This window comes from Pseudomonas sp. 2,4-D (assembly GCF_030418155.1).
In the GTDB taxonomy this organism is placed as follows: Bacteria; Pseudomonadota; Gammaproteobacteria; order Pseudomonadales; family Pseudomonadaceae; genus Aquipseudomonas; species Aquipseudomonas alloputida.
The window spans coordinates 113,166-338,998 of record NZ_JAUHUI010000001.1; the positions used below are offsets into that span (position 1 = coordinate 113,166).

The 225,833-nt window shown below is 61.2% G+C and carries 206 protein-coding genes and 1 pseudogene (1 of these 207 only partly in view); 111 read left to right on the forward strand and 96 right to left on the reverse strand.

The window, feature by feature from the left end; all coding sequences use genetic code 11:
- From QYE47_RS00575 to dnaA, 5 genes are all read right to left on the reverse strand, one after another.
- Positions 1-471: the 5' portion of a TnsA endonuclease N-terminal domain-containing protein gene (locus QYE47_RS00575; protein WP_011953077.1), read on the reverse strand. It extends 168 nt beyond the left edge of the window; 471 of the gene's 639 nt are visible here — the first part of the coding sequence; it begins with the start codon at positions 469-471; its stop codon lies off the left edge, out of view.
- Between the two features lie 836 nt (positions 472-1,307).
- Positions 1,308-3,728: a DNA topoisomerase (ATP-hydrolyzing) subunit B gene (gene gyrB / locus QYE47_RS00580; protein ID WP_003253152.1), complete on the reverse strand. Its 2,421-nt coding sequence runs from the start codon at positions 3,726-3,728 to the stop codon at positions 1,308-1,310.
- A 4-nt stretch (positions 3,729-3,732) separates the two neighbouring features.
- Positions 3,733-4,836, reverse strand: coding sequence for a DNA replication/repair protein RecF (recF, locus tag QYE47_RS00585; protein ID WP_014589201.1), 1,104 nt, complete (start codon positions 4,834-4,836; stop codon positions 3,733-3,735).
- A gap of 15 nt (positions 4,837-4,851) precedes the next feature.
- Entirely contained in the window at positions 4,852-5,955 is a 1,104-nt protein-coding gene (gene dnaN / locus QYE47_RS00590; protein ID WP_003253156.1) for a DNA polymerase III subunit beta, read from the reverse strand.
- Between the two features lie 40 nt (positions 5,956-5,995).
- The gene (dnaA, locus tag QYE47_RS00595; protein ID WP_010951427.1) at positions 5,996-7,516 is read right to left on the reverse strand and encodes a chromosomal replication initiator protein DnaA; all 1,521 of its coding nucleotides are present in this window, start codon (positions 7,514-7,516) and stop codon (positions 5,996-5,998) included.
- 595 nt (positions 7,517-8,111) lie between these two features.
- On the opposite strand from dnaA, the gene rpmH reads away from it, so the two are divergent.
- The 21 genes from rpmH to glmS all read left to right on the forward strand — a co-directional run bounded on the left by rpmH (position 8,112) and on the right by glmS (position 28,471).
- Positions 8,112-8,246, forward strand: a complete 135-nt coding sequence (gene rpmH / locus QYE47_RS00600) for a 50S ribosomal protein L34 (protein ID WP_003253163.1) — start codon at positions 8,112-8,114, stop codon at positions 8,244-8,246.
- Positions 8,247-8,259: 13 nt separating this feature from the next.
- Positions 8,260-8,664: a ribonuclease P protein component gene (gene rnpA / locus QYE47_RS00605; RefSeq protein WP_003253166.1), complete on the forward strand. Its 405-nt coding sequence runs from the start codon at positions 8,260-8,262 to the stop codon at positions 8,662-8,664.
- The gene (gene yidD, locus QYE47_RS00610) at positions 8,657-8,902 is read left to right on the forward strand and encodes a membrane protein insertion efficiency factor YidD (RefSeq protein WP_003253169.1); all 246 of its coding nucleotides are present in this window, start codon (positions 8,657-8,659) and stop codon (positions 8,900-8,902) included. The genes rnpA and yidD overlap by 8 nt, the downstream gene beginning before the upstream one ends.
- 2 nt (positions 8,903-8,904) lie before the next feature.
- Entirely contained in the window at positions 8,905-10,587 is a 1,683-nt protein-coding gene (yidC, locus tag QYE47_RS00615) for a membrane protein insertase YidC (RefSeq protein ID WP_010951425.1), read from the forward strand.
- Positions 10,588-10,675: 88 nt separating this feature from the next.
- Entirely contained in the window at positions 10,676-12,046 is a 1,371-nt protein-coding gene (gene mnmE, locus QYE47_RS00620) for a tRNA uridine-5-carboxymethylaminomethyl(34) synthesis GTPase MnmE (RefSeq protein ID WP_010951424.1), read from the forward strand.
- Positions 12,047-12,678: 632 nt separating this feature from the next.
- On the forward strand, positions 12,679-14,571 hold the full coding sequence (mnmG, locus tag QYE47_RS00625; protein WP_014589199.1) for a tRNA uridine-5-carboxymethylaminomethyl(34) synthesis enzyme MnmG: 1,893 nt from the start codon (positions 12,679-12,681) through the stop codon (positions 14,569-14,571).
- Positions 14,568-15,218, forward strand: coding sequence for a 16S rRNA (guanine(527)-N(7))-methyltransferase RsmG (rsmG, locus tag QYE47_RS00630; protein ID WP_014589198.1), 651 nt, complete (start codon positions 14,568-14,570; stop codon positions 15,216-15,218). The genes mnmG and rsmG overlap by 4 nt, the downstream gene beginning before the upstream one ends.
- 18 nt (positions 15,219-15,236) lie before the next feature.
- Positions 15,237-16,028: a ParA family protein gene (locus QYE47_RS00635; RefSeq protein ID WP_003253182.1), complete on the forward strand. Its 792-nt coding sequence runs from the start codon at positions 15,237-15,239 to the stop codon at positions 16,026-16,028.
- A 9-nt stretch (positions 16,029-16,037) separates the two neighbouring features.
- The gene (locus tag QYE47_RS00640; RefSeq protein ID WP_003253185.1) at positions 16,038-16,910 is read left to right on the forward strand and encodes a ParB/RepB/Spo0J family partition protein; all 873 of its coding nucleotides are present in this window, start codon (positions 16,038-16,040) and stop codon (positions 16,908-16,910) included.
- Positions 16,911-17,059: 149 nt separating this feature from the next.
- Positions 17,060-17,467 carry a F0F1 ATP synthase subunit I gene (locus QYE47_RS00645; RefSeq protein WP_010955890.1) on the forward strand — a complete coding sequence of 136 codons (408 nt, stop codon included), beginning with the start codon at positions 17,060-17,062 and terminating at the stop codon, positions 17,465-17,467.
- A gap of 16 nt (positions 17,468-17,483) precedes the next feature.
- The gene (gene atpB, locus QYE47_RS00650; RefSeq protein ID WP_010955889.1) at positions 17,484-18,353 is read left to right on the forward strand and encodes a F0F1 ATP synthase subunit A; all 870 of its coding nucleotides are present in this window, start codon (positions 17,484-17,486) and stop codon (positions 18,351-18,353) included.
- Positions 18,354-18,497: 144 nt separating this feature from the next.
- Positions 18,498-18,755 carry a F0F1 ATP synthase subunit C gene (atpE, locus tag QYE47_RS00655; RefSeq protein ID WP_003097235.1) on the forward strand — a complete coding sequence of 86 codons (258 nt, stop codon included), beginning with the start codon at positions 18,498-18,500 and terminating at the stop codon, positions 18,753-18,755.
- A gap of 56 nt (positions 18,756-18,811) precedes the next feature.
- Positions 18,812-19,282 (forward strand): F0F1 ATP synthase subunit B, encoded by a 471-nt coding sequence (locus QYE47_RS00660; RefSeq protein ID WP_010955888.1) that lies wholly within the window; start codon positions 18,812-18,814, stop codon positions 19,280-19,282.
- Positions 19,283-19,294: 12 nt separating this feature from the next.
- On the forward strand, positions 19,295-19,831 hold the full coding sequence (locus tag QYE47_RS00665) for a F0F1 ATP synthase subunit delta (RefSeq protein ID WP_003253191.1): 537 nt from the start codon (positions 19,295-19,297) through the stop codon (positions 19,829-19,831).
- A gap of 21 nt (positions 19,832-19,852) precedes the next feature.
- A complete protein-coding gene (gene atpA, locus QYE47_RS00670) occupies positions 19,853-21,397 on the forward strand; it encodes a F0F1 ATP synthase subunit alpha (protein WP_003253193.1) in 1,545 nt (514 codons plus the stop codon).
- A gap of 48 nt (positions 21,398-21,445) precedes the next feature.
- Complete coding sequence (atpG, locus tag QYE47_RS00675; protein ID WP_003253195.1) at positions 21,446-22,306, forward strand: F0F1 ATP synthase subunit gamma; 861 nt, start codon at positions 21,446-21,448, stop codon at positions 22,304-22,306.
- A 27-nt stretch (positions 22,307-22,333) separates the two neighbouring features.
- Complete coding sequence (gene atpD / locus QYE47_RS00680) at positions 22,334-23,710, forward strand: F0F1 ATP synthase subunit beta (protein ID WP_003253197.1); 1,377 nt, start codon at positions 22,334-22,336, stop codon at positions 23,708-23,710.
- 43 nt (positions 23,711-23,753) lie between these two features.
- Positions 23,754-24,173: a F0F1 ATP synthase subunit epsilon gene (locus QYE47_RS00685; RefSeq protein WP_016489909.1), complete on the forward strand. Its 420-nt coding sequence runs from the start codon at positions 23,754-23,756 to the stop codon at positions 24,171-24,173.
- A 118-nt stretch (positions 24,174-24,291) separates the two neighbouring features.
- Positions 24,292-25,659, forward strand: a complete 1,368-nt coding sequence (glmU, locus tag QYE47_RS00690) for a bifunctional UDP-N-acetylglucosamine diphosphorylase/glucosamine-1-phosphate N-acetyltransferase GlmU (RefSeq protein WP_014589195.1) — start codon at positions 24,292-24,294, stop codon at positions 25,657-25,659.
- A gap of 196 nt (positions 25,660-25,855) precedes the next feature.
- Positions 25,856-26,632 (forward strand): DeoR/GlpR family DNA-binding transcription regulator, encoded by a 777-nt coding sequence (locus QYE47_RS00695; RefSeq protein WP_014589194.1) that lies wholly within the window; start codon positions 25,856-25,858, stop codon positions 26,630-26,632.
- Between the two features lie 3 nt (positions 26,633-26,635).
- The gene (gene glmS, locus QYE47_RS00700; RefSeq protein ID WP_014589193.1) at positions 26,636-28,471 is read left to right on the forward strand and encodes a glutamine--fructose-6-phosphate transaminase (isomerizing); all 1,836 of its coding nucleotides are present in this window, start codon (positions 26,636-26,638) and stop codon (positions 28,469-28,471) included.
- Between the two features lie 345 nt (positions 28,472-28,816).
- Here glmS and QYE47_RS00705 read toward each other — a convergent pair whose 3' ends face one another.
- The 5 genes from QYE47_RS00705 to QYE47_RS00725 form a co-directional block, all read right to left on the reverse strand.
- Positions 28,817-29,458 (reverse strand): 3-oxoacid CoA-transferase subunit B, encoded by a 642-nt coding sequence (locus tag QYE47_RS00705; RefSeq protein WP_012054149.1) that lies wholly within the window; start codon positions 29,456-29,458, stop codon positions 28,817-28,819.
- 8 nt (positions 29,459-29,466) lie between these two features.
- Positions 29,467-30,162 (reverse strand): 3-oxoacid CoA-transferase subunit A, encoded by a 696-nt coding sequence (locus QYE47_RS00710; protein ID WP_012054148.1) that lies wholly within the window; start codon positions 30,160-30,162, stop codon positions 29,467-29,469.
- A 446-nt stretch (positions 30,163-30,608) separates the two neighbouring features.
- Positions 30,609-31,445 carry an IclR family transcriptional regulator gene (locus tag QYE47_RS00715; RefSeq protein WP_012054147.1) on the reverse strand — a complete coding sequence of 279 codons (837 nt, stop codon included), beginning with the start codon at positions 31,443-31,445 and terminating at the stop codon, positions 30,609-30,611.
- Between the two features lie 108 nt (positions 31,446-31,553).
- On the reverse strand, positions 31,554-32,954 hold the full coding sequence (locus QYE47_RS00720; protein WP_014589191.1) for a cell wall metabolism sensor histidine kinase WalK: 1,401 nt from the start codon (positions 32,952-32,954) through the stop codon (positions 31,554-31,556).
- Complete coding sequence (locus QYE47_RS00725) at positions 32,951-33,673, reverse strand: response regulator (RefSeq protein ID WP_041166810.1); 723 nt, start codon at positions 33,671-33,673, stop codon at positions 32,951-32,953. Before QYE47_RS00725 ends, QYE47_RS00720 begins: the two co-directional genes overlap by 4 nt.
- A gap of 218 nt (positions 33,674-33,891) precedes the next feature.
- Here QYE47_RS00725 and QYE47_RS00730 point away from each other — a divergent pair, with 218 nt between their 5' ends.
- The 6 genes from QYE47_RS00730 (at position 33,892) to QYE47_RS00755 (ending at position 39,071) form a co-directional block, all read left to right on the forward strand.
- The gene (locus QYE47_RS00730) at positions 33,892-34,059 is read left to right on the forward strand and encodes a hypothetical protein (RefSeq protein ID WP_155295209.1); all 168 of its coding nucleotides are present in this window, start codon (positions 33,892-33,894) and stop codon (positions 34,057-34,059) included.
- Between the two features lie 490 nt (positions 34,060-34,549).
- Positions 34,550-34,891, forward strand: coding sequence for a hypothetical protein (locus tag QYE47_RS00735; protein WP_135198625.1), 342 nt, complete (start codon positions 34,550-34,552; stop codon positions 34,889-34,891).
- A 119-nt stretch (positions 34,892-35,010) separates the two neighbouring features.
- Complete coding sequence (locus tag QYE47_RS00740; RefSeq protein WP_014589189.1) at positions 35,011-36,402, forward strand: MFS transporter; 1,392 nt, start codon at positions 35,011-35,013, stop codon at positions 36,400-36,402.
- Positions 36,403-36,525: 123 nt separating this feature from the next.
- Entirely contained in the window at positions 36,526-37,455 is a 930-nt protein-coding gene (locus QYE47_RS00745) for a dihydrodipicolinate synthase family protein (RefSeq protein WP_012054141.1), read from the forward strand.
- Positions 37,456-37,669: 214 nt separating this feature from the next.
- The gene (locus QYE47_RS00750) at positions 37,670-38,911 is read left to right on the forward strand and encodes an OprD family porin (protein ID WP_014589188.1); all 1,242 of its coding nucleotides are present in this window, start codon (positions 37,670-37,672) and stop codon (positions 38,909-38,911) included.
- A gap of 16 nt (positions 38,912-38,927) precedes the next feature.
- Positions 38,928-39,071 carry a hypothetical protein gene (locus QYE47_RS00755; RefSeq protein WP_165366962.1) on the forward strand — a complete coding sequence of 48 codons (144 nt, stop codon included), beginning with the start codon at positions 38,928-38,930 and terminating at the stop codon, positions 39,069-39,071.
- Between the two features lie 433 nt (positions 39,072-39,504).
- Here QYE47_RS00755 and QYE47_RS00760 read toward each other — a convergent pair whose 3' ends face one another.
- From QYE47_RS00760 to QYE47_RS00775, 4 genes are all read right to left on the reverse strand, one after another.
- Positions 39,505-40,824: an outer membrane protein transport protein gene (locus QYE47_RS00760; protein WP_014589187.1), complete on the reverse strand. Its 1,320-nt coding sequence runs from the start codon at positions 40,822-40,824 to the stop codon at positions 39,505-39,507.
- A 265-nt stretch (positions 40,825-41,089) separates the two neighbouring features.
- A complete protein-coding gene (locus tag QYE47_RS00765; protein WP_014589186.1) occupies positions 41,090-41,956 on the reverse strand; it encodes an SDR family NAD(P)-dependent oxidoreductase in 867 nt (288 codons plus the stop codon).
- Positions 41,957-41,984: 28 nt separating this feature from the next.
- A complete protein-coding gene (locus QYE47_RS00770) occupies positions 41,985-42,848 on the reverse strand; it encodes an SDR family NAD(P)-dependent oxidoreductase (RefSeq protein ID WP_014589185.1) in 864 nt (287 codons plus the stop codon).
- Positions 42,849-42,852: 4 nt separating this feature from the next.
- Positions 42,853-43,773: an alpha/beta hydrolase gene (locus tag QYE47_RS00775; RefSeq protein ID WP_041167116.1), complete on the reverse strand. Its 921-nt coding sequence runs from the start codon at positions 43,771-43,773 to the stop codon at positions 42,853-42,855.
- 133 nt (positions 43,774-43,906) lie between these two features.
- Here QYE47_RS00775 and QYE47_RS00780 point away from each other — a divergent pair, with 133 nt between their 5' ends.
- Positions 43,907-44,944: an AraC family transcriptional regulator gene (locus tag QYE47_RS00780; RefSeq protein WP_014589183.1), complete on the forward strand. Its 1,038-nt coding sequence runs from the start codon at positions 43,907-43,909 to the stop codon at positions 44,942-44,944.
- Between the two features lie 158 nt (positions 44,945-45,102).
- Here the strand turns inward: QYE47_RS00780 and QYE47_RS00785 are convergent, their stop codons facing one another.
- A complete protein-coding gene (locus tag QYE47_RS00785) occupies positions 45,103-46,020 on the reverse strand; it encodes a LysR substrate-binding domain-containing protein (protein ID WP_029380745.1) in 918 nt (305 codons plus the stop codon).
- Between the two features lie 194 nt (positions 46,021-46,214).
- Between QYE47_RS00785 and QYE47_RS00790 the strand changes: the two genes are divergently transcribed.
- From QYE47_RS00790 to QYE47_RS00805, 4 genes are all read left to right on the forward strand, one after another.
- Positions 46,215-46,964: an SDR family NAD(P)-dependent oxidoreductase gene (locus tag QYE47_RS00790; protein ID WP_014589181.1), complete on the forward strand. Its 750-nt coding sequence runs from the start codon at positions 46,215-46,217 to the stop codon at positions 46,962-46,964.
- 67 nt (positions 46,965-47,031) lie between these two features.
- A complete protein-coding gene (locus QYE47_RS00795; RefSeq protein ID WP_014589180.1) occupies positions 47,032-48,333 on the forward strand; it encodes an MFS transporter in 1,302 nt (433 codons plus the stop codon).
- An 18-nt stretch (positions 48,334-48,351) separates the two neighbouring features.
- Positions 48,352-49,200 carry a transketolase gene (locus QYE47_RS00800; RefSeq protein WP_014589179.1) on the forward strand — a complete coding sequence of 283 codons (849 nt, stop codon included), beginning with the start codon at positions 48,352-48,354 and terminating at the stop codon, positions 49,198-49,200.
- Positions 49,197-50,204, forward strand: a complete 1,008-nt coding sequence (locus tag QYE47_RS00805; protein ID WP_014589178.1) for a transketolase family protein — start codon at positions 49,197-49,199, stop codon at positions 50,202-50,204. Before QYE47_RS00800 ends, QYE47_RS00805 begins: the two co-directional genes overlap by 4 nt.
- A 70-nt stretch (positions 50,205-50,274) precedes the next feature.
- Here the strand turns inward: QYE47_RS00805 and lpdA are convergent, their stop codons facing one another.
- Positions 50,275-51,675: a dihydrolipoyl dehydrogenase gene (lpdA, locus tag QYE47_RS00810; RefSeq protein ID WP_014589177.1), complete on the reverse strand. Its 1,401-nt coding sequence runs from the start codon at positions 51,673-51,675 to the stop codon at positions 50,275-50,277.
- A gap of 207 nt (positions 51,676-51,882) precedes the next feature.
- Here lpdA and cfaB point away from each other — a divergent pair, with 207 nt between their 5' ends.
- Positions 51,883-53,067: a C17 cyclopropane fatty acid synthase CfaB gene (cfaB, locus tag QYE47_RS00815; RefSeq protein WP_014589176.1), complete on the forward strand. Its 1,185-nt coding sequence runs from the start codon at positions 51,883-51,885 to the stop codon at positions 53,065-53,067.
- Between the two features lie 82 nt (positions 53,068-53,149).
- Here cfaB and cls read toward each other — a convergent pair whose 3' ends face one another.
- On the reverse strand, positions 53,150-54,589 hold the full coding sequence (gene cls, locus QYE47_RS00820) for a cardiolipin synthase (protein ID WP_014589175.1): 1,440 nt from the start codon (positions 54,587-54,589) through the stop codon (positions 53,150-53,152).
- A gap of 132 nt (positions 54,590-54,721) precedes the next feature.
- On the opposite strand from cls, the gene QYE47_RS00825 reads away from it, so the two are divergent.
- A complete protein-coding gene (locus tag QYE47_RS00825; RefSeq protein WP_003253248.1) occupies positions 54,722-55,249 on the forward strand; it encodes a DUF3617 domain-containing protein in 528 nt (175 codons plus the stop codon).
- A gap of 268 nt (positions 55,250-55,517) precedes the next feature.
- Here the strand turns inward: QYE47_RS00825 and QYE47_RS00830 are convergent, their stop codons facing one another.
- Complete coding sequence (locus QYE47_RS00830; RefSeq protein WP_019437631.1) at positions 55,518-55,898, reverse strand: hypothetical protein; 381 nt, start codon at positions 55,896-55,898, stop codon at positions 55,518-55,520.
- Positions 55,899-56,011: 113 nt separating this feature from the next.
- Between QYE47_RS00830 and zigA the strand changes: the two genes are divergently transcribed.
- Genes zigA through QYE47_RS00845 form a run of 3 tightly spaced genes read left to right on the forward strand, consistent with a single transcriptional unit; the run spans position 56,012 to position 58,855 of the window.
- Positions 56,012-57,220: a zinc metallochaperone GTPase ZigA gene (gene zigA, locus QYE47_RS00835; protein WP_041166809.1), complete on the forward strand. Its 1,209-nt coding sequence runs from the start codon at positions 56,012-56,014 to the stop codon at positions 57,218-57,220.
- Positions 57,217-57,843 (forward strand): DUF1826 domain-containing protein, encoded by a 627-nt coding sequence (locus QYE47_RS00840; protein ID WP_014589171.1) that lies wholly within the window; start codon positions 57,217-57,219, stop codon positions 57,841-57,843. Before zigA ends, QYE47_RS00840 begins: the two co-directional genes overlap by 4 nt.
- A 40-nt stretch (positions 57,844-57,883) precedes the next feature.
- Positions 57,884-58,855, forward strand: coding sequence for a GTP-binding protein (locus tag QYE47_RS00845; RefSeq protein ID WP_070384457.1), 972 nt, complete (start codon positions 57,884-57,886; stop codon positions 58,853-58,855).
- Here QYE47_RS00845 and QYE47_RS00850 read toward each other — a convergent pair whose 3' ends face one another.
- Positions 58,856-59,248 carry a DUF3301 domain-containing protein gene (locus QYE47_RS00850; protein ID WP_003253259.1) on the reverse strand — a complete coding sequence of 131 codons (393 nt, stop codon included), beginning with the start codon at positions 59,246-59,248 and terminating at the stop codon, positions 58,856-58,858.
- A gap of 120 nt (positions 59,249-59,368) precedes the next feature.
- On the opposite strand from QYE47_RS00850, the gene pdxY reads away from it, so the two are divergent.
- A complete protein-coding gene (gene pdxY / locus QYE47_RS00855) occupies positions 59,369-60,241 on the forward strand; it encodes a pyridoxal kinase PdxY (protein WP_014589169.1) in 873 nt (290 codons plus the stop codon).
- Here pdxY and QYE47_RS00860 read toward each other — a convergent pair.
- A complete protein-coding gene (locus tag QYE47_RS00860; RefSeq protein ID WP_003253263.1) occupies positions 60,238-60,723 on the reverse strand; it encodes an acyl-CoA thioesterase in 486 nt (161 codons plus the stop codon). The genes pdxY and QYE47_RS00860 overlap by 4 nt on opposite strands.
- A 339-nt stretch (positions 60,724-61,062) precedes the next feature.
- Between QYE47_RS00860 and QYE47_RS00865 the strand changes: the two genes are divergently transcribed.
- Entirely contained in the window at positions 61,063-62,823 is a 1,761-nt protein-coding gene (locus QYE47_RS00865) for a cation:proton antiporter (RefSeq protein WP_014589168.1), read from the forward strand.
- 158 nt (positions 62,824-62,981) lie between these two features.
- Here QYE47_RS00865 and QYE47_RS00870 read toward each other — a convergent pair whose 3' ends face one another.
- The 4 genes from QYE47_RS00870 to zwf all read right to left on the reverse strand — a co-directional run bounded on the left by QYE47_RS00870 (position 62,982) and on the right by zwf (position 68,332).
- The gene (locus QYE47_RS00870; RefSeq protein WP_003253266.1) at positions 62,982-63,389 is read right to left on the reverse strand and encodes an SMI1/KNR4 family protein; all 408 of its coding nucleotides are present in this window, start codon (positions 63,387-63,389) and stop codon (positions 62,982-62,984) included.
- Between the two features lie 113 nt (positions 63,390-63,502).
- Positions 63,503-64,357, reverse strand: coding sequence for a TIM44-like domain-containing protein (locus QYE47_RS00875; RefSeq protein WP_014589167.1), 855 nt, complete (start codon positions 64,355-64,357; stop codon positions 63,503-63,505).
- Between the two features lie 131 nt (positions 64,358-64,488).
- Positions 64,489-66,675 (reverse strand): DNA helicase II, encoded by a 2,187-nt coding sequence (uvrD, locus tag QYE47_RS00880; RefSeq protein WP_004575197.1) that lies wholly within the window; start codon positions 66,673-66,675, stop codon positions 64,489-64,491.
- 214 nt (positions 66,676-66,889) lie between these two features.
- Complete coding sequence (gene zwf / locus QYE47_RS00885) at positions 66,890-68,332, reverse strand: glucose-6-phosphate dehydrogenase (RefSeq protein WP_003253271.1); 1,443 nt, start codon at positions 68,330-68,332, stop codon at positions 66,890-66,892.
- 103 nt (positions 68,333-68,435) lie between these two features.
- Here zwf and hexR point away from each other — a divergent pair, with 103 nt between their 5' ends.
- Both hexR and QYE47_RS00895 read left to right on the forward strand, forming a co-directional pair.
- Complete coding sequence (gene hexR, locus QYE47_RS00890) at positions 68,436-69,302, forward strand: transcriptional regulator HexR (protein ID WP_003253273.1); 867 nt, start codon at positions 68,436-68,438, stop codon at positions 69,300-69,302.
- Between the two features lie 209 nt (positions 69,303-69,511).
- Positions 69,512-69,730 (forward strand): PA3496 family putative envelope integrity protein, encoded by a 219-nt coding sequence (locus QYE47_RS00895; protein WP_080557752.1) that lies wholly within the window; start codon positions 69,512-69,514, stop codon positions 69,728-69,730.
- Here QYE47_RS00895 and QYE47_RS00900 read toward each other — a convergent pair.
- Positions 69,672-70,634 (reverse strand): LysR substrate-binding domain-containing protein, encoded by a 963-nt coding sequence (locus tag QYE47_RS00900; RefSeq protein ID WP_010955834.1) that lies wholly within the window; start codon positions 70,632-70,634, stop codon positions 69,672-69,674. The genes QYE47_RS00895 and QYE47_RS00900 overlap by 59 nt on opposite strands.
- 189 nt (positions 70,635-70,823) lie before the next feature.
- On the opposite strand from QYE47_RS00900, the gene QYE47_RS00905 reads away from it, so the two are divergent.
- Complete coding sequence (locus QYE47_RS00905; RefSeq protein WP_003253279.1) at positions 70,824-72,239, forward strand: acetyl-CoA carboxylase biotin carboxylase subunit; 1,416 nt, start codon at positions 70,824-70,826, stop codon at positions 72,237-72,239.
- Positions 72,240-72,250: 11 nt separating this feature from the next.
- Entirely contained in the window at positions 72,251-74,059 is a 1,809-nt protein-coding gene (gene oadA, locus QYE47_RS00910) for a sodium-extruding oxaloacetate decarboxylase subunit alpha (protein WP_003253282.1), read from the forward strand.
- Positions 74,060-74,179: 120 nt separating this feature from the next.
- Here the strand turns inward: oadA and QYE47_RS00915 are convergent, their stop codons facing one another.
- From QYE47_RS00915 to QYE47_RS00925, 3 genes are read right to left on the reverse strand one after another with little or no spacing between them, the layout of a single operon-like run.
- Positions 74,180-74,851 carry a GNAT family protein gene (locus QYE47_RS00915; RefSeq protein WP_014589165.1) on the reverse strand — a complete coding sequence of 224 codons (672 nt, stop codon included), beginning with the start codon at positions 74,849-74,851 and terminating at the stop codon, positions 74,180-74,182.
- 7 nt (positions 74,852-74,858) lie between these two features.
- Positions 74,859-75,305 (reverse strand): GNAT family N-acetyltransferase, encoded by a 447-nt coding sequence (locus tag QYE47_RS00920; RefSeq protein ID WP_003253286.1) that lies wholly within the window; start codon positions 75,303-75,305, stop codon positions 74,859-74,861.
- A gap of 11 nt (positions 75,306-75,316) precedes the next feature.
- On the reverse strand, positions 75,317-75,946 hold the full coding sequence (locus QYE47_RS00925; RefSeq protein ID WP_014589164.1) for an FMN-binding negative transcriptional regulator: 630 nt from the start codon (positions 75,944-75,946) through the stop codon (positions 75,317-75,319).
- 89 nt (positions 75,947-76,035) lie between these two features.
- On the opposite strand from QYE47_RS00925, the gene QYE47_RS00930 reads away from it, so the two are divergent.
- On the forward strand, positions 76,036-77,565 hold the full coding sequence (locus tag QYE47_RS00930; protein ID WP_014589163.1) for a PLP-dependent aminotransferase family protein: 1,530 nt from the start codon (positions 76,036-76,038) through the stop codon (positions 77,563-77,565).
- A gap of 31 nt (positions 77,566-77,596) precedes the next feature.
- Here QYE47_RS00930 and QYE47_RS00935 read toward each other — a convergent pair whose 3' ends face one another.
- The 4 genes from QYE47_RS00935 to aspA all read right to left on the reverse strand — a co-directional run bounded on the left by QYE47_RS00935 (position 77,597) and on the right by aspA (position 82,687).
- Entirely contained in the window at positions 77,597-78,700 is a 1,104-nt protein-coding gene (locus QYE47_RS00935; RefSeq protein WP_003253292.1) for a polyamine ABC transporter substrate-binding protein, read from the reverse strand.
- Entirely contained in the window at positions 78,700-79,743 is a 1,044-nt protein-coding gene (locus QYE47_RS00940; protein ID WP_014589162.1) for a histone deacetylase family protein, read from the reverse strand. The genes QYE47_RS00935 and QYE47_RS00940 overlap by 1 nt, the downstream gene beginning before the upstream one ends.
- 296 nt (positions 79,744-80,039) lie before the next feature.
- On the reverse strand, positions 80,040-81,032 hold the full coding sequence (locus QYE47_RS00945; RefSeq protein WP_014589161.1) for an AraC family transcriptional regulator: 993 nt from the start codon (positions 81,030-81,032) through the stop codon (positions 80,040-80,042).
- 230 nt (positions 81,033-81,262) lie between these two features.
- Positions 81,263-82,687 (reverse strand): aspartate ammonia-lyase, encoded by a 1,425-nt coding sequence (gene aspA / locus QYE47_RS00950; RefSeq protein WP_029380744.1) that lies wholly within the window; start codon positions 82,685-82,687, stop codon positions 81,263-81,265.
- 182 nt (positions 82,688-82,869) lie between these two features.
- Here aspA and QYE47_RS00955 point away from each other — a divergent pair, with 182 nt between their 5' ends.
- Complete coding sequence (locus QYE47_RS00955; RefSeq protein ID WP_003253299.1) at positions 82,870-83,787, forward strand: LysR substrate-binding domain-containing protein; 918 nt, start codon at positions 82,870-82,872, stop codon at positions 83,785-83,787.
- Here QYE47_RS00955 and QYE47_RS00960 read toward each other — a convergent pair.
- Entirely contained in the window at positions 83,779-84,405 is a 627-nt protein-coding gene (locus QYE47_RS00960; RefSeq protein WP_014589159.1) for a zinc-dependent metalloprotease family protein, read from the reverse strand. The two genes, QYE47_RS00955 and QYE47_RS00960, sit on opposite strands and share 9 nt — an antisense overlap.
- Before the next feature lie 269 nt (positions 84,406-84,674).
- On the opposite strand from QYE47_RS00960, the gene purE reads away from it, so the two are divergent.
- The 4 genes from purE (at position 84,675) to QYE47_RS00980 (ending at position 87,195) form a co-directional block, all read left to right on the forward strand.
- A complete protein-coding gene (purE, locus tag QYE47_RS00965) occupies positions 84,675-85,166 on the forward strand; it encodes a 5-(carboxyamino)imidazole ribonucleotide mutase (protein ID WP_003253304.1) in 492 nt (163 codons plus the stop codon).
- A 10-nt stretch (positions 85,167-85,176) separates the two neighbouring features.
- Positions 85,177-86,259: a 5-(carboxyamino)imidazole ribonucleotide synthase gene (locus QYE47_RS00970; RefSeq protein WP_014589158.1), complete on the forward strand. Its 1,083-nt coding sequence runs from the start codon at positions 85,177-85,179 to the stop codon at positions 86,257-86,259.
- A gap of 108 nt (positions 86,260-86,367) precedes the next feature.
- On the forward strand, positions 86,368-86,613 hold the full coding sequence (locus QYE47_RS00975) for a GlsB/YeaQ/YmgE family stress response membrane protein (protein ID WP_012054121.1): 246 nt from the start codon (positions 86,368-86,370) through the stop codon (positions 86,611-86,613).
- Positions 86,614-86,661: 48 nt separating this feature from the next.
- Positions 86,662-87,195 carry a DUF3299 domain-containing protein gene (locus tag QYE47_RS00980; protein ID WP_162470261.1) on the forward strand — a complete coding sequence of 178 codons (534 nt, stop codon included), beginning with the start codon at positions 86,662-86,664 and terminating at the stop codon, positions 87,193-87,195.
- Between the two features lie 123 nt (positions 87,196-87,318).
- Here the strand turns inward: QYE47_RS00980 and QYE47_RS00985 are convergent, their stop codons facing one another.
- Together QYE47_RS00985 and QYE47_RS00990 are read right to left on the reverse strand one after the other, a co-directional pair.
- The gene (locus QYE47_RS00985; protein WP_014592875.1) at positions 87,319-88,215 is read right to left on the reverse strand and encodes a D-hexose-6-phosphate mutarotase; all 897 of its coding nucleotides are present in this window, start codon (positions 88,213-88,215) and stop codon (positions 87,319-87,321) included.
- 71 nt (positions 88,216-88,286) lie between these two features.
- Entirely contained in the window at positions 88,287-88,685 is a 399-nt protein-coding gene (locus QYE47_RS00990) for an acyl-CoA thioesterase (protein ID WP_003253317.1), read from the reverse strand.
- A 361-nt stretch (positions 88,686-89,046) separates the two neighbouring features.
- On the opposite strand from QYE47_RS00990, the gene QYE47_RS00995 reads away from it, so the two are divergent.
- The 8 genes from QYE47_RS00995 to QYE47_RS01030 all read left to right on the forward strand — a co-directional run bounded on the left by QYE47_RS00995 (position 89,047) and on the right by QYE47_RS01030 (position 99,561).
- The gene (locus QYE47_RS00995) at positions 89,047-90,336 is read left to right on the forward strand and encodes an MFS transporter (protein ID WP_014592874.1); all 1,290 of its coding nucleotides are present in this window, start codon (positions 89,047-89,049) and stop codon (positions 90,334-90,336) included.
- Between the two features lie 237 nt (positions 90,337-90,573).
- Positions 90,574-91,575: a phosphate ABC transporter substrate-binding protein PstS gene (locus QYE47_RS01000; protein ID WP_014592873.1), complete on the forward strand. Its 1,002-nt coding sequence runs from the start codon at positions 90,574-90,576 to the stop codon at positions 91,573-91,575.
- 134 nt (positions 91,576-91,709) lie between these two features.
- Entirely contained in the window at positions 91,710-93,998 is a 2,289-nt protein-coding gene (locus QYE47_RS01005; RefSeq protein ID WP_014592872.1) for an ABC transporter permease subunit, read from the forward strand.
- 71 nt (positions 93,999-94,069) lie between these two features.
- A complete protein-coding gene (pstA, locus tag QYE47_RS01010; protein ID WP_172830966.1) occupies positions 94,070-95,686 on the forward strand; it encodes a phosphate ABC transporter permease PstA in 1,617 nt (538 codons plus the stop codon).
- 72 nt (positions 95,687-95,758) lie between these two features.
- On the forward strand, positions 95,759-96,592 hold the full coding sequence (gene pstB / locus QYE47_RS01015; protein ID WP_014592871.1) for a phosphate ABC transporter ATP-binding protein PstB: 834 nt from the start codon (positions 95,759-95,761) through the stop codon (positions 96,590-96,592).
- Positions 96,593-96,693: 101 nt separating this feature from the next.
- The gene (gene phoU / locus QYE47_RS01020; RefSeq protein WP_003253329.1) at positions 96,694-97,464 is read left to right on the forward strand and encodes a phosphate signaling complex protein PhoU; all 771 of its coding nucleotides are present in this window, start codon (positions 96,694-96,696) and stop codon (positions 97,462-97,464) included.
- A gap of 163 nt (positions 97,465-97,627) precedes the next feature.
- Positions 97,628-98,518 carry a response regulator gene (locus QYE47_RS01025; protein ID WP_014592870.1) on the forward strand — a complete coding sequence of 297 codons (891 nt, stop codon included), beginning with the start codon at positions 97,628-97,630 and terminating at the stop codon, positions 98,516-98,518.
- Between the two features lie 146 nt (positions 98,519-98,664).
- Positions 98,665-99,561 (forward strand): peptidoglycan DD-metalloendopeptidase family protein, encoded by an 897-nt coding sequence (locus QYE47_RS01030; RefSeq protein WP_014592869.1) that lies wholly within the window; start codon positions 98,665-98,667, stop codon positions 99,559-99,561.
- A gap of 12 nt (positions 99,562-99,573) precedes the next feature.
- Here QYE47_RS01030 and QYE47_RS01035 read toward each other — a convergent pair whose 3' ends face one another.
- The 3 genes from QYE47_RS01035 to phoB form a co-directional block, all read right to left on the reverse strand.
- On the reverse strand, positions 99,574-100,914 hold the full coding sequence (locus tag QYE47_RS01035; RefSeq protein WP_014592868.1) for a hemolysin family protein: 1,341 nt from the start codon (positions 100,912-100,914) through the stop codon (positions 99,574-99,576).
- Positions 100,915-101,087: 173 nt separating this feature from the next.
- Positions 101,088-102,395: a phosphate regulon sensor histidine kinase PhoR gene (gene phoR / locus QYE47_RS01040; RefSeq protein WP_014592867.1), complete on the reverse strand. Its 1,308-nt coding sequence runs from the start codon at positions 102,393-102,395 to the stop codon at positions 101,088-101,090.
- 48 nt (positions 102,396-102,443) lie between these two features.
- Complete coding sequence (gene phoB / locus QYE47_RS01045) at positions 102,444-103,133, reverse strand: phosphate regulon transcriptional regulator PhoB (protein WP_003253341.1); 690 nt, start codon at positions 103,131-103,133, stop codon at positions 102,444-102,446.
- Between the two features lie 173 nt (positions 103,134-103,306).
- Between phoB and QYE47_RS01050 the strand changes: the two genes are divergently transcribed.
- Positions 103,307-103,678, forward strand: a complete 372-nt coding sequence (locus tag QYE47_RS01050; RefSeq protein WP_019439066.1) for a hypothetical protein — start codon at positions 103,307-103,309, stop codon at positions 103,676-103,678.
- A gap of 33 nt (positions 103,679-103,711) precedes the next feature.
- On the opposite strand, the gene ubiA is transcribed toward QYE47_RS01050, so the two are convergent.
- Positions 103,712-104,602 (reverse strand): 4-hydroxybenzoate octaprenyltransferase, encoded by an 891-nt coding sequence (ubiA, locus tag QYE47_RS01055; protein ID WP_014592865.1) that lies wholly within the window; start codon positions 104,600-104,602, stop codon positions 103,712-103,714.
- Positions 104,602-105,159, reverse strand: coding sequence for a chorismate lyase (locus tag QYE47_RS01060; RefSeq protein WP_012054112.1), 558 nt, complete (start codon positions 105,157-105,159; stop codon positions 104,602-104,604). The genes ubiA and QYE47_RS01060 overlap by 1 nt, the downstream gene beginning before the upstream one ends.
- A 224-nt stretch (positions 105,160-105,383) precedes the next feature.
- Between QYE47_RS01060 and QYE47_RS01065 the strand changes: the two genes are divergently transcribed.
- The 4 genes from QYE47_RS01065 (at position 105,384) to QYE47_RS01080 (ending at position 107,726) form a co-directional block, all read left to right on the forward strand.
- Positions 105,384-105,551, forward strand: a complete 168-nt coding sequence (locus QYE47_RS01065; protein WP_003253349.1) for a rubredoxin — start codon at positions 105,384-105,386, stop codon at positions 105,549-105,551.
- Positions 105,552-105,567: 16 nt separating this feature from the next.
- On the forward strand, positions 105,568-106,716 hold the full coding sequence (locus QYE47_RS01070) for an NAD(P)/FAD-dependent oxidoreductase (protein WP_014592864.1): 1,149 nt from the start codon (positions 105,568-105,570) through the stop codon (positions 106,714-106,716).
- 187 nt (positions 106,717-106,903) lie between these two features.
- On the forward strand, positions 106,904-107,203 hold the full coding sequence (locus QYE47_RS01075) for an HU family DNA-binding protein (RefSeq protein WP_003253355.1): 300 nt from the start codon (positions 106,904-106,906) through the stop codon (positions 107,201-107,203).
- 148 nt (positions 107,204-107,351) lie between these two features.
- Entirely contained in the window at positions 107,352-107,726 is a 375-nt protein-coding gene (locus QYE47_RS01080) for a helicase (protein ID WP_010955807.1), read from the forward strand.
- A 129-nt stretch (positions 107,727-107,855) separates the two neighbouring features.
- Here the strand turns inward: QYE47_RS01080 and QYE47_RS01085 are convergent, their stop codons facing one another.
- From QYE47_RS01085 to exbB, 6 genes are all read right to left on the reverse strand, one after another.
- Positions 107,856-109,259 carry an aminoacyl-tRNA deacylase and HDOD domain-containing protein gene (locus QYE47_RS01085; protein WP_014592863.1) on the reverse strand — a complete coding sequence of 468 codons (1,404 nt, stop codon included), beginning with the start codon at positions 109,257-109,259 and terminating at the stop codon, positions 107,856-107,858.
- Positions 109,260-109,336: 77 nt separating this feature from the next.
- Positions 109,337-111,415 carry an ATP-dependent DNA helicase RecG gene (gene recG, locus QYE47_RS01090; RefSeq protein ID WP_014592862.1) on the reverse strand — a complete coding sequence of 693 codons (2,079 nt, stop codon included), beginning with the start codon at positions 111,413-111,415 and terminating at the stop codon, positions 109,337-109,339.
- Between the two features lie 3 nt (positions 111,416-111,418).
- On the reverse strand, positions 111,419-112,345 hold the full coding sequence (locus QYE47_RS01095) for a hydrogen peroxide-inducible genes activator (RefSeq protein ID WP_003253362.1): 927 nt from the start codon (positions 112,343-112,345) through the stop codon (positions 111,419-111,421).
- 94 nt (positions 112,346-112,439) lie between these two features.
- The gene (locus tag QYE47_RS01100) at positions 112,440-113,171 is read right to left on the reverse strand and encodes an energy transducer TonB (RefSeq protein WP_010955804.1); all 732 of its coding nucleotides are present in this window, start codon (positions 113,169-113,171) and stop codon (positions 112,440-112,442) included.
- The gene (gene exbD / locus QYE47_RS01105; RefSeq protein WP_003253367.1) at positions 113,168-113,596 is read right to left on the reverse strand and encodes a TonB system transport protein ExbD; all 429 of its coding nucleotides are present in this window, start codon (positions 113,594-113,596) and stop codon (positions 113,168-113,170) included. The genes QYE47_RS01100 and exbD overlap by 4 nt, the downstream gene beginning before the upstream one ends.
- A 3-nt stretch (positions 113,597-113,599) precedes the next feature.
- Positions 113,600-114,574, reverse strand: coding sequence for a tonB-system energizer ExbB (exbB, locus tag QYE47_RS01110; RefSeq protein WP_014592860.1), 975 nt, complete (start codon positions 114,572-114,574; stop codon positions 113,600-113,602).
- 190 nt (positions 114,575-114,764) lie between these two features.
- On the opposite strand from exbB, the gene QYE47_RS01115 reads away from it, so the two are divergent.
- Positions 114,765-115,622: an SDR family oxidoreductase gene (locus tag QYE47_RS01115; RefSeq protein WP_014592859.1), complete on the forward strand. Its 858-nt coding sequence runs from the start codon at positions 114,765-114,767 to the stop codon at positions 115,620-115,622.
- Positions 115,623-115,791: 169 nt separating this feature from the next.
- Here QYE47_RS01115 and QYE47_RS01120 read toward each other — a convergent pair whose 3' ends face one another.
- The 5 genes from QYE47_RS01120 to QYE47_RS01140 form a co-directional block, all read right to left on the reverse strand.
- Entirely contained in the window at positions 115,792-116,523 is a 732-nt protein-coding gene (locus QYE47_RS01120; protein ID WP_014592858.1) for a hypothetical protein, read from the reverse strand.
- A 56-nt stretch (positions 116,524-116,579) separates the two neighbouring features.
- The gene (locus QYE47_RS01125; RefSeq protein WP_009684531.1) at positions 116,580-116,960 is read right to left on the reverse strand and encodes a RidA family protein; all 381 of its coding nucleotides are present in this window, start codon (positions 116,958-116,960) and stop codon (positions 116,580-116,582) included.
- Positions 116,961-116,983: 23 nt separating this feature from the next.
- A complete protein-coding gene (spoT, locus tag QYE47_RS01130; RefSeq protein WP_014592857.1) occupies positions 116,984-119,092 on the reverse strand; it encodes a bifunctional GTP diphosphokinase/guanosine-3',5'-bis pyrophosphate 3'-pyrophosphohydrolase in 2,109 nt (702 codons plus the stop codon).
- A gap of 59 nt (positions 119,093-119,151) precedes the next feature.
- Positions 119,152-119,415: a DNA-directed RNA polymerase subunit omega gene (rpoZ, locus tag QYE47_RS01135; RefSeq protein WP_003253383.1), complete on the reverse strand. Its 264-nt coding sequence runs from the start codon at positions 119,413-119,415 to the stop codon at positions 119,152-119,154.
- 240 nt (positions 119,416-119,655) lie between these two features.
- Positions 119,656-120,528 (reverse strand): LysR family transcriptional regulator, encoded by an 873-nt coding sequence (locus QYE47_RS01140; RefSeq protein WP_003253385.1) that lies wholly within the window; start codon positions 120,526-120,528, stop codon positions 119,656-119,658.
- Positions 120,529-120,733: 205 nt separating this feature from the next.
- Here QYE47_RS01140 and QYE47_RS01145 point away from each other — a divergent pair, with 205 nt between their 5' ends.
- The 3 genes from QYE47_RS01145 to QYE47_RS01155 all read left to right on the forward strand — a co-directional run bounded on the left by QYE47_RS01145 (position 120,734) and on the right by QYE47_RS01155 (position 124,549).
- A complete protein-coding gene (locus QYE47_RS01145) occupies positions 120,734-122,116 on the forward strand; it encodes a glutamine synthetase family protein (RefSeq protein ID WP_014592856.1) in 1,383 nt (460 codons plus the stop codon).
- A gap of 4 nt (positions 122,117-122,120) precedes the next feature.
- Positions 122,121-122,888, forward strand: coding sequence for a gamma-glutamyl-gamma-aminobutyrate hydrolase family protein (locus tag QYE47_RS01150; RefSeq protein ID WP_012054103.1), 768 nt, complete (start codon positions 122,121-122,123; stop codon positions 122,886-122,888).
- Positions 122,889-123,007: 119 nt separating this feature from the next.
- Positions 123,008-124,549, forward strand: a complete 1,542-nt coding sequence (locus QYE47_RS01155) for an APC family permease (RefSeq protein ID WP_014592854.1) — start codon at positions 123,008-123,010, stop codon at positions 124,547-124,549.
- Positions 124,550-124,679: 130 nt separating this feature from the next.
- On the opposite strand, the gene gmk is transcribed toward QYE47_RS01155, so the two are convergent.
- Positions 124,680-125,300 carry a guanylate kinase gene (gmk, locus tag QYE47_RS01160; RefSeq protein ID WP_010955795.1) on the reverse strand — a complete coding sequence of 207 codons (621 nt, stop codon included), beginning with the start codon at positions 125,298-125,300 and terminating at the stop codon, positions 124,680-124,682.
- Positions 125,301-125,313: 13 nt separating this feature from the next.
- A complete protein-coding gene (locus tag QYE47_RS01165) occupies positions 125,314-126,177 on the reverse strand; it encodes a YicC/YloC family endoribonuclease (protein ID WP_010955794.1) in 864 nt (287 codons plus the stop codon).
- A gap of 226 nt (positions 126,178-126,403) precedes the next feature.
- Here QYE47_RS01165 and rph point away from each other — a divergent pair, with 226 nt between their 5' ends.
- Positions 126,404-127,126 carry a ribonuclease PH gene (rph, locus tag QYE47_RS01170; protein ID WP_014592853.1) on the forward strand — a complete coding sequence of 241 codons (723 nt, stop codon included), beginning with the start codon at positions 126,404-126,406 and terminating at the stop codon, positions 127,124-127,126.
- Between the two features lie 23 nt (positions 127,127-127,149).
- Positions 127,150-127,518 (forward strand): DUF4870 domain-containing protein, encoded by a 369-nt coding sequence (locus QYE47_RS01175; protein ID WP_003253399.1) that lies wholly within the window; start codon positions 127,150-127,152, stop codon positions 127,516-127,518.
- Between the two features lie 33 nt (positions 127,519-127,551).
- Here QYE47_RS01175 and QYE47_RS01180 read toward each other — a convergent pair whose 3' ends face one another.
- Positions 127,552-128,331: an exodeoxyribonuclease III gene (locus QYE47_RS01180; protein ID WP_003253401.1), complete on the reverse strand. Its 780-nt coding sequence runs from the start codon at positions 128,329-128,331 to the stop codon at positions 127,552-127,554.
- 80 nt (positions 128,332-128,411) lie between these two features.
- Here QYE47_RS01180 and pyrE point away from each other — a divergent pair, with 80 nt between their 5' ends.
- On the forward strand, positions 128,412-129,053 hold the full coding sequence (gene pyrE / locus QYE47_RS01185; RefSeq protein ID WP_003253405.1) for an orotate phosphoribosyltransferase: 642 nt from the start codon (positions 128,412-128,414) through the stop codon (positions 129,051-129,053).
- Positions 129,054-129,235: 182 nt separating this feature from the next.
- Here the strand turns inward: pyrE and argB are convergent, their stop codons facing one another.
- The 4 genes from argB to coaBC form a co-directional block, all read right to left on the reverse strand.
- On the reverse strand, positions 129,236-130,141 hold the full coding sequence (gene argB, locus QYE47_RS01190; protein WP_004575216.1) for an acetylglutamate kinase: 906 nt from the start codon (positions 130,139-130,141) through the stop codon (positions 129,236-129,238).
- Between the two features lie 30 nt (positions 130,142-130,171).
- Entirely contained in the window at positions 130,172-131,572 is a 1,401-nt protein-coding gene (locus QYE47_RS01195) for a phosphomannomutase/phosphoglucomutase (protein ID WP_014592851.1), read from the reverse strand.
- 111 nt (positions 131,573-131,683) lie between these two features.
- A complete protein-coding gene (dut, locus tag QYE47_RS01200) occupies positions 131,684-132,139 on the reverse strand; it encodes a dUTP diphosphatase (RefSeq protein ID WP_014592850.1) in 456 nt (151 codons plus the stop codon).
- 5 nt (positions 132,140-132,144) lie between these two features.
- Positions 132,145-133,356 (reverse strand): bifunctional phosphopantothenoylcysteine decarboxylase/phosphopantothenate--cysteine ligase CoaBC, encoded by a 1,212-nt coding sequence (gene coaBC, locus QYE47_RS01205; protein ID WP_014592849.1) that lies wholly within the window; start codon positions 133,354-133,356, stop codon positions 132,145-132,147.
- A 126-nt stretch (positions 133,357-133,482) separates the two neighbouring features.
- On the opposite strand from coaBC, the gene radC reads away from it, so the two are divergent.
- Entirely contained in the window at positions 133,483-134,163 is a 681-nt protein-coding gene (gene radC, locus QYE47_RS01210) for a DNA repair protein RadC (RefSeq protein ID WP_041167115.1), read from the forward strand.
- A gap of 133 nt (positions 134,164-134,296) precedes the next feature.
- Here radC and QYE47_RS01215 read toward each other — a convergent pair whose 3' ends face one another.
- Positions 134,297-135,886 carry an ABC transporter substrate-binding protein gene (locus tag QYE47_RS01215; RefSeq protein WP_014592847.1) on the reverse strand — a complete coding sequence of 530 codons (1,590 nt, stop codon included), beginning with the start codon at positions 135,884-135,886 and terminating at the stop codon, positions 134,297-134,299.
- A 361-nt stretch (positions 135,887-136,247) separates the two neighbouring features.
- Here QYE47_RS01215 and rpmB point away from each other — a divergent pair, with 361 nt between their 5' ends.
- Both rpmB and rpmG read left to right on the forward strand, forming a co-directional pair.
- Positions 136,248-136,484, forward strand: a complete 237-nt coding sequence (gene rpmB / locus QYE47_RS01220; protein ID WP_003253504.1) for a 50S ribosomal protein L28 — start codon at positions 136,248-136,250, stop codon at positions 136,482-136,484.
- Positions 136,485-136,495: 11 nt separating this feature from the next.
- Positions 136,496-136,651 carry a 50S ribosomal protein L33 gene (gene rpmG, locus QYE47_RS01225; RefSeq protein WP_003253507.1) on the forward strand — a complete coding sequence of 52 codons (156 nt, stop codon included), beginning with the start codon at positions 136,496-136,498 and terminating at the stop codon, positions 136,649-136,651.
- Positions 136,652-136,718: 67 nt separating this feature from the next.
- On the opposite strand, the gene QYE47_RS01230 is transcribed toward rpmG, so the two are convergent.
- Positions 136,719-136,922 (reverse strand): hypothetical protein, encoded by a 204-nt coding sequence (locus QYE47_RS01230; protein ID WP_041167114.1) that lies wholly within the window; start codon positions 136,920-136,922, stop codon positions 136,719-136,721.
- A gap of 83 nt (positions 136,923-137,005) precedes the next feature.
- A complete protein-coding gene (locus tag QYE47_RS01235; protein WP_003258971.1) occupies positions 137,006-137,365 on the reverse strand; it encodes a cupin domain-containing protein in 360 nt (119 codons plus the stop codon).
- Between the two features lie 196 nt (positions 137,366-137,561).
- Here QYE47_RS01235 and QYE47_RS01240 point away from each other — a divergent pair, with 196 nt between their 5' ends.
- Together QYE47_RS01240 and QYE47_RS01245 are read left to right on the forward strand one after the other, a co-directional pair.
- Entirely contained in the window at positions 137,562-139,055 is a 1,494-nt protein-coding gene (locus tag QYE47_RS01240) for an aldehyde dehydrogenase (protein ID WP_010955785.1), read from the forward strand.
- Positions 139,056-139,165: 110 nt separating this feature from the next.
- Positions 139,166-140,305, forward strand: a complete 1,140-nt coding sequence (locus QYE47_RS01245) for an MFS transporter (RefSeq protein WP_003253511.1) — start codon at positions 139,166-139,168, stop codon at positions 140,303-140,305.
- Positions 140,306-140,339: 34 nt separating this feature from the next.
- Here QYE47_RS01245 and QYE47_RS01250 read toward each other — a convergent pair whose 3' ends face one another.
- Both QYE47_RS01250 and QYE47_RS01255 read right to left on the reverse strand, forming a co-directional pair.
- Positions 140,340-141,893 carry a phospholipase D family protein gene (locus QYE47_RS01250; protein ID WP_014592845.1) on the reverse strand — a complete coding sequence of 518 codons (1,554 nt, stop codon included), beginning with the start codon at positions 141,891-141,893 and terminating at the stop codon, positions 140,340-140,342.
- 60 nt (positions 141,894-141,953) lie between these two features.
- Positions 141,954-143,384 carry a PLP-dependent aminotransferase family protein gene (locus QYE47_RS01255; RefSeq protein ID WP_162470263.1) on the reverse strand — a complete coding sequence of 477 codons (1,431 nt, stop codon included), beginning with the start codon at positions 143,382-143,384 and terminating at the stop codon, positions 141,954-141,956.
- Positions 143,385-143,562: 178 nt separating this feature from the next.
- Here QYE47_RS01255 and QYE47_RS01260 point away from each other — a divergent pair, with 178 nt between their 5' ends.
- Complete coding sequence (locus tag QYE47_RS01260; RefSeq protein ID WP_003253515.1) at positions 143,563-143,793, forward strand: DUF1127 domain-containing protein; 231 nt, start codon at positions 143,563-143,565, stop codon at positions 143,791-143,793.
- Between the two features lie 200 nt (positions 143,794-143,993).
- On the opposite strand, the gene QYE47_RS01265 is transcribed toward QYE47_RS01260, so the two are convergent.
- Positions 143,994-145,286, reverse strand: a complete 1,293-nt coding sequence (locus QYE47_RS01265; protein ID WP_014592843.1) for an FAD-binding oxidoreductase — start codon at positions 145,284-145,286, stop codon at positions 143,994-143,996.
- A 143-nt stretch (positions 145,287-145,429) separates the two neighbouring features.
- Between QYE47_RS01265 and QYE47_RS01270 the strand changes: the two genes are divergently transcribed.
- The gene (locus QYE47_RS01270; RefSeq protein WP_012054091.1) at positions 145,430-145,783 is read left to right on the forward strand and encodes a YkgJ family cysteine cluster protein; all 354 of its coding nucleotides are present in this window, start codon (positions 145,430-145,432) and stop codon (positions 145,781-145,783) included.
- Positions 145,784-145,785: 2 nt separating this feature from the next.
- Here QYE47_RS01270 and QYE47_RS01275 read toward each other — a convergent pair whose 3' ends face one another.
- Positions 145,786-146,274, reverse strand: coding sequence for an Lrp/AsnC ligand binding domain-containing protein (locus tag QYE47_RS01275; protein WP_003253520.1), 489 nt, complete (start codon positions 146,272-146,274; stop codon positions 145,786-145,788).
- 156 nt (positions 146,275-146,430) lie between these two features.
- On the opposite strand from QYE47_RS01275, the gene dadA reads away from it, so the two are divergent.
- The 5 genes from dadA (at position 146,431) to QYE47_RS01300 (ending at position 152,237) form a co-directional block, all read left to right on the forward strand.
- Positions 146,431-147,735 (forward strand): D-amino acid dehydrogenase, encoded by a 1,305-nt coding sequence (gene dadA / locus QYE47_RS01280; protein WP_014592842.1) that lies wholly within the window; start codon positions 146,431-146,433, stop codon positions 147,733-147,735.
- A 127-nt stretch (positions 147,736-147,862) separates the two neighbouring features.
- Positions 147,863-148,936, forward strand: a complete 1,074-nt coding sequence (alr, locus tag QYE47_RS01285; protein ID WP_014592841.1) for an alanine racemase — start codon at positions 147,863-147,865, stop codon at positions 148,934-148,936.
- A gap of 107 nt (positions 148,937-149,043) precedes the next feature.
- Positions 149,044-149,592 (forward strand): cupin domain-containing protein, encoded by a 549-nt coding sequence (locus QYE47_RS01290; protein WP_003253526.1) that lies wholly within the window; start codon positions 149,044-149,046, stop codon positions 149,590-149,592.
- 154 nt (positions 149,593-149,746) lie between these two features.
- Positions 149,747-150,151 (forward strand): cytochrome c5 family protein, encoded by a 405-nt coding sequence (locus tag QYE47_RS01295; RefSeq protein ID WP_033724653.1) that lies wholly within the window; start codon positions 149,747-149,749, stop codon positions 150,149-150,151.
- Positions 150,152-150,377: 226 nt separating this feature from the next.
- Positions 150,378-152,237 carry an acetyl-CoA hydrolase/transferase C-terminal domain-containing protein gene (locus QYE47_RS01300; protein WP_301158826.1) on the forward strand — a complete coding sequence of 620 codons (1,860 nt, stop codon included), beginning with the start codon at positions 150,378-150,380 and terminating at the stop codon, positions 152,235-152,237.
- A gap of 109 nt (positions 152,238-152,346) precedes the next feature.
- On the opposite strand, the gene QYE47_RS01305 is transcribed toward QYE47_RS01300, so the two are convergent.
- Together QYE47_RS01305 and rep are read right to left on the reverse strand one after the other, a co-directional pair.
- On the reverse strand, positions 152,347-152,919 hold the full coding sequence (locus QYE47_RS01305; RefSeq protein WP_003253535.1) for a xanthine phosphoribosyltransferase: 573 nt from the start codon (positions 152,917-152,919) through the stop codon (positions 152,347-152,349).
- 111 nt (positions 152,920-153,030) lie between these two features.
- Positions 153,031-155,040, reverse strand: coding sequence for a DNA helicase Rep (gene rep / locus QYE47_RS01310; RefSeq protein ID WP_003253537.1), 2,010 nt, complete (start codon positions 155,038-155,040; stop codon positions 153,031-153,033).
- A gap of 295 nt (positions 155,041-155,335) precedes the next feature.
- Here rep and QYE47_RS01315 point away from each other — a divergent pair, with 295 nt between their 5' ends.
- Entirely contained in the window at positions 155,336-157,003 is a 1,668-nt protein-coding gene (locus QYE47_RS01315) for a bifunctional diguanylate cyclase/phosphodiesterase (RefSeq protein ID WP_014592838.1), read from the forward strand.
- A gap of 182 nt (positions 157,004-157,185) precedes the next feature.
- Here QYE47_RS01315 and QYE47_RS01320 read toward each other — a convergent pair whose 3' ends face one another.
- Entirely contained in the window at positions 157,186-158,574 is a 1,389-nt protein-coding gene (locus tag QYE47_RS01320; RefSeq protein WP_014592837.1) for a NorM family multidrug efflux MATE transporter, read from the reverse strand.
- A gap of 157 nt (positions 158,575-158,731) precedes the next feature.
- Here QYE47_RS01320 and QYE47_RS01325 point away from each other — a divergent pair, with 157 nt between their 5' ends.
- Positions 158,732-159,658, forward strand: coding sequence for a LysR substrate-binding domain-containing protein (locus QYE47_RS01325; protein ID WP_014592836.1), 927 nt, complete (start codon positions 158,732-158,734; stop codon positions 159,656-159,658).
- 98 nt (positions 159,659-159,756) lie between these two features.
- On the opposite strand, the gene QYE47_RS01330 is transcribed toward QYE47_RS01325, so the two are convergent.
- Both QYE47_RS01330 and QYE47_RS01335 read right to left on the reverse strand, forming a co-directional pair.
- Positions 159,757-161,151 carry a VOC family protein gene (locus QYE47_RS01330; protein WP_004575228.1) on the reverse strand — a complete coding sequence of 465 codons (1,395 nt, stop codon included), beginning with the start codon at positions 161,149-161,151 and terminating at the stop codon, positions 159,757-159,759.
- Positions 161,152-161,354: 203 nt separating this feature from the next.
- Positions 161,355-162,245: a LysR family transcriptional regulator gene (locus tag QYE47_RS01335; protein ID WP_019436537.1), complete on the reverse strand. Its 891-nt coding sequence runs from the start codon at positions 162,243-162,245 to the stop codon at positions 161,355-161,357.
- A 135-nt stretch (positions 162,246-162,380) separates the two neighbouring features.
- Between QYE47_RS01335 and QYE47_RS01340 the strand changes: the two genes are divergently transcribed.
- Together QYE47_RS01340 and QYE47_RS01345 are read left to right on the forward strand one after the other, a co-directional pair.
- Positions 162,381-163,871 carry an aldehyde dehydrogenase family protein gene (locus tag QYE47_RS01340; RefSeq protein ID WP_003253547.1) on the forward strand — a complete coding sequence of 497 codons (1,491 nt, stop codon included), beginning with the start codon at positions 162,381-162,383 and terminating at the stop codon, positions 163,869-163,871.
- Positions 163,872-164,028: 157 nt separating this feature from the next.
- A complete protein-coding gene (locus tag QYE47_RS01345) occupies positions 164,029-165,315 on the forward strand; it encodes an FAD-binding oxidoreductase (RefSeq protein WP_019437042.1) in 1,287 nt (428 codons plus the stop codon).
- Positions 165,316-165,423: 108 nt separating this feature from the next.
- Here QYE47_RS01345 and QYE47_RS01350 read toward each other — a convergent pair whose 3' ends face one another.
- Entirely contained in the window at positions 165,424-166,851 is a 1,428-nt protein-coding gene (locus QYE47_RS01350) for a mechanosensitive ion channel family protein (protein ID WP_014592833.1), read from the reverse strand.
- Between the two features lie 321 nt (positions 166,852-167,172).
- Between QYE47_RS01350 and ycaC (QYE47_RS01355) the strand changes: the two genes are divergently transcribed.
- From ycaC (QYE47_RS01355) to QYE47_RS01370, 4 genes are all read left to right on the forward strand, one after another.
- Positions 167,173-167,802, forward strand: coding sequence for an isochorismate family cysteine hydrolase YcaC (gene ycaC / locus QYE47_RS01355; protein WP_014592832.1), 630 nt, complete (start codon positions 167,173-167,175; stop codon positions 167,800-167,802).
- A gap of 117 nt (positions 167,803-167,919) precedes the next feature.
- Entirely contained in the window at positions 167,920-168,228 is a 309-nt protein-coding gene (locus QYE47_RS01360) for a hypothetical protein (protein WP_014592831.1), read from the forward strand.
- A 40-nt stretch (positions 168,229-168,268) separates the two neighbouring features.
- Entirely contained in the window at positions 168,269-169,087 is an 819-nt protein-coding gene (locus QYE47_RS01365; RefSeq protein WP_010955768.1) for an alpha/beta hydrolase, read from the forward strand.
- 340 nt (positions 169,088-169,427) lie between these two features.
- A complete protein-coding gene (locus QYE47_RS01370; protein WP_070384455.1) occupies positions 169,428-171,269 on the forward strand; it encodes an amidohydrolase in 1,842 nt (613 codons plus the stop codon).
- A 127-nt stretch (positions 171,270-171,396) separates the two neighbouring features.
- On the opposite strand, the gene QYE47_RS01375 is transcribed toward QYE47_RS01370, so the two are convergent.
- The 3 genes from QYE47_RS01375 to QYE47_RS01385 all read right to left on the reverse strand — a co-directional run bounded on the left by QYE47_RS01375 (position 171,397) and on the right by QYE47_RS01385 (position 175,378).
- On the reverse strand, positions 171,397-172,995 hold the full coding sequence (locus QYE47_RS01375) for an MFS transporter (protein ID WP_014592829.1): 1,599 nt from the start codon (positions 172,993-172,995) through the stop codon (positions 171,397-171,399).
- A gap of 1 nt (position 172,996) precedes the next feature.
- Positions 172,997-174,259: an OprD family porin gene (locus tag QYE47_RS01380; protein ID WP_053867757.1), complete on the reverse strand. Its 1,263-nt coding sequence runs from the start codon at positions 174,257-174,259 to the stop codon at positions 172,997-172,999.
- Between the two features lie 207 nt (positions 174,260-174,466).
- Positions 174,467-175,378, reverse strand: coding sequence for a LysR substrate-binding domain-containing protein (locus QYE47_RS01385; RefSeq protein ID WP_010955764.1), 912 nt, complete (start codon positions 175,376-175,378; stop codon positions 174,467-174,469).
- Between the two features lie 230 nt (positions 175,379-175,608).
- On the opposite strand from QYE47_RS01385, the gene ycaC (QYE47_RS01390) reads away from it, so the two are divergent.
- Positions 175,609-176,238, forward strand: a complete 630-nt coding sequence (gene ycaC / locus QYE47_RS01390) for an isochorismate family cysteine hydrolase YcaC (RefSeq protein WP_014592827.1) — start codon at positions 175,609-175,611, stop codon at positions 176,236-176,238.
- A gap of 348 nt (positions 176,239-176,586) precedes the next feature.
- On the opposite strand, the gene QYE47_RS01395 is transcribed toward ycaC (QYE47_RS01390), so the two are convergent.
- The 3 genes from QYE47_RS01395 to QYE47_RS01405 all read right to left on the reverse strand — a co-directional run bounded on the left by QYE47_RS01395 (position 176,587) and on the right by QYE47_RS01405 (position 180,545).
- On the reverse strand, positions 176,587-176,880 hold the full coding sequence (locus tag QYE47_RS01395) for a hypothetical protein (RefSeq protein WP_019437354.1): 294 nt from the start codon (positions 176,878-176,880) through the stop codon (positions 176,587-176,589).
- A 692-nt stretch (positions 176,881-177,572) separates the two neighbouring features.
- Positions 177,573-179,360 carry a monovalent cation:proton antiporter-2 (CPA2) family protein gene (locus tag QYE47_RS01400; protein WP_014592825.1) on the reverse strand — a complete coding sequence of 596 codons (1,788 nt, stop codon included), beginning with the start codon at positions 179,358-179,360 and terminating at the stop codon, positions 177,573-177,575.
- A 198-nt stretch (positions 179,361-179,558) separates the two neighbouring features.
- Complete coding sequence (locus QYE47_RS01405) at positions 179,559-180,545, reverse strand: GlxA family transcriptional regulator (protein ID WP_014592824.1); 987 nt, start codon at positions 180,543-180,545, stop codon at positions 179,559-179,561.
- Between the two features lie 180 nt (positions 180,546-180,725).
- Between QYE47_RS01405 and QYE47_RS01410 the strand changes: the two genes are divergently transcribed.
- Positions 180,726-181,088: an AraC family transcriptional regulator gene (locus QYE47_RS01410; protein ID WP_012054076.1), complete on the forward strand. Its 363-nt coding sequence runs from the start codon at positions 180,726-180,728 to the stop codon at positions 181,086-181,088.
- 72 nt (positions 181,089-181,160) lie between these two features.
- Positions 181,161-181,787 carry an isochorismate family cysteine hydrolase YcaC gene (ycaC, locus tag QYE47_RS01415; protein ID WP_003253573.1) on the forward strand — a complete coding sequence of 209 codons (627 nt, stop codon included), beginning with the start codon at positions 181,161-181,163 and terminating at the stop codon, positions 181,785-181,787.
- Between the two features lie 54 nt (positions 181,788-181,841).
- Here ycaC (QYE47_RS01415) and QYE47_RS01420 read toward each other — a convergent pair whose 3' ends face one another.
- The gene (locus tag QYE47_RS01420) at positions 181,842-186,890 is read right to left on the reverse strand and encodes an ATP-binding sensor histidine kinase (RefSeq protein WP_014592823.1); all 5,049 of its coding nucleotides are present in this window, start codon (positions 186,888-186,890) and stop codon (positions 181,842-181,844) included.
- A gap of 238 nt (positions 186,891-187,128) precedes the next feature.
- Between QYE47_RS01420 and QYE47_RS01425 the strand changes: the two genes are divergently transcribed.
- Both QYE47_RS01425 and QYE47_RS01430 read left to right on the forward strand, forming a co-directional pair.
- On the forward strand, positions 187,129-188,121 hold the full coding sequence (locus QYE47_RS01425) for a response regulator (protein WP_014592822.1): 993 nt from the start codon (positions 187,129-187,131) through the stop codon (positions 188,119-188,121).
- Positions 188,118-188,486 carry a response regulator transcription factor gene (locus QYE47_RS01430; protein ID WP_076402376.1) on the forward strand — a complete coding sequence of 123 codons (369 nt, stop codon included), beginning with the start codon at positions 188,118-188,120 and terminating at the stop codon, positions 188,484-188,486. Before QYE47_RS01425 ends, QYE47_RS01430 begins: the two co-directional genes overlap by 4 nt.
- A 63-nt stretch (positions 188,487-188,549) precedes the next feature.
- Here the strand turns inward: QYE47_RS01430 and QYE47_RS01435 are convergent, their stop codons facing one another.
- A complete protein-coding gene (locus QYE47_RS01435; protein ID WP_041167208.1) occupies positions 188,550-190,040 on the reverse strand; it encodes a YifB family Mg chelatase-like AAA ATPase in 1,491 nt (496 codons plus the stop codon).
- 262 nt (positions 190,041-190,302) lie between these two features.
- Here QYE47_RS01435 and QYE47_RS01440 point away from each other — a divergent pair, with 262 nt between their 5' ends.
- Positions 190,303-192,372 (forward strand): DUF4034 domain-containing protein, encoded by a 2,070-nt coding sequence (locus QYE47_RS01440; RefSeq protein ID WP_080557838.1) that lies wholly within the window; start codon positions 190,303-190,305, stop codon positions 192,370-192,372.
- Here QYE47_RS01440 and QYE47_RS01445 read toward each other — a convergent pair.
- Together QYE47_RS01445 and QYE47_RS01450 are read right to left on the reverse strand one after the other, a co-directional pair.
- Positions 192,326-192,679, reverse strand: a complete 354-nt coding sequence (locus tag QYE47_RS01445; protein ID WP_041167112.1) for a gamma-glutamylcyclotransferase family protein — start codon at positions 192,677-192,679, stop codon at positions 192,326-192,328. The genes QYE47_RS01440 and QYE47_RS01445 overlap by 47 nt on opposite strands.
- On the reverse strand, positions 192,680-192,946 hold the full coding sequence (locus QYE47_RS01450) for an accessory factor UbiK family protein (RefSeq protein ID WP_014592818.1): 267 nt from the start codon (positions 192,944-192,946) through the stop codon (positions 192,680-192,682).
- A gap of 536 nt (positions 192,947-193,482) precedes the next feature.
- On the opposite strand from QYE47_RS01450, the gene glnK reads away from it, so the two are divergent.
- The 3 genes from glnK (at position 193,483) to sutA (ending at position 195,959) form a co-directional block, all read left to right on the forward strand.
- Positions 193,483-193,821: a P-II family nitrogen regulator gene (gene glnK, locus QYE47_RS01455; RefSeq protein ID WP_002555808.1), complete on the forward strand. Its 339-nt coding sequence runs from the start codon at positions 193,483-193,485 to the stop codon at positions 193,819-193,821.
- Between the two features lie 47 nt (positions 193,822-193,868).
- Entirely contained in the window at positions 193,869-195,200 is a 1,332-nt protein-coding gene (locus QYE47_RS01460) for an ammonium transporter (protein WP_010955751.1), read from the forward strand.
- Positions 195,201-195,629: 429 nt separating this feature from the next.
- Positions 195,630-195,959 carry a transcriptional regulator SutA gene (gene sutA, locus QYE47_RS01465; protein ID WP_003253643.1) on the forward strand — a complete coding sequence of 110 codons (330 nt, stop codon included), beginning with the start codon at positions 195,630-195,632 and terminating at the stop codon, positions 195,957-195,959.
- Positions 195,960-196,140: 181 nt separating this feature from the next.
- On the opposite strand, the gene QYE47_RS01470 is transcribed toward sutA, so the two are convergent.
- Genes QYE47_RS01470 through QYE47_RS01495 form a run of 6 tightly spaced genes read right to left on the reverse strand, consistent with a single transcriptional unit; the run spans position 196,141 to position 200,766 of the window.
- On the reverse strand, positions 196,141-196,836 hold the full coding sequence (locus QYE47_RS01470) for an HAD family hydrolase (protein ID WP_003253644.1): 696 nt from the start codon (positions 196,834-196,836) through the stop codon (positions 196,141-196,143).
- The gene (gene xerC / locus QYE47_RS01475) at positions 196,833-197,732 is read right to left on the reverse strand and encodes a tyrosine recombinase XerC (RefSeq protein WP_014592816.1); all 900 of its coding nucleotides are present in this window, start codon (positions 197,730-197,732) and stop codon (positions 196,833-196,835) included. Before xerC ends, QYE47_RS01470 begins: the two co-directional genes overlap by 4 nt.
- Entirely contained in the window at positions 197,732-198,442 is a 711-nt protein-coding gene (locus QYE47_RS01480; protein WP_014592815.1) for a DUF484 family protein, read from the reverse strand. Before QYE47_RS01480 ends, xerC begins: the two co-directional genes overlap by 1 nt.
- Before the next feature lie 13 nt (positions 198,443-198,455).
- A complete protein-coding gene (gene dapF / locus QYE47_RS01485; protein ID WP_014592814.1) occupies positions 198,456-199,286 on the reverse strand; it encodes a diaminopimelate epimerase in 831 nt (276 codons plus the stop codon).
- Between the two features lie 4 nt (positions 199,287-199,290).
- Positions 199,291-200,538, reverse strand: a complete 1,248-nt coding sequence (gene lysA / locus QYE47_RS01490; RefSeq protein WP_070384454.1) for a diaminopimelate decarboxylase — start codon at positions 200,536-200,538, stop codon at positions 199,291-199,293.
- A gap of 9 nt (positions 200,539-200,547) precedes the next feature.
- On the reverse strand, positions 200,548-200,766 hold the full coding sequence (locus tag QYE47_RS01495) for a lipoprotein (protein WP_070384453.1): 219 nt from the start codon (positions 200,764-200,766) through the stop codon (positions 200,548-200,550).
- Positions 200,767-201,005: 239 nt separating this feature from the next.
- Here QYE47_RS01495 and cyaY point away from each other — a divergent pair, with 239 nt between their 5' ends.
- From cyaY to rnk, 3 genes are all read left to right on the forward strand, one after another.
- Positions 201,006-201,338: an iron donor protein CyaY gene (gene cyaY / locus QYE47_RS01500; protein ID WP_014592812.1), complete on the forward strand. Its 333-nt coding sequence runs from the start codon at positions 201,006-201,008 to the stop codon at positions 201,336-201,338.
- 1 nt (position 201,339) lies between these two features.
- The gene (locus tag QYE47_RS01505; protein WP_003253651.1) at positions 201,340-201,564 is read left to right on the forward strand and encodes a DUF1289 domain-containing protein; all 225 of its coding nucleotides are present in this window, start codon (positions 201,340-201,342) and stop codon (positions 201,562-201,564) included.
- Between the two features lie 146 nt (positions 201,565-201,710).
- Positions 201,711-202,121: a nucleoside diphosphate kinase regulator gene (gene rnk / locus QYE47_RS01510; RefSeq protein WP_003253652.1), complete on the forward strand. Its 411-nt coding sequence runs from the start codon at positions 201,711-201,713 to the stop codon at positions 202,119-202,121.
- Positions 202,122-202,189: 68 nt separating this feature from the next.
- Here rnk and QYE47_RS01515 read toward each other — a convergent pair whose 3' ends face one another.
- Positions 202,190-205,045, reverse strand: coding sequence for a class I adenylate cyclase (locus QYE47_RS01515; protein ID WP_014592811.1), 2,856 nt, complete (start codon positions 205,043-205,045; stop codon positions 202,190-202,192).
- A gap of 166 nt (positions 205,046-205,211) precedes the next feature.
- Between QYE47_RS01515 and QYE47_RS01520 the strand changes: the two genes are divergently transcribed.
- Complete coding sequence (locus QYE47_RS01520; protein ID WP_014592810.1) at positions 205,212-205,664, forward strand: YaiI/YqxD family protein; 453 nt, start codon at positions 205,212-205,214, stop codon at positions 205,662-205,664.
- Between the two features lie 204 nt (positions 205,665-205,868).
- On the opposite strand, the gene elbB is transcribed toward QYE47_RS01520, so the two are convergent.
- A complete protein-coding gene (gene elbB / locus QYE47_RS01525; protein ID WP_041167111.1) occupies positions 205,869-206,528 on the reverse strand; it encodes an isoprenoid biosynthesis glyoxalase ElbB in 660 nt (219 codons plus the stop codon).
- A gap of 112 nt (positions 206,529-206,640) precedes the next feature.
- On the opposite strand from elbB, the pseudogene QYE47_RS01530 reads away from it, so the two are divergent.
- Positions 206,641-207,267, forward strand: a pseudogene (locus QYE47_RS01530) (sterol desaturase family protein); the annotation flags it as partial.
- Positions 207,268-207,768: 501 nt separating this feature from the next.
- Here the strand turns inward: QYE47_RS01530 and QYE47_RS01535 are convergent.
- Positions 207,769-208,413: a DedA family protein gene (locus QYE47_RS01535; RefSeq protein WP_080771103.1), complete on the reverse strand. Its 645-nt coding sequence runs from the start codon at positions 208,411-208,413 to the stop codon at positions 207,769-207,771.
- Positions 208,414-208,626: 213 nt separating this feature from the next.
- Between QYE47_RS01535 and ppk1 the strand changes: the two genes are divergently transcribed.
- The gene (gene ppk1, locus QYE47_RS01540) at positions 208,627-210,870 is read left to right on the forward strand and encodes a polyphosphate kinase 1 (RefSeq protein ID WP_014592807.1); all 2,244 of its coding nucleotides are present in this window, start codon (positions 208,627-208,629) and stop codon (positions 210,868-210,870) included.
- On the opposite strand, the gene ppx is transcribed toward ppk1, so the two are convergent.
- A complete protein-coding gene (gene ppx, locus QYE47_RS01545) occupies positions 210,857-212,359 on the reverse strand; it encodes an exopolyphosphatase (protein ID WP_019437344.1) in 1,503 nt (500 codons plus the stop codon). The two genes, ppk1 and ppx, sit on opposite strands and share 14 nt — an antisense overlap.
- Positions 212,360-212,612: 253 nt before the next feature.
- Between ppx and trxA the strand changes: the two genes are divergently transcribed.
- From trxA to QYE47_RS01570, 5 genes are all read left to right on the forward strand, one after another.
- Complete coding sequence (gene trxA, locus QYE47_RS01550; protein WP_003253660.1) at positions 212,613-212,942, forward strand: thioredoxin TrxA; 330 nt, start codon at positions 212,613-212,615, stop codon at positions 212,940-212,942.
- 227 nt (positions 212,943-213,169) lie between these two features.
- Positions 213,170-214,429 carry a transcription termination factor Rho gene (gene rho, locus QYE47_RS01555; protein WP_003253661.1) on the forward strand — a complete coding sequence of 420 codons (1,260 nt, stop codon included), beginning with the start codon at positions 213,170-213,172 and terminating at the stop codon, positions 214,427-214,429.
- A gap of 207 nt (positions 214,430-214,636) precedes the next feature.
- Positions 214,637-216,103: a 4-hydroxy-3-polyprenylbenzoate decarboxylase gene (ubiD, locus tag QYE47_RS01560; protein WP_003253663.1), complete on the forward strand. Its 1,467-nt coding sequence runs from the start codon at positions 214,637-214,639 to the stop codon at positions 216,101-216,103.
- Complete coding sequence (locus QYE47_RS01565) at positions 216,103-217,071, forward strand: CDP-6-deoxy-delta-3,4-glucoseen reductase (RefSeq protein WP_014592804.1); 969 nt, start codon at positions 216,103-216,105, stop codon at positions 217,069-217,071. Before ubiD ends, QYE47_RS01565 begins: the two co-directional genes overlap by 1 nt.
- A 246-nt stretch (positions 217,072-217,317) precedes the next feature.
- Entirely contained in the window at positions 217,318-217,968 is a 651-nt protein-coding gene (locus tag QYE47_RS01570; RefSeq protein ID WP_012054059.1) for a gamma-glutamylcyclotransferase, read from the forward strand.
- 165 nt (positions 217,969-218,133) lie between these two features.
- Here QYE47_RS01570 and QYE47_RS01575 read toward each other — a convergent pair whose 3' ends face one another.
- Positions 218,134-219,111 carry an NADPH:quinone oxidoreductase family protein gene (locus tag QYE47_RS01575; RefSeq protein ID WP_014592803.1) on the reverse strand — a complete coding sequence of 326 codons (978 nt, stop codon included), beginning with the start codon at positions 219,109-219,111 and terminating at the stop codon, positions 218,134-218,136.
- 157 nt (positions 219,112-219,268) lie between these two features.
- On the opposite strand from QYE47_RS01575, the gene QYE47_RS01580 reads away from it, so the two are divergent.
- On the forward strand, positions 219,269-219,673 hold the full coding sequence (locus QYE47_RS01580; RefSeq protein ID WP_014592802.1) for a flagellar basal body-associated protein FliL: 405 nt from the start codon (positions 219,269-219,271) through the stop codon (positions 219,671-219,673).
- Between the two features lie 483 nt (positions 219,674-220,156).
- On the opposite strand, the gene QYE47_RS01585 is transcribed toward QYE47_RS01580, so the two are convergent.
- The 4 genes from QYE47_RS01585 to QYE47_RS01600 all read right to left on the reverse strand — a co-directional run bounded on the left by QYE47_RS01585 (position 220,157) and on the right by QYE47_RS01600 (position 225,492).
- Complete coding sequence (locus QYE47_RS01585; protein WP_014592801.1) at positions 220,157-221,269, reverse strand: ABC transporter permease; 1,113 nt, start codon at positions 221,267-221,269, stop codon at positions 220,157-220,159.
- Between the two features lies 1 nt (position 221,270).
- Positions 221,271-223,991 carry a ribosome-associated ATPase/putative transporter RbbA gene (gene rbbA, locus QYE47_RS01590; RefSeq protein WP_014592800.1) on the reverse strand — a complete coding sequence of 907 codons (2,721 nt, stop codon included), beginning with the start codon at positions 223,989-223,991 and terminating at the stop codon, positions 221,271-221,273.
- A complete protein-coding gene (locus tag QYE47_RS01595) occupies positions 223,988-224,947 on the reverse strand; it encodes an HlyD family efflux transporter periplasmic adaptor subunit (protein WP_014592799.1) in 960 nt (319 codons plus the stop codon). The genes rbbA and QYE47_RS01595 overlap by 4 nt, the downstream gene beginning before the upstream one ends.
- Before the next feature lie 95 nt (positions 224,948-225,042).
- On the reverse strand, positions 225,043-225,492 hold the full coding sequence (locus QYE47_RS01600) for an EVE domain-containing protein (RefSeq protein ID WP_014592798.1): 450 nt from the start codon (positions 225,490-225,492) through the stop codon (positions 225,043-225,045).
- Positions 225,493-225,670: 178 nt separating this feature from the next.
- Between QYE47_RS01600 and QYE47_RS01605 the strand changes: the two genes are divergently transcribed.
- Positions 225,671-225,823: a hypothetical protein gene (locus QYE47_RS01605; protein WP_003253683.1), complete on the forward strand. Its 153-nt coding sequence runs from the start codon at positions 225,671-225,673 to the stop codon at positions 225,821-225,823.
- The last annotated feature ends 10 nt before the right edge of the window (positions 225,824-225,833 follow it).

Below are 225,833 nucleotides of genomic sequence, written 5' to 3' on the forward strand. Positions count from 1 at the left end.
GTTGAAGGTCGCCATTACCTCCTCCAACGCCTGATGCGAAAGCTCTGGACCGCGCCGGTGATACATCAGCCTTCTAAGATTGGTAGCCAGGGGTTCAGCTTCAATTAACTTTTCAGTGATCACCGAAAAGTTACGGGCAGTGGCGTTGAAGTAGCGCTCAGCGGCATCCAGTCGCTGCCTGACGCTGGCAATCTTCAGTCGGTCGTGAGGCTTCACTTCAAACCACCACTCGCGCCCATCCGCGAGGAAAACCTGTACGTCTGGGTAATATTTGAAGTAGCCCTGGAGCGATGGAACACGTTCCTCACTGGGCTGCGGGACGTAGCCGATGACCGCAGGAGACAGCTCAAGAAGCCGAAAAAGAGCGCCTTCGAGCTGGGACTCCCAGGGCACAGGCTTTTTATTTTTGAGCGATGGGAAGTAGCCGCGGTAATGGTTGGACCGCCGCGTGACCACCTTTCGTACTGTCATGAAACACCTCCGAAAATCTCGAAACGAGCGCCGACGCTGCGCCAAAAAATCAAGGCGCAGGGCGGGCGAAGTGAGGCCTTTCGACAGGCAACACTGTGCCGTCGAGTAACCTCGCTAAGGTCGAAAAAATGGGAGAGGATTGACAGTCGCTTCGAAAAAGCAGACATTGCGGGTTCTGAGGACGCAAGTCTGCTTCGCTAAGCGCGGTCAGTCCTCTCGGGATTGATCGCGTTTTTCTACATTTTCAGGTCTCCTTTTCTCTCATTGGTCATGACTCTCATGACTGATCAGAATCTAAAGCAATCGGCTTGCTCTCTTTATTTCTAAACGGCCACTTCGTGATCGCTGGAGCAATTTGGATCAGGTCTGAAGCTCTCGCTTCAAACAGCTGATTTGGCTGAAAATCTTCAGTGCAAAGCGGAAAAGTTGGTCATAGATCTTATTCCAACATCCCTTCGAAATCTACAAAAAATCCAAAATGGCAACTTCCACCAAATTCCATTTCCATACTAAATTGTTCAAATTAATACTTAACACGTACGCTTAATTAACTATTAAGGTGTTCAAATATTAGTTTTAAAGTCCTCTCAATCTCTCTGCTGCTCAGATCCGCCCGCCGACCCTCTCAGCACTTCCAGCGCCCCATCAAATCACTTCCTCAAATCCCCCCATCTGCATCATTTTCCAATGAGCGGAGTAGGGCGCCCCGGCAGGAATTCCAGGCAAAAAAAAGCCCGCGAAGGCGGGCTTGATGGTGACCGACAGGGGCCATGGTTGAAGCCCGGCCGGTCATCTATTTGTGAAAGCGTGCAGCTTTTCTGTGAACCTACACCTGATCAGAAGTCCAGGTTCGACACCGACAGCGCGTTACTTTCGATGAAGTCACGACGCGGCTCGACCGCATCACCCATCAGGGTGTTGAAGATCTGGTCAGCGGCGATGGCATCTTCGATCGTGACCTTGAGCATACGGCGAACGGTCGGGTCCATGGTGGTTTCCCACAGTTGATCCGGGTTCATCTCACCCAGCCCTTTGTATCGCTGAATCGTATGGCGCTTGGTGGTCTCGTTCATCAGCCAATCCAGGCCCTCTTTGAACTCGACGATTGCCTTGCGGCGTTCACCGCGCTGCACGTACGCACCTTCACCCAACAGGCTCGAAAGCTTGGCACCAATGTTGACTACGGTACGGTAGTCATTGCTGCCGAAGAAATCGCGGTTGAACGTGATGTAGCTGGCCAGACCGTGGGAGGTAATTTCCACTTCAGGCAGCCACACGTTGCGCTCTTTGTCTTCACGCAGGCTGGCGTTGTAAGCCAGGCCAGACTTCTGGCTGGAGTTCAGACGCGCCTGGAACTGGGCCAGCCAGGCCTGCATCACTGCGTGGTCACCCAACTGCTCCAGGGTCACCTCAGGCAGGTAGACGAAGTGCTCAGTCAGCTCTTCCGGGTACAAGCGCGACAGGCGCTTGAGAGTCTTCATGACACTGCGGAACTCATTCACCAACGCTTCCAGCTGCACACCGGAAACTGCAGGTGCCGATTCGTCCAGGTGCAGGCTGGCATCTTCCAGCGCCGATTGGGTCATGTACTCTTCCATGGCCTCATCGTCCTTGATGTACTGCTCCTGCTTGCCTCGTTTCACCTTGTACAGCGGCGGCTGGGCAATATAGATGTAGCCACGCTCGACCAGCTCCGGCAGCTGACGGAAGAAGAAGGTCAGCAGCAGCGTACGGATGTGCGAACCGTCAACGTCAGCATCGGTCATGATGATGATGTTGTGATAACGCAGTTTGTCGATGTTGTACTCTTCACGGCCGATACCACAGCCCAGCGCAGTGATCAGCGTGCCCACTTCCTGGGACGAAATCATCTTGTCGAAGCGCGCTTTCTCGACGTTGAGGATTTTACCCTTCAGCGGCAAGATCGCCTGGGTACGACGGTTGCGACCTTGCTTGGCCGAGCCACCCGCAGAGTCACCCTCCACCAGGTACAGTTCGGAGAGAGCAGGATCTTTCTCTTGGCAGTCTGCCAGTTTGCCCGGCAGACCCGCGATATCCAGCGCACCTTTACGGCGGGTCATCTCACGAGCTTTACGTGCAGCTTCACGAGCGCGAGCCGCGTCGATCATCTTGCCAACGACGGCCTTCGCCTCGTTCGGGTTTTCCAGGAGGAAATCGGCGAAGTACTTGTTCATCTCTTGCTCCACGGCGGTTTTCACCTCCGAGGAGACCAGCTTGTCCTTGGTCTGCGAGCTGAACTTCGGGTCCGGTACCTTAACCGAGATGATTGCGGTCAGGCCTTCACGGGCGTCGTCGCCAGTGGTTGCCACCTTGTTCTTCTTGGCCAGGCCTTCCTGCTCGATGTAGCTGTTAAGGCTACGGGTCAGCGAGGAACGGAAACCCACCAGGTGGGTACCGCCATCACGCTGCGGAATATTGTTGGTAAAGCACAGCAGGTTTTCGTTGAAGCTGTCGTTCCATTGCAGGGCGACTTCAACACCCACACCATCGTCACGCTGAACGTTGAAGTGGAACACCTGGGAGTTGACCGGCGTCTTGTTGGTGTTCAAGTACTCGACGAACGCACGCAGACCGCCTTCGTACTTGAAGAACTCTTCCTTACCGCTGCGCTCATCCTTCAGCAGAATGCCAACGCCCGAGTTGAGGAACGACAGCTCGCGGATGCGCTTGGCCAGGATGTCCCAGCTGAAGTGAATGTTCTTGAAGGTTTCAGCCGATGGCTTGAAGTGGATGTGGGTACCCGTGGTTTCACTGTCACCGACAACCGCCATGGGCGCTTGTGGAACACCGTGAACGTAAGTCTGTTCCCAGATCTTGCCGCTACGGCGAACGGTCAGAACCAGCTTCTCGGACAGGGCGTTCACAACCGACACACCGACACCGTGCAGACCGCCAGATACTTTGTAGGAGTTGTCGTCGAACTTACCGCCGGCGTGCAGCACAGTCATGATGACCTCGGCTGCGGAAACGCCTTCTTCCTTATGCACATCGACCGGAATGCCGCGACCGTTGTCGCGCACACTGATAGATTCGTCCGGGTGGATGATGACAGTGATGTCATCGCAGTGACCGGCGAGGGCTTCGTCGATCGAGTTGTCGACCACTTCGAAGACCATGTGGTGCAGGCCACTACCATCATCGGTGTCGCCAATGTACATGCCGGGACGCTTGCGTACGGCATCCAAACCTTTCAGCACTTTGATGCTGGAGGAGTCGTACGTTTGATTTTCGCTCATGCCTTCACTCCCGATGGTCGTGGGTCTGGGTGATACGGCCTTGTTCCACGTGGAACAAAGCAACTGGCGTTTCCGTCTGCCAGCCTTCCCTCAGTAATTCGTGATCTACACAGGTGATGAACACCTGGCAGTGTAATTCTTCAAGCAAGCGGCATAGTGCGCGGCGATGCTGGTCATCCAGTTCGGACGGCAAGTCATCCACGAGATAAATACAGTGACCGCGGCGAGCCTGACTAACGAGGTGGCCTTGGGCAATGCGCAATGCGCATACCACCAACTTTTGCTGACCACGCGACAAGATGTCGGCTGCGTTGTTGCCAGCCAACCGCAAACGCAGATCAGCACGCTGCGGACCGGCTTGGGTATGGCCCATCTGCTGATCGCGAAGGAGGGAGGAGGCGAGTACTTCTTGCAGTTCCCGGTCCTTGTCCCAACCTCGGTAGTAGCTCAGGGTCAACCCGTCCAGCTCGACCAGTTCGCTCAGGGTTCGCTCGAAGACGGGCTTCAAGGCCTTGATGTAGTTGCGACGGTATTCATCTATTTCCGCGCTAGCCAGGCACAATTCCCGGTCCCAGGCGGCTTGCGAAGCTGGGTCAAGTGTACCATGACGCAACCATGAGTTCCGCTGCCGCAGCGCCTTCTGAAGGCGTTGCCAGGCTGGCAGAAAACGAGGTTCCACGTGGAACACTCCCCAGTCCAGAAACTGGCGGCGTATTTTTGGGGCACCTTCCAGCAGCCGGAAACTGTCTGGGTTGATGAGCTGAAGCGGCAGTAACTCAGCCAATTGCGCGGCGCTGCGCGCATTCTGCCCATCAATGCGAATAGTAAACTCCCCTTGCCGCTCGCGGGACACCCCCAGGTTGCTCGTACCACCCTCCGTCAGCTGAACCTCACCGAACACAGTACAGGCAGCCTGTTCGTACTGAATAACCGGATTCAGGCGAGTGCTGCGAAATGAACGGGCCAGCCCGAGCAAGTGCACGGCTTCTAGCACGCTGGTCTTGCCGCTGCCGTTGGCGCCGTAAAGGATGTTGATGCGGGGGGAGGGTAGGAGTGTCACCGGGTGCAAGTTGCGCACCGCGGTGACCATGATACGTCGAAGGGACATTTCGCCTGCTACAGCTTACAGTCGCATCGGCATGACAACGTAGGAAGAATCGTCATTGCCAGCTTCCTGCAGCAGCGCACTGCTGTTTGAATCGGACAAGATCAGACGAACTTGCTCAGTAGTCATCACGCCCAGCACGTCTAGCAAGTAGCTGACGTTGAAACCAATCTCCAGCGAGCTACCTTCGTAGTCCACGCTGATTTCTTCTTCAGCTTCTTCCTGCTCGGGGTTGTTAGCCTGGATCTTCAGTTGACCGGCTGCCAGCTGCAGGCGAATACCGCGGTACTTCTCGTTGGAAAGAATCGCAGTACGGCTGAAAGCTTCACGCAGCGCCTGGCGGTCTCCAACGACCAGCTTGTCACCGCCTTTGGGCAGTACGCGCTCGTAGTCAGGGAATTTGCCGTCCACCAGCTTGGAGGTAAAGGTGAACTCGCCAGTAGTGGCGCGGATGTGATGCTGGCCCAGCACGATGCTGACCATACCTTCAGGATCGGTCAGCAGGCGCGCCAACTCCAGGATACCTTTACGCGGCACGATAACCTGGTGTCGATCCTCCTGCTCGATCGGCGCACTCATCGAGCAAAGCGCCAGGCGGTGACCATCGGTGGATACGGCGCGCAACGTGTTGCGGGAAACCTCAAGCAGCATGCCGTTGAGGTAATAGCGCACATCCTGTTGGGCCATGGCGAAGCTGGTACGCTCGATCAGGCGGCGCAGCTTGCTCTGCTCCAGGTTGCAGGTCAGCGAACCCGGGCCTTCTTCCACAGTCGGGAAGTCATTGGCAGGCAGGGTCGACAGGGTGAAGCGGCTGCGGCCGGCCTTTACCAACAATTTCTGCTCATCGACCTTGATATCGATCAGGGCGTCGTTAGGCAGGCTTTTGCAGATGTCCATCAGCTTGCGCGCCGGAACAGTGATCTCGCCAGGCTCGGCCGGCTCTTCCAGTTGCACGCGGCCTACCAGCTCGACTTCCAGGTCGGTACCGGTCAACGACAGTTGCTGGCCTTGTACGACCAGCAATACGTTGGACAGGACCGGCAAGGTCTGACGGCGCTCGACGACACCGGCGACCAGTTGCAGGGGTTTCAACAGGGCTTCGCGTTGAATGGTGAAATGCATGGTCTAGTCCCTTGCCTTCAATTAGCTGCGCAGACGGCCATCAGGTCGTCAGCGTCCGCAGCAGGTTCTTGTAGTCCTCGCGGATGTCCGCGTCGGATTCCTTCAGTTCATTGATTTTGCGGCAGGCGTGCAGCACGGTCGTATGGTCGCGACCACCGAACATGTCGCCGATTTCCGGCAGACTGTGGTTGGTCAACTCCTTGGACAGGGCCATGGCTACCTGACGCGGGCGCGCGACAGAACGCGAACGACGCTTGGACAACAGATCGGAGATCTTGATCTTGTAGTACTCAGCGACGGTACGCTGAATGTTATCCACACTGACCAGTTTGTCTTGCAGCGCCAACAGATCCTTGAGCGATTCACGAATCAGCTCGATGGTGATGTCACGCCCCATGAAGTGCGAGTGAGCGATAACCCGCTTCAGTGCACCTTCCAGCTCACGGACGTTGGACCGGATGCGCTGAGCGATGAAAAAGGCTGCGTCATGCGGGAGCTCGACTTTGGCCTGGTCGGCCTTCTTCATCAGGATCGCTACGCGGGTCTCCAGCTCTGGTGGCTCGACAGCCACCGTCAGGCCCCAACCAAAGCGCGACTTCAGACGCTCTTCCAGGCCTTCGATTTCCTTGGGATAGCGGTCAGAGGTAAGGATTACCTGCTGGCCGCCCTCAAGCAAGGCGTTGAAGGTGTGGAAAAACTCTTCCTGTGAGCGCTCTTTGCGAGCGAAGAACTGGATATCGTCGATCAACAACGCGTCCACCGAGCGGTAGAAGCGCTTGAATTCGTTGATGGCATTGAGTTGCAGCGCTTTGACCATGTCCGCGACGAAACGCTCCGAATGCAGGTACACCACCTTGGCGTTCGGATTCTTCTTCAGCAGATGGTTACCCACAGCATGCATAAGGTGAGTTTTACCCAAACCCACACCGCCATAAAGGAACAGTGGGTTGTAGCCATGCTTAGGGTTGTCTGCAACCTGCCAGGCAGCCGCGCGGGCGAGCTGGTTCGACTTACCTTCGACGAAGGTGTCAAAGGTAAAGGTCCGGTTCAGGTAACTGGTGTGCTTGAGCGCACCTTCAACCTGCACGGTGCGCTGTTCAGCCCGGCCACCACCACTGGGCGGCGCCGCAGCGGGCTCGGCCATGGCATCAAAGCTGTCACGCGAAGACGTCTCGACCAGTACAGGCTCGGCTGCAGCCACGGCAACGGGTTCAACCGCTGCTGCCGGGGCCGTCTTGTGTGCCTGAGTCTGCGCCAGCGAAGCCGCAACGGCAGCGCTGACTGGCGCGTTGGGCGCAGCCCTTGGGGCCGAGCTGCGACGGCTACCTATTAATAAGGAAAGGGCTGGTGCAATGCCGCTACCGTTCTCACCCAACAGCTCGAGCAAGCGACCCAGGTACTTTTCATTGACCCAATCGAGAACGAAACGGTTAGGCGCATAGACGCGCAACTCGTCGCCTTCGGCTTCGACCTGTAGCGGACGGATCCAGGTGTTGAATTGCTGGGCAGGCAGTTCATCGCGCAGAAGCTCCACGCACTGCTGCCAAAGTTCCACTGACACGGATATCCCCTGAGTTTGAAAGCCGGATGAGGCAAAAACAAACCGCCATTGTACCGGTCGAGCGTTCAGTTATCCACATGTGGACACGTTAGGAACCACGACAAAACAGCCATTTATCGACCAAAACGGCTTTTCGCCTCTGTGAATAAGCCCTGTGGATAAACGACCATGAGGGCTATGCACAACCCCACCCCTTAGCCTGTTGATAAGTCTACTGTGGATAACTGGTGTTTTCATCCACAGCTTTCGCTCACGATGGGAACAAGCGCAGCACGGGATCAGAACAAAGTTGTAAAACTCTGTACACCCCGTAATTCATGGGCCGGCGCAGGTTATCCACAGAAGGTTATCCACTTAAGAGTTATAAGTTCTTCAAAAAAGCTTTTTATATGTCTCTTCTTTTTTTTCATGTTGTCCCCGATCCGTGTGTCCGATCAAGCACCCCTTGGGCACTGATCAACAGGCACCGTCCATCACATGCTCTATATGGAAAGACTGGTTGGAAATTGACCTATGGGCTTGCTTTCTCTAGAATCGCCGGTCTCTTAAAAAGGGGGCCATCCCGGCCCGTCGTCGACAAACCAGGTAACACGCCATGAAACGTACTTTCCAACCAAGCACCATCAAGCGCGCCCGCACCCACGGTTTCCGTGCCCGTATGGCTACCAAGAACGGCCGTGCTGTTCTGTCGCGTCGTCGTGCCAAAGGCCGTAAGCGTCTGGCCATTTGATTTTTCGGCACAGGTGGTGAGTCAGGACTTCAGTCGGGAAAAGCGACTGCTTACACCCCGGCATTTCAAAGCGGTCTTCGACTCCCCAACCGGCAAGGTTCCAGGGAAAAACCTGCTGATCCTTGCTCGCGAGAACGGCCTCGATCACCCACGCCTTGGCTTGGTAATCGGCAAGAAGAGTGTCAAGCTCGCCGTTCAACGCAACCGCCTCAAGCGCTTGATGCGCGATTCCTTTCGTCTGAACCAGCAATTGCTTGCCGGCCTGGACATCGTGATCGTCGCGCGCAAGGGATTGGGTGAGATAGAAAACCCGGAATTGCACCAACACTTTGGCAAGCTCTGGAAACGCCTGGCGCGCAGCCGGCCAACACCAGCAGTCACCGCCAATTCCGCAGGGGTAGACAGCCAAGATGCGTAAACTGGCACTCGTTCCGATCCAGTTTTACCGTTACGCCATTAGTCCTCTGATGGCCAACCACTGTCGGTTTTTCCCCAGTTGCTCCTGTTACGCGTATGAAGCCATCGAAAACCATGGCATCTGGCGTGGTGGGTGGCTGGCCGTTCGTCGCCTGGGGCGTTGTCATCCGTGGAATGACGGCGGTTTCGACCCCGTTCCACCCGCTCCTTCCTCCCGAACTTCTTCGATAGCCGAGTAATCATGGATATTAAACGCACGATCCTGATCGCCGCGCTGGCAGTCGTGTCCTACGTCATGGTCCTGAAGTGGAACGATGACTACGGCCAGGCTGCCCTGCCGACTCAGAATACTGCTGCCAGCACTGTTGCTCCGGGCTTGCCCGATGGCGTGCCGGCCGGTAACAACGGTGCCAGCGCCGATGTACCGAGCGCCAACGCCGAATCGAGCCCTGCCGAACTGGCACCGGTCGCACTCAGCAAGGACCTGATCCGAGTCAAGACCGACGTTCTGGAACTGGCTATCGATCCGGTCGGTGGTGACATCGTCCAGCTGAACCTGCCGAAGTACCCACGCCGTCAAGACCACCCGAACATTCCATTCCAGTTGTTCGACAACGGTGGTGAGCGTGTTTACTTGGCACAAAGCGGTCTGACCGGCACCGACGGCCCGGATGCCCGCGCCAGCGGCCGGCCCCTGTATGCCGCCGAGCAGAAGAGCTACCAGCTGGCCGATGGCCAGGAACAACTGGTGGTAGACCTGAAGTTCAGTGACAACGGTGTCAACTACATCAAGCGTTTCAGCTTCAAGCGCGGTGAGTACGACCTGAATGTCAGCTACCTGATCGACAACCAGAGCGGCCAGGCCTGGAACGGCAACATGTTTGCCCAGCTCAAGCGTGATGCCAGCGGCGATCCGTCCTCCAGTACTGCCACCGGCACCGCTACCTACCTGGGTGCTGCCCTGTGGACAGCTTCTGAGCCTTACAAAAAGGTCTCGATGAAGGACATCGACAAAGGTAGTTTGAAAGAAAATGTGTCCGGCGGCTGGGTTGCCTGGCTGCAGCACTACTTCGTGACCGCCTGGATTCCGGCCAAGTCGGACAACAACGTTGTCCAGACCCGCAAGGATAGCCAGGGCAACTACATCATCGGCTACACCGGCCCGGTTATCAGCGTACCGGCTGGCGGCAAGGTCGAAACCAGTGCCCTGCTGTACGCCGGCCCGAAGATCCAGTCCAAGCTGAAAGAGTTGTCCCCAGGCCTGGAATTGACCGTCGACTACGGCTTCCTGTGGTTCATCGCCCAGCCGATCTTCTGGCTGCTGCAACATATCCACAGCCTGCTGGGTAACTGGGGCTGGTCGATCATCGTGCTGACCATGTTGATCAAAGGCCTGTTCTTCCCACTGTCGGCTGCCAGCTACCGCTCCATGGCGCGTATGCGTGCCGTTGCACCTAAGCTCGCTGCACTCAAGGAACGCTTCGGTGACGATCGCCAGAAGATGTCCCAGGCGATGATGGAGCTTTACAAGAAAGAGAAGATCAACCCACTGGGCGGCTGCCTGCCGATCCTGGTGCAGATGCCGGTATTCCTGGCCCTGTACTGGGTATTGCTGGAAAGCGTGGAAATGCGCCAGGCCCCATGGATCCTGTGGATTACCGACCTGTCGATCAAGGATCCGTTCTTCATCCTGCCGATCATCATGGGCGCCACCATGTTCATCCAGCAGCGCCTGAACCCGACTCCGCCGGATCCGATGCAAGCCAAGGTAATGAAAATGATGCCAATCATCTTCACCTTCTTCTTCCTGTGGTTCCCTGCCGGTCTGGTGCTGTACTGGGTTGTGAACAACTGCCTGTCGATTTCGCAGCAGTGGTACATCACTCGCCGTATCGAAGCAGCTACCAAAAAAGCTGCTGCTTGACGGGCTAATACGCTAGCCTGTGAATAAAAAACGCCCCCTAGTGGGGCGTTTTTGCTATCTGTCGTTTTTGTCGTAGAGGCTTTCGAGCATGAACACTGTGCGTGAAACCATCGCCGCCATCGCCACGGCCCAGGGCCGGGGCGGTGTGGGAATTGTCAGGTTGTCCGGCCCCTTGGCTGCCAAGGCCGGCCTGTTGATCACTGGCCGCACCCTGACCCCGCGGCATGCCCATTACGGTCCGTTTCGCGACGATGAAGGGCTGGTGCTGGACGAAGGGATTGCTCTGTTCTTTCCTGGGCCTAATTCGTTCACTGGCGAGGACGTGCTTGAACTGCAGGGACACGGTGGCCCCGTGGTCTTGGACATGCTGCTGCAGCGCTGTGTACAAGTCGGCTGTCGTCTGGCCCGCCCGGGCGAGTTCAGCGAGCGCGCCTTCCTCAACGACAAGCTCGACCTGGCGCAGGCTGAAGCCATCGCCGACCTGATCGAGGCCAGTTCCAGCCAGGCAGCGCGCAACGCCCTGCGCTCGCTGCAAGGGGAATTCTCCAGGCGTGTGCACAGCCTCACCGAGGCGTTGATTGCCCTGCGTATTTACGTCGAGGCGGCGATCGATTTTCCTGAGGAAGAGATCGACTTCCTCGCCGATGGCCACGTGCTGTCGATGCTTGATGCCGTGCGTAGCGAGTTATCCACTGTGCAGCGCGAGGCCGGGCAGGGCGCCTTGCTGCGTGACGGCATGACGGTAGTCATTGCCGGCCGGCCGAATGCCGGTAAATCGAGCTTGCTGAACCAGCTGGCCGGTCGGGAAGCTGCCATCGTCACTGACATCGCCGGCACTACGCGGGATATCCTGCGCGAACATATCCACATCGACGGCATGCCGCTGCACGTTGTCGATACTGCCGGCTTGCGCGATACCGATGACCATGTGGAAAAGATCGGTGTGGAACGCGCCCTGAAGGCCATTGGCGAGGCAGACCGCGTGCTGCTGGTAGTCGACTCCACTGCGCCCGAGGCCAGCGACCCGTTCGCTTTGTGGCCGGAGTTTCTCGCTCAGCGGCCGGACCCGGCCAAGGTCACGCTGATTCGCAACAAGGCCGACCTGAGTGGTGAGCGGGTAGCGCTGGAACAGTGCGATGACGGCCATGTGACCATTACCCTGAGCGCCAAGGGCGACGATACAGGGCTGCAGCTGCTCCGCGACCATCTGAAGGGCTGTATGGGTTACGAGCAGACTGCGGAGAGTGGCTTCAGCGCCCGCCGGCGCCATCTGGATGCCTTGCGCCAGGCCAGCGAGCACCTGGAGCACGGCCGTGCTCAATTGACCTTGGCGGGCGCGGGAGAGCTTCTGGCTGAGGACTTACGCCAGGCACAGCATGCGCTGGGGGAGATCACAGGAGCATTCAGCTCGGATGACCTGCTTGGGCGGATTTTCTCCAGCTTCTGCATCGGCAAGTAATCCACAGCCAGGCAAGGCCAAGCGCCGCTCCTTAGGGGGCGGCTTTTTTTTGCCTGAAATTCGTTGCAGAAGATGAATACAGGCCGATGACCCAAGCACCTGTGGGAGCGGGCGGGCCCGCGAGAAGCCCTTACAAGCACCAGATCTCTGTGGATGTACCGACCCTTTCGCGGGCTCGACCGCTCCAACCTGACCATGTCTGGCCGCCAGCGCGATGAATTTTCCATGCTCGTCTTAAAAACTGTGCTCAGGAGCCCTGTGGAAAAGTCGCCTTCAGCTCAGTTGATAAGCGGGCTTTTTTTCTGAGGAAAAACCCACCTGTGGGTAAAGAAGCATTTAATCCACAGGCTAAATGACGTTATCCAGAGCCCTCATGGCACTCCAGACACAGGGTTTAATTTCTCTCTACATAGCGCCATTATTGGGATACAGGACTTTATCCACAGAAGTCGCTGTGCATAAGAATAAACATAAAAACAAAGCTTTTTAAATTTCTTCTCTCTGATTTCTGTTGTTTGCCACTCATCCACAGACTGGTCAAAATTTGCTCAGACGGTTTCTTTACTGGGGGTGAAGTCCCTATACTTGTCCGCTTACCTTCTCTATTCGCAAAAACAGGCACGAGGTGCGTGGTGGATTTCCCTTCCCGTTTTGACGTGATCGTCATCGGCGGCGGCCATGCCGGTACCGAGGCTGCGCTTGCGTCTGCACGCATGGGTGTGAAGACCCTGCTGCTGACCCATAACGTGGAAACCCTCGGTCACATGAGCTGCAACCCCGCCATCGGCGGTATTGGCAAAAGCCATCTGGTCAAAGAGATCGATGCGCTCGGCGGCGCCATGGCGCTGGCCACCGACAAGAGCGGCATCCAGTTCCGCGTTCTGAACAACCGCAAGGGCCCGGCCGTACGTGCCACCCGTGCACAAGCCGACCGCGCCATCTACAAGGCAGTGGTACGTGAAATCCTGGAAAACCAGCCAAACCTGTGGATATTCCAGCAGTCCTGCGACGACCTGATCGTCGAGCAGGACCAGGTCAAAGGCGTGGTGACCCAGATGGGCCTGCGTTTCTTTGCCGAATCGGTGGTGCTGACTACCGGTACCTTCCTCGGCGGCCTTATCCACATTGGTCTGCAAAACCATTCCGGTGGTCGCGCCGGTGATCCACCTTCGATTGCCCTGGCCCACCGCATGCGTGAACTGCCGCTGCGCGTCGGCCGCCTGAAAACCGGTACCCCGCCACGCATTGACGGCCGCTCGGTGGACTTCTCGGTAATGACCGAACAGCCAGGCGATACGCCGATCCCGGTGATGTCGTTCATGGGCAATGCCGAAATGCACCCGCGTCAGGTGAGCTGCTGGATTACCCACACCAATGCGCGCACCCACGAGATCATTGCGTCGAACCTCGACCGTTCACCGATGTACTCGGGTGTGATCGAAGGTGTCGGTCCGCGCTACTGTCCGTCGATCGAAGACAAGATCCACCGCTTCGCCGACAAGGAAAGCCACCAGGTGTTCATCGAGCCGGAAGGCTTGAACACCCATGAGTTGTACCCCAACGGTATTTCCACTTCGCTGCCGTTCGACGTGCAGTTGGAGCTCGTGCGTTCCATCCGTGGCATGGAAAACGCCCACATCGTGCGCCCCGGCTACGCCATCGAGTACGACTACTTCGATCCCCGCGACCTCAAGTACAGCCTCGAGACGAAAGTCATCGGCGGCCTGTTTTTCGCCGGGCAGATCAACGGCACCACCGGGTACGAAGAAGCCGGCGCCCAGGGCCTGCTGGCCGGGACTAACGCCGCACTGCGGGCGCAGGGCCGTGACAGCTGGTGCCCGCGCCGCGACGAGGCATACATCGGCGTACTTGTGGACGACCTGATTACCTTGGGTACCCAGGAGCCGTACCGCATGTTTACCTCGCGTGCCGAGTACCGGCTGATACTGCGCGAAGACAACGCCGACCTGCGACTGACCGAAAAGGGCCGTGAACTGGGCCTGATCGATGACCAGCGCTGGGCCGCGTTCTGCGCCAAGCGCGACGGTATCGAGCGTGAGGAACAGCGCCTGAAATCGACCTGGGTTCGGCCGAATACCGAGCAAGGCCAGGCCATTGTGGATAAATTCGGCACTCCGCTGAGCCACGAGTACAGCCTGCTCAACCTGCTGGCGCGCCCCGAAATCGACTACGCCGGCCTGATCGAAGCGACTGGCGGTGAAGCGATCGATCCACAGGTTGCCGAGCAGGTCGAGATCCGCACCAAGTACGCCGGCTACATCGACCGCCAGCAGGATGAAATTGCCCGACTGCGCGCCAGCGAAGACACACGCCTGCCTGTGGATATCGACTACACGACGATTTCCGGCCTGTCCAAGGAGATACAGGGCAAGCTGAGCCAGACCCGTCCAGAGACGCTGGGCCAGGCTTCACGTATCCCGGGTGTGACCCCGGCGGCGATTTCCCTGTTGCTGATTCACTTGAAAAAACGCGGCGCTGGCCGCGAATTGGAGCAAAGCGCTTGAGTTCCCTGGTCACCCCTCAACACGCTGAAGAGTTGTCCACAGGTGCGCGCCAGCTTGGTGTCGAGCTGACTGCCGAGCAGCACGAGAAGCTGCTTGGCTACCTGGCTCTGTTGATCAAATGGAACAAAGCCTACAACCTGACTGCTGTGCGCGACCCGGACGAGATGGTTTCTCGTCACCTGCTCGACAGCCTTAGCGTCATGTCTTTTATCCACAACGGCCGTGATAACTGGCTGGATGTTGGCAGCGGCGGTGGCATGCCCGGCATCCCGCTGGCTATTCTGCATCCACACAAGCGCGTCACCGTGCTGGACGCCAATGGCAAGAAAACCCGTTTCCTGACACAGGTGAAAATGGAACTCAGGCTGGACAACCTCATGGTTATCCACAGCCGGGTCGAGGCCTTCCAGCCGGCACAACCGTTCGACGGAATTATCTCCCGCGCCTTCAGCAGCATGGAGAACTTCACCAACTGGACCCGCCACTTGGGCGACACCGGGACGCAATGGCTTGCAATGAAGGGGCTGCATCCTGCCGATGAACTGGTAGCATTGCCCGCAGACTTCACAGTGGAAAGCGAACAGGCCCTGACCGTTCCGGGTTGCCAGGGCCAGCGCCATCTGCTGATACTGCGCCGCAAGGCATGACTGGGAACACTCGCAACAATGGCTAAGGTATTCGCAATCGCGAACCAGAAAGGTGGTGTGGGCAAGACAACCACCTGTATCAATCTCGCCGCCTCGCTGGCTGCGACCAAGCGTCGTGTCCTGCTGATCGACCTCGATCCGCAGGGCAACGCCACCATGGGCAGCGGTGTGGACAAACACGAGCTCGAGCATTCGGTCTACGACCTGCTGATCGGGGAGTGCGACTTGGCCCAGGCTATGCACTATTCCGAGCACGGAGGCTTCCAGTTGCTGCCTGCCAACCGTGACCTGACCGCCGCTGAGGTGGTGCTGCTGGAAATGCAGGTCAAGGAGAGCCGTCTGCGCAACGCCCTGGCGCCTATTCGCGATAACTACGACTACATCCTCATCGACTGCCCGCCGTCGCTGTCGATGCTCACGCTGAATGCTCTGGTCGCTTCCGATGGCGTGATTATCCCCATGCAGTGTGAGTACTACGCACTGGAAGGTCTCAGCGACCTTGTGGATAACATCAAGCGTATCGCCGCGCGGTTGAACCCTGAGTTGAAGATCGAGGGCCTGCTGCGGACCATGTACGATCCGCGCCTGAGCCTGAACAACGATGTTTCGGCGCAGTTGAAGGAGCACTTTGGCCCTCAGCTGTACGACACGGTCATTCCGCGCAACATTCGCTTGGCCGAGGCCCCCAGCTTCGGCATGCCAGCCCTTGCTTACGACAAGCAATCGCGGGGCGCACTGGCGTACCTGGCCCTGGCTGGGGAACTGGTACGCCGTCAACGCCGTCCATCACGCACTGCACAAACAACTTAAGGAATCCGTATGGCCGTCAAGAAACGGGGTCTCGGACGTGGGTTGGATGCACTGCTCAGTGGTCCTTCCGTCAGCGCGCTCGAAGAGCAGGCTGTAAAGATCGACCAGAAAGAACTGCAACACCTGCCGGTCGAGCTGGTCCAGCGCGGCAAGTATCAGCCTCGCCGAGACATGGACCCGGAGGCGCTGGAAGAGCTTGCGCACTCGATTCGCAACCATGGTGTGATGCAACCGATCGTAGTACGCCCGATTGGCGACAACCGATACGAGATCATCGCCGGTGAGCGCCGTTGGCGCGCTACCCAGCAGGCCGGCCTGGACACGATCCCGGCCATGGTCCGCGAAGTGCCCGACGAAGCCGCCATCGCCATGGCATTGATCGAGAACATCCAGCGCGAAGACCTCAACCCACTGGAAGAGGCCATGGCCCTGCAGCGCCTGCAACAGGAATTCGAGCTCACCCAGCAGCAGGTGGCTGACGCTGTGGGCAAGTCGCGGGTGACTGTGGCCAACCTGCTGCGCCTCATTACCTTGCCCGATGCGATCAAGACCATGCTCGCCCACGGTGATCTGGAGATGGGGCACGCCCGTGCATTGCTCGGCCTGGATGAAAATCGTCAGGAGGAGGGGGCGCGTCATGTTGTCGCACGTGGCCTCACCGTGCGCCAAACCGAGGCACTGGTCCGTCAGTGGCTCAGCGACAAGCCTGATCCGGTCGAACCGAGCAAACCTGATCCGGATATCGCACGCCTTGAACAGCGGCTCGCAGAGCGCCTGGGCTCGGCTGTGCAGATCCGTCATGGCAACAAGGGCAAAGGCCAGTTGGTTATTCGCTACAACTCGCTTGACGAGTTGCAAGGCGTGCTCGCTCACATCCGCTGAAACAATTCCTGTTGTAGCGCGAAGTCGGAAATCACTACCGAAGAGTTGAATAGGGGTTAATCCACCCCTATACTCTGCGCGCATTTTGTCGGCACAAATTATGCCAAGTCATAGCTGACTTGTTGGTCGACTTCCGAGGAGCAGTTGTGATGGAAATACGCACGCCAAACCGCCTGCCTTTCCATCGCTGGGCGGTTTTTCCGGTACTGCTGGCTCAATTTGTCGTACTGCTGCTGGCAACCTTGGTGTTGTGGCAGTGGAAAGGGTCGGTCAGTGGATATTCAGGCCTTTGCGGAGGTTTGATTGCCTGGCTGCCCAATGTGTATTTCGCCTGGAAGGCTTTTCGCTTCAGCGGGGCTCGGGCGGCACAAGCTATCGTCAAGTCGTTTTACGCTGGCGAGGCAGGCAAGATGATTTTGACGGCAGTGCTTTTTGCACTGACCTTTGCAGGAGTGAAGCCACTGGCGCCGCTAGCAGTATTCGGCGTCTTCGTGTTGACCCTTTTGGTCAGCTGGTTCGCGCCCCTGCTGATGAATAAAAGACTTTCGAGACCTTAGGGCGTTTGAGGCAACCATGGCAGCAGAAACCGCTTCGGGCTATATCCAGCACCACTTGCAGAACCTGACCTACGGTCAACTACCAGACGGCAGCTGGGGCTTCGCCCATTCGGCTGCAGAAGCCAAGGCAATGGGCTTCTGGGCGTTCCACCTGGACACCCTGGGTTGGTCCGTCGCGCTGGGTCTGATCTTCCTGTTGATCTTCCGCATGGCGGCCAAGAAGGCGACTTCCGGCCAACCTGGCGGTCTGCAGAACTTCGTTGAGGTGATGGTCGACTTCGTCAACGGCAGCGTGAAGGACTCCTTCCACGGCCGTAGCCCGGTAATCGCTCCACTGGCGCTGACCATTTTCGTCTGGGTATTCCTGATGAACGCCGTCGACCTGATACCGGTCGACTGGATTCCTCAGCTGGCCATCCTGATTTCCGGTGACCCGCACATTCCGTTCCGCGCCGTGTCGACCACCGACCCGAACGCGACCCTGGCCATGGCCTTCTGCGTCTTCGCCCTGATCATCTTCTACAGCATCAAGGTCAAGGGACTGGGCGGCTTCATCGGTGAGCTGACCCTGCACCCGTTTGGCAGCAAGAATATCTTCGTGCAAATCCTGCTGATTCCAGTCAACTTCCTGCTGGAATTCGTCACCCTGATCGCCAAGCCGATCTCGCTGGCACTGCGTCTGTTCGGCAACATGTATGCTGGCGAGCTGGTGTTCATCCTGATCGCTGTAATGTTCGGCTCCGGCCTGCTGTGGCTCAGCGGTCTGGGTGTGGTGCTGCAATGGGCGTGGGCTGTGTTCCACATCCTGATCATCACCCTGCAAGCTTTCATCTTCATGATGCTGACCATCGTCTACCTGTCGATGGCTCACGAAGATAACCATTAAGACCGCCTGGCGTGTCTGATAGCCTTCCCTGCCTGTATGGGGGGAGGGCTTAAAAAGTCCGCAAGGGCATGCTGTACCAAACGATTTGTTTTACCGCTTCAAACTAAAAACCTAACCAATACGACGTAAAAGTCGGGAGGAAAGATGGAAACTGTAGTTGGTCTGACCGCTATCGCTGTTGCTCTGCTGATCGGCCTGGGTGCTCTGGGTACCGCCATTGGTTTCGGCCTGCTGGGTGGCAAATTCCTGGAAGGCGCTGCTCGTCAGCCAGAAATGGTTCCGATGCTGCAGGTCAAAATGTTCATCGTTGCCGGTCTGCTCGACGCCGTAACCATGATCGGTGTTGGTATCGCTCTGTTCTTCACCTTCGCGAATCCGTTCGTTGGTCAGATCGCCGGCTAATCACTCGTCACCACGAGTTGATGGCTGTATGAATTAAGACCGAGCGAGGTGTTGGCGTGAACATTAATGCAACCCTGATTGGCCAATCCGTTGCTTTCCTGATTTTTGTACTCTTCTGCATGAAGTATGTATGGCCTCCGGTCATCACTGCCCTGCAAGAGCGCCAAAAGAAGATTGCCGACGGCTTGGACGCTGCCAACCGCGCAGCTCGCGACCTGGAGCTGGCCCAAGAGAAAGCGGGTCAGCAACTGCGTGAAGCTAAAGCACAGGCAGCCGAAATCATCGAGCAAAGCAAGAAACGCGCTGCTCAGCTTGTCGACGAAGCCCGTGAACAGGCTCGCGTCGAAGCTGACCGTGTGAAGGCTCAGGCTCTGGCCGAGATCGAACAGGAACTGAACAGCGCTAAAGACGCCCTGCGTGCCCAAGTGGGTGCTCTGGCCGTTGGTGGTGCTGAAAAGATCCTTGGCGCCACAATCGATCAAAACGCGCATGCGGAGCTGGTTAACAAACTGGCCGCTGAAATTTAAGCGAGGGCGATCATGGCAGAACTGACCACGTTGGCCCGACCTTACGCTAAGGCTGCCTTTGAGCATGCCCAGGCCCATCAGCAACTGGCCAATTGGTCAGCCATGCTCGGCCTGGCTGCTGCGGTGTCGCAAGACGACACCATGCAGCGCCTGCTCAAGGCCCCGCGACTGACGAGCGCAGAAAAGGCCGCCACGTTCATTGACGTGTGCGGTGACAAGTTCAATGCACAGGCACAGAATTTCATTCATGTTGCCGCGGAAAACGACCGTCTCCTGCTTCTGCCGGAGATTGCCGCCCTGTTCGACCTGTACAAGGCCGAGCAAGAGAAATCCGTGGACGTGGAAGTCACCAGTGCCTTCGCGTTGAACCAAGAACAGCAAGACAAACTCGCCAAGGTTCTCAGTGCACGGTTAGGCCAGGAAGTGCGCCTGCACGCGTCGGAGGATGCCAGCCTGATTGGCGGCGTCGTCATCCGCGCCGGTGACCTGGTAATCGATGGCTCTGTTCGCGGCAAAATCGCGAAACTGGCCGAAGCATTGAAATCTTGAGTTTGAAGGGGCAGCAGAGCAATGCAGCAACTCAATCCTTCCGAAATTAGTGAAATCATCAAGGGCCGCATCGATAACCTCGATGTGAGCTCCCAAGCCCGTAACGAAGGTACCGTCGTTTCGGTATCCGACGGTATCGTGCGGATCCACGGTCTGGCCGACGTCATGTACGGCGAAATGATCGAGTTTCCAGGCGGCGTCTACGGCATGGCCCTGAACCTGGAGCAAGACTCCGTAGGTGCAGTGATCCTGGGTGCATACGACACCCTCGCCGAAGGCATGAGCGCCAAGTGCACCGGCCGCATCCTGGAGGTTCCGGTTGGTAAGGAACTGCTGGGTCGCGTCGTCGATGCACTGGGCAACCCGATCGATGGCAAAGGTCCTCTGGGTAACACCCAGACCGACGCAGTCGAGAAAGTTGCTCCAGGCGTGATCTGGCGTAAGTCGGTAGACCAGCCTGTACAGACTGGTTACAAATCCGTCGACGCCATGATCCCTGTCGGCCGTGGCCAGCGTGAGCTGATCATTGGCGACCGTCAGATCGGCAAGACCGCCATGGCCATCGACGCCATCATCAACCAGAAAGACTCCGGTATTTTCTGTGTTTATGTTGCTGTCGGCCAGAAGCGTTCCACCGTTGCCAACATCGTTCGCAAGCTGGAAGAAAACGGCGCCCTGGCCAACACCATCGTGGTTGTTGCCAGTGCTTCGGAATCCGCCGCACTGCAATTCCTGGCGCCATACGCCGGTTGCACCATGGGCGAGTTCTTCCGCGACCGCGGTGAAGACGCACTGATCGTTTACGATGACCTGTCCAAGCAGGCCGTTGCCTACCGCCAGATCTCCCTGCTGCTGCGCCGTCCACCAGGACGCGAAGCATACCCAGGCGACGTGTTCTATCTCCACTCCCGTCTGCTGGAGCGTGCATCGCGCGTTTCGGAAGAGTACGTCGAGAAGTTCACCAACGGTGCTGTTACTGGCAAAACTGGTTCCCTGACCGCTCTGCCGATCATCGAAACCCAGGCTGGCGACGTTTCTGCGTTCGTTCCGACCAACGTGATTTCCATCACCGACGGTCAGATCTTCCTGGAATCGGCCATGTTCAACTCGGGCATCCGCCCTGCAGTGAACGCCGGTGTTTCGGTATCCCGCGTAGGTGGTGCCGCTCAGACCAAGATCATCAAGAAGCTGTCCGGTGGTATTCGTACCGCTCTGGCTCAGTACCGTGAACTGGCTGCATTCGCCCAGTTCGCGTCCGATCTGGACGAAGCGACCCGCAAGCAGCTGGAGCATGGTCAGCGCGTTACCGAGCTGATGAAGCAGAAGCAGTACGCGCCGATGTCCATCGCGGACATGGCTCTGTCGCTGTACGCCGCTGAGCGTGGCTTCCTGATCGACGTAGAAGTCTCCAAGATCGGCAGCTTCGAGCAAGCTCTGATCGCCTTCTTCAACCGTGATCACGCTGAACTGATGGCGAAGATCAACGTGAAGGGTGACTTCAACGACGAAATCGACGCAGGCCTGAAAGCCGGTATCGAGAAGTTCAAGGCCACCCAGACCTGGTAAGCCGCAGCGGGGGCTCAGGCCCCCGCTTGCTAACCTGATAGGTGATACATGGCAGGCGCAAAAGAGATTCGCAGTAAGATTGCGAGCATCAAAAGCACGCAAAAAATTACCAGCGCCATGGAGAAAGTGGCGGTCAGCAAGATGCGCAAGGCACAAATGCGCATGGCTGCTAGCCGTCCTTACGCGGAACGTATCCGCCAGGTGATCGGTCATCTGGCCAACGCCAACCCGGAATACCGCCACCCGTTCATGATCGAGCGCCCTGTAAAGCGCGCCGGTTATATCGTGGTGAGCAGTGACCGTGGTCTGTGCGGTGGCTTGAACACCAACCTGTTCAAGGCCCTGGTCAAGGACATGAGCGCAAACCGCGAACAGGGCGTGGAAATCGACCTGTGCGTGATCGGCAGCAAGGGTGCGACTTTCTTCCGCATCTTTGGCGGCAACGTCGTAGCAGCGATCAGCCACTTGGGCGAAGAGCCATCGATCAACGATCTGATCGGCTCCGTCAAAGTGATGCTGGACGCCTACCTGGACGGCCGTATCGATCGCCTCTCGGTGGTTTCGAACAAGTTCATCAATACCATGACCCAGAAGCCGACGGTCGAGCAATTGGTACCGTTGGTGGCAACCCCGGATCAGGATCTCAAGCATCACTGGGACTACCTGTACGAACCCGACGCAAAAGAGCTGCTGGACGGCTTGATGGTGCGTTACGTGGAGTCGCAGGTATACCAGGCGGTGGTCGAGAACAACGCTGCTGAACAAGCGGCCCGGATGATCGCCATGAAGAACGCCACAGACAACGCCGGTGATTTGATCAAAGAGCTTCAGTTGATCTACAACAAGGCGCGTCAGGCTGCGATCACCCAGGAGATCTCGGAAATCGTCGGCGGCGCTGCCGCGGTTTAACGGTTCACATATTCAGAGGATCCAGCTATGAGTAGCGGACGTATCGTTCAAATCATCGGCGCCGTCATCGACGTGGAATTCCCACGTGACGTCGTGCCGAGTGTATACAACGCGCTTAAAGTACAAGGCGCGGAAACCACCCTGGAAGTTCAGCAGCAGCTGGGCGACGGCGTGGTTCGTACCATTGCGATGGGCTCGACCGAAGGCCTGAAGCGCGGTCTGGATGTCGTCGACACCGGCGCTGCCATTTCCGTTCCAGTTGGTAAGGCCACCCTGGGCCGTATCATGGACGTACTGGGCAACCCGATCGACGAAGCCGGCCCGATCGGCGAAGAAGAGCGTCGCGGTATCCACCAGCCAGCGCCTTCGTTCGCTGACCAGGCAGGCGGCAACGACCTGCTGGAAACCGGCATCAAGGTTATCGACCTGGTTTGCCCGTTCGCCAAGGGTGGTAAAGTTGGTCTGTTCGGTGGTGCCGGTGTCGGCAAGACCGTAAACATGATGGAACTGATCCGTAACATCGCCATGGAACACAGCGGTTACTCCGTGTTCGCTGGTGTGGGTGAGCGTACTCGTGAGGGTAACGACTTCTACCACGAGATGAAGGACTCCAACGTTCTCGACAAGGTAGCGCTGGTCTACGGTCAGATGAACGAGCCACCAGGAAACCGTCTGCGTGTAGCGCTGACCGGCCTGACCATGGCCGAGAAGTTCCGTGACGAAGGTAACGACGTTCTGCTGTTCGTCGACAACATCTATCGTTACACCCTGGCCGGTACCGAAGTATCCGCACTGCTGGGCCGTATGCCTTCGGCGGTAGGTTACCAGCCGACCCTGGCTGAAGAGATGGGCGTTCTGCAAGAGCGCATCACCTCCACCAAGGAAGGTTCGATCACCTCCGTACAGGCCGTATACGTACCTGCGGACGACTTGACCGACCCGTCGCCAGCGACCACCTTCGCCCACTTGGACGCCACCGTCGTTCTGTCCCGTGACATCGCCTCCCTGGGTATCTACCCAGCGGTCGACCCACTGGACTCGACTTCGCGCCAGCTGGACCCGAACGTGATCGGCAACGAGCACTACGAGACCGCTCGTGGCGTTCAGTATGTTCTGCAGCGCTATAAAGAGCTGAAGGACATCATTGCGATCCTGGGTATGGACGAACTGTCCGAAGCCGACAAGCAACTGGTAGCCCGCGCTCGTAAGATCCAGCGCTTCCTGTCGCAGCCGTTCTTCGTGGCAGAAGTCTTCACCGGTTCGCCAGGTAAGTACGTTTCCCTGAAAGACACCATCGCTGGCTTCAGCGGCATCCTCAAAGGTGACTACGACCACCTGCCAGAACAAGCGTTCTACATGGTCGGCAGCATCGACGAAGCGATCGAGAAAGCCAAGAAACTGTAATTCCTGCGCCCCGCAAGGGGCGCTATCAGGTTGAGGCAAGCAGATGGCTATGACAGTCCATTGCGATATCGTCAGCGCGGAAGGAGAGATCTTCTCCGGCCTGGTCGAGATGGTAGTTGCGCACGGTAACCTGGGTGATCTTGGTATCGCTCCAGGCCATGCGCCGCTGATCACCAATCTCAAGCCTGGTCCGATCACGCTGACCAAGCAGGGTGGCGCACAAGAGGTGTTCTACATCTCTGGTGGTTTCCTCGAGGTTCAGCCGAACATGGTCAAGGTGCTTGCCGATACCGTGCAACGTGCTGCAGACCTGGATGAAGCTCAGGCTCAGGAGGCCCTCAAGGCTGCCGAGAACGCCCTGAATCTGAAAGGCGCGGACTTCGACTACGGTGCCGCCGCCGCACGTCTGGCCGAGGCCGCAGCCCAGCTGCGTACCGTCCAGCAAATGCGCAAAGGCAAGTAATCGGCTACGGCTGATAACTTCTGTTGCGATTGAGTAAAAGGGTAGCCTCGGCTACCCTTTTTCTTTTTCTGTTTTCTCCCCCGGTCTTTCACTGACCGCCCAGGATTGGTAGCCAGTAATGTCACTCGATATCGTTATTCTCGCCGCCGGCCAAGGCACCCGCATGCGCTCGGCGCTGCCCAAAGTGTTGCACCCGGTGGCTGGCAATTCCATGCTCGGCCATGTTATCCACAGCGCGCGCCAACTTCAGCCGCAAGGTATTCATGTGGTCATTGGCCATGGCGCCGAGCTGGTCCGCGAGCGGCTGGCTGCTGACGACCTGAATTTCGTCATGCAGGATAAACAGCTGGGTACCGGTCATGCTGTTGCCCAGGCACTGCCAGCGCTGACCGCTGACACCGTGCTGGTGTTGTACGGCGACGTGCCGTTGATCGAAGTGGAGACCTTGCAGCGTCTGTTGGCGAAGGCCAACGATCAGCAGCTGGGACTGCTGACAGTCACCCTCGACGATCCGACCGGCTATGGCCGGATCGTGCGTGACGAGCAGGGCAAGGTAACTGCCATCGTTGAGCACAAGGACGCCAGCGACGCGCAAAAAGCGATCAAGGAAGGCAACACCGGAATTCTGGCGCTGCCAGCCGCGCGCCTCGCCGACTGGATGGGCCGCCTGTCGAACAACAACGCCCAGGGCGAGTACTACCTGACTGACGTAATCGCCATGGCAGTGGCCGATGGCTTGGTGGTGGCAACTGAACAGCCACACGACGCTATGGAAGTGCAGGGCGCCAACGACCGCCGCCAGCTCTCCGAGCTGGAGCGTCACTACCAGTTGCGTGAAGGCCGCCGTCTGATGGCTCAGGGGGTTACCCTGCGTGATCCGGCACGCTTCGATGTTCGTGGTGAAGTAAGCGTTGGTCGTGACGTGCTGATCGACATCAACGTGATTCTCGAAGGCAAGGTGGTCATCGAAGACGATGTGCAGATCGGCCCTAACTGCGTGATCAAGAACACTACCCTGCGCAAAGGCGCGGTGGTGAAGGCCAACAGCCACCTCGAAGGTGCCGTGATGGGCGAGGGCAGCGATGCAGGCCCGTTCGCCCGACTGCGCCCGGGCAGCGTACTGGACGCCAAGGCCCATGTGGGTAACTTCGTCGAACTGAAAAACACCCACCTGGGTGAAGGGGCCAAGGCTGGTCACCTGACCTACCTGGGGGATGCCGAAATCGGTGCGCGCACCAATATCGGCGCCGGCACCATCACCTGTAATTACGATGGCGCCAACAAGTTCAAGACCGTGATGGGTGAAGACGTGTTCATTGGATCGAACAACTCGCTGGTGGCGCCTGTGGAAATCAAGGCCGGCGCTACCACCGCAGCTGGCTCGACCATCACCCAGGCTGTAGACGCGGGTGACCTGGCTGTAGCCCGTGCGCGCCAGCGCAACATTTCGGGTTGGAAGCGCCCTGAGAAGATCAAGAAGAGCTGAGTTATTCACAGCCGTTTCGATCGAAAGCCGACTTATGTGAATAAGTCGGCTTTTTTATTGGCGATTGGCGCTCCCGCGCCTAAAGGACCGCGTCAAAACAGAGGCAAACAATCCACAGGTCAGCGACAGCTTGACGAATCGCTCGTCTTAGGTTTTGATTGCAACCATTAACTTTCGAATCGAAACTTAAGCGCACATGTCGAAACGAAACACACCACAACGGCGACACAATATTCTGGCTTTGCTCAGCGAGCAGGGTGAGGTAAGTGTGGACGCGTTGGCCAAGCGTTTCGCCACCTCGGAAGTGACCATTCGCAAAGACCTCGCCGCCTTGGAAACCAACGGCTTGTTGTTACGCCGCTATGGCGGGGCGGTGCCGGTGCCGCAAGAGTTGCTCGGTGAACCGGCACAACCCGTCTCTTCCTATAAAAAGGCCATTGCGCGTGCTGCTGTGGGGCGTATCCGCGAACATGCACGCATTATCATCGACAGCGGCAGCACCACGGCGGCAATGATCCCCGAACTGGGGCGCCAGCCAGGCCTGGTGGTGATGACCAATTCGCTCAATGTGGCCCGTGCGATTTGCGACCTCGAACATGAGCCGGTGCTGCTGATGACCGGTGGCACCTGGGACCCGCATTCCGAATCGTTCCAGGGTCAGGTCGCGGAGCAGGTACTGCGCTCCTACGATTTCGACCAATTATTCATCGGTGCCGACGGCATCGACCTCGGCCGGGGTACCACTACCTTCAACGAGTTGCTTGGGCTGAGCCGGGTCATGGCGGAAGTTGCCCGTGAAGTGATCGTGATGGTCGAGTCGGACAAGGTGGGGCGCAAGATCCCTAACCTCGAGCTGCCCTGGGGCAGTGTGCACACCCTTATTACAGATGAACGCCTGCCAGCAGCAGCGCGCGAACAAATTCAAGCCCGCGGCGTCAACCTGATCTGCGCCGCGATCAGCCAGGAGCAATAAAACATGTGTGGAATCGTTGGTGCTATCGCCGAGCGTAATATCACAGCCATCCTGATCGAAGGCCTCAAGCGTCTTGAATACCGCGGTTACGACAGCGCCGGTTTGGCTGTGCTCACCCAGAACGGTGAACTGCAGCGCCGCCGGCGCATTGGCAAGGTCAGCGAGCTGGAGGTTGCTGTTGCTGATGACCCATTGGCAGGCCAGCTGGGTATTGCCCACACCCGCTGGGCTACCCACGGCGCGCCGACTGAAGGCAACGCCCACCCGCACTTCTCGGGCAATGACGTGGCCGTGGTGCACAACGGCATCATCGAGAACCACGAGGAGCTGCGCGAAGAGCTGAAGGGGCTGGGCTATGTCTTCACTTCGCAGACCGATACCGAAGTCATCGTCCACCTGATCCACCACACCCTGAAGAGCCTTCCAAACCTGACCGACGCCCTTAAGGCAGCGGTGAAGCGCCTGCACGGCGCTTACGGCCTGGCGCTGATCAGTGCCAAGCAGCCGGACCGCCTGGTGGCCGCACGCAGTGGTAGCCCGCTGGTTATCGGCCTGGGCCTTGGCGAGAACTTCCTGGCGTCCGACCAGCTGGCGCTGCGTCAGGTTACTGACCGCTTCATGTACCTGGAAGAAGGCGACATCGCTGAAATCCGCCGTGATCAGGTCTCTATCTGGGACCAGCAGGGCAATAAGGTCCAGCGCGAAACCGTGCAGTATCACGAAGGTGCCGAGGCTGCCGACAAGGGGGCTTACCGTCACTTCATGCTCAAGGAAATTCACGAACAGCCAAGCGTTGTTCAGCGCACGCTTGAAGGCCGCCTGGGCAAGGACAACGTGCTGGTCCAGGCCTTTGGCCCGCAAGCTGCCGACCTGTTTGCCAAGGTGCGCAACGTGCAGATCGTTGCCTGTGGCACCAGCTACCACGCCGGTATGGTTGCGCGTTACTGGCTGGAAAGCCTGGCCGGCATCCCTTGCCAGGTGGAAGTGGCCAGCGAATTCCGTTACCGCAAGGTGGTGGTGCAGCCGGACACTCTGTTCGTCTCCATCTCGCAGTCCGGCGAAACCGCCGATACCTTGGCCGCGCTACGCAATGCCAAGGAGTTGGGTTTCCTTGGCAGCCTGGCGATCTGCAACGTAGGTATCAGCTCGCTGGTACGCGAGTCGGACTTGACCCTGCTGACCTTGGCCGGTCCTGAAATCGGTGTGGCTTCGACCAAAGCGTTCACCACCCAGCTGGTTTCGCTGATGCTGCTGACCCTGGCCCTTGGCCAGGTGCGCGGTACGCTGGAAGCCGGTGCCGAAGCTGAGCTGGTTGAAGAGCTGCGTCGACTGCCAACCCGCCTGGGCGAAGCCCTGGCCATGGATGCCACCGTCGAGAAAATTGCCGAGCTGTTCGCCGACAAGCACCATACCCTGTTCCTCGGCCGCGGCGCGCAGTACCCGGTGGCGATGGAAGGTGCTCTCAAGCTTAAGGAAATCTCCTACATCCACGCAGAAGCGTACCCTGCAGGCGAGTTGAAGCACGGCCCGCTGGCTCTGGTGGACAACGACATGCCGGTGGTTACCGTTGCACCGAACAACGAACTGCTGGAGAAACTGAAGTCCAACCTGCAGGAAGTGCGTGCCCGTGGTGGCGAGTTGGTAGTGTTCGCCGACGAGCACGCTGGCATGACCAATGGTGAAGGCACCCACGTGATCAAGGTGCCGCACATTGCCGATGCCCTGGCGCCAATCCTGTACACCATCCCGCTGCAGTTGCTGTCTTATTACGTGGCCGTGCTAAAGGGGACCGACGTTGACCAGCCGCGTAATTTGGCCAAGTCGGTGACTGTCGAGTGAAGTCAGGAGGCTTGCTGCAGTCATGGTTTCGTTGAATTAAAACAGTCGTCGGGCAATTAAAACTATCGCCGGTAGAGGAGAAGCGCTCGCTTCTCCTCATCGAGCGCTTTTACGAGCCTCCCCCGCTTCCCCCAACCTCTTACTGAAACGCTTCCTTCATACATGAGAAGCAATCTGTGGCTCTACTGGGCCGAGCCCAAGGCAGAGATCTTCGAAGTACGATAGCCAGAAAGTTGATGGACGATGCCAATGAGAATAGCCCATGCCTGATAGCTGACATGGGCGCCGGCAAGGCGGGATGGTAACGCCTAGTAAGCTGAATAGCAGTGAAGCACGCTGCGCCGATTACTGGATCAGCGGCACGCCACTCAGCGCTTGCAACTGCTCGAAGTCAATTTCCGCACAGATCTCGACCACGCGCAGCCCATCTGAGGTCACCTCCAGCACGGCCATGTCGGTGTAGATGCGGCTGACGCAACCGAAGCCGGTCGGCGGGTAAGTGCACTCGGGCACCAGCTTGCTTTCACCTGACTTGGTCAGGTGGTTCATCATCACGAACACCTGGCGGGCACCAGTGGCTAGGTCCATCGCGCCGCCCACGGCCGGAATGGAACCCTCGGCGCCGGTGTGCCAGTTGGCCAGGTCGCCCTTGACCGACACCTGGAAGGCGCCTAATACAGCGATGTCCAGATGGCCGCCGCGCATCATCGAGAACGAGTCGGCGTGGTGGAAGAAAGCGCCACCGGGGAGCATGGTCACGTGCTCCTTACTGGCGTTGATCAGGTCATCGTCTTCCTCCTCGGGCGCCGGGCTCGGGCCCATGCCCAGCAGGCCGTTTTCGCTGTGCAGGAACACTTCTTTGTCACCCAGGAAATTGGCCACCAAGGTCGGTGCGCCGATGCCCAGGTTGACGTAGGCGCCTTCCTGAATGTCTGCGGCCACGCGCTGGGCCATTTCGGTGCGGGAGAGCTTTTTGGTGATGGACATGGCAGACCTCAGGCAGCGTTGATGATCGAAGAAGCGGCAGCACCGGAAACGGCGACCACGCGCTGGACGAAAATACCCGGAGTGATGATGTGTTCCTGGTCCAGTTCACCGAGCTCGACGATCTGGTCGACCTGGGCGATAGCGGTCTTGGCGGCCATGGCCATGATCGGGCCGAAGTTGCGCGCGGCCTTGCGGTACACCAGGTTGCCCCAACGGTCACCCTTGTGCGCCTTGATCAGTGCGAAGTCGGCGTGCAGGGGCATTTCCAGTACATACATCCGGCCGTCGATCTCCCGGGTTTCCTTGCCTTCGGCCAGCAGGGTGCCGTAGCCCGTCGGCGAGAAGAACGCACCGATGCCCGAGCCCGCGGCGCGGATACGCTCGGCCAGGTTGCCCTGCGGGACCACTTCAAGCTCGATCTTGCCGGCGCGGTACAGTTCGTCGAACACGTAGGAGTCGGACTGGCGCGGGAACGAGCAGACCACCTTGCGCACGCAGCCCGCCTTGAGCAGGGCGGCCAGACCAATCTCGCCGTTGCCGGCGTTGTTGCTGATGATGGTCAGGTCGCGGGCACCAGTGGCGATCAGCCCGTCGATGAGCTCGGACGGCATGCCTGCCGTACCAAAGCCACCGACCATGATGGTCGAACCGTCGATGATGCCTTCTACCGCGCTGGCGATGGACTCAAACGTTTTATTGATCACAGCGAGCTCCTGGTTATTCCTGGAGTTGGATTGGTCTGATCAGCCGCTGAGCAGTGCGGGGAACGGTGGGCCACTCAGCGATTGGCGTTGTTTTGCTGATGTGGCTCTAGCGTGCCGCAAGACTGGGCAACAGTAGAGGGGGGAAAGTGGAATTTGTGCGTTTATCGAACAGTTGCGCGATGTTCGGTCATTCTCGCTGCTGCGCTTTTAGGTTGTCGCTCCAACGGGGTACCTCCTGAAAGTAGCTCGGAGGAGGTCAATGAAGAACGACAGCTTGGGAAACAGATTCAAGCTGTCCTGGGATATACGTCGTAAGTATCCGCTGGCGGTGTCTGATACTCCTCCAGCACCTCCGCCCACCGCCCACCGCCCACCGCGCAGGTGCTAGGCAAGATCGCCCTCTAAGGGAGAACCGGGCCGACGTACAACTTAAATCGCTTTAAAGGTTACAGGCTGGAATTGATGCTTCCGCTTGCTTGTAGTGCTCGCCCGATATTCTTCGCCGCCGCAATGGTCACGGACAGCGCTCGACGTTCAAGTTCCTCCGTGGTGCACCGCACTGCCGGCGCCGCGATGCTGATGGCGCCAACTGGGTAGCCGTCGATATCCAGGACCGGAACGGCGAGGATGCGCAGGCCCTCGGCGAACAGCGATTCCGTGATGATGTACCCATCCTTACGGATCTGCTCCAACACCTCGGACAACGGCCGTGAGAGAGATTTGCTCATGAAGGACGTGGACGAGGAAAGCTCTTTGATGCGCTCAACTTCGTGATCAGGAAGGAACGCGAGGATTGATTGGCCAATCGCTGTCTGGCAAGCCGGCACCGTTGTGCCAATGCGAATATCCACTCCAAGCCGAGTGATACCAGCCCTGACACGTTCCAGGTAGAGGACGTCTGCGCCTTGCAACACGGCGAAGCTTGCGGCTTCACTGGTTTCACTGACCAGCCCCCTTAGCACTGGGCGAACCAGACTGCGCAAGTCCGTGTGAGCAATGGCGTGGAAGCCCAAGTTGAGGATTTTGAGCGTGAGGGAGAATCGCTTGCTCTCAGGAATTCGAGAAACATAGCCGAGGTCCACCAGCGTATTCAGCATGCGATAGGTCGTGCCTGGGTCGAGCTCGGCCTTGGCAGCAATCTGGCTCAGGGTCAGCTCATCGCTTTCCGCTGTGAAGGCCTCCAAGACTCGAAATCCTTTGGCAAGAGACTGCACAGTGCTGCGCTGGTTTTTATCTTCTTCAGCAGCGGTCGTTTCGCTTTTTGTTGAGGTTCTAGGAGCCATGCGCGATATCTACCTGGTGTAATTCTTGTTTTCGGAATGCGAAAAAATTCGTTCAAAAAGAATAGCATCAGGCGTTGCCTCATCCCACCTTAGATTTCTGCCGCTTACCTAGTTTTCAGGGAGCGAAATGATGGCTTCCAGCCCTCCATTGTGGTTGATGAGGGTGATCTCGCCGCCATGCTGGCGGGCTATGGAGCGTACGATGGAGAGGCCCAGACCGACGCCGCCAGTATTACGGTTTCTGGAGTGTTCCAAGCGATAGAATGGGGTAAAAACGGCTTCAAGCTCTGAATCAGGGATGCCATTTCCCCTGTCCGTCACCGAAATGTGAACGTGCTTATCCGCACTGTAGACGCGGACGTCCGCACACTCGCCGTACCTCACAGCATTCTCGATGAGATTACGGATAGCTCGCCGCAGAGCGTCAGGCCGGCATTCCAAAATGACTTTTGAGTTGCAGGAGAACGACACGGCCATTCCCAAGGTGACCAAGTCTTCACACAAGCTTTCGACCAGTGTCCCGATGTCCATGGTCCTGGTTGGCTCGGTCACAGCATTGTCACGTCCGTACCCGATTGCGGCTTCAGTGATAGCCGTAATCTCATCCAGGGTCGCAAGCATCTTGCGCTGTACTTCAGGATCCTGAATGAACTCAACGCGCAGCCTGAGCGAGGTCAACGGAGTTCGAAGGTCGTGGCCCACCGCGGCGAGCATGCGCGTACGATCATCGACAAAGCGCTGAATTCTGCGTTGCATCTGGTTGAAGGCCTTGGCGGTGCGACGGATATCTTCAGGCCCGTGCTCGCGCAACTCCGTGCCTGAATGGCCTCGGCCCAATCGCTGGGCAGCGAGCGCTAAATCTCGCAGTGGTTGGCTGATGCCCCGAGCGATCAACACGGCAATCAAGGTTAGGGCTAGAGCGGTGATACCTAGGGATACCAATGCTCGGCGACTAAACGGAGAGTCCGTGACCGGCTTAGCATAAGCGGCATGTAACCAGGTGCCATTATTCAGCGGTGTGGCCACCCCCATTACATTGAGCTGAGGCAAGTAGATGAACCTAGCCGTCCGGGGGGAGGGCCACAGCGCTTCACCCGGCACAGACCAAGCCGCTGTCGCATCAATCGTTGCCGGTGGAACCTCATCTTCGCTTCGAAACTGTATGGAGAGCGTTCCCTGAGGCTTCCCATGACTCAACGGTTCAAGAAGATGCCGACGAGCGAACTTCCACCACTCTGAAGGCTGGCTTGGTGAGGCTGGAAACAGCCAGAATCGCTCGTAAGCGGTGCTGCTGACTTGAAGCGTCATCTGCCGCTCGTCCACGGGCATTCGGTCCAGGAGTGAGGCAAGGGATGAGGTCCGACTCAGAAAATCAGACTTCGCCACTTCCCTAAGCGCACCCGCGCGCTCGTCCCAAAAAATGCTGAGCGTCAGCGCTTGAGAGACAATCAGCGCCAATAGCATAAGCCCAATGAATCTTGCGGCTAAATTGGGGTTTCTTAGTTTCATGATGAATTGGAAACCAGGTGCACAAACGCGTAGCCGCCGCCCCAATGGGTTCTGATATAAATCGGGTTTTTCGGGTCTGGCTCAATCTTTCTACGAAGCCGGCTGATTTGGTTATCGATACTCCGGTCAAAGGGTTCGCTTGCACGACCGGAGACCTTGTTTAGAAGTTCATCGCGCGTCACTATTTCACCTGGTTTTTCTAGTAATGCAGCCAGCAATCTGAATTCGGTACCACTCAATGATACCGATACACCATCTGCACCTAATAATTCCCGTAGTTTGCAGTTCAACACCCATTCGCCGAAGCGGATCGACCCCTCCAGCATGCTGGAAGCACCTTCGCTTGCTGGCGTGGCCCGACGGAGCAGGGCTTTGACCCGAGCCAACAATTCACGGGGGTTGAAGGGCTTCTTGAGATAGTCGTCGCCTCCCATCTCAAGTCCGAGAATTACGTCCAGGTCTTCTGTGCGGGCACTAAGAAAAAGAACGGGAGTATTAGAGCGAGAGCGGATGTGCCTGCACAGGCTTAATCCGTCTTCGCCGGGCATCATGACATCAAGGATAATTAAGTCAGGCACATCCCGATCAAGCAGAGCCCTGAGTTCGTTGCCATCAGCTACAGCGGTTAGGCGATAACCTTCTTGGGTCAGATATTGTGCAACCAGTTCTCGGATATCCGGATAGTCATCAACGATTGCAATGTGCTGACTGGAACTCATTTGTAAACCATCTGATGGAGTCGAATCCTTTCAGCCTAAGGTACAGATGGCATTTTGAAAAGGGCTGTACAACTGACCTGATACAAAGCTGATACATTTCTGACAGGTTTGTGAGATATCAGGTGCATAAAACACAAAAACCGTCCCACAAGGGACAAACTTTTCACGCACCTCGGGATTTAGCATTCAGGTTCGATCACAAAAACGAGAGCCTTGAGATGAGCCAGTTCAAACACGCTGTCCTCTTCTGTCTGGTTTACCTCGCAAGCGGCCTGTCGGCCGCCGCCAACGCGGGTCCTTCCCGCCACCTCGCCGATGATCTTGAACTACACAGCGTCCACGGTTTCGGTTTTGCCGATGGCTTTCTCGAGCAGCGCGCTGTCTGAAGCCAAGATTCGAGATCTGGCGCTCAGCAGTATTCGTCCTCAGCTCTCAAGCATCGAAGGCATGGTCAACCACCTGAAGCAGCAAAAATAGGACGAAAGCGACGCGCTCGGCGCAGCGCAACTTGCTACGACCCTGGCCACGCAGCGTAAAAATGAAGGCGCCATCAGCAATCTGCAGGGACTCATTGCGCAGCCCTTGGCCTCGCAGCTCGGCGCAAGCTGCAAAAGGTCAAGACCAACCAGATGATTCAAAGCGCCCGGTTGATCGGTGCGGTAGGCGATAGATGGGGCTCGTAGAGAGTCGCGGAGCTGGTCAAGAACAACTCATAAAATCTAATGGAATTTCAAAGCGGGGGGACATGGCATAAAGGAATAAAAAATCAGTTGAAAGGCCCAAAAAAGGATGGGCCCTGACTATTGATGGTGATATTCTATTTGAAAATAACAAAAAAATTTCGCAATCCGAAAAAACAAAAAGGTGCGAAGAAAGATGAAGCAAATTTTCAAACAACATGCCTGCTCCAAGCGTGCCGTCTACTCAGATCCAGGCATCTGCAGCAGCAATTTCAGTCTCTCCATGATTGGGTCATGTCCTTCGCGTGCTATGTCCAGTTCACATCTGAGGCAAGCTATCATCCGCACCCAAATCAAGAGCGTCTCCTTTATTCATGAAGCGCAGTGCTTCGGTACTTCGGGCATTGCCCGGCTTCGCCCCTCATCGCCGTTCTCAAACGACTCTTTCAATACACCATTCAAAAAGCTTCCTGGCGTTTTTCGCAGCAGTCGTGGACCGGGCTATGAAGTGGTCGTTCTCAAAAAACTGATTACATAGCGTGGTGACGCTGAACTGACACAATATCAGCTTCTAGATTAACTACGCCATTGCACTGTGTTTACCACGGCAAGCTTTTGCTCGCCCCGAAAAACGCAAAAATAATAAAAGGTAGTGCTATGTTGATGCAGCAAGTAGAGACTGACCCCTTGCCGGACAAGGTGAAAAGCCAAGCCAATATAAGTGCCAGGTTAGAGCGACTCCCAATCACTAAGCAGGTTTTTTGGGCTCGGAACATTATCGGTGCCGCAACATTCTTTGATGGCTATACCGTCATTGCTATCGCTTACGCAATGCCGGTGCTGGCCAAGGAGTGGAGCTTGAGCGGTGCGCAGATCGGCATGATCCTGTCGGCGGGCTATCTGGGCCAGTTGTTCGGGGCGCTGATCTTTGGCTGGCTCGCTGAAAAGCTCGGGCGTATGAAGGTACTGACCTTCACCATCCTCCTGTTCGTATCGATGGACGTTGCCTGTCTTTTTGCCTCTAGCGCAGCGATGATGATCGCGTTCCGGTTCATCCAAGGCATCGGTACGGGAGGAGAGGTACCTGTAGCCAGTGCTTATATCAACGAGCTAATCGGCTCGAAGAAACGAGGAAAATTCTTCCTCCTTTACGAGGTCATGTTCCTGTTGGGCTTGGTCGGAGCCGGCATCATTGGTTACTTCCTGGTACCTATCTACGGTTGGCAAGCCATGTTCGCAGTGGGGATCGTCCCGGCCATGCTGCTGATACCGCTGCGCTTCTTCTTGTTCGAATCGCCGCGTTGGTTGGCTTCCAAAGGCCGCTTGGACGAAGCTGATCGCATCGTCACTCGGTTGGAAAACAGCGCGCTAAAAGCGGGCAAAACGCTGCAGCCTCCAGTGGAAGTGCCACAGATCCAAACGGACAAAAACGGTTTGGGGTGGAAAGAGCTTTTCAAAGGCATGTACTTCAAGCGCTCGCTGGTGATCTGGGCGATGTGGTTTGGCGCCTACATGGTCGCCAATGGACTAATCACCTGGCTGCCAACCCTTTATCGCCAACACTTCAACTTGCCGCTTGAAACAAGCTTGGCTTATGGGTTTATGACTTCAGCCGGTGGTGTAGTTGCCGCAGTAATTTGTGCACTGCTTATTGACAAAGTCGGCCGTCGCCGCTGGTATATGGGGGCGCTCTTCCTGGCTGCCATCCCATTGGCGATCCTGGCAACTACTGGTGCAAGTGCGCCACTGAAAATTTTGGCCCTGGCAGGTTTGGGATACGCACTGGTACAAACTGTTACGTTTTCTCTCTATCTGTATTCGGCAGAGCTTTATCCAACTCGACTGCGCGCTCTGGGAACCGGCGTGGGTAGTGCTTGGTTGAGAATGGGTTCTGCACTTGGCCCGATCATTGTTGGCTTTACAGTTTCCGGTGCGGGTGTTCAGTATGTATTCGGAACTTTCGCAGTCGTACTGCTGATCACTGCAACCATCACAGCTTTGTTTGCAATTGAAACCAAAGGGCGAATTTTGGAAGAGCTTTCGCCTTAATCTTCAATTAAAAGTTTCAAACGGCGGTATCTGACCTAGCAGCAACTTCAGAACACATCAATGTGTGTTTTGCGCCCGCGCATGCGTTAGTTGCGAAAATTAACTAAACCAGAGGTAATAGAAATGAGCACTAAAAACACCATCGACCTGAAAGGCCTCGTTCCCGCTCCAGTGACTCCGTTCACCCGTGACGGTGAAGTTGACTACGCCGCTATCCAGAAACTGGGCGCGTGGCTGGGCAGCTACGAAGGCGTCAAGGGTCTGGTTGTTTTGGGTCATGCTGGTGAAGGCACCTTCCTGACCCAGGCCGAACAGGGCCGCGTCATCCAGGCTTTCAAAGAGTCGGTTGGTGGCCGTCTGCCAATCATCGCCGGCATCACCGGTGAAGGTACTCAAGTCGCCGCTGAAGAAGCCAAACGCGCTGTAGACAACGGTGCTGCTGCTGGTCTGGTGTACCCATCCCACGGCTGGCTGCGCTTCGGCTACCAGAAAGGCGCCGCCCAGGACCGCTACAAGGCCATCTATGAGGAAAGCGGTCTGCCGCTGATCCTCTTCCAGTACCCAGACGTGACCAAGGCCACCTACGACTTGGAGACCCAGCTGGAAATCGCCAAGCAGCCTGGCGTCTTCGCCATGAAGAACGGTGTCCGTAACATGCGTCGTTGGGACACCGAGATCCCAGTAATCCGTCGTGAAGTGCCGGACCTGCAGATCCTGACCTGCCATGACGAATACCTGCTGCACACCATGTTCGACGTGGACGGTGCCCTGGTTGGCTACGGTGGCCTGACCCCTGAGCCGCTGATCGAGCTGATCGCTGCTGGTAAGCGTCGCGACTACCCAGCTGCTCGCGCCATCCACGACAAGCTGCTGCCGGTAACCCGCAACGTCTACCACCGCGGTTCCCACATGGAAGGCACCGTGGCCCTGAAACACGGCCTGGTTGCTCGTGGCATCCTGGATCACGCCACCGTGCGTTCGCCGCTGCTGCCTCTGGCCGAAGGCGCCGACAAGGAAATCGCTGACGCGCTGCGTAGCGCTGGCCTGGTCTGATCCCAAGCCAAGGCCAGCACTGAGCCAATTCGGTGCTGGCTTTCAGCTGAAATCCCGGCCAGGGCCCTGCGCATCAGGGTCTTGGCATCTTTCGATTCGGATTCTGCTTCACACACGAACAACGATCCGTTTTCCCGGAAGGACGGCATTCGCCCGCTCAACCGGTGATGACAGACCAACAAAGCCCTTCAATAAAAACAACAGGGGACAGGTCTTGAACATTCATGCAAATCGCAAAAGCCTCGTACTCGTCATTCCTACTCTGCTTCTGCCTATCAATGTTTGGGCTGAAGGGTTCGTGGAAGACACTAGCGCCACTCTGACCCTCAGAAACTTCTTTTTTGAACGCAATTTCACTGCGCCTGGTGTCACTCAGAGCCATGCCCGTGAGTGGACGCAGGGTTTTATCTTTGATCTCAAGTCAGGATTTACACAGGGCACCGTGGGCTTTGGCGTGGATGTCTTGGGTAAGTATGCAGTGAAGCTCGACGGAGGCGCAGGGGAGTATGGTGCGCTGCTGTTGCCCAAGGATGGCGATGGTGATCCAGCCGGAAGCTTCGGCAGGCTTGGGGTTGCATTAAAGGCAAAGCTGTCGAACACCGAGGTCAAGGTCGGCGAGTGGATGCCTAATTTCCCGATCGTCACCGCAGACGACTTCAGGGCTCTGCCGCAGACTTTCCGCGGCGCTCAGATCGCTTCGCAAGAGCTCAAGAACTGGTCGTTTTACGCAGGCGAGTTCACCAAGACCAGCCTTCGGAATGACTCCTCCATGGAGGACCTCTCATTCGGATCTGCGCAGTCAGATTCCTTCACATTCTTGGGTGCTGACTACCGCTCTAGCTCCAAAAATACGACTGTCCGTCTCTGGTCGGGGGAGTTGGAAGACATCTACAAGCAGCACTACCTTGGGCTCATTCAGAAATGGCAGCTCAGCCAAACGGTATCGCTTACCTCAAACCTTGGCTATTTCTGGGGCAAGGATACGGGGGTTGCAAAGGCAGGCTCGTTGGATAACCAGACAGCTTCCGCTCTGTTCAGCCTCAACATCGCTCAGCACTCGATCAGTATCGGGCTGCAAAATGTTTCGGGTGACTCCGGGTGGATGCGAATCGGCGGGACCGGCGGCATTTACCTTGCGAACAACACCTTCAACCATGCCTTCGACAATCCTCGCGAAAGATCCTGGCAAGTTCGCTATGACCTCAATTTCGTTGGCTACGGGATACCTGGTCTGACTCTCATGACGCGGTATGTGCATGGCGATAACGTGGAATTGAGAAACGTCAAAGACGGTTCGGAATGGGTACGAGAATCAGAGCTGGGTTACGTGTTTCAGAGCGGCAAGCTGAGGGATCTAGCCGTGCGGTGGCGAAACTCCAGCGTCAGACGAAATTTCAACGCCAGTGATTACGATGAGAACCGCCTTATCGTCAGTTACCCGCTCAACATTTTCTAGAGGACCGAATCTCATCATGCAATTGCACGAAGCTACTGAAGTCATTGAGGTGCTTGGCCAGGCGTCCGCCAACGAGTTGCTCAAGGATGGGTGGACCCTGCTCGCAATAGTCCCGAGCGCACAATCCACCCCTTGGTACATCCTCGGCAAGCGTTCCTAGCTGGTAGCAGCTTGACTGGCATGCTGTGCTTGCGCTTCTGCGCCGATGACTCGAACTCGCGAAATTGGGTTGAAGCGGTCACTTCATTGTGCCGCTCTCGGCCCTCCGTTGCTCGGATGTCCCTTGCCGCTCAGGAGTGCAGTGCTCTTTCAGCGTTTCTCGCACGCACAACTGACAATTCTGCTTTCTACGCTGCTCGCACAGCGGCTGACGGAGTGTCCAAGATCAATGAGATGGCGTGACTTCGGGGCAACCCTTGGTATCGTTTGTTTCGTATTGACCATCGGGTGGAAACGGCGAGGGAGAACGCATTCGAAATCACCTTGGTCGATGATGTTGAGTTATCAATAGCCTATTAGATTCAGGGCACGCAGTAATACGATCTGTTGCAAAATTGCTTAACTGACCTTCATCGGGCTTATGAAGGTGAGGATTAGTACCGATAGCTTGCCTGCACTAAAAATATATTCGCACTGTTCTCGTAATTTGCACTGTATTCGGGTTGAAGGCCAGAGTTGTTCGCTTGGTTTACCGAGGCTTTGGATTCCCAGAGATAGCCATAAGCAAAGTCTATCGTCAGATCGGGGCTCGGCAAATAAGCGCCACCCAGGGTCACGACTTGGCGGTTACCAACCGGAACGCGCACGCTACGATCGGCATTGCTGATTGGCGACGGATCGTAGGCGTAGCCTGCACGCAGCAACCATTGTTGGTTCAACTGAAAGGATGTACCAACGGCGGTGGACCATGTGTCGTGCCAGTTCAATGGTTCGTCCACACGCTCCAGGCCCGCACTCTGGCCAAGGGCGGAAACATCGCTGTTGATGGCCTCAATCTTTTTCAGTCGACTCCAACGCTTCCAGGTGGTTCCCAGGTAGCCCGTCCAGCGACTATTGAAATGATGGGTGATAGAGGTGTCCACGGATTCGGGCATCGTGATGTCTATCTTGTTGTCATACTTTCCGTCCAGCGGGATAACGCTCGGAGAGCCGGAAACCTCGGTATGCCCTTTTAGGTGATAGCTCACCTTAGAGTGATAGTTAATCCCCCAACTTGTTGCATCACTCAAGTCAACCAAGAGGCCGACGTTGTAGCCAATTGCCGTGTCATCGCCTTTGAGGGTGATCTCTGTGTCCTGGCCGTTGTTCAGGGCCCCGCTGGCCAGGTAATTCTGAAGTTCTGCATCGAAATGGTTTATGGTCGGCCCGCCACCAATGGACACGTAATCATTGATCCGATAGGCAATGGTGGGCTGCAGGGTGACCTCCTTGGTCGAGCTATAGGAACCTTGGTAGCGCCCCTGAAAAGTGCTCTCGTATTCGTTGATCAGACCACTCGGAGCATAGAGGCCCAGACCAATCGAAAAACGATCATCAAGCGGCGTCGACATATAGGCGAAGGGCAGGATCGTCAAAGGTACCGAGTCCCCCCTATTTGTTCCTGCGACACTGCTCTGCGCATCACTAATGTCGTCGCTCCCCGAGATGATCGCCGCCCCGCCGGAAATCTCGGCACGTTTCAACTTGGTCAAGCCAGCAGGATTTCCGTAGATGGTGCTGGCGTCCAGTGCGGAAGACGACCTTCCCGCATAAGCAGTTCCCGCGCTGCTGGCACTTTGTTCGTTAAGAGCAATGCCATTGGCACCTGCAATTGTAGAGGCACTGAGCAGTGCCATTACACTGGTGTACTTAACCCACGCAGCACACTTTCGCTGAGCGGAGAGACACGGGATTTCACAGCCATTGATTTTCATTTTCCACCTCTCGTTTATTGTTTTTGTTGATTGCACGCAGGCAAGGCTTTGCCTTCCTGTGCACTTTTGAGTGCCGGTTGGAGTTGATCGAAGTGGTGTAAAAGAACCTGAAGAAACACCGCCAGGGCAAGACTGCTGGACTTACAAATGCGAGCCAGGGACTCAATTAAGCCATTCGACTTGGAGCTATAGCGCAAGAGCGGCGCCACGATTTCCTGGTTAGTTCCGGCCCGGATGCGGGCGAAATGCCCGCGACCAGAAGTGGTCATTCGTTCAGGCTGCGACCCTGACCTAAGGAAGCCTTGACTTCATCGCTTAGTCTTACCGCTTCGGCGACTTTTCCAGCGTCGAAACCGATCCACTCGATAAGCCGGCGCAGCAAGCCTGGCGCTTTCGCCACCAGCATCTGGCTGCGTGGCACCGTCACCAAGTCATGCCGCTGCTCAATGCAATCCACCAGGGCGGCCACCACCTGCTCCAACGCGACGAACTGCCAGATCCCCTGATGGTTATTCCAGACCAGGGTGGAGGACGGCCCATCAACGATCGCCTCCATCATCGGCGTTTGGAAGAAGGTCGGGTGGAGCGAGCCGACGCTCACACCGTGCTGACGAAGCTCCAGGCGCAAGCTGTCACACAGGGCCCAGACTCCTGCCTTGCTGGCGGTGTAGGCCGTGTTCAGCGGCGAATGAACGAAAGCCGCCATAGACGATATGGCCAGTAGATAACCCTGGCGTGCCTTCACGTGCGGCAATGAAGCGCGGAAGGTGCGCGCCACGCCGTTGAGGTTGATATCGATTACCCGGTCAAACGTGGCGGGATCAATATGCTCTAGGGCTACCACCGAGCTGACGCCAGCGCCGGCGACCACAACATCAATTCCGCCGAAATGCTGCGCGGCCTCTTTTAACGCCGTTTCCAGACTCTCAATTGAGCGCACATTGGCCACCCAACCGACAGCGACATTAGGCCCGCCCAGGGTGACAGCCATGGCATTCAGGCTATCCAGATCGAGATCCAGCAGAACCAGCTTCGCGCCTTTGTCGCGAAGGGCCTGCGCGGCGGCTCTGCCGAGACCTCCCGTGGCACCAGTGATAGCGATGACGCGGTCGTTTAATGAGTAGCTCTTCATGGGTGAACCTTAAGCAAGTAGTGGGGCATCAACTTGGGCTCTGGGTGCGAACGGTTTCTTCTTCCAATTGGTGGAGCAACCGTTGCAGGTGGGCATCGCGTGTCAGATGCCAGTCTGTGAAGACGTTGAACAGGCCGCGCAACAGTGAGATGGGCGCCCAGCGAGCCGGTACAACGATGCGCGGCTGGCGCTTTTGTAGACCGCGCACCACGCCACGTGCCACCTGTTCCGGTGCAATCGCCCGATGCAGGAAGGCCGGCAATAGGGTCTCGTTCATCTGGGTGGCGATGGCGTTGCCACCGAAAGCGACCTTGGCGATGGCGGTCGCCGTCCAGCCGGGATAGAGCACGCTGGCGCTGGCGCCGGTCGCACTTAACTCGGCGCGCAGCGAGCGGGCCAGCGACTCCACCGCTGCCTTGCTCGCGGCATAGGGCGCGTTGGCCATGCCGTTCAAGTAGGCATAGGTCGACGACGTGACCAGCACTTGACCCCGATTGCGCACGACCTCCGGCAGTGCGGCGCGCATCGCGTGCCACACCCCGAACAGATCCACCTCAATGATGCGACGGAACTCCGCTTCGTCGCAGGTGCGTAGGGTCGCCGGTACGCCTCGCCAGGAGATGCCGGCATTGGCGAAGGCCACATCGAGACGGCCGAAACGCTCGACTGCTTGGCGTATCACTGCCTTTGCCGCCTCGGCGTCGGTGACGTCGAACGCCAGCGGCAACACGCGTTGGCTGTTGAACTCCTGAGCCAACTTGTCCACCGCCTCCTGCGAGGTATCGGTCAGCACTAGGCTGGCACCCTGCACATACAGTTCGCGTGCACTGGCGGCGCCGATGCCGCCAGCCGCGCCGGTGATCAGAACCACTTTGCCTTGAAGGTCGTACATATTCTTATCTCTTCGTTGGCGTGCTTGGCACGTTGCGCTTGAGGAAGTCGAGTTGATCACCCACCACCTGCTCGAAGGCTTTGCCTACATAAATATCGAAATGCCCATGGGCATAGCGATGGATCTCATGACGTGGCGCGCGCCTGGCGTGACGCAGCGTCTGCTTCGCCGGTGCCACGCTGTCGGGATCGCACACGCAAAACAGCACGGGGGCCTGGATACGAGGTGTACTGCGCCCGGGGTAGTAGCGAATGATGTCCAGGGCAAAGCGCGCGGCGGCCTCTTTGCGGATGTGCGCACCTGACGGGATCAGCCCGTTATAGCCACTCCAGGCATCCGGCGAAGTCATGAATGCCGTATCGCCAGGTTGACCGGCGAGCGGAACCAGAATGGGTTTGGCGCCGAACCACGAGCCGATACGGTCGGCCAGGGCCAGCAAGGTGAGGCGAAGTGACACCAGAAGTTCGGTGGCAAGACTGGAGCTCAGGCCGTCGGTGAAGGGACATTGGGAAATGACAGCGGCCACCCTGGCATCGTCGGCGGCGGTGGCCAGCACATGCCCGCCACCGAACGAGGTGCCCCAGATAACGACACGCTGCGAGTCCACATCCGCGTGGCGGCGGGCGTGATCTATCGCGGCTTTCCAGTCTTCGAGTTGGCGGTTGATATCCAACAGTTGGCGAGGTTCGCCATCGCTGTCGCCGAAGTGGCGATAGTCGAATACCAGGCAAGCGTAACCGGCGGCGGCGAAGCGGGTGGCAAAGGCTGGCAAGCGCATCTTGCGCGTCCCGCCAAGCCCATGCGCCATCACCACCACCGGGAAAGGTCCGGCGCCCAGTGGGCGGTAAAAGTCGGCAACGCAACGCGAGCCGTTGGAGAAGAACTGGATTGTCGCTGGTGCCAGAAGATCGGTGATCGTGTTCATGAACGGCATCTGCTGGAATGGCTGGAGTGTCATCATTCTCGGCCGCTGCCGTTAGGAAGGCTTGACGGTATCCGACGACTTGCTTGACACTTTGCGCCAAACAACAAAAGGCCAACTGACCCAAAGAGGCCCGATGAGCCAGCCTTTGTATAGGCGCGTGGTGCCCGAGACCTACGTGCAACTGCTCTATGAATACCTGGAGGCGCTCGGTCATGAGCCTGAGTCGGTGCTTGGCCAGCCCTGGCCCACACCTGCCCAGGAGGGTGTCGGCGGCGTTGATGTGGAATGCTGGGATCGCCTGCTGCTGACGGCGGCGCAGGCACTGGACGACCCGCTGCTGGGCCTGCACGTCGGTCAAACCATCAGCGCCCGGCATATCGGTGTGCTCGGTTCGGTGCTGCTGGCCTGTGGTAATTTCGGTACGGCTATGCAACGCCTGGAGCGCTACATTCGCCTGGTGTACGACGTCATTCCCATGACTCGCCGCGACGGCGACGGCTGGTTCGAACTGGTCTGGGATGTCAGCCAGTACCAGCCCGGACCCTTGGTGAACGAAACCGGTATGGTTGCCATAGTGCAGTTCTGCCGTGCCCTAGTGCGCGGCACGGCCAACCCGTTACGAATCGATTTCAATCATCCCAGCCCCCTCGATACCAGTCCGTATGAAGCCTTCTTCGGCTGTCCGGTACGCTTCGGCCAGGCCGAGGCGGTACTGCGTTTCTCCGCGCAACTGCTCGAACTGCCCTTCAAGAGCCCCGACCCGGCGCTGGTCTCCCTGTTGGAACAACATGCGGATCGTCTGCTGGCCCAGTTGCCACAGCAGGATGAATTCGTGGAACAGCTGCGTAAGACCATCACCCATGCTCTGCGCGAAGGTGAGCCGAGCATAGAGCGAATAAGCCCCCAGCTGGGCACCTCGTCACGCACGCTACAGCGCCGTCTACAAGAAGCCGGCACCAGCTTTCGCTATGAGCTGAACTTGGTCCGCCACGAACTAGCGTTGTCGTACCTGCGCGATCCACGCCTGCAAATCGTGGATATCGCCATGCTGTTGGGCTATTCGGAGCACAGCGCTTTCACTCGCGCCTTCAAGGAATGGAGTGGAAGATCGCCCCATGAGGCGAGGCAACTCAACTCGGAGAGTTACTGGGCGGGGAGTCCATGGAATTAGAGAACGCTTCGGGGGCAGGCTCAGTCCAATCGCCAAGCAGCGATAACCAACCTATCAGCCAGGCCTTGCTGGAAGCTCTACGCTCGTAGGCTCTGGACCGTTGCGATCCGCCATTCCGAACTCTGGTCACAGCAACATGCACGCGATCATCAGCATTCCTAAAACACGAAGCCATGCCCGAGCTCCCTCTCCATCCACGCCAAGAAACGCCTGACCCGTTCGAACCCGGAATGCGCTTTCGGAAACACCAGATGATGGGCCGCCACAGGCGCGCTGAAGATGTGTGGTACGACTTCCACCAGTGTTCCGGACGCAAGGTACTTCTGCGCTAATAACGTGCTTTCGAGTGCAAAACCCAGCCCGTGACTGGCGGCCTCCAGGGACATGTAGGAACGATCGAAACTCAACGCGTAGGGCTTTTCCGGGCGGGCGAGACCGTGTCGAGCGAACCAGGCCGGCCATTTCAACAATGTGGCCTCGGAGAGAATCAAGTCCCGACGCAGTAGATCCGACGCGTCGTCGATCCTATGCCGGGCCAGCAGTTTCGGTGAGGCCAGCACGGCAAATGCCTCATTGCCTAAAGTGCGCACCTCGTAGCTAGGCCAATTGGGTTCGCCATGGCGAATGTCTACGTCAATCTTGTCTCGACTGAAATGCAGAGATTCATAAGAGCACGACAAGTTGATCTGGATATCCGGGTGCGCCATCCGAAATGCCTCCAGCCTTGGCATTAGCCACAGCAGGCCGAAACTCGGTGACGAATGCAAACGCAGGCAATCGAGGCTGACGTCGCTGCTGGCCCGTTCTGTGGCGACGGAAAGACTGTGCAGAATGCCGGAAACGTCTTTCAGATACTGCTCGCCAACGGGGGTGAGGCTGACGCCACGCGCCGCGCGAAAGAACAGTTGTCGACCAATCATTGCTTCGAGCTTGGCCAATTGATGACTGACAGCCGAAGGGGTGAGGTCTAGCACTTCCGCAGCGCGCGCAACATTACCGAAGCGAGCAGTTTGCTCAAAGGCCTGAATCGCTCTCAGGGGTGGAAGGGCCGGCGCGGTATCGTCAACAGATCGCATATCAGTCACTTCGCTCGCAGCGCATATTTTTATTGGGGACCTTCATTCAATCATTTAGCAATCAGGGTGACGAGTGCTGAATTTTTTTCAGCACCCAATGATTTTTGCGTTATTGCTCAGGGCCTGGGCCGAGACCAAAGTAGGCCCATCGATTCCGCTGAATCGACCTATAAAAACAATCAGAGGTCACACCCATGCTTCTTCAAGGCAAAGTCGCAATCATCACTGGCGCCGCATCGGCACGCGGGATCGGCCGGGCAACTGCGGCCACATTCGCTGCTCAAGGTGCCCGCGTGGTGATCCTCGACCTGGATGAAGCCGCTGCCCGCGATGCCGCAGCGTCTCTTGGCGAAGGACATCTCGGCCTAGCGGCCAACGTCGCCGATCAGGCACAGGTAAACCAGGCCGTTGCACAGATCATCGAGCACTATGGCCGCATCGACGTGCTGGTCAACAACGCTGGCATCACCCAACCCCTCAAGACCCTGGACATCAAGCACAGCGACTACGACAAGGTGCTCGACGTCAGCCTGCGCGGCACTCTGCTGATGTCTCAGGCCGTCATTCCCCTGATGCGCGAGCAACGTTCGGGCAGCATTGTCTGCATGTCCTCGGTATCGGCACAGCGTGGCGGCGGCATCTTCGGTGGCCCGCACTACAGCGCAGCGAAAGCGGGGGTACTGGGCCTGGCCAAGGCCATGGCACGAGAGCTGGGGCCGGATAACGTGCGCGTGAACGCCATCGCCCCGGGTCTGATTCACACGGACATCACTGGCGGTTTGATGCAGGACGATCGTCGCCACGCAATCATCGACGGTATTCCACTGGGTCGTCTGGGCGAAGCGCAAGACGTCGCTAACGCGGCATTGTTTCTGGCCAGCGATCTGTCGACCTACCTGACCGGAATCACCCTGGATGTAAACGGCGGCATGCTCATTCACTGATGCACATTGCGTCAGCCCGTGCGGCTGACGCTGTTCTGAATCGATAAAAACAAGAGATCAGACCATCATGATTACCACCCTGTCATTGGACGCGGTTTCGGCCGTGCGCTCCAACGCATACCGCAAGACTGCCTGGCGACTGATGCCGTTCCTGATGCTGTGCTACCTGTGTGCCTATCTGGACCGGGTAAACGTGGGCTTCGCCAAGTTGCAGATGATGAGCGACCTGGCCCTAAGCGAGGCCGTTTACGGCCTGGGCGCCGGCATGTTCTTCATTGGCTACTTTCTCTGCGAAGTGCCCAGCAATCTGATCCTGCACAGGGTCGGCGCACGCCGCTGGATCGCCCGGATCATGATTTCCTGGGGGATCATTTCCGCCCTCTTTGCCTTCGTTGAAACCGCCTGGCAGTTTTATGCCCTGCGTTTTCTGCTTGGCATCGCTGAAGCGGGTCTGGCTCCTGGCCTGTTGTTGTACCTGACCTACTGGTTCCCGTCCTACCGTCGCGCAAAGATGACCGTGCTTTGGTTCGTCGCGATTCCATTGTCGGGGATGATTGGCGGCCCACTGTCAGGTTGGATCATGAATCAGTTCGCAGGTTTTCATGGCTGGGCGGGCTGGCAATGGATGTTCGTCATCGAGGCAATTCCAACCGTCATCGTCGGGTTGTTGGTACTGACCTATCTCAAAGATGGCGTGCATCAGGCCACCTGGCTGACCGATGAAGAAAAGGAACTGGTTACCAAGGAGCTCGCCGAGGACAACGCCCACAAGGTCACTCATGCCTCACCTCGGGAATTCATCCGCGATCGCCGCCTATGGCTGCTGGCCTGCATCTACTTCTGTGTAGTCATGGGCCAGTACGCGATTACCTTTTGGCTGCCGACCCTGATCCGCAATGCCGGGGTATCGGACCCACTGCATATCGGCATGCTGACCAGCCTGCCTTACATGTGCGCCATCGTCGCCATGCTGCTGATGGGCCGTAGTGGCGACAAGCATCGCGAACGTCGCTGGCATCTGGTTGTCCCGATGATCGCAGGCGCCATCGGCCTGACGCTGGCGGCACTGCTGGGCGGCAACCTGCTGCTGTCGGTACTCAGCCTGTGCCTTGCAGCAGCTGGCGTGCTCTCGGCTTCCTCACTGTTCTGGATGCTGCCCACTACGCTGCTCGGCGGCGTGTCAGCCGCAGCAGGTATCGCTGGTATCAACAGTTTCGCCAACCTTGCCGGGTTCTGCTCGCCTTACCTGATCGGCTGGATCACCACTTCCACCGGTTCCAGTGCCATCGGCATGTACCTGATCACCGCAGTGCTGCTCGCGGGGGCCACGCTGGTCCTGCGCATTCCCGCCGCATCGGTCAATCGTTAACTCGCTGGAGTAGTCACCATGACTGTCAACGCACCCGACACTTCGCTCTCGGCGCTCGCCGAACGCGCGTACAACATTCGCCGCCATGCCCTGCGCATGGGGCAGGTCCAGGGCCAGGGTTATGTCGGCCAGGCCCTCGGCGCCGCTGACTTGCTGGCCGTGTCGTACTTCCATGCGCTGCGCTATCAGCCCCACAACCCCGAATGGGAGCAACGCGACCGCTTTTACCTGTCCATCGGTCACTACGCCATCGCCCTGTATGCAGCGCTGATCGAAGCCGGCGTGATCCCCCTGGAGGAACTGGAAACCTATGGTTCGGACGACAGCCGCCTGCCGATGTCGGGCATGGCCGCCTACACGCCGGGCATGGAAATAACCGGGGGGTCGCTCGGCCACGGCTTGGGCATAGCGGTCGGTGCCTGCCTGGGCCTGAAACGCAAGAAATCGGATTCGTTTGTCTACAACCTGCTCTCGGACGGCGAATTGAACGAAGGATCAACCTGGGAAGCCGCGATGTCGGCCTCACATTGGAAACTGAACAACCTCATCGCAATCATCGACGTCAACAACCAGCAAGCCGACGGCTACTCCAGCGAAGTGCTGGCATTCGAGCCCATCGTTGATCGTTGGCAGGCGTTTGGCTGGTTTACCCAGCGCGTGGACGGCAACGACATCGGGGCCCTGGTCGCCGCGTTCGACGCCGCACGCAACCATCAAGGTGCACAGCCGCGGGTCATCATCTGCGATACCAAGATGGGCAAGGGTGTGGACTTTCTCGAGTCACGTGAAAAAACCCACTTCATCCGCGTCGATGAAAACGAGTGGGATCTGGCATTGCAAAACCTTCAGGTCGGGAGAATCGTATGAGCCGCGTAAACACCACCGAAACCGGCAAGAAGCGCCTGACAACCTCGGCCATGATCGCTTCGATCGCTGCCGAGGGCCAGGCCACCCGCTCAGCGCCGTTCGGTCATGCGTTGGCGGCACTGGCCGAACAGCGTTCGGACATCGTCGGCCTGTCGGCGGACCTGTCCAAGTACACCGACCTGCACATTTTCGCGAAGGCGCACCCGGAACGTTTCTATCAGATGGGCATGGCCGAGCAATTGCTGATGAGTGCAGCCGCTGGCATGGCACGCGAAGGCTGCGTGCCGTTCGCCACCACGTACGCGGTATTCGCTTCGCGTAGGGCCTATGATTTTATCTGCATGGCCATCGCCGAGGAGAACCTCAACGTCAAGATCGTCTGCGGGTTGCCGGGCTTGACCACCGGTTACGGCCCCAGCCACCAGGCAACGGATGATCTGGCAATCTTCCGCGCCATGCCGAACCTGATGATCGTCGACCCATGCGACGCTCTGGAGATCGAGCAGGCGGTGCCCGCCATCGCCGCCCATCAGGGACCGGTGTACATGCGCCTGCTGCGCGGCAACGTGCCGCTGGTATTGGACGAATATGGCTACAAGTTCGAGATCGGCAAGGCCAAGACCCTGCGCACCGGAAAGGACGTGCTGATCATCTCCACCGGTCTGATGACCATGCGCTCGCTAGAGGCCGCAGCGCATTTGCAGAAGGATGGCGTCGATGTGGCAGTACTACACGTACCCACCATCAAGCCACTGGACGAACAGACGATTCTGGCTGAGGCACGAAAGTCTGGACGGCTGGTGGTCACCGCCGAAAACCATTCGATCATCGGCGGCCTCGGCGAGGCGGTGGCGGGCCTGCTGCTGCGCAACGGAGTAACGCCGACATTCCGCCAGGTCGCCTTGCCCGATGCCTTCCTCGATGCCGGCGCTCTGCCGACGCTGCATGACCGCTACGGTATCTCCACCGACGCAGTGAGCGCGCAGATCAAGGCTTGGCTGTGACTTGATACCTGGAGATAGAGCCAGCCGGAATTAAAGGCGGCTCTATCCCCGACGCAGCGAATGGGGCTCGTCAGATTTGCATGGCCATGCCATCCACATTCATCGCCGCCTGGCGCAGGGCCTCGGAGCGCGTCGGGTGCGGGTGGCAGGTGAGGGCGATATCTTCTGCCGAGGCCGAGAACTCCATAGCCACGCAGAACTCACCAATCATCTCGCTGACGCTTGGGCCCACCAGGTGCACACCTAGTACTTCATCGGTTTCGGCATCGGCGATGACCTTGGCGAAGCCTTCGGTCTCGTGATTGATCTTGGCACGGCTGTTGGCGGTGAAGGGAAACTTGCCAACCTTGTAGGCACGCCCTTCGGCCTTGAGCTGCTCTTCAGTCTTGCCCACGGTGGCCATCTCCGGGCGGGTATAGATCACGCCAGGGATGAGGTTGTAGTTGACCTCGTGGGGCTTGCCGGCGATGCGTTCGATACAGGCCACCGCTTCGTCTTCCGCCTTGTGCGCCAGCATTGGGCCCGAAGTGACGTCGCCAATCACCCAGACACCCGGCACTGAGGTACGGTGGTGCTCGTTGCCGAGCATGCCGCGCTTGTCGGCTTCCAGGCCCACGCTTTCCAGGTTAAGCCCTTTGGTATAAGGGCGACGGCCGATAGCCACCAGCACGTAATCGGCTTGCAGCGATTCTGCGGTACCCCCTGCGGCAGGCTCCAGCGTCAGGCTGACGCCATCGGCACCTGCGGTAGCCTGAGTCACTTTGCTGCCCAGCTTGAACACCATGCCTTGCTTGGCGAGCGCCTTCTGCAGGGTCTTGGCCGTTTCCGTGTCAGTGCCTGGGCAGATGCGATCCAGGTATTCGATGACAGTGACCTGGCTACCCAGGCGGCGCCAGACCGAACCCAGCTCAAGACCGATCACGCCAGCACCGATGACGACCAGGTGCTTGGGCACTTGCGGCAGCGACAGCGCGCCGGTCGAGTCAATGATGCGCTGGTTGTCGACGGTCACACCTGGCAGAGGGGTGGGCTCAGAGCCGGTGGCAATGACGATGTCCTTGGCCTGCAACGCGGTTTCGCTACCGTCTTCGGCCTTGACCACGACCTTGCCGATGCCGTCCAGGCGGCCCCAGCCTTTGATCCACTCGACCTTGTTCTTGCGAAACAGGTATTCGATGCCCTTGGTCAGGCCTGTCACGCTCTCATCCTTCTGTTTCATCATCTGGGCGAGGTTGAGGGTGGGCTTTACTTCGATACCGAGGTGGGCGAACTCGTCACCGCTGGCAGCTTCGTAAAGCTCCGAAGCATGCAGCAGCGCCTTGGATGGCATGCAGCCGACGTTCAGGCAGGTACCGCCCAAGGTCGAGCGGCCTTCCACGCAGGCAACGCTCAGGCCCAACTGGCCAGCACGGATGGCTGCGTTGTAGCCGCCAGGGCCACCGCCGATGATCACCACGTCATAGGATTTCATGGGTTCAACTCCAGGATGTAGAAGCGCGAGAGGGCACAAGGTTAAGCTGAGACGGAAAGATTGTATACAATCTGCTGCATGGATAAGATCAGTTGGTTCTAGACCAAGGTCTTGCTTAGAGGAAACATCCTACAGATGAACTACTCTGATCCGGTGACGTTCGAAATATTAGGCGTCGTGGCCAATTACGGACAGGAGGGGTGATTCATGCTTGCTCAACTTCCACCTGCATTGCAGAGCTTGCATCTGCCGCTGAGGCTGAAGCTGTGGGACGGTAACCAGTTTGATCTTGGACCTAGTCCTCAGGTCACCATTCTGGTGAAGGAACCGCAGCTGATCAGCCAGTTGACCCACCCAAGCATGGACCAACTGGGCACCGCATTCGTCGAAGGCAAGCTGGAGCTGGAAGGCGATATCGGTGAGGCCATCCGCGTGTGCGACGAGCTGAGCGAAGCGCTGCTGGCGGATGAGGATGAAACGCCGCCGCCACGTGTGTCTCATGACAAGAGCACTGACGCCAAGGCAATCTCCTACCACTATGACGTGTCTAACGCGTTCTACCAGCTTTGGCTGGACCAGGACATGGCCTATTCTTGCGCCTACTTCCGTGAGCCGGACAATACGCTCGACCAGGCGCAGCAGGACAAGTTTGACCACCTGTGCCGCAAGCTGCGTCTGGATGCCGGTGACTACCTGCTCGATGTTGGCTGTGGCTGGGGCGGGCTGGCGCGGTTCGCTGCCCGTGAATATGGCGCCAAGGTGTTCGGCATTACCCTGAGCAAGGAGCAATTGAAGCTCGGCCGCAAGCGTGTGCAAGCGGAAGGGCTTGCCGACAAGGTTGACCTGCAGATTCTCGATTACCGCGATCTGCCTCAGGATGGTCGCTTCGACAAGGTTGTCAGCGTGGGTATGTTCGAGCATGTCGGGCATGCCAACCTGGCGCTGTACTGCCAGAAGCTGTTCGGGGCGGTGAGGGAAGGGGGAGTGGTGATGAACCACGGCATCACTGCCAAGCACGTCGATGGCCGACCAGTCGGGCGCGGGGCCGGTGAGTTCATCGATCGCTATGTATTCCCCCACGGCGAACTGCCGCACCTGTCGATGATCAGCGCCAGTATCTGTGAAGCCGGGCTTGAGGTGGTGGACGTGGAGAGCCTGCGCCTGCACTACGCCAAAACCTTGCACCACTGGAGCGAGAACCTGGAGAACCAGTTGCACAAGGCTGCAGCGCTGGTGCCTGAGAAGACCCTGCGGATCTGGCGTTTGTACTTGGCCGGGTGTGCCTACGCCTTTCAGAAGGGCTGGATCAACCTGCACCAGATATTGGCAGTGAAGCCATACGCCGACGGGCATCATGACCTGCCCTGGACGCGGGAAGACCTGTATCGCTGAAATCGCGAGTGTCACAGCCCCGATGTGGCTCTGGAGGAGTGGCCTTTATCGCGAAAGGCCGCTTTCAACGGGTGTGCTCACCCTAAAGAATCGGCGATATCAGCCGCGCAATTCGCATCCCCAATTGCTGCAGTCGATGGGTATCTTGGGTGTCTTCTGCAGTAATTTCCCGCGCGTGTTCGAAGTCTTCCTGGAGCATGTGCTCGACTTGGTCGGCGAACCCGCGATCGACTGTCAGCAGGGTAATCTCGAAGTTCAGGCGGAACGAGCGGTTGTCCAGGTTGGCACTCCCAATCGCGCTGACGTCATCATCCACCAGCACCACCTTCTGATGCAGAAACCCGGGTTGGTAACGGAACATCCGTACCCCCGCGCGCACCGCTTCGAAGGCAAACAGGCTGGAGGCGGCGTAGACGATGCGGTGGTCCGGCCGTGACGGGATCAGCACCCGCACATCGACTCCTCGTAGTACCGCCAGCCGCAAGGCGGCGAATACGGCCTCGTCAGGGATGAAGTAGGGGCTCGTGATCCACACCCTGCGGGTGGCCGAATGAATCGCCTCAAGGAAGAACAGCGAACAGGTTTCTTGTGGGTCTGCCGGGCCGCTGGCCAAGGCCTGACACAGCACGCCGTTATCCGGGTACGTATCGGGCAGGATCAGCGGCGGTAGCTGGCGCGTGGCCCAATACCAGTCCTCGGCGAACGACTCTTGCAGGCAGGCCAGTACCGGCCCGCTGATCTGTACGTGGGTGTCACGCCAGGGGGAAAGCTGTGGATGTTCACCCAGGTACTCGTCGCCCACATTGTGACCGCCGATGAAGCCGAGCAAGCCATCCACCACCACAATCTTGCGATGGTTGCGAAAGTTCACCTGGAAGCGGTTGAACCAGCCGCGACGGGTGGCGAATGCATGGATCTGCACGCCGCCGTCACGCAGCATCTGGCTGTAGCTGGCCGGCAAGGCGTGGCTGCCGACACGGTCGTACAGCACGAACACCTGCACGCCTTCGGCGGCTTTGCGTAGCAAGAGTTGCTGCAGTGCCTTGCCTAGGGTGTCGTCATGAATAATGAAGAATTGCACCAGTACCACATCGCGTGCTTTTTCGATGGCTGCGAAGATGGCATCGAAGGTGGCCTTGCCATTGATCAGCAGTTTCACCTGGTTATTTGCCAGGCATGGCATGCGACCCAGCTTGGGCATGGCGCGCAAGGCTGTGTAGCTTTCGGACTCGCGGGCGGTAAGGGCTTCTTCAACCCAGGGCCGCCAGTTGAGGTTGGCCATGGCCACGTGCATTTCCTGGTTGGCCTGGCGCCGAGCCTTGATGTAGGCATAGAACGAGCGGGCGCCGAAGATCAGGTAGGGGATCAAGGTGAGGTAGGGGATGAAGAGCAAGGGCATCGCCCACGCAATGGCGCCCTGAGCTGTTCGCACGGTGAACAGCGCATGCAGTGCGGCGACAATACCCAGCAGATGGATCAGGCCGAGTAGGTAACCAAAGAAGTAGGGGCTGTGGTAATCCATATGCATCCTGCTTGCCGAGTACACTTGAGGTAACAGAACACGTTCCCGGTCCGCCTGCAACCCGCAGACGGATTTGGCGTCTAAGGCTCAGTCCGGCCCGTTTGACCGGCTTTTTTCCAGGAGCGTTCGTCCATGAAGATTCGTCTGCCACTGTTGGCGTTGGCCCTAGGCATGAGCAGTCCGCTGGTGCAAGCCCAGATGCTGCAACCGGGGTTGTGGGAGCTGACCACCAGCAACATGCAGGTCGATGGCAAGCCTCTACCCGACATGGAATTCATGCTTGGCCAGTTGAAGAACCTGCCGCCAGAGCAGCGCGCAATGATGGAAGGGGTATTGGCCAAACAAGGGGTAAGTGTAGGTGGCAAGGGTGTGCGTTCGTGCCTGACACCAGAACAGGTGGCAACGAATGACATTCCGCTGCAGGACCCGAAATCGGGCTGCACTCAGAAGATTACCGACCGTACCGGTAACGTGTGGAAATTCCAGTTCAGCTGCCCGAAGGCACAGGGTAGTGGCCAGGCTACATTTCTCAGTGATCGGGAATTCACCACCCAGGTCAGTGGCACGTTCAACGCTTCGGGTGTGCAGCAGCAAGGCAGCATGAACACGCGTGCGGTGTGGCTAGGCAATGACTGCGGGACGGTCAAACCGCGCAGCTGAAGTCCCATTGCCACTGCCTGGTGGCAACCGCGTCGTGGGCATGCAGTCTCTGTTGCCGTTAGAGCAGCCGAGCATGGCCAGTTCCAGAAGTCGGTAGGGAAACGAATAGTTCCACGTGGAACATTTCATTTTCAACCATTGCCTCGACGCGGTTACGGCATAGCTTTTCGTCCTGAGAACGGCTGATCAAGGCAGGCGTTTTCAGCAAGCGCTCGAAGCTGATGTGCAAATAGGCAGCAGAGGAAAAACCTTCAAAACAAAGGAGGCATCAACGGCAGCCCTCGATCAAACTGCAATGCAGCTTGAAGCGCTCCCCGCTGGAACTCGATACGCGGTTCAAGGTGGTCCAGCCTACTCGGCGGCTGTATCCCACCCAGGCCTCACCATTGCTGGCCAGGCCGGAAAAAAAAGTCAACGTGCCATAGCGGCTGTTGGTTTGTGCCCATAGTCGGCGGCTGCTGAAGTCATAGCCGCGAAGGTAGAACGTGCTGCCTTCGGTGCGCACGCTGTAGTAGTTGCCTTTGCCGTCTTGGCAAGCGAGTAGCGTCGCGCTTCGCGTACAAAGGGCCAATGCACTGTTTTGCGGCATGGCTAATAGCGAGGCAGGCATGGTGAGCACCAGCAATGCCATGACGCGTGGCAGATTCATTTTCATCCCCTGTGAGCACTCGTCCGTCGAGAACCACTTGGCGAAATTGTATTGTTACTTTATAACATTGTGCAATGCATCGTTTCGAATGCGTCTGCCTGAAGGGGTTCGCCATGTCCAATCGTCTTCCCGTCACCGTGCTGTCCGGCTTTTTGGGCGCCGGCAAGAGCACGCTGCTCAACCATGTGCTGCGCAACCGCGACAAACTGCGGGTGGCGGTAATCGTCAACGATATGAGTGAAATCAACATCGATGCCAGTGAGGTGCAGCGCAATGTCAGCCTCAACCGCGCTGAAGAGAAACTGGTCGAGATGAGCAACGGCTGCATTTGCTGCACGTTGCGCGAAGACCTGCTTGAGGAGGTTGCACGGCTGGCCGAAGAGGGACGTTTCGATTATTTATTGATCGAATCCACCGGTATCTCTGAGCCACTGCCAGTGGCTGAGACCTTCACTTTCCGTGACGAGCTGGGTCGCAGTCTGTCCGATATGGCGCGACTGGACACCATGGTCACCGTGGTCGATGGCTTGAACTTCCTGCGCGACTATCAAGCAGCAGACAGCCTGGCCAGCCGTGGTGAAACGTTGGGCGAAGAAGACGAGCGGTCGATCAGTGATTTGCTGATCGAGCAGGTCGAGTTCGCAGATGTGCTGCTGCTGAGCAAGATCGACCTGATCAGCCAACATGAGCGCGAAGAACTCATCGCTATTTTGCGCAGCCTCAATGCCCGAGCGCAGATCGTACCCATGGTCATGGGCCAAGTGCCGTTGGCACGTATTCTCGACACCGGACTGTTCGACTTCGATCAGGCCGCCCAGGCACCAGGCTGGCTGCAGGAGCTGCGCGGTGAACATGTACCAGAAACAGAAGAGTACGGTATCGCGGCCATGACCTGGCAGGCCCGACGCCCGCTTCATCCACAGCGCTTTTACGACTTTATCCACAAGAACTGGGAAAACGGAAGGCTGCTGCGTTCCAAAGGGTTTTTCTGGTTGGCCAGCAAATATCAGGAAGCTGGCAGCTGGTCGCAAGCGGGCGGCATGATGCGCCATGGTCTGGCTGGCCGCTGGTGGCGCTTCGTGCCACGCGAGCAGTGGCCACAAGATGTGGATAACACGAACGCGATCTTGAAACACTGGACCGCTGAGACCGGTGACTGCCGCCAGGAATTGGTGTTTATTGGGCAGAATATCGACGTCGAAAAATTATCCACAGCCCTTGATGCATGCCTGTTGACGGATAAAGAAATGGGCTTGGGACACATGGGCTGGTTGCGTTTACCTGACCCATTTGGCCCATGGCATGAGGAAGCGGCAGCATGAACCTGGCGCACCGACCTGTGGATATCTTTCAAGTGTTTGGCGAGACGCCTCAGGTGCTGGCCGAAGTGCTGCAGGATGGCGTGAACCTGGCCGTATGGCGGCGGCGCTTGCCGGCACAACTGGAGGACTTTGCCGCATTGGTGCTCAGCCTTGGCCAGCCCTTGGCTGATCAGCGGGTAATTGATGTGGACGAGGAACAGAAGCCGGTATTGCCAGATCTGCTGCGTGAAGCGGCGGATCTGCATGGATATGAAGCGTTCGTTGCTGATGTGACCTGGTTAGTGGCGGCTTATACCTGTCTGGTTGGCGCACGACGTGTAGGTTTGCGCTTGCGCGTTCTGGACAGTCCGATGTGCCCGCGCTTCCATGTGGATAACGTACCGTTGCGCCTGCTCACCACCTATGTCGGCCCAGGTAGCGAATGGTTGCAAGAGCGGGTTAGCGGTCGTGGTGAGTTACACACAGCTCAGCCGTCTGTGGATAACATCCAACAGCTGCAAGCCGGTGAGGTGGCGATACTCAAAGGTGAAAAATGGCAGGGTAATGAAGGTGCAGGCCTGGTTCATCGGTCGCCTTCGGCACAGCAGGGGCGTTTGCTGCTCAGCCTTGACTGGCTGGCCTGACAGCGCATAGTGGGGCATCACCGCCGCCTGAAGCCACGCCATGTTGCAGAACATTCCCACCCATGTAATTGCTGGCCCGCTGGGTGCTGGCAAGACCACTTTGATCCGTCACTTGCTGGCCCAGCGCCCCGCCAACGAGCGCTGGGCGGTATTGATCAACGAGTTCGGCCTTGTCGGCCTGGATGCAGCCATACTCAGCCGTGACGAAGACGGCATCGCCATCGGCGAGGTCGCAGGCGGCTGCCTGTGCTGCGTCAATGGCATGCCGTTCCAGGTGGGCCTGGGAAGACTGCTACGCAAATCGCGGCCTGACCGGCTGTTTATCGAACCTTCCGGCCTGGGCCATCCGTTGCAGCTGCTGGCTCAGTTGCAACAAGCGCCTTGGGTTGGAGTGCTGACAATTCAGCCACTCCTGATGGTTGTGGATGCCCAGGCCATGGCTCGAAACGAGCCACTTCCAGAGGCTCAACAGCAGGCTTTCAACGCCTCTGAAAGCGTGGTTTTCAATAAGTCAGAGGCTGTGGATGAAATACATAAGTTGTTGATAAGTAATCAATTTAAAGAAAAGAGAATCATGTGGACCGTGCAGGGGCAGTTGCCTTTGTCCGGCCTCCCGACTGTATCGCCACAGATTGTTGACAGCCCATTCTTGAAAAACAGGATTGTCGACAATCCTGGAATCGCACCAGCAGCACTGTGGGCTGACCCCAGTCTACCCATTTGCCTTGTCCAGCAGGGGGAGGGCGGATGGAGTATTGGCTGGCGGTGGCATCCTGGCCAACAGTTTTATCCACAGCGGCTAAAGGCTTTCTTGTGTGCTTGGCCATGGCGACGGGCCAAAGGAGTTATCCACAGCATGGAGGGCTGGTGGTCATTCAATGGGCTGAATGGGGATATGCCCGCTTGGCAGCCCAGCGACTGGCGCAAGGACACGCGTATCGAGCTGATTTTCGATCAGCCGCAACCGCAACCCGCATTGCAAGCCGGGTTGGATGAATGTCGCGTCAGTTGATCAGTTGCGCCAGCGGTTGTGCTCCTGGCGCCATTGCTGCATCTCTATGACGTTGTCAGCGCGCGGTGGGGTCTTGATTTCGAACGGGTAGGGCGCCAGTTCAATCTGCACGCTGTGGGCGCCGAACTGGGTTGCGGTGCCGGGGTGACGTTGCTCACCCGTGACGGTGAATTCGAAGGCATAGACGCGTGCCAGGCGCTTGCGGCCATTGGCATCCCGGACAAAGGCGATGCGCTTGAGCGCTACGGCATCGTCAAGCAACTCCAGGTCGAGTTTGGCGCAATGCTGTTTGACCCGTTCCAGGGCCTTTTCACGCAACCCATGGTTGTGCCACAACCAGGCGCCTGCCGTGGCTACCAGCATCAGGACGAAGAGGTTCTCCAGGGTCAACATTTGCATATGCTCCAAACAGGTAGATCCAGCTTAACTGCGTTCCTGGCCTGTCGTACAGGTAGCAATCGAGTTCATACTGCGCTGCGCACAATCCTAGAAACAGCTTTGGAAACCTCCCGCATGAAACGTACCCCGCACCTGCTCGCCATTCAGTCCCACGTGGTGTTCGGCCACGCCGGCAACAGCGCCGCGGTATTCCCCATGCAGCGTATCGGGGTCAATGCCTGGCCCCTCAATACCGTGCAGTTCTCCAATCACACACAGTATGGCCAGTGGGCGGGTGAAGTGCTTGCCCCAGCGCAAATTCCTGCGTTGGTGGAAGGCATTTCCAACATCGGCGAGCTGGGCCACTGCGATGCAGTGCTTTCCGGCTATCTGGGCAGTGCCGAACAAGGGCGAGCGATCCTGGCCGGTGTCGAGCGGATCAAGGCGGTAAACCCAAAAGCGTTATACCTGTGCGACCCGGTCATGGGGCACCCGGAAAAGGGCTGCATCGTGCCGCCCGAAGTCAGTGAGTTCCTGCTTGACGAGGCTGCAGCCACAGCGGACATCCTGTGCCCCAACCAGTTGGAGCTGGACAGCTTCAGTGGGCGGCGCGCCCAGTCGCTGGAGGATTGCGTGAACATGGCGCGCAGCCTGCTGGAGCGTGGTCCGCAGGTTGTACTGGTCAAGCATCTGGCGTACCCCGGGCGGGCCGAAGAACAGTTCGAAATGTTGCTGGTGACCGCCGAGCAAAGCTGGCACTTGCGCCGCCCACTGTTGGCGTTTCCGCGTCAGCCGGTGGGGGTGGGTGACCTGACCTCAGGCCTGTTCCTGGCGCGTGTGCTGCTTGGCGACAGCTGGGTGCAGGCATTCGAATTCACGGCTGCGGCAGTGCATGAAGTGCTGCTGGAAACCCAGGCCTGCGCCAGCTACGAATTGCAGCTGGTACGGGCCCAGGACCGTATTGCGCACCCACGGGTGCGCTTCGAAGCGCAGTTGCTCGCGCTTTAAATGGCGTCGGTTTTCAGGTCCTGGTAGCGCTTTTCCAGCTCCTGGCGGATCTGCCGGCGCTGCTGGCCCTGCAGGAAGCGGCGCTTTTCTTCGCTGCTGTGCGGCTGGCGTGGTGGCACCGGTACCGGGCGGCGGTTGTCGTCGACCGCGACCATGGTGAAGAAGCAGCTGTTGGAATGGCGCACCGAGCGCTCGCGAATGTTCTCGGTCACGACTTTGATGCCAACTTCCATCGAAGTGTTGCCGGTGTAGTTGACCGACGCAAGGAAGGTCACCAGTTCACCCACGTGCACGGGTTCACGGAAGATCACCTGGTCGACCGACAGGGTCACCACATAACTGCCGGCGTAACGGCTGGCGCATGCATAAGCCACTTCGTCGAGGTACTTGAGCAGGGTGCCGCCATGTACGTTGCCAGAAAAGTTGGCCATGTCCGGGGTCATCAGGACGGTCATGCTCAGCTGGGCGTTTCCAGGTTCCATAGTGTGCTCACGGTGAGGTTGCGCTGAATCGGGCGAATGGAGGGCGCTATCTGCTGACACTTCTGTTCCCCTCTTTGAATTTGCCTTGCTGATACGGGACGTTGGCCGGCGCGCTGTCGTCACGCTGATCATGCCATCACGAGCGCTTTTCCAGCCGATCTGTTTCTGCATATTGCACCGACTTTTAGCGGCGGGGTGCGATGTTAACCTGAGTACGCCCATGCAACATGGGCGTTGCTGCATTCAATGCAGTATGTACTTGCTGCTCGCTCAGGTTTGCCTCGGCAGGAGCGGTCTGACCAGGCATCCCAAAAAAGACGAGATAAGGAGTATCACGCCATGCATGCCATCAGCTTCATCCAGGACCTGGCAGTCATCATGCTGATCGCTGGCGTCGTCACCATTCTTTTTCACCGCCTAAAGCAGCCGGTGGTGCTGGGCTACATTGTCGCCGGCTTCATCATTGGCCCACATACTCCCCCGTTCGGCCTTATTCATGACGAAGAAACCATCAAGATCCTCGCTGAACTGGGCGTGATATTCCTCATGTTCTGTCTGGGGCTCGAGTTCAGCCTGCGCAAGCTGTTCAAGGTCGGTGCCACGGCGTTCATCGCAGCGTTCCTGGAAATCGTCCTGATGATCTGGATCGGCTTCGAGATTGGCCGCTGGTTTGGCTGGAGCACCATGGATTCACTGTTCCTGGGCGCCATCCTGGCCATTTCCTCCACCACCATCATCGTCAAGGCGCTCAACGACTTGAAGATGAAGAACGAGCGCTTTGCCCAGCTGATCTTCGGCGTGCTGATCGTCGAGGACATTCTGGGTATCGGAATCATTGCCCTGCTGTCGGGCATTGCGGTCAGCGGCACGGTCAGCTCGGGCGAAGTGTTCTCCACTGTCGGCAAGCTGTCGCTGTTCATGATCGTCGCCTTGGTCATCGGTATTTTGCTGGTGCCGCGGTTACTGGCCTATGTCGCCAAGTTCGAAAGCAACGAAATGTTGCTGATCACTGTTCTGGGCCTGTGTTTCGGCTTCTGCCTGCTGGTTGTGAAGCTGGAGTACAGCATGGTGCTAGGCGCTTTCCTGATTGGCGCGATCATGGCCGAATCACGCCAGTTGCTGAAGATCGAACGCCTGATCGAGCCTGTACGCGACCTGTTCAGTGCCATCTTCTTCGTCGCCATCGGCCTGATGATCGACCCTCAGGTACTGATCGACTATGCCTGGCCTATCGTTGTCATCACCCTGGCGGTGGTGCTGGGCAAAATGCTGTCTTGCGGCATGGGGGCGTTCATTGCCGGCAATGACGGGCGGACGTCTTTGCGCGTAGGCATGGGGCTTTCGCAGATTGGCGAGTTCTCCTTCATCATTGCCGCGCTGGGCATGACCCTGCAGGTGACCAGCGACTTCCTTTACCCGGTGGCGGTGGCGGTATCGGCAATCACTACGTTGCTGACACCCTATCTGATCCGCGCGGCTGACCCGTTGTCGCAGAAACTGGGCAATGTGGTGCCCGCCCGCCTCGCACGCGTGTTGTCGTTGTATGGCGAGTGGTTACGCAACATCCAGCCGCAGGGCGAGAGTGCCATGCTGGCGGCGATGATCCGGCGCATCCTGTTGCAGGTGGGGGTGAACCTGGCGCTGGTGATCGCCATCTTCTTCAGTGGCGGTTATTTTGCAGGGCGTATCGGCAATTGGCTCAGCGAGTGGGTCAGCGATGTCAGCCAGCAGAAGGCCGTCATTTGGGGGGCAGCTTTGTTGCTGTCACTGCCATTCCTGATCGCCGCGTACCGCAAGCTAAAAGCACTCTCGATGCTGCTGGCAGAGATGGGCGTGAAGCCGGAAATGGCCGGGCGACATACCCAGCGCGTGCGCCGTGTGATCGCCGAAGTGATCCCGCTGTTGTCGCTGCTGGTGATTTTCCTGCTGCTGTCGGCATTGTCCGCCAGCATTCTGCCCACCAGCGAATTGCTGCTGGTGATTGCCGTGGTAGCTGCGGTGGTGGTGGCGTTGTTGTGGCGCTGGTTTATCCGCGTGCACACGCGCATGCAGATCGCGTTGCTGGAGACGCTGGAGAACAGTCGCGAGAACTCGCACTGAGGGGGTTACGCCCTGGGCAAGGTATCCCGTCCGCCCGAAGATATGGGGCTATAGCGATGTCGCCAGGCGCAGAAGGCCTGGCGATTTTAACGACCTTGAGGCGCTCAGATGTCATTGTTACTGACTCAGATCGCGAGCTTCTCTATAGGTGCTAGCGATCAGCTCTCCAGCCAAACATCTCGCGCCCAGTGCCACACCGATTCCCAACTGTCTTCGCCGACAATTTCCTCTTCGGCATCCCACAGCACCACGGTGCCGTCCTCTTCGACGCAATAGTAATTGTCGCCGTCCTGGCACAGCGGAATCAGGTCACGCGGTACGCCGGCATCCCAGGCGTTGGAGGCCACATCTGGCAGGTAGGTGTGCGACTGCGGATCAGTGACAGTAACAGGCTCAAGAGAGCCATAAACCACATCACTTACGGTCAGCAGAAACTCTTTGAACACGAATGGAATATTGATGAACAGCTGTTCTTCGATCTCTACCAGCTGGTCTTCGTCGGGAAGCTCCAGGGGCACCGGTACCGGCTCATTCGCTTCACGGAGTTGTTCGATCACTTCTTCCACGGTTCACTTCCTCTAACCTAGATGACAACGCTGCGCCTTATACCCTAGTAGCCCACTTTGGCAAAAGCAAAAACCCCGGGCAAGCCCGGGGTTCTCTGTTTAGCACGCAGCGGTTAGCCGTTTTGACGGATACCGGCTACCAGCCAAGGCTGGTTCTCGCCTTGGGCGCGAACCATGTGCCAGCTTTCGCTGAACACTTCGCCCTGGTCGAAGCGCGAATTCTTCGACACGCCACGGAAGGTCAGGGTAGCGTCGGTGCGGTCGGCGCGGTCATCGACACCGTCCAGTTGCACTTCCAGGTTATCGATGTAGGTAGACTGGAAGCCATCACCCAGCTCAGCACGCTCACGCTTGAGGAACTCAAGCATTTGCGGGGTAACGAACTCGCTGATCTTGTCCATTTCATTGGCATCCCAGTGCTGCTGCAGCGACTGGAAGTGGTTACGGGCTGCCGCCAGGAAGCTCTGCTCGTTGAACCAGGCCGGCGCGTTGATCACCGGTGCGGCTGTGGCAGCAGGTGCGGCCGAACCACCGAAAATCGACGGCTGCGCAGGCTGCGCGTGAGCCTCACGCTGCATCGGCGCATGGCCTGGCATGGCCATTTGTGGCTGCTGCTGGCGACGTCGCGCGGCAATGAAGCGGAACACGAGGAAGGCGATGAGCGCCACGATCAGGAAGTCCATGATCTGGAAGCCTTCGAAACCGTCGCCCATGAACATGGAAGCCAGCAGGCCACCGGCGGCGAGGCCGGCCAGTGGGCCCAACCAGCGCGAAGCACCGCTGGCAGCAGCCGGTGCACGGCCAGGTGCGGTCGGCGCGGCAGCAGGCGTGGTTGGCGTAGCCTGGCGGGTCTGGTGGATAGGCGCGGAGCCCGAGCTCTTGCCGCCGCCGAAACGCTTGGCGCTGGCGTCCAGGCTCAGCGTCAGGCCGACGCAGAGCGCCAGTGCGATGCTAAGAAAACGTTGCATAAGTGGGATATCCCCTGTTGTGGATTGCACGCGCGTCATGGTGCACAGGTTCCCGGGCACATGACCAGCGACATAGTGTTTCGAGCTTTTGCCTGATGTTACAAAGTTGGCAGGCCAGACCCTTGTGCGCTTTAGACAGCCTCGAGCTTGGCATACCCCAGCATCAGCCATTTGCTACCTTCGGCAAAATTCACCTGCACCCGCGCCTGAGCGCCAGAACCCTCGAAGTTGAGGATCACACCTTCGCCGAATACCGCATGCTGCACACGCTGGCCAAGGTTGAACGCGGTCTGCGGAATGCTGGCATTGGCGAACAGGTTGCTGTTGGTGGCCGTCTTGGCCCCGCCGAACGGGCGGCTGACGCTGTTGGACAGGCGTACTTCCTGAACCAGGCCTGCCGGAATTTCACGCACGAAACGCGAAACCTTGTTGTAAGTCTCGCTGCCATAAAGGCGGCGTGTTTCGGCGTAGGTCATGACCAGCTGGCGCATGGCGCGGGTGATGCCTACATAGGCCAGGCGTCGCTCCTCTTCCAGGCGGCCGGGTTCTTCCAGGCTCATCTTGTGCGGGAACAAGCCTTCTTCCATGCCCACCAGGAACACATATGGGAACTCAAGGCCTTTGGCGCTGTGCAGGGTCATCAGCTGGATGCTGTCTTCATGCTCATCAGCCTGTGTATCGCCAGCTTCGAGTGAGGCATGGCCAAGGAAGGCCGAGAGCGGGGAAAGGTCGGCGTCTTCGTCGGTGGACTCGAAGTTGCGTGCCGCACTGACCAGTTCCTCAAGGTTTTCTACCCGTGCCTGGCCCTTTTCACCCTTTTCTTCCTGGTGATAGGTGATCAGGCCGGACTGTTCGATGGTGGTCTGGGTCATGGTATGCAGCGGCATGTCCACAACTTTGGCGGCCAGCCCCTCGATCAGCTCGATAAAGGCCCCCAGGGCACTGGCGGCGCGGCCTTTGAGGGCCTTGGCGGCGAGCAGCTGGCACATGGCCTCCCACATGGACAGCTGGCTGTGACGGGCGTGCTCGCGGATGGCTTCGACGGTTTTTTCGCCAATACCGCGCGGCGGCACGTTGATCACCCGCTCCAGAGCGGCATCGTTGCCACGCCCTTCGATCAGGCGCAGGTAAGCCATGGCATTCTTGATTTCGGCGCGCTCGAAGAAGCGCTGGCCGCCATAGATGCGGTAGGGGATGCGCTCGCGTAGCAGGGCCTCTTCCAGCACGCGCGACTGGGCGTTGGAACGGTACAGGATGGCGATCTCGTTGCGCGCATTGCCCTGCTTGACCAGGCTCTCGATGGTTTCCACGACATAGCGCGCTTCGTCGTGCTCGTTGTAGGCCGCGTACAGGGTCAGTGGTTCGCCTTCGCCCATGTCGGTCCACAGTTCCTTGCCCAGGCGCCCGCTGTTGTTGGCGATCAGCGCGTTGGCCGCCTTGAGGATGCCGCCGGTGGAGCGGTAGTTCTGCTCCAGCCGGATCATTTCGGCGTCGGGGAAGTCGGCGGTGTACTGGTGAATGTTTTCGATCTTGGCGCCGCGCCAGCCGTAGATCGACTGGTCGTCATCGCCTACCGCCATCAGGCTGTCGCCACCGCGTGCCAGCAGGCGCAACCAGGCGTACTGCACGGCGTTGGTATCCTGGAACTCGTCCACCAGCACGTGGCGGAAGCGTCGCTGATAGTGCTCCAGCAGGCCCGGGTGGTCACGCCACAGGTCCAGGGCGCGAAGCAGCAGCTCGGAGAAATCGATGACACCGGCGCGCTCGCAAGCCTGCTCGTAGGCCGTATAGACCTCGCGCATGGTCGCCAGGAACAGGTCGCCCCCCGCCTGGATATGCTGCGGGCGCAGGCCTTCGTCTTTCTGCCCGTTGATGAACCACTGGGCCTGGCGTGCCGGCCACTTCTGCTCGTCCAGGCCCAACTCGCGCATGACCCGCTTGATCAGGCGCTGCTGGTCGTCGCTGTCGAGGATCTGGAAGTTCTGCACCAGCCGCGCTTCCTGCCAGTGGGCCCGCAACAGGCGATGGGCCAGGCCGTGGAAGGTGCCGACCCACATGCCTGCCGGGTTGATGCCCAGCAGTTGCTCGATCCGCTGGCGCATTTCTGCTGCGGCCTTGTTGGTGAACGTCACCGACAGGATCGAGTGCGGCGACGCCTGCTCGACCTGGATCAGCCAGGCGATGCGGTGTACCAGCACGCGGGTTTTACCGGAACCGGCGCCGGCAAGCACCAGTTGACGCCCGAGCGTGGCCGCTACGGCCTGGCGTTGGGCATCGTTGAGGGAATTCAGCAGGAGAGAGAGGTCGTCTGTGCGCATCGGGCCATTCTAGGGCGATGCCGGGTAAGGGGCAAATATCTACTGTATGAATATTCACCTGGCGGCATCCCGCTCATCGGTCCGGGGCCAGGTCACGGCCTGCGCAAGCTGGCTGAGGCATGGTCAGGCGATGGCCTTCACGTTATGGATTTCGCACCTTCGAACTTCATCTGCTGCTGTTTCAGATTAAGGGTCGCGCCATCGCGCAGGTCATTCAGCCATGCCAATGCCTGCCATGCCTGGCGAGCAGGCTGTTGGCTTGTTCGGGCCCGAAACTGCCAGCCGGGTAGGGGCGGGGCGCCTGGAAGTGCTCTTCACAGCCTTTGATGATTGGATCTACCCAAGCCCAGGCTGCTTCCACTTCATCGCGGCGCATGAACAGTGTCGAATCACCTTCGAGCACATCCAGCAGCAGGCGCTCGTAGGCTTCCCAGCGGCGAGTCTGGCTGAACACCTGGGCCAGATTAAGGTCCAGGTCCACGGGTTCCAGGCGCATGCCCTTGCCTGGGCTCTTGGTCATCATGCGCAGGCTGATGCGTTCGTCCGGTTGCAGCTGTATCAGCAACTGGTTGACCTGGCCGCCGCTGAACAGTTCGTGAGGCACTGGCTTGAACTGGATGACGATCTGCGAAGCGCGCCGCGCCATGCGTTTGCCGGTGCGCAGATAGAAAGGCACGCCCGCCCAGCGCCAGTTGTCGATATGCGCCTCGATGGCAACGAAAGTTTCGGTATCGCTGTCGTTGTCGACGTCCTTTTCAAAGTAGTAGGCCGGCACTTCCTGGCCGCCGATACGCCCGGCACCATATTGGCCACGTACCGTCTTGTCCTGCACATCCTGGCCGGTGATCGGCTTGAGGGCGCGCAGGATTTTCACCTTTTCGTCGCGTACCGCCTCTGCCTCGAATTGCGCGGGTGGCTCCATGGCCACCAGGCACAGCAGTTGCAGCAGGTGGTTCTGCAGCATGTCGCGAATAGCCCCGGCGCGATCATAGTAGGCACCGCGGTTTTCTACGCCCAGTGTCTCGCAAACGCTGATCTGGACATGGTCGACCTGGTTGTTGCGCCACACCGGCTCCAGCAGGGCATTGGCAAAACGCAGGGCCATCAGGTTCTGCACGGTTTCCTTGCCCAGGTAGTGGTCGATGCGGAACACCTGTCTTTCTTCGAACACCGTGCCAATCGCTTCATTGATGGCTGTGGCCGATTCCAGCGAATGACCGATCGGTTTTTCCAGCACGATGCGCGCTTCGGTGTCGGCCAGCCCGGCAATGCGCAGGTGGTTGGCAATTGGCACGAACAGGTTGGGGGCGGTGGCCAGGTAGAAGATGCGCGTCAGCCCGCCGGGTTCACCCAGGTAGCGTGCCAGGCGGCCAAAATCGGCGCTCTGTGAAGCATCCATCGGGAAGTAGTCGACCCGTGCGGAAAACCGCTGCCATACCTCTTCGTCGAAGTCGCTGCGGGCAATCTGCGCCCGACAATGGCGTTCGGCGAGCTTGAGATAGTCGATGCGTGGCAGGTTGCGTCTGGCCAGTGCGATGACCCGCACGGCAGGGTTCAGACGGGCCTCGCGAAACAGGTGGTAGAGCGCCGGAAGCAATTTGTGCAGGGCAAGATCACCGGTGCCGCCGAAGACCAGAATGTCGCAAGGAATAGTCAAACCACCACTCTCCACGTTCGTTTAACTGGGCGGGTTGGCGTCCATGTAGTATAACTACAAGAAAGCTACAACCCGGCAAGCCGATCATAACCGAGTCCCGCCTGTGAATCTGTTGCAACATATCGCCCAATCGCGCCACCTGCTGCGCAAATCGGAACTGAAAGTGGCCGACCACGTGCTGCTCGACCCGGCTGCCGTCATGCACAGCTCCATGGCCGATTTGGCGCACAGCGTGGGTATCAGTGAGCCGACCATCGTGCGTTTCTGCCGGGCCATTGGCTGCTCGGGCTTCCAGGACCTGAAGCTGAAACTGGCGCAAAGCCTGGCTGCCGGGGCCAGCTTCGGGCAGTTCGCCATCCACGAAGACGATTCGGTCGCTGACTACAGCCTGAAGATCTTCGACACCACCCTGCACACCCTGATGGAAGTGCGCGAGCACCTTGATCCGCAGGCGCTGCAACAAGCCGTGAGCGCCATGGCCCAGGCGCAGCGGGTAGAGTTCTACGGCTTTGGCGCGTCCGGTGCGGTTGCCGCCGATGCCCAGCACAAGTTCTTCCGCCTGCTGCTCAGCGCGGCAGCGTATTCCGACCCGCACATGCAAGCGATGTCGGCCGTTACCCTGAAGCCGGGCGATGTGGCTGTGTGTATTTCCCAGTCGGGCCGTTCCAAGGACCTGCTGATCACTGCCAACCTGGTGCGTGAGAGCGGCGCAAACCTGATTACCCTGTGCCCCAGCCAGACGCCGCTGGCCGAGCTATCGACAGTCAACCTGGCGATCGACGTGCATGAAGACACCGAGATCTACACCCCACTGACCTCGCGTATTGCCCACCTGGTGGTGATCGACGTGCTGGCGATGGGCGTTGCCATGGCGCGCGGGCCTAGCCTGGTCAACCACCTGAAGAGCGTGAAACGCAGCCTGCGCAGCTTGCGTCTGTCGCCCAAATCGATCAAGGCTACAGACGACTGAATTCAACTGTACTGGCCTGTTCGCGGGCTTGCCCGCTCCCAGAGGTACTGTGCACCTCTGTAGATCGGTGCAATTCCTGGGGAGCGGGCAAGCCCCCGAACAGACCGGCACAGGCAGTGAAAATTCACGATTCTGTCACCATTCCACCGCCAAACGGTAAACCATCAAGGTCAGTCTGAAACTCCCGCATACTATCTGGGAGACAGGCAATGGCTCGTGACTTCGACGGTACGTACCAACCCAACGCCAAGGCTCGCAAGCAGCAGGAAAAAGATCAGCGTCGTATGGAATACCGCCGCGCGATCGAGAGCTATTGCGACCAACGTCAACTGCTCCGCGACCTGGCGGACTACCCCGAGCTGCAAGCACTCACGGTATGGCAGTCGTCGGCGGCAACTTCCCAGAAAAACGTTCAACAAGCGCGCTGATAAGAGCACGTTCGCCGCGTATGAATGCAAGAAACGCCAAGGCCACCGGCGACTGCCGCTTGGCCTTGGCCTGCACCACGCACCAGCTACGGTACAGCGGTAGCTCCTCGACCGGTAATTCCTTCAGCATCCCGGTAGCCAGCTCCAGGTTGACTGCGTGACGGGTCAACAGGGCGATCCCCAGCCCGGCGATCACGCATTCGCGCTGGGCGTCGGCCGAGGCTACTTCAAGCGTTTGGGCGAAATGCACACGCTTATCCTTGAAGTACTCTTCGCACGCCTTGCGTGTTCCCGAACCTTGCTCGCGGACCAGCAGGGTATGAGGCTCCAAGTCCTGCATGCGCAACTGCTCCAGCTTGCACAGCGGGTGCTGTGGCGGCGCAACCGCAACGATCGGGTTGTTGAGGAACGGCAGAAACTCCAGGCCCATGTCTTGCGGCACCATCGACATGATGATCAGGTCGTCGCGGTTATCGGAAAGGCGGCGGATGGCTTGGGCACGGTTGACTACCGTCAGGGTCAGGTTGACTTCCGGGTGACGCTGCTTGAAGGCGGCGAACAGGTGTGGCACGAAGTACTTGGCACTGGACTCGATCGCCAGTTTCAACTGACCCTGCAGTGAGCCCTGCATGTCCGACAGCTGCATGTCCAGGCTTTCCAGGCGCCCGAAGATATCGTGGCTGGCGCGCTGCAAGGCCTCGGCCGCCTCGGTCAGGTAGAGCTTCTTGCCGACGTACTCGAACAATGGCTGGCCGATCAGCTCTTCAAGCTGGCGGATCTGTAGACTAACGGCGGGTTGCGTCAACGCCATCTCCTCCGCAGCACGGCTGTACGACCGCAAATCGCACACCTCGTTAAAGATCTGGAGTTGACGCAATGTCATACGCATCAAGGACTTACGCATTTTAATCAGCTCTTCGGCAACACCTTGTTACCCAACTATAAGCTTTTGCTAATACAGCCTCTAACAAATATTGATTTTTGTTTATCGACCTACAGCGCTAGGGTGAATACGCGACTGGCCAGCAACGTCTGGTCACGCGCCGACCGGTAGAACCGGCTCGACTGTTCCTACGGCTTTGGGAAGACTCCAGTGATAAAAAAAATCCTGATCGCCAACCGAGGTGAAATCGCAGTTCGGATCGTGCGTGCTTGCGCCGAGATGGGCATTCGCTCGGTAGCGATCTTTTCCGACGCCGACCGGCATGCCTTGCACGTCAAGCGCGCTGACGAAGCACACAGCATCGGTGCCGAGCCGCTGGCCGGTTATCTGAACCCGCGCAAGCTGGTGAACCTGGCTGTGGAAACCGGCTGTGATGCCCTGCACCCGGGCTATGGTTTCCTTTCGGAAAACGCTGAACTGGCAGAAATTTGCGCCGAGCGCGGGATCAAGTTCATTGGCCCGGCCGCCGACGTGATTCGCCGTATGGGCGACAAGACCGAAGCGCGCCGCACCATGATCGCCGCCGGTGTGCCGGTAACCCCGGGCACCGAAGGCAACGTTGCCGATATTCATGAAGCCCTGAGCGAAGGTGACCGCATCGGTTATCCGGTGATGCTCAAGGCCACCTCCGGTGGTGGCGGCCGCGGTATTCGCCGTTGCAATAGCCGCGAAGAACTGGAACAGAACTTCCCGCGGGTCATTTCCGAGGCGACCAAGGCATTCGGTTCGGCCGAAGTGTTCCTGGAGAAATGCATCGTCAACCCGAAGCACATCGAGGCGCAAATTCTCGGTGACAGCTTCGGTAACGTAGTGCACCTGTTCGAGCGCGACTGCTCTATCCAGCGTCGTAACCAGAAGCTAATCGAAATTGCCCCGAGCCCACAGCTCACTCCTGAGCAGCGCGCCTACATCGGCGACCTGGCGGTGCGTGCGGCCAAAGCGGTGAATTACGAGAACGCCGGTACCGTGGAGTTCCTGCTCGCCGATGGCGAAGTGTACTTCATGGAAATGAACACCCGGGTGCAGGTGGAACACACCATTACCGAGGAAATCACCGGTATCGACATCGTTCGTGAGCAGATCCGCATCGCCTCGGGGCTGCCACTGTCGGTCAAGCAGGAAGACATTCAGCACCGCGGCTACGCCTTGCAGTTCCGTATCAATGCTGAAGATCCGAAAAACAACTTCCTGCCCAGCTTCGGCAAGATCACCCGTTACTACGCCCCCGGCGGCCCGGGCGTGCGCACCGACACGGCGATCTACACCGGCTATACCATTCCACCGTTCTACGACTCCATGTGCCTGAAACTGGTGGTGTGGGCGTTGACCTGGGAAGAAGCCATGGACCGCGGCCTGCGGGCCCTGGACGACATGCGCGTGCAAGGGGTGAAGACCACCGCCGCGTACTACCAGGAAATCCTGCGCAATCCGGAATTCCGTAGCGGCCAGTTCAATACCAGCTTTGTCGAAAGCCACCCTGAATTGACCAACTACTCGATCAAGCGCAAACCCGAAGAGCTGGCCCTGGCCATCGCCGCCGCCATTGCCGCCCACGCAGGCCTGTGAGGAACCCTATAATGTCCAAGAAAATTCACGTAACCGACACGATCCTGCGCGACGCTCACCAGTCCCTGCTGGCTACCCGCATGCGTACCGAAGACATGCTGCCGATCTGCGACAAGCTCGACAAGGTTGGCTACTGGTCGCTGGAAGTCTGGGGTGGTGCCACCTTCGACGCCTGCGTGCGCTTCCTCAAGGAAGACCCGTGGGAGCGCCTGCGCAAGCTGCGCGCGGCGCTGCCAAATACCCGCCTGCAAATGCTGCTGCGCGGCCAGAACCTGTTGGGCTACCGCCACTACAGCGACGACGTGGTCAAGGCCTTCGTCGCCAAGGCGGCGGTCAACGGCATCGATGTGTTCCGCATTTTCGACGCCATGAACGACGTGCGTAACCTGCGCGTGGCCATCGAAGCGGTCAAGGCCGCCGGCAAGCACGCCCAGGGCACCATCGCTTACACCACCAGCCCGGTACACACCATCGAAGCCTTCGTGAACCAGGCCAAGCAGATGGAAGCCATGGGTTGCGACTCGGTGGCGATCAAGGACATGGCCGGCCTGCTGACCCCGTTCGCCACTGGCGAGCTGGTCAAGGCGCTGAAGGCAGAACAGTCGCTGCCGGTGTTCATTCACTCCCACGATACCGCCGGCCTGGCAGCCATGTGCCAGCTCAAGGCTGTGGAAAATGGCGCGGACCACATCGACACCGCCATCTCCAGCTTCGCCTGGGGCACCAGCCATCCGGGTACCGAGTCGATGGTTGCTGCACTCAAGGGCAGCGAGTTCGACACCGGCCTGGACCTGGAGCTTCTGCAGGAGATCGGCTTGTACTTCTACGCCGTGCGCAAGAAGTACCACCAGTTCGAAAGCGAGTTCACCGCGGTAGACACCCGGGTACAGGTCAACCAGGTACCGGGCGGCATGATTTCCAACCTGGCCAACCAGCTCAAGGAGCAGGGCGCCCTCAACCGCATGAACGAAGTGCTGGCCGAAATCCCGCGTGTGCGTGAAGACCTCGGCTTCCCGCCGCTGGTCACCCCGACCTCGCAGATCGTCGGCACCCAGGCCTTCTTCAACGTGCTGGCGGGTGAGCGCTACAAGACCATCACCAATGAGGTGAAGCTGTACCTGCAAGGTGGCTATGGCAAGGCCCCGGGTGTGGTCAACGAGCAACTGCGTCGCCAGGCTATCGGCAGTGAAGAAGTGATCGATGTGCGCCCGGCTGACCTGCTGAAGCCGGAAATGGCCAAGTTGCGTAGCGACATCGGTGCCCTGGCCCGTTGCGAAGAAGACGTGCTGACCTTCGCCATGTTCCCGGACATTGGCCGCAAGTTCCTCGAAGAACGCGAAGCTGGCACCTTGACGCCTGAAGTTCTGCTGCCGATTCCGGAAGCCGGTGCCGTGGCTGCCCCTGGCGGTGAAGGCGTGCCGACCGAGTTCGTCATCGACGTACACGGCGAAACCTACCGCGTCGATATCACCGGTGTGGGCGTTAAGGCCGAAGGCAAGCGACACTTCTATCTGTCGATCGACGGCATGCCGGAGGAAGTGGTATTCGAGCCACTCAACGAGTTCGTCAGCGGTGGCGGCAGCAAGCGCAAGCAAGCGACCGACCCTGGCCACGTGAGCACCACCATGCCAGGGAACATCGTTGATGTGTTGGTCAAGGAAGGTGACATGGTCAAGGCCGGCCAGGCGGTATTGATCACCGAAGCCATGAAGATGGAAACCGAAGTGCAGGCGGCCATCGCCGGTAAGGTCGTGGCCATCCATGTGGCCAAGGGCGATCGCGTGACGCCGGGTGAGATCCTGATCGAGATCGAGGGCTGATTTAAGCCCTCATCTACAAGTGGTTAACCTCTGGGGAGCGGATGCTCCCCTTTTTTGTGCCGGACTCACCCGCACCTCACAACGCGCATCCCTTGTAGGAGACCTGATTCAGCACACCGCTTAACCTTTGCGGCACATCTCAAGGCTTTCCACCTGGCCACCCGGCTGCTGGTTCTCTTCACTCAACCACCGCTCAAACCCGGCAGCCACCGCCGGCCATTCATCATCGGTAATCGAATACCACGCCGTATCGCGGTTATGGTCCTTCACCACCAGGTGCTTGCGGAACACCCCTTCGTAGACGAAGCCGAATCGCTCTGCCGCACGTTTGGAGCGGGCGTTGGCATTATTGCACTTCCACTCCAGCCGTCGATTACCCAGCGCGAAGCCCAGCTTGCCCAGCAGGTACACCGCCTCGGTACCCTTGGGCGTACGCTGCATGGCGGCGCCGAAGGCAATGTGGCCGATCTCGATCCGGCCGTGTTCAGGCACGATCGACATCAGGCTGAGGATGCCTTGGGCCTGGCCGCTGGCGCGGTCGATGACGGTGTAGAAAAGCGGGTCGCGGCCAGCAGCGTTGCCTTCCAGCCAGCGGTCAAAGGCGGCGCGTTCGGCGAACGGGCCGTAGGGCAGGTAGTCCCACAGCACCGGATCGGAGGCCGGGCCCTGCAGTGCCTCCCAGAGGTCTTCGCCATGGCGACCGGGATCGAGCTTCTCCAGGCGGATGAAGCGGCCTTCAATGGGCTCGGCCTTGGGGGGTGCGGCGGGTTTCCAGTTCAATGCGTCTGTCATGTGCGGCCTACAAGCCTTTGCGGAATTGGATGAAGCCCGAGCGCTCGGCAACCTGCTGGTACAGGCTGATGGCTGTGGCGTTGGTTTCGTGGGTCAGCCAGTGCACCTTGATGCAGTTGTCGGCCTTGGCAGTGGTGTAGACGTGCTCGATCAACTGTCGACCAATGCCCAGGCCACGTTGCGTGCTGTCCACATACAGGTCCTGCAGGTAGCAGGAATTCTCGATGCTCCAGTTGGAACGATGGTAGATGAAGTTGACCATCCCCACCGCCTTGCCGTCGACCCAGGCCAGTGCCGAATGGGTTGGCTCGCTGGGGTCGAGCAGGCGTTGCCAGGTGCTCAGGCTGACGGCATCGGCCAGCTCGGTCTCGTAGAAGTGCAAGTAGGCCTGCCACAGGGCGTGCCAGGCCGCGTGATCTTGGGCCGTGACAGGGCGCAGGGTAAGGTTGGGCATGGGCTATTCCTTCAGAGTTGGCGCATGTGCGCCGCGAGTTGGTTGTCCCGTTGATCGGGGCTGGCGCTCAGGCCTTCGCGCACGCCATCGATGTCCTGCCTGGAGCGGTTCTGGCTGAGCTTGCGTGCACCTTGCAGGCGCGCGATGGGCAGGCGGATGCCGACGATGGCGCGGAGCATGCCCTCGATGTAGTCGGCAGGGGCGTCGGTGACTTTCCATGGTTCGTTGCGACCCTGTTCGTGGCGGTCGGTCAGGCGGCTTACGATAGACAGTAGCGGCTCGGCCTCATGGATAACTTCGGCCGGGCCATAAGCGTGCACCGCCAGGTAGTTCCAGGTCGGCACCACCTTGGGGTTTTCGGCCTTGCTTGGGTAATAGCCGGGGCTGACATAGGCATCGGCGCCGGGGAATACCAACAGTGCTTCGCCGCCGTGCTGCAGGTCTTCCCATTGGCGGTTGGCCCGGGCCAGGTGGGCATACACAGTGCCGAAATCGCCCTCGGCGGTATCGACCAGCACCGGCAGGTGCGTGGCCAGAAGGCCCTGTTCGCCCTGGCTGACCAGAATGGCCAGGCGGGTGTCTAGCATGTGCTGGTGCAAGCGGGTGAGGTCGTGTTCCTGGTGCGGCTTACTGTTGTACATGGCGAGATCCTTGTCGAATGGTTCCATCCTAGGCAGGCTATTGGTTCTGGGTAAGATCCATTAATGCCTGTTTTCATAGGTCCAATATCATGCGCGAGTCACCCCTCATCCTGCCTTTCGACCCTGCCGGGATCGCCCTGGATCGCAGCCGCGGGCTTAGCCAGCAGCTATATCAGGCGTTGCGAGCGCGGGTACTGGATGGGCGCCTGAGCAGTGGTACTCGCCTGCCGGCTACGCGCGACCTGGCTGCCATGTTGGCGCTTTCACGCAACAGCGTGGTGCGCGCGTACGATCAACTGTATGCCGAGGGCTTCATCGAAAGCCGGGTCGGTGATGGCACCTACGTTAGCCGGCTGCCAAAACTGTCCACACAAGTATCCACAGGGTTATCCCTGGGCTTATCAACAGGTTTATCCACATTTCGTGAAGAAAATACTGAGGATTTATCCAGCGGGAGGCTTTTCAGCGCGCCTCTGCAGCGCCTGAAAAATAACCATTTGCCACCGCCCAGAATCGGTGCGCCGCGTGCTTTTCGCGTTGGTATTCCAGCATTCGACCTGTTCCCGTTTGACGTCTGGGCCAAGCTACAGGCGGGTTTCTGGCGCAACCCGTCGCCTGCGCAACTGGGCTATGGTGACCCCGCTGGCGAGCCGGCTTTGCGCGATCTTATAGCGGCCTATCTACGCCGCTCGCGGGGGCTGAGCTGTACGGCTGAACAAATTGTGATCACAAGCGGTGCGCAGCAGGCCATCAGCCTTTGTGCACAGTTGCTGTTGCAACCGGGCGACGGTGTGGCTGTGGAAAACCCAGGCTATCGGGCGGCCGCTCATGCCTTCACGCTCGCGGGCGGTCGGGTGTTTGGCGTGCCTGTGAATGAAGACGGGCTGGATTGCAGCCGGCTGGAACAATTGACGGATTGCCGACTGACTTATGTTACGCCTGCGCACCAATACCCGACCGGGGTGACCATGAGCCTTGCTCGTCGCCTGGCATTGCTGGCCTGGGCTGAACGCAGTGACGGCTGGATCATCGAGGACGACTACGACGGCGAGTATCGCTACAGCGGTGCGCCGCTGGCCCCGCTGGCAGCGCTCGACCGGCACGGGCGGGTGCTGTATGTCGGTACCTTCGGCAAGATCGCCTTCCCGGCGTTACGCCTGGGCTACCTGGTGCTTCCGTCGAAGCTGGTGCAGGCTTTCAGCCAAGGCAAAGCGTTGGCGGTGCGGCATTCGGAGGTCAGCAGCCAGTGCGTGATGGCCGAGTTCATGGCCCGTGGCCATTTTCAGCGGCATATCCGCCGTATGCGCAAGGCGGCATTGAAGCGGCGCGATGTGCTCAAGGCCGGTTGGCCTGTGGATATTCCGGGGTTGGGCGCAATGCCGGAAGTGGCGGCTGGGCTGCATGTGAAGGTCGATGTGGATAACTTTGCTCGGGAGCAGGAGTTGGTGGCCAAGGCTGAGGCGGTGGGGGTGGAAGTGACACCACTGAGCAATTTCTGGTTGGCGGACTGCGAGGTGCCTGTGGATAAGCGGGCAGGGCTGGTGCTGGGCTTTGCGGCAGTGCCGGAGGGCGAGATAGCCGAGGCCTTGATGAAACTACGCAAAGTCTGGAGAAAATGAAGGAGGCTGCAAAGCAGCCCCCGGTTCAACATCAGGTACCGGACTTTATCCGCGTCCAGGCGCGGGTCCTGGCCCGTTCGGCATCTCGCGTCAAAGGCTTGAGGGTATACAGCTTGGCCATCGCCTCTGCCGTCGGATACAGGTTGGGGTTGTTGCGAATCGTCGGATTCACCTTGTCGGTCGCATCCTTGTTCGGGTTCGGATACCCCACGAAATCGCTGATCGGCGCAATCACCTCTGGCCGCAGCAGGTAATTGATGAACGTATGCGCATCCTCCGGGTTTGCTGCGCCCTTTGGAATCGCCAGCATGTCGAACCAGATCGGCGCGCCTTCCTTGGGCAGGCGCATGTCCACCACCACGCCGTTGTTCGCCTCACGGGCGCGGTTGGCTGCCTGCGAGAAGCTGCCGCTGTAGCCCACTGCCACACAGATGTCGCCATTGGCGATGTCTGCCATGTACTTCGAGGAGTGGAAGTAGGTGATATGCGGGCGAATCTTCAGCATCAGCTCCTCGGCCTTCTTGTAGTCAGCCGGTTTGTCGCTGTTCGGCGGCAAGCCCAGGTACTGCAGGGCCAGCGGTAGAATCTCCGACGGCGAGTCGAGCAGGGCCACGCCGCACTGCTTGAGCTTGGCGATGTTCTCTTCCTTGAAGATCAGGTCCCAGCTGTCCACCGGCGCGTTGTCGCCGAGTGCAGCCTTGACCTTGGCCGGGTTGAAGCCGATCAGCACGGTGCCGTACATATACGGCACGGCAAACTTGTTGCCCGGGTCGTTAGCTTCGATCAGCTTCATCAGTGCCGGGTCCAGGTGTTGCCAGTTCGGCAGCTTGCTGCGATCCAGCGGCTGGAACACCCCTGCTTCGATTTGCTTGGCGAGGAACACGTTGGACGGTACCACCACGTCATAGCCGGAGTTGCCGGTCAGCAGCTTGGCTTCCAGCGCCTCGTTGGTGTCGAAGATGTCGTACACCAGCTTCACGCCGCTGTCCTTCTGGAAGGCAGTCAAGGTCTGCGGGGTGATGTAATCGAACCAGTTATATACACGCAGGGTGCGCTGCTCGGCTTGCGCATGCAGGGCGCCTGCGAACAGGGTGGCAGCGATGAACGGGGCGAGCAGACGTTTGAGTCGGACCATTATCGGGCTCCTGGCTGGGCGCGCTGGAAGCCTTCCAGCACATTGACCGCGTTGATGCCGATTTCCTCCACAGCGTAGCCGCCTTCCATCACGAACAGGGTCGGCTTGCCGAGTTGGCCGATGCGCTTGCCCATTTCCAGGTAGTCCGGGCTGTCCAGCTTGAACTGCGAGATGGGGTCGTCCTTGAAGGTGTCCACACCCAGGGAAATGACCAGCACGTCGGCGTCATAGCTGGCGATACGCTTGCAGGCATCCTCCAGGGCTGCGCTCCAGGCGGTCCAGTCGCTACCGGCGGGCAAGGGGTAATTGATGTTGTAGCCCTGGCCTGCGCCTTCGCCTGTTTCATCGGCATAGCCGAGGAAGAACGGGAATTCGTCCTGCGGGTCGCCGTGGATCGAGGCGAAGAACACGTCATCGCGGCTGTAGAAGATGTCCTGGGTACCGTTGCCGTGGTGGTAGTCGACGTCAAGGATGGCGACCTTGCGTCGGCCTTGGTCGAGGAAGGCCTGGGCAGCGATGGCGGCGTTATTCAGATAGCAGTAGCCGCCCATCACTTCGCCGGCAGCGTGGTGCCCTGGCGGACGGCACAGGGCGAACGCGGCATGGGCGCCTTGCTGAATCGCTGCCTGGGCGGTAAGGGCAACTTGCGCAGCACTGTAGGCAGCCTGCCAGGTACCCGCGGTGATGGGCGCGCCGGCATCGAAACTGTAGTAACCCAGTTCGCCATGCAGGCCGGTCGGCTTGACCTGGCGCAGTGTGCGGGCCGGCCAGGTGAAGGGCAGCAGGTCACCCTCGTGGCCCAGTGCAGCCCAGCGGGCCCAGGCGCCTTCGAAGAAATCCAGGTAATCGGCGCTGTGGACGCGCAACAGCGGCGCACGGCCGAAGTCGGTCGGGCCCTGGATGTCGCCGAGGTTGCGTTTTTTCACCTGGTCGAGCACATGGTCGGCGCGCGAAGGCATTTCGAAACAGGGCATCAGCTTGCCATCGATCAGCTCGCAGCGGCCGTGGTGCAGGCGGTGGTCATCGGAATAGATCGTCAGCATTGTTGTTCTCCGGTGGGACTGGCGTGGGTCCATTGTCATGGGCTGATCAGCAGGGGAGAACGACGCAAACGGCCAAAAGGGGATCGATATGGCCAAGGTCTATGGCCAGATGGGTGGTGACCTATCCCAGCCTCGTCGCGGGTAAGGCAGCGGCGGCAACGGTGAACGGCCTTTGGACATTGGCCGGCAGGCCCGGCCCTTTCGCGGGTGAACCCGCTCCTACAATGGCCACCAGGGCGTCAGGGGTTGTGACGCCCCTGTAGGAGCGGGTTTACCCGCGAAGAGGCCAGAACAGGTCAACCACGAAAATGGCTGGGCGCCACGCCACTCCAGCGCTGGAAGGCATGCCGAAAACTGGCCGTCTCACTGAACCCCAAAGTCTCCGCAATCCGGTAGATCGGCATCTGTTCATCGGCCAGCAACTGCTTGGCCCGCTCGAACCTCAGCTCGTCCAGCAGCTGTTGATAACTGCTGCCCAGCGCCTGCAAATGCCGGCGCAGGGTGCGCGAAGAGCAGTTCATCTGCCGCGCAAGCCCTTCCAGCCCGGGCGCTGCGTCCAGTTGCTGCGCCAGCAGCTGGCGAATCCGTCCCAGCCATGCCTGGCGACCGGTGAATTCAAGGTTCAGGCGCCGGCAGCGCTCGCTCATGGCTTTGTGAGTAATCGGGTCGGCCAGCGGCAGCGGCATATCCAGCCATCGCCGTTCGAAGGCAAAGGCATTGTCTTCGGCGGCGAAACCGATCGGGCATTGAAACGCTTCGGCATAGAGGGCGTGGTAACCAGGGCGAGGGTGTTCGAAGCGTGCGCCAAGCAGCGGCAACGGCCGGCCAAGCAGGTCGTCACAGATGACTTTCAGCGACACCAGGCAGAACTCGGCGTTGAAAGCGCTCAGCGCCGGGCTGTCATGGTAATCGCTGGCGCTGAACCAGACACGTTGGCCGTCGTCGAGCAAGCGCAGCTTGAAGACTGTTCCCAGCAGTGCCGGATACTGCAGCGCCAGGCGTAAGGCGTCACCCAAAGTGGCACTGGAGAGCAGCGCGTAACCGAGCATGCCGTAGCACGACACGCGCATGCGCTGGCCCAGTTCCAGGCCAATGTCCTCGCGCCGGGCCACAGCATTGGCGCAAACCTGCAGTTCCTGCTGGGTGGTGATGCGCGCATCGGCATGCCCCAGGTCTGCCGGGCCAATGCCGCTGCCGGCCAGCAACGCCGACGCCTCGCAACCGTCTGCCTGGAAGACGTTGAGGATCAGCGAAACTGCGTTGAGGGTGGTCAGGTGGCTGTGCAGCATGCTGGGTAATCCCGTTTGGCTGGGACGCATTATGGAGCAAGTTATGTGCCGATATCCGGGGCTGCAGGCAAACCACATACCCTGCCGGCGCGGCCGGGTGTTGCGAAGGCCTGCATAGCGGCCTCCAAAACCTTCAGGCAAAAAAAAGGCCCGAAGCAAGCGCTCGGGCCTTGGAAAGGTTGAGAGGTGTCTAGTCCCTCGACCTGGTGAGACTGTTTACAGCGGCCTGATTACGCCTTCAGCGGAACCAGACGTGGAGCGATCATGTTTTCCGGACGCAGGATGTCGTCGAGCATCGCGTCGTCCAGCAGCTTCTCTTCGCGCACCAGTTCCAGTACGCCGCGGCCGCTTTCCAGGGCAACGCGGGCGATACGGGTGGCGTTTTCGTAGCCGATGTACGGGTTCAGTGCGGTAACCAGGCCGATCGAGTGCTCGACCAGTTCACGGCAGCGCTGTTCGTTGGCGGTGATGCCGACGATGCAGTGCTCGCGCAGCATGTCCATGGCGCGTTGCAGCAGGCGGATCGAGTCGAAGATCTTGTAGGCGATCAGCGGCTCCATCACGTTCAGCTGCAGCTGACCACCTTCGGCGGCGACGGTCAGGGCCAGGTCGTTGCCCATGATGGCGAAGGCCACCTGGTTCACAGCTTCTGGAATAACCGGGTTGACCTTGCCTGGCATGATCGAGCTGCCTGGCTGACGCGCTGGCAGGTTGATCTCGTTGATGCCGGTGCGTGGGCCGCTGGACAGCAGGCGCAGGTCGTTGCAGATCTTCGACAGCTTGACCGCGGTGCGCTTGAGCATGCCGGAGAACAGCACGAAGGCGCCCATGTCGGAGGTGGCTTCGATCAGGTCGGCAGCCGGTACCAGCGGGTGGCCGCTGATGGTGGCCAGGCGCTGTACGGCCAAGGCCTGGTAGCCAGGGTCGGCGTTGATGCCAGTACCGATGGCGGTACCGCCCAGGTTGATTTCGGTCAGCAGTTCCGGAGCCAGCGAGCGCAGGCGCTGCAGGTCTTCAGTCATGGTGGTGGCGAAGGCGCGGAATTCCTGGCCCAGGGTCATCGGTACGGCGTCCTGCAGCTGGGTACGGCCCATCTTCAGTACGTGGTCGAATTCTTTACCCTTGGCAGCGAAGGCCTGGATCAGGCTATCAAGGCTGGCCAGCAGCGCGTCGTGACCCAGCAACAGGCCCAGGCGGATTGCGGTCGGGTAGGCGTCGTTGGTCGACTGCGCCATGTTCACGTCGTTGTTAGGGTGCAGGTACTGGTACTCACCCTTCTGGTGGCCCATGGCCTCCAGCGCAACGTTGGCAATGACTTCGTTGGCGTTCATGTTGGTAGAAGTACCAGCGCCGCCCTGGATCATGTCAACCACGAACTGGTCGTGGAAATCGCCTTTGATCAGGCGGGCGCAGGCTGCGGAAATGGCAGCGTGCTTGGCATCGCTCAGGTGACCCAGCTCACGGTTGGCGTCGGCAGCGGCCTGCTTGACCATGGCCAGGGCCACGACCAGCTTGGGGTAGTGCGACAGCGGAACACCGGAGAGGTGGAAGTTGTTGGCAGCGCGCAGGGTCTGGATGCCGTAGTAGGCATCTGCAGGAACTTCAAGGGTACCCAACAAGTCTTTTTCGACGCGGAACGATGCAGCAGAGGACATGATGTATATCATCTCGATTTTGACCCGGCACATGCCGGAATGGCGCCAATCCTAGGCCTGAAGGTGTTTTTGCGGCCAATGCTATTGCACGCTAACCTATGCACAAACGGCATAGTGTTTCATGTGACGCCAATTGATATTCGAGCGTGTTCCATTTTGGTGCGCGCCGGGAGATGTGCTTCGTGAACCTTGAAAGCAAATGGCTGGAAGACTTCAGTGCTCTGGCCGCTACCCGCAGTTTTTCCCAGGCCGCAGAGCGGCGTTTCGTTACCCAACCAGCCTTCAGCCGGCGCATTCGCAGCCTTGAGGCGGCGTTGGGCCTGCAACTGGTGAACCGCTCTCGCACACCCATCGAGCTGACCGAGGCGGGTCAGCTATTTCTCGTCACAGCACGTACTGTTGTCGACCAGTTGAGCGAAATTCTCCGCCATTTGCATCACTTGGAAGGCGGGCAGGGCGAAGTGGTGCAGGTAGCTGCGGCACACTCCTTGGCGTCGGGTTTCTTCCCCCGTTGGGTGGCCCAGCTGCGCAACGACGGTTTGAACATCGCCACCCGCCTGGTTGCGACTAACGTCGGAGATGCCGTACATGCACTGCGCGAAGGCGGCTGCGACCTGATGCTGGCGTTCTACGACCCGGACGCGGCCTTGCAGATGGATGCCGAGATCTTCCCGTCGCTGCACATGGGCACCACTGAAATGCTGCCGGTGTGCGCCGTGGATGCCGATGGCAAGCCGTTGTTCGACCTCGAAGGTGAGGGCAGCGTGCCATTGTTGGCCTATACCGCCGGCGCATTCCTCGGCCGCTCGGTTAACTTGCTGTTGCGCCAGCGCAACCTGCGTTATACCACCGTCTACGAAACCGCCATGGCCGACAGCCTCAAGAGCATGGCCCTGGAGGGGATGGGCATCGCTTGGGTGCCGCGCCTGTCCATGCGTGGCGAGCTCGAACGCGGTGAACTGGCGATCTGCGGCGGTAGCCAATGGCATGTGCCGCTGGAAATCCGCCTGTACCGCTGTGCTTTGGTGCGTAAGGCTAACGTCCGCTTGCTATGGCGCAAGCTGGAGTCGTCTGGCGCACAAGGTGAAGCGTCAATTTGAATTGTCCTTCAGGTATTCAGTGATATTTGCACGATTCCTGTCGCTGTAGCGGTAGCAGTTGGATCGTGCCGGTACACGGGGGTGCGTGTACGTTTCACACACCCAGCCATTGAACTTCAGTTCGGCGTCTTCATGCGTGGCGCCTAGCAGATGGCCAACTTCATGAGCTGCAGCACCGTATGCGGCCACAGAGGCAATGGCCGTTTTCTGCTTGAAATAGGCCAAGCCGGCGTTGTAGTTCAGGCCGCTATGATCGTAGCTGTTGCCGGTGAGCAGGAGATGTTTATCCATGAGAGAGTAGAGTCGGTGTCGCTTTTGTGCATACACCTGCTGGCTGAAAGCGTCCAGGAGCTTTTCGGACGGCATTCCTGCATAAGCAATATCGGTTATGTGTTTTACTTTGCGTTGAAATATCACTTCGATGGGATGTTGGCTGAAACGGCGCATTTCGTTCAGCCAATGCTGGAAGAAGTCTTCGTTCAATTGCCCGTCGTGCATATCGGCCAGGTCGTCGTGCACATAGACGGTGACGGTGAGCGAGTGGGCCGCCGAAGCACTTGGCAATTGCAAGCTGAGTACCAAGCCAAACGAAAGTGCGAAGAAGCATGGAGTTTTCATGTAGACGTACCAAAGTGCGCGAGTAAGGGCTGCGAGCGTGCTGCACTCGGCGACCCCGAGGCAGCAGGAAAAAGTTGTCCCACGAGACAGCTTGCCCTTTGATCCGGCATGTGTTTGTAGGGGTGGGCGGCCAGCCTTTAAATACGTTACAATCCCGCGCCTTCGGCCGACCTGGTCGATTCAGAATCCGTATGACAAGCCACGCCGGCCCACCTGCGTGGCTTGTTGCTTTTAGCGCGCCAGAAGGCGCTTGCAGGAGAGGCTCGACGATGAGTGCACTGGTTGGCGTGATCATGGGCTCCAAGTCCGATTGGTCCACCCTTAGCCACACCGCCGATATGCTGGAAAAACTCGGCATTCCCTACGAAGTGAAGGTGGTTTCCGCCCACCGCACCCCGGATCTGCTGTTCCAGTATGCCGAGGAGGCTGAGGGCCGTGGCATCGAGGTGATCATCGCCGGTGCCGGTGGCGCAGCCCACCTGCCAGGCATGTGCGCCGCCAAGACCCACCTGCCGGTGCTGGGCGTTCCGGTGCAGTCGTCGATGCTGTCGGGCGTCGATTCGTTGCTGTCGATCGTGCAGATGCCAGCCGGTGTGCCGGTTGCCACCCTGGCCATCGGCCGTGCCGGTGCGGTCAACGCTGCCCTGTTGTCGGCCAGCATTCTGGGCGCCAAGTACCCGCAGTACCACGCGGCGTTGAAGCAGTTCCGCACGGAACAGACCGACACCGTGCTGGACAACCCAGACCCGCGCCAGGCTTGAGGCTCAACCCATGAAGATCGGTGTAATCGGTGGCGGCCAGCTGGGCCGCATGCTGGCCCTGGCGGGTACCCCGCTGGGCATGAACTTCGCCTTCCTCGACCCGGCACCGGACGCCTGCGCTGCGCCCCTGGGCGAGCACCTGCGTGCCGACTACGGCGATCAGGACCACCTGCGTCAGCTGGCCGACGAAGTCGACCTGGTCACCTTCGAGTTCGAAAGCGTCCCGGCCGAGACCGTGGCCTTCCTCTCGCAGTTCGTGCCGGTATACCCCAGCGCCGAATCGCTGCGCATCGCCCGTGACCGCCTGTTCGAAAAGAGCATGTTCCGCGACCTGGGCATCCCCACCCCGGCCTTCGCCGACATCCTCTCGCAGGCCGATCTGGACGCCGCAGTGGCCAGCATCGGCCTGCCGGCCGTGCTGAAAACCCGCACCCTGGGTTACGACGGCAAGGGCCAGAAGGTGCTGCGCACGCCAGAAGACGTGGTGGGTACCTTCGCCGAGCTGGGCAGCGTGCCATGCCTGCTGGAAGGCTTCGTGCCGTTCACTGGCGAAGTGTCGCTGGTGGCTGTGCGTGGCCGCGATGGCGAAACCCGCTTCTACCCGCTGGTGCACAATACCCACGAGAGCGGCATCCTGCGCTTGTCGGTGGCCAGTCAGGCACACCCGCTGCAGGCTCTGGCCGAAGATTACGTCGGCCGCGTGTTGCAGAAGCTGGATTACGTTGGCGTGATGGCCTTCGAGTTCTTCGAAGTTGATGGTGGCTTGAAGGCCAACGAAATCGCCCCGCGCGTGCACAACTCCGGGCACTGGACCATCGAAGGCGCCGAGTGCAGCCAGTTCGAGAACCATCTGCGTGCCGTGGCCGGCCTGCCACTTGGCTCGACCGCCAAGGTGGGCGAGAGCGCGATGCTCAACTTCATCGGTGAAGTGCCGGCCGTGGACAAGGTTGTCGCCATCGGGGATTGCCACCTGCACCACTACGGCAAGGCCTTCAAGGTTGGCCGCAAGGTAGGACACGCCACCCTGCGCTGCCATGACATGGCCACCCTCGAGCGCAAGATTGCCGAAGTAGAGGCGCTGATCAGCAACTGATCGGGGTTCAAATCGAACTTCTGCAAGCGGCATGCCCTCTGAACATGGCAACAGGCCGAAGCCCGTCTAGGCTTTGGCTTGTTCCATTTTCACTGCAGAGGGATTGCCATGGGTATCATTGGAACCATCTTCATCGGCCTCATCGTTGGCCTGCTGGCCCGTTTCATCAAGCCGGGCGATGACAGCATGGGCTGGATCATGACCATTCTGCTGGGTATTGCCGGCTCCTTGTTGGCTACCTATGGCGGCCAGGCGCTGGGTATATACCAGGCTGGGCAAGCGGCAGGCTTCCTTGGCGCGCTGATCGGTGCCGTGGTGCTGCTGGTGATCTACGGATTCATCAAGAAACGCTGATTACTGGTTAGAATGCTCGGCAATTCATTCGAGTTGCCGAGCATTTTCATGCGTGCCTTTTTCCTTTTCCCCTTGCTGTTGGCCAGTACCCTGGCCCATGCCGAACTGCCCGAAACCGACTGGCTGGAGCTGATGCCCAAGTCGGACCAGAAGGCGCTCGAACAAATGCCTGAAATTGACCACAACTCGCCGGAAGCCATGGGCACCTTTACCGCCAAGGGTGGCCTCAAGCAGAGCAAGGGCCTGCCTGCGGTGATGTACTCGACCAAGACCGTTGCGGCCATGAATGGCAAGGACATCCGCCTGGGTGGCTACCCTGTGCCGCTGGAGAGTGACGCCAAGGGCAACAGCACGTTGTTCTTCCTGGTGCCGTACCCGGGAGCGTGCATCCATGTGCCGCCACCGCCGCCGAACCAGTTGGTACTGGTGCGCTACCCGAAAGGCCTGAAGATCGATGACATCTACACCCCGCTGTGGGTCAGCGGCAAGCTGAAGGTGGAGAAGGTCAGCAATGACCTGGCCGATGCGGCATATGCGCTGGATGCGGGGAAGGTGAGGGTGGTGGAGGATGCAGACCTTTGATAATTGCCCCGGCCTCTTCGCGGGCTTGCCCGCTCCCACAGGTAACCCACAATTTTCGAGGCTTGTGGAGAACCTGTGGGAGCGGGCAAGCCCGCGAAGAGGCCGGTAAAAAAAGAGCAGGGCTCAGATATTTTCACAACCGATCTGGACGCCCAGCGAATGACTCGCCCCAGGCTTCAACTCCACCAGGTCATCCCAAACATTCGCCGTCTCGATGCACAGCATTCTTTGCCAGCCATCATCAGCCATGTCCGCCAGCTCCTTGGCCCGCTCGGTCCACGGGTTCCAGATCACCGCCGAGCGCGAGCCGCTGCTGGTCAAGGTAATCCGCCGATTCCAATGCGGGTCGACGATGCTGAGGGTCTGTGGGGTGTCCAGGTAGATCCGGTCCGTCTCCCCGGCAAACGTCAGTGCCCCCTGCTGCTGGCGCTGTTCCCAGCCCGCCAGGGTTTCGATATAACCCAGCCCGTCGACGCCCTCGACCCGCGCCTGGCGCACATCGCTGACCGCGAAGTAGCTATGCAGGGCCTGGCTGATGGTCACGGGGGTATTGCCCATGTTGCGGCTGGTCAGGCTCAGTTTCAGCTCTGCGCCCATCTCCACCACCAGTTTCAGCTCGACATCATGGGGCCAACCGGGCAGGTCGCCCTGCGCTTCAGGCAGTTCGAACTCGATCCGCAGGGTTTCGCCCACTTCCTCGATACCCAGCAATTGCCAGTCACGCGTGCGCGCAAGCCCGTGGGCAGGCGCCGGTGTTTCCTGGTACATGGCCTGGACGGCCTGAGGGTTGCGCTGCAGGTTGCCAAACCATGGCCAGCACACCGGTACCCCGGCGCGTACCGACTTGCCCTGGCGGAAGATGGCCTGGTCGCTCAGCCACAGCAGCGGCGGTTCGCCTACCTGCTGGTAGCTGAGGACCTGTGCGCCCTGCTGGGCGATCAGGAGTTCGGCACGGTCACTGCTGATACGCCAGCAGTTGAGTTCGCCATGTTGCTCGGTTACGACCTGAAAGGTAGCCATTGCGTTCTTCTCATTGATTGCCAGTGGGCCTTGGACCCGGGCAGATGCAATGAGTTTACCGCCAGCGTGGCTCAGCGACGAGGCACCGAGCGGGTACGACCACTGCCGTCGATGGCGACGAAGACGAATACCGCTTCGGTGACCTTGCGCCATTCGCTGGACAGCGGGTCGTCGCTCCACACCTCGACCATCATCTGGATCGAGCTGCGGCCGATTTCCAGGGTCTGGGTATAGAAAGACAGCTGTGCGCCGACCGCGACGGGTACCAGGAAGGCCATGCGGTCGATGGCGACGGTGGCTACGCGGCCGCCGGCGACACGGCTGGCCATGGCCGTGCCTGCCAGGTCCATCTGCGCAACCAGCCAACCGCCGAAAATATCGCCAAACCCGTTGGTTTCTCGCGGCAATGCGGTGATTTGCAAGGCCAGGTCGCCTTGCGGGATTGGATCTTCTTGTTCGAGCTCAATCATGCGATGGGGCCTCTGACCCGTGACGCTTTTCGTTGGTGTGGCGCAAAGGCCGGGTAAACGATTCAGCTTGAAACATACTACGCCGATTTCGTTTCACTGGGCGGCCGTAGGGAAACTCTGCGAAACCGCCTGACAATAGTGACCGGCGTTTTCGCACAACATCCCACGTTAGGAGCAACATAATCCTACGAATTGCCAGTATATAGGGCATAACGGCCAGCGACGACCGCGCATTCACGAATATCTGTGTGGATTTTGTATCGCTTTCGGCGTAGCTCGGCAATTTGCTATCTTCGCCTGTCTCCAATCCAGAAGCCGCGCGCCAAGCGGCCTGCATGCCCTACAAAGAGAACAACGAGCGATGACTTCCGTGCCCAGCAGTATCGAGCAGCCCTCGCGGCCGCTGACCCGCAGCGACTACAAGACCCTCTCACTGTCCGCCCTGGGCGGTGCGCTGGAATTCTACGATTTCATCATCTTCGTATTCTTCGCCACGGTGGTGGGCAAGTTGTTCTTCCCGGCCGACATGCCTGAGTGGCTGCGGTTGATGCAAACGTTCGGCATCTTCGCCGCCGGCTACCTGGCGCGGCCGCTGGGCGGCATCATCATGGCCCACTTTGGCGACTTGCTCGGGCGCAAGAAGATGTTCACCCTGAGCATCTTCATGATGGCCCTGCCGACCCTGATCATGGGCCTGCTGCCGACGTATGCGCAGATCGGCATGTGGGCACCGATCCTGCTGTTGCTGATGCGCGTGATCCAGGGCGCGGCAATCGGCGGCGAAGTACCGGGCGCATGGGTGTTCGTCTCTGAACACGTGCCGGCTCGCAACACAGGCTATGCCTGCGGCACCCTGACCGCCGGCCTGACCGCCGGCATTCTGCTGGGCTCGCTGGTAGCGACCTTGATCAACAGCGTGTACAGCGCGGAAGAGGTGGCTGACTACGCCTGGCGTATCCCGTTCCTGCTTGGCGGTGTGTTCGGCCTGTTCTCGGTGTACCTGCGCCGCTGGCTGCACGAAACCCCGGTGTTCGCCGAAATGCAGCAACGCAAGGCACTGGCCGAGGAGTTGCCTCTGCGCGCTGTGCTGCGTGACCATCGTGGTCCGATCATCCTATCGATGCTGCTGACCTGGATGCTTTCGGCCGGCATCGTGGTGGTCATCCTGATGACCCCGGCACTGCTGCAGAGCATTTACCACATCAGCCCGACCGACTCGCTCAAGGCCAACAGCCTGGCCATCGTGTTGCTCAGCTTCGGCTGTATTGGTGCCGGCAGCCTGGCAGACCGCTACGGTGCGGGGCGGGTATTCGTCATCGGCAGCCTGCTTTTGCTGGCCAGCTCCTGGGTCTTTTACCACAGCCTGCCGACCCGTCCCGAGTTGCTGTTCCCGCTGTATGCCGTGACCGGCCTGTGCGTGGGCGTGATTGGCGCAGTGCCTTATGTCATGGTCAAGGCGTTCCCGGCGGTGGTGCGTTTCAGCGGGTTGTCGTTCTCGTACAACGTGGCCTACGCCATCTTTGGCGGGCTGACGCCGATGGTGGTGACCGCACTGCTGAAGGTGAGCCCGATGGCGCCTGCCTACTACGTGGCAGGCCTGTGCGCCGTTGGTCTGGCCGTGGGCCTGTACCTGCTCGCCAACAAGCGCTGATCTGCGCTACGGCTACTGGCCTCTTCGCGGCTAAAGCCGCTCCTACAGGGGGTTTGCACAGGCCTCAAGGCCGACACCAAACCCGTAGGAGCGGCTTTAGCCGTGAAGAGGCCAGACCTGCTTCCAGTGATGGCCTTTCATCCAATTGTCACAATGAAGTCATATCGTATTCATGCGGCCTGCCGATACTTGGGCCCGTTCCATCCAACACCCCAATATTCCTGCTAGGAGCAAGGCATGAAACTGAAGCGTTTGATGGCGGCCCTTACCTTTGCCGCCGCTGGCGTTGCAACCGCCAACGCGGTAGCCGCTGTCGATCCTGCGATCCCGACCTACACCAAGACCACTGGTGTTTCGGGCAACCTCTCCAGCGTTGGTTCCGACACCCTCGCGAACCTCATGACTCTGTGGGCCGAGGCCTACAAGAAGGAATATCCGAACGTAAACATCCAGATCCAGGCTGCCGGCTCCTCTACCGCGCCACCCGCGCTGACCGAAGGCACCGCCAACCTCGGCCCGATGAGCCGCAAGATGAAGGACGTCGAACTGCAAGCCTTCGAGCAGAAGTACGGCTACAAGCCGACCGCCATCCCGGTCGCCGTCGACGCCCTGGCTGTGTTCGTGCACAAGGACAACCCGATCAAGGGCCTGACCATGGCTCAGGTTGACGCCATCTTCTCCTCCACTCGCCTGTGCGGTGGCAAGGCTGAGATCAAGACCTGGGGTGACATCGGTGTGACCGGCGACCTGGCCAACAAGCCAATCCAGCTGTTCGGCCGCAACTCGGTATCGGGCACCTACGGCTACTTCAAGGAAGAAGCCCTGTGCAAAGGCGACTTCAAGCCTAACGTCAACGAACAGCCTGGCTCGGCTTCGGTCGTGCAGTCGATCAGCTCCTCGCTGAACGGCATCGGCTACTCGGGAATTGGTTACAAGACCGCCAGCGTCAAGACCGTACCCCTGGCCAAGAAAGACGGCGGCGAGTTTGTTGAAGACAACGAAGCCAACGCCCTGAATGGCACCTACCCGCTGTCGCGCTTCCTGTACGTCTACGTCAACAAGGCGCCGAACAAGCCTCTGGCCCCGCTGGAAGCCGAGTTCGTCAAGCTGGTGCTGTCGCAAGCGGGCCAGCAGGTGGTGGTGAAGGATGGCTACATCCCGCTGCCGGCCAAAGTCGTCGACAAGACCCTGGCTGACCTGGGCCTGTCGCACGCCGGTAACGTTGCAAAAAGTAAGTAATTAAGAAGGGGCCGGCGCCACTGCCCGGCCTCTTCCACGAAATTCCAGTCCGAAGCCAGGTTCCCTGTGCGGCGGGCTTTCGCGCGTCACCACTTTGTAATGTTTTTGTCACACGGGACCGCTAGGGTGTGCGCATGAATGATCTGGCCAATTCCAACATGACCCAAAACTCCCAGCCCGTGCGCATTGATTTCAATACGCCCGAGTTGCAACGCAAGCGCCGCATGCGCGCGCTCAAGGACCGCCTGACCCGCTGGTATGTGCTGGTAGGCGGGCTTGCCGTATTGGCGGCAATCACGTTGATCTTCTTCTACCTGGCTTATGTGGTGTTGCCACTGTTCCAGGGCGCCGAGCTGACCAGCAAGAAAGCCCTGGAGCCGACCTGGCTGCAGCAGGATGCCGGCAAGCCACTGATGATCGCGCTTGAAGAGCAGAATCAGGTGGGGATGCGTGTTTCGGACAAGGGCCAGGCATTGTTCTTCGATACCAAGACCGGTAACGAGCTCAAGCGTGTCGAGCTACCCGTGCCGGCAGACACCCAGGTCACGTCCATCAGTACTGACCAGCCGGGCAGCGCGCTGGTGGTGCTGGGCCTGTCCAATGGTCAGGCGCTGGTTTTCCAGCACACCTACAAGATCACCTACCCGGACAACAAGAAAACCATCAGCCCTGGCATCGACTACCCGTATGGCGAGCAATCGTTCGTGCTCGACGAGCGGGGGCGTGCGCTGGACCACGTCAGCGTCAACGTCAATGGCGACACCCTGCTGCTGGCCGGCTCTACCGGTGCTCACCTGCAGGTGGTCGAGCTGACCCGCACGGAAAACATGATGACCGAAGAGGTCACCACCGAGCAGAACCGCATCGAACTGCCGCAAATGACCGAGACGGTGAAGAATATCTTCATCGACCCGCGCCAGCATTGGCTGTACGTGATCAACGGCCGCGCCACGGCCGACGTGTTCAGCCTGCGCGACAAGAGCCTCAACGGCCGTTACAAGTTGTCTGATAGCGCCGACACCGAAATTACTGCCACGGCCCAGCTGGTTGGCGGCATTTCGCTGATCATCGGTGATTCCAAGGGTGGGCTGGCCCAGTGGTTCATGGCCCGTGACCCGGATGGCGAATCGCGCTTCAAGCAAATTCGTACCTTCCAGATGGGCAATGCGCCGATCGTGCAGATCGACGCCGAAGAGCGCCGCAAGGGCTTCATCGCCCTGGACGCCGAAGGCAAACTGGGCGTATTCCACAGCACTGCACACCGAACCCTGCTGGTAGAGCCGGCTGCCGAAGGCCCTGGCACGCTGGCCCTGTCTCCACGCGCCAACCGCATCATCATCGAAGAAGGCGGCAAGTTGTTGCCGTTGAGCCTGCGCAACCCGCACCCGGAAATTTCGTTCAGCGCGCTGTGGGGCAAGGTGTGGTACGAGAACTACGACGAGCCGAAATACGTCTGGCAATCGACCGCGTCGAACACTGACTTCGAGCCCAAACTGAGCCTGTCGCCGCTGACCTTCGGAACCCTGAAGGCCGCGTTCTACGCCATGATCCTGGCCGCCCCGCTGGCCATTGCCGCAGCCATCTACACCGCCTACTTCATGGCCCCGCGCATGCGCCGCAAGGTCAAGCCGGTGATCGAGCTGATGGAAGCGATGCCGACGGTGATCCTCGGCTTCTTCGCCGGCCTGTTCCTGGCCCCGTACCTGGAAGGCCACCTGCCCGGTGTGTTCAGCCTGTTCCTGCTGATGCCGATCGGTATCCTGCTGGCCGGCTTCTTCTGGAGCCGGCTGCCGGAGTCGATCCGCCTGCGTGTACCGGATGGTTGGGAAGCGGCGATCCTGATTCCGGTCATCCTGTTCACCGGCTGGTTCGCCCTGACCATGAGCCCGCACCTGGAAAGCTGGTTCTTCGACGGCGACATGCGCCTGTGGATCACCAACGATTTAGGTATCACCTACGACCAGCGCAACGCCCTGGTAGTCGGTATCGCCATGGGCTTCGCGGTCATCCCGAACATCTACTCGATTGCCGAAGATGCCGTGTTCAGTGTGCCGCGCAGTCTGACCCTGGGCTCGCTGGCACTGGGGGCGACACCTTGGCAGACCCTGACCCGCGTGGTCATCCTCACCGCCAGCCCGGGCATCTTCTCGGCGTTGATGATCGGCATGGGCCGTGCGGTAGGCGAGACCATGATCGTGCTGATGGCTACCGGCAACACGCCGGTGATGGAGATGAACCTGTTCGAAGGCATGCGCACCCTGGCAGCCAACGTGGCTGTGGAAATGCCGGAATCGGAAGTCGGTGGCAGCCACTATCGCGTGCTGTTTCTGGCCGCCCTGGTGCTGCTGATGTTCACCTTCATCATGAATACCTTGGCCGAGCTGATTCGCCAGCGTCTGCGCAAGAAATACTCGTCGCTTTGATAGAAAGGTAGCGATCCGTGAAAAAGGATTCCCTCAAAGGCTGGTTCAAGAGCGGCGCCCCAGGCGTCTGGATGAGCGGCGGTGCGGTGGCCATGGCCGTGATCATGACCGTCGGCCTGCTGGCGGTGATCGCCGTGCGCGGCCTGGGCCACTTCTGGCCAGCCGATCTTGTCCAGGCCACCTACAAGGTGCCAGGCCAGGCCGATCACGTCGTCATTGGCGAAGTGGTGCAGAAGGAGGAAGTACCCCGTGCTCGTCTGAAGGGGGCTGGCCTGCCAGTGCCTGACCAGGGGCCGGAGTTCATGACCCGCGAGCTGATCAAGGTGGGTAACCGCGACCTCAATGGCAGCGACTTTACCTGGGTGGTCGGCGACTGGCTGGTCGACGAACAGCGCCCCGCTGACCTGATGGCCCTTGAGCGCCGCGAGTGGGGCAACTTCTATGGCTACCTGGTCAGCGTCAAGGAACAAGGCCGCGTGGTTGCCGAAGGCCCCGCTGCCTGGAACGAACTGCAGGCCCGCCTCAAGCGTGCCAACCAGCTCAACAGCGAGCTGCAGCAGCTGGAGAAAAAGGACATCGGTGCCATCAACCATGGCCTTGAGCGCCTGCGCCTGCAAGCGCGCAAGCTGGAGCTGGACGGCAAGCTGGACGCCGCCGCCCAAGCCGACATGGACGCCGACCGTGCCGAACTGAACAGCCGCTACAAGGCTATCGAAGACCGCCTGACAGGCCTGCACCAGGCTTTCTCCCGCGACAGCCTGGTGGCCCGGGATGGCAACGGCCGTGAAGTGGAAATCAACCTGAGCAAGGTGGTGCATGCCGTTCAGCCGAACGGCATGTCGGCGTTCACCAAGTTGGGCACCTACTTCGGCAAGGTCTGGGAGTTCCTCAGCGACGACCCGCGTGAAGCCAACACCGAGGGCGGTATCTTCCCGGCCATCTTCGGTACCGTGATGATGACCCTGATCATGGCCGTGATCGTTACCCCGTTTGGCGTGCTGGCTGCCGTGTACTTGCGTGAATACGCCAGGCAGGGCCCGGTCACCCGGCTTATCCGTATTGCGGTGAACAACCTGGCCGGTGTTCCTGCGATCGTCTACGGTGTGTTCGGTCTGGGCTTCTTCGTCTATGTGCTGGGCGGCTCGATCGACCGCCTGTTCTTCCCCGAAGCGCTGCCGGCGCCGACCCTGGGTACCCCGGGCCTGCTGTGGGCATCGCTGACCCTGGCATTGCTGGCGGTACCGGTGGTGATCGTGGCCACCGAAGAAGGCCTGGCGCGAATCCCGCGCACCGTGCGTGAAGGCTCGCTGGCGTTGGGTGCAACCAAGGCCGAGACCCTGTGGAAAATCGTCCTGCCCATGGCCAGCCCGGCCATGATGACCGGCATGATCCTCGCCGTGGCCCGTGCCGCCGGCGAAGTGGCGCCGCTGATGCTGGTAGGTGTGGTGAAGCTGGCGCCGTCGCTGCCGGTGGATGGAAACTACCCGTACCTGCACCTGGACCAGAAGATCATGCACCTGGGCTTCCACATCTATGACGTCGGCTTCCAGAGCCCGAACGTCGAAGCTGCGCGGCCGCTGGTTTATGCCACTGCGCTGCTGCTGGTGCTGGTGATCGCGACCCTCAACCTCTCTGCCGTGTGGATTCGCAACCACCTGCGCGAGAAGTACAAGGCGCTGGACGGCTGACCCTGATTGCAAGCGTGCCGCCCGTAAGCCGGGCGGCCCTTTGAAACGACTTGATAGCGTATGGAGTTGACCATGCAGCAAGATTCCCACACCCATGGCATCGACATGTCTGCCCTGGGCCGCAACAAGCAGAGCCTGCGGATGGCTGAAGAAACCGTGGCCATCGAAGTGCCGGGCCTGAGCCTGTTCTATGGCGACAAGCAAGCGCTGTTCGACGTGCAGATGAACATCCCGAAGCAGCGTGTGACCGCCTTCATCGGCCCATCCGGCTGCGGCAAGTCGACCCTGCTGCGCACCTTCAACCGGATGAACGACCTGGTTGACGGTTGCCGTGTGGAAGGTGCCATCAACCTGTACGGCAACAACATCTATCGCAAGGGCGAAGACGTTGCCGAACTGCGCCGGCGTGTGGGCATGGTGTTCCAGAAGCCGAACCCGTTCCCCAAGACCATCTACGAGAACGTGGTCTACGGCCTGCGCATCCAGGGCATCAACAAGAAGCGCGTGCTTGATGAAGCTGTCGAGTGGGCGTTGAAGGGCGCGGCCTTGTGGGAAGAGGTAAAGGACCGCCTGCACGAGTCGGCGCTGGGCCTGTCCGGTGGCCAGCAGCAGCGTCTGGTCATCGCCCGCACCATTGCCGTGGAGCCGGAGGTGCTGCTGCTTGACGAACCGTGCTCGGCGCTGGACCCGATCTCGACCTTGAAGGTCGAAGAACTGATCTATGAATTGAAATCCAAGTACACCATCGTCATCGTGACCCACAACATGCAGCAAGCGGCGCGTGTTTCGGATTACACCGCGTTCATGTACATGGGCAAACTGGTCGAATTCGGTGATACCGATACCCTGTTCACCAACCCGGCGAAGAAGCAGACGGAAGACTACATCACCGGTCGCTACGGCTAAGCGCCGCTCGCGAAACAGGCACCTCGGTGTCTGGCACCGGCGTTGCCGGTGTTCGCGGGTGAACCCGCTCCTACAGGGCCGCGCTACCAAAGGACAAAACGATGATCAACAAAGAAAGCCTTACCCATCACATTTCCCAGCAGTTCAACGCCGAGCTCGAAGAGGTGCGCAGCCACCTGCTGGCCATGGGCGGGTTGGTGGAAAAGCAGGTCAACGACGCGGTTACCGCGCTGATCGAAGCCGACTCTGGTCTGGCCCAGCAGGTGCGCGAGGTTGACGAGCAGATCAACCAGATGGAGCGCAATATCGACGAGGAGTGCTTGCGCATCCTCGCCCGCCGCCAGCCAGCGGCCTCGGACCTGCGCCTGATCATCAGCATTTCCAAGTCGGTGATCGACCTGGAACGCATCGGTGACGAGTCGACCAAGATCGCCCGCCGCGCCATCCAGCTGTGCGAAGAGGGCGAGTCGCCGCGTGGTTATGTCGAGGTGCGCCACATTGGCGACCAGGTGCGCAACATGGTCCGGGATGCGCTGGACGCCTTTGCCCGCTTCGACGCCGACCTGGCGCTGTCGGTGGCCCAGTACGACAAGACCATCGACCGCGAATACAAGACCGCGCTGCGTGAGCTGGTGACCTACATGATGGAAGACCCGCGCTCTATCTCTCGGGTGCTGAGCGTGATCTGGGTGCTGCGCTCGCTGGAGCGTATTGGCGACCATGCGCGCAACATCTCCGAACTGGTGATCTACCTGGTGCGCGGCACCGACGTGCGCCACATGGGCCTCAAGCGCATGACGGCAGAAGTGCAGGGTACTGCTGTCGCCAACGGCGAAAAGGCTAATGTTCCGGGTGAATCTGACGATAAGTAAGGTTGCTCCCGAGCATCGACGCCCGGCCTTGGCCGGGCGTTTTCGTTTGCGGTCGAGAGCCGGCAGGCACCCGCGAACGATGTGAAGAAGTCCCGGCGTGACCAGGTTGTAGCAAGTGGCCATCATTTGGCAGTAGGCTAGTCGGGATTCATAAGGAGTATCGATGAGTAAAGTGAATGTGCTGGTCGTGGATGACGCCCCGTTTATCCGTGATCTGGTCCGCAAGTGTCTGCGTAATGCCTTCCCGGGTATGGCCATCGACGACGCGATCAACGGTCGCAAGGCCATGGCCATGCTCGGCAAAGAAGCGTTCGACCTGGTCCTGTGCGACTGGGAAATGCCGGAAATGTCTGGCTTGGAATTGCTGACCTGGTGCCGTCAGCAGCCTGCACTGAAGAACCTGCAGTTCATCATGGTGACCAGCCGTGGCGACAAGGAAAATGTCATTCAGGCGATCCAGGCGGGTGTTTCCGATTTTGTAGGCAAGCCGTTCACCAACGAGCAACTGCTGACCAAGGTAAAAAAAGCCCTGACCAAGATCGGTAAGCTCGACAGCCTGATGGCCATCGGCCCGGCGCGAGCCAACCCGGCGTTTGCCAACGATTCGTTGAACGCGCTGACTGCGGGCAAGCCTGAAGCGGTCAAGGTGGCGGCGCCGACACCGGCACCGGTCAAGCCTTTGGTCGCGGCGCCCGCACCTGCCGCCCCCGCGCCGAGCGGCCGTGGCCAAGGCCAGCTGCGCCTGGCCAGTGGCATGCAGCCATGCGTGATCAAGGCGTTGAGCCTGAAAGAGGCACTGCTGGTGGTACGCCGCAACGAAGCGCTACCACAGGTGCTGGAAGGTGCGGTGCTGGACCTGGAGCAGGGCGAAAGTGCCGAAGTCGCTCGCCTGAACGGCTACCTGCATGCTGTCGCGGCGCTGGAGCCAAAACCTGACAGTGACTGGTTGCAGTTGACGTTCAAGTTTGTCGACCAGGATGCCCAGAAGCTCGACTACTTGTCTCGGTTGATTGCCCGCGGCACAGCGCAGAAGCACTTCACCCCCGGTGCCTGACCCCGGCCCCGCGCCATGCTTTGGGCAGGAGCAGCACAAGGCTGCTTCTGCCCAAGCCCGAGTTGCCCCATCCGACCAACTGCAATACCTACCGTAAAACCCGCTGCTAGGCTTCGACAGATCATCACTGTCAAAAAGCCACTATCATGCCCGCGCGCCTGCTGCTGTTCTGTGCATTGCTCATGGCCTCAGCGTCGAGCCAGGGCGTGACACTCTACAAGATCACCGACGATTCCGGTGTCATCTCCTATTCCGATCGCCCTGGCCCCGGCGCCAAGCCCTTGGGGTTGCTCGAGCCCATGGTCGAAACGCTCGAAGGCCAGGTACTGCTGAACGCGAAAACCTTCGACGGTGGCGTGAGCTTTTCGGCACGAAACGAGCTGCATGTGCCGGTAGAGGTAGAGTTGCGGCTGGACAACCTGGTCAACGCACAAGGCGGCGATGCCCCGCGTATCGTGCGCCGGCTGCTGCCGCCGCGCACCACGCAGATGCTCAGTGTGCTCAGGGGGCGGCCCGGGCTGCTGCTGAACTACCGTTCGACCCTGCTGCAGGCCATGGGTGACCCGGGCAAACGGCCCCAGGGCTTCCGCTATGCGTTCCCGTGGATTGGCGGGCCGTTCCGCGTCACTCAGGGCCCCAATGGCCGCGTCAGCCATTTTGGACCCAAAGGGCGCTATGCCATGGATATCGCCATGCCCGAGGGCACGCCCATCATCGCCGCGCGGGAAGGGGTGGTGGTGAAGACGCAGAACAGCCAGAGCGGGCGCGGCCCCGACCCCTCGGGTAACTTTGTCAGGCTTTTGCACCCGGATGGCACCATGGGCGTATACCTTCACCTGATGCGTGGTTCGGTGGTGGTGGCGGAGGGGCAACGGGTACGGCAGGGCCAGATGCTGGCCAAGTCGGGCAATACCGGCAACAGCACTGGGCCGCACCTGCATTTTGTGGTGCAGCGCAATGTGGGGTTGGCGCTGGAATCGATACCTTACCGCTTCGACAGGCCGATCAGCGGGATGCCGGACTTCACTGCCGGCAACCCCTGACCGATTGGGCCATCAATCCAGCTTCAGCACCTTGGCCAGTACGATCTTGGGCCCTTTCATCTTCTTGATGATGATTCGCAACCCTTCGACCTCCAGCACTTCCTCCTCTTCCGGCACGCGCTTGAGCGTCTCGTAGATCAACCCCGCCAGGGTTTCGGCCTCGATGTGGTCAAGGTCTATACCCAGCAGGCGTTCGACCTTGAACAGTGGGGTGTCGCCGCGCACCAGCAACTTGCCCGGCTGGTAGGCGAGAATGCCACGCTCGGTCTTGCGGTGCTCGTCCTGGATGTCGCCCACCAGCACTTCCAGCACGTCTTCCATGGTCAGGTAGCCGATCACCTTGCCATCGGCTTCCTCTACCAGCACGAAGTGCGCGCCGCCCTTACGGAACTGCTCCAGCAACTGGGCCAGCGGCATGTGCCGCGACACGCGTTCGAGTGGCCGGGCAAGGTCCTCCAGGTCAATGGTCTCTGGCAAGTGCTCCAGCTCAGCCAGCTCCAGCAGCAGGTCCTTGATGTGCAGCAGGCCGGTGAATTCTTCGCGCTCGGCGTCGTACACCGGGTAGCGGCTGAACTTGTGGCGGCGCACCAGGGCCAGGATCTGCTTCAGAGGCGCATGGGCGTCGATGCTGATCATGTCCTCACGCGAGTTGGCCCAGTCGACCACTTCCAGCTCGCCCATTTCCACGGCCGATGCCAGCACGCGCATGCCTTGGTCGCTTGGGTCCTGACCACGGCTGGAGTGCAGGATCAGCTTGAGTTCTTCGCGGCTGTAGTGGTGCTCATGGTGCGGGCCAGGCTCGCCCTGGCCGGCAATGCGCAGGATGGTATTGGCGCTGGCATTGAGCAGGTAGATGGCCGGGTACATCGCCCAGTAGAACAGGTAAAGCGGCACGGCGGTCCATAGCGACAGCAGCTCTGGCTTGCGGATAGCCCAGGACTTGGGGGCCAGCTCGCCGACCACGATGTGCAGGTACGAGATGACGAAGAAGGCGACGAAGAACGAGATCGCCTTGACCAGCTCGGCGCTGTCCACACCGAAATAGGCCAGCAATGGTTCCAGCAGGTGGGCGAAGGCGGGCTCACCCACCCAGCCCAGGCCCAGCGAGGCGAGGGTGATGCCCAACTGGCAGGCCGACAGGTAGGCGTCGAGCTGGTTGTGAACCTTGCGCAGGATGTTGCCACGCCAGCCGTGCTTTTCGGCGATGGCCTCTACGCGGGTGGCGCGCAGTTTGACCATGGCGAACTCTGCGGCAACGAAGAAGCCGTTGAGCAGCACCAGCAGTAAGGCAAAGATGATCATGCCGAAGTCGGCGAATAGCGAGGTGAGGCTAATACCAGAGGAAGGGTCCATGATGGAGTTTTTACGGGGTCCGTCTTTGAGATAGGGAGAAAAAAAGTGCCAGCTTTTGCTGGCACAGGGGATCCAATGTAGCGGCTGGGGCTGTAAAAGCAAAGGGCAGGCGACTCATTGCGGGCCCAGTGGCAGCCGGCATGCCCGCGAAGGGCTGCGCCGCAGCCCCAATCTCAAGCCTTTTCGTTGGCCAATTGTGCTGGCGGAAAGTGACAGGTAAAGGTGCTGCCATGCCCCGGTACACTGCTGATTTCCAGCTTGCCGCGGTGGCGCATCAGCACATGCTTGACGATTGCCAGCCCCAGCCCGGTACCGCCGGTATTCGATGCACGGCTGGAGTCTACCCGGTAGAACCGCTCGGTCAGGCGTGGCAAGTGCTTGGCATCGATGCCCACCCCCGAGTCCTGCACCGACAGGTGTGCGCCCTGGGCATCGGCCCACCAGCGGATGCGGATGTTGCCTTCGTCCTGGGTGTACTTGACCGCATTGAACACCAGATTGGAAAAGGCACTGCGCAGTTCTGACTCGCTGCCCTTCAGCTTGACGCCAGGCGCAGCTTCCAGGCTGATGCGCTGGTTGCGCGGCCCGGAAAGGGCCTGGGCGTCGTTCTTGATGGCGGCGAGCAGGGCATCGACTGCCACCGGCTGGTTGTCCGATGGGTAATCGGTGGCTTCCAGTTTGGCCAGCAGCAACAAATCGTTGAGCAGGGTTTGCATGCGCGAGCCTTGCTGGCTCATCTGCTGCAGGGCGCGGCTCCACCGGGGGTTCACGTCCTCGACGTTGTCCAGTAGGGTTTCCAGGTAGCCGGTGATTACCGTCAGCGGCGTGCGCAGCTCGTGGGACACGTTGGCGACGAAGTCCTTGCGCATCTGTTCCAGCTGGTGAATGCGAGTGACATCGCGCACTAGCATCAGGTGTTCATTATTGCCGTAGCGGGTGATGTGCAACTGCACACGCATGCGGTCATTGATCGGCGAAGGGATTTCCAGCGGCTCGAGGTAGTTTTCTGCCTCGAAGTACTCTTTGAAGAGCGGGTGGCGCACCAGATTCGTCACTTGCTGGCCGCCGTCCTGTGGGGTCTTGAAGCCCAGCAGGGTCTCGGCGGCGCGGTTCCACCATTCCAGGTTGCCGTCGCTGTCGAGCATGATCACCGCGTCACGCAGAGCAGCGGTGGACTCCTGCACCCGGTCGATCACTGCCTGCAGGCGGCCCCGTACGCGCTGGTCGCGGCGTTGCAGGTGGTAGATGCTATCGAATACCTCGCCCCACAGGCCGTAGCCATCGGGCGGTGCTTCGTCGGGTTGGTGATTGCGCAGCCAGTCGTGCAAGCGCAGCAGTTGCTTGAGGGTCCAGCCCAGATAGAGCGCCAGGCCAATGGCCAGGCTCCAGCCGTAGTAGCCGCTGACCAGCCCGCCGATCAGGCAGACGGTAAGCAGCAACAGCAGATGGCGAATCAGGGTTGCGTGCCAGTTCTGGTTCAATTGACGGTCCTTGTACAACGACGTGCAGCTTGGCGCTCGGGAACTCGATCAGCTCTTGGTCGAGAAACGGTAGCCAGTGCCCCGGACGGTTTGTACCAGATTCTCGTAAGCTTCACCCAGCGCCTTGCGCAGGCGACGGATGTGCACGTCGACGGTACGTTCCTCGACATAGACGTTGCCGCCCCACACCTGATCCAGCAGTTGGCCGCGGGTATAGGCGCGCTCCTGGTGGGTCATGAAAAACTGCAGCAGGCGGTATTCGGTAGGGCCCATCTCGGCCGGCTTGCCGTCGATGGTCACACGGTGGCTGATCGGGTCGAGCAGCAGGCCGCCGACCTCGATTGGCGCCTCGCTGTCGCTCGGGCCAGTGCGGCGCAGCACGGCTTTCAGTCGCGCTACCAGTTCACGCGGCGAGAACGGTTTGGTGATGTAGTCGTCGGCGCCCACTTCCAGGCCCTGGATCTTGTTGTCTTCTTCACCCTTGGCGGTGAGCATGATGATCGGAATATCACCGGTCAGCTCGTCGCGCTTCAGGCGGCGGGCCAGCTCGATGCCGGAGGTGCCCGGCAGCATCCAGTCGAGCAGGATCAGGTCCGGTTTGCGGTCGACGATGATCGCGTGGGCCTGTTGGGAGTTTTCCGCTTCCAGGCAGTCATAGCCGGCCATTTCCAGGGCAACGGCGATCATCTCGCGAATGGGCGCTTCGTCGTCGACGATCAGAATGTTCCTGCCTACCATGCTCAAAACCTCTCCTGGATTCGGTGTCTTGGCCCGCATTAGATAACGGAATTATTGCAGCTGTGTGACAGGGTGTTGGCCGTTCTGGCGACATTCCGTGACTGAACTAGGCTACAGAGGGCCGCTTTGATGGCAACCCGAACTCATTTCCCCCCGCAACAATGGTGAATCCAATGACACGACATACGCTGAGCTGGATGGCCCTTTTCACTGCGTTGGCGCTCCCGGGGGTGGCGTTGGCCCACCATGCCATGGAGAAGGATGGCATGTGGGTCGATCATGCCGGCATGACCCTGTACACCTTTGACAAGGATGCGGTTGGCAAGTCGATGTGCAATGGCGAGTGCGCCAAGAACTGGCCACCGTTGATGGTCAAGAAGGAAGACGAAGCACCGAAGGATAAATGGACCCATGTAACGCGTGACGACGGTTCGATGCAGTGGGCTTACGACGGCAAGCCGCTGTATACCTTCATCAAGGACAAGAAGGCCGGTGACATGACCGGTGACGGCATGAAAGACGTCTGGCACGTTGCCAAGCCTTGAGGTAGCCGGGGCCGCTGTGCGGCCCCAAACTACTCAGCGCAACGCGTAATCCAGCACAACTCCGATAAATACCAGCATCCCCGCCCAGTGGTTGTGCAGAAATGCCTTGAAGCACGATTCCCGGTCCAGCTTGCGCGTTGACCAGTACTCCCAGGCAAAGCAAGCCGCCGCACCCAGCAACCCAAGGTGGAACCAGCCACCCAGGTCGAAGCGGCTACCGGCCAGCAACAGGCAGCCCAGCGACAGCAACTGCAGGGTCAGGATGATGCTGCGATCAGCGTCGCCGAACAGGATCGCTGTGGACTTCACGCCAATCTTCAGGTCGTCATCGCGGTCGACCATGGCGTAGTAGGTGTCGTAGCCTACCGTCCACAGCAGGTTGGCGATGTACAGCAGCCAGGCGCCGGCCGGCAATTCACCGCCAGCGGCTGTGAAAGCCATGGGAATGCCCCACGAATACGCCGCCCCCAGCACCACCTGCGGGTAGTAGGTGTAGCGCTTCATGAACGGGTAGCAGAACGCCAAGGCCACCGCCCCGAACGACAGCCAGACGGTGCGGCTGTTGGTGCACAGCACCAGCAGGAAACTCACGCCGACCAGAATCGCGAACAGTGTCAGCGCCTCGCGTGGCTTCACCCGGCCGCTGGCCAAGGGGCGGTCTGCGGTCCGCTTGACGTGGCCGTCAACCTTGCGGTCGGCAAAGTCGTTGATGCAGCAGCCGGCCGCGCGCATCAGCACCACACCAAGGCCGAAGATGAGCACGTTGGCCAGGGTGGGTGACCCATTGCCAGCAATCCACACTGCCGACAGGGTCGGCCACAACAGCAGGTAGATGCCTATCGGCCGGTCCATGCGGCTGAGCTGGACGAAGTCCCAGGCCCGTGGATGCAGGCGGTTGAGCGACTTGAGCAGTTGCAGGTACATCAGCGGTTTTCCTCCTTGGCCGCTTGCCACAATGCCGGCAGAAACACTTCTGCCACCAGCAGGTCCAGGCCGTTGCGCTCGAAGCGCGAGCGGCGGCCCCAAAGCGCCGCATGTGCAGCTTCGGACGGCAGCCAAGCCTGTGGGTAAGTACACACTTCGAGCGGATGACGGATGAACGCCTGGTCGCAGAACAGCAGCTCGCCCAGCGAGCGGCTGCCCAAGGATTCCAGGTCCAGACCGCCACGTTCCAGGGCGCTGCGGCTGGCCACGCTGCGGGCGAACACCCAAGGTTGGCCATGGCCGCGCAGGTACACTTCGCGCACCCAGCCTTCGGCGCCAGCAGCGATGCCCAGCGCTTGGCATTCGTCATCGCGCAACGGCTGCCAGCCCTCGAACAACGGGGTGACGGAAAAGTGATCGATGGACAGACGGGTCAGGCGGCGGGTCAGCGAGCCCTCGTCGAACAGCCAGTCAAGGGTGGGCTGGTCGATGTCGGTCGCCAGCTGTGAATACGGCAGCCACGCGACAGCGGCTGCTTGCGGGGATTCGTACGACACGTCGGTATGCTTTGTTACAGCCAGAGAGGCGGCGAGCTTAGCATGATTGCCCCAACTGCTTGCATACTGCCGGCAGGGCCGCTACAAAGCCTCCACGCATTGCAAGCTGGCCCTGTTCGCGGGCAAGCCCGCCAGGCCTGCGCGGTCACTGTAGCAGCGGGCTTGCCCGCGAAGAGGCCATCAGCAGCAACACAAGCCCCAGCTGAACCGAGGAAATAGACCTGATGAAAAAGTGGCAATGTATTGTCTGTGGCCTGATCTACGACGAAGCCGAAGGCTGGCCCGACGACGGCATCGCCCCCGGCACCCGTTGGGAGGATGTGCCTGAAGACTGGCTGTGCCCCGACTGCGGTGTCGGCAAAAGCGATTTTGAAATGATCTCCATCGGTTAATCGAGGAAGGCACGACATGACGTCTCCTGTGGTAATCATCGGTACCGGCCTTGCGGGCTACAACCTGGCCCGTGAATTTCGCAAGCTCGATGCGCAGGCGCCGCTGTTGCTGATCACCGCCGACGATGGTCGTTCGTACTCCAAGCCGATGCTTTCCATGGGCTTTGCCAAGCAGAAGGACGCCGACGACCTGTGCATGGCAGAGCCGGGCGCCATGGCAGAGCAGTTGAACGCCGAGATCCGTACCCATACCCGCATCAGCGGCATCGACCCGGGCCACAAGCGGCTGTGGATCGGCGAAGAAGCCGTGGAATACCGCGACCTGGTGCTGGCCTGGGGGGCGCAGACCGTGCAAGTGCCGATCAAGGGTGATGGCAGCCATCTGGTATTCCCGATCAACGATCTGGAGGACTACGCGCGCTTCCGTGCTGCCGCCGCGGGCAAGCAGCGTGTCCTGATCCTCGGCGCCGGCCTGATCGGCTGCGAATTCGCAAATGACATGAGCCTGGGCGGTTTCAAGGTCGACGTTGTGGCGCCGTGCGAACAGGTCATGCCGACCCTGCTGCACCCGGCCGCTGCGGCGGCTGTACAGGGTGGGCTGGAGGGGCTGGGAGTACGCTTTCACTTGGGGCCGGTGCTGACCCGCCTGCAGCAGGTGACCCAAGGCCTGGAGGCGCACCTGTCGGACGGCAGCGTGATCGCCTGCGACCTGGTGGTTTCGGCCATCGGCCTGCGCCCACGTTCCGACCTGGCTGCCGCGGCCGGCCTGCAGACCAACCGCGGCGTAAGCGTAGACCGCGAGCTACGTACTTCACACGCCAACATCTTCGCCCTTGGCGACTGTGCCGAAGTCGATGGCATCAACCTGCTGTACGTGATGCCGCTGATGAGCTGTGCCCGGGCGCTGGCGCAAACCCTGGCCGGTAAGCCGACGGCAGTTTCCTACGGACCGATGCCTATCACCGTGAAAACCCCGGCCTGTCCGGTGGTGGTTTCGCCAGCGCCACAGGGTTGCGAAGGCATCTGGCAGGTAGAGGGGCAGGGCAGTGACCTCAAGGTGCTCTGCCTTGATGCCGACGGCAAGCTGCTGGGCTACGCCCTGACCGGAGCGGCGGTGATGGAGAAGCTGGCGCTGAATCGTCAGTTGCCACCGGTTATGGCGTAAATAGCGCGCGTTCTGTCGGATTTATCCTGTTGTTGCCTGCACAATGGCCGCCCAGATACTGGCGCGGCCCCTGAGCTCGTGCCATTCTCACTCCCGTCTGCCGCAGATTAGAGCCTGCGGTGCCTTGAGCGCTGCTCCCAGAGGCAGCACGGCATAACAACAAGAATTCCGTCAAAGAGGCTTCACTATGCGCAAACCAGAACTCGCCGCCGTCATCGCCGATAAGGCTGATCTGACCAAGGAAAAGGCCAATCAGGTTTTGAACGCGATTCTCGACAGCATCACCGGTGCCCTGGACAAGGACACCGTGACCCTGGTCGGTTTCGGCACCTTCGAAAAACGTCATCGCGGCGCGCGTACCGGCAAGAACCCGCAAACTGGGGAACCGGTCAAGATCAAGGCCAGCAATACCGTAGCCTTCAAGCCTGGCAAGAACCTGCGTGACAGCGTTAACGCCCCCGCCAAGCCAGCCAAGAAAGGCAAGTGATCGCTCCCTGACAACCCCAGTGTCGGCCAAGCGGGCGCCCCAAGGCGCCCGTTGTGCTTTCTGCAGGTAAAATGTTTCGAACTTGCATAAATAGTTCTGGAAAAGGATAAACTGCGCGCCTTAGTCACTTTTCATTCGAGGCGCGTTGATGAAGTTCCGCTTTCTTCTCTGGGCCATGGGGCTGTTGATGGCCAGGGCCAGCCGTAATAACCCCGCATTCCAGCAGCAGCTCAAGGGCAAGGACCTGGTGTTCCAGATGCAGACCCTGGACGGCAAGGTTGCCCGGCACTTCATCGTCAACAACGAACGCATCAGCAGCAAGGGCGGCGCGCACCCACAGCCGGCATTCGCCATTGCCTTCAAGGACGCCGCCTATGGCTTCGCCACCATGCAGGCGGGTAACAAGCAGCTGGCGTTCATGCAAGGGATTCAGGACAAGCACATCCAGATCAAGGGCAACCCGGCGCTGGTGATGTGGTTCCAGGGGTTGATGAAATACCTGAAACCGAAGAAGAAAGGCTGAAGCCCAACGGGGATGCCGATGCTTTACCTGTGGGATCGGGCGTGCCCGCGAGACAAGCGACGCGGTGCATGGCACCGGCTTAGCCGGTGTTCGCGGGCATGCCCGCTCCCACAGGCTATGTGTTAATGCTTAATGCGGTGCGTGGAACTGCGAAGCCAGCTCACGCAACAGGTTCTCGGCTTCGAGCACCTTGTTCACCACATCCTCAGCCTTGTCCCGGGTAATGCTCAGGCGTTCCAACAGCTCGTCAGGAATCTCTTCCTGTGGCCCTGAGCCTATACCTCGCGAGCGCAGCAGGCGGGTGGCCAGGCACACCAAGTTGGGGAACGCGAAATATTCGCCGTCGTAGGCCGGATCGTGCTGAAAGCGCAAGGCAGTCGACAGCTCTTCTGGCATGTCCCACAGCTTCATCAGCCAGGCACCGATCTGTTCGCGGCTGATGCCCAGCAAGTGTTGCTCCACATAGGTGTGGTTCAAATGCGGGTTGACCTCAAGGTGGCGGCAAATCAGCGAGAAATGCGGCGGGAACACGTGCGCGAGCAGCAGGTAGCCGAAGTTGTGCAGTAGCCCGGCCAGGTAGGTCAGCCCGGCCTCGGGGCGTTCTGCACGAGGCATGGCGCGGGTCAGGCCTTCGATGATCGCGGCGGTGTAGATCGATTGTTGCCAGTAGGGCGTGGCCTGCTGCGGTTGGTCTTTGGGTAGGCTCAAGGTCTTGCCCAGTGCCAGGCCCAGGGCCAGGTTGATCACCAGGTCGAAACCCAGCACACGCACGATGGCGTCTTCCACCGAGCGGATCTTGCCCGGCGAACCATAGTAGGGCGATGCAGCCCAGCTCACCACCTGTGCCGCCAGCGCCGGGTCGGTTTCGACCACGCCGGTGATGTCGTCGATGCTGGCGTTGGGATCTACCCGCAGCTTGATGATCTTCTGCGCGGTGTCGGCGAGCGGTGGAATTTCGATGGTTTCTTCCAGGCGTTTCTGAATGCGTCGGGCAGTGAAGGCCTGGACCGCATCGGTGATTTCCCGGGTGTCGTCATCGGGGCGGTCGAGATTGGGGCTGATCGCTTCGACTTGCTGGCCGAAGCTGCTGGCGCTGGCCTTGGCCAGCATGCGCTTGAAGTGCGCGCGTTCGATTTCCAGCAACAGGCCGGCTTCGCCTGACTGGATAAAGACAGTTTCAGCGTCGAGCAGGCTCTTTTCGTACTGACATGGCGAGCTGGTCAGCGCCGGGATGCCCGGCAGGGCCTTGAGGTGGTGCTTGTCGAGCATCTGCTTCAGGCGCGGCACCGACACGGCGGTCAGCTTGCGCCCGGTCAGCTCGGCCAGGCGGTTGAGGTCCAGCAGGTGGTTCTGCGGGAACAGCACCATGAGGGCGCCGACCTCGTCGTCGAGAAGGACAGCCTGCACCCGCGAAGCCGCAGGCAGGTGCGAGTGTTCGACCACCTGGCGGTAGGGCACGCCGAGCTTGTCGAGCAGCAGCCTGATGACGGAGGGGGCGTGTGGGGTTGCGGTGTCCAGGGCAACTTCAGTCATGGTCCGTATCCACTGTTTCTTTAAACGCGAAGTATAACCAGCCTGCGAGCAAATCTGGATCCATTCTGGGACTGGCGTCACACTTGGCCATATTGTTGGCCGTGCCGCAGCCAGCGGTCCAGCAGCGGGCTGACGTGTTCCGGCCAGCGTGATACCAGGGCCTGGGCCGCGTCGCGCACGGCCGGCAGCAGGTCGGCGTCGCGCATCAGGTCGGCGACCTTGAATTGCAGTAGGCCGGTCTGGCGGGTGCCGAGCATCTCGCCCGGGCCACGCAGTTCAAGGTCTTTCTCGGCGATGATGAAGCCGTCGTTGGTCTCGCGCATGATCCCCAAGCGCTCGCGGCCGATCTGCGACAGCGGCGGGTGGTACAGCAGCACGCAATGGCTCACGGCGCTGCCCCGGCCAACCCTGCCGCGCAGCTGGTGCAACTGTGCAAGGCCCAGGCGCTCGGGGTTCTCGATGATCATCAGGCTGGCGTTGGGCACGTCCACGCCCACCTCGATGACCGTGGTGGCGACCAGAAGCTGCAGGTTGCCAGCCTTGAACTCGGCCATGATCTCGGCTTTTTCTGCCGGTTTCATGCGCCCATGGATCAACCCCACCTTCAGTTCACCCAGCGCACTGCCAAGCTCCTCATAGGTGCTTTCGGCGGCCTGGCAGGTGAGTTCTTCGGACTCTTCGATCAGCGTGCATACCCAATAGGCCTGGCGCCCCTCGGCGCAGGCGGCGCGTACCCGCTCGACCACTTCGAAGCGGCGGCTGTCGGCCACCAGCACGGTGTTCACCGGCGTACGCCCTGGCGGCAATTCGTCGAGCACCGAGGTGTCCAGGTCGGCGTAGGCGCTCATGGCCAGGGTGCGTGGAATAGGCGTGGCGGTCATGATCAGCTGGTGCGGGCACAGCTCGCCGGCCACGCCCTTCTTGCGCAGGGCCAGGCGCTGCTGCACGCCGAACCTGTGCTGTTCATCGATGATCGCAAGGGCCAGGTGCTTGAACCTTACCTCTTCCTGGAACAGCGCGTGGGTGCCGACCACCATAGGTGCGCCGTTGGCGATCTGCTCCAGGGAGGCGGCCCGGGCCTTGCCCTTGAGTTTGCCGGCTAGCCAGGCGACTTCAATGCCCAGCGGTTCCAGCCAGCGCTTGAAGGTAATGTAGTGCTGCTCGGCGAGGATCTCGGTGGGTGCCATCAATGCCACTTGGTAGCCCGCCTCCAGCGCCTGCAAAGCCGCCAGTGCAGCGACCACGGTCTTGCCGGCACCCACGTCGCCCTGCACCAGGCGCATCATCGGTTCGTGCTGGCTAAGGTCGTAGGCAATTTCGTTGGCTACCCGCTGCTGCGCGCCGGTCGGCTGGAAGCCCAGGTTAGCCAGGTATTGCGCCTGCAGGCGCGTGGCCCTGGGCAGTACCGGCGCACGCAGGCTGCGCAGGCTTTCGCGCAGGCGTTGCTGCGACAGCTGATGGGTCAGCAACTCTTCGAAGGCCAGGCGGTGTTGAGCCCAGTGCTGGCCTTCGGCGAGCTCGTCGAGGTCAGCGTCGGCCGGCGGGTTGTGCAGGTAGCGGATGGCTTCGTCCAAGGGTGCCAGCTGGTAGTCCCGGGCAAGTTCGTCAGGCAGCCAGTCGGGCAGGCTACGCGGGCCAAGCAGCGCAAGGCTCTGCTGGCACAACAGGCGCAGGCGTTGCTGGGTAAGGCCCTCGGTGGACGGATAAATTGGCGTCAGGGTCTGCTCCACCGGCGGTGGTGGCTCGTTGCCGTTCAGCGCACGGTACTCCGGGTGGTAGATTTCCAGGCCCGAAGCGCCGGGGCGGGCTTCTCCGTAGCAGCGCAGGTGGGTGCCCCGCTTCAGGCCCTCCTTCTGCGCGTTGCTGAAGTGGTAGAAGCGCAATGTCAGCACACCGCTGCCGTCGCCCAGGCGCACCACCAGGCTGCGGCGCTTGCCCATGGTCACATCGGCACCACTGACCACGCCCTCGATAACCGCATCCTGGCCGGGACGCAGCTGGCCGATTGGCACCACGCGCGTACGGTCCTGGTAGCGCAGGGGCAGGTGGAACAACATGTCCTGCAGGTTTTCCAGCCCGACCTTGGCGAGTTTCTCCGCCATCGCCTCGCCCACACCTTTCAGTACTGTGACCGGGACCTTCGACAGCTCACTCATGACTCAGGCCGGTTGTTCCGCAGGGTTCTTGGCGACCGAGCACAGGCGGATCGAATCGGCGAGGATCTCGATGGCCTTTGGCCGCGGGAAGCTGGCGCGCCAGGCGATGGCTACCGTGCGGAACGGTGCCGGTGCCGTCAACGGGCGCACTTCGATGACGCCGGGGGCATAGTGATGGCTGTGCACTGCCGACAGCGGCAGGATCGATACGCCAAGGCCGGAAGCCACCATGTGACGGATGGTTTCGAGCGAGCTGGACTCGACCGTGGTGTGCCTTGAGCCTTCACCCCCCTTGTTCAGGGTAGGGCAGGCTTCCAGTACCTGGTCACGGAAGCAGTGGCCCTCACCAAGCAGCAACAGGCTCTTGTCATTGAGCATGGCGGTGTCGATGGTCTTTTTCGCCGTCCATGGGTGGTCGGCAGGCATCAGGGCGCAGAACGGTTCGTCGTATAGCGGTAGCGTCAGCACGTCGGCTTCGTTGAACGGCAGGGCGATGATCACCGCGTCCAGTTCGCCGTTGCGCAGCTTTTCGCGCAGTACGTGGGTGAAGTTTTCTTCGATGTACAGCGGCATTTGCGGCGCCACGCGGTGCAGCTGCGGGATCAGGTGCGGGAACAGGTAAGGGCCGACGGTGTAGATAGCGCCGACCTTGAGCGGAGCGGTCAGCTGATTCTTGCCGGCCTGGGCCAGCTCGCGAATGCCCTGGGCCTGCTCCAGTACCTTCTGCGCTTGGGCGACAATGTTTTCGCCGACCGGGGTCAGGCGTACTGCGCTTTTGCTGCGCTCGAAGATCAGAACGCCAAGCTCGTCCTCGAGCTTCTTCACACCGACCGACAGGGTGGGTTGGCTCACGTGACAGCGCTCGGCGGCATGGCCGAAGTGCTGTTCCTGGGCGAGTGTGACGATGTAGCGTAATTCTGTAAGGGTCATAACGTGCGTCCATGAAGTTGCGGGCCCAGCATAGCGGCTGCAATCGATAGACGCACGTTATCAGACTTGCCGAATTGTGACAGAAACAAAAGTCTTAACGGCGGTCCAGTGAGTAGACGAACGGTGCCACGACTTCAATCGTGCCATTGTTCAGCAACTCGGGTGGCGGCTTGGGTACCGTGCCGGCCCGACGGATCATTTCCAGGGTCGCCCGGTCCAGTGCGGCACTGCCTGAGCCGCCGGCCATGGAGTACGACACGACCTTGCCTTCGGCGTCGACCACGAAGCGCAAGCGGTTCATGCCTTGCAGGCCGCGACGGCGCGCGTCTTCCGGGTAACGCTTGTACTTGGCAAGGTGGCGCAGCAGGTCGCTCTGCCAGGTTGGCAAGGCGTTGCTGTTGGACGCAATGCTCGGTGCCGGTGCCGCAGACTTCTGCGGTGGCGAGTTGCTGGGCGGTGCGTCCACCGTTTGCTCGGTGGGCGGTGCTTCCTTCGGCGGCTCAGGCTTTTTCTCGGGCTTGGGCGGCTGGGGCTTGGCCTTCGGCTTGGGCGGCTTGGGGATGGCGATCTTGGGCTTGGGCGCTTCTGCCAGCTTCGGCAACGGTGGTTCCTCGACCGGGGCCGGTGGCTGCGGAGCTGCCTTTGGGGGTGGTGGTGGCGCAGGCTCCGGCAACGGTGCCAGTTCGACCATCATCGCTGCCGGGGGCAGTTCGATGGCCTGTGGCACCGACCAGTTGAGCGTCAGCAGCACGGCGACCACGTGCACGCCCAGCACGATCGCCAGGCTGCCACCGTAGCGCGCCATGTTAGAGCGCGTTTTCATCATTTCTTGGCTGCCGTCTCGAGACCTACCAGACCGACTTTCAGGTAGCCGGCCGCGCGCATGTTGTTCATCACTTCCATCAGGTCGCCGTAATCCACGCCTTTGTCAGCCTGGAAGAAGATGGTGGTTTCCTTGTCACCCTTGGTCTTGGCGTCGAGCATCGGGCCAAGCTGGTCGGGTGCAGCAACCTGATCGTCGCCGACATACAGCTTCTGGTCGGCCTTGACGCTGACGAACACCGGTTTCTCTGGCCTTGGCGCCGGTTTGGCGGTTGAGGCCGGCAGGTCGACCTTGATGTCGACCGTGGCCAAGGGGGCGGCGACCATGAAGATGATCAGCAGCACCAGCATCACGTCGATGAACGGCGTAACGTTGATTTCGTGGTTTTCGGCGAGGTCGTCGCCACCTTCGTTGAGATGCAGGCCCATGGCTTACCCCACTTTCACCATGTGCGGGGCGGCGCGCTCGCTACCCTGGTGGTCCAGATCACGGCTGACCAGCAGCAGTACCTGGGCGGAGGCGTCGGACACCTGCGCCTTGTAACCGGCAATGGAGCGGGCGAAGACGTTATAGATGACCACGGCCGGGATTGCCGCGACCAGGCCCAGGGCAGTGGCCAGCAGCGCTTCGGCGATACCTGGGGCAACGACGGCCAGGTTGGTGGTCTGGGTCTTGGCGATGCCGATGAAGCTGTTCATGATGCCCCATACGGTACCGAACAGGCCAACGAACGGCGCAGTGGAGCCGATGGTTGCGAGCACGCCGGTGCCGCTGCTCATGGTACGGCCGCTGGCATGCACCAGGCGCTCCAGACGGAAGCTGACGCGCTCCTTGATGCCTTCTTTTTCGCGAGCGTTAGCCGAAAGACGCATTTCTTCGAGGGCATCGTGGACCAGGGTATGGGCCAGGGTGCCTTCCTTGTTGGAAACCTCGCTGGCTTCTTTCAGGGTGGTGGACTTCTTCAGCTGGGCGATTTCACCCCGCAGGCGACGCTTGGCGCCCATCAGCTCGAAGCCTTTGGCAATCCAGATGGTCCAAGTGATGATGGAGGCGATGGCCAGGCCGATCATGACGATCTTCACCACGATGTCGGCGTTCTTGTACATGCCCCATGGTGACAGGTCATGGGCCATGCCCAGCGAGGTGTCTTCGACCAGGGCTTGAACGCTTGGGTCTGCTGCGGCCGGTGTATCTGCCGAGTTGGTGGCAGTGGCACCAGGCGCCGGCGCATCGACCGGGGCAGCAGCGGGTGCGGCCGGGGCAGTAGCAGCGGCAGGTGTGGCGGCGTTGGTGGTTGGCTCATCGGCCATGGCCACCGGGGCCAGCACCAGGCTGAGTGTCAGCGCGGCGATGGCGCGCCAGGCGCGCGACGGGGTTGGCGAAGCGGAAGGTTGAGTACGTGTCATGCTGGCCGGACCTGATGAAGAAAAAAGTGAGCGTTCTCCAAGGCCTCGATGTAGGCCGAGAACAATTTGGCGGTCATTATTGCAAGTAATTCTTGTTAACAAAAGTAATATTGTAGCTTTTTTCGCCTATGGTCTAGCCGCCCATCGTGTAGCGTGGCCAGGCTGATCAATTGGTCTAGGGAGTTTAGAGATGTCAGACCTTTCCGTGATGGTGGTGGGTTGTGGTGATGTGGGTGGGCGCCTGGCCAAGCAGATGTTGGCTAAAGGCTGGCAGGTGAGCGGCCTGCGCCGTTCTGTCGATCAGCTGCCCGCTGGGGTTCAGCCGGTTGCCGCAGACTTGGCCGAACCGTCGATGCCGCAGGCCTGGCCACAGGGCGCGCTGGATTACCTGGTGTACTGCGTGGCAGCCAGCCAACACGATGAGGCGGGTTATGAGGCAGCCTATGTCGATGGTTTGCGCCATGTGTTGGCCTGGTTGGCCGAGCGTGGCCAACGCCCGCGCCGGCTGTTGTTCGTCTCCAGCAGCAGCGTGTATGCGCAGAAGGACGGCGAGTGGATAGCTGAGGGCGCTGCCACCGAGCCCGAAGGCTATTCCGGACGGGTGATGCTGGAGGCTGAACGGTTGGCACTGGCCAGCGGCATCCCGGCGAGCGTGGTCCGCCTAACCGGTATCTATGGCCCAGGGCGCGAGTGGTTACTGAGCCAGGTGCGTCAGGGTTACCGCGTTGCCGAGGAGCCACCGCTGTATGGCAACCGCATTCATGCCGAAGATGCCGCCAGCCTGCTGGCGTTTCTGCTGCAGGCCGATGCTGATGGCAAGGCTCTGGACGACTGCTACATTGGCGTCGATGACGACCCGGCGCCGCTGGCCGATGTAGTGGCCTGGCTACGGGCGTACATGGGGGTTACCGAATGGTCCGATGAGCAGCGGGTGCGGCGTACTGGCAGCAAGCGTTGCAGCAATGCCCGGGCGCGGGCGCTGGGCTGGGCGCCTGAGTATCCGAGCTACAAGGAAGGCTACGCCGCGATCCTGGCAGGAAAAGACTAGCTGGCAACTGGCGCGATGCCTTGTGGGAGCAACTGTCTTGCTCAATTTCTAAAAGCTGGCGCGATCCCTGTGGGAGCGGGCTTGCCCGCGAACACGGGCGAAACCCGTGCCATCCACCGCGGTGTCTTCTTCGCGGGTAAACCCGCTCCTACAGGGACCGCGCATCATCTCAGCTGCGCTCCAGCGCCCACTGACGTTTGCCCGCTGCCAGCTCCGGCATTTCATCCGGTTGTGCACGGTTCACTGCCTGGAAAATCTCCAGCTTGTCACCATCGCGCTTGATGATGAACGGTGCACCACGCTGGTTGCGCTCCAGCCACAGGCTGTCATTGTTGCCACCCATGGTCGCGCAATCACCTGCCAGGCAAAGGGCGAAGCGGTCCGGCCCCGGTAGGCCGGTGACGTTGCCGGTATCGCTGAAGCGTACACTGGCACCTTTGCCTTGGCCGTCGACGATCTTCCAGTTACCACCCAGGTAGGCCTGGTAAAGCGCCTTCTCGAAGCTGCTGCCCAGTGGTGCATTGGCTGCCGCCGGTGTCTTGGCGCGCACGAAGGTTTGCTTGGTGCCGTTCTGGTCGACGGCCAGCAGCTCGTCGCCATCGAGCGAAAGCTGCTCGGTCTGGCCGCCTTGGAAACGGGCCTGCCATTGCTTTTCATTGGCGCTCAGCTGGCCGTCGGCGGCCTCAAAACCATTGCTGTAGCTAGCTTGCTGATTGGCCACGTCGAGTTTCCACTCGAACACTGGGCCGTGCTCATTAAGCGCCTGGCGCAGGCTGCCGGCTTTGACCGCCGCAGTGATGGCTTCCTGGTTGATCCAGATACCGTTGAAATCTTCGGGTTTGTGGCTGGTGCAGCCGCCCAGTAGCAGGGCTGCCAGCGCGAAGGGCAGTGCTTGACGCATGACGGGGTAACCTTGCAGAGGAAGGAGGGTGACGGGCAGGGCCCGTCACCAGGGCATCATTCGATGACCAGGATGGCGTCCATTTCGACCTGGGCGCCTTTCGGCAGTGCGGCAACGCCGATGGCGGCGCGGGCCGGGTAGGGCTGTTCGAAGTAGCGGCCCATCACCTCGTTTACCTTGGCGAAGTGGCTCAGGTCGGTGAGGAAGATGTTCAGTTTCACGATGTCCTTGAACGAACCGCCAGCAGCTTCAGCCACGGCCTTGAGGTTCTCGAACACCTGCACGGTCTGGGCTTCGAAGCCTTCGACCAGTTCCATGGTCTTCGGGTCCAGAGGGATCTGGCCCGACATGTACACGGTGTTGCCGGCCTTGATCGCCTGCGAGTAGGTGCCGATGGCGGCAGGGGCCTTGTCGCTGTTGATGACGGTTTTGCTCATGATGACTCCTTGCGGTTGGCGGACTACGTACGCATGCGGGTGATGCGGACCACACCGGTCAGGGTACGCAGCTTCTTGATCACACGCGCCAGGTGCACGCGGTCGTGCACGCTGACCACCAGTTGGACCACGCTGATACGGCCGTCGCGTTCGTCCATGCTGATCTTCTCAATGTTGCCGTCGGCGGCGTTGACGCTGCTGGCCAGCAGGGCGATCAGCCCGCGCTGGTGTTCCAGTTCGACACGCAGTTCGACATTGAACTCGCCAGTGATGTCCTTGGCCCAGGAGAGTTGCACGCACTTTTCGGGGTTGTGGCGGATTTCACTGATGTTGCGGCAGTTCTCCAGGTGCACGACCATGCCCTTGCCGGCCGACAGGTGGCCGACAATCGGGTCGCCCGGGATCGGCGTGCAGCACTTGGCGTAGCTGATCACCAGGCCTTCGGTGCCGCGGATCGCCAGCGGGCCTTCTGGCGCCGGCAGCTGTTCGCCTTCGGCCGACAGCAGGCGGCGCGCGACCACGTAGGCCATGCGGTTGCCCAGGCCGATGTCTTCGAGCAGGTCTTCTATCAGCTCCAGGCGGTACTCGGCGAGAATAGACTGGATGCGGTCCTGGGGGATTTTCTCCAGGCTGCTGTCGAAGCCAGTGAGTACCTTGTTCAGCAGGCGCTCGCCCAGGCTGATGGACTCCGAGCGGCGCTGTTGCTTGAGCGCATGGCGGATATTCGTGCGTGCCTTGCCCGAGACCACAAAGTTGAGCCAGGCCGGGTTTGGCCGAGCGCCCGGGGCGCTGACGATTTCCACTGTCGAGCCGCTTTGTAGCGGTTCGGACAGCGGCGCCAGGCGGCGGTTGATGCGGCACGCGATGCAACTGTTGCCGACGTCGGTGTGCACCGCGTAGGCGAAGTCGACGGCCGTGGAGCCTTTGGGCAACTCCATGATCCGGCCTTTGGGCGTGAACACGTAGACCTCGTCCGGGAACAGGTCGATCTTCACGCTCTCGATGAATTCCAGGGAGTTGCCGGCACGTTGCTGCAGTTCGAGGATACCCTTGACCCACTGGCGGGCACGCGCGTGGCTGCCCTTGGGCTGCTCGTCGTCGTTTGACTTGTATAGCCAGTGCGCGGCGATGCCGTTGTTGGCCATCTCTTCCATTTCGCGGGTGCGGATCTGGATTTCGATGGGCACGCCGTGCATGCCGAACAGGGTAGTGTGCAGCGACTGGTAGCCGTTGGCCTTGGGGATCGCGATGTAATCCTTGAAGCGTCCGGGCAGCGGCTTGTACAGGTTGTGTACGGCGCCGAGCACGCGGTAACAGGTGTCAACCTTGTCGACGATGATGCGGAAGGCATACACGTCCATGATCTCGTTGAAGGCACGGCGCTTGCCGCGCATCTTCTTGTAGATGCCATAGAGGTGTTTCTGCCGACCGCTGACCTCGCCCTCGATGCCGTCGGCGGCCAGGCAGTTGGCCAGCGAGTGCTCGATCTTGGCGACGATCTCTTTGCGGTTGCCGCGCGCGCTCTTCACTGCACGATGAATCAGCGACGAGCGCATCGGGTGCATGGCCTTGAAACCAAGGTCTTCGAACTCCACGCGCACGGTGTGCATCCCCAGGCGGTTGGCGATGGGGGCGTAGATTTCGAGGGTTTCCTTGGCGATGCGCCGGCGTTTTTCGCCAGACAGCACTTCCAGGGTGCGCATGTTGTGCAGGCGGTCGGCCAGCTTGACCAGGATCACGCGGATATCGCGGGCCATGGCCATGGCCATCTTCTGGAAGTTTTCCGCCTGCGCCTCGGCCTTGGTCTCGAAATTCATCTGGGTCAGCTTGCTGACCCCATCGACCAGTTCGGCCACGGTCTCGCCAAACTGCTGGCTGAGGGCTTCCTTGGCGATGCCGGTGTCTTCGATCACATCGTGCAGCATGGCCGCCATCAGGCTTTGATGGTCCATGTGCATGTCGGCGAGGATGCTGGCCACGGCCAGCGGGTGGGTCACGTAGGGCTCGCCGCTGCGGCGGCGTTGCCCATCGTGGGCCTGTTCGGCGTAGAAATAGGCGCGCCGGACCAGGTTGACCTGTTCGGGGCCAAGATAGGTCGAAAGCCGTTCGGCCAAGGCTTCTATACCCGGCATGGGTTCACCTCCTGCCGAGGAAGAGGGCCTTGCGCCGTACGACGTCGACCTGGCATCAATCAGACAGCCTCGTTGTTCTCGTCCTCGAACGCGGCGAACACCGGATCCTCGGTGACGATCTCTTCAGCGGCGATGAACTCGTTGGTGACGATGCCTTCGGCAATTTCACGCAGGGCAACAACGGTTGGCTTGTCGTTTTCCCACGCAACGCGTGGCTCTTTGCCGCCGGTCGCCAGCTGGCGAGCGCGCTTGGTCGAGAGCATGACCAGCTCAAAGCGGTTATCCACGTGTTCCAGGCAGTCTTCAACAGTTACGCGGGCCATGGTCTTCCTCAGTAGCAATTGCGGTGGGCGTGCAGCCCATTAATGGGCAGGCGGACTCGATAGTATAAAAATTCACCAGCCAATAGGGAAGCGCTGTTTTGCCGGGCGGTAGCTGCAAACCCTGCGATGCCTTCTTCGCGGGTGAACCCGCTCCTACAGGGGTCGCGTAGCTTGTAGCGGCGGGTTTACCCGCGAAAGGGCCGGAACAGACACCCTCAGTGCATGAGCCTGACGATAACCTCAGAGCATCGCGTCACGCAACCGCGGGGTCAGCTCTTCGAACAAGGTCTGCACCGAGCGCAACGCCCGGCAATCCGGCCGGGTCAGCAACCACAGCTGAGTGTCGCAGCCGGGCAGGGGGCCGCTGAGTGCATCCACCCCGGGCAGCGCATGCACCATATAGTCCGGGAGCGCTGCCACGCCCAGGCCGGCCATTACCAACTGGGCGATGGTCGACATGCTGCTGCACTGGTAGCGCGGGCTCAGGCCCGGGTGTTGCTGGTTGCGCCAGACCACCGTAGGGTGGTCCTGCATCGAGTCGTCTGGTGCGATCCACGGCACGCTGGCGGGGGACTCGCTCAGGCGCTCTCGCCACTGTGGCTGGCCGCAGACCACATAGGAGGTCGAACCCAGGTTGCGGCCCACCAGGTGCTCCGGAGGTGTGTTGGTCAGGCGCAGGGCGATGTCGGCGTCGCGCCGGCTGAGGTTGGCGAAGGTATTGGAGGTGCCCATCTCCAGCGACAAAGCCGGGTAGTTGGACATGAACTCGGCCAGCGCCGGCAGCAACAGGCTGTGCATCACCGCCTCTGTGCAGGTCAGGCGCACCGTGCCGCTGACCACTTGCTCGCCGCTGGTCATGGCAATGCGCGCCGCTTCCAGCGCCTGCTCGGCGCGTTCGGCCTGCTCGGCCAAGGCCTGGGCGGTGTCAGTCGGCAGATAGCCCTTTCGGCTCTTGACGAACAAGGCGGTGCCCAGCGCCGACTCCAATCGGCGGATCGAGCGGAACACGGTCGAAACGTCGACTTTGAGCAGTTCGGCGGCTTTGGCCAGCGAGCGGCCACGTTCCAGTGCCAGGACCAGAGAGAGGTCTGCGTGGGTTATCTGATATTGCATTGATGCACGCTCTGCTTGCCAAATTGCCAATGTCTGTTGCGTCTGGGCCATTTTATAGTGAAACGGCCCCCCGGAATCAATGCGCCCGGTCGGGTAACCAGTCCCCACGATGGGAAAGTGAAAACAACAACAGCTGCAACCATCGTCGCCCGTGAGGCGCCAGCCGTATCCCCACATCGCCGCAGCACATCAAAGGATGTACACCATGACGTCGGTAACCCCGTGCGCCAGTTCTTCCAGCGAGATGAATGACTTCCTCCAGGCCCATCCGGACACGCAGTACGTAGACCTGCTGATCTCCGACATGAATGGCGTGGTACGTGGCAAGCGCATCGAGCGGGCCAGCCTGCACAAGGTGTACGAGAAGGGCATCAACCTGCCCGCATCGCTGTTCGCCCTTGATATCAACGGTTCCACTGTCGAAAGCACCGGCCTTGGCCTGGACATCGGCGACGCCGACCGCATCTGTTTCCCGATCCCCGGCACGCTGTCGGACGAGCCGTGGCAAAAGCGCCCCACCGCCCAGCTGCTGATGACCATGCACGAGCTGGATGGCCAGCCGTTCTTCGCCGACCCGCGTGAAGTGCTGCGCCAGGTGGTGAGCAAGTTCGACGACCTGGGCCTGGATATTTGCGCCGCGTTCGAACTGGAGTTCTACCTGATCGATCAGGACAACCTCAACGGCCGCCCGCAGCCGCCGCGCTCGCCGATCTCCGGCAAGCGCCCGCAGTCGACCCAGGTGTACCTGATCGACGACCTCGACGAGTACGCCGACTGCTTGCAGGACATGCTCGAAGCAGCCAAGGAACAGGGCCTGCCTGCCGACGCCATCGTCAAGGAAAGCGCCCCGGCGCAGTTCGAGGTCAACTTGCACCACGTGGCGGATCCGCTGAAGGCCTGCGACTATGCGATCCTGCTCAAGCGCCTGATCAAGAACGTCGCCTACGACCATGAAATGGACACCACCTTCATGGCCAAGCCCTACCCGGGCCAGGCAGGCAACGGCCTGCATGTGCACATTTCATTGCTGGACAAGAAAACCGGCAAGAACATCTTCGCCAGTGACGATCCGCTGCAGAGCGACACGCTGCGCCACGCCATCGGTGGCGTGCTGGAAACCATGCCGGCGTCGATGGCCTTCCTGTGCCCCAACATCAACTCCTACCGCCGCTTCGGTGCGCAGTTCTACGTGCCCAATGCGCCGAGCTGGGGCCTGGACAACCGCACCGTGGCCGTACGCGTGCCCACCGACAGCAGCGACAATGTGCGCCTTGAGCACCGTGTAGCCGGCGCCGATGCCAACCCGTACCTGATGCTCGCGGCGATCCTTGCCGGCGTTCACCATGGCCTGACCAACAAGGTCGAGCCCGCGGCGCCGATCGAAGGCAACTCCTACGAGCAGCTGGAGCAAAGCCTGCCGAACAACCTGCGCGATGCCCTGCGCGCGCTGGATGACAGCGAAGTCCTCAACCAATACATCAGCCCGGACTACATCGATATCTTCGTGGCCTGCAAGGAAAGCGAACTGGCCGAGTTCGAAGTGTCGATTTCCGACCTCGAGTACAACTGGTACCTGCACACGGTGTAAGCCCATGAGCGCAAATGCGGTCCCTTTGATCGGTGTCAGCGCCTGCCGTCAGCAGGTAGGGAAGAACTCCTCGCACACGGTCGGCGACAAGTATGTCGAGGCAGCCGGCTTTGCCGGCTTGCCACTGATCTTGCCGGCCCGTGATGGCGGCAGCGACACGCAAGCGCTGCTGGCACGCCTGCACGGCATTGTTTTTACCGGCTCGCCTTCAAATATCGAGCCGCATCATTACAATGGCGCCCCCAGTGTGGCGGGTACCCGGCATGATCTGGCGCGTGATCGCCTGACCCTGCCGCTGCTGCAGGCAGCCATTGCCGTCGGTGTGCCCGTATTCTGCATCTGCCGAGGCTACCAGGAGCTGAACGTGGCCCTTGGCGGCAGCCTGCACCAGCGTGTGCAGGAGCTGCCTGGCTACCTTGACCACCGCGAACCCGAGGATGCCCCCCTGGAGGTGCAATACAGCCCTCGCCACTCGGTCAGTATCGAGCCTGGCGGGTTGTTCGAGCGCCTGGGCCTGGCGGCGCAGTTCGAGGTCAATTCGTTGCACAGCCAGGGCATCGACCGTCTGGCCCCGGGCCTGCGCGTCGAGGCACGGGCCCCGGATGGCCTGATCGAGGCGGTGTCCATGCCTGCGGCGCCGGGCTTTGTGCTTGGGGTGCAGTGGCACCCGGAGTGGCGCTTCAACGAAAACCCGGTCTCGCTGCGTCTGTTTCAGGCGTTTCGCGAGGCCTGCAATGCCTACGCAGCACGGGAGGGCTCACGGCAGGAATGATTCTGACGTCAGCCGAAGGTCTCGGATGACTCGTCCCCGATAGCAAGCTTTCAATGAGTGAAAGCGAGCCTTGTACCCAAGGCTTGTTAAAACAATTCCAAAATTTACGGCAAATACTCATGAGCAATTACACAGAAGCCGGCCGCCCACCCGATGTGGCGGCCGACGCGGGCAACACTCAGCGCAGCAAAGGCCTGGCCAAGGGCCGATTGGGGCTGCTGGCCAGCGTGGTGCTGGGCATTTCCACCATCGCCCCGGTCTATACCCTGACCGGGGCCCTTGGCCCTACCGTGCGTGAGGTGGGCGCCCACCTGCCGGCCGTGTTCATCGTGGGCTTCTTGCCGATGCTGCTGGTGGCCCTGGGCTATCGCGAGCTGAACTCGGCGGAGCCGGACAGCGGTACTTCGTTTACCTGGTCGGCGCGTGCATTCGGCCCGATGATCGGCTGGATCGGCGGCTGGGGACTGGTGGTTGCCACCACGATCGTGCTGTCGAACCTGGCAGGTGTGGCGGTGGACTTCTTCTACCTGTTCCTTGGCCAGATCACCGGCAAGCATGAGCTGGCAGCGTTGGCCGACAACCTGTTGATCAACATCGTTACCTGTTGCGTGTTCATTGGCTTGGCAGTGTGGATCTGCTGTAGGGGTATCGCCACCACAATGACTGTGCAGTACGGCTTGGTGGCCCTGCAGTTGCTGGTGTTGATCGGCTTTGCTTTCGCCGCTTTCGGCGGCACCACCGCGCCGCCGCCGCTGGCGTTCGATTTCGCCTGGTTCAACCCGTTCGGTGTCGAGTCGTTCTCGGCCTTTGCCGCTGGCCTGTCATTGTCGATCTTCATCTTTTGGGGCTGGGACACATGCCTGACCGTCAGTGAAGAGTCGGTGGGCAGCGAAGAGGTGCCGGGCAAGGCCGCTACATGGACCGTGATGTTGATCCTGGGCCTGTACCTGTTCACCGCCATCGCCACCCTGCAGTTTGCCGGTATCAGCGAAACGGGTCTGGGCCTGAACAACCCGCGCATCCAGGAGAACGTCTTTGCCCACCTGGCCGGCCCGGTCATGGGGCCGCTGGCGATCCTGATGTCCATCGCCGTGCTGGCCAGTACGGCGGCCTCGCTGCAGTCCACCTTCGTGGCGCCGGCGCGCACCCTGTTGGCCATGGGTTATTACGGTGCGGTACCGCAGAAATTCGCCAGCGTCTGCCCGCGCTCGCAAACGCCGCGCTACGCCACCATTTGCGCCGGCCTGGCCGCAGGCCTGTTCTACGTGACCATGCGTACGCTGAGCGAGAACGTGCTGGCAGATACCATCACGGCATTGGGCATGATGATCTGCTTCTACTATTCGCTGACCGCGTTTGCCTGCGTCTGGTATTTCCGCGGCAGCCTGTTCGACAGCCTGCGCCACTTCATCATGCGCGGCCTGTGCCCGCTGGTGGGGGGTGTCATCTTGTCGGTGATCTTCGTGCGCACCGCCATCGACAGTGCTTCGCCGGACTTCGGCAGCGGCTCGCATGTGGGCGGGCTGGGGCTGGTGTTCGTGATTGCCGCGATCATTTCGGTGCTTGGCATCGGCCTGATGATGCTGTCGCGCATGCGTGCGCCGGCGTACTTCCTCGGGGCTACCCTGCGTCAGCAGGCTACCTTGCCGCTGCAGGACTAAACCATTGGGGCCGCCCTGCGGCCCTTCGCGGGCACGCCCGCTCCCACAGGTGCGGCACAAGCCTCAAGGCAGTGATTAACCCGGGGAGCGGGCGTGCCCGCGAAGGGCTGCAATGCAGCCCCATCGATCTTCAGCCGATCATTTGCTTGAGCAATGCCGCATGACGCTGCTGCTGCTTCTTCAGCAGCAGCCGATTCGAGCGGAACACTGCTTTCAAGTCTGCCAGCGCCGTGTCGAAATCATCATTGATGATTACGTAGTCATACTCGTCATAGTGCACCATCTCGCTGACCGCTTCCTTCATGCGCCCGGCAATGATCTCTTCGCTGTCCTGCCCGCGTCCGTCCAGGCGGTGGCGAAGCGCCTCCTGGCTTGGAGGCAGGATGAACACCGACAGCGCCTGTGGCATCAGCTTGCGCACTTGCTGGGCACCTTGCCAGTCGATTTCCAGAATCAGGTCGTAGCCCTGGTCCAGGGTCTGCTGCAGCGCGCTGCGTGAAGTGCCGTAGAAGTTGCCGAACACTTCGGCATGCTCCAGAAAGTCACCTTGCGCGATCAGCGCCTTGAATTCCTCGTGGACGACGAAGTGATAGTTCACCCCATGCTGTTCGCCCGGGCGCATGGCGCGGGTGGTGTGCGAGACCGAGACGCGGATCTGCTGGTCGTCTTTGGTCAGGGCGGTGACCAGGCTGGTCTTGCCGGCACCCGAGGGGGCCGAAACGATGTAGAGGGTGCCGCTGCTGTGGTTCATGGTCGGGGTGGCCTTACTCGATGTTCTGTACTTGTTCACGCATCTGTTCGATCAATACCTTCAGGTTGACCGCCGCTTGCGTGCTGCGTGGGTCGAAGGCCTTGGAGCCGAGGGTGTTGGCCTCGCGGTTGAGTTCCTGCATCAGGAAGTCCAGGCGCCGGCCAGCGGCGCCGCCACCCTTGAGCACGCGGCGCACTTCGGTGACGTGAGTGCTGAGGCGGTCGAGTTCCTCTGCCACGTCGCTTTTCTGGGCCAGCAGTACCATCTCCTGCTCCAGGCGCTGTGGGTCCAGTTCGGCTTGCATGTCGCCGAAGCGGTCGAGAATCTTCTGCCGCTGCGCCGCCAGCATCTGCGGCACCAGGGCGCGCAGGGTAGTGACTTCGCTGGCCATGTTGTCCAGGCGTTCGTTGATCAGCCGGGCCAGTTCCTGGCCTTCGCGCTGGCGCCCGGCCTTGAGTTCGGCCAGCGCTTCGTCGAACAGCGCCATGGCTTCGGCGTTCAGTGCCTGGGGGTCGCTGGTGTCGGCCACCAGCACGCCTGGCCATGACAGCACTTCCAGCGGGTTCAGGGGGGCCGGCTGCTTGATCAGGCCAGCCACTTCCTCGGCGGCGGCAACCAGTTGCGCGGCGCGCTCATGGTCCACTTTCAGCGGTTTGCCATTGCTGTCTTCGTTGAGGCGCAAGGTGCATTCCACCTTGCCGCGTGACAGGCCCTGGCGCAGGCCTTCACGTACGCCGCCTTCGAGGTCGCGCAGGGCCTCGGGCAGGCGCAGGTGCGGCTCCAGGTAACGGTGGTTGACCGAACGCAGTTCCCAGACCAGGGTGCCTTGGCTGCCGGCGCGCTCGACACGAGCAAAAGCGGTCATGCTGTGCACCATGGGGAGTACCTCGCGTAATGAATGAACGGTGGGAGCCTCTCGGCTGCAAGGCGCAGGATTGTAGCGCAGTGTCGCCGTGGCGCCCAATCCGTCTATGTTACCGACGGGGGGTACTGCGGTAGGAAAAGGCGACGGGCTGTGCCGGGCGCGACAATAGGCATGTCTTCCCCGGGCTGCGGGCTCTATAATGCTCGGCAGATTCAAAGTCCCAGTACAGGTATCCCAGATGAAACGTCCAAGTGGTCGCGTTGCCGATCAGCTCCGCTCGATCCGCATCACCCGCAACTACACCAAGCACGCCGAAGGGTCGGTACTGGTCGAGTTCGGTGACACCAAAGTCATCTGCACGGTCAGCGTTGAAAACGGTGTACCGCGCTTCCTCAAAGGCCAGGGCCAAGGCTGGCTGACCGCCGAGTATGGCATGCTGCCGCGCTCCACCGGCGAACGTAACCAGCGCGAAGCCAGCCGTGGCAAGCAGGGTGGCCGCACTCTGGAAATCCAGCGCCTGATCGGCCGTTCGCTGCGCGCCGCGCTGGACATGAGCAAGCTCGGTGACATCACCCTGTACGTCGATTGCGACGTGATCCAGGCCGATGGCGGTACCCGTACCGCGTCCATCACCGGCGCCATGGTTGCCTTGTGCGACGCTTTGGCAGTCATCAAGAAGCGCGGCGGCCTCAAGGGCGGCAACCCGCTCAAGCACATGATCGCTGCCGTGTCGGTAGGCATGTACCAGGGCGAAGCGGTGCTCGACCTGGACTACCTGGAAGACTCCGCAGCCGAAACCGACCTGAATGTGGTCATGACCAGCGCTGGTGGTTTCATCGAAGTGCAGGGTACTGCCGAAGGCGCACCGTTCCAGCCGGAAGATTTCAACGCCATGCTCGCTTTGGCGCAGAAGGGCATTAACGAGATTTTCGAGCTGCAGCAGGCAGCACTGGCTGACTGAAGCCAGCCTGGGAGGTGCGGGGCATGAGCGATTCGAACCTGTCGATCACCCCGCCCAATGCCGAAATCCGGCAATGGGCGATGTTCTGCCACCTCTCCGCGCTGTTGGGCCTGGTAGTGCCGCTCGGGCACCTGCTGGGCCCGCTGGTGCTCTGGCACCTCAAGCGCGAGCAAGACCCTTTTATCGACGCCCAGGGCAAAGAGGCGCTGAACTTTCAAATCAGCGTGACCATTGCCGGGTTCATCTGCTTCCTGCTGATGTTCGTGTTTATCGGGCTGGTGCTGTTTGCCATGCTCACGGTGGCAGTGATGATATTGATCATCATTGCGGCGGTGCGGGCGAATGAGGGCAAGCCTTATCGCTACCCGATGATCTGGCGGCCGATCAAATAACCATTAGGGCTGCAACGCAGCCCCAATGGCCTTTTAGATGGTCAGCGTCCAGTCGTAGTCGACGATCAGCGGCGCATGCTGGGAGAAGCGTGGCTGACGCGGCAGGCGAGCGTTGCGCACGAAGCGGCGCAGGCCCGGGGTCAGGATCTGATAGTCGAACCGGTACCCCAGGTTGAGCATCTCGGCCTGCTCATTGTCCGGCCACCAGCTGTACTGGTCGCCTTCACGGCTGACTTCGCGCAAGGCATCGACATACCCCATCTCACCAGTGATCGCATCCATCCAGGCGCGTTCTGGCGCCAGGAAGCCCGGCGACTGCTGGCTGTCACGCCAATTCTTGATGTCGAGCTTCTGCTGCGCCACGTAGAACGAGCCGCAATAGATGTATTCGCGACGCTTGCGGCGCTGCTTGTCCAGGTACTTGGCGAAGTCGTCCATCAACTTGAATTTCTGGTTCAAGTCTTCGTCGCCGTTCATGCCCGAAGGCAGCAGCAGGCTGGCAATACTGACTTTGTCGAAATCTGCTTGCAGGTAACGCCCGTAGCGGTCGGCTGTCTCGAAGCCCAGGCCGGTGATGACTGCCTTGGGCTGCATGCGCGAGTAAAGGGCCACACCACCTTGGGCAGGCACCTCCGCGTCGCAGGCATAAAGGAAATAGCCATCGAGCTGGAAAGCTGGGTCGTCGAGTTCAAAGGCCGAGGCGCGGGTATCCTGAAGGCAGATGACGTCGGCATTCTGGGCTTGCAGCCAGCTGAGCAAACCACGCTCGGCCGCAGCCTGAATGCCATTTACGTTCACACTGATGATCCGCATAAATGGCCCCATAAATCTCGTGCGTGTATGATACCCGAGCTCAACCCATTTAGCTAAATCCGTGGTGTCCGGGACTATTCATGCAGCCGTATCAGCGCGACTTTATCCGTTTTGCCATCGATCGCGGGGTACTGCGTTTCGGTGAATTCACCCTGAAATCGGGGCGTACCAGCCCGTATTTCTTCAATGCCGGCTTGTTCAACACCGGCTCCGCACTGGCTGAGCTAGGGCGTTGCTACGCCGCCGCCATCGTCGACAGCAAGATCCCGTTCGATGTGCTGTTCGGCCCGGCCTACAAGGGTATCCCTTTGGCGGCGACTACCGCCGTGGCCCTTGCCGACCAGCATCAGCTGGACGTGCCATGGTGCTTCAACCGCAAGGAAGCCAAGGACCATGGTGAAGGTGGCAGCCTGGTCGGCGCGCCGCTGGCCGGTGACGTGCTGATCATCGACGACGTGATTACTGCCGGTACCGCCATTCGTGAGGTCATGCAGATCATCAACGCCCAGCAGGCCAAGGCCGCTGGTGTACTGATCGCGCTGAACCGTGAAGAGCGCGGCAATGGCGAACTGTCGGCGATCCAGGAAGTGGAACGCGACTTCGGTATCCCGGTGGTCAGCATTGTTTCGCTGACCCAGGTGCTGGAGTTCCTGGCCGATGATCCGCAGCTGAAGCAGCATCTGCCGGCCGTCGAGGCCTACCGGGCGCAGTACGGGATCTGATCCTGGCCCAGGAATGAAAAAGGGGACCTTCTTCAGAAGGTCGCCTTTTTTTGTGCCGCCTGATCTGGCCCTTTCGCGGGTAAACCCGCTCCTGCATGGAGCAGCGCCAGACTCGAGGTCGGCGATTCCCTTTGTAGGAGCGGGTTTACCCGCGAAGAGGCCAGTGCAGGCTAACCGATCAATCAGCGCGGCTTGCGGTTGGTAATGAGGGTGCCCACGCCGCTGTCGGTGAAGATCTCCAGCAGCACTGCATTCGGCACGCGGCCATCGATGATGTGCGAGCTGTTGACACCGCCCTGCACCGCATCCAGCGCGCACTTGATCTTCGGCAGCATGCCGCCATAAATGGTGCCGTCAGCGATCAGTTCGTTGACCTGCTCGGTGGTCAGGCCGGTCAGGACCTGGCCCTGCTTGTCCATCAGGCCGGCGATGTTGGTCAGCAGCATCAGCTTCTCGGCCTTCAGCGCCTCGGCCACCTTGCCCGCCACCAGGTCGGCGTTGATGTTGTACGACTCACCGTTGGCGCCCACGCCGATTGGCGCGATGACCGGGATGAAGTCGCCCTTCACCAGCATGTTCAACAGGTCGGTGTTCACGCTCACCACTTCACCAACGTGACCGATGTCGATGATTTCCGGAGTGGTCATCTCAGGCGTCTGGCGGCTGACAGTCAGCTTGCGGGCGCGAATCAGCTCCGCGTCCTTGCCGGTCAGGCCGATGGCGCTGCCGCCGTGGCGGTTGATCAGGTTGACGATGTCCTTGTTGACCTGGCCGCCCAGCACCATCTCCACAACGTCCATGGTCGCCGAATCGGTGACGCGCATGCCGTCGATGAAGTGGCTTTCGATCGACAGGCGCTTGAGCAGGTCACCGATCTGCGGGCCACCGCCGTGGACTACCACCGGGTTGATGCCCACAGCCTTCATCAGCACGATGTCACGGGCGAAGCCCGTCTTGAGCTCCTCGCTCTCCATCGCGTTGCCGCCGTACTTGATCACCAGGGTCTTGCCGACAAAGCGGCGAATGTAAGGCAGTGCTTCGGACAAAACCTCGGCTACATGGGAAGCGGCATCGCGATCGAGGGTCATGCAGGGCTCCTGTAAGGAACAGATAGTCGGTCAGAACGGCAGTTGCAGCTCAGGCTCTACCCGCAGCAACTGGGTGCGGAAAACATCCTTGATACGTTGCAATTCGGCGTCGCTGTCGGCCTCGAAACGCAGCACCAGCACCGGGGTGGTGTTGGAGGCGCGTACCAGGCCCCAGCCGTTGGCGTAGTCGACCCGCACACCGTCGATGGTGGTCAGGTTGGCTTCGCCCCAGTCGGCGTCGCGTTGCAGTGCATCAATGATGCTGAATTTACCCTCGTCGGTCACATCAATATTGATTTCCGGCGTGGAAATATCGTTCGGGAAGGCGGCAAACAGGTTTTCGGCGCTCTGCTCGGTCTTGCTGAGGATCTCCAGCAGGCGCGCGGCGCTATAGATGCCGTCGTCAAAACCGTACCAGCGTTCCTTGATGAAGATGTGACCGCTCATCTCGCCTGCCAGCAGCGAACCGGTCTGCTTCATCTTTTTCTTGATCAGCGAATGGCCGGTTTTCCACATCAAGGCGCGGCCACCGTGCTGTTCGATCAATGGGGTCAGGCGGCGGGTGCATTTGACGTCGAAGATGATCTCGGCGCCCGGGTTGCGCGACAGCACGTCCTGGGCAAACAGCATCAGCAGGCGGTCGGGGTAGACGATGCTGCCGGTGTTGGTCACTACGCCGACGCGGTCGCCGTCACCGTCGAAGGCCAGGCCGATATCGGCACCGGTTTCCTTGACCTTGGCGATCAGGTCCTCGAGGTTTTCCGGCTTGCCCGGGTCCGGGTGGTGGTTGGGGAAGTTGCCGTCGACCTCGCAGAACAGCGGGATCACTTCGCAGCCCAGGGCTTCGATCAGTTGCGGTGCAACCACGCCAGCGGCGCCGTTGCCGCAGTCCACCACCACCTTGAGTTTTTTCGCCAGCTTCACGTCGCCGACGATCTGCTGGAAGTAGCGGCCGAGGATATCGACCTTTTCCACGCGGCCTTGGGCCAGGGTCAGGTCGTTGGTTTTCAGGCGGGTCAGCAGGGCCTGGATCTGTTCGTTGGCCAAGGTGTCGCCGGCGATGACGATCTTGAAGCCGTTGTAGTCCGACGGGTTGTGGCTGCCGGTCAGCATCACACCGGACTTGCCGGCCAGCACGTTGGCTGCGTAATACAGCGCCGGGGTAGGCACCAGGCCGACGTCGCTGACGTGGCAGCCCGAATCGACCAGGCCTTTGATCAGCTGTTCCACCAGCATCGGGCCCGACAGGCGGCCATCGCGCCCTACCGAAACCTGCGGTTCGCCCTGGGCCAGGCTTTGCGCGCCGATGGCGCGGCCGATCCAGTAGGCGGTTTCGGCGTGAAGGGTCTTGCCGACCACGCCGCGTATGTCATAAGCGCGGAAAATGCTGTCGGGCAATGCGGCGGGGACCAGGTGGGCCATGTCGTTCATCTCTGGAAGCTCCATTAGTCAAAGGCTTTCTGGGCAGGCGCAAACTGAACGCTTGGACGGTGGTTTCGCCAGAGAGTTCGCCATCCTTGGCCTGAACGGTCATTTGCCGGCTCAGTGGCTGCCGGAGTGACCAAAGCCGCCAGCGCCACGCTGGCTTTCGTCGAACGCTTCGACGATGTCGAAGTGAGCCTGCACCACCGGTACCAGCACCAGCTGGGCGATGCGCTCGCCAACCGCGATGGTGAACGGCGTGTTGCCGCGGTTCCAGCACGACACCATCAGTTCGCCCTGGTAGTCCGAATCGATCAGGCCGACCAGGTTGCCCAGCACGATGCCGTGCTTATGGCCCAGGCCCGAGCGCGGCAGGATGACTGCCGCCAGGCCCGGGTCGCCGATGTAGATCGACAGGCCGGTAGGAATCAGAACGGTCTGGCCCGGTTCGAGGATGGTGTCTTCCTTGAGCAGGGCGCGCAGGTCGAGGCCGGCGGAGCCGGGGGTGGCGTATGCGGGTAGCGGGAATTCGCTGCCCAGGCGTGGGTCGAGGATCTTGGCTTGAAGAGCGTGCATGTAACTTATTGAACCTGGTTGAGCCGTTCGGCGATGAAGGCGACCAGTTGCCGGGCGATCTTGCCCTTGCTGGTCTGCGCGAAGAGGGTCTGGTGCTGCTGGCGGTCGATCACGGTCAAGGCGTTTTCTTCGCTGTTGAAGCCGATGCTGGGGTTAGCCACATCATTGGCGACGATCAGGTCGAGGTTCTTGTCCTTGAGCTTACGCGTGGCGTAATCGAGCAGGTGCTCGGTTTCGGCGGCAAAGCCGACGCTGAACGGGCGGTCGGCGCGGCCAGCAATGGTGGCAAGGATATCGGGATTACGCACCATCTGCAGCAGCATGCCGTCGCCGGTCGTAGGATCTTTCTTCAGTTTTTGTGTGGCAACCACTTCGGGGCGGTAGTCCGCAACCGCTGCCGAGGCAATGAACAGGTCGCACGGCATGGCCGCTTCACAGGCCGCGAGCATGTCCCGCGCGCTGACGACGTCGATGCGGCTGACCCGGTCAGGGGTTGGCAAGTGCACAGGGCCCGTGACGAGGGTCACCCGAGCCCCTGCTTCGGCGGCCGCTTCGGCCAGGGCGAAGCCCATCTTGCCGGAGCTATGATTGGTGATGTAGCGCACCGGGTCGATGTTTTCCTGGGTCGGCCCGGCGGTGATCAGCACGTGCTTGCCGGTCAGTGCCTGGCGCTTGAAGCTTTCCGCGGCGCACCAGGCCAGTTCGGTGGCTTCGAGCATGCGCCCCAGACCGACGTCGCCACAGGCCTGGCTGCCGGATGCCGGGCCGAACACCTGAATGCCACGGCTCTTGAGCAGCTCGAGGTTGGCTTGGGTGGCCGGGTCACGCCACATGGCCTGGTTCATCGCCGGCGCCACGGCGACGGTGGCGTCAGTGGCCAGCACCAGCGTGGTCAGCAGGTCGTCTGCCATGCCTTGGGCCATGCGTGCCATGAGGTCGGCGGTGGCTGGGGCGATCAACACCAGGTCCGCCCACTTGGCCAGTTCGATATGGCCCATGGCTGCTTCTGCGGCCGGGTCGAGCAGGTCCATGTGCACCGGGTGGCCCGACAGCGCCTGCAGGGTCAGCGGGGTGATGAATTCGGCACCACCCCGGGTCATGACGACGCGCACCTGCGCGCCGTGCTCGAGGAGACGGCGAATCAGCTCGGCGCTTTTGTAGGCGGCAATGCCGCCACCCACGCCGAGAACGATGCGCTTGCGATACAGCCGCTGCATAGGCTTGCCTTTTTCCAGTGAGAGCGGGCGGCGACGTTTGAAAATGCCTGCGGCGGAACGTCGCATGTACGAGGCGAAATAGATTAACACAGGGCCGAAATGGGCCGCAGCAAAGGCAGGGGTGGAATGAACATCAGGGAGTGGCCGGCGCAAGAACGGCCTAGGGAGAAGTTGTTGCAGCGAGGGGCAGGGAGCCTGACAGATACGGAGCTGCTGGCCGTTTTTCTCGGCTCAGGCGTACGTGGGTGTAATGTCGTGGAGCTTTCGCGAGGCTTGTTGGTGAAGTTCGGCAGCTTGCGCCGGTTGCTGGAGGCCGACCGCGAGGCCTTCGTCGGCGAGCTTGGGTTGGGCCCGGTAAGGTACAGCCAGCTGCAGGCACTGCTTGAGATTGGCCGCAGGCACCTTGCAACGTCGATTGAGCGGGAGTCTGCCATGGACAGCCCGGCAGCGGTGCGACGCTACTTGAAAGCCATGCTCAGGCATGAGGCCAGCGAGGTGTTCGGGTGTCTGTTTCTCGATACCAAGCACCGGCCACTGGCATTTGAGATCCTGTTCAGGGGCACGATAGATCGGGCGAGTGTCTATCCGCGAGAGGTGGTGCGGCGGGCGTTGGTGCACAACGCTGCGGCATTGATCCTGTGTCACAACCATCCTTCAGGGATCAGTGAACCGAGTCAGGACGATGTGCATTTGACCCTGTCGTTGAAGCGGGGGCTGGCGTTGATCGATGTGCGGGTGCTGGATCACATCATCATTGGTGATGGGGAGCCGTTGTCGATGGTCGAGCATGGGTGGATTGTGGTCTGAAGAAGCCTATGGAACTTGTGCCGCCAGTGTCGGCCCTTTCGCGGGTGAACCCGCTCCTACAGGGTAGCGTCAACTGCCAGGCTGGCGCTGTCACTGTAGGAGCGGGTTTACCCGCGAAGAGGCCGGTACAGGCTTACTTGGTCACTGTCACCTTGCTGAAATCCAGCCGCCCGAACGGGCTTACCTGGTACCCCTCGACGCCTTGGCGCAGCAAGGTCGCCGCCGTCGGGTGCGCCAGTGGCACCCACAGCGCCTGCTGCTGGATCAGTGTCTGCGCCTGCTGGTACAGCCGGCTGCGCACGCTCTGGTCGTTGGTGGTGCGCCCGGCGCTGATCAGCTGGTCGAGGCGGCTGTCGCAGAAGCGTGCGAAGTTGGTCCCTGACTCGACCGCCGCACAGGAAAACTGCGGGCTGAGGAAGTTGTCCGGGTCGCCGTTGTCGCCCGCCCAGCCCATGAACAGCAAGTCATGCTCGCCGGCCTTGGCGCGGCGTATCAGTTCGCCCCACTCGATCACGCGGATCTCCGCTTTCACGCCAATCTTCGCCAGGTCGGCTTGCAGCATCTGCGCGCCAAGGCTGGGGTTGGGATTGAGCAGGCTTCCCGAGGGACGGGTCCAGATGGTGGTACTGAAGCCTTCGGCCAGCCCGGCCTTGGCCAGCAGGGCCTTGGCTTTCTTCAGGTCCAGCGGGTAGCCGGGCAGGTCCTTGGCGTAGCTCCAGGTGTTGGGCGGGTAGGGGCCGTTGGCCGCCACAGCAGAGTCTTCGAACACGGCCTTGAGGTAGGCTTGCCTGTCGAAGGCCAGGTTGATCGCCTGGCGCACTTCCGCTTTGTCCAGCGGCGGGTGCTGGGTGTTGATGGCGACGAAGGCTGTCATGAATGCCGGGGTGGTGGCCACCTTGAGGTTACCGTCCTGGCCCGCTTCGACAATGTCCAACGGCTTGGGCGAAAGGGCAACCTGGCACTCGCCACGCTTGAGCTTCTGCAGGCGCACGTTGGCATCGGTGGTGATGGCGAAGATCAGCGGGTCGACCGCCGGCTTGCCGGCGAAGTAGTCCGGGTTGGCGCGGTAGCGCACCACGGCGTCTTTCTGGAAACGCTGGAACACGAACGGCCCGGTGCCGATCGGTTGGTTGTTGAGCTTTTCCGGTGTGCCGGCCTTGAGCAGCTTGTCGGCGTATTCGGCGGAGTAGATCGAGGCGAAGCCCATGCTCAGGGTGGCCAGGAAGGTGGCGTCCGGGTGGCTGAGGGTGAAGCGCACGGTGTTCGGCGACGGTGCCTCGATCGCCTTGATCAGGCTGCCCAGCTGCAGCGATTGGGCATGCGGGTAGCCGCCCGGTGCAGTCTTGTGCCAGGCATGGGCCGGGTAGAGCATGCGCTGGAAGCTGAACAGCACGTCGTCGGCATTCAGCTTGCGGCCTGGCTTGAAGTAGGGGGTGCTGTGAAACTTGACGTCATCGCGCAGGGTGAAGTCATACACCAGGCCGTCGGCCGATACCGTCCAGCTGGTCGCCAGGCTCGGCACCACCTTGCCTTGCGCCGCATCGAACTCCACCAGGCGGTTCATCAGCACGTCGGCGGTGGCGTTGGTGGTGGTGAGCGAATTGTACTGCACCACGTCGAAGCCTTCGGGGCTGGCCTCGCTGCAAACGCTCAGCGGAGCGGCCTGGGCAACGCCGGCGGCGAACAGGGAGGTGAACAATAAGGAAAGTGCGGCGGCACGCATGGTGGCTCCTTGGCTGTCAGTGGCCCATCTGCCAGTGCAGTCTGTAAAAGGCCTACCCTAGTGCGCCCGCCGGCAAATGACCACACCCTTTTTTGCAAATCTTGCGACGAGCGGTCGACGACTGGCGGGGCCTGCCGCTATGCTGGCCCGGCGCGTTCTGGCTAGCGGTAATGTGCATCTACTGTTGTTGCAGCCAAGTCTTTCTGGTATAAAGCAGCGCTCTTTTCTAGGGGCTCGGCCTGTCGCATAAGCGGATCCGGTCGATAAGGCCTCCAGAATCACGGCGCCCAGGCGCCAAAGACTGAGAGATTAAGCGGCCAACCCATGCCGGGTTGGGCATGTGGTTTTAGAGGGCTGAGTCATGTCGAGAGTCTGTCAAGTTACTGGTAAGGGTCCAGTAACCGGGAACAACATTTCCCACGCAAACAACAAAACCCGTCGTCGTTTCCTGCCGAACCTGCAGCACCACCGTTTCTGGGTTGAATCCGAGAAGCGTTTCGTGCGTCTGCGCGTTTCCGCCAAAGGCATGCGTATCATCGACAAGCGCGGCATCGACGCCGTTCTGGTTGACATCCGTAAAGCTGGCGCCAAGGTTTAAGGGAGAGCATCATGCGTGAATTGATCCGTCTGGTTTCGAGTGCCGGTACCGGCCACTTCTACACCACCGACAAGAACAAGCGCACCACCCCGGACAAAATCGAGATCAAGAAATATGATCCGGTTGTTCGCAAGCACGTGGTGTACAAGGAAGCCAAGATCAAGTAATTGATCGGCGACCTGAAAAAAACCCGCATCCGAAAGGAGGCGGGTTTTTTTTTAGCTGCTGTCAGGGTCAGTTGAAGCTGAAGCTCTGGATCATCAGGTCGGCGTCGGCCTTGATCTGGATGCGCGTGGCGTCGTAGTCGCGGGTGGATATCTCGTTGGGGCCCACAACGCGAGTGCGCCCTGTGAGGGCGCGGATGGTTTCCTTCAGCTCCGGCACGTAGCGGGTGCCGACCAGGTAGGCGAGGGTTTGCAGAACTTCTTCGTTGGTCATGCTGATTTTCCTTGTGAGGCTGAATGGCCCGAAACGGGCAGGGTCATCCTCACGCATGCCTGCAAACTTCCTGCGCTACATAGTTATTTCTGCTCGAACATCACATAGATCTTGCGGCACGGTTCCAGCACCTCCCAAGTGCCTTTGAAGCCGGCGGGGATGACGAACCGATCGCCGGCACGCAGGGTTTTCGCCCCACCGTCCTGGTCGCGCAGCACCGAAACGCCCTGAACGATCTCGCAGTATTCGTGCTCCGTGTAGTTCACTGTCCACTGGCCTACCTCACCTTCCCATACGCCAGCGGCAAACTGCCCGCACGGGCTGGAATAATGGTTGTAGACCGCCTGGTCCGGCTCGCCCTTGAGAATTTTCTCTGCAGCCGGGCGGTAGCGTTCGGCTTCGGTGATGACCTGCGCGAAGTCGATGATGCTATCAATACTCATGGTTCGGCTCCTGTTGTTGTTTAATAAAATGAACATCAGTAGGCTTTTGAGCCTCTCGTGTCAAATATATTGATAGTTTACACCGGCTGGTTTAGGGTATCGCTTGCCAGTGTGCGCGTGGCGCCCGGCCAGAATTCTGACAACGCCTGTGAGTCCTCAGTGCGGCGTTGCACCTAAACAAGAGGAGGAGTTTCGTATGACCACCCTGACCCGTGCGGACTGGGAACAACGTGCCCAGCAACTGAAGATCGAAGGCCGTGCCTTCATCAACGGCGAATACACCGATGCCGTATCCGGTGAAACCTTCGAGTGCCTGAGCCCGGTCGACGGACGCTTCCTGGCCAAGGTTGCCAGCTGCGACCTGGCCGATGCCAACCGCGCTGTTGAAAATGCCCGTGCCACCTTCAACTCCGGCGTGTGGTCGCAGCTGGCCCCTGCCAAGCGCAAGGCCAAGTTGATCCGCTTCGCCGACCTGCTGCGCAAGAATGTTGAAGAGCTGGCGCTGTTGGAAACGCTGGACATGGGCAAGCCGATCGGCGACTCCTCCAGCATCGACATCCCAGGTGCGGCCCAAGCCATTCACTGGACTGCTGAAGCCATCGACAAGGTCTACGACGAAGTCGCCCCGACCCCGCATGACCAGCTTGGCCTGGTTACCCGCGAGCCGGTAGGTGTGGTCGGTGCCATCGTACCTTGGAACTTCCCGCTGCTGATGGCTTGCTGGAAGCTCGGCCCTGCACTGGCCACCGGTAACTCGGTCGTACTCAAGCCGTCCGAAAAATCGCCGCTGACTGCCATTCGCATCGCCCAACTGGCGATCGAAGCCGGTATCCCGGCTGGCGTGCTGAACGTACTGCCAGGCTATGGCCACACCGTGGGCAAGGCACTGGCCCTGCACATGGACGTGGACACCCTGGTGTTCACCGGTTCGACCAAGATCGCCAAGCAGCTGATGGTTTACGCGGGCGAATCGAACATGAAACGCATCTGGCTGGAAGCCGGTGGCAAGAGCCCGAACATCGTCTTTGCCGATGCCCCGGACCTGCAAGCTGCCGCCGAGGCCGCCGCCAGCGCCATCGCCTTCAACCAGGGCGAAGTGTGCACTGCAGGTTCCCGCCTGCTGGTCGAGCGTTCTATCAAGGACAAGTTCCTGCCGATGGTGGTAGAGGCCCTGAAGGGCTGGAAACCAGGCAACCCGCTGGACCCGCAGACCACTGTCGGTGCCTTGGTCGATACCCAGCAGATGAACACCGTGCTGTCGTACATCGAGGCTGGCCACAAGGACGGCGCCAAGCTGCTGGCCGGCGGCAAGCGCACCCTGGAAGAGACCGGCGGCACTTACGTCGAGCCGACCATCTTCGACGGCGTGACTAACGCCATGCGCATTGCCCAGGAAGAAATCTTCGGCCCGGTATTGTCGGTGATTGCCTTCGATACCGCCGAAGAGGCCGTGGCCATTGCCAACGACACCCCGTATGGTCTGGCAGCGGGTATCTGGACCTCGGACATTTCCAAGGCCCACAAGACCGCCCGTGCCGTGCGTGCAGGCAGCGTCTGGGTCAACCAGTACGATGGTGGCGACATGACCGCGCCGTTCGGTGGCTTCAAACAGTCGGGCAACGGCCGTGACAAGTCGCTGCACGCACTGGAGAAGTACACCGAGCTGAAGGCGACCTGGATCAAGCTGTAACCCGGTAGGTCCTTTTCGCGGGCAAGCCCGCTCCTGCAGGTCTTAGTGACCGTTGCAGGAGCGGGCTTGCCCGCAAATGGGCCCCTGGAAATATTGGCTGGGAGGCTGTAATGCGTTGGGGTACCTACTTCGCCGTACTGGCATCGGTGCTCAGTGTCGGGCTGGCGCTTGGCGTGAGCATGCCGCTGGTATCCCTGCGCCTGGAGGCCTGGGGCTACGGCAGCTTCGCCATCGGCGTGATGGCGGCAATGCCGGCGTTGGGCGTACTGGCCGGCGCCAGCCTGGCCAGCCGCCTGGCAGGTTGGGTTGGCGTACCTTCGGCGATGCGCCTGTGCCTGTGGGGCGGGGCGCTGTCGATTGGCTTGCTCGCGCTGCTGCCTAGTTACCCGTTATGGCTGCTGCTGCGGCTGATGATCGGCATGTCCCTGACCGTGGTGTTCATCCTCGGCGAAAGCTGGATCAACCAACTGGTGGTCGAACAGTGGCGTGGCCGGTTGGTGGCGCTGTATGGCAGCAGCTACGCCCTGAGCCAGTTGGCCGGGCCGTTGGTGCTGGGTTTCCTCGGCTCTGATGACGACTTCGGCTTCTGGGCGGCGACCGGCCTGCTGCTGGCCGCGCCGCTGGTTCTGCTGGGGCGTGGTGGGGCGCCGAGCACGGAAGCCTGCAGTGTCACCTTTGGCGACCTGTTCGCCTTCTGCCGGCGCTTGCCGGTAATTGCCTGGGCCATTGCCCTGTTCGCCTCGTTCGAGGCGATGATCCTCACCTTGCTGCCGGTGTATTGCCTGCAGCAGGGCTTCAGCACCGAAATCGCCTTGTTCATGGTGAGTACCGTGGTGGTGGGTGATGCGGTGCTGCAATTGCCCATCGGCGCGCTGGCCGACCATATGTCGCGACGTACCCTGTTCACTGGCTGTGCGGTGACCCTGCTGGTGTCCAGCCTGGCGATCCCGCTGCTGTTGCACACCCCGGTTATCTGGCCGTTGTGGGTGTTGTTCGGCGCCAGTGCCGGCGGCTTGTTCACCTTGTCGCTGGTGCTGATCGGTGAGCGCTACCGCGATGATGAGTTGGTACGGGCCAATGCCCACGTGGCCCAGCTGTGGGGCATTGGCTGTTTGCTCGGGCCGTTGTTGGCGGGGGCGGGGAGCCAGTGGATCAGCGGGCATGCGTTGCTGTTCCTGATGGCGGCCGGGGCTGCGGGGTTGGTGGTATTGACCCGGCGGCGCGGAGCCTTTGAGCCGGTTTCTGCCTGATGATTTTGGGGGCCGCAAGGCCCCGGAATCGCCGCTATAGCATCTTCTCCAAGCCAACCGCCTTGCTGATCCAGGCATTGAAGCGCCGCCAGATCCCGCCCGGCTCAGACGTCAGCACGTGCCGTTGGCCATTGTCCTCGGTCGCCCACACCAGCTTGTTACCTATCAGTTTCACCTGATAGCTCAGCGCAGGCGCCATACCCTGCTGGGCCAGCTCGCGGGTGTATTCGGCCAGCTCCGGGCTGTCCACCAGTACCCCGACCTCGGTGTTCCACAATACTGAGCGCGGGTCGAAGTTGAACGAGCCGATGAAGGTCTTGCGCCGGTCGAACACGATCGCCTTGGTGTGCAGGCTCGAATCCGAGCTGCCACGGAAACTCAATCGCCCCGCGCTGGGGTCGCCTGGCTGGCGGCGAAGCTCGTAAAGCTGCACCCCGTGCTCAAGCAAGGCACGACGATAGGGGGCATAGCCTCCATGCACTGCTGGCACGTCGGTGGCTTCCAGCGAGTTGGTCAGCAGCTTCACCGAAACGCCAGCGTCGGCGCGGCCGGTCAGGTACAGCAGCCCCGGTTCGCCCGGTACAAAGTAGGCCGATGCCAGGACCAACTCGCGGTGCACGTTAGCCAGGTCCGGTGCCAGTTGCTGGCTCAGCAGTAATTGCGGGTCCGGTTCGTCTTCGGCCAACACCTTGCTGGGCGCATCCCATAGCGCCTGGGCGTGAGCCCAGATCAGCTCGTTGCGCCACACATCCAGGCGCGGTTGCGACTGGTAGGCCATCAAGCGGTCGTACAGGGCCTTGCGCTGGGTCCTGGCTTTGGCCAGCGACACTTCCAGGCGCTGGCGGCTGGCCCGCAGGTCGTTGGCATCCGGGTCATGCCAGAGGAAGTCGGTGATCGGCCGGCTGAGGGCGCTGTTCCAGTACTGGTCGAAGCTGTGCCCCAACTGCTCCGCTACCGGGCCCACGCCCAACAGGTCGATGTCGGTGAAGTTGAGGTTGGGCTCGGCATCGAAATACTCGTCGCCCAAGTTGCGGCCACCGACGATGGCCATGCTGTTGTCTACCAGGAACAGCTTGTTGTGCATGCGTCGGTGCTGGCGCGACAAGTTGAACAGCCGGCCCACGGCGCGCGTAACGCCGGTACTGCGCCCCAGATGCAGTGGGTTGAACACGCGAATGTGGATGTTCGGGTGGGCATCGAGGGTGCCCATGACGGTGTCCAGACCGTCGCTGGTAGTGTCGTCGAGCAGGATACGCACGCGCACGCCACGGTCGGCGGCGCGCAGCAGTTCATGCACAAGGGCGCGGGTACTGAGGCCGTCGTGGACGATGTAGTACTGCAGGTCGATGCTCGCCTGGGCGTTGCGTATCAGTTCGGCGCGGGCGCGAAATGCCTCGTTGCTGTTGGGCAGCAGGCGAAAGCCCGAGCGGCCGCCATAGGGCGCGGCCTGGCGCAGCACCGAGCGGCCAAAGGCCGATTCGTGGGCAGGCAACGCCTGACTGGTTTCGCGGGGTGCGCTGATGCTTGTGCAACCGGCAAGGCCGAGCAACAACACCAGCAGCAGAGGCAAGGCTCGCTGGAGTCTCAAGGGTGGACCGTCCTGTGCAGCAAGGGCTTTAGGGGTTTGACCGTGACGGGCGGCGCAAAGTTACGCGTCGGCGCTTTCGTCATCCAGTAGACGAAGGGCGGTTTCACCAACCTTGCGCACGGAGGCTTCGATTTGCGGCGTTGGCCTGGCGGCGAAATTCATGCGCAGGCAGTGGCGAAACTTGCCCGAGGCCGAAAAGATGCTGCCTACGGCAATCTGCACGCCCTGCTCCAGTAAAGCGCGGTTCAGCCGAAGCGTATCGAGATGTTCGGGTAATTCCACCCACAGCATGAAGCCGCCCTGGGGCCGGCTGACCCGGGTGCCCGCCGGGAAGTAGCGGGTCACCCAGTCGCCCATCAGGTCGCGGCCACGCTGGTACTGGCTGCGCATGCGCCGTACATGGGGCTGGTAGTGCCCGGCGGCGATGAAGTCAGCGATGGCCAGCTGAGGCTGGCTGGCGGTGCTGCCGGTGCTGATGTATTTCATGTGCAGCACGCGCTCCAGGTAGCGTCCGGGCGCCACCCAGCCGATCCGCAGGCCGGGCGCGAGGGTTTTGGAGAACGAACTGCAGAGCAGCACGCGGCCATCGTCGTCGAACGACTTCAAGGTGCGTGGGCGTGGGTAGGTATAGGCCAGGTCGCCGTACACATCGTCTTCCAGAATCGCCACGTCATAGCGTTGGGCGAGGCTCAGCAAGGCCTTCTTGCGTGCCTCGGGCATGATGTAGCCCAGCGGGTTGTTGCAGCTGGGGGTGATCTGGATGAGCTTGATCGGCCACTGCTCCAGGGCCATCTCCAGCGCCTCCAGGCTGATGCCGGTGACTGGGTCGGTGGGGATTTCCAGCGCTTTCATGCCCAAGCCTTTGAGGGTTTGCATGGCGCCGTGGAAGCTGGGCGAGTCGACCGCGACGATGTCGCCTGGCTCGCAGACCGCGCGGATGCTGCATGACAGCGCCTCATGACAGCCGGTGGTGATCACCAGGTCGGCCGGCCCCAGGCGGCAGCCGGAGTCGAGCATCAGCCGGGCCACCTGTTCGCGCAGGGCCAGGTTACCGTGGATGTTGTCGTAGTACAGGCCAGGCATGTCCTGGCGCCGGCTCAACTGGGCAAGGCTACGCAGCAGCGGCTTCAGGGTAGGGCTGTCGATGTCGGGCATGCCGCGGCCGAGTTGCACCACATCCTGGCGCGGCGTACTGCGCACCAGCTCCAGCACCTGTTCCCACTGCGAGATGTCCACCGGGCGCTGGGCCGGGCGGCTGACTGCGGGCAGTGCCGGCAACTGCCGTTGGTCGCTGACGAAGTAGCCGGACTTGGGCCGCGGCGAGACCATGCCGCTGTCTTCGAGCATGCGATAGGCCTGCTGCACGGTGCTCAGGCTGACCCCGTGTTCCTCACTCAGTGCGCGCACAGATGGCAGGCGCTGGCCAGGGCGATAGAGGCCCTGCTCGATGCGGGCGCCGAGTATTTCGGCGAGATTCAGGTAGAGGGTCAAGGCATACTCCTGCGCTGCATTGGCATAGCGACCGGTACAGTTGGGCTGAAAATACAGCATTCAGTCGGCCAGCGGCCAATTCTGTATGGGAATAATAAGGCTGTATTGGATCTGTATTGTCGAGGGTGCCGACGCGCATGCTTTCTCCACGGTAACAACTGGACGGGAGGATGCGGTGATGGGTGGCATGAGCGATGTGCGCTTGCAACTGTTGGCCAAGGAACTGGAAGCCGGGCAGCAGGCCAAGGTGTTCAACGCGCCAGAGGGTTTGGGGCGTTGGGGGCTGATGCTGCATCGCTGGCATACCCGCAGGGCGTTGCTGCAGCTGACCGATGACGAGTTGCGCGATGTCGGGCTGAGCTGGGAGCAGGCCCGGATCGAAGGGCGGAAACCCTTCTGGAAGGACTGACACGGTGGTCGCTGGAGGGCCTGTTGTGCCCCAGACTTGAAACTTGCACCGACCCTGTGGGAGCGGGCATGCCCGCGAAGCAGGCGTCGCAGAGGATGGCACGGGCTTCGCCCGTGTTCGCGGGCACGCCCGCTCCCACAGGGGGCTAGTCAGCTTTTAGATTTTAAGCAAGACAGTTGCTGCCACAAGGATGGGGACTTTCAGGCCAGCTCTTTGAGGCGATGCCACAGCATCCCCAGCGCCAGCAGTGGCGAGCGCAGGTGCTTGCCGCCAGGGAAGGTGATGTGCGGCACCTTGTTGAAAAGGTCGAAGCGCCCGCTTTCCTGGCCACTGATGGCTTCACCCAGCAGGCGCGCGGCCAGGTGGGTGGCGTTGAGCCCATGGCCCGAGTAGGCCTGGGCGTAATACACGTTCGGCTGGCTGGCCAGTCGGCCAACCTGCGGCAGGCGATTGGCACCAATGCCGATCATGCCGCCCCACTGGTAGTCGATGCGCACGTCGGCAAGCTGCGGGAACACCTTGAGCATCTTCGGCCGCATATAGGCGGCGATGTCCTTCGGGTCGCGGCCAGAATAGTGGCAGGCACCGCCAAACAGCAGGCGGTGGTCGGCGGACAGACGGTAGTAGTCCAGCGCCACGCGCTGGTCACACACCGCCATATTCTGTGGCAGCAAGGCGCGTGCGCGTTCTTCGCCCAGCGGCTCGGTGGCGATGATGTAGCTGCCGGCCGGCAGCACCTTGCCGCCCAGCTCGCGATTGAGGTCGTTGTGGTAGGCGTTGCAGCACAGTACCAGGGTCTTGGCGCGTACCCGGCCTTGGGCAGTATGCACCTGCACTTCAGTGCCGTAGTCGATGCGGGTGACTTCGGATTGCTCGAACAATTTCACGCCCAGGCGGGCGGCTGCGGCGGCTTCACCCAATGCCAGATTGAGCGGATGCAGATGCCCGGAGCCCATGTCGACCAGCCCCCCCACATAGCAGTCGGCACCCACCACGCTGTGGATATCGTTCTTGCCGACCAGCCGCAACTCATGTGCATAGCCCAGGCTGCGCAGCTCCTCGGCGTCTTGGGCAAAGCCCAGCAGCTCGGCGGGTTTGTTGGCCAGGTCGCAGTAGCCCCAGGCCAGGTCGCAGGCGATGGCATGCTTTTCTACCCGCTCGCGCACGATCTGTACGGCCTCCAGGCCCATCAGTTTCATGGTGCGCACGCCTTCTTCGCCGATGACCGGGAGGAACTGCTCCAGACCATGGCCGACCCCTCGGATCAGTTGACCGCCATTGCGCCCACTGGCACCCCAGCCAAGTTTGCGCGCTTCCAGCAGGATGACCGAGAAACCACGCTCTGCCAGCTCAATGGCGGTGTTCAGGCCCGAGTAGCCGCCGCCGATGATGCACACGTCGGCGTTGTGTTCGCCTTGCAGGAAGGCGTGGTCGGGGTGTGGCGCGCTGCTGGCGGCGTAATAGGAGGCGGCGTGCTGCGCGCTGTGGATCATTGGGGCGGCCCTTAAAAATGGAGGGGGGACGAGGATAAGCTGTGCCATCGCGGCCGGGCAACCAGCGAGGGCTTCATACTCGTTCGCGGGTGAACCCGCAAATAAGCCTATAATCCAATCACTTTGTCAGCTTGTATCCCGTCATGTCCTGCAACCGCCACAAGATCCACTTCCTGCGCGAACTAATCCCCTCTTTCGAGTGCGAGCCCGGCTGCCACGACTGCTGCGGCCCGGTCACCACCTCGGCGGAAGAAATGGCCCGCCTGCCGCGCAAGTCCCAAGCCGAGCAGGACGCTGCTCTGGAGCGTCTGGACTGCGTGCACTTGGGCCCCCACGGCTGCACGGTGTATGAAGAGCGGCCGATGATCTGCCGGCTGTTCGGTACCACCCCGCGCATGGCCTGCCCGCGTGGTCGTGGCCCTGAACCGATGATCGACCCCGCCGCTGAACAGTTGGTCCACCAGTTCATTGCCACCACCCGCCAGGTGCTGGTGTAGCCTCAGTCCGGGATCGGCAGGCAGAGGCTCTCCTTCACCTCTTCCATCACGATGTAGCTCTTCGATTCGCGCACGTGCGGCAGTTTCAGCAGGATGTCGCCGAGCAGCTTGCGGTATGAGGCCATTTCCGAAATACGCGCTTTCACCAGGTAGTCGAAATCACCCGACACCAGGTGGCATTCCAGCACGTGGGGCAGCTTCAAGACCGCGCGGCGGAACTCCTCGAAGGTATCGCCCGACTTGTAGTCCAGGCTGATTTCCACGAACACCAGCAGGCTGCCCTTGAGGTGTTGCGGGTTCAGGCGGGCGTTGTAGCCCATGATGATGCCCTCGCGCTCCAGGCGGCGAACCCGCTCGGTACAAGGGGTGGTGGACAGCCCAACTTTCTCGCCCAGTTCGGTGAAGGAAATACGCCCGTCATTCTGCAGGATACGCAGGATGTTGCGGTCGATCTTGTCCAGTTCACGCTTGGTCTGGTGCTGGGTTCTCATAGGGGATGCCCCTCCGTGAAAGGCGATTTTGCCGAGAATTCTCGCCAATAATAGGCTTTTATATAGTGAATTGCACTGGTCTCAAATTCCTATACTGCGCCCATTCATGCCATTTCAATAAAAGTGTGCGGCGCGCCGCGTGTGAGGGATAAAACGATGCGAGTTCTGGTACTTGGTAGCGGTGTAATCGGAACCGCCAGTGCCTATTACCTGGCCCGGCAAGGTTTCGAAGTCACGGTGGTCGACCGCCAGCCGGCGGTGGCCATGGAAACCAGCTTTGCCAACGCCGGCCAGATCTCGCCCGGCTATGCCTCGCCCTGGGCTGCCCCTGGTGTACCGCTCAAAGCCATCAAGTGGCTGCTGGAGCGTCACGCCCCTCTGGCCATCAAGCTCACGGGCGATGTCGACCAGTACCTGTGGATGGCACAGATGCTGCGCAACTGCACTGCCAGCCGCTACGCGGTGAACAAGGAGCGCATGGTGCGCCTGTCCGAGTACAGCCGTGACTGCCTCGACGAGCTGCGCGCCGAAACCGGCATCAATTACGAAAACCGCAGCCTGGGCACCACCCAGCTGTTCCGCACCCAGGCCCAGGTCGATGCTGCGGCCAAGGACATTGCCGTACTCGAACAGTCCGGTGTGCCCTACGAGCTGCTCGACCGCGACGGCATTGCCCGCGTCGAACCCGCCCTGGCCGGCGTGAAAGATATCCTGGCCGGCGCCCTGCGCCTGCCGAACGACCAGACTGGCGACTGCCAGCTGTTTACCACCAAGCTTGCCGACATGGCGTTGAAGTTGGGCGTGGAGTTCCGCTTCGGCCAGGACATCCAGCGCTTGGACTTCGCCGGTGACCGCATCAATGGCGTGTGGATCGACGGCAAGCTGGAGACGGCAGACCGCTACGTGCTGGCGCTGGGCAGCTACTCGCCACAGATGCTCAAGCCGCTGGGCATCAAGGCTCCGGTGTATCCGCTGAAAGGCTATTCGCTGACCGTGCCGATCACCAACAGCGACATGGCCCCGACTTCGACCATTCTCGACGAGACCTACAAGGTTGCCATCACCCGTTTCGACAACCGCATCCGCGTTGGTGGCATGGCTGAAATCGCTGGTTTTGACCTGTCGCTGAACCCGCGTCGGCGCGAAACGCTGGAGATGATCGTCAACGACCTTTATCCTCGCGGCGGTGACCTGAGCCAGGCCAGCTTCTGGACCGGCTTGCGCCCGGCGACCCCGGACGGCACGCCGATCGTGGGTGCCACAGCGTTCCGCAACCTGTTCCTGAACACCGGTCACGGTACCTTGGGCTGGACCATGGCGTGCGGTTCCGGCCGCCTGCTGGCCGACCTGATTGCGCGCAAGAAGCCGCAGATCAGTGCCGAAGGCCTGGATATCTCCCGTTATGGCAACAGCCGGGAAGTGGCCAAGCACGGGCAAAGCGCGCCGGTTCACCAGCAGTAATAGCCTGTGCCGGCCCATTCCACAGGTATACCACAGCTTTTGAACGCTGTGCACTACCTGTGGGAGCGGGCAAGCCCGCGAAGAATCCACCACCGATTTCAACCCGAACCACCATAAGGCAGCCGCCATGCGTCCCGCCCGCGCCCTGATCGACCTCCAGGCCCTGCGCCACAACTACCGTCTGGCCCGTGAACTGACGGGTGCCAAAGCCCTCGCCGTGATCAAGGCCGATGCCTACGGCCACGGCGCCGTGCGCTGCGCCCTGGCCCTGGAGGCCGAAGCCGACGGCTTTGCCGTGGCCTGCATCGAAGAGGCGCTGGAACTGCGCGCCGCCGGTATCAAAGCCCCGGTACTGCTGCTGGAAGGTTTTTTCGAAGCCAGCGAACTGGCGCTGATCGCCGAGCACGGCCTGTGGTGCGTGGTGCACTCGCTGTGGCAGTTGGAAGCCATCGAAAAAACCCCGCTGCACAAGCCGCTCACCGTCTGGCTGAAGCTGGACAGTGGCATGCACCGCGTTGGTTTGCACCCCAAGGACTACCACGATGCCTACCAGCGACTGCTGGCCAGTGGCAAGGTTTCGCGCATCGTGTTGATGAGCCACTTCGCTCGCGCCGACGAACTGGACGCTGACGCTACCGCCCAGCAAATCGCCGTGTTCGAAGCTGCCCGACAGGGCCTGGCCGCCGAGTGCAGCCTGCGTAACTCGCCCGGCGTGCTCGGCTGGCCGCAAGCGCCCAGCGACTGGGTGCGCCCAGGCCTGATGCTGTACGGCGCCACGCCGTTCGAAGTGGCCCAGGCCGAGGCCGCACGCCTGCAACCGGTGATGACCCTGCAATCGCGGGTGATCAGCGTGCGCGAGCTGCCTGCCGGCGAGCCGGTTGGCTATGGTGCCAAGTTCGTCAGCCCTCGGCCGACCCGCGTGGGTGTGGTCGCCATGGGCTATGCCGATGGCTACCCGCGCCAGGCGCCCAACGGCACCCCGGTGCTGGTCGCTGGCAAGCGCACCCAGCTGATCGGCCGGGTGTCGATGGACATGCTCAGCATCGACCTCACCGACGTACCGCAAGCCACTGTCGGCAGCCCGGTCGAATTCTGGGGCAAGCAGGTGCTGGCCAGTGAAGTGGCCGCGCATGCGGGCACTATTCCCTACCAGATCTTCTGTAACCTGAAGCGGGTACCACGGGACTACATCGGCGAATGAGACGCTGAAGCGGACAGGTTGGGGGCGGTGTGTTGTAAATACTGAACGGCATTGCCATGATATCGTTCACATCCACCCCCCTTTCACCGTTTCAGGAGGCTCCAGCTTTGGACGTCGGCGAACGACTGCAAGCCATCCGCAAGCTCAAGGGCCTGTCGCAGCGCGAACTCGCCAAGCGTGCTGGCGTGACCAACAGCACCATCTCGATGATCGAGAAGAACAGCGTAAGCCCCTCTATCAGCTCGCTGCGCAAAGTGCTGAGCGGCATTCCCATGTCCATGGTCGAATTCTTTTCGGTCGAGCTGGAGCCCCAAAGCCCCACTCAGATCGTCTACAAGGCCCATGAGCTGATCGATATCTCGGACGGTGCTGTGACCATGAAGCTGGTGGGCAAGTCGCACCCCAACCGTGCCATCGCTTTTCTGACCGAGGTGTACCCGCCAGGTGCGGACACCGGTGCCGAGATGCTCACCCACGACGGCGAGGAGACCGGTATCCTGCTTGAAGGCCGCCTGGAGCTGGTGGTCGGCAACGAGATTTTCGTTCTCGAAGAAGGCGACAGCTACTACTTCGAAAGCACCCGCCCGCACCGCTTCCGCAACCCATTCGACCAGCCGGCGCGGCTGATCAGTGCGGCGACGCCTTCAAACTTTTGATCCAGCGCAGTGCATTGATTCGGCAATACCCCTTTCCTGTGTGGGGTCGTTTCACGGCCTCTGGGTTCCCGCTATACTTTTCAACGCTCGCCGATCCGTGGCCGCGAGCGTGATTAGCCACCATGAGGGTGTTCGCGTGAATCAAATCAAGAAGATGCTGGCCGTACCAGCAGCCGTATTCGCCCTCTGGGCAATGAGCGCAACCGCTGCGACCAATGACGACATTGCCAAACGCCTGGAGCCGGTTGGCCAGGTGTGCGTCCAGGGCCAGGAGTGCAAAGGCATGGAAGTGGCCGCTGCAGCAGGTGGCGGGGGAGCCAAGACGCCGGATGAAATCATCGCCAAGCACTGCAATGCCTGCCATGGCAGCGGCTTGCTCGGCGCGCCTAAAATTGGTGACACCGCCGCGTGGAAAGAACGCGCCGACCACCAAGGCGGCCTGGATGGCATTCTGGCCAAGGCCATTACTGGCATCAACGCCATGCCGCCAAAGGGCACCTGTGCAGACTGCTCGGATGAAGACCTGAAAGAGGCGATCAAGAAAATGTCCGGGCTGTGATTTACAGCTGAACTGCATGAGGCCCGCCGTTGATGGCGGGCTTTGTTTTTTTGTCGCCTGGGTCGGCCTCTTCGCGGGCAAGCCCGCTCCCACAGGTACCCACAGGACCTGAAGGTTGTGTTAATCCTGTGGAAGCGGGCTTGCCCGCGAAAGGGCCGGTACAGGCAACCAATTACTTCAGCCCTATGTCCAACTCCTGAACCCATGGATGTTTCAGGAGGCCCAGATGCACCTCTGCTCCATCGACCAGGCTGTCGAGCAGGTCTTGTCCCGGCTGCCAACCCATATCCATATGGGCCTGCCTTTGGGCCTGGGGAAACCCAATGCCTTCGTCAACGCGCTTTACGCCCGCGTACGCGAGCTGCCCGAACGGCGCCTGACCATCTACACCGCACTTTCCCTCGGCCGCCCGCCACTGGGCGATGGCCTGCAGCGGCGCTTTCTCGAACCCTTCGTCGAGCGAGTGTTCGCTGACTACGAAGAGCTCAGTTACCTCGCAGACCTGCGCAACGACACGTTGCCACCCAATATTCGGGTCGAACAGTTTTTCATGCAGCCCGGTAGCCTGCTGCACAGCGAATCGGCGCAGCAGGACTACGTCAGCAGCAACTACAGCCACGCCGCACGGGATATCAACGCCAAAGGCCTGAACCTGATCGCCCAGTTGGTGGCCGCCACCCCCGAGAAGCCCGTGCACCTGAGCCTGGCCTGCAACCCAGACATCACCCTCGACCTGCTGCCGATGATCGCCAAGCGCCGCGCGGCTGGCGAAACCATCCTTATGCTGGGCCAGGTGCATGCCGAACTGCCCTATATGCCAGGCGATGCCGAGCTGCCTATCGATGCGTTCGACCTGCTGCTCGACGAAGCCGAGCAACGTCGGCTGTTTTCTACGCCAAACATGCCGGTCGGCATCCAGGACCACTGCATCGGCCTGCACGCCAGCAGCTTGGTACGCGATGGCGGTACGCTGCAGATCGGCATTGGTGCCATGGGCGATGCGGTTGCCGCGGCATTGCTGGCACGTCAGGGCGACAACGCCGGTTACCGTGCGGTGCTCAAGGCGCTGGATGTCGGACCGTGGCAGGCATTGATCGAGCGAGAAGGGGGCCTGGACACCTTTGCTCATGGCTTGTACGGCTGCAGCGAGATGTTCGTCAACGGCCTGCTGGTGCTGGCTGAAGCAGGGCTGCTACGACGCCCGGCGGACGAGCAGGGCGCAATACTGCATGGCGGCTTTTTCCTCGGCCCGCAAGCGTTCTACCAGCGCTTGCGCGAGATGCCGCTGGAGCAGCGCGCACAGTTCGTCATGACCCGTATCAGCTTCATCAACGAGCTATATAGGCAGGAGGAAATCAAGCGCCGACAACGTCGTGATGCGCGCTTCATCAACACCGCGTTCGGCATGACCCTGCTCGGTGCCGGGGTGGCCGACCAGCTTGAAGACGGCCGCGTGCTCAGTGGCGTGGGCGGGCAGTACAACTTCGTTGCACAGGGCCATGCGCTGGAGGGCGGGCGTTCGATCCTGCTATTGCGCAGTTGGCGCGAGGCAGGCGGAGAGGTGACCTCGAACCTGTTCTGGACCTATGGCCACTGCACCATTCCCCGGCACCTGCGCGATATCGTGGTGACCGAGTACGGCATTGCGGACTTGCGTGGGCAGACTGACAGCGAAGTGATAGCGCGGTTGTTGGCGGTGAGCGATTCGCGGTTCCAGCCGGGCCTGATCAAGCAGGCAAAAGAAGCTGGCAAGCTTGCCGACGACTTTCAGCTGGAGGCGCGCTTTACCGACAATACCCTGCAACGCCTGGAGGCGATCAGTGCACAGCATGCGCGGCTGTTCCCGGCGTATCCGATGGGCACGGACTTTACGGCCGAGGAGCAGGATCTGTTGCGGGCGCTGAACTGGTTGAAGAGCAAGTTCAAGCTGAGCGAGGTGTTGGAGCTGGGCAAGGCAGCGTTGGATGCACCGGGGCCGGAAGGGTATGAGCGGCATCTGGCGCGGATGGGGCTGGAGGTTCCGCAAGGGTTTAAAGAGGAGCTTTATCAGCGGCTGCTGCTGGCAGGCTTACAGGCTACAAGTTAATCGCTTGCGCACACTGTCGCCTGTAGGAGCGGGTTTACCCGCGAATGCGATATTGAATCTGCCATCGCATTCGCGGGTAAACCCGCTCCTACGCCGGGGCGGTGAGGCCTTATTCGATGAAGCTGACCACACCACCTTCCAGCGACTTCACCCGGGCCAGCGATTCAACGCGGTAGCCCTGGCTGTCCAGCTCGGCACGGCCGCCCTGGAACGACTTCTCGATCACGATACCCAGGCCCGCCACGGTGGCGCCTGCCTGCTTGATGATCGAGATCAGCGCCTGCGAGGCTTTGCCGTTGGCCAGGAAGTCGTCGATCACCAGCACGCGGTCGCTGCTGTTGAGGTGACGCGGCGAGATGGCCACGGTGTTCTCGGTCTGCTTGGTGAAGGAATATACCGAGGCGGTCAGCAGGTTCTCGGTCAGTGTCAGCGACTGGTGCTTGCGAGCGAAGATGACCGGCACACCCAGTTTCAGACCGGTCATCACCGCCGGGGCAATGCCCGAGGCTTCGATGGTAACGATCTTGGTCACGCCGGCGTCGGCGAACAGGCGAGCGAACTCGTCACCGATCAGCTGCATCAGCGCGGGATCGATCTGGTGGTTGAGAAACGCGTCGACTTTGAGAACCTGATCGGAAAGCACGATGCCTTCTTCGCGAATCTTCTGATGCAGTGCTTCCACTGTGATTTCCTCGATGTAGATAGTGGTCTGTATGGCCGATCTGTGAGCTCAAATCGGCCATACAAACCACCGTGGCCGCTAAAAGCGGCAAAGTTAAAGAGTAATGGTTGATCAGCGTTTGAGCATTGCCCGGATATCGGCCAGGGCGTTGTTGCCGCGAGCGGCCTTCACCTCGACCGGCGCGTCGTCCAGGCCCTCCCAGGCCAGGTCGTCCGGAGGCAGTTCGTCGAGGAACCGGCTGGGCGTGCAATCGATGATTTCACCGTACTGCTTGCGCTTGGCGGCGAAGGTGAAGGCCAGGGTCTGGCGCGCGCGGGTGATGCCCACGTAGGCCAGGCGGCGTTCCTCTTCGATGGTGTCGGCCTCGATGCTGGAGCGGTGCGGGAGGATTTCCTCTTCCATGCCCATGATGAACACGTAGGGGAATTCCAAGCCCTTGGAGGCATGCAGGGTCATCATCTGCACACCTTCGGCGTTTTCTTCTTCTTCCTGCTGGCGCTCGAGCATGTCGCGCAGCACCAACTTGCCGATGGCGTCTTCGATGGTCATGTCACCCTCTTCGTCCTTCTCGAGGGTGTTTTTCAGCGCTTCCACCAGGAACCAGACGTTGCTGATCCGGAACTCTGCAGCCTTGTCGCTGGCAGTCTGCTGGCGGATCCAGTTTTCGTAGTCGATGTCGCGGATCATCTCGTGCAGCGCGGCAATCGGGTCTTCCAGGGCAACCTTGTGGCGCACCCCATCCAGCCAATGCTTGAAGCGCTGCAAACGCTCGGTGTAGCGGGCGTCCAAGTGCTCGCCCAGGCCCAGCTCCTCGCTGGCGGCGTACATCGAAATGCCGCGCTCGGTGGCGTAGTTGCCGAGCTTTTCCAGGGTGGTGGAGCCGATTTCCCGGCGCGGTACGTTGATTACCCGCAGATAGGCGTTGTCGTCGTCCGGGTTCACCAGCAAGCGCAGGTAGGCCATCAGGTCCTTGACCTCCTGGCGGCCGAAGAAACTGTTGCCGCCCGACAGGCGATACGGCACCTGGTGGTGCTGCAGCTTCAGTTCGATCAGCTTGGCCTGGTAGTTGCCGCGGTAAAGGATGGCAAAGTCGCTGTACGGTCGGTTGGTGCGCAGGTGCAAGGTGAGGATTTCCATGGCCACGCGTTCGGCCTCGGCTTCCTCGTTCTTGCAGCGGATCACGCGGATCTCGTCGCCCACGCCCATCTCGCTCCACAGCTGCTTTTCGAACGCATGCGGATTGTTGGCGATCAACACGTTGGCGCAGCGCAGGATGCGGCTGGTGGACCGGTAGTTCTGCTCGAGCATGACGATCTTCAGGGAGGGGTAGTCCTCCTTGAGCAGCATCAGGTTCTCAGGGCGAGCACCGCGCCAGGCGTAGATCGACTGGTCGTCGTCGCCCACCACGGTGAACTGGTTGCGCATGCCGATCAGCATTTTCACCAGCAGGTACTGGCTGGCGTTGGTGTCCTGGTATTCGTCCACCAGCAGATAACGCACGCGATTCTGCCAGCGCTCCAGCACCTCGGGGTGCTCCTGGAACAGTTTGACCGGCTGCAGGATCAGGTCGTCGAAGTCCACCGCGTTGAACGCCTTGAGCGTGCGCTGATAGTGGGTGTAGACGATGGCGGCGGTCTGCTCGCGTGGGTTGCGCGCCTTTTCCAGGGCCTCTGGTGGCAGAACGAGGTCGTTCTTCCAGGCACCGATCATGTTCTTGATCTCGTCGATGCCGTCGTCGCCGGAGTATTCCTTCTGCATGATGTCCGACAGCAACGCCTTGATGTCGGACTCGTCGAAGATCGAGAAACCCGGCTTGTAGCCCAGGCGCTCGTGTTCCTTGCGGATGATGTTCAGGCCCAGGTTGTGGAACGTACACACGGTGAGGCCACGGCCTTCCCCCGGGCGCAGCAAGGTGGCGACCCGCTCCTTCATCTCGCGCGCGGCCTTGTTGGTGAAGGTCATCGCCACGATGTACTGGGCGCGGATGCCGCAGTTCTGGATGAGGTGGGCAATCTTGCGCGTGATCACGCTGGTCTTGCCCGAACCTGCACCGGCGAGCACCAAAAGAGGGCCGCCGACATAGTCACGGGCTTCCTGCTGCCGGGGATTGAGTCGGGACATGCTAGAAACCGGGGGTCGCCAGAAAATAGCCGCGCATTCTAACAGGCATGGGGCCGTTGTGGCGCGACCGTCTGACGTCTGAGTCAGACTTTTGTCCGTCTAATTATTAGTGTCACTAATGCTAGTAGCTGAAAAAATCATATTTGCCGGTTTGATTCGTTTCGCGCAGGATGCACGACAAAATACGTCGGAATGCTACGATCGAAAAACATGCATAAAAGTGAAAATCATTTTCATTGAATGCAGTAGCATGCCCGCCAGATCTCGTTGCACCGTCAAGCCCTAAGGAGCCCGCTTGTCCACGCCTGTCGAACCTCTGCGTTTGCTGCTGTTGGCCGATGAGCCGGAATGGGCTGCCTCGTTGCACGCGTGCATGCCTGCACTGGGTGGCAGCGCCGTGCTATTGACTGCGCCAAACTGGGAGGCGGTCGACAGTCTGTTCAGCCATGATCGCCAGGCCGTCGTGCTGGCAACGCCAGGCTTGCAGCCTGCCCCCGGGCGATGCGAGCTGCCGACCATCCTGCTGCTTGACCACGAGCCTGAGGCCGCGCCCAGCGCTGTCAGCGACTGGCTGGTGCGCGACCAGCTCAACGCCGATACCCTTCGCCGCTCACTGCGCCATGTGCGAGAGCGCGGGGTGCTGGTCGCCACCTTGCAGCGCCTTGCCGAGCAGGACCCGCTGACCGGCATCGCCAACCGCCAGGGCTTCCAGGCTTTGCTTAATGCACGCCTGGCCGAAAACGAAGGCCGTGGTGTCGCGCTTGGCCACCTGGACCTGGACAACTTCCGCCACGTCAACGACGCCCTGGGCCACCAGAGCGGTGACCGGTTGATCCTGCAGGTGGTGGCACGGCTGAAGCATCAGCTGGAGGCTGGCGACCAGCTGGCACGTCTGGGTAGCGATGAGTTCGCCCTGCTTATCGACACCCGTCGCGATGCCAATCGCGCTGAATGGATTGCCGAACGCATCGTCGAGGCCTTGGCCGAGCCCTACTGGATCGACGGCGAAAGCCTGCTGCTGGGCTGCAGCCTGGGCCTTGCACATGCTCGCGCGCAGAGCGGCGCCGATCCGCTGATGTGGCACGCGCACATCGCCATGCGTCAGGCCAAGGGCAGCCAAGGCTGCACCTTCCATGTGTTCAACGAACGCATCAACCGCAACGCCCGCAGCCTTGCCGACCTGGAAAGCGAGTTGCGCCGCGCCCTGCGCCGCGACGAACTGGAGCTGCACTATCAGCCCCGCCTGAACCTGGCTGACGGGCGCATTGTTGGCCTGGAGGCGCTGGTGCGCTGGCGCCATGCCGAGCGCGGGCTGCTGCCGCCCAGCGAGTTCGTGCCACTGGCCGAGCAGAGCGGCCTGATCGTGCCCTTGGGTTATTGGGTTATTTCCCGTGCCCTGCGTGACATGCAGGCGTTGTGCGAACGCGGCCTGGAGCCGCTGCACATGGCGGTCAACCTGAGTTTCCGCCAGTTCCAGGACAGCCAGCTACTGGCCACGTTGAGTCGCCTGATCCTCGAGCACGGCGTGGATGCCCGCTGGCTTGAGTTCGAGCTGACCGAGACGGCGGTGATGCGCCGCAACGAGGTGGTGCGCCAGACCATGGACGCGCTGGGCCGCCTGGGCGTGCGCTTCTCGCTTGATGATTTCGGCACCGGGTTTTCTTCGTTCGTGCACCTCAACAGCCTGCCGATCACCTTGCTCAAGGTGGACCGCAGCTTTGTTGCGGAAATGGAAATGCGTGAAGAGAACCGCAAGCTGGTACACGCCATGATCAACCTGGCGCACAACCTCAACCTCGAGGTGGTGGCCGAGGGTGTGGAGAGTGAAGAGCAACTGGCGTTGCTGCGCGGGTTTGGCTGCGACCAGGTGCAGGGTTTCCTGGTCAGCAAACCGCTACCGATAGGGGAATTGATGGCGTATTTGCTGCAGGCGCCCGGACGCCAGTTGGAGGCTGTCCTGTAGGAGCGGGTTTACCCGCGAATGGGCCGGGCCTGCTGGCCAATCTCCACCAGACGTTCACCGTTGCCGCCACCACCGTATTCACGGGTAAACCCGCTCCTACACACTGATCTGCGGTGGACACACACACCGGGGTTGGACACAGGCCGTTGTAGGAGCGGGTTTACCCGCGAAGAGGCCCCACGTCAGGCTGAAGCCGTCGCCTTCCCGGCAGCCCAAGCCTTCCCCAACAGCCGCTTCATCCGCCACTCAAAGCCAAAGGTCAGCGCCACCGCCGCACACGCCAGCCCCAGTGCCAGCCCCCACCAGATCCCTACTGCACCACCGCCCAGGGTAAAGGTGAACAACCAGGCGCTCGGCGCCCCCACCAGCCAGTAGCACACCAACCCGATCAGGAAGGTGGTCTTGGCATCTTTCAGGCCACGGATCGAGCCCATGGCAATCGTCTGCATGCCGTCGAACAGTTCGAACCATGCCGCCACCATCAATAACTGCACGGCCACCTGGAAGATCGCGGCAAAGGCCGGGTCATTACGGTCGATGAACAGCCCTACCAGCGCTTCGGGCAGCAGCAGGAACAGGGCGGCGAAGGCAAACATGATCATGGCCCCGAACCCGATGCCCACCCGGCCGGCGCTGCGCGCCGCCAGCAGGTTGCCAGCGCCGTAGTACAGGCCGACGCGCATGGTCACCGCATAGGACAAGCCCGTCGGCACCATGAATGCCGTGGACACGATCTGCAGGGCAATCTGGTGCGCCGCCAGCTCGGTGCTGCCCAGCACCCCCATGCACAGCGCGGCGAAGGCGAACAGGCCCACTTCCACCATGTAGGTACCGCCAATCGGCAGGCCCAGCCGCCACAGCTCGCGCAGGGCCGCCAGTGATGGGCGTGACAGGCCCTTGCGCAGCGGGTAGGCGGTATAGGCCGGATGCCAGCGGATATACAACGCCAAGGCAATGGCCATGCCCATCGACACCACTGCAGTGACCAGGCCGATACCCATCAGGCCCAGCTTGGGCAGGCCGAACATGCCTTCGATCAGTGCCACGTTGAACAGGTAGTTGAGCACCGTGCCGAACAAACTGATGACCATCACCGGGGTCGAGCGGCCCAGCGCGCTGGTGAAACCACGCAAGGCCATGAAGGTCAGATAGCCGGGCAGGGCCAGTGGCAGCAGGGTGAGAAATTCGGCGGCCGAGGCCACGTTCTCGGGCTTCTGCCCGAAAAGCAGCAGCACAGGTTCAAGATTCCACAGCACCAGCGCGGCGAACAGCGCCAAGGCCCAGGCCAGCCATAGGCCGTTCTGCGCCAGTCGGGTGGCTCCTTCGATGTCGTTGGCACCCTTGCGAATGGCCACCAGCGTGCCGACTGCGGCGATCACGCCCAGGCAGAAGATCGATACGAACGAATAGCTGGCTGCCCCCAGGCCACCACCCGCCAAAGCCTGAGGGCTGATGCGGGCCATCATCAGGGTGTCAGTCAGCACCATCAGCATGTGCGCCAACTGCGAGGCAATCAGCGGCCCGGCCAGGCGCAGCAAAGCCTTGAGTTCTGTGGTGGGCGCGACGTGCATGGGGGCAGTCCTTCATTCTGGGGTGATCAACGAAGGGCGATTCTGAGGCTTCGGTCAACTTTGCACAAAAGGATAAATGCGATAGTTGGCATGAGTTGAACTCATGTATATAGGGTTCTCGGAGATTTGCCTAACACGCCCATATTGCAGGTGCCTCATGCCACGCCAGCTACCACCGCTGTATGCCTTGCGCGCATTCGAAGCTGCCGCGCGGCTAAGTTCCTTTACCCGTGCAGGCGAAGAGCTTTCTATCACCCAAAGCGCCATTAGCCGGCATATCCGTACGCTGGAGGAGCATTTTGCTTGCCGCCTGTTCGTGCGCAGTGGCCGCAGCCTGCAACTTACCGAAGCGGGGCGGGTACTGCTGCCGGGCGTGCGCGAGGGTTTCGCGGCGTTTGAGCGGGCCTGTGAAACCTTGTGTGGTGAAGACGACATACTGCGTATGAAAGCCCCCTCGACCCTGACCATGCGCTGGTTGCTGGCGTGCCTTAGCCGCTTTCGGCATCTGCAGCCGGGCAATGAGGTGCAGCTGACCAGCGCCTGGATGGATGTCGACCATGTGGATTTCAACCAGGAGCCGTTCGATTGCGCTGTGTTGCTCAGCGACGGGGTATTCCCGCCGGAGTGGGAGGTGCGCAAGCTGTTCCCTGAGCTGTTGATCCCGGTCGGCGCGCCGGACCTGCTCGACGAGGAGCCCTGGGATGTGTGCAGGCTGGCCTCTGTCGAACTGCTGCACCCCACGGTGGACAAGCGTGACTGGCGGGAATGGCTGGAGCGTATGGGGCTTGGCGACCAGGTGTCGCTCAAGGGCGGCCAGGTGTTCGATACCCTGGAGCTGGGCATGATTGCCGCGGCGCGTGGCTACGGGATATCCATGGGCGACCTGCTGATGGTGGCCGAAGATGTGGCGCAGAAGCGCTTGAGCCTGCCATGGCCGACAGCGGTGCCCAGCGGCATGGATTACTACCTGGTGTGGCCGCGCACCCGGCGAGGCGGCGAGCGGTTGCGGCGGTTGAGTGCGTTCCTGGAAGGCGAGGTGGCGGCAATGGATTTGCCGGATGTGGAAATCCTGCCGCCTCTTTGATCACCTGCACCGGCCTCTTCGCGGGCTCGCCCGCTCCCACAGGTCGTATGCCCTGTACCTGTGGGAGCGGGCGAGCCCGCGAAGAGGCTGGTACAGATTTACATCGAGCCCAGGTTCAATGCCTGTGCACAGGCCTGCAGCGACCGGCGCTCGCTTTGCGCATACAGCGCCAGCTCATCCTGTACCTGCAACCCCAACGCCGCTTCGAACGCTTCGCGGTTGGCGTTGCTGCCGTATTCGGCCTGCGCATCGTCACCCAGGTTGGACTGGAAGATCCCCGCCGCACTCACTGGCAGGAAGTCCTCGTACACCAGCGCCTCGAAGTGCACGTGGCCCGCGTCGATCAAGCCTTGCAGAGTGGTTGGGCGGCCTTCCTGATCGCGTGCGGCCAGGCCTTTCTCGGTGGCGAAGTAGCGGAAATATGCAAGGCCTTGTTCGCGCATCTGCGCCAGGTCATCCGGGAATTCGGCAAAGTTTGCCTGCAGCAGCGCCATGTAACGCTCGGCATTGGCTTCGGCCGGAGCGCCGCCCAGCGCAGCGCGGGTAGCGTCGAGCAACTTGTCGTAAAGCTGGCGACCTTTCGGCGTCAGCGCCGCGCCACGTTGCTCGATTTCGCCAAAGCGCGCGGTGTGGCTGCCTTCGCGGCCTTGCTGGTCGCGGAAGGCGACCGTTTCCTGCAGGGCCTTGAAGCTGGTCTGGCGCAGCAGGATCGGGTGGCGCCGTGTGGGCGGGCCTTCAACCACGGCCTTCGGCGGAATGCCCTTGGCAGGCATGCCGAGCTGGATTGCATCGATATCCAGGGTACGCGGGGTCAGGTGGTTGATGTGCGGGCCCTTGAAGGCCACCACATCGGCGATCAGGCGGTGTTGGTCGTGCAACTGCTGGTATTGCTCGGCAGTGACGGTAGCGTCCTGGTGCCAGCGGAAGGTGTGCAGCGCTTCCTGCACGAACGTCTCTGCATCCGCGGCGTCAAGGCCACCCTCGCGCTCACACTGGGCGATCAGTTCGAGGGCACGGGATGTGAAGATCTGGCGCTTGGCCAGGATGCTCTGTGCCAGCTCGCGCAACTGCGGGTTGTCGATCAGCTCCAGGCGCAGCAGCGAGGTAAACACACGGAACGGGCTGACATGCAGCGATTGTTCGTGCACCGCGCGGAAGGCAGTGGAATGCACCGGTACGCCAGCGGAGCTGAGGTCATAGTAGCCGACCGGCTGCATGCCCATGACGGCGAACAGGCGGGCGATGGTGGCCAGTTCTTCGGCGGTGCCGACGCGGATGGCGCCGTGACGTTCCTGGTCCAGGCGCTCGATTTCGCCGGTCCAGCGCAGGGCCTCGGCCACTTCGGGTTGCTGGGCCATCACCTGCTGGTTGATTTCGCTCACCAGCTCCAGCAGCGTGCCGTACAGCGGCACTTCCTGTTTGTACATGAGCGACATGGCGGCAGAGAACTGCGCGCGGATGCTGTCTGGGCTGACGAAATCGTTGGCGGGCATCGCTAGCTTCCTGGTTGGGTTCGGACGCTTACATGAAAGCTGGGAATGCACTTTGCTCACAAGCGAAAAAAAGTGAGTGTGTCATTCCTTTTTTGATCGACCTCGACGGCCCTTTCGCAGCTAAAGCCGCTCCTACAGGGACCGTGCAAGGTTGGGGGCTTGCGCAGGGCCCCGTAGGAGCGGCTTTAGCCGCGAAGAGGCCCTCAAGCCTGGAGCTGTTCGTGGATCCACTCCACCAGCGCCCGCACCTTGGGCACCTCCGCCGCATGCTCGGCATACGCCAGGTAATGCGCCCCGGCACTGCGCATCGCATGGTTCCACGGCACCACCAGGCTACCGTCGGCCAGTTCCTTCGCCGCCAGGTAGCGCGGCACCAGCGCTACCCCGCACCCGGCCTGTGCTGCGCTCAACGCCATATAGAACGTATCGAAGCGCGGCCCGTGGTAGGCGCTGACGCTCTGCAGGTCCTGCTCCAGGAACCACTCATGCCAGGCCTCCGGCCGCGAGGTGCTTTGCAGCAGCACCAGTTCGGCCAGCTCCTCGGCACCGGCCAGCTTGCGCCCGGCCAGCAGCTCTGGCGCACACACCGGCACCACCTCTTCGCGGAACAACTCCACGCAAGTGGCCCCCGGCCAAGTGCCCTGGCCATAGAAGAACACCACATCAGCCGAGCCTTGCAGCAGGGCGAACGGCTCCATCTCGTTGCGAATGTCCAGGTGGATATTGCCGTGCCGTTTGCCAAAACCTTTCAGATGCGGGATCAACCAGCGCACGCCAAAACTCGGTTGAGTGGCTACTTTCAGTATCTCGGTCTGTTCGCCGTAGGTGAGCACATAGCGGCTGGACATATCTACCTGGGTGAGGATCTTGTTGACCTCCGCCAGGTACAGGCTGCCGGCCGGGGTCAGCTGCAAGCGCCGGCGGATGCGCAGGAACAGGTGGTGGCGCAGCATGTCTTCCAGCTGCGCCACCTGCTTGCTGACCGCGCTCTGGGTCAGGTGCAGTTCTTCGGCGGCACGGGTAAAACTCAGATGGCGGGCTGCAGCTTCAAAGCACTGCAGGGCGGTCATGGAGGGTACCAGGCGTTTTGACATAGCGGTCTCTGCGGCTCAAATCATTACCTGACGGAATGATATGCGGAATAAAGGTCGTTTGTTGTACCTATGTGATCGGATTAATACTGATCCACATCATTTTTCCACCCCATCACCGATGTAGGAGATGCACAAATGGTTGCTGGATTGCTCGAGCGCCTTGGCGTTGCCGCCGAGGCTTACACCCAGGGCGACTACCCTGTTCACACGCCGATCGACGGCAGCCAGATCGCCTCGGTGAAACTGCTCGGCAAGGCCGAGACCATCGCCCGCATCGATCAGGCCCAGAGCGCCTTCGAAGCCTGGCGCAGTGTGCCGGCTCCGCGCCGTGGCGAACTGGTGCGCCTGTTCGGCGAAGTGCTGCGTGAGCACAAGGCCGACCTCGGCGAGCTGGTCTCGATCGAGGCCGGCAAGATCACCCAGGAAGGCCTGGGTGAAGTGCAGGAAATGATCGATATCTGCGACTTCGCCGTTGGCCTGTCGCGCCAGCTGTACGGCCTGACCATCGCTTCCGAGCGCCCGGGCCACCACATGCGTGAAACCTGGCACCCGCTGGGTGTGGTCGGCGTGATCAGCGCCTTCAACTTCCCGGTTGCCGTGTGGGCCTGGAACACCGCCCTGGCCCTGGTGGCCGGCAACTCGGTGGTATGGAAACCGTCCGAGAAGACTCCGCTGACCGCCCTGGCCTGCCAGGCGCTGTTCGAAAAAGCCCTGAAAGCCTTCGGCGATGCTCCGGCTGGCTTGGCACAACTGGTGATCGGCGGCCGTGAAGCTGGCGAAGCCATGGTCGACGACCCGCGCGTACCGCTGGTCAGCGCCACCGGCAGCACCCGTATGGGTCGCGAAGTCGGCCCACGCGTTGCTGCCCGCTTCGGTCGCAGCATCCTGGAACTGGGCGGCAACAACGCCATGATCCTGGCCCCGAGCGCCGACCTGGACCTGGCCGTGCGCGGCATCCTGTTCTCGGCTGTCGGCACTGCCGGCCAGCGTTGCACCACCCTGCGCCGGCTGATCGTGCATCGTTCGATCAAGGACGAAGTGGTTGCCCGCGTCAAAGCCGCCTACGGCAAAGTGCGTATCGGCGACCCACGTAAAGACAACCTGGTCGGCCCGCTGATCGACAAGCAGTCGTTCGACGCCATGCAGGGTGCACTGGCCAAGGCCCGCGACGAAGGTGGTCAGGTATTTGGTGGCGAGCGTCAGCTGGCCGACCAGTACCCGAACGCCTACTACGTTTCGCCAGCCATTGCTGAAATGCCGGCTCAAAGTGACGTGGTGCGCCACGAAACCTTCGCACCGATCCTGTACGTGCTGGCCTACGACGACTTCGAGGAGGCCCTGCGCCTGAACAACGAAGTGCCACAAGGCCTGTCGTCGTGCATTTTCACCACCGACATCCGTGAAGCCGAGCGCTTCCAGAGCGCCTCGGGCAGCGACTGCGGCATCGCCAACGTCAACATCGGTACCAGCGGCGCCGAGATTGGCGGTGCGTTTGGTGGCGAGAAGGAAACCGGCGGTGGCCGTGAGTCTGGCTCGGATGCCTGGAAAGGCTACATGCGTCGCCAGACCAACACCGTGAACTACTCGCGCGAGCTGCCGCTGGCGCAGGGTATCGTGTTCGACTGATGTATTGATGCTGCATGGCCGGGGGCCTGGCCCCCGGTTCGCGGGTAGACCCGCTCCTACAGGGTTCGTCCAAGCGACACCGACCCCTGTAGGAGCGGGTTTACCCGCGAAAGGGCCGCCCTGCGGCCCCAACAAGAACAAATTGCTGGAGCCGGCCATGTCCGAACTGCGTCAACAATGCTTGTGGGAACACGTCAGCAAACCGACCGTCGCCGCCCAGGCCCTGGCCGGTGAGCACAAGGCCGATGTCTGTGTGATCGGCGGCGGCATTACCGGCCTGTCGGCGGCCATCCACCTGCTCGAACAGGGCAAGTCGGTGATCGTGCTGGAGGCCTGGAAGATCGGCCACGGTGGCTCCGGGCGCAACGTCGGCCTGGTCAACGCCGGTACCTGGATCCGCCCCGACGACGTCGAGGCCACCCTTGGCCAGAAGCAAGGCAGCCGCCTGAACAAGGTGCTTGGCGAAGCCCCGGCTGAAGTGTTCGCCATGATCGAGCGCCTCGGCATCGACTGCCAGGCCCAGCACAAAGGCACGCTGCACATGGCGCACAACGCCACCGGTATCGCCGACCTCGAAGCGCGTCACGAACAATGGCGCCGCCGAGGTGCCGACGTCGAGCTGCTGACCGGTGCCCAGTGCCAGGAATACTGCGGTACCGACAAGATTTCCGCTGCGCTGCTTGATCGCCGTGCCGGCACCATCAACCCCATGGGCTACACCCAGGGCCTGGCGGCTGCCGTGGCGCGCCTGGGCGGCAAGATTTTCCAGCAGTCTTCGGTCGAAGGCCTGGAGCGTGAAGGTGATGGCTGGCGGGTGAAGACTGCGCGTGGCGCTGTGCGCGCCGAAAAAGTGGTGATTTCCACCGGCGCCTACACCGAAGGCGACTGGAGCAACCTGCAGAAGCAGTTCTTCCGCGGCTATTACTATCAGGTAGCCTCCAAGCCGCTGCAGGGCACCGCAGCCGACAAGGTGCTGCCACATGGACAAGGTTCGTGGGACACCCGCACCGTGCTCAGCAGCATCCGCCGTGATGATCAGGGCCGCCTGCTGCTCGGCAGCCTGGGCCGGGTCGACAACAAGCCAGCCTGGTTCGTGCGCAGCTGGGCCGATCGCATCCAGAGCCACTATTACCCGGAGCTGGGCAAGGTCGAGTGGGAAATGCACTGGACTGGCTGCATCGACTTCACGCCTGACCACCTGATGCGCCTGTTCGAGCCGGCGCCTGGGTTGGTGGCGGTGACCGGGTACAACGGGCGCGGTAATACCACCGGCACCGTGATCGGGCGTGCGTTTGCCGAGTTCCTGCTCAAGGGCGAGGCGGACAGCCTGCCGATTCCGTTTTCGCCGATGAGCGGTGTGAGCGCGCCTTCGCTGCGGACCGCGTTCTATGAGTCTGGCTTCTCGCTGTACCACGCGGGGCAGTGCCTGAGGGTTGTGTTGTAAGTACTGGCCTCTTCGCGGGTAAACCCGCTCCTACAAATTGTTCACCGCCTGAGAGGGCTGTGGTGAACCTGTAGGAGCGGGTTTACCCGCGAAGAGGCCAGCACAGGCTTACTTGTGCAGCCAGCTGAGGAAGCCACCTTTCTTGATCAGGGCCGGCTTCTGCAACAACAACGACTCCCGGCTCTGCCGCCGGAACCGCTGCAATTTGCTCAACGCCGTCTGCACTTCGCCACGCTGCTGCAAACAGCTCTTCACCTGTTCCTTGTCGATCCGGTACAGCACGCAACTGGTCAGCGTGCGGAATTCGGCCAGCGAATCTTCTTCGTCGATGATCCCCTCGATCCCCAGCACCTCACCCGGCCCCATGCGCCCGGCTTCCAACAGTTTGTCTCCGTCGCGCACCGAGGCCGATACCACACCGCTGCCAATCACCAGCAGATGATCGGAATGCTCGCCCACCCCCAGGATCACCTGGTCCGCCAGGTACTCGACTGCAGTCATGCGCTGGCTCAACGCATCGCGCTCTTCGTCACTTAGCGAGCGGAACACTCGAACCTCATCCAGCACCTCGCGCTGGCGGCTGCGCGGCGGTACGGCCAGGTCGACGTTCCACATCACCCCGCTGGCCTCCAGGTGCCGGTGCGCCAGGTCGAACAGCTGGTTGCGTGCATCGCCCTTGACGCCCGCATCGGCCACAAAGCCGCTGGCCTCGTACTCCACCGACTCCAGTGTCGAGGCCTTTACCGTCACCTTCGGCTTCGGGGTTGCAAGGATGGCACTGACGCCCTGCAAGGCTTTTTCCAGCGCATCGAACACGCGCTTGGGTCGCACCTTGGCCGGGACCACCACGCTGATCGATACCCCGTGCACATCGGCCGGGCGACTGTGGTTGAGCAGCCGCGCCTTGGCCGCTACCGAGTTGGGGATCACCGCCAGGCTGCCGGTACCGGTCAGCAGGCGCGTGGCGCGCCAGTCGATATCGAGGACCTTGCCTTCGGTGCCGTCGATGGAGATTGAGTCGCCAATCTGATAGGGCCGCGTGGTGTTCAGCACGATGCCGCTGAAGACATCAGCCAGTGTGCTCTGCAGCGCCAGGCCGATGACGATGGCCATTACCCCGGAGGTGGCCAGCAGGCCCTTCACCGGCAGTTGCAGCACATAACCTGCGGCCGCGACCACGGCGGCGAGGAAGATCAACGCCCCCAGCACATCCTGCAGCAAGCGCCCGCCATGGCTGCCACGGGCCACCAGCAACAGGCCGAATACCACGGTTACCGTGCGCGCACCGAACAGCCACCAGCCGATGGCCAATACCGTGGCCATCAGGTTGCGCGAGACATCGTCGGGCCACGGCGGTGGTTGCAGCGGGCTCATGCCGGCGGCCATCAGCACTGAGCTGAACAGCAGGAAGATCACCAGGCGCGCGCTGATGCGCCAGGCATGACGCTGAATGGGGATCAGTTGCCAAAGCACGAGGTCGAGCAGGATCAGGGCGCAACCGAGCAACAACGGGGACGACTGGATGAACGCCAGCATGGTGGTCTCGGGGGTGAGGGGAGGGCTGTGGGTAGTAATAGAGCAGGTTTGCCGGGCAGGCAATGCAAGCCTGTGCTGGCCCCTTCGCGGGCTTGCCCGCTCCCACAGGTAAAGCGCTGATTTTGAATCTTGTGCGATCCCTGTGGGAGCGGGCGAGTCCGCGAAGAGGCCAGCAAAACCAACGCCAACCTATCGTTCCTAAAACAGAACGCTAAAGCCAAAAACCGCTATCTACCGCTCCAAAGGTGATGGTTTTAATCTTCTCCCATCAACGCGAAACACCCAACTTACTGAACATCAAAACCCTTAGGAGCTACTCCCATGACCAACTTCAAATACAACCGCCTGAACAAAGACGACGCCGCCGTACTGCTGGTCGATCACCAGGCTGGCCTGCTGTCCCTGGTCCGCGACATCGAGCCGGACGCGTTCAAGAACAACGTGCTGGCCCTGGCCGACCTGGCCAAGTTCTTCAACCTGCCGACCATCCTCACCACCAGCTTCGAGCAAGGCCCCAACGGCCCACTGGTGCCAGAACTGAAAGCCCTGTTCCCGGACGCCCCGTACATTGCCCGCCCTGGCCAGATCAACGCCTGGGACAACGAAGACTTCGTCAAGGCCGTGAAGGCCACTGGCAAGAAGCAACTGATCATCGCCGGCGTTGTGACTGAAGTGTGCGTAGCTTTCCCGGCCCTGTCTGCCTTGGAAGAAGAGTTCGACGTGTTCGTGGTCACTGATGCCTCCGGTACCTTCAACGCCATGACCCGCGACGCCGCCCACGACCGCATGAGCCAGGCGGGTGCGCAATTGATGACCTGGTTCGGCGTGGCCTGCGAGCTGCACCGCGACTGGCGCAACGACATCGAAGGCCTGGCCGCGCTGTGCTCCAACCACATCCCGGACTACCGCAACCTGATGACCAGCTACAACGCCTTCAACGCCAACAAGTAAGCCCAATCGCCGCGGGCACCGCCAATCGGTGCCCGCCCAGGGCAGCACACCTATCCAATCCAGCGCCCGTCCGCCGTTGCACAGTGGATGCGGGCAAGCTCATCCCAAGGAACGCCGATGAACACCGCACTCCATGACAACCGCGAAGTGGTGACCGTATGCCTGCAACACAAGGTGCTTGATGGCTCGCCGGGCACCCCGGCAGCGCAACCGCCGCGCTGGAAGCAGGCACTGCTGACCTACCTGGTGATCTGCCCGATGACCATGGTCATCCCGCAACTGCTGGCGCCGCTGTTTGCGCGCTTTCCGCAGCTGGGCGGCGTGATCACCGGCAACCTGATCGTCAACCTGTTCGTCATCCTGCCCGTGGTGTTCTACATCATGCCTTGGGTAACCCACCGCTGCGCCAACTGGCTGCGCGGCTGAGCCGACGCCTTCATCTCGACACTTTCAAGGAGATACCGCTATGAGCACGTTCGTTACCCGCGATGGCACTTCGATCTATTTCAAGGACTGGGGCAGCGGCAAGCCCGTGCTGTTCAGCCACGGCTGGCCGCTGGATGCCGACATGTGGGATTCGCAGATGGAGTTCCTGGCCAGCCGCGGTTACCGCGCCATCGCCTTCGATCGCCGGGGTTTCGGCCGCTCGAGCCAGCCGTGGAACGGTTACGACTACGACACCTTCGCCGATGACATTGCCCAGCTGATCGAGCACCTCGACCTGCGCGACGTCACCCTGGTGGGCTTCTCGATGGGGGGCGGTGATGTCAGCCGCTACATCGCCCGCCACGGCAGCGAGCGGGTGGCCGGGCTGGTGTTGCTGGGCGCGGTGACGCCAGTGTTCGGCAAGCGTGACGATAATCCTGACGGTGTCGACCTGTCGGTGTTCGAGGGCATCCGGGCTGGCCTGCGTGCCGACCGCGCGCAGTTCATCGCCGATTTCGCCACGCCGTTCTACGGCCTGAACCATGGGCAGCAGGTGTCCCAGGGTGTGCAGACGCAGACCTTGAACATTGCGCTGATGGCGTCGATCAAGGGCACCCTGGATTGTGTAACGGCCTTCTCGGAGACCGATTTCCGTCCCGACATGGCCAAGGTCGATGTGCCGACATTGGTGATCCATGGCGATGACGACCAGATCGTACCGTTCGAGACCACCGGCAAGCAGGCCGCGGAGCTGATTCGCGGCGCCGAGCTGAAGGTGTATGCCGGGGCGCCGCACGGGTTTGCAGTGACTCATGCGCAGCAGCTGAATGAGGACTTGCTGGCGTTCCTTCAGCGGTAATTGTGGGAAACATTCGCGGGTGAACCCGCTCCTACAGACGTTGTAGGAGCGGGTTTACCCGCGAAGAGGCCGGCCCAGGCAGCAAAAAGCTTAACCAGGGCTAACCTTCTTCAACCCACCGCACATCCATCCAAGCCCAGGCCTTGCATCAACCGGCATGCTTCGCAGTCCCCCTGCCGGCCCCTAGTCGGAGAAGCCCATGTCCCAGGATCGCAACGACAAGACCCGTCGCCAGTTCCTCGCCACCAGCACTGTGCTCGGTGCCGCTGGCGCGCTCTGGTCCGCATTACCTTTTACCGGCCATGCCGGTTCCGCTCACGCATCCACGCAAGGAGGTTCCATGACCGCCGACCTGATTCTGTTCAACGGCAAACTGCACACCGTTGACCGCGAGAAGCCCACCGCGACCGCCGTCGCCATCAAGGACGGCCGCTTCATCGCCGTGGGCAGTGACGCCGAGGCCATGGCCCACAAGGGTGCCGTCTCGCAGATCATCGACCTCAAGCAGCGCACGGTGATCCCGGGCCTCAATGACTCGCACCTGCACCTGATCCGTGGCGGTCTGAACTACAACCTCGAGCTGCGTTGGGAAGGGGTGCCTTCAGTGGCCGATGCCCTGCGCATGCTCAAGGACCAGGCTGCGCGCACGCCTACCCCGCAGTGGGTGCGCGTGGTCGGTGGCTGGAACGAGTTCCAGTTCGCCGAAAAGCGCATGCCCACCCTTGAAGAAATCAACCAGGCCGCACCCGACACCCCGGTGTTCCTGCTGCACCTGTACGACCGCGCGCTGCTCAACCGCGCCGCGCTCAAGGCCGTCGGCTACACCAAGGACACGCCGAACCCGCCGGGTGGCGAGATCCAGCGCGACAAGTTCGGTAACCCGACCGGCATGCTGATCGCCCGCCCGAACGCGATGATCCTCTACGCCACGCTGGCCAAGGGGCCTAAGTTGCCGCTGGAGTATCAGGTCAACTCCACTCGCCAGTTCATGCGTGAGCTCAACCGGCTGGGCCTGACCAGCGCCATCGACGCCGGTGGCGGCTACCAGAACTTCCCTGACGACTACTCCGTGATTCAGGAGCTGGCCGACAACAATCAGCTGACCGTACGCATCGCCTACAACCTGTTCACCCAGAAGCCCAAGGAAGAACTGGACGACTTCAAGAAGTGGACCTCCAGCGTCAAGCTGCACAGCGGTACCGACTTCTTGCGCCACAATGGCGCTGGCGAAATGCTGGTGTTCTCTGCCGCCGACTTCGAGGACTTCCTCGAGCCGCGCCCGGACCTGCCGCAGACCATGGAAGAAGAATTGGAGCCGGTGGTGCGCCACCTGGTCGAGCAGCGCTGGCCATTCCGCCTGCACGCCACCTATAACGAATCGATCACGCGCATGCTCGACGTGTTCGAGAAGGTCAACCGCGACATCCCATTCAACGGCCTGCCCTGGTTCTTCGACCACGCCGAAACCATCACCCCGCAGAATATCGAACGCGTGCGTGCGCTGGGCGGTGGTATTGCCATCCAGGACCGCATGGCCTTCCAGGGTGAGTACTTCGTCGACCGCTACGGCGCCAAGTCCGCCGAGCAGACCCCGCCGATCAAACGCATGCTCGAGATGGGCGTGCCGGTGGGCGCGGGTACCGATGCCACTCGGGTGTCCAGCTACAACCCATGGACCTCACTGTACTGGCTGGTCAGCGGCAAGACGGTCGGTGGCATGGAGCTCTACCCGGAAGGCCTGAGCCGTGACACCGCGCTGCAACTGTTCACCCAGGGCAGCGCCTGGTTCTCCAGCGAGCAAGGCAAGAAGGGCCAGATCAAGGTGGGCCAGCTGGCTGACCTGGCAGCGTTGTCGCTCGACTTCTTCAGTGTCGATGAAGAGGCGATCAAGGGCATCGAGTCGGTGCTGACCATCGTTGATGGCAAGGTGGTGTACGGTGCTGGCGAGTTCGACAAGCTTGGCCCTCCGCAGGTGCCGGTGCTGCCAGAGTGGTCGCCGGTGACCAAGGTGCCTGGGCACTGGCGAGTTGGTACGCCATCGTTGGCAGCCGCTGTGCACCAGTGCTCGGGGCCGTGCGGGGTGCATGCACACAGCCACGACAAGGCGCGTAAGTCGAGTGTTCCGGTCAATGACTTCCAGGGCTTCTGGGGGGCGCTGGGCTGTTCGTGCTTCGCTTTCTAAGGTGAGCTGATGTGAAGAACGGGGGCCAATAACTGGCCCCTTTTTTGTGTTTTCAGTGCCGGCCCTTTCGCGGGTAAACCCGCTCCTACGGGCGGGTTTACCCGCGAAAGGGCCGCAAAGGCCAGCATCAATGGTGAGCCTTATGCTCCCCGCCAGCCAACAAATGCCGAATCCGCACTTCAACCCCATCAGTCTGCAGCATCCTGACCCGCGCCTCGATCTTCAGTTCACCACGGGTCACCCGGTGGTGATGCCGCAGATGCTCCAGCCACGATTCCTCGAAGAAGAACTCCAGCCACAACGCCGGATCAGCACTGTCCCGCATCAACCCCCACGACAATGCGCCATTGCGCTTGCGCATCGCTTCCAGCTCCCGTGCCGCTTGCTGGAAGGCCTCGGCCTTGGTGGGGGCGATGTGGTACTCGACGGTGACCATCACCGGTCCGACTTCCTTGTCCATGTCATCGCTCAATACCGGCACCGGCCAATGCAGCGACGGCGTCAGCTCCTCTGCCTCGGTTTCCGGCAGCGCCACCTTGCAGGTCAGCAAGGTACCCAGCGCCAGGCCGCCTGCGGCCACCAGCAGGCTGAAGGTGAGCGTTGCATGGCTGGCCAGCGTGCCCCACAGCAGACCGCCACAGGCCATGGCACCGAAGAAAATCAGAATGTATACCGACAAAGCCCGCGCCCTTACCCAGGCTGGCACCGAAGTCTGTGCAGCCACCTGCAGGTTGGACAGCACCGCGATCCACGCCGCGCCGCTGAGCAGCATCGCGGGCAGCAGCGCATAAAAGTTGCGCACCAGCGCCAGGGCCAGCAGGAACAGGGCATACAGCAGGCTGGCCAGTAACACCAGGCGGTCACGGCTGATGCGCTCACGCAGACGCGGCAGCAAGGTGGCACCCGCCACTGCGCCAATACCGATGGCCGCCAGCAGCAGGCCGAAGTCCGCTGCAGTGCCGTGCATCTCGCCACGCACGATCAGTGGCAGCAGCGAAGTGCCGGCGCTGGCGCAGAAAAAGAACGCCAACGCGCGCAGCATCACGGCCTGCAAAGGCTTGGCGCTGCGGGCAAAGCGCAGCCCAGTGCGCATGGCGCCAACGAAGCGTTCGGCCGGCAGCAGTGGTTCCTTCACCTCACGCTTCCACAGGTACAACACCAGGATCACACCCGCGAACGAGATGGCATTCAGGGCAAAGGTCAGCCACGGGCCGACCATGCTCACCACCACCCCCGCCAGTGCCGGGCCGATGGCCCGTGACACGTTGATGCCGACACTGGAAAGCGCCACCGCGTTGGCCAGGTCCTCCTTGCCCACCAGTTCCGGTGTCAGTGCGCTCCACGCCGGCATCATCAGCGCTGTACCAATGCCCAGTGCCAGGGTCAGCACCAGCAACAAGGTGACGTTCATCATCCCGAGCAAGGTCAGGGCCGCCAGCACAACCGCTACGCAAGACATCCACAGTTGCACCAGCAACAGGTAGCGGCGTTTGTCGACAATGTCCGCCGCTGCGCCGGCCGGCAGGGCCAGGAAGAACATCGGCAGCGAGCCGGCTACCTGGATCAACGCCACGTGCAGCGGGCTGGCCGACAGCGTGGTCATCAGCCAGCCGGCGCCTACCTCGTGCATCCAGGTGCCGATGTTGGAGGCGATGGTGGCGATCCACAGCATGCGGAAGGTGGTGTTACGCAACGGGCTCCAGGCACCTGAAGGGGATGTGCTCATGTCAGAAGCTGCCTTTGAGTGGGTATTCGATGATCAGGTAGATGCGGTCGATATCATCGCCCGCCTGGGCCTGGTTGGCGCGGTGACTGACGTGGGAGAGCGACAGGCTCAGGTCCCTGGCAGCCCCCGACTGCACCACGTATTTCAGGTCGATGTCGCGCTCCCAGTGCTTGCCGCCGTCGCCGTACTGGTTCACATAGGCGCCGCCCGCAGGCGCATGGCTGCCGTCGATGCCGCGGCCGCTGACATAGCGGCCCATCAGGCTCAGGCCAGGTGCGCCGAGGGTGGCGAAGTTCAGGTCATAGCGCAGTTGCCACGAGTGCTCGCCAGGGCCGTTGAAGTCGGCGTACTTGATCGCGTTGGCCAGGTAGATGGAGTCGCCGCCGACGAAGTCGAACGGGGTGTCGCCCTCGACCTTCTGGTAGGCCAGGCTCAGCGCCTGGGCGCCGAAGCTGTACTTGGCCAGCAGGCTATAGGCGAGGGTGTCGATCGCCCCGGCGCTGGCGTTGCCGGTGTCGTGGGTTTTGTACAGGTTGCCGTCCAGGCGCCAGTTGCCCTCGGCCAGGTTCAGGTTGAGATAGGTCTGGCGCCAGGTGTTTTCCAGCTGTCCGGCATACAGTGCGGCGCCGAACGGCCCGTTGGGCGCGAAGGTGGCACCGGCCAGGCTGATGGCCCGGTTGTGGGTGGTCGCGCCGTAGCCGCTGAAATCGTCGTGGGTGGAGCTGTTGTCCTGGTTGTTGAAGGCAGTAAAACGCCCGGCCTGCAGGCGCCAGTCGGGCTGGTCGGTGTTTTCCACCCACCAGCCGGTGGCGTATTCCGGGTGCAGGCGTTTGTCTCCGGTGTCGAACACCGGTGTTTCCACCATCATCTCGCCATAGCGCAGTTGGGTGTTGCCTAACTGCATTTTGAGCGCGGCACCGGCGCTGGAGTACTCGGACTCGGCGCGGCCATCGCTGTCGCGTGGCAGCAGGCCGGTGCCGCTATGGCCGCGGCCGCCATCGAGCTTGAGGCCAAGAAAGCCATGTGCATCGATGCCGACGCCGACAGTGCCTTCGGTGAAGCCGGAACGCACCTCGCCGATGAAGCCTTGGGCCCATTCCTGGCGGTAGTTCTGGCCGCTGCCGGAGGGCGAGCGGAAGTCACTGTGCAGAAAATAGTTGCGGCTGAGCAGCGACCAGCCGGGCGCTTCGGCGTGGCTCAGCGCCGGCCAGAGGGCGAGGGTGGCGAGCAGGACGCGGCCTGGTCCGTGTGTGGCGCGGATCATGAGGGGCTCCGGGGGATGATCCGGGAGTGTGGAAGAAGAGTAGACCTAAGGTCTTGTAAGGGTGTGCTGGGTGGGTATTTGCATTACCTGTACCGGCCCTTTCGCGGCTAAAGCCGCTCCTACAGGGCCACCACCGGCCCCGAGCCTTGTGCAATACCTGCGGGAGCGGGCATACCCGCGAAGAGGCCGGCTCAGCCAGCCGGGCACTCACGCCATGTCGCTGATGGCGAACTCCTCAGCCAGATGATCGATCAGCGCTCGCACCGAAGGCAGCAACCCACGTCGCGATGGGAAGATCGCATGCACGATGCCGCAACGCGGGTGCCAGTCCGGAATCAGCTCAACCAGACGTCCCGCCGCCAGGTCCTCACGCACCGCCACCCGCGGCAAGTGTGCGATCCCCACTCCGGCTACCACGAAGTGGCGCAAGGCAAACAGGTCATCAGTCACCATGCGTGGTGTATGCGGGATGACGATGCTGCGGCTGTTGTCTTCACCCTGGAACAGTTCCCACTGGTACTCGCGCTGGGCACTGCCCCAATGCACGCTGGGTAGTGTGCCCAGCAGCTGTGGGTCAAACCCTTTGGGCAGTTGCGCCAGGTATTGAGGCTGGCCGACCAGGCACTGGGTGCTGTTGCTCAGCACCTTCATCACCATGTCAGTGTTCTCCAGTGGCGGAAAGCGCACCCGCAGGGCGATGTCGAAGCCCTCGTGCAACAGGTCGACACGGCGGTTGGTACTTTCGATGAACAGCTCCACCTGCGGGTACTTGAGCATGTAGCGGGTCAGCATCGGCCCGACCCAGGAGTTGAGCAGGGTGGTCGGGCAACTGATGCGCACCAGGCCGCGCGGTTCGCTGCGGTTGCGCTCGATGATTTCCGCCGCGCCCTCGGCCTCCACGCGCATGGCCAGGCAGCGGTTGTAATAGGCCTGGCCGATTTCGGTCAGCGAGCAGTGACGGCTTGTGCGGTTCAACAGCCGCACACCCAGGCGGTCTTCAAGGTCGGCGATTCGCCGGCTGAGCTTCGACTTGGGCATGTCCAGCGCCCGCCCGGCCGGGGCGAAGCCGCCATGTTCGACGACCTGGGTGAAGTAGTAGAGGGAGTTGAGGTCTTCCAATGATCGGTCTCCGGGTATTTGGTTGCCTGTGCCGGCCTCTTCGCTTGTAGGAGCGGCTTTAGCCGCGAAGAGGGCCGGCACAGCCCCCTATAAATCCATCGTTCATAAATCAGAACGCTAAAGCCAGATTCTGCTAACTACCGCCGCAAAGGTGATGATTTTAATCTGTGCCCATCAACGCGAAACACCCCGGATTGCTGAAAAATTCATAACCCTTAGGAGCACAGACCATGAGCAAATTCACTTACAACCGCCTGAACAAAGACGACGCTGCCGTACTGCTGGTCGACCACCAGGCTGGTTTGCTGTCGCTGGTGCGCGATATCGAGCCGGACAAGTTCAAGAACAACGTGCTGGCGCTGGCTGACCTGGCCAAGTTCTTCAACCTGCCGACCATCCTCACCACCAGCTTCGAGCAAGGCCCCAACGGCCCGCTGGTGCCGGAACTGAAAGCCCTGTTCCCGGACGCGCCGTACATTGCCCGCCCTGGCCAGATCAACGCCTGGGACAACGAGGACTTCGTCAAGGCGGTGAAGGCGACCGGCAAGAAGCAGCTGATCATTGCAGGTGTTGTGACCGAGGTTTGCGTGGCGTTCCCGGCGCTGGCGGCCTTGGAGGAAGAATTTGAGGTGTTCGTGGTGACCGATGCTTCCGGCACCTTCAATGAGATGACCCGTGATGCCGCGCATGACCGCATGAGCCAGGCGGGTGCCCAACTGATGACCTGGTTCGGCGTGGCCTGCGAGCTGCACCGCGACTGGCGTAACGATGTCGAAGGGCTGGCTGCACTTTGCTCCAACCACATTCCGGATTATCGCAACCTGATGACCAGCTATAACGCGCTGACTGCGGGTAAGTAATCAACCATCAGCAACGCGCACAAAGGCCGGCTCTCTCTGTAGGGAGCCGGTTTTTTTGTTGCGCTTTGTTCCAGTCGTTGACCTGTATTGGCGGCATTGTTAGCGTTTCACCCGAGCGCGAAGCCAGTTGTCATTCAGCGGCAGTAACTGGATCAGGAACCCCATCGATGGCTGAATCATCAGTGTAGGGTGAGACCTCCACACCCCGGCTTGAGGTGTGCATATGAATATCGAGCATCTGATGGGCCACTGGAAACAGTGGCCCTTTTCTGTGGTTGGTACTGACACCCGTGTCGACGAGGACTCTGTGGGAGCGGGTTCACCCGCGAAGAGGCCGATACAGGCGACTCAGTTCATGGGCTGTGACTCAATCCCATCCAGCAATGCCTCAACCAACCCTTCTGCCATTTCGAGTGCGTTCAGGTTGCTCCAGAACAGGCTCTTGCCTGTGTCATCCAGATGCTCCAAGGCTTTGTAGCCACAGTCGTAGGCACCGCGCAGGTATTGGGCGACATGCACCAGGGCATCGTGGGCGGAAACGCCGGGGTTTACGGTGAACAATGGGGGATGGCCGGCATCGCAGCGGCTGAAAGAGCGTTGTGTGGTGTTGGGGAGGGGTGGATCGGGGACAATCTTTTTCATAGCCAAACTCCGATAGAGGTTGGCCGGCACCATCCGTTTCCACGCGAAGGGTGGCGGCTGCACGCGGGGTGGAAAGCCGGGCTATCGGAACCCCGGCAGGCCATTCGGCCTCCCGCGTGCAGCTGCCATGACAACTGCCATTCCGATTACCTGCCGGGTTTCCACACCCGATCGCTGAACCGACAGCGACCCGGTCAGCCTAGAGAGCAGGCCTTCCCTGGACAATCAGACGGGCGTCGACACGGTGTGTAGGATAATTCCTTGGGATTGGCGTGAACGTAGGAAATGGTTCGCGGGGAAGTAGGACCCAGCTGAGAATTAGACGATTTTGTGATGGCTTTTGTGTGTTCGCGTAATGGCGGCGAGGTGAACGTCAGGAAATTGCAGGATGGCTTCCAGGTGCCTGGCGATAGTTTTTGGGCGCCCATGAGATCGAGCGCCGCCCGCGCGGCGCTTCGCGGGTAAACCCGCTCCTACGTTTGTTTCTGGCCAGTCCCTCCTGTGCCAGGCGCGCGCGACTGCCTTGTTTGTACGACGCGATATCGAGGCGTGCGCCAGGGGGGCTCGCGTGCGCGTCCCACAGGAATAACTGGCCCGAAACAAACGTAGGAGCGGGTTTACCCGCGAAGCGCCGCGCGGGCGGCGCCCGATCTCACAGGCACTACAACCCTCAAGGCATGCGCCAAAAGGCCTCAGTCTGCATCCGAATCAAACAACCGCTCCAGCTCCACCCGCGCCTCCTTGGCCGTCTGCATCACCTTGGCCCGGTCATCACGCACTTGCCCCTGGGCCTCCAGCACCTCTTCGTCATGCTGGGTAAACCGTGCAATGCGGTCCGCCGCCTGTTCATCGCTCAGGCCCAACCCCACCAGTGCCCGGCGGGTCATTTCCAGGCTGGAGTAGAACGTCTCGCGAATCGGCTCCGCGCCCACATCCGCCAGTTTGTGCACATGCTGGCGGTTGCGCGCCCGGGCCAGCACCTTCAGGTGTGGGTACAGGCGCTTCACCCGTGCGGCGGTATGAATGGCGGCTTCAGGGTCATCAATGGTGATGATGAAATACTCCGCTTCACCCACCTTGGCGGCGTGCAAAACCTCCGGGCGCAGCGGGTCGCCGTAGAACACCGGTACCTGTTCGAACATGCGGGTCATCTCGATGGTGTCCACCGAGGTTTCCAGGGCAACGAACGGGATCTTCTGCGCCCGCAGGATGCGCGCGACGATCTGGCCCATGCGGCCCATGCCGACGATCACCACCCGCGGTGTATCCGTCTGGATCTGTTTGTATTGCTCGGGCACTTCACGCGCCGGTTGCGGGCGTTTGAGGGCGCGGGCGCAACCCAGCATCAGCAGCGGGGTGATGGCCATCGACAGGGTAATGGTCATCAGCAGCAGGTCGTAGGTCTGGGTATCGAACAGGCCTTGGTCCTTGCCCAGCTTGAACACCACGAAGGCGAATTCGCCACCGGCCGCCAACACCATGCCCAGGCGCAGGGCGCTGGCGCTGTTCAGGCCACCTACCAAACGGCCGACGCCTATCAGCAACAGCAGTTTCACGGCCACCAGCAACAGGGTCAGGCCCAGCACCACCAGCGGCATTTCCAGCAGCAGGTGCAGGTTGGCGCCCATGCCCACGCTGATGAAGAACAGCCCCAACAGCAAGCCCTTGAAGGGTTCGATCTGCGACTCAAGCTCGTGACGGTATTCCGAGTCGGCCAGCAGCAGGCCGGCGAGGAAAGCGCCAAGGGCCATGGAGATACCCGCTTCTTCCATCAGCCAGGCGGTGCCGATCACCACCAGCAGTGCGGTGGCAGTAGACACTTCCGGCAGGCCGGTGCGAGCCACGGTGCGGAACACCGGGCGCAACAGGTAGCGACCGCCGATGATCACCACGGCGATGCTGGCGAATACCTTCAGGCCGTGTTGCAGGCTGTCGCCTTGGCTGGTGTCCGGGCCAGTGGCGGCCAGCAGCGGTACCAAGGCGATCAGCGGAATCGCGGCGATATCCTGGAACAACAGGATGGCGAACGCCAGACGGCCGTGCGGTGCATTGAGCTGCTTGCTCTCGGCCAGGCTCTGCAGGCCAAGGGCGGTGGACGAAAGCGCCAGGCCCAGACCGAGCACGATGGCTGCTGGTAGCGTCTGGCTGAAGCCGAACAGGGCGATGGCGCCGATTACTGCGCCGGTCAACACCACTTGGGCAGTGCCGACACCAAACACCGACTTGCGCATCAGCCACAAGCGTTTGGGCGACAGTTCCAGCCCGATGATGAACAGCAGCAAGACCACGCCCAGTTCGGAAATGTGCGCCACGCTTTCTGTGTCGCGGATCAGGCCAAGTGCTTGCGGGCCGATGACCACACCGGCGAGCAGGTAGCCGAGCACGGCACCCAGTTGCAGGCGCTTGGCCAGGGGGACGGCGAGGACGGCGGCAAGCAGGAAGATCACCGCGGTTTGTAGAAGGCTGCCTTCGTGTGGCATTGGCTCTTACTCCATGAGCTGCCGGGGCAGCGTTCGAACAGTTTGACGGCCAATTCTGAGGGGTAGGGTGGCGTCAGACAATCATCTCACGGGAAGAAACATTGTCCCGTTCAGGGTGACAATCGGTGCCGGCGCTTACCTGGGCTCAAGGCCTGTGCTATCTCTGTGGGTGCGGGCGCGCCCGCGAAGAAGGCAGCGCTAATCCGACTGTTCACCGCCACCAAACTGTGCCCGATACTGCGCCGGCGTCATGCCAATTCGCTCAAAGAATACCTTGCGCATGTGTCGGTCACTGCCAAACCCGCACTGCGCCGCCACCACCTTCATCGGCAGGTCACCGCATTCGAGCAGCTTGCGTGCACGATCGATGCGCGCATTCTGCAGGTACTGCAGCGGCGTAATGCCCACCTCGCGCAGAAACGTCCGGGCAAAGTTACGCCCGCTCATGGCCACCAGTTCGGCCATTTTCTGCACGGTGAACGCCTGCTCGATGTGATCGACGATATAAGCTTGCACCCGGGCAATCGGCGAGTCATCGCGCGGTACCGCAGCCAGCAGCGGCCCGTAGGGTGTCTGCCCGCCCTGACGGTGGCGGGCAACCAGCAGTACCTTGGCTACTTCCAGGGCCAGCGCCTTGCCATGGTCCTCGGCGACCACCGCCAGTGCCAGGTCGATCCCTGCAGTGATACCGCCCGAGGTGATCAGGCAGCGGTCCATCACGTAAATCTGCTCGGTCTCCACCTTGGCTTCGGGAAACGCCTGTGCCAGGCGCTCCACGTAGTTCCAGTGGGTGGTGCAGCGATAGCCATTCAGTAACCCGGCCCGCCCCAGCAGGAACACCCCGGTGCAGATGGCACCGAAGCGCTTTGCCTGGCGCACGGCCTTGGGCAGCCAGCGCTCGATCCCTGGCAGGGCGATGTCATAGGCCCCAGGGCCGCCCGGCACCAGCAACAGGTCGACGGCCTCCGGCAAGTCTTCCAGGCGCCGGTCGGCCACTACCTTCAGGCCGCATGAGCCGCGTACCACTGCTTGCCCCTCGGCCAAGGTCAGCAGCCGATATTGCCGTGCTGCAGGCAAGAACCGGTTGGCGATGGCGAATGCATCCATGGGACCGGTGACATCCAGCAGTAGCACATCATTGAACAGCACCATGGCCACGGTGCGGTGGGCGGGTTTTTCCTGCATACCTCTTTCGCCTTGAATGCCGGCCGCGGGTAGCGGCCAGAAGCTGAATACGAAACGCATCTTAAGGTATCGGCAAAACGCCCAGGGCCAGCAGCACACAATTAACAACAATTCAGGTTTGGCTCAGGACTTCGTCATGTGCCGGGGGCGAGACTTTCCGTATTGAACAGGAGAGTCGCCATGTACCCTGGGACGCCCGAAGCGCCGCTGCAAACCCCCGGCGCACTCACGCCCGCGCGGCTGCGCCGGGCCAAGGAGCTGATGTTGCATAGCCCGTTGTCGATCATCGAGATCGCCGCGGTATGCAACCTTACCCGCAGCCATTTTTCCCGCGCCTTCAAAGTCAACACCGGCCTTTCGCCGCAGGCCTGGCGCCTGCTGGCGCGCATGGAAAAGGCCAAGCGCTTGCTTGCCACCGAGGCGCCTATCACCCACGTGAGCCTGGAATGCGGCTTTTGTGACCAGGCCCATTTCACCCGCGCTTTCAGCCGCCTGGTCGGCCAGCCACCCAAGGCCTGGCGGCAGGCGCAGGTACTTTCTTAAGCCGAAGCTATCCACCGGTATAACCCCCTGCGGACAGTGCCGGCCCGTTATCCCAACCCAAGGAGTCACCCCATGAGCCAACCCGATTACAAGCGCCTGAACAAAGACGACGCCGTGGTGCTGCTGGTCGACCACCAGACCGGTCTGATCTCGCTGGTGCAGGATTTTTCGCCCAACGAATTCAAGAACAACGTGCTGGCCCTGGGCGACCTGGCCAAGTTCTTTGGCCTGCCGACCATCCTCACCACCAGCTTCGAGCAAGGCCCGAATGGCCCGCTGGTGCCTGAGCTGAAAGAGATGTTCCCGGATGCGCCGTACATTGCCCGTCCCGGCCAGATCAACGCCTGGGACAACGAAGACTTCGTCAAGGCAATCAAGGCCACGGGCCGCAAGCAACTGATCATCGCCGGTGTGGTGACCGATGTGTGCGTGGCCTTCCCGACCCTGTCGGCGCTGGCGGAAGGTTTTGAAGTGTTCGTGGTGACCGATGCCTCGGGTACCTTCAACGAAACCGTGCAGCAAGCAGCTTGGGTACGCATGACCCAGGCGGGTGCACAGATGATGAACTGGTTCTCGGTGGCCTGCGAACTGCACCGCGACTGGCGCAACGACATCGAAGGGCTGGGTAACCTGCTGTCGCAGCGTATCCCCAACTATCGCAACCTAATGAACAGCTACGCAGCGCTGGCCTCCCGTTGATGTAAACCTGAATCGGCCTCTTCGCGGGTAAAACCGCGAGGAGGCCGGCACAGGCTATGCGTGACTCACAGGCAGACTGAAACGAATCCGGCATCCACCCAACTGCGACACCAGCGCCTGCAGCTGCCCGCCGTGGGCCTGAGCGACCGAACTGCAGATTGCCAAGCCCATCCCCATGCCACCGGTCTTGGTGGTATGAAACGCATCGAATACGCGCTCACGCTCGTCCGCCGCGATCCCCGGCCCGTTGTCGTCCACGCAGATCTCCACCTCGTCCTCGACTACCGCCGACGTAATCTTCAGCACCCCGTCACAGCGATACCCCGCCAACGCTTCCAGGGCATTGGTAATCAGGTTGAACACCAACTGCTGCAACTGCACCGGGTCGGCTGTCACGCACACCCCGGCCTTCAACCGTGTCTGCACATCCACCTTGCCCTTGGCGGCGTCGGCCGAGGTCAGGCGCACCACCTCGCGGATCAACTCGTCCAGCTTCACCGCCTTGAGTTGCATGGGTGACTGCTTGGCCAGGGACCGCAGCGCCCGCACGATGTTGCCGGCCCGTTCGCTGTCGTTGCGGATGTCTTCCAGGCCGGCAATCGCTTCTTCCAGGTCGGGTTTGGCGCGTTTCAGCCAGCGCAGGCTGGCCGCGGCATTGGAGGCGATGCCCAGGAGCGGCTGGCTGATCTCGTGGGCGATGGACGCTGACAGCTCATTCATCGCCTGCAAGTGCGCACTGCGCGCCAGTTCCGCACGCGAGCGGCGCAACTCAGCCTCCATCTGGGTGCGGATCTGGTTTTCCTCGGCCAGGCGCGTGTAGAACTTGGCCGTTTGTAGCGACACGGCTGCCTGCGAGGCGAGGATTTCCAGCATGGCCAGGCGCTGACTGCCGAACAGGTTCGGCACGAGGCGGTTTTCCAGGTACACCAGGCCGATCAGCACGCCCTGGATAACCAGCGGCAGGCACAGCACCGAGCGGGCGTTGCGCGCCTGCAGCTGTTGGCGGAAGGCCTCCGGGCACTCACTGAGGGCATCGTTGAGCACCAGCGGTTTGCGGGTGCGCATGGTGGTGTTGATGACCGACAACGGTGCCTGGGTCATGAACTTCTGGCAGTTGTCCATGCTCACGTGCAGCCCGGCATCGTCGATGTAGGCCAGGGCGGCCATCTGGAATTCGGCGCCGCTCACAATCAGCAGCGCGCCATGGTCGGCACCGGAGTGCTGGGTCAGGTGGCCCATCAGGGTTTCGATCAGGCCTTCGAGCAGCACTTCCTCGGACAGCGCCCGCGCGGCTTCGATGCCGGCTTCGAGGTCCAGCCTGGCCTGGTGGGTGGCGCGATAGGTCTCCTGAATCGGCTGGGTGCGCAAAAACGGATGCAACGTCTCTAGCTGGTGCACCTTGCCGGTCGCGCCCCAGATGTGGAAGCAGTCGCGGGCAATGCGTAGGTGCAGGTTGGCGCCCGAGATCAGGCCGCTGGGGATGCACACCTCAGCCAGCTGTTCATGGGCCAGCGCCTGCTCGTGGATGAAGCCGGCAGCGGTGGCGGCGATTTGCGCCTGGTCGAAGCAGCGGATCGCGGCCAGGCCGTCGCCTTCGAGCTTGGCGATGACGCCCTCGATCAGCAACTGCTTGCTGCGGAAGGTGGCCGGGTTGAAGCCGGCCCAGCGGCTGAAGCGCTCGCGCAGGGCCTGCAGCTCGCGCAGCTTGTCGACAAGGCTGCCGTGGGCCTCGGGGCTGCCCAGGGCCAGGCCGCGGAACAGGTGATAGTCGGCCAGGTTGATGTGCGCGGGTGCGGCCCAGGTATTGTCGCCGGCCAATGCCAGGTCGCGCATGGCCTTCGGGATATTGCCCATGTAGAAGGCGCACATGGCGGCGAACAGGTGTTGGAAGAACCGCGTGGTGGGCGACTTCGAGGCGGTGGCCGGGGCGGGGCAGGGCGTGCCGCTCAGGTTGGCGACGAACGCTTGCTGGGCCAGCAGGATCTGCTCGATATCGCCGTAGCCGTGGCGACGCACAGTGGCCAGGCCTTGCGCCACTTCCTCGACCACGTCCGGCAGGTAGCGGCCCATGAACAGCGAATCTGAAACCAGGTGGTTGCAGGCATAGCAGCTCATCGCCAGGTCACCGCTCAGGCGCGTCGAGTCGACCGCGTCCAGCGCGGTACGTCGGGCGAATTCCATGGGCGAGGTCCAGGCGCTGACCTGGTCCAGGGCCAGCAGCGCGCTGGTCAGATCAGCGTCGAAACCGTGCCGTTCGATCAGCTTGAGCGCGGCCAGGCAACAGGCATGGCCATCATGGTAAGCGCCAAAACGCTCGGCAATCATCACGCCGTACCAGGCCATGCCGTAGGTGCTGCCAGGGGCAACGCCGTGCAGTAGCGACAACTCCATGAGCTTGGCCAGGTGCAGGAAGCTGATGTCGTCCTTCACGAAGAATGATGATGACAGAGTGGCCAGCAGGCTGATGGCAACCGTCACTTCCTCCGAGTCGGTGCGCGGCAGTGACTCCAGGCAATGCCGGTCCTTCTGTTCGATCAACGCCTGCACATGGGCATGACTGGCCTTGACCTGTTGCCAGTCGAGGCCCCGCACCGGGCTGATACCCAGTAAGTCCAGCCCGGCCAGGGCGCTGTCGATGGCCGCCTGATAGTCACCGCGCAAGGTGTACAGCAGTGCCTGCAGCCGGCACGCCCGTGCCTGGTCCAACACCGAGCGAGCACGCTGGCGGCATTCAGTGAGGCGGGCCTCGGCCGCGAGCGTTCGTGACAGTTGCATGTCGCACTCCGTCGCCATGTAGGCGATGGCAAAGCCATGCGTGGCGCGGCTTTCCAGCGTGGCGCTGTGCTGCAGCAACTGCTCGGCGGTGTGCAGGTAGCCAGCGGCCTGCTCGAAGGTGCCGGCGTCGCGTGCGCGTGATGCGGCTTCGCGTAAAAGCCGCAGGAACGCTTCGCAGTCATCCGCTGCAAACCCGCATGGGGTGGCGCGTTGTAGCTGGCTGGCGAGCTCGAACAGCACCTCGTGCATGTGGCCTGGCCAAGCCCGGCGCATGGCCAGGGCGATACGTGCATGCAGCGAGGCGCGCTGGTGCACGGGCGTGAGTGCATAAGCGGCCTCCATCACCCGGTCATGAGTAAAGCCCAGGCCGTTCTGGCCCGGTTGCAGGAAGCCGGCGCCAATCAAGGCTTTCAAGGGTTCGCCTGGCGGTTGGGCGAGCACTAGCCGAAGCAGGTGTTCATCGCAGTGGCTGCCCGCCGCGCTGACGACCCGCAAAAGGTCGCGTTGCGGTGCCGGCAGGCGCTCCAGGCGGTGGACCATCAGGTCGGCGACATTGTCGGAGTAGCAGTGCCGGGCCACGGCCTGCAGGCACCATGACCAGCGCATGGCCTGGGTGTCGAAGATGAACAGCTGGTCTTCGACCATGGCCCTGAGGATCTGGTTGATGAAAAACGGGTTGCCCGCCGTCTTGCCATGCACCCGTTCGGCCAGTTGAAATGCGGCCTCGGGGGCAACATGGAAGCGCTCGCCAATCAGCTCGGCCACCGCTCCAACGGCCAGCGGCCGCAGGTTCAGCGTGGTGCTGCGCACCGCTGCGGGTATGGCCAGCGGTGCGCTGGTGGTGGGCGTATCGTTGCACCGGGTGAAAATCAGCAGCAGGTTGGCCGGCGCTTCAGCCAGCAGTTGGGCCAACAGGTGCCGGGTGGCGTCGTCGGCCCATTGCAGGTCGTCGAAGAACAGCACCAGCGGTTGGCCAGGTCGGCTGAAAACCTGCAGGAATTCAATGATCGCGTGCAGTTCCTTCTGCAACACAAGGCGCGTGGGCTTGGCGGGTAATTGGGGCAGAGGGCCGAGAATAAGTTGCAGGTCCGGGGCCAGCTTGCCGAGCAGACGACCATGACCTTTGATACGGCGCTGGATTTCGCGGCGCAGGGTGACGAGGTCCTGACTGTTCTTGGCCAGCAACTGGGTAGTCAGGGCACCGAGTACTTCGATCCAGGGCGTGTAGGGCACTGCTTGGGTGTGGCTGTTGCACTTGCCGACGGCCCAGTAACCTTCGGCGTTGTCCTTGAGAGCCGCTTCGACCAGGCTCGATTTGCCCATGCCAGCAGCGCCGTTGATGATCAGGGCTTGTGGTTTGCTGTCGCGATGCAGGGCCTTGAGCAGCAGGGTGATAGCCTTTTGCTCGGCGCTGCGGCCAAACAGGCGCGCGTGGCCGTGCGCTACCGAGTCGGCGCAGCCTGGGGTGAGGGGTGCCATGGATTTGTGGGCCGCCCACTGCCGCTGGCAGTGAGCCAAGTCCACTGCAAGGGCGCGCGCGCTCTGGTAGCGGGCGTCCGGCTCTTTGGCCAAGGCCTTTGCCAGGACCAGGCTGAGGGGGGGCGGCACCTTGCTGTCCACTTCGCTGGCCGCCCGCGGCTGCACACCCGCATGCAGCTGTCGCCAGTGCTGGGTGTCGCGCCCGGCCAGCGGCAGTTCGCCTACCAGTAACTGGTAGAGGATTGCACCCAGGGCATAGATGTCACTGCGTCGGTCGCTGCTGCTTCCGTGTGGGCAAACCTGCTCCGGCGCCAGGTAGGCCCAGTTGCCGAGCGGGGTGCCCTGTTCGCTGATCCGCTCTGCCGGGTCGGCGCGAAAGAAGCCCAGGCGCACCCGCTGGTGGGCGCGCAGGTACACATGCTCGGGCTGCAATGTACCGTGCAGCACATTGTGTTCGTGCGCTTGCGCCAACGCATGGGCAGCGTTCACCGCGATGTCGAGAAACGGCTCCAGCGCCGCAGGGCCTTCAGCGATCAGGTCGGCGACTGAGCGCCCGGCCGGGTACACCAGCAACGGGCCTTCGGCCGAGCGCACGAACGCCGAGGGGATCACCGCCCACTGTGGGTCCAGTTGCAGGCGGTAGTCACGTTCCAGGCGCTGACAGGCGGAAGGAGCCTCGAGCGGCGCGCGCACGGCGATCCAGGCCTGATTTGTGGCTGGGTCGCGCAGGCGGAAATAGCTGAGTTCACCTTCCGGGCCCAGCGCGCTGATCTCGCACCGCTTCAGCCAGCCCTCGTCGATTGACTGGTCGTAATCGATGGGCCTGTGGGCAAGGCGTTCATCGAGCATAAAGCACCCCCGCTAGCGACTCCTGAGGCGCGAGTATACGCAGCGGGCCCAGCATGGCTGCGGGTTGCAGCCTGCTTGGCAGGAACGGGCACGCTGTTGTCCGTTATCGTCCCCTTGGGGCTGGCGGGCTTTTGTATAGTCCTTTGGCCAACCTATCCCTCGGGATAATTGTCTGAACGCCCACGCTGGCCTAGGCTGCCCAGGGCAGCGAAAACGCCCGTCCCCGCGCGAGGAAGCCATGATCCGAATAGGCAATGCCCAGGTGTCGCTGGAGCGGCGCGAAGTCTTTGTCGATGGCAAGCCGATCCTGTTGGGTGGGCGTGCTTTCGACGTGCTGGCCACGCTGATCAGGGCCAAGGGCCGCGTGGTCGGCAAGGACGAGTTGTTCAGCCAGGTGTGGTCCGGCACGGTGGTCGAGGACAATAACTTGCAGGTGCAGGTGTCCTTGCTGCGCAAGGCCTTTGGCGACCGTGGCCTGATCCAGACCGTGCCGCGCCGGGGCTATCGCCTGGCCGCGCAGATAAGCCTCGAAGAGCCTGGTGAGGCATTGGGCAGGTCGTTGCTGCGCAGCCTGGCCGAGACTGTCGAGCCGCTCGATGAGCGCGTGAATGTGCCGGTGCTGGTGGTGGATGACGACCCGTCGGTGCGCACCGCGTTGGGCCGGTTGTTGCGCTCGCAGGACATTCCGCACCACTTGTTTGCCAGTGCCGAGGCGCTGTTCGAGGCCCGCCTGGAAACCCCCTGTGCCTGCCTGCTGCTGGACATGCACTTGCCTGGCACAAGTGGCCTGGAGGTACAGGATGCGCTGTGCCGGCTGGCGCTGCCCTGGCCGATCGTGTTCATGACTGGTTTCGGCACCATCCCGATGACCGTCCAGGCCATGCGCGCCGGCGCGGTGGAGTTTCTGACCAAGCCGTTCGATGAAGACCAGTTGCTGACCCTGCTGCAGGCAGTGCGCGCCCGGGCCGTGGCCGAAGGCCGCAAGTGGCTGCAGGCGCGGCAGGTCGAGGAGAAGTACCAGCGCCTGACTCAGCGTGAGCGCCAGGTCTTCTCGCTGGTGGCAGGCGGCTTGTCGCACAAGCAGATCGCCAGGCAGATCGGCACCAGCGAGGTGACGACCAAGGTGCACAAGAAGAACATCATGAACAAGATGCAGTCCCGCTCGCTGCTGGAGCTTGCGGCCATGCACAACCTCCTCGGAGCGCGGTCTGCGAGCCTGGGCGGCGCATGAGCAGAGGGGTGTGCATCGTTGACGACGATGCCTCGGTGCGCAAAAGCCTGGCCAACCTGCTGCGCTCGGCGGGGTTCGAGACCTTGTCGTTTTCCGCCGGGCACGCATTCCTGGCCTCGCCACTGGCGGGCGAGGCGGGCTGTGTGTTGCTGGACCTGAAAATGCCGGGGATGAGCGGGCTGGAGGTACAGCGTGAGCTGGCACAGCGGGGGAGGCGCTTGCCGGTGATCTGCATGTCGGCACATTGGGATGATGGCTCGGTACGGGCAGCGATGGGCCTTGGGGCACTGGCCTGCCTGGGCAAGCCGTTTTCTGAAGAGGTGCTGCTGAGGGTGGTTGAAGAGGCTTTGGCTGGCGGTCTGTGAGGTATGGCTGTGCCGGCCTCTTCGCGGGTGAACCCGCTCCTACAGGGGCACAGCCCTGGCAATCTAACTGCTCCCTGGCCGGTACTGCAGGGCCTCGGCCAGGTGCGTCCGTCCAATCGTCTCGCATCGCTCCAGGTCCGCCAGTGTCCGCGCCACCTTCAATAACCGGTGCGCCGCCCTTAGCGACAAGGTCAGCCGTTCGCAGGCCCCTTCCAGCCAGACCTGGTCCGCCGCTACCAACCCACAGTGATGCCTTAAACCTTCAAGGTCGAGAAATGCATTCGCACAGCCTTGTCGCCTGTGCTGCAGCTCCCGCGCTTCAGCCACCCTGACGGCGACATCGGCACTGGTTTCACCGCAAGGCTGGTTGTTCAACGTAGTGCTCTCGCGAGCCACGGTCAGGTGCAGGTCGATGCGGTCCAGCAGTGGCCCGGACAGCTTGTTGCGATAGCGCGCGATCTGCTCGGTGCTGCAGCGGCAGCGGCCAGTGGGGTCGCCCAGGTAGCCGCAAGGGCAGGGGTTCATCGCTGCCACCAGCTGGAAGCGCGCGGGGAAACGCACTTTGTCGCGGGCACGGGCAATCACGATTTCACCTGACTCCAGTGGCTCGCGAAGCACTTCCAGTACGCGCCGCTCAAACTCCGGAAGCTCGTCGAGAAACAACACGCCGTGATGGGCGAGCGTGATTTCACCTGGTTGCGGTCGGCTACCGCCACCGACCAGCGCCGGGCCGGACGCAGAGTGATGGGGGTGGCGAAAGGGGCGCTGTGGCCAGCTGTTCAGCGGTGCTTTCCCGCTGACCGACTGGATTGCCGCCACTTCCAGCGCCTCGTGCTCGTCCAGCGGTGGCAGCAGCCCGGGCAGGCGGCTGGCGAGCAAGGTCTTGCCGGTGCCGGGCGGCCCGGTGAACAGCAGGTTGTGCGCCCCGGCAGCAGCCAGCAGCAAGGCTCGTTTGGCTGCCAGTTGGCCCTGCACCTCGCTCAGGTCCGGGTAGGGGCGTTGCTGCAGGATCAGGCCGTTGGCTGCGTAGGGCGGCAGCGGCACCTGGCCGTTCAGGTGGGCGACCAACTCCAGCAGGTGGCCCACCGCATACACCACCAACCCGCCGGCCAGGCTGGCTTCCTCGGCATTTTCCCGTGGTACCACCAGCGCCCGGCCTGCTTCGCGTGCCGCCAGTGCCGCAGGCAGCACGCCCTGCACCGGGCGCAATTTCCCCGACAGCGCCAGTTCGCCCAGGCATTCCATATCGGTCAGGGTGGCAATCGGCACCTGGCCGTCGGCGGCGAGGATGCCCAGGGCGATGGCCAGGTCATATCGGCCGCCATCCTTGGGCAGGTCGGCGGGGGCGAGGTTCTGGGTAATGCGCCGCTGTGGGTACTTCAGCCCGGAGTTGACGATGGCGCTGCGCACCCGGTCCTTGCTTTCCTTGACCGTGGTTTCCGGCAGGCCGACCAGGGTGAGATGAGGCAGGCCGTTGGCCAGGTGGGTTTCGACGCTGACCGCCGGTGCCTGCACGCCTACCTGGGCGCGGCTGTGGACGAGGGCTAGGGACATGAACACTCCGTTGTTGCTGGAAAATGCCGCTTCCTGCGGCTGGGCAAAGAATAGCCAGTGCTGCCATGGCAGGCGCAACAAGTGTGCGTCGTGGTTTTTCAGGGCAGGGGTTTTCCCTGCGTTTTCATGCGCTTCGGCAAAAATGGATCCAATAGGTTTTGCGCAGTCGTCAGGTATGACTTAGTGTTGTTGGGCAACCGCAGTTGCCATGGGATGGCACTGCGTCTTCTTTCAAATGGACTTGAGGTATTGCACCGTGCAAATGCTCACCCGCACGCACCAGGTAATGCGCGAACTGGTGCAGGCCAGTGCATTCGTTGAACTCAACCGCTTTTTCGACAGGCTCGAGGCTCAGTGGCGTCAGGCCCCGCCCGGCGAGTTCCCGGCCTACCTGGCGGCCATTGAAGGGCACATGCTGCTCGACCAGGAAAACCAGAGTGACAGGGCCCTGAGCCAAGTGCTCAGAGCCTGGATCGACGCGTGCCCCAGGGCGTACCACCCACAGGTGGTAATGGGTATGCACTGCTTCCACCGGGCCTGCCAGGTGCAGGTTGATGGCCAACGCAACGCTGCACGCTTGCTGGCTGTCGCGCAAATTTGTGAATCCGCCACCGCGCACCTGTTGCGTGCGATGGACCGCTCTGCGCACCCCGTGGCAGCGGCCATTGGCATGCTGCGCATCAGTGCGCAGTTCCATGAGCCTGGTTGGTTGCTGCAACTGTTTCAGGGGGAGCCTGCACGCTTCAGGCCCAGTGCCCATGCCGATGTAGAGGTACAGGAAGCTGCAGCGCCGTTGCTGGTGAGGCATGGTCTGTTGCCCTTGGCCGAGCTGCCACAGTCGCTGCCGCGCTACCTGGGCAAGCGGGTCGACCATGAAAACGAGGACCCTCGCTATTACTGGCTGCGCCATGCGCTGATCGCCCGCTCCGGTTGCTTCGAAGCGATCCAGGCCCTTGCTGTGTACCTGCTGCCCCGCTGGGGCGGCAGCCTCGATGCGTTCGAGCTGTTGGTCAATGGCCCGTTGTGCGCAACCTGGGACGAGCGCTTGCGTAATGCGCTGCACTGGATGGCCGTCGAATGCCGGCTGATGCTGCCACAGGCTGACAAGGTGCAGGCTGTCGCCGACTGGCAGCACGTGTTCGAAGACTGGTCACAACGCCCGTTGAGGCCCAGGGAACGTGCTGTCGTTCTGGCATGGCGGGGGGCGCTGCGCAGCAGGGCATCGGGCGACCATGCTGGCGCTATGCGCGATTTTGCCGCGAGCTTGGCGTGCAATGCCGATCTTGGCGCCATCCGCGCCATGGGCGTGCCGTTTCGCTGTTTGGTCGAGCTGGTACTGCGCGATGGCATGGCAGATGAGAGGCAACTGTTACACAGCGCCATTGAGCGCCTGTGTGACGGCCGTTCACATGCTGCTGCCTGTGCATTACGCGCGGCCGGGCACCGTTTCGGGCTGTGGGCGCTGCCACGCTCGGCCGAGCAGGCAAGGCTATGGTTGCAACGGGCGGTGAATCGCCAGTGCGCGGGCCAGGCACCGGGGTTCGAAGTGCTTGAAGTGGCGCGGCTGCTGTGGGCAGCCAACCGGCATGAAGTGGCCTGCTACCTGTATGAACGCTGCGCCGAACTGAACCTGCCGGGTGCTGCCCTGGCCTTGTACGAGCTGCACCATGGCGGCCTGGCCAACACCCCGGCGCATTACCTGGATGACGAGGCAGCCGGGTACTGGCTGCAGCGTGCGGTGGAGGCGGGCAGCAGGCAGGCCAAATACAACCTGGCCTGCCTGCGCATGGACGGCGATGAGGATTTGAACGAGCGCAGTGCCATGCTGGCGGTCAGGCGCCTGCTTGTCGACGCGCTGGGCAACGGGCAGACCAATGCGTGTGCGCGGTTGCACCTGGGGATTTTGTTACGCCGGTTTGGTGAGGCGCAGGAGCGAAGTGAGGCGGTTGCTTACCTGCTGAGCCTGGTCGAGCACCCGGACCCGTGGCTTGCAGGGCGTGCCAGCGCCGAACTGGGGCTGGCCTGGATGCAGGGGCGTGGCACCCGCAAGCAAAGCCGCTTTGCCGCCATCCAATGGGTCAACCGAGCGGCCAGCTTGCAGCCGAGGGATACGGCCATTGGTGATATCCAGGCCCAGGTCCTCAATTCGCACAACCGGGTGAAGACGTTGTTTACTCAGTGCGGGGCGGCGTTGTTCCGCGGCACACTGCATGCGAGTGAGCTACCACCGAAACAGACCTTTACCCACGCCGAGTCGTTGCAAGTTCAACCTGCAGCGGACGGGCTCAGGCGCGCACGTAAACCCAGGCTGTCAGGCCCGATGCAAGGGTGACAGCGACGCGCTTGTAGTCGGCAACTTCATAGCGGTCCGCCGCTGCCAGTTCGTCTTCGCTGATCTGAAAGACCATGCCGGCGACGCTGTCGTTGGCCTGGCTGCTGGGGGAAACGATGGGGTGATGGGACTTGCCGCTGGTCGCCAGTACGCCTGGGTCGGTGATCTCGACCCAGTCCATGCGGTAGCCCGGCATACGGTCGGCCTGGCCGTTCAGCTCACGGCCAAAGTTGGCCAGTTGCACGGCTTTATCCTGCAAGGTGCCGTAGGAAAACAACAGTACCGGGTATGCGCTGGAGGGCTGCATTCATTCATCCTGTGAAGTTGGGTTCAGCCGGGCTTCCAGCTCGGCTACCTGTTTTTCCAAGGCTTCGAGGCGTGCGCGGGTGCGCGCCAGTACGACCATCTGGCTGTCGAATTCATCGCGGCTGACCAGGTCCAGCTTGCTGAAGGCGCCTTGCATCAACACTTTGAACTGGCTTTCCAGTTCCGCACGGGGCTGGGCGGCATCGCTGCTGAACAGGCGCGAGGCCTGTTCGCTCAGGGCATCGAGAAGGGCTTTGGGCGGGAGCATGGGGCTGTCCACTGAAACTGAGAAAAATGGCCGCCAGTGTAGCACGCGCAAACCTGGCGCCTGAGTGCACATTGGCCTTCGTAGGAGCGGGTTTACCCGCGAAGAAGACACCGCGGTGGATGCCACGGGCTTCGCCCGTGTTCGCGGGCAAGCCCGCTCCCACAGCGATCGCGCCAACTTTTAGAAATTGAGCAAGACAGTTGCTCCCAAAAGAATGATCTGCGGTTTGTAATCCGTTGCACATTTTTCGCGCAACCTGCCCTGCTGCTGCGCACCGAAATTGTGCATGTTTCCCATGCTGGCGACTGGCCAATCCCGACCAAATCACATAACGCTCTGTTTTTCGGCGCTTTGTCGGAACTGGCAAGGTTTCTGCAAAGACCTGTACGAGCCATGCACTGAAGCAGTTCCTTGTGACCAGGCAGTGCGCACGCGGAGCCGGATGCCGACGACGCGTTACAAAGCCAACCGCTGCGCTTAGACTTGAGACGGGTTTGTTTTCCTGGGGCAAGTCCACCAAATCGGGAGAGAGTTTCATGAAGCTAGTCACAGCCATCATCAAGCCGTTCAAGCTGGACGACGTGCGCGAGTCGTTGTCGGAAATCGGCGTGCAGGGCATCACCGTCACCGAAGTCAAAGGTTTCGGTCGGCAGAAGGGCCACACCGAGCTGTATCGCGGTGCTGAATATGTGGTCGATTTCCTGCCCAAGGTGAAGATCGATGTCGCCATCGATGACAAAGACCTTGATCGGGTAATCGAAGCCATCACCAAGGCAGCCAACACCGGCAAGATCGGTGACGGCAAGATTTTCGTGGTGAATCTGGAGCAGGCGATCCGCATCCGTACCGGCGAAACCGATACCGACGCGATCTAAGCAGCAAAAAAAGCCTCACCAAACCCAACGCCCCAGGAGAAAACAACATGACTCTGCGTAAGATCGCAGGGCTAGGAGCCCTATTGTCCCTCGTAATGCCCGGGCTTGCCCTGGCAGAGGAAGCTGCCCCAGCGCTTAATTCCGGCGACACCGCCTGGATGCTGACCGCAACGGCGCTGGTGCTGTTCATGACCATTCCGGGCCTGGCCCTGTTCTATGGCGGCATGGTGCGATCCAAGAACGTGCTGTCGGTGATGATGCAATGCTTTGCAATCACCGGGCTGATGAGCATTCTCTGGGTCGTCTACGGCTACAGCATGGCCTTCGATACTGCCGGTATGGAAAAGGGCGTGCTCAACTTCAACTCCTTCGTTGGCGGCTTCTCCAAGGCCTTCCTCAGCGGTGTCACGCCTGACAGCCTGACCTCGGCCACCGCGCTGTTCCCTGAAGCGGTGTTCATCACCTTCCAGATGACGTTCGCCATCATCACCCCGGCGTTGATCGTCGGTGCCTTTGCCGAGCGCATGAAGTTCTCGGCGATGCTCGTATTCATGGGTATCTGGTTCACCCTGGTATATGCGCCGATCGCCCACATGGTGTGGAGCGGTGACGGTGCCCTGATGTGGGACTGGGGCGTACTGGACTTCGCTGGCGGCACCGTGGTGCACATCAACGCCGGTATCGCAGGCCTGGTCTGCTGCCTGGTACTGGGCAAGCGCAAGGGCTACCCGACCACGCCGATGGCCCCGCACAACCTCGGCTATACCCTGATGGGTGCAGCGATGCTGTGGATCGGCTGGTTCGGTTTCAACGCAGGCTCTGCTGCTGCCGCCAACGGTACTGCCGGCATGGCCATGCTGGTCACTCAGATCGCTACCGCCGCCGCCGCCCTGGGCTGGATGTTCGCCGAGTGGGTCGGTCACGGTAAGCCAAGTGCTCTGGGCATCGCTTCGGGCGTGGTTGCTGGCCTGGTCGCCATCACCCCGGCTGCGGGCACCGTCGGGCCGATTGGCGCGCTGATCATCGGCCTGGTTTCGGGTGTGCTCTGCTACTTCTGCGCCACCACGCTCAAGCGCAAACTCGGCTATGACGATTCGCTGGATGCCTTCGGCGTGCACGGTGTTGGCGGCATCATCGGCGCCATCCTGACGGGTGTATTCGCGGCCCCGGCGCTGGGCGGCTTCGGTACCGTCACCGACATCGGCATGCAAGTCTGGATCCAGGCCAAAGGTGTGATTTTCACCGTGGTCTACACCGCCATCGTCACCTACGTGATTCTCAAGGTGTTGGATGTGGTGATGGGCCTGCGGGTCAACGAAGAAGAAGAGTCGGTCGGCCTCGACCTGGCTCAGCACAACGAACGCGGCTACAACCTGTAACTGCGGCGCGGTAAAAATTTGCCCGGCTTGCCGGGCATTTTTTTGCCAGTTTTTCAGCATTTCCCGCACGGCAAACGGTTTATTCGACACGTTCGTGACGTAGGTAAAAAACTTACAAGCCACAGGGCGTTTATGGTGCTTTGCTTTTTCCACGGGCGCGCTAGAATGCGCGCCGAAGGGTGTTTGACGAGTAGTCCACACACTTCGCCAGCCTTTGCTAGGCTTGCCAATAGCGTGTGGCCAGCAGGGGCTAATGGATTTGTCAGGTCCTGCCAGGAGCAGGGCCTGCTGGGTGCCGCCTCCCATCACGAGTGCCGACCCAAGGGCAGTGGCCTAACCCACGGCCAGTTGAATTTTCACTGGTGGTTGCCGGTCTACGGCTGCACTGGTCTATAACCAACCTGCTTTTCGCAAGTCATGAGGTAGAACATGAGCGACGACGATCTGGAAAATGATGACCTCGAAGTAGGCGACGAAGACGAGGGTGATGAGGTCCTTGAAGGGGCGGCTGACGACGGCGTGGAAGACGCTGGCGATGACGACAGCAGCCCGGCACCCGTTGCCAAGGGCAAATCCAAGGCAGCAGTCTCGGTAGACGAGATGCCTAGCATGGAAGCCAAGCAGAAAGAGCGTGATGCACTGGCCAAGGCGATGGAAGAATTCCTTTCTCGTGGTGGCAAGGTGCAGGAAGTCGAGGCCAACGTGGTCGCTGACCCGCCCAAGAAGCCGGACAACAAGTACGGCAGCCGCCCTATCTGAGTGGCTGATCGCAAAAAAGCCCGCCGTCGCTGCGGGCTTTTTTATGCCTGTGGGTTTTGTGTTGCCTGCGCCGGCCTCTTCGCGGGCATGCCCGCTTCCACAGGTTCACCACAGGGGCCAGGGCCTGCGCGGTCCCTGTGGGAGCGGGCGTGCCCGCGAATGGGCCGCAAAGCGGCCCTCGTCAGCGCCAGCGCGCGAGCACGTCGGGCAGTTGCGACAGGCGCTGGATCTCGGCGTCCGGCGCCTGATCGCCAGCCCAGGCCTTGCCCTGCGGGTTGAACCACACCGCGCGCAAACCGGCGCGCTGAGCACCGGCAATGTCATCGCCAGGGTGATCGCCGATGTGCACCGCCGCACCCGCGTCCACCTCGCCACGGCGTAGCGCTTCGAGGAACGGCGCCGGGTCTGGCTTGCCAATGCCCAGGTCCTCGGCGCACAGGGCAAAACGGAAGTAATCGGCCAGCCCCAGCCGGCTGACGTCGGCATTGCCGTTGGTGACCACGCCCAGGATGTATTGATGGCGCAAGATCTCAAGCACCGGTTGTACCTCTGGGAAGATCTCCACCTGGTGGCGCGCATGCAGGAACACTTCGAAGCCTTCGTTGGCCAGCGCCTGTGCGTGCTGCTCGCTGTAGCCTACCTCTTCCAGGGCATGGAACAGCACGCGCCTGCGCAGGGCGCTGATGCGGTGCTTGAGGCCGGGCTCTGCTTGCACCAGACGCTCGCGGATGGCGAACAGGTGTTCCACCGGCACGCTGCCGAGGGTTGGTGCGTTGGCTTCGAGCCAGTCGCGCAGCACGACTTCCGCGGTGGCAATCACCGGCGCGGTGTCCCACAGGGTATCGTCGAGGTCGAAGGTGATCAGCTTGATGCTCATGAGTCTGTGCCTTTGCTGCGTTTGGCCCGAGGGTGGGCGCTGTCGTACACCGCGGCCAGGTGCTGGAAGTCCAGGTGGGTGTAGATTTGCGTCGTGCTGATGTCGGCGTGGCCGAGCATCTCCTGCACCGCGCGCAGGTCCTGGGATGATTCCAGCACATGGCTGGCGAAGGAATGGCGAAGCATGTGCGGGTGCAGGTGTTGGCCCAGCTCACGCTCACCGGCAACCTTTACCCGCAGCCTCACTGCCCGGGGGCTGATGCGATTGCCCTGGCGGGTAATGAACACTGCACGGTCGCGTGGGTTGCCGATGCCGCGCAAACGGTACCAGGCCTGCAACGCCTCGCGAGCCTTGCGACCCACCGGCAGTACGCGGGCTTTTCCACCCTTGCCCAGTACCTGCACCAGGCCGGCGGCGAGGTCGAGGTGATCAAGATCGAGGTTGGTCAGTTCCGATAGGCGTAGGCCCGAGGAATAGAACAGTTCGAGGATCGCCTGGTCACGCCGGGCGATGAAGTCGTCGTCGACGCCACCATCGAGCAGCTGCAGTGCGCGGTCGGTATCCAGTACTTTGGGCAGCCGCCGCTCACCTTTGGGCGCGCTCAGGCCGGTGGCCGGATCGTGCTGGCACAGGCCTTCGCGGTTGAGATAGCGGTACAGGCCGCGCACTGCCGACAGCAGGCGTGCCAGGCTGCGCGGAGACTGGCCATGGTGGTGCAAGCGGGCGATCAGCTGGCGCAGCTGCTGGATTTGCAGCGCCTGCCAATCGGCAATGCCGTGTTCTTCGCAGTATGCGATGACTTTTTCCAGGTCGCGACGGTAGCCCTGCGAGGTGTGCTCCGACACCTGGCGCTCATTGCGCAGGTGTGCGCAATAAGCCTCCAGCTGGCGTTTCATCAGCGTACCGGGCGCAGGGTCTGGGTAACGCGTGGCACAACGCGGCCGAGTACCTCGGCGATATAACCGAGGAAAAGGGTGCCGACGCTGCTCTTGTAGTGTTGCGGGTCGCGGCTGCCAATGGCCAGAACCCCATGCAGCCCTTGGTACTCAAGAGCTGCCACGGCGCTGGAGCCTACTTCCCGGCGCTGTTCTTCACCGAACAGGAACGCCAGCTCGTGCTCGCGCAGGTTGCCACTGACGGTCTTGCCACCGCCCAGCAGGGCACCGATGGCTTGCTGCGCCTCGGCATTGCTGACCCAGCGCCCGACCGGCGCGACGTTGTCGCCGAACAGGATCAGGCTGACGAAGGGCACCTGGAACTCTTGGCGCAGGCTGTCTTCAACCGCCATTACCACTTCTTCCAGGCTGCCGGCATCGAGCAGGTCAAGGATCAGCCGGCGAGTCTTGTCGAACAGCCGGTCATTGTCGCGGGCCACGTCCATCAGTTGCGACAGGCGATGGCGCATTTCGATATTGCGGTCACGCAGCAGCTTGAGCTGGCGTTCCACCAGCGACACGCTGTCTCCTCGCTGGTGCGGGATGTGCTGTTCGATCAGCAGCTCGTCGTGCTCGGCGAAGAAGGTGGGGTGGGCGCGCAGGTAGGCGACCACCGCTTCGGCATCGAGCTCGGCGGACTGCTTGGGTACAACCTTGGGCTGATCGGTCATGGCGGTTACTCGTTTAGAGACGAACCTGTCCTTCATAGACGCGTACGGCCGGGCCAGTCATCATCACGGGCTTGCCGGGGCCGGCCCATTCGATGTGCAGGCGGCCACCGGGCAGGTCGAGGGACACCGGGGAGTCCATCCAGCCCTGGCTGATCGCCGCCACGGCCGCGGCGCAGGCGCCGGTGCCGCAAGCCTGGGTTTCGCCGGCGCCGCGTTCCCACACGCGCAGGTTGGCGCGGTGGCGGTCGATGACTTGAATGAAGCCGGCATTCACCCGCTGTGGGAAGCGTGGGTGGTTTTCGATCTTCGGGCCCAGCTCGTGCACGGGGGCAGTATGCACGTCGTCGACACGCAGCACGGCGTGCGGGTTACCCATGGACACGGCGGCTATGGAATGCAGCTGGCCGTCGACCTCCAGTGGGTAGCTCAGCGCCTGCGCGTCAGCAACGAAGGGGATTTCAGCAGGGATGAAGCGGGGTGGGCCCATGTCGACACTCACCTGGCCGTCGTTCTGCACGTCCAGCACGATGATACCGCTCTTGGTTTCCACGCGGATGCGCTTTTTCGCGGTCAGGCGCTTGTCCAGCACGAAGCGGGCAAAGCAGCGCGCACCGTTGCCGCATTGCTCGACCTCGGAGCCGTCGGCGTTGAAGATGCGGTAGCGGAAGTCCACTTCCGGGTTGTTCGGCGCCTCGACGATCAGCAACTGGTCGAAGCCGACACCGGTATGGCGGTCACCCCATTGCTTGGCGTGCTTGGGCTGGATGTGCGCGTGCTGGCTGACCAGGTCCAGGACCATGAAGTCGTTGCCCAGCCCATGCATCTTGGTAAAACGCAGCAGCATGGGCTTACTCCGGCAGCAGGCTTTCGCCAGCATACAGTTCGGCGATGGTCTCGCGGCGGCGTACTTCGAACGCCTGGTCGCCGTCGACCAGGATTTCAGCGCAACGGCCACGGGTGTTGTAGTTGGAACTCATGACAAAACCATAGGCGCCCGCGGACTCTACGGCCAGCAGGTCACCTTCGGCCAGGTTGAGGACGCGGTCCTTGCCGAGGAAGTCGCCAGTCTCGCAGATAGGGCCGACCAGGTCATAGGCACGGCCTTCGCCTGCACGTGGCTTGACCGCACTGACACCCATCCAGGCCTGGTACAGGGCCGGGCGGATCAGGTCGTTCATCGCTGCATCGATGATGGCGAAGTCCTTGTGTTCGGTGTGCTTGAGGTATTCCACGCGGGTCAGCAGCACGCCAGCGTTGGCGACGATGTAGCGGCCTGGTTCGAACACCAGGGCCAGGTCGCGCTCGCCCACGCGCTCGCGGATGGCCTTGATGTAGTCGGCCACCTGTGGTGGCTGTTCGTCGCGGTAGCGCACGCCGACACCGCCACCCAGGTCCAGGTGGCGCAGGTGTATGCCGCACTCGGCCAGGCGGTCGACCAGCACCAGCAGGCGGTCGAGGGCGTCGAGGAATGGCTCGACGGTGGTCAGCTGCGAGCCGATGTGGCAGTCGACACCGACCACTTCCAGGTTCGGTAGCTGTGCGGCGCGTACGTAGATGGCCTCGGCATCGGCAATGGCGATGCCGAACTTGTTTTCTTTAAGGCCGGTGGAGATGTACGGGTGGGTACCGGCATCGACGTCCGGGTTGACCCGCAGCGACACCGGGGCAACCTTGCCCATTTCGGCGGCGACTACTTGCAGGCGCTCCAGCTCGTCGGTGGATTCGACGTTGAAGCAGTGCACGCCAACTTCCAGGGCGCGGCGCATGTCTTCACGGGTTTTGCCGACGCCGGAGAACACCACGCGGTCGGCACGCCCGCCAGCGGCCAGCACACGCTCCAGTTCACCACCGGAAACAATGTCGAAGCCTGCGCCCAGGCGCGCCAGCGCGTTCAGCACGCCAAGGTTGGAGTTGGCCTTGACCGCGAAGCACACCAGGTGCTCGGTGCCTTGCAGGGCGTCTGCGTAGCTACGGTACTGGGCCTCGATGTGGGCGCGCGAGTACACGTAGGTGGGGGTGCCGTAACGTTCAGCAATGGCCGACAGGGCCACGCCTTCCGCGAACAGCTCACCGTCGCGGTAGTTGAAAGCGTTCATCTGGTTTCCTTACTGCGCTGGCGACTGCTCGGGCTCGGGCTCGGACTGCAGCTCGGGCTGCTGTTCTTGTGCCGGGGCCGGCTTGGCTTTTTGCTGGTGCTGGTGCGACGTGTGCGCTTTGCCGTTATCGCCATCTTCAGGCAGATACAGCGGGCCTTTCTGGCCACAGGCCGAAACGAGGCAGGCAACAGCGACCAGCGCCGCGAAGGAGGAAATCAGGCGCTTCATGGGTGAAATCCTTAGAAAAATGCAGTATTGCGCCCGAGTATACCGAGCGACCGGCGGCTTGCCTATGCAAGGACCGGTTCGCCGGGCGGGCTATGCTTAGCCTCTGCGCAGCCCCCCGTAGGAGCGGGCTTGCCGGCGAAGAGGCCGGTGAACGCAACGGCTAAACCTTTGCATTCGGCGGCAAGCGCCCGTATCTTGCCCGGCTTGCCTGTAACGCAGCCAATTTCGAGGTTCCTGCAATGAGTTTGAGTGAAGCGCGTTTCCATGATCTGGTCGACGCGACCCAACAGGCCCTGGAAGATCTGTTCGACGAGAGCGGCCTGGACCTGGACATGGAGAACTCCGGCGGTGTCCTGACCGTCAAGTTCGAGGGTGGCGCCCAGCTGATCTTCAGCCGTCAGGAGCCACTGCGCCAGCTGTGGCTTGCCGACCGCTCCGGTGGTTTCCACTTCGATTACGATGAAGACAGTGGCAAGTGGGTGTGCGAAAAGAGCGAAGAGTTGCTGGGTGAAATGCTCGAGCGTATCGTCTGGGAGCGGGCCGGCGAGAAGCTGGACTTCGACGAAATCTGACATGAGTAGCGCCCAGGCCCGGCCGCCCAAGCCGCTTTACAGCAACGTCAGCCCTGCAGTGCCGTCACCGTGCATCAGCGTATGCCGGCTGGACGAACAGCGGGTGTGCACCGGTTGCCATCGGCATGTCGAGCACATTCGCGAATGGCGCTCGGCCGATGACGAACGGCGCCGGCAGATCTGCCGCGAGGCCCAGGTCTTGCGCGAGCAGGCTAAGGCACACTGAGCGCAGGGGCTTGAGTATTTGCCCGGCTGTGGTAGTGTCGGGTTCTGCGTCGGTGACGCCAAAGCCTTCTCAAACCCCGCCCTTGGGCGGGGTTTTGCTTTATTTGCACATTGAAAACTGCCTGTTCAAAGGAGTCTGACTGGATCATGAGCACCAAGCCTTCCCTCATCCTCACCCGATTGGACGTACAACGTCTGGAGCGTCTGATCGACAGCCTCGACGAGAGTACGCCGGGTGTGCTCGCCCTGCAGGACGAGCTTGACCGCGCCGAGCAGGTGGTCGGTCACGAGGAAGTGCCGGCAGGCGTGGTGACCATGAACTCGCGGGTGCACTGCCGTGAGGAAGCCAGCGGCAAGGACTACCACCTGACACTGGTGTACCCCAAGGATGCCGGGCCGGAAGGCAAGGTCTCGATCCTGGCGCCGATTGGCTGCGCCTTGCTGGGGCTGTCGGTGGGCGAGCAGATCGACTGGCCGGCACCGGGGGGCAAGACCCTCAAGCTGAAGCTGCTGGAAGTGGAGTACCAGCCGGAAGCAGCGGGCGATTACGACCTGTAAGGGCCAGGGGCCGCTTCGCGGCACGATTGCAGCACAAGGCTGTTCCACAGTGGTCTTGTGCTGCGAGTTCAGGCGCCCTGCGCCAAAACCTGTTCCAGCCCCTCATTCAAAGCCTGCTCCAGCACCCGCTTGTAGCTCAGGTAGATCTGCGTTGCCCCAAGCCGGTCATCCAGCAGCTCGGACAAATCCAGGTCGGTGATATAGCACCGGTACTGCTCTGCGCCACGGCGCTGACCGATGATCTGCCGGGCCACCACCGCATACAGCTGCTCACCATGTTCCAGTTCGGAAAACTCCTGCTGGTCGCAGTACAGCGTCACATGCGCCACACCCGCCACACCGGCCTGGATAATCGCCTGTACCTCATAGTAAGGCTGGTCACTGCCCTCGGCCGGGGGCAGGCGCGCCTCGATGCTGCGTGCCTTGCCTGGGCCGGTGGGCAACAGTTGCGCGAAGTGGATATCCAGCGAGGCGGGCCGCAGGCTATCGAGGGGCAGGCGTGCATCGCGGCGCATCACCACCGAGCGCAGAAAGCGTTGCAGTGGCAACAGCAGATGCGCTTCGTCATGCAGCGGCAGGCGTTGTTGCCACAATGCGTTGTATTCATCCAGCACATACACGTCGGCCCAGCCGCCCTGCAGGCGGTAGAACACCTGAATACAGGCTGGCCGGCCTTGCTCCAGCACCAGGCGCAGGTCGTGATCCTGCAGGGCATTGGCATCCAGGTACAGCGGGCTGTAGGCGCTGCGTTCTTCGCCCAGGTAGGCCAGTAGCGCCTCATGCTCGGCCAGGGTCGTCAGGCTGACATGCTCGGGCAAAAGCTCCAGCACATGGGTGTGTTGGGCCACTTGTAGCAGGTAGCGGTGGTGGAGCCCTTGGTCCCGCAGCAGCTGCACTGTGTCGAAAATTTCCTCTACGCGCTGGCCGATAGGCTGGGCGCGGCTTTGGCAGAAGCAGCGTACCCGCACCCGTGGCCGGTGGCCGCGCTGCGCCGGGCTGTTGAGGAAGTCGCGCAGGCAGCGCACCAGCGCGTGTTCGCCGTCATAGCGCTGGACCAGCACCTCGTTCCAGCTGTTGACGGTGACCTGGTCCAGGGTCAGCACCAGGTTTTCGCGCACGCCAGCGTAGCTCAACGCGTCGGTGCGCTCTGTGGTCATCAGCACGTTCAGGTCGCGGTGGTGGCGCAGCGGGTCGACGCCGACGTTGACCAGCAACAACACTTCATCGGCAACGCTGGGCTGCAAAAGGCGCACTTCGCTGACGGTCGGCAAGGGCAGGGGGATACTTTGCCGCAGACAGCCCAGCAGGTTGAACAGCTCGAACTCCCCGAGGTCGCTGGCCCCTGGATGCAGTGCCATGCGGGTACTGCTGTCGATCACCCCGTTGCGATGGGCCCAGGTCAGCAGTTCGAGTAGCTCACGGCAGCGCTTCATCGGGCTGAAGTGCTCTACCTCATGGGTGCTCAGGTTGCCGCTGTACAGCTCCCAGTGGTAGCTGCCCGGCTCCTTGCGGTTGGGTGCCTGGACCAGCGTCAGGGTGTCTTCGGCGAGGTCAGGGGCGATGCCGGGGTTAATCACTTCGACCTTGCCGGCGCGGCGCTCGAAGGCGGCGTACAGGCGCCGGCCCAGCACATTGAGATCGCGCTGGTCGGCGCGGCTGCTGGCGTTCTGGGTGCGGGCGAACTGGCTGAGGAAGCGATAACTGAGGTTAAGCTCGGCCACCAGCTCACGCCGCTCGACGGCGACCTGCTGCACTTTCCATTGGCTGCGGCTGTCCAGCAGGGCCAACTGGCGCTGGTCCCAGCCCCACTCGTCGGCCAGGCGCTGCAGCAGCCGGCGTTGCCAGCCATGGCTGCGGCCCTGGTCGCTGAGCTTCTTGTTCACCTTCAGGTACAGGCTGCGTCTTACCAGCTCCAGGCGCGCGGTTTCGCCGCGTTGCAGCAGGTAACGTTCGATGCGCCGGTAGACCATCACGTAGGGGTCCAGCTCGTCGAGGTCGAGCTGGTTGGCAAACACTGCCTGCTTGTAGTCCAGGCTCAGGCAGCGCACCGCAGGGTGTTCGCTGGCGTAGGCTTCGGTCAGCAGCAGTTTGAGCAGCGATTTGTAGGGCGAGTCGATGCCTTTGAACAATTGCCACAGGCCCGCGCCGACGAACTCACCGGGCGGAATGTGCGCCAGGTTGCCGAGGTCAAGGGCTTCCTGGCTGCGGATGAAGCGCTTGGACAGCAAGGTCTGGGTGTAGCTGTAATAGTTGTGCTCCTCGTACACCGGTACCAGCCACCACAGCGGCGTGCGCCCGGCCAGCCACAGGGTGGTGCGGTAGAACTCGTCCAGCAGCAGGTAATGCTGGGTGGTGCCGCAGTCGTCGGAGCCGAGCTGGCCATCGCGCTGACCCTGGGCGAAGCCCTGTGTGTCGATCAGGAAAAAGTGTGCTTCGGCGCCCAGGCTTGCCGCCCAGGCCTCCAGCAGCTGGCACTTGCGGCGCAGCTCACCCAGCAGCTGTTCGGGCAAGCCGGGTGCATGGCACACCCACAGGTCCATGTCGCTGTGCTCGGCCTGCGCCAGCGAGCCCAGGCTGCCCATCAGGAACAGGCCGTGGATCGGGCGTGGCGGGTTGCCAAGCTGTGCCTTGTAAGTGAACGAGCGGGCCAGGCGTTGGGCATCTGCCACCAGTTCGGCGCTTGGCTCGTAAGCCGATACGCCCGCGGGGGTGCTGCCGGAGACGTAACCCGGCAATAGCGGGTGGTTCACGTGAAACAGCAGCGGCAGCAATGACAGTACCTGTTGCTGGCGCGTTGACAGGCCTTCCTTTGCCCGCTGCAGTCGGCCCTGGTTCAGATGCAGGAAGCGCGCACGCAATGTCGCCAGGACCTTGCGGTCGATGCCTTCGTCCAGGTCAGGGCGGATTTCGTGAGGGTGGTTCATTGCGCGCTCGGGCAGGCCATTGAAGCTGTGGCGAGTTTAGCCTGAGTGGCGGGGTCGGATAAGCGGTAATTGAAATTTTGGCGCCATTTTTCCAGCGCTCGGCTGCTCCAGCTTTCGCTGCGCTTCAGGCATGATGGGCGCAGTGAGTTCATGTAGAGAGTGTCCAATGCGTGTATGGATCGATGCCGACGCCTGCCCCAAGGCAGCCAAGGATCTGATCGTCAAGTTCGCCCTCAAGCGCAAGTTTGAGGTGGTGATGGTGGCGGGGCAGGCGGTGGCCAAGCCAGCGTTCGCGATCGTGCGCCTGATCGTGGTGCCCAGCGGCATGGATGCGGCCGACGATTACATTGTGGAGCACGCCGTGCCGGGCGAGCTGGTGATCTGCAGTGACGTGCCGCTGGCCGACCGCCTGGTGAAAAAGGGCGTGGCCGCGCTGGACCCGCGTGGGCGTGAGTTCGACGAGCGCAACATGGGCGACCGCCTGGCGGCGCGCAACCTGTTCACCGAGCTGCGTGAGCAGGGCCAGGTGGGGGGCGGGCAGGCGGCCTATGGCGAACGTGAGAAACAGGCGTTTGCCAATGCACTGGACCGGATCATTGCCCGGCTCTCGAAAGGCTGACAGATTCTTGTAGGCGACAGCCCAGCCTGGCGCGGTGGATGGCACCGGCTCTGCCGGTGTTCGCGGGTAAACCCGCTCCTACAGGCGATCGCGCAGGCTTTTCAGATTTGAGCAAGACAGTTGCCCCACAGGTACCGCGTGGCCTTGAAGCCTGCGCTGGACCTGTGGGAGCGGGCATGCCCGCGAAGAAGCTAACGCAGTAACTTACGCGTGCGTCAGCTCCAGCACTCGGTCCACCAGCTTGTAGATCCCGCCCGCCGCCTCGCTGATCGACTTGGCCTCCATGTACGCCGGGGTAGTCACGAGCTTGCGCTGGGTGTCTTCGACAATGTCGTGTACATCGCATTCTTCATGGGTGCCGCCCATCTTTTCGACAGCCGCCGCAGTGCCGGCATCGCTCCCGATGGTGCAGACCACGCCCGGCCCATAGATCTTCGCCGCCAGCGCCGGCGAGATGCAGATCAGGCCAACGGGTTTGCAGGCGTCGGCGAAGGCTTCGGCCAAAGCCAGCACGTCTGGGTTCACGCTGCAATTGGCGCCTTCCACGGCAAAGTTGGAGAGGTTTTTTGCTGCCCCGAAACCACCCGGCACGATCAGCGCATCGAAGTCTTCGGCCTTGGCCTCACGGATATCCTTGACCTCGCCGCGGGCGATGCGCGCCGACTCCACCAGCACATTGCGCGATTCGGGCATTTCTTCGCCGGTCAGATGGTTGATTACATGCATCTGTGCGATGTTCGGCGCGAAGCACTGCACCTGCGCACCGCGCTGGTCGAGGCGCAGCAGCGTGATCACGCTTTCGTGGATTTCGGCGCCGTCATACACGCCACAGCCGGAAAGAATCACCGCTACTTTTTTTGTCATGCTCATTACTCCAGTGTCGAGGCGCTAAATGTCCTCTAGTTTGGCAGATGTCGCCATAGGGATTCCTGTGGGGGCGGCCTAATCTTGGTGGATAACGCCTGAGGTCGCGCCCATGGACCTGATACTGCTGGCCGTACCGTTCTTTTTTGTGCTGATAGCCGTAGAGCTGGTCGCCGACCGCGTGCGCGGCCAGCGCAATTTCACCCTGGCCGACTCGATCAACAGCCTGAGTACCGGCGCACTGTCGACCAGTACCGGCCTGCTGACCAAAGGCGTAGGGCTGGTCACCTATGCCCTGGTCTTCGAGCACCTGACGCTGCTGCAATTGCCGGCGCAGGCAGGGTGGGTCTGGTTGCTGGCCTTCGTCCTGTACGACTTCTGTTACTACTGGCTGCACCGCCTGGGGCATGAGCGCAACGTGCTGTGGGCTGCGCACTCGGTGCATCACCAGAGCGAGGAGTACAACCTCACCACGGCGCTGCGCCAGACCAGTAGCGGGTTCATCTTCTCGTGGCTGTTCTACCTGCCGCTGGCGCTGCTGGGCGTGCCGCCACTGGTGTTCATTACCGTGGCCTCGCTCAACCTGCTGTATCAGTTCTGGGTACATACCCGGCATATTCCCAAGCTTGGCTGGCTGGAGTGGGTGTTGATCACGCCGTCCAATCATCGCGTCCACCATGCGCAAAACCCTGCTTACTTGGATCGCAATTACGGTGGTGTGTTCATTCTCTGGGACCGTCTGTTCGGCACTTTCAAGGAGGAGGACCCGGCCGAACCGGTGGTGTTCGGGGTGACCACACCGCTGGCCAGTTGGAACCCGCTATGGGCCAACCTGCAGTTCTATGCCCAGCTCTGGCATGACGCCCGGCGCACCACCAGCCTGTGGGACAAGCTGCGTATCTGGTTCATGCCTACCGGCTGGCGCCCGGCCGATGTGGCCGCACGCTACCCACAGGCCAAGCAGGACCTGGCGCTGTTTCGCAAGTTCGAGATTGCCCTGGGGCGCGGGCAACAAGCCTATGTGGCGGCGCAGTTCGTGGTTTATGTGGCCTTGGGCAGCTACCTGATGGACGTGGCCGACCGCGTGTCGGTCGCCGCGCTGGTGCTCGGCTGGTCACTGATGGCGTTTGGTTTGTTCGTGCTGGGCGCGTTGCTGGAGAACCGGCCCTGGTCTGCACGCCTGGAGTTGGCGCGGTTGTGTCTGAATGCGCCGGCATTGTACCTGGCCGGCGCCTTGGGCTTAGCGGTGGTCGCGCCGCTGGCCTGGCTTCTGCTCGTGGCCTACAGCCTGCTCAGCCTCTGGGGGCTGGGCCTGGCTCGCCGCCCTGCGCTCTGCGCGCAGAGTACGGAAGCGCCGGCGCAGCCACAGCAGGCCGCCCAGCGCCACCAGGCCGCCAAGCACCCATAGCTCGTAACGCTTGACGTTGCCCAGCAAGCCTTCGAGGATGGCGCCGAAGTGGTAGGCGGCGGCGCCCAGGGCCACTGCCCAGACGCCCGCGCCTATCCCGTTCAACAGCAGGTAACGGCGTGGCGGGTAACCCGACAGGCCGATGGCCACCGGCATGACCGTGCGCAAACCATAGACAAAGCGGAAGCTCAGCACCCAGATATCGGGGTGGCGGCGGATGTGGTCCAGCGCCCGGTCACCCATTGCCTGCCAGCGCGGCTTGCGCGCCAGGATCCTGCGCCCGTGGCGTCGGCCCATGAAGTACCACAACTGGTCGCCCGCGTAGCTGCCGAAGAAGGCCACCAGGCATACCAGATTGATATCCATGTAACCGCGGAACGCAAGGAATCCCGCAAGCACCAGAATGGTCTCGCCTTCAAAGAAGGTGCCTAGAAAAAGGGCGAAGTAGCCGAAATCCTGCAGGAATTGTTGAAGCATTTTCTGAGGTGCTGGCGAAATGAACGCGCAGCCTACCCCTTCGCGCGCGTTCGTGAAAGTGTCCAAATGTGTCTCGACGTGAACATTTCCAGCGCAGACAATGCCAGAGGCCACTTGCCACGGCTTGCCGATGTGTGTAACACGGGCGTCATAATGAGCGCTTATCTTGCCGCTCAATAGATGATAGGGCGTTAACGTCCTCAGGAACGCCAGATGAATAATGAAGTGCTAAGCCCTGTCGCGATCAAGGATGCTCAGGAGCTTCCAGAAGAGATGCTACAGACCCCGCCAGACCTGCCTCCGGTGGCCGAGCCTGTAGCGGAACAGGTGGTCGAGCCTGTGGCTCCGGTGCCCGCGCCGCCGCCGGCCATCGCCGTCCCTGGCCTGGACGACAGCAGCCTGTACATTCATCGCGAACTCTCGCAACTGCAGTTCAATATCCGGGTGCTGGAGCAGGCACTGGACGAGAACTACCCGCTGCTGGAACGTCTCAAGTTCCTGTTGATCTTCTCCAGCAACCTCGACGAGTTCTTTGAGATTCGCGTCGCCGGCCTGAAGAAGCAGATCAACTTCGCCCGTGAACAGGCCGGCGCCGATGGCCTGCAGCCGCACCAGGCGCTGGCGCGCATCAGCGAACTGGTGCACATCGAGGTGGATCGTCAGTATGCGATCCTCAACGACGTGCTGCTGCCTGAGCTGGAAAAGCACCAGATCCGCTTCATCCGCCGCCGCTACTGGACACCCAAGCTCAAGACCTGGGTACGCCGCTACTTCCGCGACGAAATTGCCCCGATCATTACCCCGATTGGCCTCGACCCGACTCACCCGTTCCCGCTGCTGGTGAACAAGAGCCTCAACTTCATAGTCGAGCTCGAGGGGGTGGACGCCTTCGGTCGCGACTCGGGTCTGGCGATCATCCCGGCACCACGCCTGTTGCCGCGGGTTATTCGCGTGCCGGAAGAGGTGGGCGGCCCGGGTGCAAACTACGTGTTCCTGTCGTCGATGATCCACGCGCATGCCGACGACCTGTTCCAGGGCATGAAGGTGAAGGGCTGCTATCAGTTCCGTCTGACGCGCAACGCCGACCTGGCGCTGGACTCTGAAGAGGTCGACGACCTGGCCCGCGCGCTGCGCGGCGAGCTGTTCTCGCGCCGCTACGGTGACGCCGTGCGCCTGGAGGTGGCCGACACCTGTCCGAAACACCTGTCGGACTACCTGTTGAAGCAGTTCAGCCTCAGCGAAAGCGAGCTGTACCAGGTCAATGGCCCGGTCAACCTCACCCGCCTGTTCAGCATCACCGGCCTGGACAGCCACCCGGAACTGCAATACACGCCGTTCACCCCGGCGATCCCCAAGCTGCTGGCGAACGCTGACAACATTTTCAGTGTGATCAGCAAGCAGGACATCCTGCTGATGCACCCGTTCGAGTCCTTCACGCCAGTGGTCGACCTGTTGCGCCAGGCCGCCAAGGACCCGCACGTGCTCGCCGTGCGCCAGACCCTGTACCGCTCGGGGGCTAACTCGGAAATCGTCGACGCCCTGGTGGACGCGGCGCGTAACGGCAAGGAGGTCACTGCGGTGATCGAGTTGCGTGCGCGTTTTGACGAGGAGTCCAACCTGCAGATGGCCAGCCGCCTGCAAGCGGCTGGTGCGGTAGTGATCTACGGTGTGGTTGGCTTCAAGACCCACGCCAAGATGATGCTGATTCTGCGCCGCGAGCAGGGCGAGATCGTGCGTTACGCGCACCTGGGCACCGGCAACTACCACGCCGGCAACGCCCGCCTGTACACCGACTACAGCCTGCTGACTTCTGACGATGCGCTCACCGAAGACGTCGGCAAGCTGTTCAGCCAGCTGATCGGCATGGGCAAGACCCTGCGCATGAAGAAGCTGCTGCATGCGCCGTTCACCCTGAAAAAGGGCATGCTCGACATGATCGCGCGGGAAACCCAGTTTGCCCTCGAAGGCAAGCCGGCGCACATCATCGCCAAGTTCAACTCGCTGACCGACGCCAAAGTCATCAAGGCGCTGTACAAGGCCAGCCAGTCGGGCGTGAAAATCGACTTGGTGGTGCGTGGCATGTGCTGCCTGCGCCCGGGCATTCCGGGGGTTTCGCACAACATCCAGGTGCGCTCGATCATTGGCCGCTTCCTCGAGCACACGCGGGTGTTCTACTTCCTCAATGGCGGCGAAGAGCAGATCTACCTGTCTAGCGCCGACTGGATGGAGCGCAACCTCGACAAGCGTGTCGAGACCTGCTTCCCGGTGGAAGGCAAGAAACTGTTGCTGCGGGTGAAGAAGGAGCTGGAAGGCTACCTGACCGACAATACCCACGCCTGGACCTTGCAGCCCGACGGGCGCTACGTGCGCAGCACCCCGACCGGCAACCAGAACCCGCGCAGCGTTCAGGCGACCCTGCTGGAGCGCCTGAGCAACCCGGTCCTCAACGTACGCTGAGGACGAAGCCGACCCGGGCCAGCCACTCCGCCTCGTTGGCGAAGTCGGCCTGGGTCAGCTGATTCTGCTCCAGCCAACCTTCAGGGAAGGCTACATCCAGGCTGTTGTCCCCGCCGTGCAGTTCTACTGTTGGCATCTGCTGGGTGCCGCGGATGTGGTGGAACAGGATGGCGAAGCGCAGCAACACGCACAGGCGCAGCAGCTTGACCCCTTCATCACCCAGTTCGGCGTAACGGTCCTTGGGAATGTTGCGGCGGTGGCCACGCACCAGCAGGGCCATCATCTGCTGATCTTCCCGGGAAAAGCCTGCCAGGTCCGAGTGCTCGATCAGATAGGCGCCGTGCTTGTGGTAGTGATAATGGGCAATGTCCAGCCCGATTTCGTGAACTTTAGCGGCCCAGCCCAGTAGATCGCGCCAGTTTCCGTCTTTCAGGTCCCAGGCATCGGCCACCTGGTCGAATGCGTGCAACGCCTTGCGCTCGACGCGCGCAGCCTGGCCCTGGTCCACGTGATAGCGCTCCATCAGCGAGTTCAGGGTGCGTTCGCGCACATCTTCGTGGTGGTGACGGCCGAGCAGATCGAACAGCACACCTTCGCGCAGGGCGCCGTCGCAGTGATCCATACGGTGCAATTCAAGGGCATCGAAGATGGCTTCGAGAATCGCCAAGCCCGCCGGGAAGATAGTGCGGCGGTCCGGCTTGACGCCGTCGAAGTCGATCTTGTCGACTTCGCCCAGCTTGAACAGCTTGCGTTTGACCCAGGCCAGGCCTTCGGCGTTGACCTCGCCATTGCCCAGGCCGCCGGCCTTGATGGCCGCGCCGATGGCGCGAATGGTGCCGGATGAGCCGATGGCCTCATCCCAGGTCAGGCGGTGCAGGGCATTTTCGATGCTCATCAGTTCCAGGCGCGCGGCAGTGTAGGCCTGGGCATAGCGGGCCGGGGTGATCTTGCCGTCGCGGAAATAGCGCTGGGTAAAGCTCACGCAACCCATCTGCAGGCTTTCGCGCAGCAGCGGCTCGAAGCGCTGGCCAATGATGAATTCGGTACTGCCGCCGCCGATGTCGGCCACCAGGCGCTTGCCGGGTGTGTCGGCCAGGGTGTGCGACACGCCCAGGTAGATCAGGCGCGCCTCTTCACGGCCGGAGATGACCTCCACCGGGTGGCCGAGGATGGCTTCGGCGCGCTGGATGAATTCGTTACGGTTGCGCGCTTCGCGCAAGGCGTTGGTGCCGACGATGCGCACGGAGCCTGCCGGCATGCCGTTGATCAGCTGGGAAAAGCGCTTGAGGCAATCCAGGCCTCTTTCCATTGCCTCTTCACTGAGCATGCGCTCTTCGTCGATGCCTGCGGCCAGTTGAACCTTCTCGCCGAGCCGCTCAAGGATGCGGATTTCGGTATGGTGGGCCTTGGCCACGACCATGTGAAAACTGTTGGAGCCAAGGTCGATGGCGGCGATCAGGGACAGGTTCTTCGCGATGGTATGCGGCATGATCTGGTTGTTCTCGGTCGTTAACCTGGCAATCGTGCCACGATAGCAGGCTATCGCCAACGCGTGACACTCAGCCGTTGTACTGGCCTTGATGCAAGGCAATGTGCCATTCGATTCTATGACGGCCATATGACAGTTTCGATTCGCGGCGTCTTGCGCAACTATAGTTACACTCAATCGTCCGTGGCTTCCTGTCCGGCGTAGGTGCGGCTATCATGGGCCACGTTTTTTGCTTACGACCCTGGAGATATCCATGAGCAGCGATCTGATCAAACATGTCACCGACGCCTCCTTCGAAGCCGATGTCCTGAAGGCCGAAGGCGCGGTACTGGTCGACTACTGGGCTGAATGGTGCGGTCCATGCAAGATGATCGCTCCGGTTCTGGACGACATCGCTTCCACCTACGAGGGCAAACTGACCGTCGCCAAGCTGAACATCGACGAGAACCAGGAAACCCCGGCCAAGCACGGTGTGCGTGGTATCCCGACGCTGATGCTGTTCAAGAACGGCAACGTCGAAGCCACCAAGGTTGGTGCACTGTCCAAATCGCAGCTGGCCGCATTCCTCGACGCCCACCTGTGATGTGAAAAGGCCCCGCAAATGCGGGGCTTTTCTTTTTCAGAGCACTAGACGCAGAAAAAAGCAAGTGTTACATTCGGCCTCGCACTGCTTTTCCAGTGCCCTCTACATGCCGTCGCCGAAGCATCCCTAATTCGAATCAGTACGCGATCCTGTCGCCATCCAGCGGCGCGGCCTCATTAAGCCAGAAGCTTAATTCTCCCTTCTTACATGATTACGTCATTCCCCTTATGAACCTGACTGAACTCAAGCAAAAGCCGATTACCGATCTTTTGGAAATGGCCGAACAGATGGGCATCGAAAACATGGCCCGTTCGCGCAAACAGGACGTGATTTTCGCCCTGCTGAAGAAGCATGCGAAAAGCGGCGAAGAGATCTCGGGTGACGGCGTGCTGGAGATTCTCCAGGATGGTTTCGGTTTCCTGCGTTCGGCTGATGCGTCCTACCTGGCCGGCCCAGACGACATCTATGTCTCGCCCAGCCAGATCCGCCGTTTCAACCTGCGTACCGGCGACACCATCGTCGGCAAGATCCGCCCACCGAAGGAAGGGGAGCGTTACTTCGCCCTGCTGAAGGTCGATACCATCAACTTCGACCGCCCGGAAAACGCGAAGAACAAGATCCTGTTCGAAAACCTGACGCCGCTGTTCCCGAACAAGCGCCTGAAGATGGAGGCCGGTAACGGCTCCACCGAAGACTTGACCGGTCGCGTCATCGACCTGTGCGCCCCGATCGGCAAAGGCCAGCGCGGCCTGATCGTTGCCCCGCCGAAAGCCGGTAAGACGATCATGCTGCAGAACATTGCGGCCAATATTACCCGCAACAACCCCGAGTGCCACCTGATCGTCCTGCTGATCGACGAGCGCCCGGAAGAAGTGACCGAAATGCAGCGCACCGTGCGTGGCGAAGTGGTTGCTTCCACCTTCGACGAGCCGCCAACCCGCCACGTGCAGGTTGCCGAGATGGTGATCGAGAAGGCCAAGCGCCTGGTCGAGCACAAGAAAGATGTGGTTATCCTGCTGGACTCGATCACTCGACTGGCACGTGCCTACAACACCGTGATCCCGAGCTCCGGCAAGGTGCTGACCGGTGGTGTCGACGCCCACGCCCTCGAGAAGCCCAAGCGCTTCTTCGGTGCTGCGCGTAACATCGAGGAAGGCGGTTCGCTGACCATTATCGCCACTGCGCTGGTTGAAACCGGCTCGAAGATGGACGAAGTGATCTACGAAGAGTTCAAGGGCACCGGCAACATGGAGCTGCCGTTGGACCGCCGCATTGCTGAGAAGCGTGTGTTCCCGGCCATCAACATCAACCGCTCCGGCACCCGCCGCGAAGAGTTGCTGACCGCTGACGACGAGCTGCAGCGTATGTGGATTCTGCGCAAGCTGCTGCACCCGATGGACGAAATCGCTGCCATCGAGTTCCTGGTCGACAAGCTCAAGCAGACCAAGACCAACGATGAGTTCTTCCTGTCGATGAAGCGCAAGTAAGCGAGCGTTTCAGGCTGGATTGATTGGGGCCGCCTTGCGGCCCTTCGCGGGCAAGCCCGCTCCTGCACAGGTCATTGCGGCCCTTGTAGGAGCGGGCTTGCCCGCGAAGGGATGCATAGCGGCCCCAATGCATTTTCACCCCCAAACAAGGCCCGAACGGCGCTACACTCTGCACCCCGACCGATACGGCCAACACGAGGCTCCTGCATGCAGTATCGCGACTTGCGCGACTTCATCCGTGGCCTGGAACAGCGCGGCGAGCTCAAGCGCATCCAGGTACCGATCTCCCCCGTCCTGGAAATGACCGAGGTCTGCGACCGCACCCTGCGCGCCAAGGGCCCGGCATTGCTGTTCGAAAAGCCCACCGGCTTCGATATCCCCGTGCTGGGCAACCTGTTCGGTACCCCGGAGCGGGTGGCCATGGGCATGGGCGCCGAGTCGGTCAGCGAACTACGGGAAATCGGCAAGCTGCTGGCCTTCCTCAAGGAGCCCGAGCCGCCCAAGGGCCTGAAGGACGCCTGGTCGAAGCTGCCGATCTTCAAGAAGGTCGTGTCGATGGCGCCAAAAGTGGTCAAGGACGCGGTGTGCCAGGAAGTGGTGGTCGAGGGTGACGATGTCGACCTTGGCACGCTGCCGATTCAGCACTGCTGGCCTGGCGACGTGGCGCCGCTGATTACCTGGGGCCTCACAGTGACCCGGGGCCCGAACAAGGACCGCCAGAACCTGGGCATCTACCGCCAGCAGGTGATCGGCCGCAACAAGGTGATCATGCGCTGGCTCAGCCACCGTGGCGGCGCCCTCGACTACCGAGAGTGGTGCGAGAAGAACCCCGGCCAGCCGTTTCCGGTCGCCGTGGCCCTGGGCGCTGACCCGGCGACCATTCTCGGCGCCGTGACCCCGGTCCCGGACACCCTCTCCGAGTACGCCTTCGCCGGCCTGCTGCGGGGCAATCGCACCGAGCTGGTCAAGTGCCGTGGCAGCAACCTGCAGGTACCGGCAACCGCCGAGATCATTCTGGAAGGGGTGATCCACCCGGGCGAAATGGCCCCGGAAGGCCCGTACGGCGATCACACGGGCTACTACAACGAAGTGGACAGTTTCCCGGTGTTCACTGTCGAGCGCATCACCCACCGGCAAAAACCGATCTACCACAGCACCTACACCGGCCGGCCGCCAGATGAGCCGGCCATTCTCGGCGTGGCGCTGAACGAAGTCTTCGTGCCGATCCTGCAGAAGCAGTTCCCGGAAATCACCGACTTCTACCTGCCGCCGGAAGGCTGCTCGTACCGCATGGCGGTGGTGACCATGAAGAAACAGTACCCCGGCCACGCCAAGCGCGTAATGCTGGGTGTGTGGTCGTTCCTGCGACAGTTCATGTACACCAAGTTCGTTATTGTCACCGATGACGATATCAACGCTCGTGACTGGAACGATGTGATCTGGGCCATTACCACGCGCATGGACCCCAAGCGTGATACGGTAATGATTGACAACACTCCGATCGACTACCTGGACTTTGCGTCACCGGTGTCGGGGCTGGGTTCGAAGATGGGCCTGGACGCTACTCACAAGTGGCCGGGCGAGACTACACGCGAATGGGGCCGGGTCATCGTCAAGGATGAGGCCGTCACCCGCCGTATCGATGAGCTGTGGGATCAGTTGGGAATAGATTGATGCAGGTAACGTTGCAGCCGTCCGGGGCGGTGCTGGCGCTTGAACCCGGGGAAAGGATCCTGGATGGAGCACGGCGGCTGGGCTATGACTGCCCAAACAGCTGCCGCAATGGCAATTGCCATGTTTGCGCCGCGTTGTTGGTTGAAGGGCGGGTTCGCCAGGATGGCGAAGTCCGCGACCATGGCGAGTTGTTCACCTGCATTGCCGAACCGCTGGAGGACTGCGTGTTGCTCTGGGACGGTGTGCTTGCCTTGGGCGAACTGCCAGTGCGCAAGCTGGCGTGCAGCGTCAGTGAGTGCGTCGACGTCGGCGGCGACGTCTGGCGGGTGCGCCTGCGTGCGCCTGCCGGCAAGCCTCTGCGCTACCACGCGGGGCAATACCTGATGATCGAACGTGAGGGCGGCAAGCAGGCAGCCTTCTCGCTGGCGTCCGCGCCACATGCCGGGCGTGAACTGGAGCTGCATGTGCTGGCGCGTGAGCCCAGTGCGGTGCAACTGATCGACCAGCTCAGGCGAAATGGCCTGGCGCGCATCGAAATGCCGTTTGGCGACACCCATCTGGCCGAGCTGCCTGACGGGCCGCTGGTGCTGATTGCCGCTGGCACCGGCATGGGCCAGATGCACAGCCTGGTCGAGCACTGCCGGGCTCAGGGCTTCAAGCACCCGGTACACCTGTACTGGGGGGTGCGCCGGCCGGAGGATTTCTATCAGATCGAACACTGGGACGAATGGCAGCGCCTGCCTAACCTGTTCCTGCATCAAGTGGTCAGCGACCTGTGCGGCTGGGAAGGTCGCTGCGGCATGCTGCATGAAGCGGTCTGCGAAGACATTGCCGACCTCAATAGCGTGCATGTGTATGCCAGCGGCTCACCGAACATGATCTATGCCACGCTCGACGCCCTGGTCGAAGCCGGTATGGATGCGCACCGCATGCGTGCCGATGTGTTTGCCTACGCGCCGCGCGGTTAATAACCGAAGTTTGAAAGTGTCGGTATAAGGCGGTAATTGTTACCGCCTTGGCCAATAACTTTCACCGCTGCTGAAACAGTACTTCCCAATCGTCGGAGCCGCGTATGAAACGCGTGCTCAAAGGCTTGAGTATTCCTGCAATTCTGGCCTATGGTTACTGCAAGCGCCCTTGGTACAGCGGTCTGGGGCCGCAGCGTAATCGAATCTCGCTACATCCGTAGTTCACAGGAATAATGGCGGCAGCTTATGTCGGCACTTGAAAGTATGTCTTGGGAAGTTTCATACCCTCCGGCACTCGATTTCGGTCAGCAACATACTCGCGAACAGTTGTTCAGCTCCATGAAAACAACCATGTCCAGGCACCAGGGCGGGCCGGTGTGGCTGTTTGCCTATGGCTCGTTGATCTGGCGCCCGGAGTGCAATTCGGTGGAGCGCCAGCGCGCGCGGGTACATGGCTATCACCGTGGCTTGTACCTGTGGTCGCATGAACATCGCGGTACCCCGGAAACGCCCGGCCTGGTGTTTGGCCTGGACCGCGGTGGTTCCTGCAGCGGCTTTGCCTACCGGCTGGATGAACGCAACCTTGACGACTCACTGATGGCCTTGTGGCAACGCGAGATGCCCTATCCGGCCTACCGGCCGCACTGGCTCAACTGCCGCCTGGGCGATGGTAGCAAGGTGCAGGCCTTGGGCTTTGTACTGGAGCGGCATCTGCCGTGCTATGCCGGCAACTTGCCGGATACCTTGCTCAGCCAGATCCTGGCCAGTGCCAAGGGGCGTTATGGCACCACGCGGGACTATGTCGAGCAGACCTTGAATGCACTGCGCAGTCACCAGATGCCCGATCGCAACCTGGAAGCGCGATTCAGGCGTTGCCACAATCTGCGCGAAGTCTGAGCAACCTGTTCCGGCCTCTTCGCGGGTAAACCCTGTAGGAGCGGGTTTACCCGCGAATACGGTGTTGGCGACAACGGTGAACGGCGGGTGGAATTGGCCGGCAGGCCCGCCCCTTTCGCGGGTAAACCCGCTCCTACAGGCGACCGCGCAGAGGCCCGTACTGCCTTACCTGGCCAGCACCACCAACTTACCCACAGCCTGCCGTTGCCCCAGCTTCTCGATAGCAGCCCCGGCTTCTGCCAGTGGATAAGTCCGCGACACCAGCGGCTTCAACTTGCCCTCGGCATGCCAGGCAAACAGCTGGTGGAAGTTGGCTGCGTTGTCCTCCGGCTGGCGCTGGGCAAATGCCCCCCAGAACACGCCCAGTACCGCCGCGCCCTTGAGCAGCACCAGGTTGGCCGCCAGTTGTGGAATGCTGCCGCTGGCAAAACCCACCACCAAGAGCCTGCCATTCCAGGCCAGCCCGCGCACCGCTTGTTCGAACAGCTCGCCACCGACCGGGTCATAGATCACGTCCACGCCCTGGCCGCCGGTCAGGCGTTTGATTTCTTCGCGCAGGTTGGCCTGGCTGTAGTCGATCAGCTCATCCGCCCCGGCAGCCTTGGCCACGGCCAGTTTCTCGGCACTGCTGGCCGCCGCGATCACCCGCGCGCCCATGGCCTTGCCGATCTCCACCGCCGCCAGGCCCACCCCGCCGGAAGCGCCCAGTACCAGCAGGGTCTCGCCGGCTTGCAACTGGCCACGCTGGCGCAGGGCGTGCATCGAGGTACCGTAGGTCATGCCGAAGGCCGCAGCGGTGGTGAAGTCCATGCTTACCGGGATCGGCAGAACGTTATAGAACGGCACCGCCACTTGCTCGGCGAACGCACCCCAGCCGGTGAGCGCCATGACCCGGTCACCTACCTTGAACGCGCCGGCCTTTTCGCCGACGGCGGCCACCACGCCCGCTGCCTCGCCACCTGGAGAGAACGGCAGCGGTGGCTGGAACTGGTACTTGCCTTCGATGATCAAGGTGTCGGGAAAGTTGACCCCGGCAGCCTGCACGTCCAGCAGGATCTCGTTCTTCTTCGGCAGTGGGCTGGCCACTTCTTCCAGCACTAGGTTACGCGCCGGACCCAGGGTTTTGCACAACACAGCTTTCATCGGGGCTATTCCTTTGCGGGTAGTGGCCGATAAGTGTAGGAGGGCCGCTTGGCAGGTCAACGAGCATGGCCCGCCCTGATGGGCCGGCATAAGCCCGGGCTTGGGTTTGAGCGGTGTGCTGGGTAAGCTGGCGCCAACTGTATTGAGGAGCGAATTCGTGAAAGCGTGGATCATGATGGTGCTGGCGCTGCTGCTGCCGGCTGCGGCCATGGCCGAGGAAGCCAAGGAAGGGGTGCCCAAGGTCGCCTACATCAGTCTGAGCCCGCCCTTCGTTGGCAACTATGCGCTCGACGGCAGCCCGCGGCTGCGCGTGTACAAGGCTGACGTGGCCCTGCGCGTGACGGGCGACGAAGCGGCCAAGACGGTGAAGCACCACGAACCGCTGATCCGTAACCAGCTGGTGGCACTGTTCACCCAGCAGACGGTGGACAGCATGAGCAACGTCGAGGCCAAGGAGCATCTTCGCCAAGAGGCGCTGAAACAGGTGCAGCAGGTGCTGGAGGCGGAAGAGGGCAAGCCGATCGTTGAAGACTTGCTGTTCAACAACCTGATTGTGCAGTGACCTGAAACAGTGTGAGGTCCATCACTGGTAAGTCGGATTGAATCCAGGCTTACCCCGTGTGTAGGACCCTTCTGTCTTTCCTGTAAGCCATGCTGGGCCAAGTGCGACATGATCTACACGGTGGCTACCTCCAGATTGGACAGATGTCGGGTCAAATCGCGGCAAGGAAGTGGTCGGGAATACATGACCTTTAAAATGCGGCCAGAGCATTTCGCCGCCGTGAGGGCTGCAGTTGGCTTTACGCTGGGTTTCACACATCCAGCAACAGAGCGGTCTGTTGTCAATGTTACGCTCGATGCGTGATAATCAGCCTGTTCCCGCAAGGGGCTTGTAAGACTCTGAGGATCCTGGTTCGACCAGCAATTACAGAGCCGGGCAGGTATATGGCGATGACAAGTCGACCTGTCTGTGAGTAGGGCGCCGAAAGGCGCCCTTTGTCTTTGTGCAAGTTTTCCAATTTTCGGCGGACGCTCGCGCATGCTTTCAAGACGCCAGGCTCCGACGAAACCGCACCAGCGCCACGCTGAAGAACACCAGGCCGATCAGGCCCAGCGCCAGGATATCCGGCCATACCACCGTCCACCCGGCATCCCGGAACAGGATCGCGGCACTCAGGCTGACAAAGTGCGTTGATGGTGACCCTTGCATCACCCACTGCAGCCACTGCGGCATGCTGTCCAGTGGCGTGCTGCCGCCGGACAGCAACAGCATCGGGATGATCACCGGGATCGCCAGCAGGCCGAACTGCGGCGTCGAGCGCGCCAGGGTGGCGAGGAAAATGCCCAGCGATGTACTGGCGAACAGGTACAGCGCGGTCACGGCCAGGAACAGCCCCATCGAGCCAGACAGCGGCACGCCCAGTGCACCTTTGACGACTACCACCAACGAAATCCAGGTGCAGATCACCACCACCAGCGCGTTGCTGCCGATCTTGGCCAGCATGATCTCCAGCGCGGTCAGCGGCAGCACCAGCAGGTGGTCGAGGGTGCCATGCTCACGCTCGCGCAGCAGCGCGGTGCCAGTGAGGATGATCGCCAGGATGGTGATGTTGTTGACGATCTGGATCACGGCCAGAAACCAGCCCCCCTCCAGGTTGGGGTTGAACAGCGCCTTGGGGTTGATCAGTACCGGGCTTTGCTCGTTACCACGCTGGCTGTAGTCGAGCAGCTCACGCTCGAAGATGCGGCCGATGTAGCCGGCGCCCATGAACGCTTGGCTCATGGCCGTAGCATCGACATTGATCTGCAGTTCCGGCGAGCGCCCGGCCAGCAGGTCGCTCTGGAAGTTCACCGGCACGTTGATGACGAAGGTGTATTGGCCGCTGTCCATGGCCTGGTCCAGGCGCTGCGGAGGTAGCGGCACGGCTGGCTGGAACTCGGGCGGTTGCAGGGCTTCGCTGAGCTTGCGCGAGAGCAGGCTATGGTCTTCATCCACCACCGCCACGCTGGCGTTGTGTACGCCGATCACCGAGCCGGCTGCCGGCATGTAGATCGCCACGCTGAAGGCATATAGCAGGAACAGCAGCAGGACGCTGTCATGGCGCAGGCTGGTCAGTTCTTTCAGGCCCAGGCGCAGGGTGTGGTTCAGGCGCGACATGTCAGGCCTCCTGCTTTTTCAGCATTGCCAGGCTCAGGCCGGTGAACGCGGCAAAGAAGCTCAGCAGAATCAGGCACTGCGGCCACAATTCGCGCAGGCCTAACGCCTTGGTGAAGGTGCCGACTGCGATGTCGAGGAAGTAGCCCGCCGGGAACAACTGGCCCATCACCGCTGCCGCGCCGTCCAGCGACGAGCGTGGCACGATCAGCCCGGAAAACTGGATGGTCGGCAGGCTGGTAATGATCATGGTGCCAAGAATGGCGGCGATCTGGGTGCGGGTGAATGCCGAAATCAGCAGGCCCAGGCTGGTGGTTGCCAGCAGGTAGGCCACGCCGCCACATGCCAAAGCCAGTACGCTGCCCTTGAGCGGTACGGCGAACAGCCAGCGGTTCATCGCCACCAGCAGCGCCAGGTTGACCAGGCTCACAGCCAGGTAGGGCATCTGCTTGCCAAGCAGGAATTCCAGGCGGGTGAGGGGTGTGGCGTAGAAGTTGGTGATGGAGCCGAGCTCCTTCTCGCGCACGATGCCCAGTGCCGTGAGCATGGCCGGAATGAAGGCCAGTATCAGTGCCATCACGCCCGGACCGATGGCGTTCACGCTGACCACATCCTGGTTGTAGCGGAAACGCGTTTCCAGGCGCACCGGGTCCTGGCGTGGCTGCGGTTGTGGGCTGACCTTTGCCAGTTGCTCCAGGTTGGCCTGGTGCACGGCTTCCACGTAGTTGCGGCTGGTTTCTGCGCGGAACGGCATGCCACCGTCGAGCCAGGCAGCCACCACCGGCTGGCGCCCTGCGTACAGGTCGCGGCCAAAGCCGGGCGGAATCTCCAGTGCCAGTTTGATTTCCGAGCGTTGCAGGCGCTGGTGCAGCTCGCTGCTGTCGCGGATCGGCGCCTGTTCGGCAAAGTAGCGTGAGCCACGGAAGGCTTCGAGGTAGGCACGACTTTGCGGGCTCTGGTCCTGATCGTGCACGGCAAAGGCGAGGTTTTCCACATCCAGTGAAATGCCGTAGCCGAAGATCACCATCATGAACACTGCACCCAGTAAGGCGAAGGCCAGGCGCACCTTGTCGCGCAGCAGCTCCTTGCCCTCACGGCCGGCCACTGCCAGCAGGCGGCGCAGGCTGAAGCCCTGGCGTAGCGGTAGGGTGGGGGTGGACGCCTGTTCCAGCACGCTGCTGTCGGTGGCGGTTGGCGCCAGTTCCTGGGCCTGTTCCAGGCAGCGGACGAACGCGTCCTCCAGTGTGTCGCCCTGGTACTGGTGCTGCAGGGCATCGGGCGTGTCGCAGGCCAGCACCCGCCCGGCGTGCATCAGGGAAATACGATCGCAGCGCTGGGCTTCGTTCATGAAGTGGGTGGAGAGGAAAATGGTCACGCCCTGCTCGCGGGACAGCTCTACCAGCAGGCGCCAGAAGTCGTCGCGGGCGGCCGGGTCGACGCCGGAGGTCGGTTCGTCGAGGATCAACACTTCCGGACGATGTAGAACCGCCACTGCCAGCGACAGGCGCTGGCGCAAACCAAGGGGCAGGGCGCCAGACGGTTGGTCGGCGATAGCTGCAAGGTCGAAGCGCTCGATCAGCTCATCGATGCGCTGGGCGCTCTCGGCTTTGGGCAAGTCGAACAGGCGGGCATGCAGGGCCAGGTTCTGCCGGGTGCTGAGCTCGCCATACAGAGAGAAACTCTGCGACATGAAGCCGACCCGCTTGCGTGTGGCCAGGTCGCTGGCGTCCACCGGGCGACCCAGCAGGCTGGCGCTGCCCTCGCTGGCCGGCATCAGGCCGGTAAGCACTTTCATGGTGGTGGTCTTGCCGCAACCGTTGGACCCCAGGAAGCCGAAGATCTCCCCGCGACCAATGGCGAAACTGACCTTGTTCACCGCTGTGAAGTCGCCAAAACGCAGGGTCAGGTCGTGTGCCTCGATGGCGACCGGGCCGTCCGTGGCTTGGCGCGGCGGGATTGCCAGTGGTTGATGCTGCGCCTTGCCCGCGCCCTGGTAATGGGTAAAGGCGTCATCCAGTTTGCCGCTCGGGGTGACTGCAGCCAGTTCGTGGCTAGGGCCGGCGGCCAGCAGCCGGCCGCCATCGAGCATCAGGCAATGCTCGAACTGTTCGGCTTCTTCCATGTAGGCGGTAGCCACCAGCAGGGTCAGTTGCGGGCGTTGTGCGCGAACCTGTTCAACCAGCTCCCAGAAGCGCCGCCGCGACAGTGGGTCGACGCCGGTGGTCGGCTCGTCCAGGATAAGCAGGTCTGGCTCGTGGATCAGCGCGCAGCAAAGGCCCAGCTTCTGCTTCATGCCACCCGACAGCTTGCCGGCCGGGCGCTGGGCAAAGCGCTGCAGGTCGGTGGCCTGCAACAGATTGGCCATGCGCTGCTCACTCTCGCGGCGGCCCAGCCCGAACAGGGTGGCGAAAAAGCGGATGTTCTCGCTGATCGACAGTTCCGGGTACAGGTTGTTGCCCAGCCCCTGCGGCATGAACGCCACTTTGGGGTAGAGCGCCGTGCGATGGCGGCGTTGGCGGATCGAGCCGCCCAGCACCTGCAGCTCTCCCTGCTGTAGGCGTTTCACGCCGGCGATCAGCCCCAGCAGTGTCGATTTGCCAGCCCCGTCAGGGCCGATCAGCGCGCAGCGGGTGCCCACAGGCAGGCTGAAGCCTAGAGGGTGGAGGGCTATCAGGTCGCCGTAACGGTGGCTGATGCCTTCGGCCAGCAGTGCCGGGGCGTTCATTGCAGGTTGGCCGGCCAGTCCACCTCAGCCGTGCGTACATAGCCGGCGCCTGGCATGCCTGGTTTGGCTTGCGGCACGGCGCCCGGGTCGCTCAGGCGCAGTTTGACCCGGAACACCAGCTTTTGCCGTTCGTCGCGGGTTTCCACCTGTTTAGGGGTGAACTGGGCCTTGGCTGCGACAAAGGCCACCTTGGCCGGCAGCGCGCGCTCGGGCAGGGCGTCGAGCACGATGCGCGCCTGGTCGCCTACGGTCAGTCGGCCGCTGGTGGACGCCGGCAGGTACAGGTTCATGTACTGGTCGCTGGGGTCGATCAGCATCAGCACACGACCGCCGGCACCCAGCACTTCACCGGGTTCGGCCAGGCGCAGCTGGATGATGCCGTTGATGGGCGCACGCAGGCTGCTGTCGTCGATTTCACTGGTGAGCTGCGCCACTTGAGCTTCGGCGGCGCCAATGGCGGCCTTGATCGCTGCCAGTTGGGCGCGGGCAGCCACTACTGCTGCGTTTGCCGTGTCAAAGCGCGCCTGCTGTTGGTCGAGCAACTGCTGGCTGGCGAACTTGCGCTGGAAGATTTCGCGTACGCGCCTGAGCTCCTGGCTGGCCAACAGCAGTTCACTCTGGCGCAGTTGCACGCTGGCCTGGGCGGCGGCGTAGTTTTCCCGGGCGCGCAGCACTTCGGCTTCGGCCTGGCTGCGCTGGGCTTCCATGGTGCGGGTGTCGATGCGCGCCAGTAGCTGGCCACGGGTCACGTTGTCGCCTTCATCGACCAGTACTTCGGCCAGGCGACCGGGGATCTTGCTGGCGATCTGCACTTCGGTGGCTTCAAGGCGGCCGTTGCCCATGCTCAGGCCTTCGGGCAACTGGTCGTGGAGCGACTTCCAGTACCCCAGCCCGCCGGCTGCAGCGAGCAGTGCGATCAGTGCAGTGGCGAAGATTCTAGGGGCATATCGGTTCATCGTTCTGCATCCTTGCGGTCATGCACGGTACATCATGCCTGGCGGCCATGTGTGGCGTGTTGATATCGGTCAAGCCCTTGACCTTAGCTGCCTATTCAGCGCAATGCGACAATCACCGCCCATTGCTCGGGCGTTACCGGCATGACCGACAGGCGGCTGCCTTTCTGCACCAGCGGCAACTCGACCAGACCGGCCTGCTGTTTCAGTCGCCCCAGTTCCAGCACCCTTGGGAAAGTTTGTACGTGGGCCACATCCACCGCGCTCCACGGGTTCTTGTCGGTCGTGGCCTTGGTGTCGTGATAATGGCTTTCAGGGTCCAGCGCGGTCGGGTCGGGGTAGGCTGCGCGGGTGATTCTGGCAATGCCGGCGATGCCGGGTTGCGGGCAGCTGGAGTGGTAGAAGAAGAATTCGTCACCCACGCTCATGGCCCGCAGAAAATTACGCGCCTGATAGTTGCGCACGCCGTCCCAGCGCGCTTCACCCAAGCGTGCAAGGGCTTCGATGGAGAGCTCGTCGGGCTCGGATTTCATCAGCCAGTAAGCCATGAATGCTGCTCCTGAAAAGGTTTGAAATAACCTGTTGCACGAAACCGACAGCCGGTTGGCGTCAAGGTTTGCGTGCGGACGCATGTTGTCGGAAAATGCGCCCCGTTTAAAGCGCGTGCGCCGGCGGTACCCAGAATATCGCCGAGTACTGAACAGTTTGCCTGGGGGGCAATCTTCGATGAATCAACGTAAAAAGCCGGATCTGCTGTGGATCCTGGTGTTCATTTTTGGCCTGGGTGTGGTCACTACCGGTTATGCGCAAGGCTTCTGGGAGCGCAAGCTGGACAACGCCTATCAGATGCCGGTCGACGCCAGCCAGCCACAACGTTGATACCCCCCCG

Coding starts and splice junctions, on each gene's coding strand:
- rpmG (WP_003253507.1), top strand. CDS start 136,496: ATGCGTGAATTGATCCGTCTGGTTTCGAGTGCCGGTACCGGCCACTTC.
- QYE47_RS01345 (WP_019437042.1), top strand. CDS start 164,029: ATGTCCGAACTGCGTCAACAATGCTTGTGGGAACACGTCAGCAAACCG.
- coaBC (WP_014592849.1), bottom strand. CDS start 133,356: ATGCAGCGGCTGTATCGCAAGCGCATCGTTCTCGGCGTGGGTGGCGGC.
- sutA (WP_003253643.1), top strand. CDS start 195,630: ATGAGCGACGACGATCTGGAAAATGATGACCTCGAAGTAGGCGACGAA.
- QYE47_RS00695 (WP_014589194.1), top strand. CDS start 25,856: ATGTCGAAACGAAACACACCACAACGGCGACACAATATTCTGGCTTTG.
- QYE47_RS01335 (WP_019436537.1), bottom strand. CDS start 162,245: ATGTCAAAACGCCTGGTACCCTCCATGACCGCCCTGCAGTGCTTTGAA.
- yidC (WP_010951425.1), top strand. CDS start 8,905: ATGGATATTAAACGCACGATCCTGATCGCCGCGCTGGCAGTCGTGTCC.
- QYE47_RS00715 (WP_012054147.1), bottom strand. CDS start 31,445: ATGGCTCCTAGAACCTCAACAAAAAGCGAAACGACCGCTGCTGAAGAA.
- QYE47_RS00935 (WP_003253292.1), bottom strand. CDS start 78,700: ATGGTCCGACTCAAACGTCTGCTCGCCCCGTTCATCGCTGCCACCCTG.
- QYE47_RS00730 (WP_155295209.1), top strand. CDS start 33,892: ATGAGCCAGTTCAAACACGCTGTCCTCTTCTGTCTGGTTTACCTCGCA.
- lpdA (WP_014589177.1), bottom strand. CDS start 51,675: ATGAAATCCTATGACGTGGTGATCATCGGCGGTGGCCCTGGCGGCTAC.
- QYE47_RS00925 (WP_014589164.1), bottom strand. CDS start 75,946: ATGTACAACAGTAAGCCGCACCAGGAACACGACCTCACCCGCTTGCAC.
- xerC (WP_014592816.1), bottom strand. CDS start 197,732: ATGAAACGCCAGCTGGAGGCTTATTGCGCACACCTGCGCAATGAGCGC.
- QYE47_RS00945 (WP_014589161.1), bottom strand. CDS start 81,032: ATGCTGCACAGCCACCTGACCACCCTCAACGCAGTTTCGCTGATCCTC.
- QYE47_RS01085 (WP_014592863.1), bottom strand. CDS start 109,259: ATGACTGAAGTTGCCCTGGACACCGCAACCCCACACGCCCCCTCCGTC.
- QYE47_RS01435 (WP_041167208.1), bottom strand. CDS start 190,040: ATGTCCCTAGCCCTCGTCCACAGCCGCGCCCAGGTAGGCGTGCAGGCA.
- QYE47_RS01000 (WP_014592873.1), top strand. CDS start 90,574: ATGAAACTGAAGCGTTTGATGGCGGCCCTTACCTTTGCCGCCGCTGGC.
- QYE47_RS01515 (WP_014592811.1), bottom strand. CDS start 205,045: ATGAACCACCCTCACGAAATCCGCCCTGACCTGGACGAAGGCATCGAC.
- QYE47_RS00705 (WP_012054149.1), bottom strand. CDS start 29,458: ATGTCCATCACCAAAAAGCTCTCCCGCACCGAAATGGCCCAGCGCGTG.
- QYE47_RS00765 (WP_014589186.1), bottom strand. CDS start 41,956: ATGAAGAGCTACTCATTAAACGACCGCGTCATCGCTATCACTGGTGCC.
- QYE47_RS01240 (WP_010955785.1), top strand. CDS start 137,562: ATGACCACCCTGACCCGTGCGGACTGGGAACAACGTGCCCAGCAACTG.
- QYE47_RS00875 (WP_014589167.1), bottom strand. CDS start 64,357: ATGCAACGTTTTCTTAGCATCGCACTGGCGCTCTGCGTCGGCCTGACG.
- QYE47_RS01445 (WP_041167112.1), bottom strand. CDS start 192,679: ATGCAGCCCTCCAGCGCATACCCGGTACTGTTGTTTTCCTACGGCACC.
- QYE47_RS01600 (WP_014592798.1), bottom strand. CDS start 225,492: ATGGCTTACTGGCTGATGAAATCCGAGCCCGACGAGCTCTCCATCGAA.
- QYE47_RS01605 (WP_003253683.1), top strand. CDS start 225,671: ATGAATCAACGTAAAAAGCCGGATCTGCTGTGGATCCTGGTGTTCATT.
- QYE47_RS01520 (WP_014592810.1), top strand. CDS start 205,212: ATGCGTGTATGGATCGATGCCGACGCCTGCCCCAAGGCAGCCAAGGAT.
- oadA (WP_003253282.1), top strand. CDS start 72,251: ATGTCCAAGAAAATTCACGTAACCGACACGATCCTGCGCGACGCTCAC.
- QYE47_RS01260 (WP_003253515.1), top strand. CDS start 143,563: ATGGGTGGCATGAGCGATGTGCGCTTGCAACTGTTGGCCAAGGAACTG.
- QYE47_RS01360 (WP_014592831.1), top strand. CDS start 167,920: ATGAACACCGCACTCCATGACAACCGCGAAGTGGTGACCGTATGCCTG.
- recF (WP_014589201.1), bottom strand. CDS start 4,836: ATGTCCCTTCGACGTATCATGGTCACCGCGGTGCGCAACTTGCACCCG.
- QYE47_RS01340 (WP_003253547.1), top strand. CDS start 162,381: ATGGTTGCTGGATTGCTCGAGCGCCTTGGCGTTGCCGCCGAGGCTTAC.
- rph (WP_014592853.1), top strand. CDS start 126,404: ATGAAACGTCCAAGTGGTCGCGTTGCCGATCAGCTCCGCTCGATCCGC.
- QYE47_RS00800 (WP_014589179.1), top strand. CDS start 48,352: ATGACTGTCAACGCACCCGACACTTCGCTCTCGGCGCTCGCCGAACGC.
- QYE47_RS00665 (WP_003253191.1), top strand. CDS start 19,295: ATGGCAGAACTGACCACGTTGGCCCGACCTTACGCTAAGGCTGCCTTT.
- argB (WP_004575216.1), bottom strand. CDS start 130,141: ATGACCCTCGATCGCGATGCCGCTTCCCATGTAGCCGAGGTTTTGTCC.
- QYE47_RS01425 (WP_014592822.1), top strand. CDS start 187,129: ATGATCCGAATAGGCAATGCCCAGGTGTCGCTGGAGCGGCGCGAAGTC.
- QYE47_RS00725 (WP_041166810.1), bottom strand. CDS start 33,673: ATGAGTTCCAGTCAGCACATTGCAATCGTTGATGACTATCCGGATATC.
- gmk (WP_010955795.1), bottom strand. CDS start 125,300: ATGAACCACAGCAGCGGCACCCTCTACATCGTTTCGGCCCCCTCGGGT.
- QYE47_RS01505 (WP_003253651.1), top strand. CDS start 201,340: ATGAGTAGCGCCCAGGCCCGGCCGCCCAAGCCGCTTTACAGCAACGTC.
- QYE47_RS00845 (WP_070384457.1), top strand. CDS start 57,884: ATGTTGCAGAACATTCCCACCCATGTAATTGCTGGCCCGCTGGGTGCT.
- recG (WP_014592862.1), bottom strand. CDS start 111,415: ATGAGTGAGCTGTCGAAGGTCCCGGTCACAGTACTGAAAGGTGTGGGC.
- QYE47_RS00840 (WP_014589171.1), top strand. CDS start 57,217: ATGAACCTGGCGCACCGACCTGTGGATATCTTTCAAGTGTTTGGCGAG.
- QYE47_RS01595 (WP_014592799.1), bottom strand. CDS start 224,947: ATGAACCGATATGCCCCTAGAATCTTCGCCACTGCACTGATCGCACTG.
- mnmE (WP_010951424.1), top strand. CDS start 10,676: ATGAACACTGTGCGTGAAACCATCGCCGCCATCGCCACGGCCCAGGGC.
- QYE47_RS01380 (WP_053867757.1), bottom strand. CDS start 174,259: ATGATCCGCGCCACACACGGACCAGGCCGCGTCCTGCTCGCCACCCTC.
- QYE47_RS01245 (WP_003253511.1), top strand. CDS start 139,166: ATGCGTTGGGGTACCTACTTCGCCGTACTGGCATCGGTGCTCAGTGTC.
- QYE47_RS01405 (WP_014592824.1), bottom strand. CDS start 180,545: ATGCAGGAAAAACCCGCCCACCGCACCGTGGCCATGGTGCTGTTCAAT.
- QYE47_RS00645 (WP_010955890.1), top strand. CDS start 17,060: ATGGAAATACGCACGCCAAACCGCCTGCCTTTCCATCGCTGGGCGGTT.
- QYE47_RS01400 (WP_014592825.1), bottom strand. CDS start 179,360: ATGCCACACGAAGGCAGCCTTCTACAAACCGCGGTGATCTTCCTGCTT.
- aspA (WP_029380744.1), bottom strand. CDS start 82,687: ATGTCCTCTGCTGCATCGTTCCGCGTCGAAAAAGACTTGTTGGGTACC.
- QYE47_RS00860 (WP_003253263.1), bottom strand. CDS start 60,723: ATGGAACCTGGAAACGCCCAGCTGAGCATGACCGTCCTGATGACCCCG.
- QYE47_RS00790 (WP_014589181.1), top strand. CDS start 46,215: ATGCTTCTTCAAGGCAAAGTCGCAATCATCACTGGCGCCGCATCGGCA.
- QYE47_RS01115 (WP_014592859.1), top strand. CDS start 114,765: ATGTCAGACCTTTCCGTGATGGTGGTGGGTTGTGGTGATGTGGGTGGG.
- QYE47_RS01140 (WP_003253385.1), bottom strand. CDS start 120,528: ATGCAATATCAGATAACCCACGCAGACCTCTCTCTGGTCCTGGCACTG.
- QYE47_RS00755 (WP_165366962.1), top strand. CDS start 38,928: ATGCAATTGCACGAAGCTACTGAAGTCATTGAGGTGCTTGGCCAGGCG.
- ubiD (WP_003253663.1), top strand. CDS start 214,637: ATGCAGTATCGCGACTTGCGCGACTTCATCCGTGGCCTGGAACAGCGC.
- QYE47_RS00740 (WP_014589189.1), top strand. CDS start 35,011: ATGTTGATGCAGCAAGTAGAGACTGACCCCTTGCCGGACAAGGTGAAA.
- QYE47_RS00640 (WP_003253185.1), top strand. CDS start 16,038: ATGGCCGTCAAGAAACGGGGTCTCGGACGTGGGTTGGATGCACTGCTC.
- phoB (WP_003253341.1), bottom strand. CDS start 103,133: ATGGTAGGCAGGAACATTCTGATCGTCGACGACGAAGCGCCCATTCGC.
- ycaC (WP_014592827.1), top strand. CDS start 175,609: ATGAGCAAATTCACTTACAACCGCCTGAACAAAGACGACGCTGCCGTA.
- QYE47_RS00895 (WP_080557752.1), top strand. CDS start 69,512: ATGGCTCGTGACTTCGACGGTACGTACCAACCCAACGCCAAGGCTCGC.
- QYE47_RS00850 (WP_003253259.1), bottom strand. CDS start 59,248: ATGTTGACCCTGGAGAACCTCTTCGTCCTGATGCTGGTAGCCACGGCA.
- QYE47_RS01075 (WP_003253355.1), top strand. CDS start 106,904: ATGCGCAAACCAGAACTCGCCGCCGTCATCGCCGATAAGGCTGATCTG.
- QYE47_RS01005 (WP_014592872.1), top strand. CDS start 91,710: ATGAATGATCTGGCCAATTCCAACATGACCCAAAACTCCCAGCCCGTG.
- QYE47_RS00975 (WP_012054121.1), top strand. CDS start 86,368: ATGGGTATCATTGGAACCATCTTCATCGGCCTCATCGTTGGCCTGCTG.
- QYE47_RS01175 (WP_003253399.1), top strand. CDS start 127,150: ATGAGCGATTCGAACCTGTCGATCACCCCGCCCAATGCCGAAATCCGG.
- exbD (WP_003253367.1), bottom strand. CDS start 113,596: ATGGGCCTGCATCTCAACGAAGGTGGCGACGACCTCGCCGAAAACCAC.
- yidD (WP_003253169.1), top strand. CDS start 8,657: ATGCGTAAACTGGCACTCGTTCCGATCCAGTTTTACCGTTACGCCATT.
- QYE47_RS01070 (WP_014592864.1), top strand. CDS start 105,568: ATGACGTCTCCTGTGGTAATCATCGGTACCGGCCTTGCGGGCTACAAC.
- QYE47_RS00775 (WP_041167116.1), bottom strand. CDS start 43,773: ATGAACACGATCACCGATCTTCTGGCACCAGCGACAATCCAGTTCTTC.
- rep (WP_003253537.1), bottom strand. CDS start 155,040: ATGTCCCGACTCAATCCCCGGCAGCAGGAAGCCCGTGACTATGTCGGC.
- QYE47_RS01570 (WP_012054059.1), top strand. CDS start 217,318: ATGTCGGCACTTGAAAGTATGTCTTGGGAAGTTTCATACCCTCCGGCA.
- QYE47_RS01155 (WP_014592854.1), top strand. CDS start 123,008: ATGAGCAATTACACAGAAGCCGGCCGCCCACCCGATGTGGCGGCCGAC.
- QYE47_RS00795 (WP_014589180.1), top strand. CDS start 47,032: ATGATTACCACCCTGTCATTGGACGCGGTTTCGGCCGTGCGCTCCAAC.
- QYE47_RS01150 (WP_012054103.1), top strand. CDS start 122,121: ATGAGCGCAAATGCGGTCCCTTTGATCGGTGTCAGCGCCTGCCGTCAG.
- QYE47_RS00720 (WP_014589191.1), bottom strand. CDS start 32,954: ATGAAACTAAGAAACCCCAATTTAGCCGCAAGATTCATTGGGCTTATG.
- dadA (WP_014592842.1), top strand. CDS start 146,431: ATGCGAGTTCTGGTACTTGGTAGCGGTGTAATCGGAACCGCCAGTGCC.
- QYE47_RS00995 (WP_014592874.1), top strand. CDS start 89,047: ATGACTTCCGTGCCCAGCAGTATCGAGCAGCCCTCGCGGCCGCTGACC.
- QYE47_RS01585 (WP_014592801.1), bottom strand. CDS start 221,269: ATGTCGCGCCTGAACCACACCCTGCGCCTGGGCCTGAAAGAACTGACC.
- alr (WP_014592841.1), top strand. CDS start 147,863: ATGCGTCCCGCCCGCGCCCTGATCGACCTCCAGGCCCTGCGCCACAAC.
- ubiA (WP_014592865.1), bottom strand. CDS start 104,602: ATGTACCTGCAACTGCTCAAGTCGCTCAACCGCCTGCATCCACGGGCC.
- ycaC (WP_003253573.1), top strand. CDS start 181,161: ATGAGCCAACCCGATTACAAGCGCCTGAACAAAGACGACGCCGTGGTG.
- phoU (WP_003253329.1), top strand. CDS start 96,694: ATGATCAACAAAGAAAGCCTTACCCATCACATTTCCCAGCAGTTCAAC.
- QYE47_RS01100 (WP_010955804.1), bottom strand. CDS start 113,171: ATGATGAAAACGCGCTCTAACATGGCGCGCTACGGTGGCAGCCTGGCG.
- rpoZ (WP_003253383.1), bottom strand. CDS start 119,415: ATGGCCCGCGTAACTGTTGAAGACTGCCTGGAACACGTGGATAACCGC.
- QYE47_RS01180 (WP_003253401.1), bottom strand. CDS start 128,331: ATGCGGATCATCAGTGTGAACGTAAATGGCATTCAGGCTGCGGCCGAG.
- QYE47_RS01065 (WP_003253349.1), top strand. CDS start 105,384: ATGAAAAAGTGGCAATGTATTGTCTGTGGCCTGATCTACGACGAAGCC.
- QYE47_RS01440 (WP_080557838.1), top strand. CDS start 190,303: ATGCTCACCCGCACGCACCAGGTAATGCGCGAACTGGTGCAGGCCAGT.
- QYE47_RS01195 (WP_014592851.1), bottom strand. CDS start 131,572: ATGAACGACATGGCCCACCTGGTCCCCGCCGCATTGCCCGACAGCATT.
- QYE47_RS01395 (WP_019437354.1), bottom strand. CDS start 176,880: ATGAAAAAGATTGTCCCCGATCCACCCCTCCCCAACACCACACAACGC.
- QYE47_RS01365 (WP_010955768.1), top strand. CDS start 168,269: ATGAGCACGTTCGTTACCCGCGATGGCACTTCGATCTATTTCAAGGAC.
- QYE47_RS00685 (WP_016489909.1), top strand. CDS start 23,754: ATGGCTATGACAGTCCATTGCGATATCGTCAGCGCGGAAGGAGAGATC.
- QYE47_RS01165 (WP_010955794.1), bottom strand. CDS start 126,177: ATGGTGCACAGCATGACCGCTTTTGCTCGTGTCGAGCGCGCCGGCAGC.
- pstA (WP_172830966.1), top strand. CDS start 94,070: ATGAGCGGCGGTGCGGTGGCCATGGCCGTGATCATGACCGTCGGCCTG.
- QYE47_RS01230 (WP_041167114.1), bottom strand. CDS start 136,922: ATGACCAACGAAGAAGTTCTGCAAACCCTCGCCTACCTGGTCGGCACC.
- QYE47_RS00785 (WP_029380745.1), bottom strand. CDS start 46,020: ATGCGATCTGTTGACGATACCGCGCCGGCCCTTCCACCCCTGAGAGCG.
- atpB (WP_010955889.1), top strand. CDS start 17,484: ATGGCAGCAGAAACCGCTTCGGGCTATATCCAGCACCACTTGCAGAAC.
- QYE47_RS00915 (WP_014589165.1), bottom strand. CDS start 74,851: ATGACAGACGCATTGAACTGGAAACCCGCCGCACCCCCCAAGGCCGAG.
- QYE47_RS01215 (WP_014592847.1), bottom strand. CDS start 135,886: ATGCGTGCCGCCGCACTTTCCTTATTGTTCACCTCCCTGTTCGCCGCC.
- elbB (WP_041167111.1), bottom strand. CDS start 206,528: ATGACAAAAAAAGTAGCGGTGATTCTTTCCGGCTGTGGCGTGTATGAC.
- dnaN (WP_003253156.1), bottom strand. CDS start 5,955: ATGCATTTCACCATTCAACGCGAAGCCCTGTTGAAACCCCTGCAACTG.
- QYE47_RS01125 (WP_009684531.1), bottom strand. CDS start 116,960: ATGAGCAAAACCGTCATCAACAGCGACAAGGCCCCTGCCGCCATCGGC.
- spoT (WP_014592857.1), bottom strand. CDS start 119,092: ATGCCGGGTATAGAAGCCTTGGCCGAACGGCTTTCGACCTATCTTGGC.
- QYE47_RS01330 (WP_004575228.1), bottom strand. CDS start 161,151: ATGCCCGCCAACGATTTCGTCAGCCCAGACAGCATCCGCGCGCAGTTC.
- QYE47_RS01050 (WP_019439066.1), top strand. CDS start 103,307: ATGACACGACATACGCTGAGCTGGATGGCCCTTTTCACTGCGTTGGCG.
- pdxY (WP_014589169.1), top strand. CDS start 59,369: ATGAAACGTACCCCGCACCTGCTCGCCATTCAGTCCCACGTGGTGTTC.
- QYE47_RS00920 (WP_003253286.1), bottom strand. CDS start 75,305: ATGCCCAACCTTACCCTGCGCCCTGTCACGGCCCAAGATCACGCGGCC.
- cls (WP_014589175.1), bottom strand. CDS start 54,589: ATGGATTACCACAGCCCCTACTTCTTTGGTTACCTACTCGGCCTGATC.
- QYE47_RS00865 (WP_014589168.1), top strand. CDS start 61,063: ATGCATGCCATCAGCTTCATCCAGGACCTGGCAGTCATCATGCTGATC.
- QYE47_RS00940 (WP_014589162.1), bottom strand. CDS start 79,743: ATGCTGACGATCTATTCCGATGACCACCGCCTGCACCACGGCCGCTGC.
- QYE47_RS00635 (WP_003253182.1), top strand. CDS start 15,237: ATGGCTAAGGTATTCGCAATCGCGAACCAGAAAGGTGGTGTGGGCAAG.
- QYE47_RS01235 (WP_003258971.1), bottom strand. CDS start 137,365: ATGAGTATTGATAGCATCATCGACTTCGCGCAGGTCATCACCGAAGCC.
- QYE47_RS00780 (WP_014589183.1), top strand. CDS start 43,907: ATGAGCCAGCCTTTGTATAGGCGCGTGGTGCCCGAGACCTACGTGCAA.
- QYE47_RS00735 (WP_135198625.1), top strand. CDS start 34,550: ATGAAGCAAATTTTCAAACAACATGCCTGCTCCAAGCGTGCCGTCTAC.
- atpG (WP_003253195.1), top strand. CDS start 21,446: ATGGCAGGCGCAAAAGAGATTCGCAGTAAGATTGCGAGCATCAAAAGC.
- cyaY (WP_014592812.1), top strand. CDS start 201,006: ATGAGTTTGAGTGAAGCGCGTTTCCATGATCTGGTCGACGCGACCCAA.
- glmS (WP_014589193.1), top strand. CDS start 26,636: ATGTGTGGAATCGTTGGTGCTATCGCCGAGCGTAATATCACAGCCATC.
- QYE47_RS00805 (WP_014589178.1), top strand. CDS start 49,197: ATGAGCCGCGTAAACACCACCGAAACCGGCAAGAAGCGCCTGACAACC.
- atpD (WP_003253197.1), top strand. CDS start 22,334: ATGAGTAGCGGACGTATCGTTCAAATCATCGGCGCCGTCATCGACGTG.
- QYE47_RS01450 (WP_014592818.1), bottom strand. CDS start 192,946: ATGCTCCCGCCCAAAGCCCTTCTCGATGCCCTGAGCGAACAGGCCTCG.
- QYE47_RS01535 (WP_080771103.1), bottom strand. CDS start 208,413: ATGCTTCAACAATTCCTGCAGGATTTCGGCTACTTCGCCCTTTTTCTA.
- QYE47_RS01565 (WP_014592804.1), top strand. CDS start 216,103: ATGCAGGTAACGTTGCAGCCGTCCGGGGCGGTGCTGGCGCTTGAACCC.
- QYE47_RS01095 (WP_003253362.1), bottom strand. CDS start 112,345: ATGACCCTTACAGAATTACGCTACATCGTCACACTCGCCCAGGAACAG.
- QYE47_RS00990 (WP_003253317.1), bottom strand. CDS start 88,685: ATGATTGAGCTCGAACAAGAAGATCCAATCCCGCAAGGCGACCTGGCC.
- atpE (WP_003097235.1), top strand. CDS start 18,498: ATGGAAACTGTAGTTGGTCTGACCGCTATCGCTGTTGCTCTGCTGATC.
- QYE47_RS01430 (WP_076402376.1), top strand. CDS start 188,118: ATGAGCAGAGGGGTGTGCATCGTTGACGACGATGCCTCGGTGCGCAAA.
- QYE47_RS00900 (WP_010955834.1), bottom strand. CDS start 70,634: ATGCGTAAGTCCTTGATGCGTATGACATTGCGTCAACTCCAGATCTTT.
- glnK (WP_002555808.1), top strand. CDS start 193,483: ATGAAGCTAGTCACAGCCATCATCAAGCCGTTCAAGCTGGACGACGTG.
- ycaC (WP_014592832.1), top strand. CDS start 167,173: ATGACCAACTTCAAATACAACCGCCTGAACAAAGACGACGCCGCCGTA.
- QYE47_RS01575 (WP_014592803.1), bottom strand. CDS start 219,111: ATGAAAGCTGTGTTGTGCAAAACCCTGGGTCCGGCGCGTAACCTAGTG.
- QYE47_RS01080 (WP_010955807.1), top strand. CDS start 107,352: ATGAAGTTCCGCTTTCTTCTCTGGGCCATGGGGCTGTTGATGGCCAGG.
- QYE47_RS01270 (WP_012054091.1), top strand. CDS start 145,430: ATGTCCTGCAACCGCCACAAGATCCACTTCCTGCGCGAACTAATCCCC.
- QYE47_RS00825 (WP_003253248.1), top strand. CDS start 54,722: ATGAAGATTCGTCTGCCACTGTTGGCGTTGGCCCTAGGCATGAGCAGT.
- QYE47_RS00830 (WP_019437631.1), bottom strand. CDS start 55,898: ATGAATCTGCCACGCGTCATGGCATTGCTGGTGCTCACCATGCCTGCC.
- QYE47_RS01350 (WP_014592833.1), bottom strand. CDS start 166,851: ATGCTGGCGTTCATCCAGTCGTCCCCGTTGTTGCTCGGTTGCGCCCTG.
- QYE47_RS00760 (WP_014589187.1), bottom strand. CDS start 40,824: ATGAAAATCAATGGCTGTGAAATCCCGTGTCTCTCCGCTCAGCGAAAG.
- dapF (WP_014592814.1), bottom strand. CDS start 199,286: ATGCTGCTGCGTTTTACCAAGATGCATGGGCTGGGCAACGACTTCATG.
- QYE47_RS00985 (WP_014592875.1), bottom strand. CDS start 88,215: ATGGCTACCTTTCAGGTCGTAACCGAGCAACATGGCGAACTCAACTGC.
- radC (WP_041167115.1), top strand. CDS start 133,483: ATGAACATCAGGGAGTGGCCGGCGCAAGAACGGCCTAGGGAGAAGTTG.
- QYE47_RS01030 (WP_014592869.1), top strand. CDS start 98,665: ATGCCCGCGCGCCTGCTGCTGTTCTGTGCATTGCTCATGGCCTCAGCG.
- QYE47_RS01035 (WP_014592868.1), bottom strand. CDS start 100,914: ATGGACCCTTCCTCTGGTATTAGCCTCACCTCGCTATTCGCCGACTTC.
- QYE47_RS01370 (WP_070384455.1), top strand. CDS start 169,428: ATGACCGCCGACCTGATTCTGTTCAACGGCAAACTGCACACCGTTGAC.
- QYE47_RS01145 (WP_014592856.1), top strand. CDS start 120,734: ATGACGTCGGTAACCCCGTGCGCCAGTTCTTCCAGCGAGATGAATGAC.
- zigA (WP_041166809.1), top strand. CDS start 56,012: ATGTCCAATCGTCTTCCCGTCACCGTGCTGTCCGGCTTTTTGGGCGCC.
- QYE47_RS01495 (WP_070384453.1), bottom strand. CDS start 200,766: ATGAAGCGCCTGATTTCCTCCTTCGCGGCGCTGGTCGCTGTTGCCTGC.
- gyrB (WP_003253152.1), bottom strand. CDS start 3,728: ATGAGCGAAAATCAAACGTACGACTCCTCCAGCATCAAAGTGCTGAAA.
- QYE47_RS00980 (WP_162470261.1), top strand. CDS start 86,662: ATGCGTGCCTTTTTCCTTTTCCCCTTGCTGTTGGCCAGTACCCTGGCC.
- pyrE (WP_003253405.1), top strand. CDS start 128,412: ATGCAGCCGTATCAGCGCGACTTTATCCGTTTTGCCATCGATCGCGGG.
- rpmB (WP_003253504.1), top strand. CDS start 136,248: ATGTCGAGAGTCTGTCAAGTTACTGGTAAGGGTCCAGTAACCGGGAAC.
- glmU (WP_014589195.1), top strand. CDS start 24,292: ATGTCACTCGATATCGTTATTCTCGCCGCCGGCCAAGGCACCCGCATG.
- QYE47_RS01275 (WP_003253520.1), bottom strand. CDS start 146,274: ATGAGAACCCAGCACCAGACCAAGCGTGAACTGGACAAGATCGACCGC.
- QYE47_RS01300 (WP_301158826.1), top strand. CDS start 150,378: ATGCACCTCTGCTCCATCGACCAGGCTGTCGAGCAGGTCTTGTCCCGG.
- QYE47_RS01120 (WP_014592858.1), bottom strand. CDS start 116,523: ATGCGTCAAGCACTGCCCTTCGCGCTGGCAGCCCTGCTACTGGGCGGC.
- QYE47_RS01375 (WP_014592829.1), bottom strand. CDS start 172,995: ATGAGCACATCCCCTTCAGGTGCCTGGAGCCCGTTGCGTAACACCACC.
- QYE47_RS01265 (WP_014592843.1), bottom strand. CDS start 145,286: ATGATCCACAGCGCGCAGCACGCCGCCTCCTATTACGCCGCCAGCAGC.
- QYE47_RS00770 (WP_014589185.1), bottom strand. CDS start 42,848: ATGTACGACCTTCAAGGCAAAGTGGTTCTGATCACCGGCGCGGCTGGC.
- ppx (WP_019437344.1), bottom strand. CDS start 212,359: ATGCCGCATACCATCGCGAAGAACCTGTCCCTGATCGCCGCCATCGAC.
- ppk1 (WP_014592807.1), top strand. CDS start 208,627: ATGAATAATGAAGTGCTAAGCCCTGTCGCGATCAAGGATGCTCAGGAG.
- dut (WP_014592850.1), bottom strand. CDS start 132,139: ATGCACGCTCTTCAAGCCAAGATCCTCGACCCACGCCTGGGCAGCGAA.
- QYE47_RS01460 (WP_010955751.1), top strand. CDS start 193,869: ATGACTCTGCGTAAGATCGCAGGGCTAGGAGCCCTATTGTCCCTCGTA.
- rho (WP_003253661.1), top strand. CDS start 213,170: ATGAACCTGACTGAACTCAAGCAAAAGCCGATTACCGATCTTTTGGAA.
- QYE47_RS00970 (WP_014589158.1), top strand. CDS start 85,177: ATGAAGATCGGTGTAATCGGTGGCGGCCAGCTGGGCCGCATGCTGGCC.
- QYE47_RS01470 (WP_003253644.1), bottom strand. CDS start 196,836: ATGAGCATCAAGCTGATCACCTTCGACCTCGACGATACCCTGTGGGAC.
- QYE47_RS01295 (WP_033724653.1), top strand. CDS start 149,747: ATGCTGGCCGTACCAGCAGCCGTATTCGCCCTCTGGGCAATGAGCGCA.
- QYE47_RS01480 (WP_014592815.1), bottom strand. CDS start 198,442: ATGACCGATCAGCCCAAGGTTGTACCCAAGCAGTCCGCCGAGCTCGAT.
- rnk (WP_003253652.1), top strand. CDS start 201,711: ATGAGCACCAAGCCTTCCCTCATCCTCACCCGATTGGACGTACAACGT.
- uvrD (WP_004575197.1), bottom strand. CDS start 66,675: ATGCGCACAGACGACCTCTCTCTCCTGCTGAATTCCCTCAACGATGCC.
- QYE47_RS01325 (WP_014592836.1), top strand. CDS start 158,732: ATGCCACGCCAGCTACCACCGCTGTATGCCTTGCGCGCATTCGAAGCT.
- pstB (WP_014592871.1), top strand. CDS start 95,759: ATGCAGCAAGATTCCCACACCCATGGCATCGACATGTCTGCCCTGGGC.
- atpA (WP_003253193.1), top strand. CDS start 19,853: ATGCAGCAACTCAATCCTTCCGAAATTAGTGAAATCATCAAGGGCCGC.
- lysA (WP_070384454.1), bottom strand. CDS start 200,538: ATGAACGCTTTCAACTACCGCGACGGTGAGCTGTTCGCGGAAGGCGTG.
- rbbA (WP_014592800.1), bottom strand. CDS start 223,991: ATGAACGCCCCGGCACTGCTGGCCGAAGGCATCAGCCACCGTTACGGC.
- purE (WP_003253304.1), top strand. CDS start 84,675: ATGAGTGCACTGGTTGGCGTGATCATGGGCTCCAAGTCCGATTGGTCC.
- QYE47_RS01410 (WP_012054076.1), top strand. CDS start 180,726: ATGTACCCTGGGACGCCCGAAGCGCCGCTGCAAACCCCCGGCGCACTC.
- QYE47_RS01025 (WP_014592870.1), top strand. CDS start 97,628: ATGAGTAAAGTGAATGTGCTGGTCGTGGATGACGCCCCGTTTATCCGT.
- rpmH (WP_003253163.1), top strand. CDS start 8,112: ATGAAACGTACTTTCCAACCAAGCACCATCAAGCGCGCCCGCACCCAC.
- QYE47_RS01420 (WP_014592823.1), bottom strand. CDS start 186,890: ATGCTCGATGAACGCCTTGCCCACAGGCCCATCGATTACGACCAGTCA.
- trxA (WP_003253660.1), top strand. CDS start 212,613: ATGAGCAGCGATCTGATCAAACATGTCACCGACGCCTCCTTCGAAGCC.
- cfaB (WP_014589176.1), top strand. CDS start 51,883: ATGCTTGCTCAACTTCCACCTGCATTGCAGAGCTTGCATCTGCCGCTG.
- exbB (WP_014592860.1), bottom strand. CDS start 114,574: ATGACACGTACTCAACCTTCCGCTTCGCCAACCCCGTCGCGCGCCTGG.
- QYE47_RS00930 (WP_014589163.1), top strand. CDS start 76,036: ATGCGCGAGTCACCCCTCATCCTGCCTTTCGACCCTGCCGGGATCGCC.
- QYE47_RS00745 (WP_012054141.1), top strand. CDS start 36,526: ATGAGCACTAAAAACACCATCGACCTGAAAGGCCTCGTTCCCGCTCCA.
- QYE47_RS00960 (WP_014589159.1), bottom strand. CDS start 84,405: ATGAAAACTCCATGCTTCTTCGCACTTTCGTTTGGCTTGGTACTCAGC.
- QYE47_RS01320 (WP_014592837.1), bottom strand. CDS start 158,574: ATGCACGTCGCGCCCACCACAGAACTCAAGGCTTTGCTGCGCCTGGCC.